Genomic DNA, 230686 nt, shown 5'->3' on the forward strand with positions numbered 1-230686 from the left:
ACCTCGCCAGGCGGCCTGTTCGCCGAGCTCGCGCTCAAGACGGGCCGCTACGAGAAGTTCGTCGACGACGTGCTGGCGGCAGGCTTCAGCGGGATCGAAGTCTCCGACAATCTGCTCAAACTCAGCGCCAGCGACAAGAGCGCGGCCATCAAGCGGGCCAAAGACCAGGGCTTGAAGGTGTTTGGCGAAGTCGGCCGCAAGGAGGGTTCGCTGGATGACCAGACCTTGATTCAGGACGTGCAGATCTGCCTGGACGCCGGCTCGGACTGGGTGTTTCTCGAAGCCTCCGAACTCTTTGCCGGCAACCAGGTCCGCGGGGCGCTGATAGCCGAACTGGCACGCCGTTTCCCGGCGGAGAAACTCATCTATGAACTGCCAGTCGTCGTCATCCCGGGCGTGACCCGCGATTACAAACACAAAATCTGCGCCTGGCTTGTCAAAGAGTTGGGTACCGAAGTCAACCTCGCCAACATCGAGTGGGACGAGATGTACCTGACCGAACTGGTCAGACGCGGATTCGCCGGCGACACCTCCCATCCGCAAGGCGCCTACCGCCTGGCCGGCTTCGACCCGGAAGACTGATCGCGCCCCCGCCCCGCCGCCTCGCGCCGGGCGGGGCAGCCGCCGCGCGCCTCAACGCTCCTGCACTGTGGGCCGATACAGGATCTCGTTGATGTCGACCTCCGGCGGCTGACTCATCGCGAACAGCACGCAGCGCGCAAAACTATCGGCGCCGATCGCGTTGTCCCGGTAGAACGCCGCGATGGCCTGATTGACCTCCGGCGCGCCCACCGAAGCCGGCAATTCGGTATCCACGGCGCCGGGCGACAGGACGGTCGTGCGGATGCGATAAGGCTTGACCTCCTTGCGCAAGGCCTCGGAAATCACCCTCACCGCATACTTGGTCGCCGAGTAAATGGCGCCGCCGGCGTTGACGGTATGGCCGGCCACCGAAGACACATTGATGAACTGCCCGCACTGCTGCGCCTTGAAATGCGGCAATGCCGCGGCGATTCCCCACAGTACGCCCTTGATGTTGACATCGATGCATTGGTCCCACTCGTCGAAGCGCAGCATCTCCAAGGGCGCCAGCGGCATCACCCCGGCGTTGTTGATCATCACGTCCACGCCGCCATGGCGTGCGACCGCATGATCGACCAATGCCTTGACCTGCTCGCGCTGCGTCACATCCACCTGAAGTGCCGCCTCTTCCGGCAAACCCAGCTCGGCCGTCAGCGCGTGCAGGCGATCCAGCCTGCGCGCGCCGAGCACGACCTTCGCGCCGGCCCGAACGAGATGACGCGCCGTTTCCGCGCCCAACCCGCTCGACGCGCCGGTGATCACCACCACCTTGTCCTTGATGTTCTCATGCATATCGGTATCTCACCTTGAAATGAAGCAGTGCGCGGCCTTACAGGCCGGTCGTCTTCAGGAGTTGCTCGGGATAGCGCTCGCCTTCGATCGGAATGGCGGCGGCGGCCGACGCGATGGCCGCCAGATCGGCCGCGTCCATCGCAATATTGGCTGCGCCCAGGTTCTCCTCCAGCCGCGACAAGCGCGTCGTCCCGGGGATAGGCACGATCCACGGCTTCTGCGCCAGCAGCCAGGCCAATGCTATCTGCGCCGGCGTGGCGCCCTTGTCCGCCCCGATACGGCGCAACAGCTCCACCAACGCCTGATTCTTTGCCATGGCCTCGGGCGTAAAGCGCGGCAGCTGACGCCGGAAATCTCCTGCGCCCAATGGCGTGTCCTTGCTCATCGCGCCGGTCAGAAACCCCTTGCCCAGGGGGCTGTAGGGCACCAGCCCGATACCCAATTCCTCGCACACCTCCAGGATGCCGTTGGTTTCGACCCCGCGGGTCCATAAGGAGTACTCGTTCTGCAGCGCCGTCACCGGTTGCACGGCATGCGCGCGGCGCACCGTGTTCGCCCCCGGTTCCGACAGCCCGAAATGCTTGACCTTGCCCGCGTCGATCAAGTCCTTGACCGCACCGGCGACATCCTCGATAGGCACCTCGGGATCCACGCGATGCTGATAGAACAGATCGATCTGCTCGATGCCCAGGCGCTTGAGCGACGCCTCGGCCACGGCCTTGATGTGCGCGGGCCGGCTATTCAGCCCGCTCTGCTTGCCGTCGACGATGTTGAACCCGAACTTGGTCGCGATCACCACCTGCTCACGCAGCGGCCGCAAGGCCTCGCCCACCATCGCTTCGTTGGTGTAGGGTCCATAGACCTCGGCCGTATCAAAGAACGTGACGCCGTGCTCCACCGCCTGGCGGATCAGCCTGACGCCGTCTTCCTTGCTCAGCTTGTGCGCATAGCTGAAATCCAGCCCCATGCAGCCATAGCCAAGGGCGGACACTTCCAGTTTGCGCTTGCCCAGTGTGCGTGTTTGCATAAGTGTTTGCTCCTTCGATTTTCCAGAGTGCAAGGCGCGTTCAGCGCCCTGCTGCGGCGTATTGCGCATCGGTGACGTGCTCCATCCAATCCACCGCCTTGCCGTCTTTCATTTCCACGATCGCGATATGGCTCATCGCGCAATCGCGCGATGCGCCGTGCCAATGTTTCTCGCCGGGCTCGATCCATACCGTGTCGCCAGGCCGGATAATCTCGACAGGCCCCTCCCAGCGGCCGACATAGCCCAACCCGGCCGTCACGAGCAGCGTCTGCCCCAGGGGATGGGTATGCCAGGCAGTGCGCGCGCCCGGCTCGAAAGTCACGGTGGCGCCGCTCAGGTTGCCGCTGCCGCAAAAGGGGCAATCGATGCGCACCGTACCGGTGAAGTATTCCGCCGGCCCTCTGGCCGACGGGGCAGAACCTGCCAGGCTGATTTTCATGTTGGCTCCCATTCATGACGCGCAAGCGCGGATCCCTATGCCCGATGCGGGCCCGGCCCGATCGCCTCTTCGCTGAACGTCATGGTAGGCAGAAGCGCCACGCGGATACAGACCCCGGGGCCGCATGCACTCTTGAGCTGGATTCATGAATCGCGTGGCCGGCCGCCCGGCCCGCGTCATGCGCGTGGCGCGTCAGCGACGCGCCGGGCCCGGCCGTTCAGGCGTATCCCGATGCCGCAATGCCTCGACCACCACCGCCAGCGCGCCAGAAGGATGGAGACGGCTGGGGTAATAGAGGTAATAGCCTGGATAGGGTTGGCACCATGCTTCCAGCACACGCACCAGCGTTCCCGCGGCGAGGTCTTCCTGCACCATGTCCTCGGGCACGAAGGCCAGCCCGTACCCGGCGCGCGCCGCTCTCACGATGGGTGTACTGCTGTTGAACACCCACTGCCCCTCGACGCGGACCTTGACCGCCTTGCCCTGCTTTGCGAAGTCCCAGGGCAGGATGCCGCCATGGGTGGGCAAGCGCAGATTCACGCCCTGGTGCGCGGCCAGATCATGCGGCGAAGCCGGCTTGCGATACCTGGCGAAGTAATCCGGCGAGCCCACCACGGCCATACGCAGATCGGGGCTGATGCGCACGGCGATCATGTCCTTGGCCACCTGGTCGCCCAGCCGCACACCGGCGTCGAAGCGCTCTGACACAATATCCGACAGCGCATAATCGACGCTGATCTCGACGCGGATGCCGGGATAGTCCCGCAGCACGGCCGCCAGCTTGGGCCACAGCACGCAATTGGCGGCGTGTTCCGCCGCGGTGATCCGGATCGTGCCGGCAGGCCTTGCCCCCAGGTCCCTGACAGCGTCGACCTCGGCGTCGATCTCATCAAAGCGGGGCGCGACCGCCGCGTAGAGTTGCTGGCCGGCCTCGGTCAGGGCCAGCCTGCGCGTCGTGCGCACCAGCAAACGTACGCCCAAACGCGCTTCCAGGCCTTTGACGGCGTGGCTCACCGCCGATGCCGTCACGTCCAGCCGAGCCGCCGCGCGCGTGAAACTGCCCTCGCGCACCACATGCAGCCAGGCGAGCACATCGCTGAACGGATCGGGGTGACGGGGCATCGTCTACGGCGCGCCATCCGGGACGCGCAGCGCGTCGATCAGCACGGCCATGGCCGGCGACGGCGCACCCCGGCTTGGGTAGTAAAGGTGGTAGCCGGGAAACACCGGCGACCAATCGGCCAGCACCCTGACCAGACGGCCCCGGGCCAGATAGGGGCGCACCATGTCCTCCAGCACATAACCCAGCCCGAAACCGGCCAAGGCCGCATCGACGATCTGCGAGGGTTCGCTGAAGACCAATTGCCCATCGACGTGCGCATTGACGCGCCGCTTGCCCTTGGCCAGCTCCCAGGCATAGCGGCCGCCCTGGCTCATCAAATGCAGATTGATGCAGGTGTGGCGGGTCAGGTCGCGAGGCGATCTGGGCGCGGGGTGCCGGGCCAGATAGTCGGGCGCGGCCACAATGGCCACGGGCAAGTCGGCGCCGATCCGCACCGCCACCGTGTCGCCCGTCACCATGTCGCCCGAGCGCACCCCCATGTCATAGCGTTCGGCGACGATATCCACCAGCCGGGCCTCGACGATCACCTCGACCTTGATGTCCGGATAACGGGGCAGCAAGCGGGCCAGCCTGGGCCAGAGCACCGTGCGCGCGGCATGTTCGGTGGCGGTGATCCGCACCGTGCCGGCCGGCTTGCCGCTGGCAGCGCCCGTGGCAAGCAAGGCGGCCTCGATCGCCTCGAATCGCGGCGCCACGTTCTGCAGCAGGCGCTCGCCGGCCTCGGTCGGCGCCACACTGCGTGTCGTACGCGTGAGCAACCTCAGGCCCAGCGCCGTCTCCAGCGCCCGGATGGTGTGGCTGAGCGCCGACTGCGACACGCCAAGCTGCGCCGCGGCACGCGTAAAACTCTTCGCGCGCGCCACCGCCATAAACGCCAACAGGTCGTGGTAACTCGCACCCGGCATGGATGAACCCGGCTCAATAATCTGAGCCGATCTTACCAGCCGCCCATCAGGCTTGCCACGCGCGCGCGGCGGCCGCGCAACGCCGGCGCTGCGCCGTTTACGTCAGACGCCGGGTATCGGCCAGATCGCGGGCGCCCGTGCTTTCGACCCGCCAGGCCTGGCGTGCCTGGCCCAGCGCCAGCGCGCGCAACTGCTCGACGATGTGATATTGCGTCGGCATGTCTTCCCAGCGGGTGGGCAGAAAGCGCAGATGCGCCCGCGCAGTCTGTACCCGCGTCACCGTCAGTTGCCCGCCCTTGGGGGTCAAGGTGCAGTAGCAGGCGTCCGGCTCGGCGGCCGGGCCGGTGCCGGCGATGTACTTGAAATTCAGAATCCCGTCACCGGGCGCGGCCGGGCCGGCGTCCAGGGCCGCATCGCTCAGCGTCTCGAAGTCATACTCCACGAAGCGATGCCCGAGCCAATCCAACGACGCGGTCCACGGCCCCTCATCCTGGCGGGCGGGATCGGCAATCGCGGCGTAGATCTTGTTGTAGCCCAGCTCCTCACGCCCGCTGATGATGGCATCCGGCATGTTCTCCCACAGCACCGTCAGGAAGTGCCCGCGCGCGGCGTCCTCCTTGCCGCGATAACGCACCGGCACTTTCACGCCGAACGTGTTGTAGCCCCGGCCGGCCAGCCAGGCCAGATTGCGCCATTGCTGCAACTCGATGCGAACCACGGGCTCGCCGTCCAGTTCGAAGCCGGGCGGCAGCCAGGCGGCGATGCGGGCGGCATCGGCATCGAAATCCATCGCCCACAGCGTGCGGTCGGGCTGATGCGACCAATCGAAGGGCTGGCCGTCCGGTCCTTGCCGCGGACCCGGGGTGGGTCCGAAATGGGCCGGCATGCGATAGAGCTGTTGCGCGTCGAAAACAAATGACATCAGGCGACGGGTTCGGTTATGCAGAAAGGGAAGAGGCGTAAGCTAGGGGTAGCTGGCGGCGCTAGCGGCGCCGGCACGGGGTCACTCGGGTTTGATGCCTTTCTCGAGCGCGAGCTTGCGGAAATCCGCGTACTCGTCACGGACCTTCTGTTCGAAGGCGGCCCCGCCCGTCGGCGCGGGCTCGATGCCGATATTCAGCATGGCCTGACGCGTGGCCGGCTCCTGCATGGTGTCGGCGATCGCGCGCTCCAGCTTGGCCCGGACGTCCGCCGGCAAGCCTGCCGGCGCGGCAATGCCCAGCCAACTGCTGATATCCATGGGATAGCCAGCCTCGGTCATGGTGGGCACATCGGGCAGCAGCGTCGAGCGCTTGGCCGTGGTCACCGCCAGCGCACGCACCTTATCCGACTTGACGTAGGGCGCGGCCACCACCACCGTGTCGAAGGTCATCGGTATCTGCCCGCCGATCAGGTCCGTCATCGCCGGTGAGCTGCCCTTGTAGGCCACCGACGTCATCTTGATGTCGGCCACCGAGTTGAGCGTCTCGCCCGCGAAATGCATGATGGATCCCGGCCCGAAAGAGCCATAGAACATCCGGCTGGGCTCCTGCTTGGCCTGCTGCACCAAGGCCTTGACGTCGTGATACGGCGTCTTGGGATGCGCCAGCAGAATCACCGGCATGGTGCCCGTCAAGCCCAGATAGTCGAAACTCTTGAGCGGGTCATAAGGCGTCTGCGTATTGACCGCCGGGTTCGCGGTGAAGGTAGACGGTCCCGTCAGCAGCAGCGTGTATCCGTCGGCCGGTGAGCGCGCCACCTCCATCGCCCCGATCTGCGTAGCCGCCCCAGCGCGGTTCTCCACGATGACCGACTGCCCGAGGCGTTCGGCCAGGCGTGGCGCCAGCAGACGGCCGAGCGTGTCCGTCGTGCCTCCCGGCGGAAACGGCACCACCAAGCGGATGGGATGATCCGGATAGGCATCCTTGGCCTGGGCGGCCAGCGGGCTGAGGGTCAGGGTGGCCAGTGCGGCCGCGACGACGAAAGAACGCCGGGTGGCGAAGTACTTGTGCAATGCAGTCTCCATGAACATACCGCCAGCTCTCAGCCGGCTGTCTTTGTGGGTTCCAGGCGCGATCCGTCGCGCCATCGATCCGTTGCCGCCGGGTCAATTACCCAGCGCGGCGATCTCCGCCTTGACCTTCAACAGCTCCACCAGCAATCGATCCCGGCGCGCTTCCAGCGCCTGCATCGACAGCCCCTGTTGCGCCGCGCACGCGCCGTCGTGCAACTGCCCGCGCTCTTGCTCGCCCAGGCTGATGCGCTTGCTGCGGTCCGTGCTCGAGGCATCGCGCGCGGCAAACTTGGCGAAAGCGCCTGCCATGCCCGCGTCGCCCCCGGCCATATGGAAGGTCATGAAGGGCCCGACGAAAGGCCAGCGCATCCCGGGGCCCCAGGTGATCGCGCGATCGACGTCCTCCACCGAGGCCACGCCGTCGAGCACGAGCCGCGCGGCCTCGTTGAAAATCACGTACTGCAGGCGGTTGGCGACATGCCCATAAATCTCGCGGCGCAGCCGGATGGGCTCGCGTCCAATCGCGCGATAAAAATCGGCGGCGAGGTCGAGCGCGGCGGGCGCCGTGGCCTTGCCGCCCACCAGCTCGACCAGCGGCACCAGATGCGGCGGATTGAAAGGATGCGCCGTCAGGCATCGCTGCGGCCGCGTGCATGCCGATTGCATCACCGACATGGCCAGGGCCGACGTACTAGACGCGATGATGGCGCCCGCCTCGGCCGCCGCATCGATCTGCGCCAGGAGCTCGATCTTCAAAGCCTCGACTTCCGGCGCGTTCTCCTGAATCCAGCCGCAGCCGGCCACCGCCTCGGTCACCGTTGCGTGAAAACTGATCCGGTCGGGCGCGCCGGCGGGCGTCACCAACCCCAGCTCGACCAGCACCGGCCACACCTTGGCGACATAGGCGCGGGTCCGGCCGGCCGCCTCGGGATCGGGGTCCGTGGCCCGCACGGCAAAGCCTCGCGCGGCGAAATACGCCGCCCAGCTCATGCCGATCTGCCCCAGGCCAACAATGGCGGCCGGGCGTTGTTGTAGTTCTGTAAGCGTAAACATCAGGTCTCCTGCAGCCGCATTCTTCATCGGATCGAAGATAATATGGTTCCTCAATCAATTCCTGATGGGAATATCCGGTATTTATGCGTATCGAGGATGCGGACGTCTTCCTGAAGCTGGCCGAGCACCAGAACGTGCGCCGCACGGCCGAGCGTGTCGGCCTGACCCAATCCGCCGTGACCAAAGTTTTGCAGCGGCTCGAATTGGAATTCGGCCTGCCCCTGATGGAGCGCAGCGCCTCCGGCGTCGTCCTAACCAAGGCTGGGCATCTGCTGCATGGCAAAGCCGCCGACCTCGTCGCTTCCTACGAAAGCCTGCGGCACGACATGGCGGCCGCGCAGTCTGCGCAAAAAGCCGTGGCGCGCGTGGGCATCATCCCCGCCTTGCTGGATGCCAAACTCCTGCCGGTGCTGGCCGTATGGCGCAAACAACATCCCGGCCAGTTCCTGCAGATCAGCGTCAAAGTCTCCGATGAACTCACCGAAATGGTCAGCCAGGGCGACCTGGACCTGGCCATCGGCTTTGCCCCGACGCCGCGCTCCGAACTGCAAGCCTTGGCCCTGGGTCCTCAGCGCTACCACGTGGTCGTGCGCGCCGGCCATCCCCTCACCCTGCCCGGCCGCTCGACCATGCAGGCCCTCGCCCAGGCCGAGTGGCTCCTGCCCGCGCCGTCTGTCGGTATGCGCCTGTGGGTCGAAAAAGCCTTTCTGGACCTGAACCTGCCCGCCCCCGTCACGGCCGTGCAGACCGACACCTCCACGGCCCAATTCGCCAGCCTCATCCGCGCCAGCAACCTCATCACCGCGCTGATGACACCCATGTTCCTGTCGCCGGCCGGCAAAGGCCTGGTCGAACTGCCCTTCGACGCCGAATCCAGCATGCAACCGCTCGTGCTGCTGACCCGCCGCGCCGCCTACCTCTCGCCAGCCACCCTCGCCTTGCGCGATGCGCTGCACCGCGCGTTCATGGGAAATCCGGCGCCGGCATAAGCCCGGAATGCGGACAAGGGCAAGACGGCGCGCACCGATACCCCAGCCGCTTCATCAAGGTGAGTCAAGCGAAGCGGGCTTAGCGCGCTCATGGACGGTGCGTTATGGACAACATTGCTGGTGGAGGCCAAGACCCCGCCTGCCCTGACCCGCTGCTCCCTGCCCGGCACAAAAAAGGCCGGAGGTATCTCCGGCCGATCTTCACTCCGGCATGGCGAGCCGGCGCGTACTATTGTTCGTCCGCCTTCGCAGCGGCGGCAAGCCCCTCGGTGTCTTTGGCAACACCGCGGACGAACTGATTGAATGCATCGACGGACGTCGAAGGTTGCGCTTCCATCCCCAGGGTTCCCAACTTCTCTTTGACCTCCGGATCCTTGAGAACAGCCGTGGAGACCTCATAGAGCTGCTCGACGATCTTCGGGTCCATCCCGGCCGGGCCATACAGACCATGCCACACGACAAAATCGTACCCCGGCAATCCCGCCTCGGCAGAGGAAGGAATTCCCGGGAACAGCGCCGAAGGCGCGGCAGAGGTCAATCCCAACGCCTTGATACGGCCGGCAGTCACTAAAGGCATGACGGTCGGAGGCGTCGCAAAGCTGATGTCCACATCGCCCGCGATGGTGGCCATTGCTGCCGGATTACCGCCCTTGTAGGGCACGTTAAGCAGCTTCACGTTGGCCGCGCGCATGAACTCCACCGCAGCGAGATGATTCGACGAGCCCACCCCTGCGCTTCCATGGGTAACGCGTCCGGGCTCCGCTTTGGCTTTGGCAATCAGATCCGCAAAACTCTTGATCGGACTGCTGTTCGCAGCGACAACCACCATGGGAAAAGTGACTAGCTTGTTGATGTGGCTGAAGCTCTTGATCCCATCGTAGGCCACTCCAGGGTAGAGCACTTTATCCATCCCATGAAGATTCATCATGCCGATGTACAAGGTGTAGCCATCCGGCTTGGCGCGCGCGACATAGCTGCTGGCGATGGTCGTCGCCGCGCCTGGCCGGTTCTCCACAATAATCGTTTGGTTCAGCTTCTGGCCCATTTTTTCGGCCAGTATGCGTCCCAATCCGTCGGCAGATCCGCCCGGTGCGAAGGGAACGACAAGGGTGATCGGATGATCGGGCCACGGTGCGGCGCTGGCCAGGCCAGAGACCATCGATATCGAGGTCATGACCAGGATCTTCGCAAGATGGCGGAATCCAAAGGAAGGCTTGAATGTGGACATATGCTTTCTCTTAATGACTATCAATACATGTTCTGCGCGATAAAGCGCTGGCCCAGCGTTTCAATGATCTGCACCAGCGCCAGGTGGGTGGCTGCCGGAATGCCGTCGACATTTGCATCGACGCAGTTGTCTACGGAGTTGATCAGGCCAACGTCCACGCCACGACGAAGCAAATGCTCTTCGCGGCCGGGCGTATGGAGCATAGCGGGATTACGCAAGCGCGCGGCCAAGGCAGCCGCGATAGCCGTACACCCCCAATTGCTGCATGCGGCCGTCACCAGGACGTCACACGCGGAGACCGCGCCGATCTTGGCGCCGTGCTTGACATTGCGAGCCACCACATCCGCGATGAGCCCCATGCCTATTTCGTTGCCACCGTCACCGATACAAAGCGTGGGGATGCCTTTGGTTAAAGCCAGATCGAAGATGTGGTCGATACGCGAGCGTCCTTGGCCGTAATCGATGGCGCGCATGCTGTAGTAAATACCGTCTTTTGCGCGGCCCACGCGCTCGGCGGAAATGAGCAAATCCGGCTTGATTCGAGCCAGCAACGCTTCGGCTTCCTGGTCCGCATTGTCCGTGCGCACCGTGAATGTCTCGAAAGAAACAGTCGCGAGGCTGCCGTCTGCACTGGCCTTCTTCGCTTCGTCATAGGCAAGCACGCAAAAGCCCGCAGCGGTAAAGATCGCCTTCAGGCCATCGACGAGAGTCTCCTCACAAACCACAACGTTGTGCGTTCCCAAGCCCAAGGTCAAGGCGCGAGCGAGAATTGCGGTGCCTGCCGGCCCATCATTCTCGCCGACACGCGGAGAGATCCACGCGCGAGAAACCGAGCCCGTCGTATAGAGCACGGTCGCCCCTCGGGGCAGCTTGGCCAGCAACTCCGCAGCGGCCCCGACCGGCGAGTGACCGGAAAGCTTCTCACGGGAAGCGTCGAGCAAGGCTTCGACACCTCGCCCTCCAATATCAATGTTGCTAAGCTGATCCAACCGCCGATCGAAGGCCGCGAGTGCTGAAGGCTGATTCATTGCATATCCTTGCCCAGAATAAGTTGCGAGACGAGGCCCGGGTCGCTGACCAGAGGCGCCAAGGTATCCAACGAAGTTGAAAGCGCGTTGACCACCGTCGCCAGTCCACCAAGGCGAGCGATGCCGTCCGGAGTCGGACGTAGCCGCAGGGAGGCCTTTGCACCGGGTTGGCCGTGCGTATTCGTTGTAAGCACGCCGTGATCGCGCAGAAGAATGGCTCCCAGGGCCGAGGTCACTTCCGCCGGCACCAGGCTGGTGTCACCGGGTTGCAGGCCGGCGCGCTCCAGAACCATAGCGAAGACGTCGTCTTCAACGATGATTGGTCCCAGGTCGCTACGCTGCACCCGCTCTGCGCCGAATTCTTGTTCGAACAACTCGGTCAACTGCTGTCCCAGCCCGGCCTCCTCGCGAAGCCAGGCAGATTCGAAAATCCCCAACGATTCGGTGACCGCCGCGACGATCGGAGCCCGCGCTTCGCTGCCGAATTCGGCGGCTTTTGCGGCGACCCGTTGAACGAGCGCATCGAGGCCTACCAATAGACCCGCGCGCGGCCCTATCATCCCCGCCTTGTCGCAGTTGGTGATAACGAGGTGTGCCCCCATCACCAGCGCATGCGTACCGTTATGCAGGATCGGTCGAATGCGTGCGCCGTAGGCGTCGTCGACCAGGCAGATCGTCCCGGCGTCGACAGCCATCTTTACCATCCCGGCGATCACGTCCTCGTCGAGCCGATCCAAATTACTGGACACGGTTGTGATCAACGTCAACGCCGGTTGCTGAACTCGAATGGCATCGCCGAATTCCTCTACCGTGTCGCACTCCACGAGATCCACACGCGCGGCATAGCACCCGCGTGGCACGGATGCGTGCGATTTGCTTCCCTCAGGAACAGCGCTTACGACGGGACGCCCCCCAGATAAAGCGCCGATAGCCGCAATGAGGCCCCCACTGGTCCGATTAAAGAGTGCCGCGGAATGCCGGGGACGAGCGCCGCCGAGGTGGTTCACGCCGGCATCCTGGAAGGCCTCGTCGATCAGGCCGGGTCCGGTCCATTCATCACACAGAACAGGCATCCGCTCTGCCTGCATAGGGAACGCCCGAAGATTCCCCGTGAACACCCCGATGGACTCGCTTCCCATTTCCGTCAAACGCTGCGTCGCGATGCGTTGTCCGTGCACCAGCCGCTGCCGCTCCTCCACGCTGGATTTGAGTATGTTTCCGCGCGCATATCCTACGGTACGGTCCAAGGGGTTGCCGTAACGGTCGGCCGGGACCTTCTCACTCGTGTTCTTCGCCATAATCGCCACTTCAAGGACAAGATTGGGCAGAATTTACGGGCGCTCGCCGAAATTTAGAACGACAGTTTGGCTAACAAGGGCCGTAAGATAAACTTACGCTCCTATAAAGGTGCCAAACGGCTGAGGGAACGGCTCATGCTCAATCTGAATCGCCTGCGTCTTTTGCATGAGCTGGCTGCGCTCGGGTCGATTACCGCCGTCGCAAAATCGATGGGGTTGACGCGGCCAGCCATTTCCCAGCAACTGGCTTTGCTTGAGGAGGAAATCAAAGAACCCCTCCTGGACCGATCATCGCAGGGCGTGACTCTCACGCCTGCCGGAGAACGGCTGGCCTTACGCGCAGCCGAGGTTTTCAACCTCGTCGAGCAAATCGAAAGTGATCTCCAGTCTGAAAGCGACTTTCTCACTGGAGAGGTCCGGGTTTCCGCCTTTGGATCGTTGGCTACCGGATTGGCCCCGCACGCATTTAGACAACTGCGTGCCAAGCATCCGCACATCTCCCTGATCTTCAACGAGACGGAATCAAACGCCGGACTCCGGGCTGTCGCCGCGCGGGAGATCGATCTCGCGGTTATTGACGAGTGGGCCGACATCATGCGCCCGGCGCGAGCGCTGCATTTCGCTCAACTCGGTGAAGATCGGTTCATGCTTGTCGTCGCGAGCGACCACCCCCTGGCCGGCCGCCGCAACGTGCGCCTGCAGGAGCTGAGCCAGGAAAAATGGGTCATCAATCAGGCGGCGCCGGCGTATCGCACGCACTTGATACGAGCGTGCCAGGCCGCGGGTTTCACGCCTATCGAGGTTTGCAACTGCAGCAATACCCCCGCGACCATCGAGTTTGTGCGGCAGATGGGGATGGTGACGGTGATCCCGAAAATGGGTCTCGGCTGGGCGGAGCGCCTGGGCGGGATAGCGATGGTCGGACTCCAGCCCCCCATCCATCGGAAGATTCGTGTCGCCATGCTCCCCAATGCATTAGCCAGACCCGCCGTGAACGCGACGTTCCAAGCGCTGAAGGAAGCCGCCGAACACTGGCAAAAATCCGAGTCCCATCCGCCTCGCGACGTTTCTCCGGCCCCCTGAACTCGCCTTTGCCTGGGCTCATACAGCGGCCGCTTACCATCGCGAAACAGGGGGGATAGCCTGGACTTCGCCCGCGGCAGACAGCCACGGACATTTGATTTATCCAGTCCGTAATAGCGAACATGCCGCGCAAACCGCCCATCGTCTTCCCTCAAGAACACCGTCTCCCGTCCGCACTGGGAGAACGGCTGCGTCTGGCCCGCAAGCGACGCACGGCCGCCCGTGCCCAAGCGATCAAGCCGGCGCCAGCCGCAGACGACGAGGGCTCGACATAAGCGCGCATGACGTCGCTCACTCGTCTTCTACAAGTGGCGCTAAGCCGCGGCATAAACCTATCGCTGACCGCAACGATGCAGTACGCCCGCCCACCCGATTGGTGGACTGAAAATGCACTCGTGTGGAATGACTGCCGGTGGTCTTCCCGTACGTCAGCGGACTGAGCCGACTCGGAAGCCCCTGGAGATGCAAAAGCTTGATCCCTGACCGCCCGATCCTGAAATCTCGGAACAGCGGCGGAGTGGAGCGGGTGAAGGGAATCGAACCCTCGTATGCAGCTTGGGAAGCTGCCGTTCTACCATTGAACTACACCCGCCTCGGGAGGCTGGCGCCGGCCGGGCGCGGGGCCCGGTTCAACGCAGGCGCGAATTATAGCTTGCTTTGGGCGGCTGAGGTGGCGCCTCGGGCACCGCCCCGCACACCCGCGGTCAGGCTGACGCCGCTCACTCGACCCAGGGCGTTTGCGCCCAGATCTGGCGCAGGCGGGCGTCGTCGCCTTGGAGGCGCTGTTGCCACTGCGGCCCATCCACATAGTCCATTTCCGTGAACTGCTGCTTCATCTGAGCCTGGAACTCCGGATTGGCGGCGACCTTGCCCAGCGCCTGGCGCAGCCTGCTGGCGACCTCGGCAGGCAGCCCTTTGGGCGCAACGATGCCGCGCTCCGAGGCAAAGACCAGATTCACCCCCAGTTCCTTGAAGGTGGGCACGTCCGGCGCCAGGGGGGAGCGCTTATCGCTCGCCTGAGCCAGCACCCGCATGCTCTTGCCGCTATAGGGCATGACTTCGCCCAGGTTCAGCCCGCCGATGACGGTATGGCCGCCCAGCACGGCGCTACGCAGCGGCCCGGCGCCGTTATAGGGCACATGGTTCAGTTTGACGCCCGTCAGGGCCTGAAACAGCACCAACGCCAGATGATCGTCCGTGCCCACGCCGGTCGATCCATAGCTCACGACATTGGGTTGGGCTCGCGCGGCGGAAACCAGCGCATCCAGGGTCTCATAGGGACTGTCGCTGGCCACGCTGAAGGCGCTGGGATCGCGCACCAGGTTGGCCAGGTAGGTGAAGTCTTCACCGGTAAAGCCCGCCTTGCGTTCGATCGGCAGCGACACCAGTCCGGGCATGTTGGTCATGGCCAGCGTATAGCCGTCGGGCTTGGCGCGCGCCACATAGGACAGCGCGATGGCACTCGAGGCGCCCGGTTTGTTCTGAACCACCACGGTGGTGCCGAGCTCCTTTTCCAGAAAAACGGCCAAGGAGCGGGCCGTCAGATCCGTGCCGCCGCCCGGCGCGAAGCCAACGACGAGTTCGATGGGCCGGTCAGGCCAGGCCCAGACGGGCGCGGCCGCGCAAAGGCCCGCCACCGAGAGCGCGACGCGCGCCAGAATATTGCATGAGAATGCCATTATTGATTGTCTCCATACCTCAGGTTGTCAGGCCGGTCGGCCATCAAGAAAGGACGCCAGCCCGCTCGCGTGCCGCTAGGCTGCCGGGCCGGCCGCGCCCGTAGACAGCACCTTGCCCGGATTCATCAGCCCCTGCGGATCCAGCGCATGTTTGATCCGGCGCATCAGATCCATCTCCACCGCGCTTTTGTAGCGTTCGAGGTCGTCGACACGCCGCTGGCCGATGCCCTGTTCAGCGCTGATGGACCCGCCTGCCTGGTGCACACGGTCATGCACGAATCGCTGGATTGCGGTCTGCGAGGCCTCCGGCGGGGGCAGCAGGTTGTAATGGAGATTGCCGTCGCCCAGGTGGCCGAACACCCGCATCGCCACGCCAGGAAACGCGGCAGCCAGGGCCTGATCGGTGGCGATCACGAAGTCGGGAATCCGCGACGCCGGCAGGGAGATGTCGTGTTTCACGCAAGCCGGGGCCTGAGCGAGCGCGAGCGTAATGCTTTCGCGCAGATGCCAGAATGCGGCGCTTTGCGCGCCGGAGACCGACACCGCCACATCCTCGGCCTCGCCGGCTTCCAGCGCCGCCGTCAGCACGGCCTCCAGCCGCGCTTGCGCATGCTGTTCGTCCTCGCTGTCGGAGAGCTCCAGCAGCGCGCACCAGGCGTCATCGGCCAGGGTGGCGAAGGGCAGACGCTGCTGCGGAAACGCGCGCATCACATCGCGCAAACAATGCGCCGACATGACCTCGAAAGCCGTCAGCGCCGCACCGAAGCCGGCGCGGGCGCGCTGCAACAGGAGCAACGCCTGCGGCAGGCCCGGCACCACGATCAGGGCGGTGCGTTGGGCCGCCGCCAAGGGAAAGAGTTTGAGTACCGCGGCAGTGATAATGCCCAGCGTGCCCTCGCTGCCGATATACAAATCCCGCAGGTCGTAGCCGGTGTTGTCTTTGCGCAGGCCGCGCAGACCGTCCCATACTTCGCCTTGCGGTGTGACGACCTCCAGACCCAACGCAAGCTCGCGCGCGTTGCCATAGCGCAGCACCTGCGTGCCGCCGGCATTGGTAGCCAGGTTACCGCCTAGGGTGCAACTGCCTTGCGCCCCCAGAGAGAGCGGAAACAAGCGGCCCGCGCGGCGGGCGGCCTCTTGAACAGTCTGCAGCACGCATCCAGCCTCGACCGTCATGGTGTCATTGTCCAGGTCCACTGCCCGGATGCGGTTCATGCGCGCCATAGACAACACCACGGCCGAGGCACTGGTATCCGGCGTGGCGGCGGCGACCTGGCCGGTATTGCCGCCCTGCGGCACGATGGGGACTCCGGCGGCCGCGCACAAGCGGACCACCTGGACCACTTCGCGGGTATCGGCGGGCCGCAGCACCGCCAGAGCCCGGCCGGTAAGGGTGCGGCGCCAGTCGGTGAGGTAAGGTTCGGCGTCCGGGCCCGTCAGCACATTCGGCGCGCCCAGACAGGCGATGAGGTTCGTCAACAAGGTCGCCTGGCTCATGCCTGCATCTCCCTGGCGGCGACGGGCGTGAGCAAGGCTCCGGTGCGCAGAAAGCTATCCACATTGTCAAAGACCAGGTCCGCCATCGCGGCGCGCGTCTCGTGCGTGGCACTGCCCACATGCGGCATCAGCGACACCTGGTCCAGGTCGGCGAATTCCGCGGCATCGGTAGGCTCGCGCTCGAGCACATCCAGCCCCGCGCCGCCCAGCTCACCACTGCGCAGCGCGGCCAGGACCGCCGTCTGGTCCACCACGCTGCCGCGCGCGATATTCACCAGAATGCCTCGCGGCCCCAACGCGCGAATCACGGCGGCGTCCACCAGATGGCGCGTGGCTGCGCCGCCCACGCACGCCACGGCCAGGAAGTCGGCCCAGTCGGCCAGTTCCACCAGGGAGTGCGCATATCCATAGGGCGAATCCGGCCTCGGGCTGCGGTTGTGATAGCGCACCTGCATATCGAATCCAGTCGCGCGCCGGGCGATCGCCTCGCCGATGCGTCCCAGCCCAAGAATGCCCAGGCGCTTGCCCGACACCCGGGTCGTCACGGGAAACTGCCCCAGCGCGCGCCACTGACCGGTCTTCACATAGCGATCGCCGGCCGCCGTGCGCCGCGCGGCTGACAGCAAGAGCGCCCAGGCCAGGTCCGCCACGCAGTCGTCCAGCACATCGGGCGTGACACTGACGCCGATGCCGCGCCGTGCCGCCTCGTGCAAGTCCAGCGTGTCGTGCCCGACGCCCCAACTGCACACGGCCTTCAGATCCGGCAACGCATCAAACATGCCGCCAGTAAAGCCGTGGCGCACCGAAGTCACCGCAAGGCGAATCCCTGGCAACGCCGTGCCGAACGCGGCCAGCCCCCGGGGCTCGTGCCAGGTCTGCAGGACACGGCAGCGCTGCGCGAGCCGCGCATCGAAAGCCGGGCCCAGCGACGCCACCTGCACCACGTCGAAAGCGGCAGTCACGCATGTTCTCCCGCGCGGGCCGGAATATAGTTGGCCGCGGCGGCAGCCTGCGCGAAGGACAGACCGTCGCGTATGCCCTGCTCCACTCGCTCATCGACCGCCAAGGCTTCCTGCGCCGCGGCCAGCACGTCCTGCAGGCGCGCGCGCGGTACGACGACCAGCCCCGTGTCGTCGCCGACCACGAGGTCGCCCTCGGCCACCTGCGCACCGCCTATCGTCACCGGCTCACCCATCGCCTGCAGCCGCAGCCGCGTCTTGCCGGTCAGCGGCGTGACGTGACGGCTGGCCAGCCACAGGCCCGTGGCCTGGATTTCGTCGACATCGCGGCAGGCGCCGTCGATGACCACCGCGGTCGCCTGGCGCTTGGACGCCGCCATCGACGCAATGCCGCCGAACGTGGAGATACACGTCCCCCCGGCGTCCACCATCAACACCCGCCCCGGGCCAGTCGCGGCCACGAGGCGGCCCACGGCGAAGTCGCTACGGTCGAAGTCCCCCAACCCGCCCCAGACGTGGCGCGCCGTGACGGCAAAGCCCGCCATGCGTCCTTGCCCCCCGCGACGCGTGATCCCCTGGACCACTCCCGCGATGCCCAGCGTGTCCATGGCGTCGGCCCAGGTACTGGTTCCGATAAGGGCGCAGCGCGCCAAGAGATCTTGCTCGGAATGACTCATTTTGCATTGACTCCGTCGGAATGGTTGTGTGGCCGGTCAGTCGATCTGCGCCCCCGAGAGCTTCACGCCCTCGGCCCAACGCTTCGCTTCTTCATTGATGAATGCCTGAAACGCCTGAGGCGAACTGTTGTTCACGTCGCCTCCCATCTCTTGCAGTTTCTTGGTCATCTCGGGCGTGGCCACGATCTTGGAGACATCCCGATAGATCTTCTGGCGCTGCTCGGCAGGCATGCTCGATGGCGCGAACAGGCCGAACCAGGTCGCGGCCTCGAAGTCCTTCATTCCGGCCTCGGCCATCGTCGGCACCTGCGCGATGGCGTCGACACGGCGCGGATGCGCCAGCGCAATCGCGTTGAGCTTGCCGGCCTGAATGTGCGGCAGGGCCGCCGACAGCGTGACGAATGCCATCTGCACCTGACCGCCGATCAAATCCGTCAGCATCGGCGCGTCACCGCGATACGGCACATGCACCAGTTTCAGTCCGGCCCGGGCCTTGAACAGCTCGCCAGTCAGATGCTGCGGCGTGCCGTTGCCGGTGGAGGCCATGCTCAAGCCATCGGGGGCCGCTTTGGCATAAGCGATCAGCTCGTCTAGATTCTTGACCGGCAAGGAGGGCGCGGTCACCAGCACCAGCGGGATGGTGGCGGTCAGCGTCAGCGGCGCAAAGTCCTTCAAGGGGTCATAGTTCAGTTTTTTGTAGAGACTGGCGCTGATGGTGTGGGCCGCCGTGGTCATATATAGCGTGTAACCATCACCGGGAGAACGGGCCACCGCCTCGGCGGCCACCGTCGTGCCGGCGCCGGGCCGGTTGTTGATAATGACCTGCTGCCCCCATACCGCCGGCAGCTTCTCCGCGATCAGCCGCGCGATGACATCCGTGGCGCCGCCGGGGGGATACGGCACGATCAACGTCACCGGCTTGTCCGGATAGCCTGCCGCCCCCGCCGCGCCTGCACCGAAAATCAGCCCGATCGCGGCCAACATGCCTGCCATGCACTTGCGCTTATTCATTGCTCTGTCTCCTGTGGATGTTTTTCTGCTCTGACTACTGAAGGACGTAATCGGCCCCGCTGCGCGCGCAGATCTCACGGATATGCGCGTCCAGCCGGGCCGGGATCGGTATGCCCTCGCGCAGCCGCTGCTCGCGCGTGGCCATCTCGGGTTCGCCGGCCACCATCACGGGTTCGTCGGGGTCGGCCGGCGGGGTGGCATGCATCGTGTCGATGACGGCGTCCAGATCGCTCTCGAACTCTCCCTCGTCTCGAAATGCATCCGGATCGATGGCCATGAAGAAATGGCCGATGTTGTCGGGGTCGCCCGGCTTCTGCGTGCGATTCCGAATCGGGGAGAACGATGCGCCGGTCAAGGTGCCGCCCAATATGTGCACCATCATCGCCAGGCCATAGCCCTTGTGGCTGCCCAGTTCCAATGAGCCGCCCAAGGGTGTCAACCCTCCCTCGGGCTGCCTGAACACGTAGTCCATGCCCGCCTGAGGATCGATGACCGGCTGGCCCGCCGGATCCACCACCCAGCCTGCGGGCATGGATGTGTCGTTGAGCTGATAGACCTTGACCTTGTTGGCGGCCACGGTGGTCGTCGACATATCCAGCACGAAGGCCGGGTTGCGGCCCGCGGGCGCCGCGAACGCCAAGGGATTGGTGCCCAGCACGGGGGCCGCTCCGCGAGGCGGCACCATCGTCATCCCTCGCGTGGCGGTGGTCACCAGGCCCACGAGCCCGCGCGCACTGGCCATGCGCGCATACAGGCCCGCCGCGCCGAAATGATGCGAGTTCCGCACGCCCACCACGCCCACGCCGTGCTCCAACGCCTTGTCGGCGGCCAGTGTCATGGCCATGGCCGACACCGGATGGCCCAGCCCGGCGCCCCCGTCCAACAGGGCCGTACAGCCGCGATCGCGCACGACGCGCGGCCGGGACTGCAAAGACAGCATGCCGGTGTTGCGCATGTCCTCGTACATCATCAGCATGGATACCCCGTGCGAATCCACGCCCAGCAAGTCCGTTTCGACCATGATGTCTGCGGCGGTCTGCGCCAGATCCGGCGCCATGCCCCAGGCATCGAGAATGACCAGTATCTGACGCTTTACTTTCCCGGCGTCCACAGTGATTGCGCTCATTGCCCCCCTCCCGCCCTGTTCGGCTGTCAAATTTCCGGCGTCGCGTTATTGCTTCTTCTGGCCCGCGGCGGCCAGAAGCTCGCCCCACAGCACCGTCTGCGACGCAACGTAGTCGTTGAACGCTTGGGGCGTACGCGGCGCGGCTTGCTGGCCCTGCTTGGCAAAGAAGGCCGTCGCCTCCTCGCTTTGCAAGGCCTGCACGAAAGCCTGATTCAAACGCGCGACCACGGGCGCGGGGGTCGCGGCCGGCGCGAACAACCCACCCCAGGCCACGAACTCGTAGTCGGGCAGACCGGATTGCGCCAGCGTGGGCGTGTCCGGCAAGGAGGCAACACGCTCGCGCGGCGTGACCGCCAGCGCGCGCAACTTGCCGGCATCGATGTAGGGGCGCGTCACGGAGATATCCGTGATCATGAAGTCCAACCGCCCGGCCAGCAGGTCCGTGATGGCTTGCGGCGTGCCTGCATAGGGGACGTCCACCGCCTGGATGTCCGCCATGCTTTTGAGCATCTGCGCGGCGGCCAGGCTGCCGGTGTTCCCGGTGCCGTAGTTGAGCTTGCCCGGATTCGCCTTGGCATAGGCAATGAGCTGCGCCACATCCTGCACCGGCAGGTCCGGCCGCACGACCAGCACCAAGGGGTTCATGGTGAATTGGGTGATCGCGGCGAAATCGTGCTCGGGGTCGTAGGCCAGCTTTTTGAACAGGTGTACGTTGGCCGATTGCGTGGAGTTGGTGCCCACCAACAGCGTGTAGCCGTCCGGCGCGGCGCGGCTGACTTCCGAGGCCGCAATACTGCCCTGGGCCCCGGCCTTGTTCTCGACGATCACGCTTTGGCCCAAGGCTCTGCCGACGCGCTCACCCAGGAAGCGGGCCATGGCGTCGGTGGTGCTGCCCGCGGGAAATGGCACGACCAGACGAATGGGCCGCGCCGGGTAGTCCTCCGCGGCGCCTGCCGGCGCCGCCAGACCCACGGCCAGGCTCGCCGCCAGAAACAGGGATGCAATTTTCATAATGTTGTCTCCTCGTGGGCGCATCGGGTCCGCGTTCGAGGTGGCGGACCTGCGATGCTTTTCACTGTCCTGCCCCGGCGCTCTGCGGCGCCGTGTGGCGAATCGCTCTGGCCTGTCTGCTGCGCTAAGCGCTCTCCTGCGCCTCACGCCATGCCAGCAACCGGGAAACGCCCTCGGCCATGCTGACCTTGGGTTGCCAGCCGATTTTCTGACCCGCAAGGTCGTGGGGAATATGGAAAGCGCCGCCAGAGGTCAGGCGCACGGTGCCCGGCGGGTCCGGCTTGATCTCGGGCTGCAGATCGCTTTTGCAGTAATCGAGAACCAGCCGCACCAACTCGCCTGTCGTGATGGGCGCCGGGCCCGACACATTCACGGCCACGTCGGTCGCGTTGCTTTGAAAGGCCGCCACGTTGGCGCGCGCCACGTCTGACACGTGGACAAAGTGTTTGGTATCCGTGCCATCGCCGGGCAGCACCGGGCGTTCCCCTTTGCGCACCCGGTCATAGGTTTCCATGATGTAGAGCGAATTGGCCGCGCGGTAATGCTGACGCTCGCCGTATACGGTGGAATACCGCAACACCACGTAATCCAGACCCGCCTTCTGGTAGTACTGACGGCAGAGCTGTTCACCCATGATCTTGGATGCGCCATACAGGATGGCGGCGGGCGGCGCCCCCACGGAATGGAAGGGTCCGTTTTCCACCAAAGCCCCCGCGATGCCCGTGCCGTAACCGTAGACCGCATTGGAGGAAGCAAAGACGATCTTCTTGACCTTGTTGGCGCGGCAGGCTTCCAGCATGTTTTGTGCGCCACGGATGTTCACATCCACCGCCTGCCAGGGCGTCTGCGCGAAGCCCAGCGTCATATAGGCGGCCAGGTGCAGCACCCCGTCCACGCCTTCGGTAGCGGCCAACAGGTCAGGCAGGCGCATCAGATCGCCACGCACCACTTTGACGCGCGGGTTGTCCTTGAGATGCGCAATCGCCTCGGGGGTGCCGAAAGCGAAATTGTCCAATAGCACCACCTCTCTGACGCCAGCCGCCAGCAGGGCGTCGGCGGTGTGGGAGCCCACCAGGCTGGCGGCGCCGGCGATCAGGATACGGGAGTCGGCCAGCGACAGCGCAATGCCTTTCTTTTCAGTCGTCATAGATGTTCAAAGTCCCAAGGGTTTGTCGTGCATGCCCCAATACAGGCTCTTGACCTGGCTATACAGGCGCAGGCCGTGCAGGCCTTTCTCGCGCCCGATGCCGCTGGCCTTGAAGCCGCCGAATGGCGTGGCGATGTGCGATTGCTTATAGGTGTTGATCCAGATCGAACCGGCTTCGATTTCGCGGGCCACGCGCCAGGCGCGCGCATAGTCGCCCGTCCACATGCCCGCAGCCAGACCGAAGGCGGTGTCGTTGGCTTGGCCGACGACATCCTCCTCATCCTCGAAGGGCAAGGCCACGAGCACGGGGCCGAATATTTCTTCCTGGCAGACGCGCGCGCCGTTGCCCAAGCCATCGATCACCGTGGGCAGATAAAACCAGCCGTTGGCCAGTTCTTGCTGGGCGGGCGGCGCTCCGCCGACCAGCACGCGGCCGCCTTCGGCGCGCCCGATATCGACGTAGCCGGCGACCTTGTCACGATGCGCCCGCGAAACGAGCGGTCCCATCTGGGTGGCGGGATCGTCGGGCAGACCGACCCGGATCTGCCGCGTGCGCTCCACCAGCGCATCCATGAAGCGCCCATAGATGGACTTCTGCACGAACAGCCTGGAACCGGCCACGCAACTCTGCCCGGCCGAACCGAAAATGCCCGATACGACCCCGGCCACCGCACGCTCCAGGTCGGCGTCCTCGAACACCATATGCGGCGACTTTCCGCCCAGTTCCAGGCCGACCGGAATCAGGCGCTGGCCAGCAATACCGCCGATCGCGCGCCCGGTTTCAGTGCCGCCCGTAAACGACACCATCCGCACCCCGGGATGCCGTACCAGCGCCGCGCCCACGTCCTCGCCATAACCGGGCAGCACCGTCAGCAGCCCTTCCGGAAGGCCCGCCTCCGTGCAGATGCGTGCCAGCTCCAGCGCCAGTTGCGGTGTTTCCTCGGAAGGCTTGATCAGCACCGCATTCCCCGCGGCCAGGGCGGGCGCGGCTTTCTGCGCCTCATTCATGATGGGCGAGTTCCACGGCGTAATGGCGGCAATGACGCCGAAGGGCTCGGCCAGCGCCATCGAAAAGTACTCTCCCCGGGGCGAGGTCATTTCGTTCTGCCAGGTCTCGCACACCGCGGCGTAATACCGGAAATGCCCGGCCGCGCTGTCGACCATGTTCAGGCACTCCTTCCACGGCTTACCGCTGTCGAGCATCTGCAGGCGGGCCAGGGGTTCGCGCTCGGCGGACAGGCGGCGCCCGATCTCGTACAGCGTGGCGGCGCGCTGATCCGGACGCAGCTTGCGCCAGGGCTTGTGCCGGTAGGCTTCCCAGGCAATGCCGACCGCCGTATCCACGTCCTCTGGCAGGGCGCGGGTGACGATGCCGGCGATGCTGCCATCGGCCGGGTTGATGGAGGTAATGACGGCGTCGCCGTCGTGGCTCAGGCGCCAGTTGGCGCCCAGCCGGAAGGGCTTGTTGCTTGGTGCGTCCATAACGTCTCGGAATCCGGAAGGGCTTCGACAGACGTCATCATCGGGCGGCCAATTATTAGATACAAATAGATATTTATCTAATATTCTTAGTCTATGGCTATCAATATCAAATACCGGCCGCTCAAGGCCTTCCTGCTGGCGGTGGATACCGGCTCCTTCACGCACGCAGCCAACCATCTCGGCGTGACGCAACCGTCTTTCACGGCATTGATTCAGGACCTGGAAGAAGTCCTGGGCCTGCGTCTCTTCGAGCGCACCACGCGCAGCATCAGCCTGACCTCGGCCGGCCAGGATTTCTACGCGCGCGTGCAACGCCCCATCGCCGACCTGGAAGAGGCCTATCGCAGCCTCGCAGACCTGGCCGCCGTGCGGCGCGGCAACGTGGCGCTCGGGGCCTTGCCCTCGACCGCGCTCAGCCTGCTGCCTGCCGCGACCGGCACCCTGCGCCTGGCGCATCCGGCGCTCAAGGTGCGCGTGGTCGAAGCGCACAACGACGAGCTGGTGACGCTGCTGCGCACCAACCAGATCGAATTCGCGGTGGCCGCGCAGGCCGAACCCATGCCCGATCTGACCTTCACCCCCCTGGGCGAAGACTGCTTCTGCGCGGTGTATCCGGCCGGCCATCCGCTCGATGACGAGTCCGGCACGCTGCATTGGCGCGACGTATTGCGGTACGACCTGATTCTGCTGTCACAAGGCTCCAACGCGCGCCAGCAATTCGACCGCGCCGTGCGCGACGAGGTCGACGCGCCAGCCACCGCCTTGCGCTATGACGTCACGCATATGGGCACCGCCGCTGGCATGGTGCGGCAGGGCTTAGGGGTGAGCGTGCTGCCGCGCCTGGCGCTGCCCGAGCTCAATCTGTCGGGGCTGCGCTGCACCCCGCTCGGCGATGCCTCCGCGCGCCGCTATATCGGGCTGCTCCACCGCCGCGACCGTTCCCTGTCGCCGGCGGCCCAGGCGTTGATTGCGCAGCTGGGTAAGGCGATGGCTGCCATACAGCCGCGCCTGCTGCCGCTGCCGGCGCTACCGCCCGCCGGATGAGGCTGCCTCGCGGCAGACGCCCCCCTCAATCCGCGCGTTCCGAAATCTCGATCAGGTTCAGGTCCGGGTCGCGCAGGTAGATGGAGCGCAGGGCGTGCACGGCGCCGGTGCGGCGCACCGGGCCTTCGATGATGGTGGCGCCCTTGGCCGAGAGCTGGGCGATGACGTCATCGAGCGGGATGGCGGCGATAAAGCACAGGTCCAACGCGCCCGGGACGGGCAGATGCGCCTTGGGCTCGAACTCACTACCCTTGATGTGCAGGTTGATTTTCTGGTTGCCGAACCGGAAGGCTTTGCGGCCCTGGCCAAAGCGCTCCAGGGTCATGCCCAGCAGCCCGACGTAGAAATCCACGCAGGCGGTTTCGTTGGCGGTGGTCAGGACGAGGTGGTCGAGATGATCGATCATGAGGCGCTACCGGTGGTGGGTCCGCCACGATGGTAGCGCCTGGCCGGCGTGCCGGCCACCGGCTACGCCGGCTTGACGAAATGCTCGCGCACGATGGCCAGGGTGCGCTCGGCCAGGGGCGAGCCGTGGCGGGCCGGCCAGATGAGCTGGCTGCGCGAACGCGCCTCATGATCGAAGTGGAGAAAGCGCGTGCCGGCCAGACGGCTGCGCGCCATGCAGGCCGGCACGATGGATACGCCCAGGCCTTGGGAGACCAGGGAACACACGCTCAACCAGTGCCTGACCTCATGGCGCACGGCCGGATGAAACCCCGCCGCCACGCACAACGACAGCACGGTCTCGTGATAGCTGGGCGACGCTTCGCGCGCGAAAAAAATGAAGTCGTCGTCGACCAGTTCGCGCAGCTCGAGCTTGCGCCGCGCCGCCAGCGGATGCCCCTGCGGCAGGCAGACCACGAAGGGCTCGGCCATGAGGTCCAGGCTGCAGACTTCGGGCGGCAGGGGGTTGGCATGAACGAAGCCCAGGTCGAGTTCGCCGCGCTGGATGGCCTCGATCTGGTCGTGCGAATTGCGCTCCTGCAAAACTTGTTCGACCCCGGGCAGTTGCAGCCGCAACTGGGCCAGCACGTCGGGCAGGCCCCGGTACAGCATGGAGCCCACGAAGCCGATGCGGCAACGCCCCTGCAAGCCCGCATCGACGCGCTGCACCAGCAGGCTGATCTCTTCCGACTGGCGCAGCAGCGCCTGGGCCTGGCCGTAGAGCACCTGCCCGGCCGGTGTCAGCGCCACATGCCGGCTATTGCGCTCGAGCAGACGCACGCCCATTTGCTCCTCGAGCTGGCGGATGGCGTACGACAGCGGCGGCTGCGAAATATGCAGGCGCCGCGCGGCCCGGCCGAAGTGGCGCTCTTCGGCCACGGCGATGAAGTAACGCAGCAGGCGCAGTTCCATAAGTCTCCGTCGATATTCTTTTTGTATTGATTGACATTAAAACAGTATTTGTATGGATCGATAAGCCGGCGCACCATCGAGCCAACCGACCTCTGGAATCGTCATGCCCGAACAGACCGCCGTCCCGGACTCCCGGGGCCAGAACCTTTTCGATGTGGATCCCTATGCCGCGCCCATGGCGGCGTGCTATCTGCCCGCGGATCTCTATGCCCATCTGCTGCCGCATCTGCGCCGGCTGGGCGAACTGGCGGGCGGCCGGATGGACGAGCTGGCCATGACGGCCGACCACCATGCGCCCACCCTGTCGGTGCGCCATCGCAGTGGCGCGGACGAGTCGCGCCTGGAAAAACACCCCGCCTACGTGGAGCTGGAACGCCTGGCCTACAGCGAATTCGGCTTGGCGGCGCTGTCGCACCGCGCCGGGGTGCTGGGCTGGTCCCAACCCATGCCGGCGGCGGCCAAATATGCCTTGAGCCACCTGTTCGTGCAGGCCGAGTTCGGCCTGTGCTGCCCGGTGAGCATGACGGATTCGCTGGCGCGCACGCTGCGCCGCTATGGTGACCCCGCCCTCGTCGAGCAGGTCGTGCCGCAGGTCACCAGCCTGGACTTCGACACCCTGCGCCAGGGCGCCATGTTCATGACCGAACAGGGCGCGGGCTCGGACGTCAGCGCCACCGCGACCGAGGCGCACCTGGACGAAGACGGCACCTGGCGCTTGAGCGGCGACAAATGGTTCTGCTCCAATCCCGACGCGGGCTTTGCCATGGTGCTGGCCCGCAGCGAAAGCGATCCCGGCCTCAAGGGCGTGTCGCTGTTTCTGCTGCCGCGCGACCTGCCCGACGGCACGCACAATCACTATCGCATTCTGCGCTTGAAAGACAAGCTGGGCACGCGCTCGATGGCCAGCGGCGAAATCCGCCTGGAAGGCGCGCGCGCCTGGCTGGTGGGCGAACGCGGCCGCGGCTTCAAGCAGATGGCCGACATGATCAACAACTCGCGTCTGTCCAACGGCATGCGTGCGGCCGGCCTCATGCGCCGGGCCGTGAGCGAGGCCATGTTCGTGGCGCGCGAGCGCCAGGCCTTCGGCCGCTCGCTGGTGGATATGCCCCTGATGCGCCGCCAGCTCGCCAAGATGATGCTCTGGACCGAACAGGCCCGCAGCGTGATGTACCAGACCGCCCAGGCGCTGGCGCAGGCCGAAGCCGGCCAGGCCAGCCCGGCCCTGGCGCGTATCATGACGCCGCTCATCAAGTTCCGCGCCTGCCGCGATGCGCGCAAAGTCACCGGCGACGCCATGGAAGTGCGCGGTGGCTGCGGCTATATCGAAGAATGGGTCGAGCCGCGTTTGATGCGCGACGCCCATCTGGGTTCGATCTGGGAAGGCACGAGCAATATCGTGGCGCTGGATGTGCTGCGCGCCATCCGCCGCGAAGACGCCTTGCCCGCGCTGCGCGCCCATGTGGACGCCCTGCTGCAAGCCGGCCGCCCCTGCGACGCGGCCTTGGCCGAGCGCCAGCGCCAGGCGCTGGATGCGGCGTTCGCCTTGGCCGATCATGCGGCGCAGGGGCAGCGTGATGAGCTGGCCCGCCAGGCGGCCTCGGCGCTGTACCACGCGCTGTCGCTGGCCGCGCTGCGCTGGGAGGCCCGGCTGCCGGCGCTGGCCGGCCGCGCCCTGCTGGCCGATCAGGTGCTGCGTCATCGCCTGCTGCCGCGCGACCCTTGCGCCCCGGAAGAAAACGAAGATGCGCTGAATCAGCGCGTATTGCAGGCCCAGGCCTGACCCCCGCGCGGCGGCTCGATCCGCCGCGTGTCCATAACGACAGGAGACACTCCATGCCACGCATGACCCTACGCCGCCTGGGCGCGGCGCTCGCCCTGGGAGCCTGCCTGATCGGCGGCGCGCAGGCGGCCTACCCCGACCACCCCGTCACGCTCGTCGTCCCCTTCCCGCCGGGCGGCCCGACCGACGCCATGGCGCGCCGGTTGGCCGAAGGCCTGAAAGACCAGCTCGGCCAGACTGTCGTGGTGGAGAACCGCGGCGGCGCCGGCGGCAACATCGGCGCCGAGTATGTCGCGCGCGCCAAACCCGATGGCTACACGCTGTTGTTCGGCACGTCGGGCCCGCTGGCCATCAATGTCAGCCTGTACAAAAACCAGGGCTATGACCCGCGCACCAGTTTCACGCCCATCGTGCGCATCGGCCATCTGCCCAACATCCTGGTCGTGCATCCTTCGGTGCCCGCGCACAACGAGCAAGAGCTCATCGCGTATGCGCGCAGCCACCCCGAGCAACTGAGCTATGCGTCGTCGGGCAATGGCGCCTCCTCGCATCTGGCCGGCGTCCTCTTTAACAACATGGCGCAGACGCGCATCCTGCACGTGCCCTACAAAGGCACGGGCCCGGCGCTCAACGATCTGGTGGGCGGCCAGGTGTCCATGTCCTTCACCGACATCCTGACGGCCCTGCCCTTTGTGCAATCGGGCAAGCTGCGCCCCATCGGGCTGGCCAGCGCCGAACGCTCCGCCTCGCTGCCCGATCTGCCCACGTTGGCCGAACAAGGCCTGCCGGGCTACGACGTGAGCGTGTTCTTCGGCATCGTCGCGCCCAAGGGCACGCCGCCCGAGATCGTCGACAAGCTCAACAAGGCCTTCATCAATACGCTGGACTCGGCCGCCGTCAACGAAACGCTCACCCGGCAAGGCATCGTGCCCGCCAAAGAGCGCAGCCCCCAGGCCCTGCAGACCTTCATCAATGAAGAAGTGGACAAATGGGGCAAGGTCATCCACGAAGCCAATATTTCCATCGACTGACATGAACGCATCCGCTCTGCCCCAAGGCGCCCTGGCCGGCTGCCGAGTCATTGATCTGTCGCGCGTGCTGGGCGGCCCTTACTGCACCCAGATGCTGGCCGACCATGGCGCCGATGTCCTCAAGATCGAGCCGCCCGACGGCGACGAGACGCGCGGCTGGGGCCCGCCGTTTGCCGACGGCGTGGCGGGAGGCTCGGCCTCCTACTTCGCCGGCGTCAACCGCAACAAGCGCGGCATCACACTGAACCTGGCGCGGCCCGAAGGGCGTGCCTTTCTGCTCGGGCTGCTGGCCGACGCCGATGTCGTGGTGGAGAACTTCAAGCCCGGCACCATGGAAAAATGGGGCTTGGGCTATGAGCGCCTGAAGGCCGACTTCCCGCGCCTGATCCATTGCCGCGTCAGCGGCTTTGGCGGCGACGGCCCCCTGGGCGGCCTGCCGGGTTACGACGCCTGCGCGCAAGCCATGTGCGGCCTGATGAGTGTCAATGGCGAGCGCGACGGCCCGCCCACGCGCGTGGGCCTGCCCGTGGTGGACATGGTCACGGGCCTGAACGCCGCCTCGGCCATTCTGCTGGCGCTCTACGAACGCGAGCGCAGCGGCCTGGGCCAGTTTCTGGACATCACGCTGTATGACTGCGCCATCTCGCTGCTGCACCCGCATGCGGCCAATTACTTCTATGGCGGCCAGGTCCCCCAGCGCAGCGGCAATGCCCATCCCAACATCGCGCCCTACGAAACCTTCGCCACCGCAGCCGGCGAGATTTTCCTGGCCGTGGGCAACAACCGCCAGTTCGCGGGCCTGTGCGAGACCCTGGGCGCGCCCGAACTCGCCAGCGACCCACGCTTTGCCGATAACGCCGCACGCCTGACCCATCGCCCGGCGCTGCGCGAGGCCTTGAGCGGCCTGCTGCGTGCGCACCAGGCCGCCGAGCTGGCAGAACGCCTGCTCAAGCACGGGGTGCCGGCCGCGGCCGTGCAGGATGTCGCCGAAGTCCTCGATCATCCCCATACGCACCACCGGGGCATGGTGCTCGAAGACGCAAGCTATCGCGGCATCGCCAGCCCCATCAAACTGTCGCGCACCCCGGCCAGCCTGCGTCGCGCGCCGCCGGCCAAGGGCGAGGCCAACGCCGAGCTCGGCGTGCCCCCCGAAGCAGCCTGAACCCCGGGATCCGCCCCCCGATTTTCCGGGGCGGCGGCTCCCACTACAATCCGGGTTATGAACGCGAATACCCCGACCAATCTCCCCCCCGCCGCGGCGGATGCCGAGCCCCTGACGCCGGCCACCCAGGCCGCGCTGGAACCGGCCCAGCACGCGCCGGCCAGTCCTGGCGCCACGCACATCCGCAGCTTTGTGCATCGCCGCGGCCACATCACGCAACGCCAGCGCGATGCCCTCGATCAGTTGATGGACAAATGGGCCCTGCCCTATGCGGCGCGCCCGCTGGATCCGGCCGCCGCCTTCGGGCGCGAGGCGCCGACCATCCTGGAAATCGGTTTCGGCATGGGCGAGACCACCGAGAAGATCGCGCTGGCCCGTCCCGGCGACAACTTTCTGGGCGTGGAAGTCTTCAACGCCGGCGTGGGCTCCATGCTGCACCGGATCGAGACTTCCCAGATCCCCAATGTGCGCATCATCCAGCACGATGCCGTCGAAGTGGTGCGCGACATGATCGCCCCCGATTCGCTGGCCGGGGTGCATGTCTATTTTCCGGACCCCTGGCCCAAAAAACGCCATCACAAGCGCCGCCTGCTGCAGCCGCCTTTCGTGCATCTGCTGGCCAGCCGTATCCGCCCCGGCGGTTACCTGCACTGCGCCACCGATTGGCAGGACTACGCCGTGCAGATGCTGGAGGTTCTCAGCGGCGAGGCGCTGCTCGAGAACACCGCGCCTGACTACGCCGAGCGGCCCGATTACCGCCCGCAAACCAAGTTCGAGACCCGCGGCCTGCGTCTGGGCCATGGCGTCTGGGACCTGATCTTCAAGCGCAAGGCCTGAGTCCCTCAAGGAGAGTCCCCATGCTCTATCCCGCGATCGAGCCCTACCGCCATGGCATGCTGGACACCGGCGACGGCCACCAGGTGTATTGGGAGCTTTGCGGCAACCCGCAGGGCAAGCCCGCTGTCTTTCTGCATGGCGGCCCTGGCAGCGGCTGCTCGCCGGTGCATCGCCAGTTGTTCGACCCGCAGCGCTACAACGTGCTGCTGTTCGATCAGCGCGGCTGCGGGCGCTCCACGCCGCACGCCAGCCTGCAGAACAACACCACCTGGGATCTGGTGGCCGACATGGAGCGGCTGCGCCAGGAAGTCATGGGCGCCGAGCGCTGGCTGGTGTTCGGCGGCTCCTGGGGCTCGACCCTGGCCCTGGCCTACGCCGAAACGCACCCGGCGCACGTCAGCGAACTGGTCGTGCGCGGCATCTTCACGCTGCGCCGCGCCGAGCTCTTGTGGTTCTACCAGGAAGGCGCGTCCTGGCTCTTCCCGGACCGCTGGGAAGGCTACCTCGCGCCCATTCCCGAAGCGGAGCGCGGCGACATGATCGCGGCCTACCGCCAGCGCCTCACCGGCGCAGACACGGCCGAGCAATTGCGCGCCGCCAAGGCCTGGAGCCAATGGGAAGATCACACCATCACCCTGCTGCCCAGCCCGCGCCACCAGCAAAGCCATGCCGCCGATCGCGCGGCGCTGGCCTTCGCCCGCATCGAAAACCATTATTTCGTCCACGCCGGCTTCATGGAAGAAGGCGAGCTGCTGCGCGATGCGCACAAGCTGCACGGCATTCCCGGCACCATCGTGCAAGGACGCTACGATGTCTGCACCCCCGCGCGCACGGCCTGGGATCTGCACCGCGCCTGGCCGCAGGCGGACTTCCATCTCGTGCCCGATGCGGGTCACGCCTTCGACGAGCCCGGCATCCTGGCCCGTCTGATCGAGGCCACCAACCGATATGCCAGCAGCAAGGATTGATTGATATGCAGATCACGCTCAACGGCCAGGCGCGCGAGTTGCCGGCCGGCACCACCGTTCTCGGCCTGCTCGACACCCTCGGTTATACGGGCAAGCGCGTCGCGGTCGAGCGCAATGGCGACATCGTGCCCAAAAGCCAACACGCCGGCACCCCGCTGGCCGACGGCGACCAGGTGGAAATCGTCGTGGCCGTCGGCGGCGGCTGAGCCCGGCAGGCTAGCAAGCTGTTACAACCTCGTCATTTCGCCGACATGCCTGCTTGACCATAATCGGTCCTAGCGCCGGGGTCAGCCGACCCCGGCCCTCGTTGTCATCAACAACCGGAAAAGGGACAAGACCATGGGCCTGCTCAGTTTCATCAAGGATGTCGGCGAAAAACTCTTTGGCGCCAGCGAAGCCAAGGCCGCCACGGCGGAAGAACTGAAGAAAGAACTCGACAAGCATGGTTTGTCGGCCTCCAACCTCGACATCAGCGTCAATGGCGATACCGTCACGGTCAGCGGCGAAGCCGCCTCGACCGAAGAGGCCGAAAAAATCGCGCTCGCCCTGGGCAATACCGTGGGCGTGGCCAAGGTGGACAACCAGCTCACGGCCAAGCAGGCCGCCCCCGAAGCCAAGATGTACACCGTGCAAAAGGGCGACACGCTGTGGAAGATCGCCGAAGCGCAATATGGCAAAGGCAAGGGCGGCCAGTACAACGTCATCTTCGAGGCCAACAAGCCCATGCTCAGCGACCCGGACAAGATCTATCCGGGGCAGGTGCTGCGCATCCCCCCGCTGTCGTAAACCGCATTCAGATCGGGCCGGCCGACCCCGCAGCGTTGGCTGGCCTGTGCCGGCGCGGGCTATCCCGTCAGTGCCGGCGGATTCGGCCAAACGCGATGTTTGGCCGTTTTTTATGCGCCGCGCGGGCCGCGCGCGGCGCCGGCGCGATCAACGGCCAAAGCCGCCGAAGCGCCCCATGCCCTTCAGGCCGCCCATGGCGCGCATCATCTTGGCCATGCCGCCTTTTTTCATCTGCTTCATCATGCCCTGCATCTGCTCGAACTGATTGAGCAGGCGGTTGACTTCCTGCACCGGCACGCCAGCGCCGGCGGCGATGCGGCGTTTGCGCGACGCCTTGATGAGCTCGGGCTTGGCGCGCTCGCCAGCCGTCATCGAGTTCAGGATGCCTTCGGTGCGGCGCAATTGCTTTTCGGCCTGGCCGCCCTGCAACTGGCCCGCGGCCTGTTGAAACTGCGACGGCAGCTTCTCCAGCAGGGAGTTCATGTCGCCCAGTTTCTTGACCTGGCCCAGTTGCTCGCGGAAATCGTTCAGGTCGAACTTATCGCCCGACTTGATCTTCTTGGCGAGCTTCTCGGCCTCGGCGATATCGATGTTCTTCTGCGCCTGCTCGACCAGCGACACGATGTCGCCCATGCCCAGCACGCGTTGCGCCATCCGCTCGGGATGGAAAGCCTGCAGGCCGTCGAGTTTTTCGGAGACCCCGACGAACTTCAAGGGCTTGCCGGTGATGTGCCGCACCGACAGCGCCGCGCCGCCGCGCGCATCGCCATCGAGCTTGGTCAGCACCACGCCGGTCAGGGGCAAGGCATCGGCAAAGGCGCGCGCGGTGTTGACCGCATCCTGGCCCTGCATGGCGTCGACGACGAACAGCGTTTCCACCGGCTTGACCAGCGCGTGCAGCGCGGCGATCTCGCGCATCATGGCTTCGTCGATGCCCAGGCGGCCGGCCGTATCGACGATCAGCACGTCATAGTGATGGCGGCGGGCATGCTCGACCGCGTTGCGGGCGATGTCTTCGGGCTTCTGGCTCGGATCCGACGGCAGGAAATCCACCCCCACCTGGGCGGCCACGCTCTTGAGCTGGTCGATGGCCGCGGGACGATAGACGTCGGCCGACACCACCAGGACCTTTTTCTTGCCGGTCTTGCGCCCGCCCTGGGTGTGTTCGCCCTCGGACAGCCAGCGAGCCAGCTTGCCGGTCGTGGTCGTCTTGCCCGCGCCCTGCAGGCCGGCCATGAGGATGACGGCCGGCGGCTGCACGGCCAGCGACAGCTCGCCGCTGCCCGGCCCCAGATCGCCGCCCATGAGGGAGGTCAGTTCTTTGTGCACCACCCCGACCAGGGCCTGACCCGGCGTCAGGCTGGAGGAGACCTCCTCGCCCAGGGCCCTCTCTTTGACGCGGGCGACGAAGTCGCGCACCACGGGCAGGGCCACGTCGGCTTCCAGCAGCGCCATGCGCACTTCGCGCAGCATCTCCTGGGTGTTGGCCTCGGTCAGGCGGGCTTCGCCGCGCAGCGTCTTGACGACGCGCGACAGGCGTTGAGTAAGGTTATCGAGCATGAGAGGCGTTTCCGCTTAAACTAATTGATTGAACGGGACCGCGCTGGCCGCAAAGGCCGGCAGCGGGCGATGTCAGCGGGTGACATTTGCCCTGCTCCCACCCAGACAACGGTTTTTATGTCATCAGGCATTGTATTTCACGCCGTGGCCGCACTGGTCTACGCCGTGCTTGGCGCCTCGATGTGGCGCCGCCTGCAGCAGGCCGGCAGCGTCGAGCAGACCGGCAAAATCGCCCGGATCTGCCTGCTCGGCGCCTTGGTCGTGCATGGATACGCCCTGCGCGAGGCCATGTTGGGGACAGATCATATCTTCATCGGTTGGGCCCTGGCCCTGTCGGCGGCCATGTGGCTGGGTCTGATCATGTTCTGGATAGAGAGCCTGTTCATCCGCATCGACGGCGTGCAATTGCTGCTATTGCCCGCCGCCACGCTGGCGACCCTGCTGGCCGCCCTCTTTCCGCAGGGAGTGGCCGTGCCGCATGCGGGCACCCCCTGGTTGCGCATACACCTTATCATCGCTTTGGCCGCCTATGGCCTGATCACCATCGCGGCGCTGCACGCCATGCTCATGGCGCTGCTGGATCGCCACCTGCACCGCCCGCTCGATGCGCCCGCCGCGCGCAGCATCATCGGCCGGGTGCTGGACGCCCAGCCGCCGCTGCTGGTGCAAGAGCAACTGCTGTTTCGCATCATCTTCATCGGTTTTCTGGTGCTCAGCGCGGCGGTGGCCACCGGTTCGGTAGCATCCATCCTGCTGACCGGCCGCATCCTGCCCTTTGACCACAAAACCATCTTTACCCTGCTGTCCTGGCTGACCTTCGGCGGCCTGCTGGTGGGCCGCCAGGCGCGCGGCTGGCGCGGCCGGGTGGCGCTGCGCTGGACGGTGGCGGGCTTTTGCTTTCTGATCCTCGCCTATACCGGCAGCCGGTTCGTGCTGGAAATGATTCTGCATCGGAGTTGACGCTGGTGGGCAAGATAATTTTCTGGTTCTTCGCCATCCTGGTCGTGCTGACCGTCTGGCGCATGCTCAACGCGCGCAACGGCCGCAGCCCGCGCGCCGGCGCCGCGCCGCGCCGCCCGGGCGGGCCGCCCGCGGCCAAGGCCGCCGAGCCCATGGTGCGCTGCACACACTGCGGCATCCATGTGCCTCGCTCCGAGGCCGTGCTGCAAAACGGCCAGACCTGGTGCAGCCTCGAACACGCCCGGCTGGGGCCGCCGCGATAGGCAAGCTGCGGTCGGGCCTGCATAATGCGGCTTGACCCTGAACTGCCTTGCGCCATGTCTTTGCAACTGGATCGCCACGGCTGGCTGCGTCCCGCCGCCGCCGTCACGCGACTGCCCTCGCCCAATGTCGACGCCCGCCCGCCCCACACGCAGGTCTGCCTGCTGGTGGTGCACAACATCACCCTGCCGCCCGGCGAATTCGGCGGGCCTTATGTCGCCGACCTCTTCCTGAACCGCCTCGACCTGGACACCCACCCCTGGTTCGCCCGGCTGGCCGGGCTGCGCGTGAGCGCGCATTTCTTCATCCGCCGCGACGGCAGCATCGTGCAGTTCGCCTCCGTGTATGACCGCGCCTGGCATGCCGGCGTCTCGCGCTTTGAAGGCCGCGAGCGTTGCAATGATTTCTCGGTGGGGGTCGAGCTCGAGGGCACCGACCATCGGCCCTACACCGATGCACAGTACGCCACCCTGAGCGAGCTGGCCCAGCGCCTGCGCGCGCGGCTGCCCTTGCGCGCGGCCTGGGGCCATGAAGACATCGCCCCTGGACGCAAAACCGATCCGGGTCCCGCTTTCGATTGGCCGCGCTTTGCGCGCGGCGCAGGCTTTCCGCGGCGCGCCCTGCCGCCGCGCTAACTCCAAGGACAGACCATGCTGAAGATCTGGGGACGGCTAAGCTCCGTCAACGTACAGAAAGTCGTCTGGGCCGTGCGCGAACTGGCGCTGCCCCACACCCTGACCGAAGCCGGCGGGGCCTTCGGCGGCCTGGATACCCCGGAGTACGGCCGCATGAACCCCAACCGGCGCGTGCCGGTCATCGACGACGGCGGCTTCGTGCTGTGGGAGTCCAACGCCATCGTGCGCTACCTGGCCGCGCGCTATGGCGCGGGCTCGCTATGGCCCGCCGACCCGTGCGTGCGCGCCGACGCCGACCGCTGGATGGATTGGCAAACTACCGAATGGCAGCCGGCTCAAGGCCCGGCCTTTCTGGGGCTGATCCGCACCCCCGAAGACAAGCGTGACGCCAGCGCCATCGCGCTGTCCGTCAAGCGGGCGACGGCTTGCGCACTGCTGCTGGATCAGGCGCTGCAAGGCCGCGACTTCATCGCCGGCCCGCAATTCACCATGGGTGACATCCCCCTGGGTTGCGCCACGCACCGCTGGTTCGGCTTGCCCATCGAGCGGCCCGACACGCCCCATCTGGCGGCCTGGTACCGCCGCCTGATGATGCGCCCGGCCGTCCAGGGCGTGCTGACGCTGCCCCTGAGCTAAGCACCTGGGGCGGCAGGCCGCCTGCCGCCCGCCTACATCCCCAGATAGGCTTGCCGCACCTCATCGGAGGCGGCCAGCGCCTCGGCCCCGCCTTCCAGGGCGATGCGCCCGCTTTGCATGACATAGGCGCGGGTGGCCACCTCCAGCGCCTGGTTCATGTTCTGCTCGACCAGCAGCACCGACAGACCATCATCGCGGTTCAGCGCGGCCAGCGCGTCGAAAACCTGCTCCACCAGCAAGGGCGACAGGCCCAGGCTGGGCTCGTCGATCAGCAACAGACGCGGCCCGCTCATGAGCGCGCGCCCGATGGCCAGCATCTGGCGCTCGCCGCCGGACATCGTGCCAGCCAGTTGTTCCTCGCGCTCCTTCAGGCGCGGAAACAGCCGATAGACCCGCTCCAGCCGCTCGGCGAACACGGCCGCGTCGCGCACGGTGTAGGCGCCCAGGCGCAGGTTCTGCGCCACCGACTGGCGCGCGAACACCCGCGCGCCTTCCGGAATGAGGGCAATCCCCTGAGCCACCAGATGCTGCGGCGGCGTGCCGGTGATCTCGCGCCCCTCGAACCGCACCCGGCCGCTCTTGGGCCGCACCGCGCCCACGATGGCCATCAAAGTGCTGGACTTGCCCGCGCCGTTGGCGCCCAGCAGCGCCGTGATCTCGCCGGCCCTCACTTGCAAGGACACATCCCGCACCGCCTGCACGCCGCCATAGGCCACGCTCAGGTTCTCCACTTCGAGCATCATCTCAGACACGATGCTTTCTCCCCAGATAGGCTTCGATCACGGCGGGATGGCGCACGATCTCCTGCGGCGGGCCTTCGGCAATCATCTGCCCGAAATTCAGCACCAGCACGCGCTGCGCCAGCCGCATCACCACCTCGAGCACATGCTCGACGATGATGAGCGTCACGCCCGCAGCATGTATGCCGCGCAGGATCTCCGCCAGCGCAATGGCTTCGGAAGGGTTGAGCCCGCCGGCCACCTCATCGAGCAGCAGCATGCGCGGCTCGGTGGCCAGCGCACGCGCCAGCTCGACCCGCTTCTGCCCGGCGACGTTCAGCCCCGCGGCCTTGACATCATGCCGGTCGGCCAGGCCCACGAGCTCCAGCACCCGCATGGCTTCGCGGCGCGCATCGGCCAGCCGCGGATGCCGCAGCAAAGCCCCCACCATGGCGTTTTCCAGCACCGTCATCTGGCCGAAACTGCGCGGGATCTGGTACGTGCGCACCAGCCCCAGCGCGGCGACCTGCTCGGGCTGCTTGCCGGCCAGCGACTCGCCATTGAAAACCACCGTGCCCGAGGTCGGCTCATGGTGGCCCACCAGCCCATTGAACAGCGTGCTCTTGCCCGCGCCATTGGGGCCGATGATGGCGACGATCTCGCCTTCCTCGACCGACAGCGAAATATCCTTGTTGGCGACCAGACCGCCAAAGCGCTTGGTCAGGTCCTTGACTTCAAGTAGTGCCACGACGCCTCCTCAGGGTCACCAGGCCACCCGGCAGAAAGAGCGTGACCAGCAAAATGGCCAGGCCGAAGATCAGCAGATCCAGCCCCAGGCCCGAACTGCCCCAGGCCACCCGCGTGCCTTCGGACAAGGGCAAGAGCAGCGCCGCGCCCAGCCAGGGCCCCACCAGCGTGCCCACGCCGCCCAGAATGGTGACCAGCACCACCTGCACCGACATGGTCAGGCTGAACATGGACTCCGGATCGATGAAGCCCACGTACATGGCAAAGAAGCCGCCCCACACGCCGGTCATGCCCGCCGACATCACGAAGGCCAGCATTTTGTAGCGGTCCGCCGGCACGCCCAGGCTGCGCGCGGCGGCCTCGTCGCCATTGATTGCGCGCCAGTAAAAACCCGTGCGCGAATGCACCAGCAGATAGGTGCACAGAAAGGTCAGGAAAGCCAGGCCCACCGCGATCCAGTAGTAAGGCACTTTGGTGCGAAACAGCAGCATCCAGGGCGCATCGGCAATCGGCGCTTCCAGGCCCACCGCGCCGCCGGCCCACTCCCAGTTCACCATCAGCAGCAATCCGATCTGCAGCAAGGCGATCGTGGCCATCGCGAAGTAATGGCCCGACAAGCGCAAGGTGGGGCCGCCCACCAGCCAGGCCAGCGCGGCGCTGATTACCCCGCCCAGCGGGATGCCCAACAAGGGCGTGAGCTTCAGGTGCTGCAAGAGCAACAGCGTGGTGTAGGCGCCCACGCCCACGAACACGCCATGCCCGAAAGAAATGCGCCCCAAAAAGCCGCCCACCAGATTCCAGCACGCGCCCAGCGCGCCGAACATAATGGCCAGCAGCAGCACCTGCAAGGTGAAGGCATCGCGCACCACCAGCGGCACCAGCGCCAGCAGCAGCGCCACCACCAGGGCGAGCGCCATGGGCCATTTGGGCAGGCCGGCCTCGCCGGGCGCCAGAGTGTGTTTGTCTGTTTGCGTCATCTGCATCTCACCACCGCCCGAACAGCCCGCGCGGGCGATACCACAGCACCAGGATGAAGAGGATGAACACGCTCACCGTCTTGAGCGCCGGCGCCACGAAATAGCCCGTCATCGCCTCGATCAGGCCGATCAGAATCCCGGCGATAAAGGCCCCCGGCAACGAGCCGAAGCCGCCCATGCACACCGCCACGAAGGCCAGCAGGCCGAACACCGTCCCCACCGACGGAAACACATAAAAGAACGTCGTCAACAGCGCGCCGGCCAGACCCACGGCCGCGCTGCCCAGCATCCACACCTGGGCGTTGACGCGGTCGGGAGAAATCCCCACCAAGGCAGCAACCTGACGATCCTCGGCCACCGCCTGCAAGGCATGGCCCCAGCGCGTGCGATACACCAGAAAAAACAGCGCCACCACCATGGCCAGCGCCACCAGCCCGGTGACGACCTGCGGGCGTCCCAGCGAGACCCCGCCCAGCGTCACGCTGCCCGAAATCAGCGTATCCGGCAGGCTGCGATAGTCCGGCGAGAAGGCGATGAAAGCCAGTTGGCGCAGCACCAGGCCCAGCCCGAAGGTGGCCAGAATCACCGCCATCGCCGGGCCCTTCTGCAAGCGCTTGATGATGAGGGCGTAGGTCAGAAAACCCACAAAAGCCAGCAGGATGGCCACCAGCGGCGCCGAGAATGTCGGATCCAGGTGGCCCAGCGTGAACATCCAATAGGCCGCATACATCCCCAGCATCAGAAACTCGCCATGGGCGAAATTGATGACGTCGGTAATGCCCCATATCAAGGCCAGGCCCACGGCAACGGCTGCATAGATCAGCCCGTTGAACAGGCCCGCCGAAAGCGCTTCAAACATATCGAACTCCCCGAGGCGGCCCCGCGCGGCCGCCTCCGTCACGCAAGAGGTTTATTTCCAGCTAAAGGGCAGCGTGGGCAGATTCTTGTCGGTGCGATACTTCTCGGGCCAGACCGTCTGATAGCTGCTGCCCTTGAGCTCGAGAATGAGGCCGGCGCCCTTGGTGTTCTGCCCCTTGTCGTCGAACTTCACGCCCGCCCAGGGCATGGCCACTTGCGACTCGCCCAGGTCGGTGGCGATCAATGCCTTGCGGATCGCTTCCGGATCGGTCGAACCCGCCCGGTTGATGGCATCGGCCAGCACCAGCACGCCCTGCATGGAGCGCGCGTTGTTACCGTTTAGCTCCTTGCCGGTCTTGGCCTTGTACATATCGTTGATCTTCTTCAGCCCCGCCTTGGCCGCGGCCACGTCGCTGCCCCAGACATCGCGCGACAGGACGCCCTGCACCTGCGGGCCGACTTCCTGCACAAAGCGAGAATCGATAAAGCCCGCGTCATTGGCCAGGAAAACGGGCGGCGCGTACTTGCTCTCGCGCATGGTGCGCACGAACAGCATCGCGTCGGAGGTGTAGCTGGCGAAGATCGCCACATCCGGCTTGGCGGCGGCCAGCTTCTGCACTTCGGCCGTCACCGAGGCCGAGCCCGCGCTATAGGCAATATTGGCCACCAATTGGCGGTTGTACTGCTTGGCGAACTTCTCCACCGCCTTGTACGTGTTCACGCCAAAGTCGGTGTTCTCGTACACCACGGCGATCTTGGCCGTGGGCACGGCCTTGATGCCATCGAGAAACTGCATCATGTTCTCGACGAAGGTGTCGTCATTGGGCGAGGTCCGGAAGAACCACTTGTAGCCGCGCTCGGTAAGATCCGGGCTGCTGGATTCGCCGTTGACATATGGGATGCCGCGCTGCTCGGCAATGCGGCTGGCCGTCTTGGTCACGGCCGACTGATAGGCGCCGGTCAAGGCCACGACTTTTTCCTGATCCAGCAGCCGCTGCGCATCGGCCATGCCCACCTCGGGCTTGCCTTGCGAGTCGCCGAAAATCACTTCCAGCTTGGCGCCGCCCAGCCCGGGCAGGCCGCTGCCGGCGGCCAGGGGGATCCCTTCGAGCTCCGGATGCGGATTGTTGATGATATCGACGGCCAGCTCGACGGCGGCCTTGATTTCCGCGCCGGTGGACGCCAGCGCCCCGCTCAGCGGGTAAATGGCGCCGATGCGCACCGTCTTGTCCTGCGCCTGCGCGCCAAAAGCCGCGCATGCCAGCGCCAGGGCCGCGGCTGCACCCGCGTAGCGTTTCATCTTCATCACTCGACTCCTGAAAAATACTTCTGTGTAGAAAGCAGATCGGGAGCGCCACGCCGGAAAGCGGCGTGGCACCTGGCCACGGGAATCCCGTGGCATGAAGCCTTGTCGCCTCTCGTCCTTTGAAGGATCGTTGGTTTAAGCAAAGCGGATGCAAGCGCCGGCCATCCGGCCGGCGCGGGTCAAAGAATGGCCACGCGGCTGTTGAGCCAATCGGTCACCAGCATATGGCCCGGCGCGTGCGTGATGCAGAACTCCGGCTTGACGGCCGCCACCACGGACTGTGGCGTCACCCCGCAAGCCCAGAACACCGGCACCTCGCCCGCGCGTATCTCGACGGCATCACCATAGTCGGGTCGATTGATGTCGGCAATCCCGATAAGCGAGGGGTCGCCAAAATGCACCGGCGCCCCATGCACCGACGGAAAACGCGAGGTCACCTGGATGGCGCGGATGGCATCGGCGGCCTTCATCGGCCGCATGGACACCACCAGCGGCCCGCCAAAGACACCGGCCTGATGCGTGGGCACATTGGTGCGGTACATGGGCACGTTGCAGCCCTGCTCGATGTGGCGCACCGGCAGGCCGTTGTCCAGCATCGCCTCTTCAAACGAGAACGAACACCCGATCGCGAACGTCACCAGATCATCGCGCCAGACATCGCGCACATCGGTGGGCTCGGCCACCAGCTCGCCGTCCTTCCAGACGCGATAGCGCGCCACGTCGGTGCGGATATCGATGTCTTCGCCCAGCAGCGGCAAGCTGGGATCGCCCGGCTCGGACATGGCCAGCAGCGGGCAGGGCTTGGGATTCATCTGGCAGAAGTGCAGAAAATCCGCGGCCAGCGCACGCGGCAGAATGGCCAGATTGGCCTGCACATGGCCGGGCGCGACATTGGCCGTCGGGCCGGTATGGATGCCATTGCGCGCATCCAGGCGCGCCTGATAGGCAAGCTTGGCGGACGATGCCATGACGATTTCCCTTGTGATGTTATTGGGCTTAGTGGGCGCATTGCACCTCAAGCCATCACAAGCGTCTAATCACATCTTGCGATACGGGCCGATCAGGTTTTCTTATCAGGGTGAAACCCTTAAGGGAAAACACTAGCGCGCAGCCGCCGCGCTGGCCCGCCGCTCGCTATCGGCGTGCGCGATCTCCTGCGCCATGCGGGCCACCACCTCGGGCACATGGCCGTCCGGCCCGCGCATCCAGCTCGCCGTGTAATGCAAAGGCGGCAGGTCCGGCGCCTTGACCTGCAGCATGCGCAGCTCGCCCTGGTTGAGCTCTTCGCGCAGAAAAATCGGCGCGATCACCGCCGTGCCGATGCCGTCCATGGCCATGCGCACGATCACACTCAGCGCCGAACTGCCGTACATGCGCGGCGCCTGCACGCCCGCCTCCTGCAGCGCCTGCCGCACCGCGCGGTGCGGCTCGGTCGTCGCGCTATACGTAATGAACGGCCATTGCGCCAGATGCTTGAGCGCCACCGGCTGGCGCCCGACTTTCAGTTTGGGGCTGGCCAACCACGACAAGGGGTAGTCGCACAGAAACAGATTCTCGGCTCGTTCATCGCGCAGCGGGCCCAGCAGAAAGGCCAGATCGATCTGGTGCGACGTCAGCTGCGTCTCCAGCGCGGTGGTCGTGTCGACCTGGATCTCCACCATGAGCGCCGGATACACATCATGCAGCCGCTCCATGAAGCGCGGCAGCCAGGTATGCACCAAGGTCTCGGACACCCCCAAGCGCAGCGTGCCGCTCATCACATTCTTGGCCACCGCGGCGGCCTGCATATCGTGGCGCATCTGCAGCATGCGTTCGGCGTGCGAGAGCAGCTCCTGGCCCTTGGCCGTGAGGCGGATGCCGCGTGTGTCGCGCTCGAACAAGCGCACCTTGAGGTCGGCCTCCAGGCTGGCGATGCGTTGCGAAATGGCCGGCTGCGTGGCGTTGAGTTTCTCGGCCGCCGCCCGAAAGCCGCCCAGCGTGGCCACCCAGAAAAACGTCTCGATATTGCGCAGATCTATCATCGCGGCGGCTATCCGATCCGGAAACCCGCATTCTAGAACGCCGCGCCCGCTCTGGCCGCATCGGCACCCCCAAAAACGCAACGGACCCCATAGGGTCCGTTGCGTGGCATGCGCCGGGCGGCTGACGCGGCCTACACCTTCAGCAAGAGGGCATTCAAGCGCTTGACGAAAGCCGCCGGGTCGGCGATCTGCGCGCCTTCGGCCAGCAACGCCTGATCCAGCAGCAATTGCGCCCAGGCCGGGAAATCGGCTTCGGGCACGTCGCGGATGCGGGCGATGAGGGCGTGCTCCGGATTGATCTCCAGCACCGGCTTGACCTCGGGGGCCTCCTGCCCGGCCGCCTTGAGCATGCGCAGCAGATGCGGGCTAAGATCATTCTGGCCCACCACCACGCATGCCGGCGAATCCACCAGGCGCAGCGTCACACGCACTTCCTTGACCTGCTCGCCCAACGCCGCCTGCAGGCGCTCGACCAGCGGCTTGAAGGACTCGGCCACCTCGGTTTGCTTTTTCTTTTCTTCCTCGTCGGCCAGATCGGCCAGATCCAGGCCGCCCTTGGCCACCGACACCAGCGACTTGCCGTCGAACTCGCGCAGGTGCGAGAGCATCCACTCGTCCACCCGATCCCACAACAGCAGCACCTCGATGCCCTTTTTGCGGAAAATCTCCAGATGCGGGCTGTTGCTGGCCGCCGAGAAACTGTCGGCCGTCACGTAATAAATCTTGTCCTGGCCGTCTTTCAGGCGGCCCAGATAATCGGCCAGCGACACCGTCTGCGCCGCATCGCCCGACTGCGTCGACGCAAAACGCAGCAGCTTGGCGATGCGTTCCTGGTTGGACGGATCTTCGCCCACGCCTTCCTTGAGCACCTGGCCGAACTCGTTCCAGAAGGCCGCGTAATCGTCCTTGCGGTTCTCGGCCAGATCTTCCAGCAACGACAGAATGCGCTTGGCCGAGCCCTCGCGGATGGCGCGCACATCGCGGCTTTCCTGCAGAATCTCGCGCGACACGTTCAGCGGCAGATCCGCCGAATCGATCACCCCGCGCACAAAGCGCAGATAGGCCGGCAGCAATTGCTCGGCGTCGTCCATGATGAACACGCGCTTGACGTAGAGCTTGACCCCGCGGCGCGCATCGCGGTCCCACAGATCGAACGGCGCCTGGCGCGGCACATAGAGCAACTGCGTGTACTCGCTGCGGCCCTCGACGCGGTTGTGCGTCCAGGCCAGCGGATCCTCGAAATCATGCGACACGGTCTTGTAGAACTCGCGATACTGCTCGTCGCTGATCTCGCCCTTGCTGCGCGTCCACAGCGCATTGGCCTGGTTGACCGTCTCCCACTCGTCGCGCACGACCTGCTCGCCCTTGTCGGCGTCCCATTCCTCTTTCTTCATCTGGATGGGCAGCGAAATATGGTCGGAATAGCGGCGCAGAATCTCGCGCAGCTTCCAGCCATTGAGAAACTCGTCTTCGTCGGCGCGCAAATGCAGCACCACATCCGTGCCGCGGCCGGCCTTCTCGGCCGGCGCAATCGAAAACTCGCCCTGGCCGTCCGACTCCCAGCGGATCGCCGCATCAGCGCCGGCGCGGCGGCTCAACACGCTGACCTTGTCGGCCACGATGAAAGACGAATAAAAGCCCACGCCAAACTGGCCGATAAGCTGCGCGTCCTTCTGCTTGTCGCCCGTCAGTTGCGAGAAAAACTCCCGCGTGCCCGAGCGCGCGATCGTGCCCAGATTGGCGATGGCCTCCTCGCGCGACAGGCCGATGCCGTTGTCGGAGATGGTGATCGTGCGGGCGTCCTTGTCGTAACTCACCCGGATGGCCAGCTCGCCGTCGCCGGCCAGCAGATCCGGCTGGTCGATGGCCTCAAAGCGCAGCTTGTCGCAGGCATCCGACGCGTTGGAGACCAACTCGCGCAGAAAGATCTCCTTGTTGCTATACAAGGAATGGATCATCAGGTGCAGCAACTGCTTGACCTCGGCCTGGAATCCCAGGGTTTCGGACGTGGCGTTTTGAGTCATGGTGGTGATCGTTGGCTAAATGGATAGTGAAAAGGCGGTCTCCCGCCAGGCCCTCTGGACATGGGGGTGGCTCGGACAATTTCAAGAGTCTAGCGCCTGCCCCGCAGGCCTCGCCCGCGGGCCTCCTACCCGGAAATCGGTAAAATCCCGCACTTTCGTCGCCCACCTACCGCTCTTTTGACCATGAGCTCCGCTCCCCTCTCCGCATCCCAGCCCGCCTCGGCCGCCGGCGACCTCGTCTACGGCCCCAACGACCGCCCCTCCACGCCCGTCACCTTTATCGCCGCCCTGCAGCATCTGCTGGCCATCCTGGTGCCCATCGTCACCCCCGGCCTGCTCATCTGCCAGGCCCTGGGCGTGCCAAGCCGCGACACCACCCTCATCGTCTCGATGTCGCTGGTCATCTCCGGCATCGCCACCTACGTCCAGTGCCGCCGCTTCGGCCCCTTTGGCGCCGGCCTGCTCATCGTGCAGGGCACGAGCTTTAACTTCGTCGGCCCCCTGATCGCCGGCGGCAGCCTCATGGTCAAGCAAGGCACGCCGGTCGAAGCCGTCATGGCCGCCATCTTCGGCGTCGTCATCGCCGGCTCCTTCGTCGAAATGGGCATCTCCCGCATCCTGCCCTTCGTCAAACGCCTCATCACCCCCCTGGTCACCGGCATCGTCGTGCTGCTCATCGGCCTGACCCTCATCAAAGTCGGCCTCATCAGCATGGGCGGCGGCTTTGCCGCCATGCAGAACGGCACCTTCGCCAACAGCGACAACCTCCTGCTCTCCGGCCTGGTGCTGGGCACCATCATCGTGCTCAACCGCGTGCCCGTCACCTGGGTGCGCAGCGCCGCCCTGGTCATCGCCCTGGCCATCGGCTACCTGGCCGCCGCCTACCTCGGCCGCCTGGACCTGAGCAGCGCCCGCGACGCCGCCCTCTTCCAGGTGCCCGTGCCCCTGCACTTCGGTCTGTCCTTCTCCTGGCCGCTCTTCGTGCCCATGCTCATCATCTACCTGGTCACCTCGCTGGAAGCCATCGGCGACATCACCGCCACCAGCCAGGTCTCGCGCCAGCCCGTGCAGGGCCCGCAATGGATGCAGCGCATCAAAGGCGGCGTACTGGTCAACGGCGCCAACTCCCTGCTGGCCGGCGTCTTCAACACCTTCCCCAGCTCCGTCTTCGCCCAGAACAACGGCGTCATCCAGCTCACCGGCATCGCCAGCCGCCGCGTCGGCATCTGGATTGCCGCCATGCTCATCATCCTGGGCCTGTTCCCCAGCGTGGCCGGCATCCTCCAGGCCGTGCCCGAACCCGTCCTGGGCGGCGCCGCCATGGTCATGTTCGGCGCCGTGGCCGCCTCCGGCATCAACATCCTGGCCGGCATCCGCCTGGACCGCCGCGCCCTGCTCATCATCGCCGTCTCCCTGGCGCTGGGCCTGGGCGTCTCGCAAGTGCCCGAGTTCCTCGCCCACATGCCCCACGCCCTCAAAAGCGTCCTCGAATCCGGCGTGGCCACCGGCGGCATCTGCGCCCTGCTGATGAACTGGTTCCTCCCCGAACCCCGCCAGGACTGACCCGCCCGCCAGCGGGCGCGCGGCCCACCCCGCCGCCCCGCTGGCAAACTCGCCAGGATCACGTATAATGGCGGACTTTCTTGCCAGCCTGACCTGATTCAACAGGGCAGCGCATCCCCCGCCCGGGTGGTGAAATTGGTAGACGCAGGGGACTCAAAATCCCCCGCCGCAAGGCGTGCCGGTTCGATTCCGGCCCCGGGCACCACTTAAAAATCCCTAGTATTTACAAGCATCTAGCGCGATTTTTAGTCTTTCCCTAGCACTAGGGGATTTTCCAAGTTTGTGAGCCAGGTACAGTTTCGGTACAGTGGCGAAGCACCGAGCGTACTTTTCGGAGCTTTAGCACATGGCTACCCTCGTCAAGACCCCCTCAGGCACCTGGAAAGCCGTCATTCGCAAGACAGGCTGGCCAACTTCGTCCAAAACATTTCGTACCAAACGCGACGCTGAAGATTGGGCACGGCGGACAGAAGACGAAATGGTGCGCGGCGTCTACATTCAGCGCGCTCCAGGCGAGCGCATGACGCTAGAGTCGGCCCTGACCCGCTACCTGCGCGAAGTCACCCCCACCAAACGCGAATCCACCCGCGCCTCAGAGCTCAAGAAAGCCCAGCCGCTACTCAAACACCTTGGCAAATACTCGCTCGCTGCCTTGAGCGCCGATATCGTCGCCCAATACCGCGACATGCGGCTGGCAGGCGATCCCGACGAAAACGGCAAGCCAGTGCCGCGCAGCAACAACACCGTGCGCCTGGAGCTGGCACTACTCAGCCACCTATTCACCATCGCCATCAAAGAATGGGGCTTGGGTCTGCCCTTCAATCCCGTCTCTCAGATTCGCCGCCCGGCTCCCGGCGCAGGTCGCAATCGCAGGCTGACACTCGCAGAAAATAAACGGCTGTTAGCCGCCGTCGATGCCTACTCCAACCCCATGTTCAGTTGGATCGTGCGCATCGCCCTGGAAACCGGCATGCGGCTCTCCGAGATCGGTGGCCTGCGCCTCGGTCAAGTAGACCTGCAAAAACGCGTCGTGCGCCTGGATATCACCAAGAACTCATCGCCACGCACCGTACCACTCACCAAAGCGGCGACGGCGGCATTTCAGGCGGCGATGGATAACCCCACTCGACCACCAGAAACCGATCTGGTGTTCTTTGGTGAACCGGGGCGTGATGGTGTACGACGGCCGTATCTATTCGACAAGGCCTGGACGGATGCGAAGAAAGAGGCGGGACTGACGGACTTCCGGTTTCATGATCTGAGACATGAAGCAGTTAGCCGGTTGGTGGAGGCAGGGTTATCCGATCAGGAAGTGGCGGCGATCAGCGGGCATAAGAGTATGCAGATGCTGAAGCGGTATACGCATTTAAGGGCTGAGGATTTGGTGGGGAAGCTGGATAAGTTGGATTGCTGAGCGTCGGCTATCGGCCAGAAGCGGCCGTTCGTGAGAGTCGGCTTTCGGTTACTAAAAATGGGAAATAAAGACGTGTCTGAGAATCGGCGCCCTTACCATTACGCAGAGCTTGACCTGCTTCATGCGGCGGAGCTCCTTCATCAAGTCAAGGCTGACTCTGCACGTCTCGACCTTGTGCACGAACTTCAGCGTCATCTCATTCGCTGCATCGTACGCACCGAATTGCGAGTGCTGCGCCTGCGGCGTAGGCGAAAAAGCCTTCCGCAGAAAGACGACCAACGCGCCACAAAGGAGCAGGCGCAAGCGCGCAAGGCCGGATTGAGGGCGCTACGCGAGAGGGAAGAACAATTGCTGCATCTCTTGTTTCTCTGGCGATGTTTTGGTGACGGCATCGCTTTCATCTACCAGTCGAAGTACAGCCTCAAACACACCTATTATGACGCGACCTATAACGTGAAGGCTCCGGCAGGTTTCATCACCGAGCATGGTCGGCTCAAACGAGGTTTTGCTCGTGAGTATCGCATCCTGTGTTCCGGCATCAAACACAACGTTCCAGTTGTCCTATGTGACCTTACGAATGTGATCCGCTACGGTGATGTGTGTGCTCTTGGCGCAGAGGATCCTTGCCTTATCGAAGTAAAGACTTCGCGCAATCGAAACGCTCGAACGGATAGGCAAGCCAAGCTGCTTCAGGAGTTGACAAACTTCTATGTTAACGACGGCGCCTCTAATTTTCGAGGAATTACAAACGTCCTTCGTGTCGCGACGATGGCTGAAGAGGTGGATCACCGGAGTGTTTTGAATGCGTGTATTGAGGCCGGAATGCGGACAGGTTGGAACACGGCAACACCAGAGCCAGGTCTGACCTACTTAGTGTGCTCAGTGATGGACGAAGCGAGGTTTAAACAGCACGGGACCACACCGTCGACCGTGGTTTACTTTCTCTCGGCCCAACCCGACTACCTGCCGAGCTATCCGTTCACGCTGTCGATGGAACCCGCGAATAGCGTCGCATTCATGCAGCAGGCTTTCGGACTGGTGGTGTTTATAGATATGAAGAACGTTAAGGCCTCTTTCGCTAGGTGTGGCGTCGAAGCGACCGTAATCATGGACGGTACCCATTCTGTCCAAATTACCAAGACTCCGCACAACCTCATCATGGGCGTTCAGCGTATTAGCGAACAAATGCTTGGCCGCGTGGCAACCGAGTTCCTTTCTATTGAATCGTTCGCGGATGAGATGTCCCAGATGCTCGATGTTGAGCTTGGACCTCCAATGACCCTCGACGAGGCGTTGGCCCTACCTGGTGTGGCCACAGAGGTGCCCCGTGAATGGAATGAGGTAGTGGACTTCTGGGAGCGGAAATGAGCAGCCTTCTCCCTTGCGCCCACTGCGGTGGGAAGGCGTTCTACAGTTAATGACCGTTTTGCGGCTCCCAGTTTGCGAGCGTGGAAGTCTCCATGGGGTCGAAAGCGGGCGTCCGGCCTAGTCTGCTATCTGCCAAGAGCAACTTCAGCTTTCCAATTCATTAAGGAACTTTGCACTTACTATTAGCCAACCTGCCAATGCACGACAAGAACAAACGGGAGTCTAATGCATGAACTTCTACGATTGGATGCTTTACAAAGGGCTATCAAAGTCCTCTGCACGCAGTTACGACGGGGCGCTCCGTGGCGTACTGTCAGAGTGGGCGATGAATAGCGACCTGATTTCAGGCCCTCTGATCGCGTTGAGTAGTTCTTCGGCCTTTGATGCCCTTTCCCCAAGAATCCAGGAGCTACCTATCTTCAAAGAGCGAAACATGCGTGGGCACCACATGTATAGCGCTACATTGTCGCAATTCGCTGCATACCTAGCGAGCAACGGCAGCGATGACATGCAAGCCGACCTTGAACAGATCATCGGCGATCCGAGCATGACCATGACTGAAAAGACAGCACTGATCAAGTCAAGGGTCGGTCAGGGAACGTTTCGGGACAAGGTGCTACGCCACTGGACCTGCTGTGCTGTGACGGGTTTCAGCGACACATCCCTCCTCATTGCATCTCACATCAAGCCGTGGAAGAAATCAACGAATAGTGAAAGACTGGACGAATGGAACGGATTGCTTTTTTCGCCAAATTTGGACAAAGCGTTTGACAAAGGATTTATCACATTTGAGACAAGTGGCTCAATTCGCATCTCACCATTTTTCAACGAGGCTGCGAAACTTGGCATCATGCCTTCGATGAAGATCGCCCTGAAACCTCAGCACGAGATGTACATGGCTCACCATCGCGTGGAGGAGTTCAAGGGCAATTAGTAACCTGCAATCAGGAGGCTGGGCATCTAAGTCAATCAAGCATAAATCCGCTACTCACTCCTTACGTGTTGACTGACCTCCGTAAGTCGAAATTAGTCTTTCACCAATGAGCATATGGGTAGTATAAAAATACTGGTGCCCGAGGCCAGAATCGAACTGGCACGCCTTGCGGCGGGGGATTTTCTTACCGCTTCGGCTTTCGTCGCCGTCGCTTGGCAAGCAACGTTCGCGGTCTGGAGCACGCCTTCACCTTAGCCTTTCGACCTTAGGTGCCCGCCGTCTGCTCTCTACACCTTCCTGGCGGTCAATCACCAGGCTTGGCTCGGTATTAGCTCGGACACGTAAATCCAGGGCCTTCGCCGAGTTTGACGGGCTTCACTTCATGGGTTTCCCCTTGAAGGCTCAAATTGGTCTGAGTCCCCTGCGTCTACCAATTTCACCACTCGGGCACACGACCGAAATGTAGCATCAAAAGCAGGCTGAAAATGCGCTGATTCGCGCCAAATTTCATTAAAATCAATGCCTTCCGTAATCAAGCGCAATCTAGCGTAAGGCTGAACGAAACACCTGCCACGGCGTCGCCTCGATCACGCAGAATATGGCTTTTGGACGCGGCCCCTAAAGTACAAAACACGGCCACAGATAAGGCCAAAATCGAAGCAAACCGGGCCTAAGAATACTCAGCCCACCGCTGACAGCCCACGAATTTCGCCAAGAACCCTCAGGGATTTGTACATTAAGGGCCATCCCGTCTTGTTGATTCATGCCCCACTCACGGCCTCAGCGATATCCATGTTTTTCATCTGTTGCGGCAGCAACCAACAGCCTCGCAGAGCAAGATTCCGTTGAGCCTCGGGCGAATAAGGGGGGGTGTTGTCGCGATAGGGTGCGCAGCAGCGTATGGCTACAACACATATCTTGCCATTTGCAGCAAGGCAACAAGATGCAAAGGAATGCGATTTAGGAAAACCGAATTTCTAAATTGCCTTGTTGTGCATTAAGTTGCCTTCAGTTGCCCTGAATTGCCTTTACGGAGGGCCGCAGCGCATGAAATTGCCTTGAGTTGCCCTGAGTTGCGTTCATTCGCATTGAATTGCCTTCATGCCCCGAGCGTCAGATAAGGTCGTCGTCCAGGCGGTTTGAACGATGCCCAGACACCGGCATTGCATCCTCCCTGCCCACGCAGGATGCAGCCGTTCGGTATGCATGCCCCGCCAATGCCCCTAAACGGGCCTCAGAGCCCTTCAAACGCTTTGGTTGACCCCTGACATACCGTGCGACGTAACGCGTGAACTGGCTGTAGCTCATGACGCCCAGAGCGTCTCTGTGCGCATCGTAGATGGTCATCAGGGTGTGACCCGCGTCGAACAGGCTGCGTATCGCCCCTAGACGAGCCAGAAAGGCCACGCGAGCGGCCCCGCGATGTTGCTTACCCATCTTCGCGCCGATCATCCGCGTGAGGCCATGGATCGTTTTGTTTGGTGCTGCCGATCTACCGCAACACGAATGCGCGCCTTGAAGGCACTCATGCTCTCTCCGGGTTGAGCGTTGAGCTTTAGCAACCGTCCTGTCGCGATGATGCCCTCATCGCTTTCCCACCACCCTGACGGCAAGGGTTCGCCTATTTCCTTTGAAAAAGGAAATACCTCCCCCACCCCCACCCCCTCCCCCGGTCTGGGTATTGATTTATAAGCACTTTTTGCAATTGTGGATAACTTCCGGCTTTTTATGCGGTCTAAAGATGTCCACAGGGCACCTCTCGCGCTGGGGGTACGGAAGTTCAACCAGCGGGGCCAAGACAGCACAAAAACCTCCCCGGTTTCGCTATCGAGCGCCACGAGCTTGCGGCGCTCAAACTCGCGCAAAGCCTCTTCCAGCACCGCAATCGGTAACGACAGGTCGGCCGCCGCACGAGGCCGTGGCAGGAAATAGCAACCGCAGGCGCTGGCATCCGGCGAAAAAAACAGATACGCCCCAATGAGCTTTTGATCCGGCAGCAAATTGCTGATCGCAGGCCACGCCAACAGGTTGCACGGCACAGCCCTTGTGTCCACCGCGCTCATACAGCCGCTCCAGGAGCCTCCAGGCCTGTCCGCATGGTCTTACCTGCCTGACGCGGCGTTAACGCGCCAGAAGCCGCCTGAGGGGCTTCTGCGTGGCACAAGTAGGTAGCAATATCCGTTGTTCGGAAATACACCCGCCGCCCGATCTTCACGCGGGCCTCGCAGATTCTCAGCGCATAGGGCTGCGAAGTGCGTAACGCGACCCGCAAACCGTCAGCACTGCGGTGCAGCAGCTCGGCCAACTGCTGCAAGCTAAGCAGCGGCCCGTACTTTTGATGCAGATTGCTTTCCAAGGCTTGCTGGCTGTGCGCATTGTTCATTCTGAATCCTTTCGGTGTCATTCGATAGGTATAGAAGTTACGCGTAAGCACTGCCCTTGAAAGACCTAAAATATGACAGTAAGGTTGACGAACATCGGTTGGCACCTACATCGAAAGACATGACACCAATAGAGGCCAAAAAAATCATCGTGTGCGATGGCTGCCCAAGCACCGTCGCGGCAGCCGTGCGTCGTTTCGAACAAGCCTGCACGCCCTCATACACCACAGCCTCACGCCGCTACTCAATCTGGAGCTTGCTGCGTGAGCAGATGGACGCCCCGGTCGCAGAGGCGCTGCAAGCAGCGAAGCTGCCCAACCTGCTGGGTCACTCATTCTCGCGCTGGCTAGAACTGGGCTGCGAACGCGGAGAAAGAGTGCGACTCGAAAGGCTCGGCAAAAACATACGAGCCTTGCAACGCGCCTTCAAATCTGAGTTTTATCCCGGCCTACATGCCTTACTGGATACGCTATGCGAAGTGGGATTTTTTGTCCTGTCGCGCACACCTCGAATATCCGTTGGCGTGTCCAAAGAGAAAGCCTCCCAAGCCGTCAACTATGGACGCCGCCAATCGTCTGAATATCCCTTTTGCGAGTTATGCTGGAAACAATCCATGCGTGCTGTTGCAGAAGAAAAAGCAAAGAAATTATCCGCAGGCACGCGTGTGCCGCTGGCCGAAATCATACGTTTTAGCAGCCGCTTTTGTGCCGACCATAACCCCTCCGACCCCGCTTCACGCTATCGCGTAGACCATCGCTATCGGCAACGATTTCAAGATGAAGTAAAACGACAGTGGGGACTAGTGAGAGGCAAGCAAGCGCCGTGGACTCACACCCCCGATGAATGGGCAGTCCGCATGCAAGCGTACGGATTGGCGCGAGTACCCGACGAAACACGAGCCGATGAAATGCGCCGCATGGCCGCGCAAGGCACACCAAGAAAAGCCATCGCCGAACACTTCGGCGTCAGCCGCCAAGCCGTTCACAAGGCGCTCAAGCGCGTTTAAATCGGTGAGAAAGGAGAAACCCACATGCCGCCCAAAGTACATCCTGGCGAGATTATCAAGAAGGACATCATGGAACCGTTGGGGCTGGATTTAGAGACGGCTGCGGGACTTTTTGGTGTACAGCCAGAGGTGTTGGCTAGGGTTATCGCGGGGCAATGTGCTGTCACTCAGGAGCTTGCTGTCGGGCTTGCGAAGCAAGGGCATGGCACTGAGCGGATGTGGTTTGCGTTGCAGAAGGCAACTAGTGCACGGACTTAGAACCCAGAAAATCGCGAGTCCAACCTACTTCAGATACACGACAAAACACTGATTCACTTGCAGCTGCGAAAAATCATAGCAATGCGCTCAAGCCAGATGAAAAATTTCCGATTTCAAGTTATTTTTCAGCATTTTTCCGAGAAAAAAAACAATGGCCTATGCTAGATTTCACTGCCCAGGTGCCGTCGGAACCTAATGAGGCAAAGGAAGCATAAGAGCAACGCAAAGGCAAATTTAGAACAAACCCGGAAAGCACCAAGCATACGCCTAGCACCTGCTTTACAAAGAAAATCCCCTTCGGTTTGAATGAATTCTTAGCCGCTAGAGCATTGAATTTTTGTATGCTAAAATCGCACTATCCTTACTGCTGGCATCAAGTGTTTTGACTACCCGGAAGTTAGATTTCTCAAGCTTCTTACGTCTCCAAGCGTTTCCGTATGCGCCAAAAACTATATGGATTGCTAGGCCAACAATCGCAACAACCCCTCCAATAACTGATATTGTTTCAGCATAGCTACCAGATGCATTTCTTTGCATTTGCTCAATAATAGACATAAGCATCTGAAGAAACAGTTCAATTGGCAGAAGAATCACTCCAATAAGCCACAGCTGTGCAAAAAATGCCCATATTGAGCCAAAGAAAAAAGCTGGCCATGACCAGCCATTCTTTACGACCCGATAGGCTCCATTGCTTCCTTCGTATACGTTAAAAGATCTCATTTAGGTTTCTCTATTGTTGTGCTGCTAACGCCGTATATTTTTGATCTGTCCCAGCTTAGGCATCGAGAGCCCGGCTTGCGCGCCCGATAACGTATTGGTGTTAGAGCAACCGTATCAGCAGGGAGCGCATACCGGATCTCGCGCCCTGCGCTCGAACAGTGGCACGAGGATAAACTTCGCACCGATAAGACAAGGGCATCTGTATCTTGATTTGACGAAAAACTCCTTATGGAGTTGTTAGACGACGTTTTCGTCGTCAATGCCTCATCATGCGATTCATGTCATCAAGCACGCGTTTCGTTACATCTGAGTCACGCTCGACGGTAATAATGGTTCCGCCGCTTGTGTCTCGGATGAATACGACGAAATAAACGGAGGCATCTATTACGATTTTTGCGGATGCACTCTCATGATCAGCAGCGGTAGCTCCCTTAGAGAGGGCATACGATTTTGCTGCCTCATAGTAGAGGTCTGGGAAAGTTGAGTAGCCCACGCCAGATGAAACCATTCTTTTTACCCTTGATTCGACTGCCGTATCTCTCCGTGTCTTGGAAGATGCGAAAAAATACACAATGCCAGCAACGGCGAGGATGAGCAGAAAAACCCCCATGTTTATCAGCGCCTCATGTATTGGCGAATAGCGGAGAACGCAACACGATCTTCGTTGCTGGACATGCGTGTGCCAGAAAGAGACTCAAAACCTTTGAACTTGAAAACCATGAAGGTTTTGATCTTTAGGCTGGTTATGTAGGATGAATCATCGGGGCAGGTAACCATGATTTTCATCATCCCGCCTTGGCAAACCACATCTATGGACTCATCAAACCAATGGCTTCGCCCACAGGCGCATTGGAAGTTGTCCCGGTAGATGGACATGTTCATGGTGTTTGACGCAGCATTACCGAAATCATTCATAAAGCCGTCGAAGCTCAACATCTTCATCTTTGCTGTTCCTCCTTCAGGTGTAGCGACCTTTCTCTTGATCGAAAGAATTGTAATGGTTTGTGAACAAATTGGGCGCATCACGTCATGTATTTGAACTGGCCTCCGAATGTGATCAGCTGCCAGTGATAGCCGTAGCCCACCCTAACGTCCTATTTTTCATGGACGACATAGCCCATTGTGAGTCATCAGTGCGCTTCATCGAGCGCGCCATTCAAGGTGCTCCTGACTCGCCGTCATGAGTTCGACGCCTTGTTGTTTTGGCACAGCAGTACGTATCTAGGCGCGGTAGGCACTCGGCCAAGCCGGTCGTCATACCACTTCACGTATCTCCACGGCACGATGCCGTATTCGACGTGTGCCGAGTCAACCCCGTGTGCAGACTGACTTTGCGCGCACCGGGGTACCACGCCCTTTTATCTCACCTTCCGCCGCTTCAAGCGCCACAGCACGCAAACTCGGTATGGAGGAGGCGCGGCCTGCGCAGTGGAGGCCGCGCAGAGGCAGACGCGAACGCACGCCCAATGACGCGCTGAAATGCGCCATGATGACTTGACGGTGGAAAGTGCCAATGCCATCGGCAACGCTCGCGGCCAGCGTGGCTTTTAAATGCTGCCGCCCTGCGCACTGGGTCGTCTCCCGTGTGAACGTAGCGCATAAACATCGCCACGGTCTTGTGCACAGTCCGCTACATCCCAACTAACACCAGGCACCAGCTGCCCCATGCCCCCCCGCAATACCAAACCCACACCTCGGTACAGTACAAGTACACACATCAGTTCCCGACGATTTCGCTAAAATACGATAAGCAACTGATTTAAAACTACTTTCCCCTACCCCAAGCTACGCTCGGTTTCGTACCACTTCCCTAGACCAGCACCTTAAATCGCCAACTCAAAATCACCCGCCGAAAGGCGGGAATGTTCGAGTTGGCCCCGGGCATCACTAGAATCCATAGTATTTAAGAGCAGCTAGCGCGATCTTTTATATTTTTCGTAGCACGTGGGATTTTTCCCAGTTTGCCAGCCGGATATCGCGGCAACGTGCCGCCCGTACGCTTGGGAGCCCTCTTATCTCGCTGAGCCCCTGGCAAATGCATTACGCTTTAGCCCGCCCTGACCCGTTAGTGCGCGAAGCCAGACCCACCAAACGCGAATCCACGCCCACTATAAATGCTGAATTACCGTCGTCAGATTTAACCGTTGTTCTATTCGGATTCGCTGCTTGTATTACGGAGTACGTAGTATGTACTTCGCCCACCCGGGGAAGATTTGTCCAGGATGTGATGCTGAAGAAGCTCCGTGATGTCTCGAAGAGCGGTGTCCTGCGAGCATTTGGCCAACGCAGCCCATTTGCGAGTCGTCAGCTTGCCTTCAAATCCGTCCAACAGTCGATTCAACACCTTGATCTGCCGCTCATTCATCGGAATGGTTGCCGCATGCCGCCAGAACTTCGCCTTGGCGAATACTAGATCGAGGAGGCCATGAGCCTGTTCGATGGCTTTTAGCAGGGTGGACAGAAACCACGTCAGCCACTGCGTCACATCCATGCCGCCCTTTTGCGTGTGTTCAAGGATGTCGTAATAGGCTTTGCGTTCCCGCTGGATCTGAGCGGATAAACTGTAAAACCGTTGTGGGCTGCCTTCGGCACGCGTCAGCAGTAGGTCGCCAATGGCACGTGCGATGCGGCCGTTGCCGTCGTCGAAAGGGTGCAACGTGACAAACCAGAGGTGGCCCAGACCCGCGCGAATGAGAGCAGGCTCTGTTGGTGCTGCGTTATTAAGCCATGCGAGGAAGCGGGCCATTTCGGCCGGTAACCGGCTGGCGGGCGGCGCCTCGAAATGCACCCTTTCTCTTCCAATAGAGCCGGAGATGACCTGCATGGGCCCGGTGCTGTCGTCTCGCCACTGGCCCACCTTGATGGCAGTGATACCAGAGTAGCCGGTAGGGAATAGCGCCGCATGCCAGCCGAATAAGCGCTCGGCAGTGAGAGGAGCCGCGGCTTTGCTGGTAGCGTCCAAAATCATGTCAACGATGCCGTCGACATGACGGTCTGCGGGGGCCAATGCACCGATATCGACGCCTAAGCGACGTGCGACAGCAGATCGGACCGAGACGACGTTGAGCGTGTCGCCTTCAATGGCGCTGGTTTGAACGACGTCTTCGGTCAGGGCCGCCAAGTTCGCTTCGCCGCGCATAGCCGTGCCGACGTCTGCTAGACGGCCCAGCAATAGGCCTTGCGCACGACTGACGGCCGCCAACGGCTCTGCCAAGGCGGCATGGTCGTAGCGCCAATCGGGCCAGTGCGGCGATTGCCATAAGTATTCACCGCGATTCATGCGGTGATTGTGGGCACTTTAGACCGCCATTACATCCCGACACATCGATAATCCCCTCATTCTTAGCAGCTGAGATCCAGGTGGACTATTTCGGGACAACGCATTCGCGTGACCCTTGTTCATGCCCCACCCTCTCGCAAGCGCTGGAATCGCTGCGCTCCCCGGGGCGATTCACTGAGCCGTGGCGCGCAGTCTAAAGGCCGTTTCAGGGGCGCTTATGGCGGCCGAGGCTCAGCAACGTAAAATCTCAGGTTTCCAGCGTCCCTATGCGTGCCTTATGAATCTTGATCGACTGCGTCGCGAGTTTCCTGACTTCGACATCACCACCCTGCCGCCGCTGCCCGAAGGTTATTTCGACGCGTCGAGTTTTATCGATGCCGCGCCTTCGTTCGAGAACGAGGAAGGCAGTTTGAAGGTGTTTGTCGACTACGCCAACTATGCCGACCGCGCCTCCGGCAGGAGCCAGCGTTTCTGCGTGTCGCGCTTCGACGAGGAAGAAGGCGACTTCGAAGATGTCGCGCTGTCGACGAACGATTGGGCCGAGGTGCTGCGCTTTTTGAGCGCCTGACTTCCCGGGCCAGGAGCGCCCGGTTGGCGCTCCTGCTGCCGGACGGTCTATGCCACGCCCGCGAGCGCTTTCTGGTCCTGCTTCACTCAGGATCTGAGACGGCCTTAGCTCACGCGTTTGGGGTGGGCATCAATGCTGTGGGCAGACCGCAGGGCGCAAGCATGCCCGGTCCAGGCGGCATGAGGCGCACAGCGGGGATCCGTTATGAGGCGCGCCAGATCGCACGCAACGATAGGCGGAAGGATCGGCCGCCGGGGTGGGCGATGCATGGCTCAAGACTTCGCCCGGCCTGAGAAGCCAGGCGGGACGATGGTTGGAGTCGTCTCCAACTGCCTGCCGTCACCGCCGATGCGGATCAGACCTCCTGCTCGTTTTTCAGACGCACCAAGGCTTGGCGTAGGGCGTCGGGCAAGGGCGTGGGCCGGCGTGTCTGCGCGTCGACGTACACATGCACAAAGTGGCCCTGTGCGCTGGCCTGTTGGTCTCCGGCGCGGAACACACCGAGTTCGTAGCGCACGCTGGATTTGCCCATACTGGCCACGCGCAGGCCTATTTCCAATGCATCCGGGAAGGCGACAGATGAAAAATAGCTGCACCCGGTATCGACCACCAAACCAATGACTGGGCTGCTGCCGATGCGCAGCACGCCCTGCTCCATGAGGTACTGATTCACGGCGGTGTCGAAGTAGGAGTAGTAGACGACGTTATTGACATGGCCATAGACGTCGTTGTCCATCCACCGCGTTGCGATCGGCTGAAAATGCACGTAGTCGATGCGAGCCGAAGGTTGTTGCCTACTCATGTGTATTAGTACCCGTTCGGTGAGAGGCCGGATAGGCCAAATCGTGGCTCGCCAACATCTGCTCGGGCAAGGTCGACACAAACTCGGCAAAGCCCTTACCGCTGATGGCGATGTGGTCGATCATCGCGGATTGCGCCGCCTGCTCGTCTCCCGACAGGATGGCTTGGGTAATCCGCTCGTGGTCTTGCGCCGATTGCAGCATGCGCCCGGGCAACTGAAAGGGATTGCGCCGATAGCTCTGCGTACGGCGCCGGATGAGCCGCAATTGCTCGGCCAGGTAGCGATTGCAGCAGCCCTGGTAGAGCGCTTCATGAAAGTCGGCATTGGCCTGGCCATAAGCGGAGATCTCGCCGCTTTGGGCATGAACGAGACACGCGTTCATGGCCTCGATCATGGTCTGGCGCCAGGGATCCTGGATCCGGCGCGCGGCCAGCTTGGCACAAGCGCCCTCCATCTCCGCCAGCAACTCGAACATCGCGCGCAGCTCGGCAATCGACATGCGCGCCACGAAGATGCCCTGTCGCGGCACGATCTGAACCTGCCCCTGCAGCGCCAGTTGCTGCAGGGCCTCGCGCACGGGCGTACGAGAGACCTCGAAACGTTCTGCCAGCGCGCGCTCGTCGAGCGTATCGCCAGGTAAGAGGACGCCGTTATCGATCTCCGCTTCGAGCTCCGTAACGATGTCTGCGGCCAGGCCGCGCTTCTTTTTGGGTAAGGTGATCATGATAGGAAGGCGAGCGGGGCGCCGTGCGAAGCCCCTGGCAAAGCAAGCATGAAACTTGGCGTGTGGGTGGCCAACAGCAAGGGCGTCCCACTGCGGGCAGCCAAGCCAGGTCTGCGCGTCACGGCCGCCCCGGACCTCCGGTGAGCAGCCATGCCGGCGAGGACTCGACACACGGCAAGCGGCGCGGTGTCGAGGTCGGAATGGGTGGCGACGATTGTACCGAAGTGACTCACAGCGACGGCTCCGCCCATCGCGTCGACCGCAGCAAAGCGCATGCCTTCTCACCCTTGCTCCTCGTCACGTGGCCTTGCCGCTTTTGGCCGCAGCCACGCCGACGGTCAGGGACCTGCGCCCGGGTCCCGGGGACTCAAGCCGCGTCAAGACCCGGCTGCGCAACCGCACTAAGCCCCCAGCGACCCGCCCCACTGCATGCCTCCCCTTGAATGCAATCCCGCCGCCATGCCAGGCGCGGCGTCCTGACGCGCCCGCTGCATCCGCGGACGTGCCCCCGTCCCTGGCGCGGCAAGCGCCCTGCCCGCCTCGTCATGCTGCGAGCGCCTGTCGTCCAGACGCCCGGATAGCCCGCAAAGGCTAGGCATGGACAGGCAGCAGCATGCCCCGCCTCGTGCGGCTGGTGTATTGGTAGTTCCACTAATAATTCACACCACCGATCGTGGTATACCACGAGGATATTTTCGAATACCATTAATGCTCATAACTCGGGTTCAGCCATGACGATCGATACCTCCACCCCTCCTTTGCTCTCCATTGACGGGCCCGTCGCCACCTTGCGGCTGAACCGCCCCGCCCAGGCCAACCGTATTGAGCCCGCCGACCTGCCCGTGCTACTGCAGCATTGCGAGCGCATCGCCCGGGACAGCGCCATCCGGGCGGTCATCCTGACGGGCACCGGCAAGCATTTCAGCGCCGGCTATGACTTGACCAGCATTCTGCAAAGTGTCGAAGAAGATCCCCACGCACGGCATGCCGTCAATCCTTTCGGCACCATGGTGGACACGCTGGAAGCGTTGCCCCAGCCGGTCATCTGCGCATTGAATGGCGGCGTTTACGGCGGCGCGACGGATCTGGCCCTGGCCTGCGATCTGCGCCTCGGCGTGCCCCACAGCAAGATGTTCATGCCCGCGGCGCGGCTGGGCCTGCATTACTACTTGAGCGGTATGCGGCGCTATGTATCGCGCCTGGGCTTTAACACCGCCAAGCGCCTGTTCCTGTTCGCGGAAGAGATGGACGCAGCACAAATGCTGAGCACGGGCTTCATCGAGCGCATCGTCCCCGCGGAACAACTCGAGCAGGCCGCGCGCGAGGCCGCGCATGCCGCCGCGGCGATGGCGCCGCTGGCCGTGCGCGGCATGAAGGCCGCGCTCAACGCGCTGGCTCAGGACAAGCTCGATCCCGAGCAGTTCGCCGCGACAGAGACCCAATGCCTGCGTTCGGCGGACATCCAGGAAGGCGTGACGGCCTGGCAGCAAAAACGCGCGCCGGTCTTTCATTCCCGTTAGGTTTTTTGCACGACTCTGGCATCCCGCCATTCACACCTATATCAATAACCTCATACGAGGAGACAAAACCATGCGTGTCAAACACGTATTCCCCCTGTTGACTGCGCTGGCCGCAACGGCCATGGCCTGCCTGCCGGCGGGCGCGTCGGCGGCCTATCCGGACCGCCCCATCAAGCTGCTCGTGGGCTACACCCCGGGCGGCGCGGCCGATGCGGCGGCGCGCTCGATCACCCCGCTCATGAGCGAGCTGCTCGGCCAATCCGTCGTGGTGGAGTACAAGCCCGGCGCGGGCGGCGCCATTGCGGCCGAAGCAACCATGCGGGCAGAACCTGACGGCTACACCTTGCACCTGATCGATTCGGGCGCGATGGTCGTGCTGCCCCATATCCGCAAGACCAATTTCGATCCGCTCAAATCATTCAAGCCGATAGGCACCGCAGCCGCCGGCGGCCTGGTTCTCGCCGTCCATCCCTCGCTGCCGGCCAAGACCTTGCCGGAATTCATTGCGCTGCTGCGCAAATCGCCGGACCAGTACAGCTATGCGACGTCCGGTGTGGGCGGCGGCGGCCATGTGGCGGCCGAACAGTTCAAGATCGAAACCGGTCTAGGCATGCAGCACGTGGCCTACCGTGGAGGCGGCCCGGCCATGGCGGATCTGATGGGCGGCCAGATCTCCGTCGGTATGTCCACGCTGGCCCCCGCCATCCCGCAGATAAAAGCCAACAAGATCCGCGCCCTGGGCGTGACGTCGCTGAACCGCGCCTCTGCTCTGCCCGATGTGCCCACCATCGCCGAACAAGGCTATCCCGGTTTCGAGGCGCTCAACTGGTATGCCCTTGTCGGCCCGGCGGGACTGCCAGATGACATCGTGGCCAAGCTCAATCAGGTTCTCGCGCAGACGCTGGCCTCGCAGAAGGTGCAAGACCTCCTGCGAGAGCAGGGCCTGGACGCCGTGCCAGATAGCCCGGCCCAATTGACCGAGCGTGTACGCGCAGATCTGGACAAATGGGGCAAGGTCATCAAGACCGCGGACATCAAGGCCGAGTAAAGCCACAAGCACAAGGAACAAGATGGAAACGAACGATACCCGTCCGCTAGCCGGGGTAAAGGTCCTCGAACTCGCCCAGATCATGGCCGGCCCCACCTGCGGCATGATGCTCGCCGACCTCGGTGCGGATGTCATCAAGGTCGAGAAGCTCCCGCATGGCGATGACTCGCGGCTCTACACCGGCGCAGGCGGCCAAGCCCTGCCGGCGCCGTTTGTCATGCTCAACCGCAACAAGCGCGGCATGGCGGTGAACCTGAAGCTGCCTGCCGGGCGCGATGTGCTGCAGCGCATGGTCCAAGGCAGCGATGTGTTTCTCGAGAACTACCGCAAGGGCACGATGGACAAGCTGGGCCTGGGTTGGGAAGCGCTCAGCGCCATCAATCCGGCGCTTGTCTATTGCAGCATCTCGGGCTATGGCCGCACGGGGCCCTACGCGGATAAGGGCGGCTTTGATCTGATCGCGCAGGCCTATGCCGGCCTGATGAGCGTAACGGGCGAGAAGGATGGCCCGCCGCTCAAACCCGGCAACTCCGTGGCCGACATCAATGCCGGCGTCATGGCCGTGGTCGGCGTACTCTCCGCGTTGCTGCACCGCGCCCGTAGCGGCCGCGGCCAATTCGTCGAGACCTCGCTCATCGAAGTCTCCCTGCAGCAGATGTACTGGTTTGCCTCGATGTTTTTCCAAACGGGCAAAGTCCCCGGCGCATCGGGATCGGCCCATCCGCTGACCGCGCCCTACCAGGCGTTTCGAACGCGCGACAGCTGGCTCGTCCTCGGCGGGGCCAATCAGGCCAATTGGGAGCGTATCGCCGATCTGCTGGGGCACCCGGAATGGAAAAGCGACCCGCGGTTTGTCACCAACGCCGACCGCAAGGCGAACGAAGCCGAGCTCGCTGCAGCCATCAGCCTCGAACTGGCCAACGATGACACGGCCAACTGGGTCGCGCGTTTCGATGGCGCCGGCATCCCCGCCGGGCCGGTACACAATATCGAGCAGGCCTTGAATCATCCGCAGACGCAGGCGCGCGACATGGTCATCAAAGTGGAGCACCCTATCGCCGGCACCGGCCATAGCCTCGCTCTGCCCGTCAAACTGTCGGCAACGCCCGCCCGCGTGACCCACCCGGCCCCCTTGCTGGGCGAGAACACGCGTGAGATTCTGCGTGAGTATGCGTTTCGAGACGACGAAATCGACGACCTGGTGCGCCAAGGCGCGGTCGCCGAGCACGCCAGCCCTTGCATGGCCTAGCTGCCCACTTAAACCGGGACTCTTGCATGAATGCCTTTCAATTTAATACCACGGGCTCCATCGTCTTTGGCGAAGGGGCTGCGAGCCGGCTGGGCGAGCTGGTCCACCCGCGCGGGCGACGCGTTTTGCTCGTCACGGACCCCGGTGTCATGCGCGCCGGCCTGGTGACGCCCATTCGGGATGCGCTGGATCAACAGGGTTTAACGCATCACCTGTTCGACGAGGTCGAGGCCGATCCGCCGGAAGCCCTCGTGCTCCGTGCCGCGCAAGCAGCCAGGCAAGCTCAAGTCGATGTGGTGCTGGGCATCGGCGGCGGCTCATCCTTGGATGTCGCCAAGCTGGTCGCGCTCCTGTTAGGCAGCGAACAATCCTTGACGGACATGTACGGGGTGAATCAAGCCCGCGGCCAGCGCCTGCCCTTGATTCTGGTTCCCACGACAGCCGGAACCGGCTCCGAAGTCACGCCCATTTCCATCGTGACGACCGGCGCGCATGAAAAGAAAGGCGTCGTATCGCCACTGCTGCTGCCCGATGTCGCGCTACTCGATCCCCGGCTGACGGCCGGCTTGCCCGCCCCCGTGACGGCAGCCACCGGCATCGACGCCATGGTGCACGCCATCGAGGCTTTCACCTCGGCGAACGCCAACAACAACCCCATCTCGCGCGGCCTGGCCCTGCAAGCTTTACAACTGCTGGGCGCGAATATCAAACAGGCGGTTAACGCGGGCCATGACATGGCGGCACGCTCGGGCATGCTGCTGGGATCCTTGCTCGCGGGCCAGGCTTTCGCCAACGCTCCGGTCGCCGCAGTCCATGCCTTGGCCTACCCCTTAGGGGGCCACTATGGCATCCCGCATGGCTTGTCGAACGCCCTGATGCTGCCCCATGTCCTTCGCTTCAATGCGCCGGTCAGCGCCCAGGCGTATGCCGAGATCGCGCCCTATGTATTCCCGGCGCTGCGTGGCGATGAGGGTCAGGCGGCATGCAGCCGGTTCATCGAGGCCATGGCGGCCCTCTGTGCTGACATCGGCCTGCCTACTCGCCTGCGCGACCTGAATATTGCGCAGGCAGACTGCAACGTTCTGGCCGAGGATGCGATGAAACAAACGCGTCTTCTGGTGAACAACCCCCGTCCCGTTCGCTACGAAGACGCGCTGGCCATCTACCAAGCCGCCTGGTAGCTTCCGTCGCCCGAGCATCCCTCTGCGCTCATCCGCCACCGTGTCTGAATGACTCGTGCATTCTTTTGAGTCATCCGCGCGGCCTGCCCCTTGAGCACACCGTAGGTGGGCGCTTTCTCGATCGTGGCTTCGTTGCCACGCCGTTAGCGCAGCGTCTGCGGCGCTTGCGCAGTCGGCACGTCCGCCCGGTAATCAGCGACTGGATAGGTGTGGATCCACGACAGACACCCGCGTTCGGCGCTTCATAGGCACGACTTCAGCGCAGGCATTGACGCCGCAGCATCTGAGCGGATTCTTCCAGACCGGATACGCGCCGGTGCGGCAACAAGCCGGGGGCTCAGGAAGCGTGGTCGTGGTGCTGGGGCATGCGGCGGCCTAGGGACAGGGTGTCCGGCGCCCGGTGAGGTGCGTTTACAACGCTGAGAATGCGCTGTGCGGCGCAGCGGCCTTCGGCGCAGGTGGCAGAGGCGGAGGGAGGCTGGCGATGGTATCGCGCGAAAACCCAGGAACGGCGTGAGCGCCGCCCCTGGGCGGGCAGCAGTTTTGGGGGTGCCGAAGCGCCCTCAATCATCAACCCGAGTGCGGGCGCTTGCCGGGGTTTTTCTTGTGGTGGGTGTGCGAGCCGCGCTCTTTGCTCACGCGCTGGCCGCCGCCTTGCGATTGGATGGTGAAGCCCTTGGGAGCGACAGGAGCGGGGGTGCGCTTGCGGTCGGCTTCGGTAACGATTTTGTTGCCCATGAAAAACTCTCTAGTTTGGTTGAACTGGCTATTGTTCCACATTCGCCCGGTTTATTCTCGGCCAGATGCCCGGCGCCAATCCGCCCCCCTGGCGCGGTGAGGCGGGCGGCCTGGCTTTGCCCGGGCCGCAGACGGGCAGCCCGCCCCGCTGCGGGGCAAACCATGCCGGCGCGGCAGCGGGTTGGCGGCCCTACACGCCCCCGCGCGAGGCGGGCGCCGCGCCCGGGTTCAGCGATTCGGCCAACCGCGTTTGTATCAATGCCAGCAGCGCCCGCACGCGCGCCGTCACGGAGTGGCGATGGCGGTAGGCCCCCAGCAGTTGCAAGGGCGCGGGGCGCAGATCCAGCGGCACTTCCTGCAATCGGCCTGCGGCCAGGTCTTCCTGGCAGGGGTAGGCCGCCACGATCGCGAAGCCGATGCCCTGACGCGCGCCGGCCACGGCCAGTTCGCCGCTGTTGACGCGGTAGCGGCTGCGCACCGGCACTTTGACGATGGCGTCGGCGGCGTCCAGAAACTGCCAGGGCTGGCCCTTGAGCGCGCTCAAGGTGGTAATGCAGGGCAGCGACCTCAGGTCACGCACGTGGCGCGGCATGCCGGTGCGGGCCAGCAGCTCGGGAGCCGCGACCACGATGCTGGGCAAGGTGGCGAGTTCGCGGGTGATGCAGGCACTGTCGTCCTGGCGCCCCCGGTGAAAGACGATGGACAGATCCACGTCCTCCCGCAATACCTCCAGCCCGGTCATGCGGGTATCGCATTCCAGTTCGATGCCTGGATGGACGCGGCAGAACTCGGCCAGGATGGGCGCGAGCAGTCGCGGCGCTTCGCCAGGCATGCAGATTCTGAGCGGGCCGCGCAGCTCACGCTGCACCGCGCCCAGCGCTTCCTGCGTCGACAACAGCGTATCGAGCAAGGGTTTGGCGCGTTCGTACAGCAGCCGGCCGGCTTCGGTCATGCGCAGGTGCCGGGTGCTGCGCTCCAACAAGCGCACCCCCAGCTTGCGTTCGAGCGCGGCGACATGCCGGCTGACGTTGGACGGGGGCATGACCAACAGACGCGCCGCGCCGGCAAAGCTATGCTCGTCCACCACCGCCGTATAGACACGGACCGCGTTCAGATCGAGGCCATCGCGCATGGATTATCCCGTTTGAGATATGAAAGGCTTCCATTTTTCCACCCTAGTTGTCATGAATGGCCCAATCTAAGATGCCCTGTGACACGGCGCGCCACGGTCAGCCCGACCTCGCCGCCCGTCTAAACAATCTCATGCCAAACCTATAAATGGCCGGATCCGCGATCGACGCGGGTCCAGCCTCGGCTCGGCCGGTGAGCCGTGATTTCAGGGGAAAAGGCCGCTGGGCGTATTTGCGAGCAATGTGCGGGGAGCGGGCCTGGGAGTCCTTCAGCCGCGCCCTTGTATTTCCTGGCCGAGACGGGTCAGCGATAGACCGCCAACACCCCAGCCCCTGCGCATGCAAGGGCGGCGCCGTAAACCGTGAAAACTTGCCCGAGACGCCATTGGGTCGGCTTGCACACGCTCCCTGGGAACGGCTTTGCCCGCAGAAGAGCATGCAGATTGCAGCGCGAGCAACATGGCATCCCGCCAACCGGCAGAATGATCCGTACTTCGCGCCAATGATCGGCTTTACGCGAGGCGCCGCCCCCACGACGGAGGAGGCTTGATGGAGAAGGGGCCCGCCCTCAGGCGAACCCGCCGTTCAGATGACGGCCGCCCTGCGCACCTCGTCATGCAACGGCCTTGTTTCCGGCCAGGCAGGACTTGCTATCCAGCAGATCCGTGCCGTACGAGTTGTCGATCGTGCAGCGCCACTGCCCGTCGGCATCGTGGCGAAAGACATAGGTGGCGCGGCGCACGGCCGTCTGGTTGCTGCCGTCTGCGCCGGGATAAGCGAGCCGGGTCTCCATGATGACCAGCGCCGTGCCGCCGGCCTCGATGACCTGCATCTCGCCCTGGGTGACGGTCAGGCGATGTTGAAAGTGCGCGGCGATCGCGGCAAACGCCTGACGGATGCGCGCCTTGCCCTGCACGGTCTGGCCGGGCTGCACGACCAGCACCGCATCATCCGCGTAAGAGCCCATCAGGGTGTCGTAATCGGCCGCGGTAATGGCGCGGTCGCAGGCTTCGATAACTTGCCGCAGGGGATGTGTGTTCATGTGACGCTCCGTCGAGAGTTGCGCCAGAAGAACGAAAAAACCCGCCTTCTGGCGGGTGGATCGCTGCACCGGTCCGCCAGTCAGTGAATACGGACAATAATGGGGCGGGTCGTCAGGGGCAGCGGCATGCCAACACGATACCGGCGCGCACGCCGCCCGGCAAGCCCGCCACGCGGGCCGGCAGTGCGCGGCACCGCCATCGCGTCGCTGTTAATAGTGGTAGCCCACGGTGAAGAGCGCGGCGCGGTCATTGCCCAAGGCCACCGCGGCGATCAGGCCGCCGGCGTAGTACTGCTTGTCGAACACATTCTTGATCGTCAGTGCGGCCCGCCACCGCCGCGCGCGATAGGCCACGCCCAGGTCGGCCACCACATAGCCTGGCAGAAAATAACCGTAGGCGTAGCGCTTGCTTTCGCCGCGCAGGCCGGCGTTGAGTTCCCAGCCCTGGGCTTCGCCGCTCAATGCGTACCGTGAGTACAGCGTAAAGCTATGCCGTGGCACGTTGTTGAGCCGCTGGCCTTCGGTCGATGGCATCTGGCCGCCATCATCCGTGATCACGGCAGCGGTATAAGCGTAACCGCCCATCAGGCTCAAGCCGTGGCTGAGATCCGCAACCAGCCCGATTTCTGCGCCGCGTGAGCGCTGCTCGCCCACGGCGATACTGAAACCGTCGTGCAAGGGGTCGCTCTGCAGCACATTGCGCCGCCGCAGCTCAAACGCGGCCAGGTTCAGCTGCATGGCGCCGCCGTCCAGTTCGAGCTTCGCGCCCAGCTCCCACTGCCGGCCGCGCTCCGGCACGAAACGATCGCCATTGATGTCGGTACCGGCGTTGGGGGTAAAGGAGGTGGCGTAGCTCGCATAAGGACGCACGCCCGGCGAGATTTCATACATCAGGGCGGCGGACCCAGTAGAAGCCTGCGCGCGCTCCGCTTCGCGCTTGCCCGCCAGTTGATCCTGATTGCGCGTCGCGGCGCGATCGTGGCGCAGGCCGGCCAACAGGCGCCAGCGCTCGGCCAGCGTGACCTGGTCTCTGACATAGATCCCGAGATCGCGGATCGTAGTGCGCGTATCCAGGCGCGGTTTGGCCGCGCAGACAAAGCCGCCGCCGTAGTTCGGCGCATACACATCCAGAGGGCGAACCGCGCAATTCGTCCGCACCGCGTCCTGACGCGATCTCAGATAGTCAACGCCGGCGGTGAGCTCGTGCTCGCCCCAAGGCCCGGCCAGAAAACGGCGCTGGACGTGCGTGTCCAGCGCGATCGTGCTGCCATCCCAATGCTGATCGCTGGCGGTGCGCCGCAGGTTTCGGGCATCCGCCAGGAATTTGCCGCTGGCGACAAACTGCCCGTCCAACCTGAACTGTTGATGGCGGAAGTTCTGATGGAGCGTCCAGCCGCTATCGAAGCGATGCGACAAGGCATAGCCAAGGCGGCTTTCCCTGCCGCGATAGGGCGCCTGATCGGGCTCGCCGGTAAAGCGGCGGCGCGGAACGGGGCCATGGGGATTGGCGGCGATCGATCCGGACAGCGGCAGGCCTTGCTGGCGGACGTAGGTGCGCTGCTGCACACTCGCCAAAAGAGTGACGTCCGTGCGCGGGCCGACATCCAGCGATAGCGACGGCGCCACCCAGCGGTTTCTGGACCAGACATAATCCGTCGCATCGCGTGTGTTTCTGGCCAGCGCATTGATGCGCAAGGCGGCCTTGCCGTCTGCGGACAGTGGCGTGCCGACATCCATCGTCCCTTGGTAGAGATGATGGCTGCCGGTCGTGATGCCCGCCTCAGCAAAGCGGTCTGCGCGCGGGCGTTTGCTCACCATATTGACCAAGCCGCCCGGAAGCACCTGGCCATACAGCAGCGAGGCCGGGCCTTTGATGACTTCGACCTGCTCGACACCAAACAACTCCTGGGCGATGCGGTTCGTCGTCGACACCCGCAGGCCATCCACGAACAGCGCGTCAGAAGCCTTCTGCCCGCGAATGATCACATCATCCCAGCCCCGACGGCCGAAGTTATTGGCCACGACACCAGGCACGTCATGCAAGGCGTCGGCCAGCGTCTGTGCCTGCTGACTATCCAGTACCGAACGCGGCACGACCGTCACGGTCTGCGGAGTTTCTGCCAACGAGGCGTTCGATTTATTCACCTGCGGAGGTCCGCCCGCCCGAAAATCCGTCTCTAGTTGGCCCGCGGCCTGGATCGAGATGGCGGGCAGATCAACCGGGCTGGCGGTGACGGCGGCGCTATCCGCCTGACTCATTGCGGGCATTGCAGCCAGCACGGCCAGGCAACCGCGACCCAGCCTGGCTATCGACACATGAAGCACTTGCATTGACGCTAACGGCATTGACGAAGAAAACGCGTAATCGTCAAAAAGCTAGCATGGGACCAAGCAAGAAAATTTCCGAGATCGAAGCCAGAAAATGCGAGGCGACCATCTGCCCGTCAGGCGCGCCTAGCGCGCGGACAAGAACACGTGCACGCCCTGACAACGCTGGAGATCCCGCAAGCGCCGCCCGGCGCTGAGCACCCCGAATCGGACAGACCTCCAGCAGGAGGGCCTGCCGCCCTAAGCCAGCGCCAAACCCGCCGACGCGATGGCATGCGCCCATCCTGCCGGCTGCCGGGCCACACGCCCAGCACACCCAGCCCGCTACCCAGGCTGCGCCCGGCGTGGCGGGCGCCTCCCTTAGAACGAGTACCGCATATTGAGCATCACGCTGCGCGATGCCCCGTAATAGCCGGTGTAGAAGTTCTCGTCCAGCGAGCTCAGGTACTTCTTGTCAAAGAGGTTGTAGACGTTGAGCGTGGCGGAGAGTTGCTTGCTGAAGTCGTAGCGGCCCATGAGGTTGACGACGGCGTAGCTGTCCTGCTTGGCGGTGACGGTTTTGCCGAGGTCCCAGGGCGTGACGGTGAGATAGACCTTGCTTTGCCAGTTGACGCCGCCGCCCAGGGTGACGCGATGCCAATCGCCGGGCAGGCGGTAGGTGGTCCACAACTTGGCCATATGGCGCGGCACCAGGGTGGTGATGCGCTCGCCCTGGGCATCCTTGGTCTGGCTATAGGTGTAGCTGACGGCGATGTTCCAGTTGCGCATCAGCTCGCCATTGAGCTCCATGTCCAGGCCTTCGGTCTTGGCGCCCTTGACGGCGCGGTAGGCCGCCTCGCGGTCGGTGCCGGCGACCACCTTGCCGTCGTCGGCCACGGCAAGGTTGTTCTGCCGGATCTGAAACAGCGCAACGGCGCTGTTGAGCTTGCCGCCCAGGAATTCGCTCTTTAAACCAAGCTCATAGTTGTCGCCGTCGCGCGGATCCAGAAAGTCCCCCGCGGCGTTGCGATAACTTTGGGGTTTATAGATGCTCGTATAACTGGCGTAGACCGAGTGTGCCTCATTGATGTCGTAAATGACGCCGGCATAGGGCGTGATGACATCGCTTTCGCGCATGGTTTTGATGCTGTTCCAGCGCGACAGCTTGGGGTCGGCGTAGAGGGTGGATAGCTTGTAGCGATAGCTGCTCAGGCGCGCGCCGAGGATGACGGCCAGATCGTCGCGGGGCTTCAGACGCAGGGCCGAGTAGCCGCCGTATTGCTTGACGTGCAGGTCATAGTCAAAGAGCTTTTCATCCGAGCTCATGTCCGGACCGGCGGCGTCATTGCCCCAGGTGTAGATATTGACGGGCGTGCCTTCGATGCCGTCATAGCGCAGCGGCTCGTGGAAGTTTTTGTATTCCGAGAAGTTAAAGCCCAGCACCAGCTCATGTTCGCGGCCCAGCAGTTGGAAAGGCCCTTTGACATGGGTGTCGAAGCTGGTCTGGCGTTGTTTGCCGGTGGACACCCCGCCGTAGAACAGCACGCCCTCTCCCGTGGTTTTATCGGGATAGCCCCAGGAGGCATCGGCGCTTTTGCCATGCCGCTTGGCGTCCATGTAATTGGCCGCGACGTTCAATGACCAGTCCTGGGGCAACTTCTGCTCCAGCGCCATGAAGGTATTGGTGGTTTCGATCTTGTTGGTGTTCCAGCGCGCCGCGGCATTGGTCGACACCGGCAGGTCGGTCTGCTCGCCGTCGCTGTAGAACAGCGGAAAGCCCGACCCCGAGGCGCCGCGCGGATCATTTCTTTGATAGTCCACACCCAGGCGCAATAGCGTGGTGTCGGTCACGTCGGCTTCCAGCACGCCGTAGACGATGTCTTTCTTGGTTTTGTAGTAGTCGATGTAGCTGTGGCCTTGCTCGTGCGCGCCGACCAGGCGGCCGCGCACGCGGCCGTCTTCGGTCAGCGGGCCGCTGACGTCGACTTCGGCGCGGTACTGATCCCAGGAGCCGTAACCCACATCGGCATGCCCCTGGAACTCGCGCGTGGGACGCTTGCGCACCATGTTGATCACGCCGGAAGGGTCACCCGCGCCGGTCAGCAGCCCGGAGGCGCCGCGCAGCACTTCGATGCGATCGTAGATGGCCATGTCGGCCAGGCCTTGCGGGATATTCTGGCTGACGATATCCGACAGCGTGGACAGGCCATCGAGCTGATAGTTGTCGATGGCGTAACCGCGCGAGTACACCGTATAGCGGTCGCTGCCGATGTTCTGCACCGAGATGCCCGGCGTCTGCTCCAGCACGTCGGCAATGCTGGTCAGGGACTGGTCTTCGATACGCTGGCGCGTGATGACGCTGACGGTCTGCGGGGTCTCGCGCAGCGACAGCCCGAGTTTGGTCGCGGTCGTGCTGGGCCCGTTGGTCGTGTATGAACCCGTGCCTTCGGTGGTCGCGCCCAGCGCGCCATGCACGGCGATGGGCGCCAGCTCCACACCCGCCCCCGGGCGCGACAACGAAATATTGTTGCCCGTGCGGCGAAACTCGATGCCGGTGCCGGCCAACAGACGGCGCAGGGCCTCTTCGGGCGGCAGGCTGCCCGTCACGGCCGGCGCGGTGTAGCCATCCACGATGTCCTGCGGAAAGAAAATCTGCAGGGACGCTTGCTCGCCCAGTTGCAGCAAGGCCTTGCTCAGCGGTTGGGCCGGGATGCTGAACGGGACGCTGGCGGCTTGCGCCTGCACCGGCGCAGGCAGGGTGCCGCACATCACGGCGATGGAAATGGCCAATGCCGATAGGCTGATGCGCATCGCGGCGGGTCGCGCGCCGCAGACGGCGGCTGGGTTCTTCGTTTTCACAATCCTACGGGTTCCATGAATGATGTTTCGCGCACGGCGCGCCAACCCTTTGGCCAAAGGTTCTGCCGGGGCGCCTCATCACTGAAACCACGCCCCGTCATATCCCTAGACGCGCCAGCGTCGAAACATCAGAATGGAAATGACTATCATTATCGTGACAGACTGTAACAGCCCTGCTCACGGCATCGCCCCGGGCTGCGCGCGCATGCCCGCGCCGCGCGGCGGCTAGCGGCCGACGATGCTGATCTCGCCGTCTGGCAGATGAAAGACCCGCACCGGCGCAATCTCGGGCAGCATGTCGATCAGCGACTGCGGATCATTGACGCTGAAGATGCCGGCGATGCGATGGTTGCCCAGCGCGGGCGCCTCCAGCCGGGCGGGCCGCTTCAGGTAGCGGTTGATCTCGGCCACGGCCTGCGCCAGCGGCGTGTTCTCGAACACGATCTTGCCGCGCTGCCAGGCAAGCATCGCCTGCAGGTCGACGGGTTCGACGGCGCTCAAAGCCTGACCCGGCGCGGTGTGCACGCCCTGCCCCTTGGCGAGCGCACGCGTGCGGCGGTTCCACCAGGGGCCGCTGGAGACCTCGACCGAACCGGATTCCACGCTCACGCGCATGGCGTCGTTGTCGTAGCGGACGTTGAAGCGGGTCCCCGTGACCATGACGCGGCTGGCGCCGGCATCGACCAGGAAGGGACGCCCGGCATCGCGCTGCACGGCAAAGAAGATTTCGCCCTCCAGCAGCTCGACCACGCGCTTGTCCCGGTACATGCGCACCACGGCGCGCGTGCCGGTATTGACGTCCAGGACCGAACCATCGGGCAAGGCCACCTGACGCCGCTCGCCCCGCCGGGTGGCGATCTGCAGCGTTTGCAGCGGGGTTTGCAGCCAGCCGCCGTTCAGGGCGACGGCCCCGGTAAGCGCGAACGTCAAACCACCCGCCAGCCCCCAGGCCAAACGCCGCCGGACGCGGTTCGGACGCGACACGGCTGCCGGGCGCTGGCTGAGAATGGCGCGCAATTCATGCTCCGGGATGGCGAGCGTACCCTCCCAGATCTGCTGCACATTGCGGTACTGCCGCGCATGCTCCGGGTGAGCCGCGCGCCACTGTTCGAACGCCCGCCGATCCGCCGGCGTCGCATCGCCGGATTGCAGATGCGCAAACCAGGCAGCGGCCAGATCGCGCGGATCGTCGGAGGTCGAAGTATCGTTGGGAGGTCTCATGGCGCGCAGAGCGAGAAACAACAGGCCCGCCACGGCGGCAACCGCAAACCGCAGCCCTTCACAGACATAGACGGATGAGCCGGGCCAAAGCCGGAACGTTTATGGCGCATATTCTTGTAACTTTCTGTTCAGGTGCTGCAGCGCCCGGGTCATATGCTTCTGAACCATGGCCTTGGAAATCCCCATGGCCCGGGCGATCTCGTCATGCGTCCAGCCTTCGAGGCGCTGCCTCACATAAACCTGCTGGCATACCAAGGGCAACTCGCCCAATGCGGCCTTCAATGCGCCGGCCAGCCGCTGCGAGGCCAGCTGCGCGTCGGGACCATCGCTAGCCGGATGCTCGTTCTCGGCCAGCTCATGCAAGGGCGTCATCGGCAGCACGGCCTGGTGGCGATGCCGATCGATCACCCCGTTGGCCACGCTGCGCTTGAGATAGGCGGCGGGATCAGTGACCGCGGCGCTGCCCGCCTCGAGCAGGCGCAGCACGGCATCCTGCATCGCATCCTCGCTGTCTTCATGCATGCCTTTGCGGCGCCACGCCGCGACCAGCTCGCGGTAGTGCGCGAGCCAGCCTCGTTTCGGCGCGGCGGGGGCAGACATACGAAGGGCAGGACACCAGAATTCGACAGGCCCGCATGTTAACAATAATTCTCATTCATGCCCTCGATCGTCTTGGCACGGCCGGGCCCGGCGATACTGGTAAACTCCCGCTAATAAGACTCATTTGCGCGAGATAGCGAAAGTATGGATGGTCGGCATAGCATCCTCATCGTGGATGACCACCAAAGCATCAGGGATCCGCTGACTACCTACATGCGCCGCTTCGACTTCGAGGTCGAGGCGGTCGGCGATGGCAAAGCCATGCGCCAGCGATTGCGCGAGCGCTCCTTCAGCCTGATCATCCTGGACATCATGCTGCCCGGCGAGAACGGGCTGTCGCTGTGCCGTTATCTGTCAGAGCATGTGGGCACACCGGTCATCCTGCTGACGGCGGTCACCGAACAGGCCGACCGCGTGGCCGGCCTGGAAGTCGGCGCCGATGATTATGTCGTCAAGCCGTTTGACCCGCGCGAGCTGGTCGCGCGCGTGCGCAGTGTCTTGCGGCGCAGCGAGCTCCGGCCCGCCGCCCCGGCCGACGCACCGGGCGCGCAGGATGGCAAGGTTCTGGGCTTTAGCGGCTGGGTATTCGATCTGCAGGCCCGCGAACTGCGCAACCCCGACAATCAGAACGTCCCGCTGAGCACCGCCGAGTTTCATCTGCTGCGCGCCTTGGTCGAGAACGCCAACCGCGTGCTGAGCCGCAGCCAGTTGCTCGATCTGACGCAGCGTTCCGGCTCGATTTCCTTTGACCGCAGCATCGACAGCCAGATCAGCCGCTTGCGCAAGCGCCTCGAGCAGGACTCGCGCCGGCCCAGCCTGCTCAAGACGGTTCGCGGTGATGGCTATGTGCTGTCCACCCGCGTCACGGATCTGCGCGCGTGAGAGCATTCCCCCGCAGTCTGTCCGGCCAGTTGCTGGCGCTCTGGCTGGTGGCCATGCTGGCCGCCCACCTGATTGCCGTTCTGATGATGTCCTGGTGGCGCATGGACAACAACACCATCCACCCGATGTCGGCGCGCACCATCGAAACGCGCATTCTGTCGGCCTATCGCATCGCCACACGCTCGCCCAACGACACCCGTTTGCTGGACGACGTGAGCCTGCCGGATTCCCGTTTCACGCTCGCCGGCGCGTCGCGCGACGATGGCAGCGGCATGAACGCGCAGGAGCAGGCGCTGGCCGACACCCTGCGCAAAACGCTGGCGCTCGCCCCCGGCTCGGCCGTGAACGTCCACCTGCATCATGCCGATGCCGGGATGGGCGGGCATGACAATCGCAGTTGGCTTGAAAAAATGCTCAAGTCGACCAAGATCTGGGCGTTGAGCGTGGAAGTCGCCCTGCCGGACGGCAAGTGGTTGCGCAGCGAGCACATGCCCACCATCATGCCTGCCCACTGGAGCCGGGTGCTGAGTTTTTCCTTATTGGTCGGCATGCTGCCCACGGCCCTGATCGCCCTGCTGTTCGGCCGGCGCATCATGCGGCCGCTGCGCAAGCTGACCGAGGCGTCCCGCCGCGTGAGCCGGGGCGAGCACGTCATCCTGCCGCCCTCCAACGGCCTGGACAGCGTGCGCGACATCACCCGCGCCTTCAACGACATGCAGGAGAACCTGCTGCGCTTTGTACAGGGGCGCACCCGCATGATCGCCGCCATCGGCCACGACCTGCGAACGCCGCTGACTTCGCTGCGTATCCGGGCCGAACTGGTGGACGACGACGCGCTGCGCGAAGCCATGGTGCGCACGCTGGACGACATGAAAGTCATCGTCGAGGGCACCCTGCAGTTCGCGCGCGACGACGCGCAACAAGAGGCCACGCAGGAGGTGCCGCTGCAGGCCCTGATCAGCGACGTCGTGGCCGAGCAGCGCCTGCATGGCCATCAGGTGGAGCCGCGCTTCCTGGCTGACAGCGCCGCATTGCATTATCGCTGCCGGCCGGTGCACCTGAAACGCGCCCTGAACAATCTCATCGACAACGGCGCCCGCCACGGCAGCGTCGCCCTCACCGTCAGCTGCGACCCCGCCCGCCAGAAACTGCGTATCGACGTCGCCGACAACGGCCCGGGCATCCCGCCGGACAAGCTGGAACAGGTCTTCGAGCCCTTCGTGCGTCTGGACCAGGCGCGCAGCCAGACCACGGGCGGCGCCGGCCTGGGCCTGGCCATTGCCCGGTCGTGCTGCCGGGCGCATGGCGGGGATGTCACCCTGCAAAACCGCCCGGAAGGCGGCTTGTCGGCGGTCATCGAACTGCCCATCTAGGCACTGCGCCGCGGTTTTGTGGCAAATCGTGGCAAAACCTGCGGGCTTGCCACATCGCCACCACACATCAGCAAACCCTCGCCACATGCAATAGCAATCATTCCCATCCGGAATTTTTTGTCTATTCGCTTACCGAGGATATTGCTACGTGAAAAACTCCCCAAAAGCATCGGCCGGCTTTGCCCTCAAGCCGCTGGTCGTGGCCCTGGCCTGCGTCTGCTCGCAAGCCAGCCTGGCGCAGGAACAGACGCCCGCCGCCCCCACCCTGGCACCCGTCACGGTCACCGGCTCGGACGTCGAGCCCAATGTGCTGCGCTCCACGCTGGGCATTCCGCGCATCGAAGGCCCCGTGCAGGACATCCCGCAGGTCGTCAATGTGGTGCCGCAGGAGATCCTGCAACAGCAGCAGGCCACCACGCTGGAACAAGCCCTGCGCAATGTGCCGGGCATCACGGTGGCCATCGGCGAAGCCAATGGCGGCGCCAACGGCGACCAGTTCCGCATTCGCGGCGCCGCGACCAAGAACGATGCCTACCTGGACGGCCTGCGCGACTTCGGGGTGTACGTGCGCGACACCTTCAACACCGAGCAGGTCGAGGTGCTCAAAGGCCCGTCCTCGGAAAACTTCGGCATGGGCACCAACGGCGGGGCGATCAATAGCCAGAGCAAGCTCGCGCATTTGCAGAACCAGGCCAGTGTGGAAGGCATGTTCGGCAACGGCCCGATGAACCGCCAGACGCTGGACATCAATCGCCAGGTGGGCGAGACCACCGGGCTGCGCATCAACGCCATGCGCCAGAACCAGGACATCGTCGATCGCGATGGGGTGCAATCCGACCGCTGGGGCGCGGCCTTGTCGCTGGGTATGGGCTTGGGCACCGACACCACCTGGTACCTGAACTATATGCACCAGTCCAACGACCGCACGCCGGACTTCGGGCAGCCCTTGATCGCGCGGACCGCCACGGAGGTGCGCCGCCCGGTGGCCACCTACGGCGTTGACCGCGCCAACTACTACGGCAAGGACACCGACCGCGACCGCACGCACGCCAACATCCTGACCTCGCTGTTCAAGCATCAATTCAACGAGGACACCTCGGTCAGCAACGAAACGCGCTACGGCTACTATGAGCGCCGCTTCAGCACCACCACGGCGACCTGCGACCAGGCGTGCGCCAACGCGTTTTTCTCGGGCGGCGACGGCAAAATCATCTACGGTTCGGGCGGCGGGCCGCGTTACTCGCAGCGCTCCGACGGCGTCCAGAACATCACCACGCTAGCGACCAAGTTCGACACCGGCCCGCTCAAGCACGATGTCCGCCTGGGCCTGGACGTCTCGCACCAGACGGACCATCGCCAGGCGTATGCCTACATGAAGCCCGATCTATCGGGCACGACCACCAAGATTCCCGGCACCCTGCAACACCCCGACAATAGCTCGAGCAACTACGTCATCGCCAAGGATCCGCGTGCCACCAACGACGTGCGGGACTCCAAACTGACCGACGTGGCCCTCTTTGCCACGGATCGCGTGCGCTTCAGCCCGCAGTGGTCCGTGCTCGGCTCCGTACGCTGGGACCACTACGAACAGTCGGCCAAGCTGTCCACGGGCAGCACGGGCACCGTGTCGGGCGATGTGCGCACCAACTCCAATTTCTTCAGCCCCAAAGCCAGCCTGATCTGGGAGCCCACCCCAAGCCAGACCTACTACCTCTCCTATGGCTGGGCCTCGACCGCGCCGTGGGCCGGCTCCATCACCGCCGACGCCAATCCCCTGGGCGTGAACAGCACCACCGCCGCCAGCGACGCGCTGCGCAACCTCTCGCCGGAAAAAACCAAGACACTGGAGCTGGGGGGCAAGATCAGCTTGCTCGATGACCGCCTGGGCGTGTCCGGCGCGATCTTCCATACCGAGAAGAACAACACCTACTACGACAACGGTACAGGGGGGCTGTCGGCCACCGGCAACAAAGAGCGCTACCAGGGCGTGGAACTGGGCCTGACCGGCCAGATCACCAAGTACTGGTCGGCCTATCTGGGCTACACCTACCTCGATAGCGAGATCAAGGACTCCGCCACCGCAGCCAATATCGGCAACCCGGTGCAGGGCGCGGCCCGCAACGCGGCCACCCTGTGGACCAGCTACGACCTCAGCGCCCTGACGTCGGCGTACTTCCCGGGCCGGTTTGTGATCGGTGGCGGCGCCACCTATCGCGACCGCATGTACATCCGCGACGACAAGATGGCCGAAGTGCCGTTCAGCCTGTCTTACGATGCCATGATCGCCTACGAGTACAAAAATGTGCGTCTTGCCCTCAACGGCTACAACCTCGCCAATCGCCTGAACTACGACAACTTCTTTGCCGGCGAAAACGCCAACACGGCGCGGGCCATCCCCTCGGCCGGGCGCAGCTTCGTCCTGAGCGCCCGGGTCATGTTCTGACCTTCCTGTGCTGACCCGGCTTCCGGCATCCGGCCGGAAGCCGGCCCGCCCCTCCTACCAAGCCGCTCATCATGATTGTCCAGATACCGCAACTGCTCGACCGCCAACAGATTGAATACTGCCGCCGCGTACTCGAAGCCTCGGCCTGGGTCGACGGCAAGGCCAGCGCCGGCGAACAGGCGCGTGACGTCAAACACAACCTGCAGATCGCCATGAACGCGCCCGAGTTCCAGGAACTGGGGGAGTTCGTGCTGCGCGCCCTGGGCAAGAATCCGCTGTTCAACTCACTGGCCATTCCGCTGCGGGTCCGCTCGCCGATGTTCAACCGCTATGACGTCGGCATGACCTACGGCGCCCATGTCGATGGCGCCATTCACAGCGTGCCCGGCGCCCCCCGCATGCGCGCCGACCTGTCCGCCACGCTCTTCCTGTCAGACCCCGACGAGTATGACGGCGGCGAACTGGTCATGCACCACGAGCACCGCACCGAAGCCTTCAAACTCAACGCGGGCGACCTGCTGGTCTACCCCACCCAGTGCATCCACAGCGTCAGCCCCGTCACGCGCGGCTCCCGCTGGGCCGGCTTCTTCTGGACCCAATCCATCGTCAAATCCCATGAACAGCGCAACATCCTGCACGAGCTGGACATGGCCATCATGCAGATCCGCTCGCTACTGCCGGATCAGCATCCGGCAGTACTCAAGCTGACCAACACGTATCACAACATCCTGCGGTCAGCGGCGGAGTTGTAGGGGCTCCTGGCTTTCCATTACAGATTGCCGAGCTCCTCAACTGAAGTGACCTGGGCGATGGTCCTGAGCAATGCAATGGACGACACATGCTCTTCCACCGTAGGCGCGGCACATGCATCTTCGAGAATGACCACCGTATAGTCGCGGTCATGCGCTTCACGCACGATACTCTGCACGGCCCAGGCCGTACTTACGCCGGCCACGACCAGGCGCTTGACATCCTGCGCGCGCAACGCCGGCTCCAAGGCGGTACCGTAAAAGGCGCTGACACGCGGCTTTTCAATCACCATGTCTGCCAAATCACTGCGCAGGTCCGGATGGAATTCCGTGCCGGGCCCACCCAGCGCCAGAGCCCCAAATTGTTTGGCCTTGCCGAACATGGGCGAATGCAGCGGCAATTCGTGATAACCCGGTTTGAAACCGACCTTCACGAGAATGCTGAGCCACTCGTGGGCTTTGGCGTGAGCCAGCGCCTGGTTGGCTTTCTCGATGACGCGACGATCGGCGGCCTGCTGGGCCGACCTCGCGATTTTTCCATCGGGGTGCATGATATCCACGATGTAGTCGAGGCCGATGAATGCCGTTTTCATAAGGGATCCTGAAAGAGTCAGTTCGAGAGAGGCAGGACGGCCTTGTACTGGCCATCGTGATAAAGAAGCGGAGAGGTCTCATTCGTCGCACCTGCGACGACACGGCCCACGAATATCGTGTGCGAACCTGCATCGAAGGCATCGACGGTCTCACACTCGAAGTATGAAACGACACCGTCCAGCACCGGCGCTCCCAACTGGCCGGCGTGGTAATCCACGGCGGCGAATTGGTCATCCAACTTTCCTGAGAAGTGGTTGCCGAGTTCGCGCTGGTCGTCCCGCAGCACGTTGACCACGAAGCGGCGACTTTCCGAGATGAGTGGATGCGATCGCGTCCCTTTATTGAGCACGATAAGCACTGTGGGCGGATCAGCGCTCACGCTGGAAAATGCGGTGGCCGTCATACCGTGCGGAATGCCGTGGTGGAAAGTCGTCACGACCGAGACACTGGAAGCCACGCCCCGCATCAGCTGTTTGAAAGCGAGTGCGTTCAGCACATCAGTCGCCGGCAGGCCTGCGTTCTGTAGAAGATGGCTCATGGTTTTCCTCCGTCCACATTGATCTCGGCGCCGGTCAAATACGAGGCCTGGTCACTGGCCAAGAAAAGTACGACTTCAGCGATTTCCTCCGGCTGGGCGATCCGTCCCAGCGCGCGGACCGAAGCGAAGGCCGCGAAGGTTTCCTGCCGCGCAGCCTCGTCCAGGTTGGCTACTGAACGGCGGGGCATGGGGGTATCCACGACGCCGGGACACACGACATTGAAGCGAATGGGGGCCAGTTCATAAGCCGCAGCCTTGGTCAATGCATTGACCGCAGCCTTCGAAGCAGAATAGGCGCCCAGATTTTTCAGCGGCCGCAGGGCGGCACCGGACGACACGTTAACGACAGATCCGGTTTCTGCGTCCAGTACAGACAATGCCTCGCGCATCATGAGAAAGGTGCCGCGTCCATTGACAGCGGCCAACAAGTCCCATTGTTCAAGACTCGTTTCCCGTAACGCCCGCCCTAAGATGATGCCGGCATTGTTTACCAGGATATGGACGCGCGTCCCAGCCTCAACCAGCGCACCGAAAAAAGCGCGAACCTCGCTTTCCGACGAGATATCCAACTGTCGGTACGCTACGGCTGGAGATAAAGCACACACCTTGCGCGCGTCATCGTCTTCGGGAGACTTCAGATCCAGGGCCATGACTTGCGCACCCTCACGGCAGAAAGCCCGGACGATCTCTAGCCCGATTCCTCCCGATGCTCCGGTGACGATGGCAGTCTTTCCGGCAAGTCTGCCCTGCCCGTTTTGCAGCATATTCATTTGCTACCCTTTTCGTATCAATGGCGCAGCCCCGCTTCCTTGAGCAGAGGCATGACCTTGCGGTCGAAATAGTCGAGTTCCTTCACGTAATCGAGGAAGTACAGAACGACGCCTTTCAAACCGTAGTCAGAGTAAGCCTGCAGCTGCTCGGTAATCTGCTCAGGGGTCCCGAGCAGGGCATTGGTGCCATACCCGGCGACGAACTTCTCCTGCGACTTGGCCAGTCTCTCGTTGAATGACTGACTTTCAATACCCAGCACCGCCATCATGTTCTTCGCTGCGACCCAATCCCCCTGATCCAGGATGGACTGATACACCGCGCGTGCCTCTTCTTCAGTGTCGCGAGCGATCACCAATGCCGAAGCGAACACGCCGACATCCCGGTCATACTTGGTTTTGGCGATTTCGGTGACGGCCAGATGCCGCGATATATTTTCCGGTTTATCGATGCTTGCGAATGCAAAATCCACATTCTTGGCTGCGAACTGCAGACCCGCACCGGAGGTACCCGCATTGATGAGCACCGGCCGATCCCGTATCGGTTTGGGATGTGCTTGCACACCCTTAAGGTTGAAGTGATTGCCGTTGTAGTCGAACGGCTCCTCCTCGCGCCAAAGGCGTTGCACGATATCCAGCCACTCGTCGCCGTAGGCGTAGCGCGCATCATGCTCGCTCATGCTGCCGCCAAACATCTCCATTTCGGGGCGGAACCACCCCATCACGAGATTGATGCCGAAACGGCCGTTTGATATATGGTCGATGGTTACAGCCTGCTTGGCCGCGACAACGGGATGCACGGTAGAAACGTGCGAGGTAGCGAAGACTGCAATATTGCTGGTTGCCTGGGCCAGACCTGCGGCCCAGGTATATGTCTCAAACGAAACGCCATTGAAATCGGTGGTGCCACCGAATCCTCTCCAACGGCCGAGCGGCAAGGCAATCTCGAAGCCCATGCGATCAGCCTTGGTGACGATGGCAAGCGTCTGCTCCCAGGTCATCTCAAATGAAGTGGGCGCGTTACTGATAAGCAGCCCATTGCTGCAATTCATCCCGAAAACGCCCAGTTTAAGTTTCTGATCGTTCATCAACGGATGCGGACGCCGGCCTGAACTCTCTTTGTCGGCCTTGGATACTGCATTGGTCATATGTTCCTCCATCTCATTATTTATCCGAGTGATCGGGCATTGAAAATTGGGGCACGCGTCAACGCGGGCGGGCCGACACGGCACGCGTGAGCAGCAAGAGCGAGATGATGCCTATGGCGATCACGCTGACAACGTATACCGCCACGGGCCAGGTCTGGTTATTGGAAGAGCGCAGCAAGCTCAAAGCGATCATGGGAGTGAAGGCCCCGCCGAGCAAGGTACCGAGATTTGCCCCAAGAGAGATACCCGAGAAACGGACCTCTGGCCCGAAGGACTCAGCGATAAGCGCCGCGCTTGGTCCATAGAAGGCTGAGTTCAGCACCAAGGCAAGTGTCAGAACCAGCGTAATGGTGACGAGGTCACGCGTTTGCAGCAGGCCGAATATCTGTGTCATGAGCACTACAAGGGCCAATGCGCCAAACAACATGACGGGTACACGCCCCAGGCGATCCGACAGGGCGCCGAAACCTATCAGCGCGAAGATCTGCACCGCCGACGCGATCGCCACCGATGTCATCATGTCGACAAACGGAATTTTCAGCGTGACCACACAGTAGTCAACTGCGAAAACAATAACGGTGTAGTAGACACACTGCGCCAACGCGAATACACCAGCGGAGTACACAATCTCACGTGGATAATTCAGTATGGCCTGCATCAACGGTTGACGCGGCCGCTCACCATTTTTCTCCGCAGCCTCGAAAACCGGTGTCTCGGTTGTCTGGCGCCGTACCCACATACCCAGGGCCAACACCACGACCGCAAACAGAAAAGGAATGCGCCAGCCCCAAGTCATGTAAGCCGGACCAGTCGCCGCGCTGGCCAGTTTGAGCATGCCGGTTGCCAGGAGAAGACCCAAAGGCACCGCGGCCATGGGCAGGGCACCCACCAATCCGCGCATTTTCCGCGGCGCATGCTCAACGGACATCAAGACGGCTCCGCCCAGTTCACCGCCATAAGCAATGCCTTGAAGAATACGCAGCAGTACGAGAATGATGGGAGCGGCCAATCCGATCTGGGCGTAAGTGGGCAACAGGCCGACGCCTACCGTCGAAATACCTATCAGCATGAGCGACAGCAGCATCAAGGGCTTACGGCCCAGACGATCGCCGAAATGCCCGAAGATCATGCCCCCCACGGGTCGCGCCACAAATCCCACAGCGAAAGTCGCGGCGGCGAGGATCGCACCCACGAAAGGATCCGAGGACGGAAAAAACAAGGGGCCCAGAATGACCGTCGCAACACTGGCATAAAGCAAAAACTCGTAGCTCTCCAGCACCATCCCGAAAAAACTCCCGGCAATGGAGCGTCGGGATGCAGCTGTCAGCTGTGGCGCGGCGGGTGGCGCATCCGCGGCGATCGCGCCGCTTACGGACTGCACATGTTGGGTCATCGAGGCTGTCTCCATGTCGATTCGGCGGTGGCGTGGAAAGTCCTGACCGCCATAGCCGAGCCGTATATTATTGGTGAAGTCAGTCTAACGTTATCTTGTTATGACGACATTAGCAGAAACCCTATAACCTGTTTCGAGCCTTGTTGCCTTGAAGTTGCTGAGTGCTTTCCCTTACGGCGGATATCACCGGACTTGCTGGGTTATGATGATGTCATAACGTAATAAACGCGCCTGATCCGCGCCCGAGCCCATGTCCGCTTCCACCGAGATGTTGCCGCGCACGCGCGGCACTTCCCTGCACCGCCAGATGTTCATGGTCGTGCGCGAGAGCATTCTCACCGGCCGCTATCCGGTCAATGCGCCGATTCCATCGGAAGAAGAGCTGTGCAATCACTTTGGCGTTTCTCGCATCACGGTCCGCCGCGCCCTGGCCGACCTCGAAGCAGAAGGCTACGTCCGCCGTCGGCAAGGGCTGGGCACTTTTGTCTCGCCGGACCTGCCTCGGGGCCGCACGGCCACCACGCTCAGTTTCGTCGAGGCACTGCATAAAAGTGCGGAAGAGACCCGCGTCGAGGTCATCAGTTGCGACACGCTAGTGGCCCCACTGCGCATTGCACAACAACTGCATCTTCCGCCTGACGCACTCGCGGTCCACGCCATTCGGCTGCGCCGCATCGAGGACACGCCGGTCATGGTCACGGACGCTTGGGTACCCGAACGTTTCAGTCAGGCCATCAACGCCGAGACGCTCAAGAAACAGGCGATGTATGAGATTCTTCTTGGACTGGGCATCGAATTCGGCCGCGTCATTCAGGATGTCACCGCGGTATCGGCTGATCCCTCCTGCGCCCGTTGGCTCAATGTCGACATCGGCGCTCCTTTGCTGCGAGTAACCCGGATCGTCTATGACTGCGCGCGCACGCCAGTCCAGCACCTGACCCTCACGATGAGTCCCGAGCACAGCCGGATTGTCGTCGACATGATGGCCGACTCAATCAACACTTTGCGCACGGGCCAGATCGTGCATGACGTGCCTGCAGCGCGGCCCAAGACCGCCACGGGACGCGCCTGACGCTCTGGCGCCCTGACGTGTAACCAGGCAGCATGAGCTTGCTGCCCGGTTGCCGCGTCAGCCAAAAGGCGGCCACACCCAGGGCCGAGCCTGGCGATCTGCCTGCTGCCAAGCGGCGATACGCTCGCCCCGACGCAATGTATCCGTGACGGCATCCAGGCCCTCCAACAAGGCCTCTCGCCGCATTGGCTCGATCTCGAACCGGAAGCATAATTCTCCCGCACTCACGGTCTGCGCCCGCAAATCGACGATCACTTCCTGAGTGCCCGCTTGGGCGGCAAGCTGGCCGATCGCATCGGCAGGCAAGCGCACCGGCAACATGCCATTCTGGAAACAGTTGTTATAGAAAATCTCGCCGAAGCTGGGCGCGATGACACAGCGCAGGCCACACCCCATGAGAGCCCAGACGGCCCCTTCTCGCGACGAGCCGCAGCCGAAATTGTCTCCCGTCAGCAGAATGCTCGCTTCGCGAAAGGGCGGCTGATTGAGCACGCATCCAGGCTCCTCGCTGCCATCATCGCGCAGGCGCAAGGCTTCAAGTGCATAGCGGCCCAACTCCTCCCGCGGCACATGCATCAACCGCTCGATCCGGATGATGGTATCGGTATCCACGTTGGACCGCAGCAAGGGCGCAGCACGACTGCGAATCACTGTGACTTTATGCATGACACAGCTCCCTGACGTCGGTAATGGCGCCTGCCAGCGCCGCAGCCACTGCTCCCTGCGGGCTGGCCAGGTGGGTCCGCGCGCCAGGCCCCTGACGACCGACAAAATTGCGGTTGGACGTCGAAACGCAACGGGCACCCGCAGGCACGATCTCTCCATTGGCCGCCACACACATACTGCAGCCGGGTTCGCGCCATTGGAAGCCTGCTTCGCGAAATACGGTATCCAATCCTTCCGCCTCGGCCTGGCGCTTTACGATCTCCGAACCCGGCACGACCCAGGCGTTCACGCCTTTGGCCACGTGCTGACCCCGTATCAGTGCTGCTGCCGACCGCAGATCCGACAAACGCGAATTGGTGCACGAACCGATGAACACCCAGTCGACAGGCGTACCCGCCAGCCGTTGTCCTGCCTTGAGGCCCATGTAATCGAGCGCCTCACGCCAGGCTTGTCCGCGCGCGCCGTCTGGCGCCCGCGCCGGGTCGGGGACACGGCCGTCGACCGGCATGACGTGCTCAGGGCTGGTGCCCCAAGTAAGCATGGGCGATACCGAGCTCACATCCACTCTCTCTTCGCGATCAAACCGAGCGTCCGCATCGCTGCTCAACTCGCGCCAAGCCGTGACCGCCGCCGCCCAGGCAGCCCCTTTTGGCGCATATGGGCGACCTTTGAGATACTCAAAGGTGACCTCATCGGGACAGACCATGCCTATCTTCGCGCCCATCTCGATGGACAGATTGCAGATGGTCATGCGCGCTTCGGCGCCCATGGCACGCACGGCCGAGCCCGCGTACTCCACTGCAAAACCCGTTCCAGCATTGGCGCCCAAACGGCCGATCAGATACAAAATCAAATCTTTGGCCGCGACACCCTCGGCCAACTCGCCGTCAAAATGAATCCGCATGGTGCGCGGCCGACGCTGCCACAGCGTCTGAGTCGCCAGCACGTGAACCAACTCCGACGACCCTATTCCAAAGGCCAGCGCCCCCAACCCCCCGTTGGTGCAGGTGTGGCTATCGCCGCAGACCAACGTGACACCCGGCAGGGTGAGCCCAAGCTCAGGTGCCATGACGTGCACAATGCCATGCCCCGCCTCACCCACATCAAAGAACCTTATGCCCTGCTCGCGCGCCCGCGCCTTCAGCCTTCCGTAGAGCACGGCGCCGGCCTCCCCGGACTCTCCTGTGCGGCCTGGCGCGCTGGAGACGACATGGTCTGGCGTGGCAAAAGACAGCTCTGGTACGGCCACCCCTAGCCGGCGCTCGGCCAATGCTGCGAGCCCGTTGTTACCTGACAGATCATGCAGGAGATTCCGATCGATATGCAGCAAGGCCCAACCATCTGGCGCCTCTTCGATAACATGACCGCTCCACACCTTCTCGAACAGCGTTCGACCTGTCATGCGCCATCCTCACCGCGGCCCCGTGCTTCCGGCACAGCGGGATCGCGAAAGCGCGTACGCAAGGCATCCCAACGATCGGCCCCCACACGCTGAAAACGCTCGCGCACACTTGGGAAACCCGCCGACGACAACGGCCGCATGGTTTCCCGCACGGTCGCCAGCGCACGATCGCAGGCCTCAAAAACCGTACTCAACAGCATGCTGGGCATGATGGCGATCCGATACCCCATTTCGTGCACATCGGTCAGACCGATGTCGGGTGTTTTCCCGCCCCTCACTAGATTGAGCAAGCAAGGGCCAGACACTTTCCGGGGCACTGCGGCCACCTCATCGGCATCTTGCAGCGCCTCCACGAAAGCCACGTCCGCCCCAGCGTCCAGCGCGGCGTTGGCGCGCCAGATGGCCTCTTCCATGCCCAGCACGGCACGCGCATCGGTGCGAGCAATCAATACGAAATCCGTGCCGGCGCGCGCAGCCGAAGCAGCGCGGATATTGGCGAGATAGTCCTCCCGCGACACGACCTCTTTGCCGTCAAGATGGCCGCAACGCTTGGGCATGACCTGGTCCTCGATGTGGATGGCCGAAACACCCCGCATGATGTACTCGCTCACCGCGCGCGTGACGTTCAACTCATTGCCGTACCCCGTGTCTGCATCGGCAATAAGAGGCACGCTCACCGAACGCGCGATGACGCCGGCGTTCTCCACCATTTCCGACATCGTCAATAAACCAAAATCCGGAAATCCGCGTGCCGCCGCCGTGCCGGCCCCGGTCATGTATACCGCAGGAAAACCCGCTTGCTCGGTCAGCATCGCCGTCAGGCCATCGTATACCCCCGGCGCAACAATCAGCTCGGGGCGCGCCAGCAAAGCGCGGACGGTGTTGGAAGCGTCCAAAAATGTCTCCTATCAATTGCCGGCCTGCCGCCGGGATGGCAGTGTGTACCTGCCTCTCTATTTTTATAATGTAATGGCAACATTACAACATGACAAGATAAACCTGAGTGCTAGCCGCATCATCACCCTGCAACATAGGCATGCTTAGCTTGCGCATCCCGGTCCGCCTTTACGAATCCTCATGCGTCTGTCCCTGCCTTCCCTGTCTGCTTCTGGTTTGCTCTACGCCGTGGCGGCGGCGGCATGCGCCGGCGCGGTCGGGGTTTGGGGGGTGATGTTGCTGGCGCCGCGGCCCGAGGCGCTGCCGCCCCCCTTGTCTGCCGCGCCACCGCGCGCGCCGGACAATCAGGCGGTGGCGCGCTGGTTCGGCAAGGATGAGGCCCTGCAAACCGACATCAAAGTGCTGGGGGTGATTGCCGCCGGGCCCTCGGGCGCGGTGGTGCTCAGCCTGGATGGCGGGCCGGCGACGGCGTATCGGGTGGGGCAGGAGCTGCCGGGCGCGCTGGTGCTGCAGGAGGTGGCGGCCGATACGGTGGTTCTGGCGCAACACGGGCGGACGTTGCGCTTGCGCGCGCCGGCGCAGGCAGCGGCGCCGGCCGGCATCGTGGCCGTCCGCTGAGGGCCTGCGCGCAACGTCGCGACGCTTTTTTGCGGCTATCTTGGCGGCCTTAATATTTCTGTACTATTTCATTTCGATAATCGAGTTTTCCGCAGAAACCGAGTTATCGCGTGCAGCACCGTTCTCCTCTTTATTACCAGCGTGGCCTGACGCTGATCGAAATGCTGGTGGTGATGGTCATCATCGGCGTGTTGGCCGCTCTCATCGTGCCGCGCGTGCTGGATCGCCCCGAGCAGGCCCGCCGCGTGGCCGCCCGCCAGGACATCGCCGGCGTGATGCAGGCGCTCAAACTCTATCGTCTGGACAACGGCCGCTACCCCACGGCGGCGCAGGGCCTGCGCGCGCTCGCCGAGAAGCCTGACGGCGTGCCGGGCTGGCGCGGCTATCTGGACAAGACGCCGGTCGACCCCTGGGGCCATCCCTATCAATACCTCAACCCCGGTGCCAAGGGCGAGGTCGATGTGTTTTCCTTCGGCGCGGACAACAAGCCGGGCGGCGAGGCGAATGATGCGGACGTCGGCTCCTGGGATCTCTGAGCACGGCTTTACGCTGCTGGAGATGCTGGTGGTGCTGGTCATCATCGGTATGTCGGCCGGCCTGGTGAGCTTGTCGGTGCGCCCGGCGAGCGACCCCTTGCGTGACGATGCGCAACGGCTGGCCAATGCGTTTACGGTCGCACAGGGCGAGGCGCGCAGCGATGGGCGTGTGATCCGCTGGCGGGCCGATACCGGCGGCTGGTCATTCGAGCGCGACGGGCGCAGCGCGACGCTGACCGCTCAGGATGACCGCCTCCCGCCGCCGGACACCTTCGCCGAAGACGCCGAGCTGCGCGCCATGCGTTTTGCCGCCGCCCCCGTCTCCCTGCGCCTGGATCCGGACCGTCCGCTGGTGTTCAACACCGAGTGGGTGGCCGGGCCGTTTGCGCTCACTCTGGAGGCAGCCGGCCGGCAAGTGGTGCTGCGGCGCGATGCGGCGGGCAACTATGACGTGCCGTGACGCCACGCCGCCGCAGGCGGGCTTTACCTTGATCGAGGTCCTCGTGGCGCTGGCCATCATCGCGGTCGCCCTCACCGCGGCGCTACGCGCCACCGGCTTGATGGCCGCCAATCACCGCGCCCTGCATGACAAGGCGCTGGCGCTCCTGGCGGCGCAGAACGCGATCGCTCAACTCCGTCTGCAGCCTGGCTTGCCGCGTGCCGGCGCGCAGTCGCAGGCCTGCCCGCAGGGCAGCCTGGCGCTGCGCTGCGACCTCACCATCACCAACACCATGAATCGCAGTTTCAGGCAGGTCAATGTGAAGGTCTACGGCCCGGACAGCGCCGGGGCGCTGATCCAGCTCGATGGCATGGTGTCGAGTTTGCGATGAGAAGCGGCCGCGGTGCCCGCTGCCAGCAGGGCTTTACGTTGATCGAGGTGCTGGTCGCCATCGCGCTGATGGCGCTGGTCAGTGTCATCGCCTGGCGCGGGCTGCAACATATCGCCCAGGCGCGTGCCGGCATCGCGGCGCAAGCCGCCGACACCGATCAGGTCATCCGCGCCCTGGGGCAGTTGGCGCGCGACGTGGAGCTGGCGTACGCCGGCCCTGCCTTCGAGACCGCCGCCAGCGACGCCGTGACCCTGACCCCGGGCATACGCCTGAGCGCCAGGCAGTTGAGCCGCCCGGTACTGGACCTGGTGCGCCCTGACCCGGAGGGCGCGGGCCTGTGGCACCGGGTGCAATGGCGGGTCGACGCGCGCGGCTTGTGGCGCGCCACCGGCGCGGCCGCCCCCCGTATGCCGCTGCCGCTGCCCGACCAGGCCGTGTTGATCCTGCCCGGCGCCACGGCCCTGACACTACGCGCCTGGCTGACCAATACGGGCTGGGTCGCCACCACCGCCACACCGGGCAGCACACCGCAGGGCTTGGAACTCACCGTGGAGCGCGGGCCGCAACAACGTTATGCCCGCGTGGTGGAGCTGCCATGACCTCCTCCCAACGCCAAGGCGGCACGGCCATCATCATGGCGCTGGTCGTGGTGACCGTGGTGGCCGCCCTGGCCACCAGCCTGTTCCAGCGGCAGACCGCCAGCACACGCCAGTTCGAGAACGCGCTGGCGCGGGCGCAAGCCCGCGAACTGCTCGCCGGCGGCACCGACTGGGCCCGCCTCATCCTGCGCGAGCATGGCCGTCAGGAGACGGTCACCGTCTTGCAGCAGGTGTGGGCCACGCCGGTGATGGATACGCGGATCGATCGCCCCGGCGACGAACGGGTGGCGGTCTTCAGCGGCCGCATCGAGGATGAGCAGGGCAAGTTCAACCTCTATGCGCTGGCGCAGCATGGCATTGCGCAACCCGACAGTATCGACACCCTCACGCGTTTGTTGCAGATGCAGCAATTGCCGGCGAGCCTGGCCGAGCCCCTGGTGCAGGCCGTCGCTGCAGCCCAGGCGCCGGCGTCGGCCAAGGACAGTACCGGCACGCCGCTCACAGCCGTCGCGCAAGCACCCTTGCCCCGAGGCGTGGCGGAGCTGGCTGACCGCTTGGGCCTGACGCCTCAGGTACGCGCCGAGCTCGAACGCACGCTCACTCTGCTGCCCGCATCGACCAGCATCAACGTCAACACCGCCCCCCCCGAGGTGATCGCCGCGATCGTCCCGACGCTGACGCTGTCGCAGGCCCGTGCCCTGACAGGCGAGCGGGATCGCGGCAACTGGTTCAACAACAGCGGCGACTTCAGCAATCGGCTGGCGGCGTTTGGCCTGACGGCCAGCGCGCCCGTGGTGACCACGACCAGCCAGTGGTTCATGGCGCACGGCGCGCTGGTCTATGAACGCGCCCGCGTCGGCATGCAGGCGTTGCTGCACAGCGTGCCGCCTGCCGTCCCGCAGACCACCTGGATAAGAGAGCTGCCATGAAGACTATGCTGCGTATCGCCCTGCCGCCGTTGGCGCTGCTGCACCCGCAAACCCTGCTGCCCTTTGCTTGGTACGACCGGCGCGGGCGGCCCGTGCGCCAGGGGCGGGAAACCGCGCAGGCGCTGGCCACCGCGTTTCGCAATGCGCCCGCCGAGGCCGTGCTGCATCCCGAGGATGCCATCGCCGCCGAGATCGCGGTGCCTGCATTGGGCCGCACGCGCCACGCGGCCGTCGTGCGCGGCGCGCTCGAGCCCTTGGTGCTGGGCGACCTGAACGACCTAGCCATCGGCTACTCGCCCGCCAACGCCGACGGCAAAGTGGCGGTGGCCTGGTCTACGCGCACCGCCATCGCGCAGGCCTGCGCCCTGCTCGCCAGCCAGGGCATGCCATTGCGCGCCATCGTCCCCACACAGGCATGGGGTGCGGGTCCGGCCCTGGAGACCGATGGCGACGCGCGCTGGCACCACCCCTCGCCGGGCTGGTCGCTGGAGCTGCCGCGTGTGGCGCAGGGCCGTCCATCGCCCTGGCGCGCGCCCTTGCGGCTGGGCGCGTTGGCCGTGGCGCTCTGGGTGCTGGGCCTGAACCTGTATGCCCGCCAACTGGCGGCCGAGGCGCAGGGGTTGCGCGAAACCATGACGGCACGCGTGCAACAGGCGTTTCATCTGCCGGTGGTGATCGACCCGCTGCGCCAAGCGCAACAGGGCTTGCAGGCCCTGCGCCAGGACCGCAAGGGCGGCGATGATCTGCTGGCGTTAGCGCGCGACGCGGCCACCCTGCTGCCCCAGGCCCAGGACAAACTCAAACAACTGAACTACACCGGCCAGGCGCTCACCTTGCAATGGCAGCCGCCCGCCGACGTCGCCGCCGATCCGGCGGCCATGGCGCAAAGCCTGCAACAAGCGGCGGCCCTGGGCCTGCAGATCGAGCAGCAGGACAACAAACCCATCTGGCGCATCACGCGCAAACAACCATGAAAGCGCTGACCCCGGCCTGGCAAAAGCTGCGCCAACGCATCAACCCCTCCCTGCGCGAGCTGCGCCAACGCCATGCCGCGCTCAGCACCCGCGACCGGCGTCTGCTCCAGGCCATGGCGGTGACGCTGGGCGCGACGGCGCTTTGGCTGCTGGGTGTGGAACCGGCGCTTAATCAAGTGATGCGGCTGCATGCGGAGCTGCCGCAGTTGCGCGTGCAGGCTGCAGCCATCGACGATCTGGCGGCGCAAGCTGCTTCATTGGCCAGGCAGGCCCCCGCCCGCGCCACCCTGCCGGCGCAAGCCGAGTTGCAGCACAGCCTGAGCCAGGCGGGCCTGAGCCCCGACCGTTGGATCCTGAGCCCCGACAAAGACGGCTACCAGTTGCGCGTCAGCGAAGTGCCCGCGCAGACCTTGCTGGACTGGCTGGCCCGCAGCAGCCAAGACTGGAGCCTGACCGCGCGCCAGGCCGAACTCGTGCGCGCCACCAACCCTTACGGCCGACCGTTGCCGGGCCTGGTCAACGGCAAGCTGCTCCTGAGCCTGCGGCAAGGAGGTTGACATGACACGCTGGCACACCGCCTGGGCGGGTCTGGGGCTGACGGCCTGCGCGGTCGTGGCCGCGCTCTGCGTCCTGCCGGCGCGCTGGCTGCTGATCGCTCAGCCACCCGATGCGCTGATCAGCCTGGCCGACGCGCAGGGCACGCTATGGGAAGGCCGCGCCTGGATTGCCTTGGGTGCGCCCGGGCAGCGGCGCTTGCTTGCCGAACCCGTGCACTGGCGCTGGTCCGGCCGGCAGATCGTGGCCAGCCACCCCTGGCTGCAAGGCCCGCTGACGCTGACGCCGGCCCTCGATGGCTGGCGCATCAGCGCGCAAAACTTGCGTGCTCCGGCCACGGTCCTGACCGCATTGGGCGCCCCGTGGAATACGCTCAACCCCGGCGGCATGCTGGACCTGCGTTGGCAGGACCTGAATACCGCCGCCCTGGCCAAAGGGCCGCTCGCGCAACTGCGCTGGCAGGATGCCAGCACGGCGCTGGCGCCCCTGCCCCGCATCGGCAACTATGTGATGCGGCTTCAGGGCGCAGGCGGACGCAGCGCCGCGCTGGCGCTGGCCACCGAAGGCGGCTTGCTGCAGATCGATGGCCAAGGCAGCGCCGATGCCCAAGGGCTGCAGTTCTCGGGCCGCGCCACCTTTGCGCCCGGCATCGACGCCAGCCAGCGCCGCGCGCTCGAGAGTCTATTGAGCGCGCTGGGGCGCCGTCAGGGCGACGTCGTGAGCTTTGGGAACAGGACTGCGGCGCCGGCGCACCAGACGCCGTGACGCCTCAGGGGTAGACGATGGAATATTGGACGTAGCTCACCAGCTTGCCGGCGGTGATGGATTCGTGCGTGCTTTTCACGTAGCGTGCCAGATAACGCAGCGTCGCGGCCTGATTGGTGACCTTTACGCTCTTCGCCGCTTGTGTGTCGGTATTCACCCCCATTTTGATAGTCTTTCCATCTGGGTTGGCAAGCTGGATCTGCACGGCTTTAAAGACTGTAGCTGGCGACGGGATGGAAGACTTCGCTTGGGTAACCGGTTGGGCCATTTGATAAGCGATCAGGTTTCCGGTGCCGTAATCTGTCGTGGAATATGGCTCAAAGTAAGCTTTCACCGATTGGTTGTCCAGTGTCGCCGAACATTGTGAGAGTTTGATTTCGAAAGCCGTTGCCCCAGCGGTGTCGTTCACCTTCTTGAGGGCAGTAGTGCCGATCCTGGGCAGATTGACGATCAGATCATAGGGAGGATCTTTACCTTCGATCTTGCAGGTCTGATCGGTGATCTCCCCATTGATCGTGATGGTGCCATCCACCGCCCGCGCCGGGGTGGGCATCATCCCGGCGATCGCCAGCGACGCGGCGACGAGCTTTACGCATTCAATTGCGGACTGCGGACTGCGGACTGCGGACTGCGGACTGCGGACTGCGGACTGCGGACTGCGGACTGCGGACTGCGGACTGCGGACGATTAACGATAGAGACATGGTGGGTGTTATCCGTCATGGTGATCTCCCGAAGCGAGAGCCGCAGTGTGCCGTTACAGACCCGTGGGAGGTGGCGCGCAATCACGTGGCCGCTTTCCGCATGCGCCTCCCCCTCCTCTGAACCGCCCCCTTGAGCCTGCAAACCATAACCAGACGCCTTCGGGGTCTGCCTAGGCCATGGTCATGAGCGAGGCATTACCTCCCGCTGCTGCCGTGTTGGTGCTCACCGCAAGCTCGGTGATCAACCGGTACAGCGGCACATGCACCTCGCCTGAAGGCAGGGCGATGACATTGACGATCTCGCCGGGTCTTGCGGCCATCTCCGACAAGTGCTGCAGAATGACGTCACCCTCACCATGGCATATCGCGGCATCGAAAGGCGTTTGCTCGATGGCGGATGACAAATGCAGCGAGGCCCGCAGCGTATCCGGCAGCGAGGCGTGAAACTCCCGCGCGGCCGCCGACCGCGCATCGAGAATCGCCGTAGCGCCCACCCGCAAGACCGCTGCCAATTGCGCATTGAAATCCGCCGGGTTGTCCGCATGGCAGTAAATCGCTCGTCGCGGGCGGGTCTCGTAGAGATTGCGCTCGCCCGTCGGCCCGGCCAGCTCCCAGACCTGCGTCTGCAGGAAGAAGTAAGGCGTGTCGTCATACCGATAGCCGCGCGGCCGCCCCCATGCCTGCAGGGCCTCATACGCGCACGCCCCGGTAGCGCCAGCCGCCGGCGGCTGCGCAGACGCCACACCGAACGGCGTGCGAAAGGCCGTCGGCGGCAAGGCGGCCAGAAGCCGGTAGAGATACAGCGGGCCGCCGGCCTTGGGCCCGGTACCAGACAATCCCTGGCCGCCAAAGGGCTGCACGCCGACCACCGCGCCGACCATGTTCCGATTGACGTAAAGATTGCCGGCATTGGATTGCTGCGCAATATGCGCGATAGTGTCCTCGATGCGGGAGTGAATGCCCATCGTCAGCCCATAGCCCGTCTCGCGGATCTCCGCCAACACGCCATCCAGCGCATCGCGACGGAAAGTCAGGAAATGCAGCACAGGCCCGAACACTTCCCGTTTGAGGTCCGACAGCGAGGGAATCTCGATCAGCGTCGGCAGCACATAGGTCCCCGCCCTGTCGCCGCCCACGGTATCCCGGGCCAGTTGCACGACGCGCCGGCCGTTTTGTTTCATGGCAGCAATGTGGGCGTCGATCGTGTCCTTGGCGCGGGCATCGATGACCGGCCCGACGTCATTGCACAGCTGCGTCGGCGGGCCGACGCAGAGCTCCTGCATGGCGCCCTCCAGCATCTCCTTCAAACGCCCGGCGACGTCATCCTGCACGCACAGCACGCGCAATGCCGAGCAGCGCTGGCCAGCGCTGTCAAAGGCCGACATGACGACGTCTTGCACGACTTGCTCGGCCAGGGCCGAGGAGTCGACGATCATCGCGTTCTGGCCGCCCGTCTCCGCAATCAGCGGCACGGGTTGGCCGCCGCGCGTCAGCCGTCGAGCCAGCACGCGCTGCAAGTGCCGCGCCACCTCGGTAGACCCCGTAAACATGACCGCCTGAACCCGATCGTCATCGACCAGATACGGACCGACCACTTTGCCGGGCCCGGGTATCAGTTGCAGGGCCTGGGGAGGAACTCCACCCTCCCAGAACAGGCGCACGGCCTCGATGGCCACCAGCGTGGTTTGCTCCGCGGGTTTTGCCAGCACCACATTGCCCGCTGCCAGTGCGGCCGCCACCTGGCCGGCAAAGATCGCCAGCGGGAAATTCCACGGGCTGATGCAGGTCACAACGCCCAAGGGAGGATGCGTCACATTGTTGAAGTCCGCTAGCACCTGCGCGGCGTAATAGCGCAGGAAATCCTCCGCCTCGCGGATCTCGGCGACGGCATTGGCATACGTCTTGCCTGCTTCGCGCACGAGCAATATCAAGAGGCGATCCGTATGCGCCTGCAGCAGATCGGCCGTTCGGGACAACGCGGCGGCGCGCTGGCCGGGTGGCACCTTGGCCCATTGGGGGGCATAGGCGTCGGCCGAGGCGATGGCGGTGTGGATGTCGGCCACGGCTATCGTCTTTAACGAGCCCAGCACATCCCGGTGGTCAGCCGGGTTGACGACAGGCTGCGCCTGGGCACCCTCGTCCGAAGCAGGGTGCGCCAGCAAGGGGCCGCCCACGAGGGTTGTGGCCTTTGCCTGTGCAAGCGCCGCATCCAGACGCGCAAGCACGGTTTCGCAAGCCAGGTCCATCCCCGGCGCATTGTCCCGTACGGGCTGGTAGAGCGCCGAAGGCGCCGGAATATCCGGATGCGGCAGGCCCAGGGCGCCCTCCTGCCGCGCCCAGGCTTGCGCGACGTCGATCGGGTTCTGGACCAGCGCCTCCGGCGCGATCGTCGGATCCGCCACCCGGTTGACGAAAGACGTATTGGCGCCGTTCTCGAGCAGCCGGCGTACGAGGTAGGCCAGCAGCGTCTCGTGTGTGCCGACCGGCGCGTAGATCCGGCAGGGACGGTTCAGTTTGCCTGGGCCGACGACTTGCTCATACAACGGCTCGCCCATTCCGTGCAGGCACTGAAACTCGTACTGCCCGGCGTGATAACGGTCCGGGCCGGCCATTTCGTAGAGGGTGGCCAGTGTCTGGGCATTGTGCGTGGCGAACTGGGGATAGATCTGTTCTGGCGCCTGCAGCAATCGCTTCGCGCACGCGATGTAGGCGATGTCGGTGTACGCCTTGCGGGTGTAGACCGGATAGTCCGCCAGGCCATCGGCCTGGGCGCGTTTGATCTCCGAATCCCAGTATGCGCCCTTGACCAATCTGACCATCAGACGGTGCCGGCTGCGCCGCGCCAGATCGATCAGAAAATCGATCGTGGCCGGGCAGCGCTTCTGGTATGCCTGAATGACAAACCCGATGCCCTCCCAGCCCTGCAGGGATTCCTCGAAACACAGCCGCTCGAGCAAATCCAGCGACAGCTCCAGGCGATCGGACTCTTCGGCGTCGATGTTCAAGCCCACGTCGTACCGGCGCGCGAGCTGGGCCAAACCGAGCAAAACGGGATAGAGCTCATCTTGCACGCGGTCGTACTGCGCCCGGGTATAGCGGGGGTGCAGCGCCGACAGCTTGATGGAGATCCCCGGCCCTTCGTACACCCCTTTACCGGCGGCCGCCTTGCCAATGGCATGAATCGCCTGTTCGTAATCCGCGAGGTAGCGTCGCGCGTCCTGCGCTGTCATGGCCGCCTCGCCCAGCATGTCGTAGGAGTAGCGAAACCCCTGTGATTCCAGCGGACGCGCATTCGTGAGCGCCTGCTCAATCGTCTCGCCGGTCACGAATTGCTCGCCCATCATCCGCATCGCGACGTCGATCCCTTTTCGCACCAGCGGCTCGCCCCCTTTGGCCAGCATACGCATCAGCCCGGCGCCCATACCCTGCGCGCTGCGCGCCTCGACCAGCTTGCCGGTCAGCATCAACCCCCAGGCGGCGGCATTGACGAACAGGGACTGGCCCCGGCCCAGATGGGCCGCCCAATCGCCGTCTTTGAGCTTGTCGCGGATGAGCGCATCCCGGGTGGCCGTATCCGGGATGCGCAAGAGCGCCTCGGCCAGGCACATCAAAGCAATGCCTTCCTGCGACGACAGCGAGAATTCCTGCAACAGGCCCTGCACCAGTCCGGCCTTGCCGCCGCGCCCTTGCCCCGCGCGCAGGGCCGTGACCACCTTGGTGGCCAGGGCCTGGCTGCGTGCCTGCAGCGCGGCCGGCAAGCGCGCTGCGGCGATCAAATCGGGCACCGCCTCGGTCTCGGGTAAGCGCCAGGCCGCCGTAATGCGCGCGCGCAACGCGGATCGGGGCGGTAAGGGCGTGATGGCGGCCGCAGCCGGGTTCGAAGCGGGGAACGCGTGAGCAATGCCTGACTGCATGGTTTGCACCTTGACTCTTAATTATTTGAAGCAATAACTTGATCTGCTGAAATCAGGCGTTATCATGCCGCCACAAAGTCAGAGTTTTTCTCTGTTTTTATTCCGCTTTGCTGGCGATTACTCAATGAACGATCAGGCGTATCAACTCGACCGGATAGATGTGCAGTTGCTGGATCTGCTGCAGCGCGATGGCCGCATCCCCAACACCCGACTGGCCGAGGCCGTGTCTCTGTCGCCGACGGCGGTCTTGGCGCGGGTACAACGGCTGGCGCGCGAGCAATACATCCTCGGCTACGAGGCCCGCCTGAATCCGCGCAAGCTGCGCGCAGGCTTGCTGGTGTTCGTCGAGGTCTTGCTGGACCGCACCACGCCCAATGTCTTCCATGAATTCAAAGCCGCGGTCCAAGTGCGTCCGGAAGTCATGGAGTGCCATATGGTCGCCGGCGGCTTCGACTATTTGCTCAAGACGCGCCACCACGACATGGCGGCCTACCGCGACTTCGCCGGCCGCGTGCTCTGGGAGTTACCCGGTATTCGCGAGACGCGCACCTTCGCGGTCATGGAAGAAGTGAAAGAGTCCATGGCCCTGGATATCCGCCCCAATCGCGTCTTCGAATGAGCCGCGCCTGGCCCACGCGGGCAGCCGCCTCCCGCCCTGCCCGAACTCCCGCCATGCCGAAAGAGGCGATATGGATGCCAATCCCAAAGTGAAGCCGGCACGCCGGCTCTCTCCTGCCATCGAGGAAGCCAGCTCGGGCGGCGAAGACCGCCAGTTTTCGATGAATCTGGCTCGGGGCCTGGAGGTTCTGCGGGCCTTTACGGCGGCCGCGCCCGTGCTGACCAATCGTGCCATTTCCGACAGAACCGGCCTGCCAAAAGCGACCGTCTCGCGCCTGACCTACACCCTGACGGCCTTTGGCTATCTGCGCCAGGACGAGGCAGGCGCCTATCGCCTGGGCGCAGCCGTGTTATCCCTGGCCCATCCGGTACTCGGAGGCATGCGGTTGAGGCAACTCGCCCGCCCCGTTTTGCAGGAACTGGCTTCCGCCACGGGCTGCACCGTCAACCTCGCTACCCAGGAGCGGGTCCAGGCGATTTACATCGACTCCTTGCGTTCCGATCTGGCCAACCCCTATCTGCCCGACGTCGGCAGCCTCAGCCCTTTACTGCACAGTGCCATCGGCCGCGCGCTGGTACTGGCGCACCAGGGCCGGCAACGCGAGCAGTTGCTCAATCGCATCAAGCTGTCCGACCCCGCCGCCTACCCCACCGGCCTGGAGTATCTGCAAGCCGACGAAGCCTTGTTTCGTGCCGAGGGGTATTGCAGGGCACGTGGCCCGTGGCTGTCGGACATCGATGCCATCGCCACGTATATCCCCTTGCCCCTGTCGGTCGATCCGGCCGCGATCAACTGCACCCTCTCCAAGCAGGCGAACAAGCAGATCGATCTCGCAAAGCTGGCCCCCATGCTGACCGCGGCCGCCAAACGGATTGCCGTGCTGCACGCCACCAGCACGTAGGCACCCTTACGCCGACCGGCAGCGGCCCCTAGGCGGCGCAGGCATCCAGGGCCCGGCGCAAGCGCGCCACGCCTTCGCCGATCCGCTCGGGCGTGCACATCGAGAAACACAGCCTTGCGGTACTGCCCTCTGGCTGGTCCGCGTAGAACGCCGTGCCGGGCACGAAGACCACGCCGGCCCGAATGGCGTGTTCCAGAACGGCTTGCGCGCTGATGCCATCGGAAAATTTCCCCCAGATGAACATCCCGCCGCCAGGCCGCTCGAAGGCAAAGCGCTCGCCCAGCAAGTCGTGCAACGCCGTTTGCATGGCTTGGGCTCGCTGTGCGTAGACGCGTCTGGCGCGCTCGATATGCGCATCGAGCCGTCCCGCCTCGAGGTAAACGGCGGCCGCTGCCTGCGTCCATGTGCTCGAGCACAGATCGACAGACTGCTTGGCGATGGCGCAGCGGCGCACCAGCGAAGGCGCGGCGACCATCCAGCCGATACGCATCCCCGGCGCCATGACCTTGGACAGGCTGGACAGATAAATGACCCGATCCTGGGTTTGCGGATCGCCTTGCGCGAGGTCATACATGCGGGATACGCCGGCGGGCTCGAAACTGAGGGCGCTGTACGGATCGTCTTCGATGATCAGCAGATCGAACTCCCGGGCCAGGGCGAGCAAGGACCGGCGGTTCGCTTCGCTGAACGTCTTGCCCGTCGGGTTGCCGTAGGTGGGAACGCAGTACAGCGCCTTGGGCCGTGCATGGCGCGGCCGGCTCAGCAGGATCTCGCGCAAATGCGCGAGGCAAATGCCATCGGCCGTACTGCGCACCCCGACCAGCTGCGCACCGCTCGCCTTGAACGTCTGGATCGCCGTGGGATAAGTGGGACGCTCGACGAGGATCTCGTCACCGGGGTTGACCAGAACGCGAGCGATGAGATCGAGCGCCTGCTGCGAGCCTGCCGTCAGCAGCAGGGAGGCGTCCTCGACCACCATCCCGCGACGCCGCATGTCGCCGAGAATGGCGTGGCGCAGCCGCGGCAAGCCTTCGGTGGCGGAGTATTGCGCCCAGGCGTCGGCCGGGGTTTGCATCGCCTCGGCCATCGCGTCCTGCAAACCCGGCACGTCGAAGACGTCGGCGGCGGGATTGCCGCCGGCAAAGCCAATGATCGCGGGGTCCCGCAGATAAGGGAACAGGGCACGGATGGGCGAGCCTTCGGGGTTTTTGAAGTAATGGGAAAATTTGTCGTCGATCATGGCCAAAGCTGTCATGGGGAGTCATTCAAGAAAAGCGCGTGTCACAGAGCAAACGGGCAAGCAACCACACACCGCTCGCCAGCAGCAGGCAGGCCAGGCTGGCGGACAGCGCCGCCATGCGCCGGGCAGGCGGCGCCGCCGCAGACCCGCGGCAGTGCCGGCCCGCCGCCGCGGCGGTGCACACGCAGGCCCCCGCGGCAATGCCCGCTGCCCAACTGCCCATGCCGGGGCCGGATAAGAGCGCCGTGCGCAGCCACAGCAGGCCCAGCGCCCAACAGGCCAGGCCCGTTCTCTGCCAGGCCAGGCGCGTGCGTTCAGGCTGCAATCCCGGGTCGCTCACCCGCGCAATATCCATAGCGTCACGGCCGCCGCCACCAGCGAAATCCCGGCCGCCAGCCCTGCCTGCGCCTTGCACACCGGCAGGGGCCGGCCATGACGCATGGCCACCTCATTGGCTCGCCAGCGAAAATAGGCGCCGGCCGCCAGCGCGAAGCCCAGCACGGACAGCATCAGCGCCAGCGTTCTGGGCCCGGTCGGGGCCGCGGCGTGCTCGGCGATCTGATCCAGCACCACGGCGGCGGCAACGAAGGCCAAGGTCGTGCGCACCCAGGCCAGGAAAGTCCTCTCATTGGCGAGAGAAAATCGATAATCCGGATCCGATCCTTGGCGATACCAAGGCTGGCATGTGTGTTCTTTCATTCTGGAGCGATCCCTAACCTCAGGCCTGAACGCCAGGCCACGCCCTCGCGTTCTCGGGCACGAGGGCGGACCATAAAGCATGGCGGCAGACGCCGCAGCGGGCGTTTCACCCTGCAAAACGCCTGCCGTGCAAAAACCGGCCTCAGGCCCCCCTGAACCGCACAGCGAAACAGCCGTTGCCCGCGGGCAGCCCCCGAAAGACAATCCTGCCGAACGAAATAAGGCGGGATCATCATGAACGGCTACGGATTCGCCGCATGAGCGACGAAATTCTGGATCAATTGCGGGCCATTGTCGGCGAGGCCAACGTCCTGACCGGGGCCGACAAAGCGCCGTATGAGGCAGACTGGCGCGGCCAGGTCTCGGGTGTGGCGCTGGCGCTGGTGCGCCCGGCCACGGCCGACGAAGTCAGCCGCGTGGTGCGCCTGTGCGATGCCTGGCACATCGGCCTGGTGGCCCAAGGCGGCAACACCGGGCTGGCAGCCGGCGCCATCCCCGATGCCACGGGAACTCAAATCCTCCTGAACCTCTGCCGGCTCAAGGCCGTGAGACACATCGACCGGCCCAACATGACCGTGACCGTCGAGGCCGGTTGCACGCTACAACACCTGCGCGAGGCGCTGGCTGATGCCGGATTGCTGTTTCCGTTGAGCTTGGGCTCAGAGGGCAGCTGCACGATTGGCGGCAACCTCGCGACCAATGCCGGCGGCGCCCAGGCCCTGCGCTTTGGCAACGCGCGCGACCTGTGCCTCGGCTTGGAATTCGTCACTGCGCAAGGCGAACTGATCTCCGAACTGGGCGGCCTGCGTAAAGACAACACAGGCTTTGACCTGCGCAATCTGATGATCGGCAGTGAAGGGTGTCTGGGCATCATCACCTCCGCCACGCTCAAGATACTGGATGCGCCCGACGCATCGCTATGCGCCTGGCTTGGCGTGCCGGACGTTGAGGCCGCCGTCGCCCTCCTGGCGCTATGCCAGGCTGAGCTGGGCAGCGCCTTGAGCAGCTTCGAGATCATGAATCGCACCAGCCTGACGCTGGTGGAGCAACAGTTCCCGGACACGACGGTGCCGTTTCTTCACGATCCGGCCGTGGGCTACTGGGTGCTGCTCCAGGCCGACGCGCGAGGCCCGGCGATCGCGCTGCAGGAGCAGATCGAGCGTCTCCTCGAACTGGCCCTCGAGCGCAGCGTGGTGGCCGATGCCGCGCTGGCCGATAGTTTGCAGCGTGCCAAAGGCTTCTGGCGGATACGGGAGCACATTGTGCTTGCTCAGGCCAAACTGCCCCACGTCGTCAATTTCGATATTGCGTTGCCGGTTTCCGCCATCGCGCCTTTCCTGGCTCGCGCCGCCAAGGCGCTGGAGCAGCGCTTCGGTGCGCTCAAGGTCGTGAACTTCGGCCATCTGGGCGATGGAAACCTGCATTTCAGTGTCCATACCGCCCCGCTGCAGCAACGCGCGGCGCAGACCGCCGCGGTCGAGCCGGAGCTCCGCGCGCTGATCTATGACCTGGTCATCCAGCTTCATGGTTCTTTCTCGGCCGAACACGGCATCGGTACCGCAAAAAAAGGCTATCTCAGCCACTACAAGGCCGGACCGCGTCTGCGAATGATGCAGGACATCAAACGCGCGCTGGATCCCAAAGGGATTCTCAACCCGGGCAAGGTTGTGGAACAGAACGCCGACTAACGCCCTCTTTAACGCCCCTTTTCATCCTTCAGGAATACACATGATCATCCGATCCTGGCGCGCCGTCGCCGCCTCGCAAGCCGTCATCGACGAGTATGTCGCCCATCTTCAAGCCACCACCTTCAAGGAAATGGCGGCGCTCGACGGCAACCTGGGCGCCTCGCTGTCCAAGAAGCAGATCGGCGACAAGTTCGAACTGCTGTATCTGAGTTACTGGCGCGACATGGACGCCGTCAAACTGTTCGCCAAGGGCGCTTCGCTGCACGACGCCATCGTGAAAGAGAGCACGCAAAAGCGCCTGGAGTCATATGATCCCCACGTCGAGTACTTCGAGATCTGCGGCAGCAGCGGTGACCTCCCCGGTCAACTGCACAACTAAAACAGCGTGCCGGCCTGGCCGATGATGCCAAGGCTTGAGCACCAGGAAACTGGAGGAAGACATGAACGCATTGATGCGATCAATCGCGGCGATTGCCGTGCTCGGACTGTCGAGCACGGCCTGGTCTGCGCAGACTGATTACCCCACCAAACCGATTACCTTGGTGGTGCCGTTCTCGGCCGGCGGGGTGGTGGATTCCATCGCCCGCATCGTCGGCGAGCGCTTGTCGACCAAGTACGGGCAACCGGTGATCATCGAGAACCGGGCAGGCGCCGGTGGCTCGATCGGCACGGCCTACGTGGCCAACAGCCCGGCGGATGGCTACACCCTGTTGACCGTCAGCACCTACTTCTCGGTATTGCCGAGTGTGATGGACGGCGTGAAGTGGTCTCCGACCAAGGATTTCACCGCCATCGCCAACGTCGGGATGATTCCGAATGTCATCGTGGTCAACCCCAACAACCCCGCCAACACCTTCCAAGAGCTACTCGCCAAGGCGAAAACCGGCTCGCCGCTGACCTACTCCTCCCCGGGCGTCGGCACCTCCAACCACCTGACAGGCGAACTGCTGTCGCAGCAGACTCACACCGACATGGTGCACGTGCCCTACAAGGGGCAGTCCGACGCACTCTCAGACCTGCTGGCCGGGCGGGTTGACATGATGGCGCTGACCTCGGCGCTGGCGGGCCAGTACGTCAAGGCGGGCAAGCTCAAGGCGCTCGCGGTCGCGACCAACGTCCGCAGCTCGGCGCTGCCGTCGGTCCCGACGGTAGAAGAAGCCTCAGACCTCAAGGACTTCGATGTGCGGTCCTGGTTCGGCTTCGTGGCACCGGCCAAAACCCCCGACGCCGTCGTCAACCGCCTGGCTGCGGATATCGCGCAGGTGCTCGACGAGAAAGAGACGACAGAGAAGCTCGCGGCGCTCGGCTTGCAACGGGACTATCAAGGCCCCAAGGACTACCAGGCCTCCATCGCCAAAGAACAGGAGCGCTGGAAAAAAGTGGTGCAAGAAGCCGGCATCAACGGCAAGAACTAGTTCTCGCTGGCCACCCTCCGCCCACGCTGTCACGGCAGCGATGCCACCAAGACGAGGCCGGGACCGGCCTTCGTCCCTCAGGGATAGACGATCGAGTACTGGACATAGCTGACCAGTTTTCCGGCCGTGACTGCATTGGTGGAGGTTCTGACATAACGGGCGAGGTAACGCAGCGTGGCCGATTGGTTGGTAATTTCTACATCCTGAGCCAGCTGTGTTGCAGCGTCCGCACCCACCTTGATCGTCTTGCCGTTCGGGTTTGCCAATTGGATCTGAACATTGCTAAATACCGACGCACTACTCAGACTTGGAATCGACGACTCCGCTTTGCTCTTAGGTGTGCTTTCCGTATAAGCAACGAGGTTACCTGTACCGTAGTCGGTAGTGGACCCCGGTTCGAAGTAGGCTCTTACCTTGCTGTTGTTCAAGGACGAAGGGCAATCGGTAAGCTTGATAAGGAAAGGCGTCGCACCCGCTATGTCATTGGCTTTTGGGATCGCCTTAACGCCTATCTTGGGCAAATTCACGATCAGGTTGTACGGCGGATCAGCGCTGTTGATCTTGCAGGTCTGATCGGTGATCTCGCCATTAATCGTGATGGTGCCATCCACTGCCCGCGCCGACGTGGGCATCATGCCGGCAATCGCCAGCGACGCGGCGACGAGCTTTACGCATTCAATTGCGGACTGCGGACTGCGGACTGCGGACTGCGGACTGCGGACTGCGGACTGCGGACTGCGGACTGCGGACTGCGGACTGCGGACGATTAATGATAGAGACATGGTGGGCGTTATCCGTCATGGTGATCTCCCGAAGCGAGAGCCGCAGTGTGCCGCAGCCCACGTGTGGGAGGGAGCGCGCGTTGCCGTGGCTCCTTTCTCCCTAGCGCGCCTTCACCTCGGCGCGCTGCAGGCCCCGCCGCCTGAAAAAACCAGACGGCTACGCCGCAGAGGGGCTCATGGGTAGACGATGGAGTACTGAACGTAAGTCACCAGTTTGCCGGCATTGATGGGATCCGAGCCAGTTTTGATGTAGCGCGCCAAATACCGTAGTGTCGCCTTCTGGTTTGCGATCGTGGTCTGCTGGGCGCTTTGCGATGCGGAGTCCACCCCAACCTTGATGGTCTTACCGTCGGGGTTGGCAAGCTGAATCTGTACCGATTTGAACACCGTGGCCGGTGTATTGATGGACGACGCGGGTGTCGTGACAGCATTCGTCGTGGTGTAGGCGATCAGATTTCCCGTGCCGTAGTCGGTCGTCGCATAGGGCTCGAAATAGGCTTTGACCTTGCCATTCAATGTTGTTGGGCAGTCCGTCAGCTTGATCTCGAAGGGCGTGGCGCCCGCGGTGACATTGACGGCTTTCAGAGCAGTTCGACCTATCTTAGGCAAATTGACGATCAGATTGTGCGGTGGATCCTTGCCCTCGATCCTGCAGGTCTGATCGGTGATCTCGCCATTGATGGTGATGGTGCCATCGACCGCCCGTGCGGGGGTGGGCATCATGCCGGCAATCGCCAGCGAGGCGGCGACGAGCTTTACGCACTCAATTGCGGATTACGGATTGCGGATTGCGGAGACATTGCTCTGTCGGTTCGTCATGTGTTTCTCCCAAATCGAGATCCGCAGTGTGCCGCGTGGCGGGTGTAGGATGCAGCGCGTGTTGACGTGGCGGGTTTCCGGCTCCCGCCACGTTACGAGGCGCACCAGCCCGAACGCGATTCTTGAAAACCAGACGGGCGGCTCAATCGTCGCGCGTGACTCTTAGGATTTCCTCGGCCGAGGTCTGCCCGGCATCCACCCAGCGCTGGCCGTCGTCGCGCATGCTGCGCAGGCCCGCCGCGGTGGCGGCGGCGCGCAGCGCGCGCTCGTCGCGCCCGTCGTGTATGAGGGCCCGCGCGGCGTCGTCCACGATGAAGAGTTCATGGATGCCGGAGCGTCCCGCGTAGCCGCTGTGGTTGCAGGCAGGGCAACCCACGGCGCGATAGTGCAGGCCGCCCGGCTCTACAGGCGACTTGCACTCCGGGCATAGCCGCCGCACCAGTCTTTGCGCCAGCACGCCCAAGAGCGAGGAGGCCAGCAGAAAAGGTTCCACCCCCATATCCACCAGGCGCGTCACGGCGGAGACGGCGTCATTGGTGTGCAGCGTGGCCAGCACCAGATGGCCGGTCAACGACGCCTGCACGGCGATTTGCGCCGTCTCCAGGTCACGGATTTCACCGATCATGATGACGTCGGGATCCTGGCGCAAGATGGCGCGCAGGGCGAGCGCGAAGCTCATGTCGATCTTGGCGTTGACCTGCGTCTGGCTCACGCCCGGCAGGTCGTACTCGATGGGATCCTCGACGGTGAGGATATTGCTCGTGGCCGCGTCCAGGCGGCTGAGCGCGGCATAGAGCGTGGTCGTCTTGCCGCTGCCCGTCGGCCCCGTCACCAGCACGATGCCGTGCGGCTGCCTAATGAGCGCATCCAGCTGGCCCAGCACCGCCGGGCTCATACCCAGGCGCTCCAGCTGCAGGCGCCCCGCCTCTTTGTCCAGCAGGCGCAGCACGGCGCGCTCGCCATGCCCGGTGGGCAACGTCGACACCCGCACATCGATCGGCCGCCCGCCCACGCGCAGCGCGATGCGCCCATCCTGCGGCAGGCGTTTCTCGGCGATATCCAGATGCGCCATGATCTTGATGCGGGAGATGAGCGCGGCGTGCAACGCCTTGCGTGGCGTCACGACATCACGCAAGGTGCCGTCGACGCGGAAGCGCACGGCGGAGCGGGTTTCGAATGCTTCGATATGGATGTCGCTGGCGTTATCGCGCGCAGCCTGGGCGAACAAGGCATTGATCATCCGGATGACCGGCGCGTCGTCCTGCGCTTCCAGCAGGTCGGCCACCTCCGGCATGTCCTGCAGCAAACGATCCAGGTCGACCTCATTCTCGGCCACGCCCATGACCGAGGCGGCGTCCTCGCCGTGCGTATAGCTGGCCGTCAGCAGGGTCTCCAACGCCTGATCGTCCACTTCGCTGAGCGCGACCTCGCCATAGCGGCGGCGCACTTCCTGCACGGCCCAGGCCGGCGTGCGCGGGCTGACGGTCAGCCGCGCCTGGCCGCCGCTGAGGCCCAGCACCGCGCGCTGGGCGCGGGCCCATGCATAAGGCAGGGGATGCGCGCTCATAGGCGGCTGACCACCTGGGCGGGGTAGCCCATTTCGCGCAGCAGGGTCGTGGCAGTCTGCACCGTACCGGCATCGTTGGCGACCTGGCTGCGCACCACATACCCTGCCCCGTCCGGACCGGGCTGCACATAGGCCGACAGCCCGCTGGCCAGGACCCGGCGCGCGATGGCGTCGGCGGCCTTCTGCTCCTTGACGGCGGCCAGCTGCAGCACCGTCCCCTCGCCTGGCGCGGCCGAGGCCAGCGTCGTGGGATCGATGGCCACGCTGATCGACACCGGGGCGGTCACCCGGATGGGCTGCTCCTCCAGGCTGGGATACACCGCGGGCGACTGACGCACGGCCGCCGACGGCGTCGCCACAGCCGGCGCACGGCGCGGGGCCTGGCCGTCGCTCCCGGGGCGCGCGTCATAAAGGTTGTTGGACACCCCGCCCCGCGCGCCCATCGGCGGGATCTGCGGGCCCTGCATGTCCGGCAGCAGCCAGTGCGCGTCGGGCTGCGCGCCCGCCTGCTGGCGCCGCATGTAGTCGTAGCGGTCCATGGTAAGCGAGGCGGCGCGTTGCGCATCGCGCACGACGTAGGGACGCAGAAACACCATCAGATTGGTTTTGCTGCGCTTGCGGGTGTCATAGCGAAACAGCGCGCCCAGCACCGGGATGGAAGACAGCCCGGGCACCCCGTTAGTGCCCTGCGTCACGCTATCTTGCAGCAATCCGCCCAGCACAATGATCTGGCCGTCTTCGACCAGCACACTGGTGTCGATCGCGCGCTTGTTGGTGACCACGCCGGCCGCGGTCGAGGAACTGGCCTCGTCGATGCTGCTGACCTCCTGGTAGATATCCAGCTTGACCGCGCCCCCCTCGGAGATCTGCGGCCGGATATTGAGCTTCAGGCCGACATCCTCACGCTCGATGGTCTGGAAAGGATTGCTGCTGCCGCTGCTGCCCGAGGTGACGTACTGCCCGGTCACAAAGGGCACGGTCTTGCCCACCAGAATCGTGGCCGACTGATTGTCCAGGGTAAGCAGATTGGGCGTGGACAGGATGTTGGCATCGCCACTGTTCTGCATGGCCCGCGCGATGACGCCCAGGTTGATCACCGAGTTGCCCAGCACATCCACCGTGCCCTTGACGACGCCCAAACTCAAGCCGTTGCCCAGCAGATCGAGCGAGGTTGCGCCGCTGGAAGTCCCCAGGCCGCTGCCGCCCAGATTGGTGCCGCCCACGAAACTCGTGCCGTTGCTGTTGATGTTGCCCGCGCCGGTCATCCACTGAATGCCGAACTCATCGGCCTTGTCCATCGAGACTTCGACGATGAGACTCTCGACCAGCACCTGCGCGCGCCGCTGATCGAGCTGGTCGATCACCGTGCGCAGATTGCGATACAGCGGCTCGGGCGCGGAGATGATGAGCGAGTTCGAGGTGGGGTCGGCCTGTACCGTGGCCCCGCCGGCGCTGAATGAGACAGGCTGAGTACTGGCCTCTTCGCGGGTGATGCGCTCGTTCGAGCCGCTCAGGCCGCCACTGGATGTGCCGGAGGAGACGGCCGTCGTCTGCGTGCGCGCGGCCTGCGTGCCGCCCGCCGCGCTGCTCACGCTGCGCGAGGCGCTGTTGGCCGCGCCTGCGGCGCTGCCAGCCTGGTTGCTGGCCTGACCGGTCAGCAGGCCGCCCAGCACTTCGGCGATACGGGTGGCCTGCGCGTTGCGCAGATAGACCACGTGCAGATTGCTCTCGACCGACTGCTGGGCGTCGAGCTTGAGGATGAGCTCGCGCGCCAGGCGGGTGCGCCCCGCGCTGCCGGAGCGCACCAGCACGCTGTTGCTGCGCGGGTCGGCCACCACCGTCACGCGTTGCGTGGGATCGTTGCTTTGCGTGTCGAGCAGCTGCGACGCCAAGGCGGCGATGTCGGCCGCGATGCCGCCTTTGAGCGGCACTACATCGGTGGAGATGGCGCTGGGCACGTCGATGCGCGCGATGACTTCGGCGATGCGGTCCAGGTTGTCCGCGTAATCGGTCACCACCAGCGTGTTGTTGCCCGGATAGGCATTGACCGGATTGTTCGGCGGCACCATGGGGCGCAGCACCGGCACGAGATTGGCCGCATTCTCATAGCGCAGCGGAAAGACCCGCGTCATCATCTGCCCGCCTGCCGCGCCACGCAGAAAATCCGCCACCGGCACGGGCCCGCTAGCGGGGCGTCCGGCCGTGCTCACGGCACTGCCTTGCAGTTTGGCGTCGGCTTCCGGCACCACACGCATGATGCCGCCGACCTCCACCATGGAGAAGCCCTGCAGGCGCAGCGACCCGCTCAGCATGGCCAGTGCCTGCGCGCGGGAAACAGGCCTGTCGGACACGAGCGTGATTTTGCCTTTGACACGCGGATCGATGAGGAAGTCCTGCTCGGTGAACAGGGAGATCGCGCGCACGACGGCCGGGATGTCCGTCTCCACGAAGTTCAGGCTGACGTTGCCGTCCGGAGTGCCGCGAGTGCTCCCGGCGCTTGGCTGCGCTTGCGCAGAAGGAGGAAGGGCGGCGGCCAGCGCCAGGGCGAGACCGACTGACAGAAAGGAACGCATGACGATTATGGGCTTGGAAGCCATCAACAAGAGCAGCGCACAGCGCCTGAGAGCGGCGAGTATGACGGTGCAATACTACGGTCATATTTCAGCGCCAATCTGACGGGCCCGCAGCCCTTGCATTACAGGCAGATGACATGCCCTCCTTTCGTTACGAGGCCAGCGACGCTCTGGGCAAGATCGTCCGTGGCACCCTGGAGGCCGATACCGAGCGCAGCGCGCGCAATCAGTTGCGCGGCCGAGGGCTCTTTCCGATTTCGACGGCGCGCGCCAGCCACGACAGCGTATTGCGCGCCAGGCTGAGCGATGCCGATCTGGCCTGGCTGACGCGCCAACTGGCCAGCCTGCTGGCGGCCCGCCTGCCGCTGGACGCGGCCTTGACGGTGACGCTGGAGCAGGCGGAAAAGCGCCACGTCGCCAGCGTGCTGACCGGCGTGCGCGACGATGTGCGCGCCGGGCACCGGCTCTCCGGCGCCCTGGCGGCGCGGCCACGGGATTTTCCGGAGATCTATCGCGCCCTCATCGGCGCCGGAGAAGAGTCGGGGGATCTGTCGCAAGTCATGGACAAGCTGGCCGACTACATCGAAGAGCGCAATGCCTTGCGCAGCAAGGTCCTCACGGCCTTCATCTATCCGGTCGTGGTGGCCGCCGTGTCCGTGTTGATCGTGATTTTTCTGCTGGGCTATGTCGTGCCGCAGGTGGTCACGGCGTTCAGCCAGGCCAAGCAGCAACTGCCGCTGCTGACCCGCATCATGCTGGCGCTTTCGGATTATGTGCGCGACTGGGGCGGGTTAAGCGCGCTGGCCATCGTCCTCGCGGCCGGGCTGTGGCGCTACAGCCTGCAGCTGCCGGCCGCGCGCGCCGCCTGGCATGGCCGCCTGATGCGCTTGCCCTTGATGGGCCGCTTCGTACTGGGCGTGAACGCGGCGCGCTTTGCGTCGACGCTGGCCATCCTGGCCGGCAGCGGTGTGCCGATTCTGGCCGCGCTGGACGCCGCACGGCGCACGATGACCAACGACGTCCTGCGCGCGGCCGTGCAGGACGCCGCCGAGCAGGTCGGTAAGGGCGTGCCCTTATCGGCCGCGCTGGCCAGCCGCAAAGTCTTGCCGCCCCTGCTCATCCATCTGGTGGCCAGCGGCGAGAAAACCGGCCGCCTGCCCGAACTCCTGGATCAGTGCGCGCGCAACCTCTCACGCGACCTGGAGCGCCGCGCCCTGGCCATGACGGCGCTGCTCGAGCCGGCGCTCATTCTGGTAATGGGCGGCTTCGTGCTGTTGATCGTGCTAGCCGTGATGATGCCCATCCTGGACATGAACCAGCTCATCCGTTGAGCGGCAAGCCGCCGGGATCAGGCGTTCTTGCTGCCGGTAAAGAGGCTGTCGACGAAGGTCTGGTCGATTTTTTCGCCGCTCAGGGTGCGCGCCAGCAACTCGCCCACCAATTGCTGCAGCGAGAAGACGATATCCGGCTGCACACGACTGAGCTTGGTCATATGCTCGGGCGTATTGGCCACCGCCACCGTCTTGGTGTCGGGCCCGGCGACGTCCTTGGCGGCCAGCACGATGAAGGCGTTCTCGGCGTCGTCGCCATGCAGCGCCAGCACGTAGCGCGCCTTGCTGACGCCGGCCTGCGTCAAGACGGCGGAGGTCGAGGCGTCGCCCTGGATGAGGTCGGCATCCTCGGGATAGGTGTGCTCGACATCCTCGGGCACGATGACCGTGACGGGATAACCGTGCGCGCGCAGCACGGGGTAGACCGCGCAGGCCAGCGCGGAGGCGCCGGCCAGGATGATGTGATCGTGACGCATGGCGTGAGCAATCCTGCCTTTGATGATTCGTTTGACGTTGCCGCCTATCACCGGCCCGGCGATCGCGCTGACGGAGGTGGCAAATACCGTAATGCCCAGAATGATCATGGACAAGGTGAAATAGCGCGCCACGACGGTGTGCGGCACGATGTCGCCATAACCGACCGTGGACATCGTCACCACCGAGAAATACACGGCGGCGTCCATGTCATTGATGGGCGGGGCGAACTCCGAACCCAGATACAGGCTGCCAAAGACCGCATAGGCCAGCAAGGAGCAGATGGCGATGACCGCGTACAGGCTGCCTGCCGCCACGCTGGCCCGGTCAAAGCGCGGCCAGGCCCCCAGCAACAGGGCGAAGACGGCGAAGGTGTAAATCTCCAGCACCGGGCTGGCCGTGCCCAGAAAGCCGAGCACGCCGATGACGGCGAGGTTGAGCAGAGAAAACGCCCAGGCGACCCGTGCACGCAGCAGCAAGCCTAGCGCCATAAAGACCAGGCACAGGCCGAGCAAGGTGCGCGGGGCATCGAACAGGCCGACGGCGTCGATGGCGCCTCGCCAGGTTTCGAAACTGGCAAAGAAATCGAAGTTGGGCCGCCCGGCATGCACGAAGACGGACTTCAAATGCAGATAACCGTCCAGCGCGACCGCGATCGCCAGCAACAGATGTACGGGCAGATAACGCGCAAACGTGGAACGCAGCGGGAGAAGCATCACAGATAACCGGTGGGCCAAGGCTGCCAAAGTGTAGCAGCGCGACCCGGAAAAAAACTGGCCTGGCGCATTCCGTATTGGACGCCAGGCCAATGCCTGCCTTTAGAACTTGTACTTCACCCGGCCGATCACCGCGCGCTTATTGCCCGGGTAGCAATCCGTCAGATCAGAGCACGTGGCGAGATAGTCCTTGTCGAACAGATTGGTGGCGTTAACCGAGAACGTCAGCTGCTTGTCGTAGGTATACGACAGGCCGGCATCGACCAGCGTGTGGGAGTCGATCTTCAGCGTATTGGTGTTGTTGCCATAGGTCGAACCCACATAACGCACACCCGCCCCCACGGACAGGCCGGCCAGCAGGCTGTCGCGGAAGGTGTAGTTCAGCCAGCCCGACGCGCTGTGCTCGGGCACCAGCGACGGCCGATTGCCCTTGGTGCCATCGTTGGAGCGGCTGATCTCTGCATCGACGAAGGTATACGAGCCGGTGAAGTCCCAGCCCGAGCCCAGGCTGAACTTGCCTTCGAGCTCCACCCCGCGCGACTTGACTTCGCCGGCGGCGATGGCAAACCCCGGATTGCTCAGGTCATTGGTGAGCACATTGGTCTTGCGGATGTCGAAGACGGCGACCGTGTAGAGCGCGCTGCTACCCACGGGCTGATACTTCACGCCCGCTTCCCACTGGCGCGCCTGCGACGGCGAGAAAGTGCTGCCGGTAGCCGTGGTGCCGGAGTTAGGCAGGAAGGACTGCGCATAGCTCACATAGGGCGCCACGCCGTTGGCGAACACATAGTTCAGGCCCACGCGGCCGGTGAAGTGCTCGCCGGTCTGTTTGCTGTCCACCTGGCTCAGACGGTTTTCGAGCTTTTGCTCGTACCAGTCGTAACGCCCGCCCACCGTCAGCATCCAGCGTTCGGCGATCTTGATTTGATCCTGCAGATAAAGACCCGTCTGGTAGGTGCGCTCCAGCCCGTCATAGATGGGCGTGGACGGCGTGGGCACGTCGATGCCATACACCGGGTTGTAGGGGTTGAGCGCCGGCGCCGAGCCGGTGTCGCGGCGGGCATCGGCATGCACCCGGTTGTAGTCCAGGCCCACCAGCACGGTATGCGCCAGCGGTCCGGTCTTGAAGTCGGCCTGCAGCTGGTTGTCCATGGCGAAGTTGGCCATGGTTTCATCGAAGCGGCGCGCCACGCGCTGGATGCCGGTGGCGCCCAGGCCGGAGAGCAGCAGGTTGTCCAGAATGGCGTTGACCTGGCCATAACGCATGCTCTGACGCACCTGGAAGGTCTCGTTGAAGCGGTGCTCGAACAAATAGCCGACGGACTTCTGATCCTGGTCGAAGCGATTGAAGTTGGGATCGCCGTTGCGCATGTTGGTCGGCTTGCCGTTGATGGTCACCGTGCCGATGGTGCCGCCGCTGCGATCGCGCAAGTATTCGGCCATCAGGGTAAAGCGCGTGTCGGCCGACGGCGCCCACGTGAAGGACGGCGCGATATAACGGCGGTCATCCTCGATGCGGTCGCCATTGGGGTAGGTGAACTGCGTATTGGCGTTTCGTGCCACGCCGATCACGCGGTACATCAGCGTGGCGTCCTCGTTGACGGGCCCGGTCAGGTCGACCGCCGCCTGCTTGCGCTGGTAGGTGCCGTACTCCAGCTCGGCCTCGTAGTGCGGCGTGGCCTGCGGCATCTTGCTCACGCGATTGATGATGCCGCCGGCGTCGCCCTGGCCGTACAGCACCGATGAGGGGCCGCGCAGCACTTCAATGCGCTCGAGCGCGAACGGCTCGGAGCGGAACAAGGTGTAGCCCGAGCCACCCTGGCGCAGACCATCTTTGTAGTCGCTGGAGGATTGCGCGTTGAAACCCCGGATCATCACCCAGTCGAAACCCTTGGGGTCGATGCCGTAGGTTTCCACGTTGACGCCCGGCACATAACGCAGGACTTCGGTGACGCTTTGCGCGTTCTGCGCCTCCATCTGGCGGCGCGTGATCACCGAGATCGATTGCGGCACATCGAGGATGGATGTCTCGGTCTTGCTGCCGGCGCGGCTGGTCTCGGCGACATACGTGGCATCACCGGCCGCGCCGCTGCCGCTCACGCTGACCGGCGCCAGGGTGGCGACGTCGCCGCTTTGGGGCGGCAGGCGGCGCAGGACATAACCCGACCCCTGGGTCACGGCAGCCAGCCCCGAACCCGACAGAATGGCGGCGAAGCCATCATTCAAACCGTAGCTGCCGCGCAGGCCGGCGCTCTGGCGCCCTGCCGTCAGGGCGCCGTCCACCGTGAGCATGACGCCGGCGTCCTGCGCGTAACGGTTAAGCACCTGATCGAGCGAGCCCGCCGGGATGTTGTAGCTGCGCTGCTGGGCGGTGGCGGGTTCGGCCGCCTGGGCGGCGGTCGGGGGCAGCAGTACGGTGCTGGCCAGAGCCAAGGCGAGCGCGGCGGGAAGAGCGGGGACTTGCATACGGGATATCCTCAGAAGGCATAACGTTGCGGGTTATGCAGGTATCCCGGACGAGCCACGCAAAGTGCTACGGTTGTGGATCACTATTTTGTAACTGCGCGGGCCCGACGCTAACCCAATAACGCGTCAGGCGTGAAATCCGCAAGGGCAGCGCGGTCTGCAAGGCAGCGAGAATGCGATCGGTGTCGGCCAGCGGATAAACGCCGGACACGATGAGGTCGGCCACCTGGGGCTCGCAGCGCAGAAAGCCCGGGCGATACCGCCCCACCTGCGCCAGGAAGTCGTCCAGGCGCATGCGTTCGGCCACCAGCAGCCCCTGCACCCAGGCGGCCGGCTGCGCGGCCTGGGGCCGCTCAGCCCCCCGGGCGTTGAACACCGTGCCTTCGCCGGCCTGCAACCGCAGGGCCTGCCCATCCTCGGGCAGGATTTCGACGGCGCCCTCAAACACATTGACCGAGACGTGCTGCGGCTGCTGCCAGACGCTGTAGCGCGTGCCCAGCGCCCGGACGTCGCCCTGGTTGGTGCGCACCAGAAACGGCCGGCCAGCCGCCGACGGCGCATGGCCGGTTTCGATATAGATCTCGCCACGGCGCAGGATCACGCGCCGCGCCCGGGCATCGAAATCGACGTCGATGGCGCTGTCGGAATTCAAGGTAATGCGGGTGCCGTCTTCCAGCGTGATATCGCGCCGCTGCCCGGTGGCGCTGCGGTAAGCCGCGGTATAGACCGGGATTTCGCGCCAGGCCAGCCCGGCCGCGCCCAGCCCCGCTCCGGCCGCCAAGCCCAAGCCCATCAGGCGCAAAGCCTTGCGCCGCGCCTGTTGCCGCCCGCTGGCGGCCAGCGCACGCACGGCGGGCGCGGGGGTCATGTCCAGCAGCCGGGAGTCCATATGCTGCAGACGCTGCCAGGCGCGCTCGTGATCGGGATGCGCGCCGCGCCACTGGCGCAAGGCGGCCTGTTCGTGTTCGCTAGCCTCGCCCGACCACATCAGCACCAGCCACTGCAGGCCCTGATCCAGCACGGTCTTGGGGATGACGGCACTGTTCACAGAAACTCCAGGCAGGCCTGGGCGGCGCGCAGCATGTGCTTGCGCACCAGCGCCACCGAGATCCCCAGACGCTGGGCGATGTCGGAGTAGATCAGCCCTTCGAAGCGCGACAGGATGAAGACTTCACGCGCCTTGGCCGGCAGCTTGTCCAGCGCGGCGTCGATGGCCACCAGCGTCTGCAGCGCCTGGGCGCGGGATTCGGCCGACGGCATATGGCATTCGGGCAATTGCGCCAACGCATCGAGATAGGCGCACTCCAGCGCGCGGCGGCGGTGCAGGTCGATGACCAGACCACGGGCGATCTGCATCAGGAAAGCCCGGTCCTGCCCTTCGGCCGGCAGGCGGCCGCTGACGATCAGACGCTCATAGGTGTCATGCGACAGATCGGCGGCATCGTGCGCGCAGCCCAAGCGGCGGCGCAGCCACGACACCAGCCAGCCATGATGATTCCGATACAGCGCATCCAAAGAGGGATGCGGCTGATTGATCGCCGACACGCGTTCACCGCCTTGCAGTCTGGAAAGCCAATAATGATAATGGTTATCAATTGAATGACCTAGTTGCACGCGGCAAGGTGTGGCGATTTTGCAGCACGCTAGCCCAGCGCCACCCCCGGCCGCGAGTCGGAGCGGCTGCCCGGCAGCGGGTGGCAGTCCTGCGGGTAATAGGTGTGCACCAGCGACAGCTTCACTTCCTGGCTGCGGTTCTGCTGCGCGGCGTGCAGGGTGCGGCAATGGAAAAAGACCACATCGCCGGCGGCCAGCTCCGGGCTGACCGCGCGCGCGATCCAGTCCTGGTTGGCAGGCAGATCGTCCCGGAAGAATTTCTGCCCGTCAAAGCGCTCGGCCTCGTAGGCGGCGGTATGCGAGCCCGGCAGAAAAAACAGCCCGCCGTTATGCGCGGCCTCGGGCCCGAGCGCCAGCCAGCATGACACCAGATCCTGTTCGGAAAACGACCAATAGCGGATGTCCTGATGCCAGCCGGTCAGGCTGCCATACATGGGATGCTTGGTCATGATGCAGTTGTGGTGCACGGTGGACAGCACCGCCGAGCGGCCGTCGTAATAGGCGCGCAGCACTTCGGCGATGGCAGGCTGGGTGGCCCAGCGCTGAAACTGCGGGCCGCGGCCGTAGGCGTCGAGCAGGCGGCGCACCGTCAGCCCGCCGGCGGCCTGGCGCGAGGCCGGCGCGCCGGGGTACTTCAGATCGGCTTCGTATTCGACGGGCGCGACCACGTTTGCCAGGTCATGCAGGACTGCGGCGCGCAGGGCCTGCACCTCGGAAGGCGAAGCAAAGTTGCGGGCCACCACAAAACCCTGTTGGCGCAGGGTTGCGACCAGGCCGGCAACCGAAGGGGTAGACATCTCTGTTCTCTACGGGCAAGGATTGCTTGGGGCGAAGCCGCTGCCTGAGCGGCCTCTCGGCAAGCATACTCCTGCCGGTATCAGTCCGCCTGACCGGGGCCGCGCTCGGCCGGCCAGTTGCGTTCGAGGTCGCGATCGCGCTCGGTGTTGCGCACCCATTCGCGCCAGATGGCCACCAACAGCGCCATCAGCACCGGCCCGACGAACAGGCCCACGATGCCCATGGTCTTGACCCCGCCCACCAGGCCGAAGAAGGTCGGCAGAAACGGCAATTTGACCGGCCCGCCCACCAGCCTGGGCCGCAGCGTCTTGTCCACGATGAACAGCTCCACCGTGCCCCAGATGAACAGCCCCAGGCCGGCCACCAGATGATTCGAGCCGATGAGGTAGAGCGACACCAGGGTGAAGGACAGCGGCGCGCCGCCCGGGATGAGCGCCATGAAGCCGGTGATCACGCCCAACAGCACGGGCGAGGGCACGCCGGCGATCCAGTAGGCCAGGCCCAGCACGACGCCTTCGCCCAGCGCGATCAGGCACATCCCGGTGACCGTGGAGCTGACGGTGGCGGGCACCACGCGCGAGAAACGCTGCCAGCGCGCCGGCAGCACACGCTCGCCCAGCACGTCCAGTTGCGACACCATGCGCGTGCCGTCCTTGTAGACGAAGAACAGCGTGATCAGCATGAACAGCAGGGTCAGCAGCCACTGGAACACATTGCCGGTGGCCGACAGCGCCATGCGATAGATATTGCCCAGATGCTCGCCGCTGACCATCTCGACCAGCGCCCCCAAGGCATGGGGTTCGCCCAGATAGGTTGTCCAGTAGACCGACAGCCGCTCGCCCGCGATGGGCAGCGAAGAAATCCAGGCCGGCACATCCACGCCGTGTTTGTTGGCCGCCAGCGCCCACCCGATGAAGTTGCTGGCTTCCTTGAAGGCGTAGGTCAGGGCCAGCGACAGCGGCACGACCAGCACCAGAATGACGGCACACAGGGCCAAGGTCGCCGCCAGGGCGTTGCGCCCCTTGCAGAACTCGACCACTTTTTCATAGAGCGGCCAGGTGGCCAGGCCGATGATGAGCGCGGCCAGCGCCGGGACCAGAAAGCCTGACAGAAAGTAGATTCCCGCCGCCACGACCAGCAGTAACAGCCAACGGGCGATGAGGTAGGCGGGAAAGACAGGCTGCTGCATGGGCGGGGCGGCTCTCTGGTATCGCGGTGAAGACCTTCGCAATATACCTAGTTTTTATGCGCCGCCCCCTGCCGGCCTGACCGCGGCCGGTTACATCACGAACTCGGGCACGTCCTGCGGCACCCGGCGGCGCGCGGCGTGCTCGCCGGCCGGCAGCAAGGTGGGCTGCTCGATCTTGCATTGATAGCCCTCGGCCGCGTTCTCGTCGCGGCCCGACAACAGTGGGCAACGCGCAAACAGATCCGCCGCCCAGTCGGAGAACACCCGCACCTTGGGCGAGAGCTGGCGGTTCTGCAGATAGAGCAGTGAAATGGGCACCGACGTGGGCTTCCATTGCGGCAGCACCTCGACCAGGGCGCCCGATTGCAGATGCGGCAAGGCCATGTAGCGCGCGGTCTGAATCAGGCCGAAACCCTGCAAGCCGCAGGCCAGATGCGCGCCCCAGTCATTGACCGACACGATGCCGGGCACGTCCACGAATTGCTCTTTGCCATCGACCACGAAGTCCCAGGCGCAGTTGCGGCCGGCCGAAGAAAAGTAATGCACCGCCTGATGGCCCTGGGCCAGATCCTCCAGGGTCTGCGGGGTGCCGCGCCGCTCAAGATAGGAAGGCGCCGCGCAGGTCAGCGTCTGGAAAGTACCGATGCGGCGCGCCACCAGACTGGAGTCTTCCAGCTCGCCGCCGCGGATGACGCAGTCCACGGCCTCCTGCACCAGATCCACGCGCCGGTCGCCCATGCCGATGACCAGCTCGACATCCGGGTAACGCGTGTGGAACTCGCACAACGCCGGGATGAGGATGAGCTGGCCAATGGAGGCCGGCACGTCGACACGCAAGCGCCCTTGCGGCCGCAGGGCCGCATCGTGAAAACACGCCTCGGTTTCCTCGACTTCGGCCAGGATGCGGGTGGCGTGCTTGTAATAGGCGGCGCCGTCGGGGGTAAGACTGATGCGGCGTGTCGTGCGATTGAGTAGCCGCACCCCCAGATGGCGCTCGAGGTTCTGGATGACGGTGGTGACCGTTGTGCGGGGCAGCATCAGGCTGTCGGCCGCGCGCGTGAAACTATTGGCCTCCACCACCCGGACGAAGACCTGCATGGCCTGAAAGCGGTCCATCTTCCTGTCCTATCAAGAAATTGTCCGCCTAGGATAACGCGGATTTCGGCTTGATTGTACGTCCATGCCGAACAGTATTGCCGAATAAGCATTGTTTATTCGGTCCGACAAAAGGCACAGAATCCGGCTCATCTGTATCGGCCCACCGGCTTGTCCGCGTCTCCCGCAACGCAACATTCCGGCTCGCGTCCCCCGCTCTGCGCGGCCGATTCGCCCCGCTATCTCTCCCAAGGAAACACCATGACGCCTTCGCGCCATCGCATTGCCGTCCTGTCGCTCGCCGCAGCCCTGATCGCCGCCGGCGCCGGCTACGCCTGGTTGCCCGCCACCTCCGGCCAGGCCCACGCCCAGGGCCAACCGGCGGCCGCCGCCGTGGATGTGGCGCCTGCGCTGGCGCGCACCATCGTCGATTGGCAGCGCTACTCCGGCCGGCTGGAGGCCATCGACCGGGTGGAAATCCGCCCCCTGGTCGCCGGCACGCTGACCGCCGTGCATTTCCGCGACGGCGCCCGGGTCAACAAGGGCGATCTGCTCTTTACCATCGACCCGCGCCCCTACGCGGCCGAAGTCGACCGGGCCAGCGCCCAGTTGGCCGCGGCGCAGGCCCGGGCAGCCTATACCGCCAGCGATCTGGCGCGCGGCCAGCGCCTGCTGGGCGAGAACGCCATCGCCAAGCGCGATTTCGAGGAAAAGCAGAATGCCGCCCGCGAGGCCGCCGCCAATCTGCAGGGCGCGCGCGCCGCGCTGGAGTCGGCACGCCTGAACCTGGGCTACACCCGCATCACCGCGCCGGTCGACGGCCGGGTGTCGCGAGCGGAGGTGACCGTGGGCAATGTCGTCAATGCCGGGGCGCAGTCGGTGCCGCTCACCACCCTGGTATCGGTATCGCGCATGTACGCCGCTTTCGATGTCGACGAGCAAACCTATCTGAAGTATGTCCATCCCGCGCTGGCCACGGGCGCGCCGGTGGCCGTGCAACTGGGGCTAGCCAATGAGGACGGCTATTCGCGCGAAGGCGAAGTGCAATACGTCGACAACCGCCTGGACACCACCTCGGGCACCATCCGCGTGCGCGCGGTGTTCGACAACCCCAATGGCAACCTGGTGCCGGGGCTGTACGCCCGGGTCCGCTTGGGCGGCGGCGCGCCGCGCACCGCGGTGCTGATCGACGAGAAGGCCATCGGCACCGACCAGAACAAACGCTACGTGCTGGTGCTGGACGATCAGAACCATGCCGTCTATCGCGAAGTCGCCCTGGGCGCCAACGTCGGGCCGCTGCGTGTGGTCGAGCAAGGTCTGGCCGAAGGCGAGCGCATCGTGGTCAATGGCCTGCAGCGGGTGCGCCCGGGCGCGGTGGTTGCCCCCCAGAACGTGTCCATGGACACCGCGCCGCAAGCCGTCAAGACGGCCTCGGCGGCGCTGCGCTAAGCATAACCAGGCCCGGAACCTCCCATGAACATCTCCAAATTCTTCATCGACCGGCCCATCTTCGCGGGCGTGCTGTCGGTGCTGATTCTGTTGGCCGGCCTGCTGGCCATGTTTCAGCTGCCGATCGCCGAATACCCCGAAGTCGTCCCGCCGTCGGTCGTCGTGCGCGCGCAATACCCAGGCGCCAACCCCAAAGTGATCGCCGAAACCGTGGCTTCGCCGCTGGAAGAGGCCATCAACGGCGTCGAGGACATGATCTATATGCAGTCGCAGGCCAACAGCGACGGCAACCTCACGCTGACGGTCAACTTCAAGCTCGGCATGGACCCGGACAAAGCGCAGCAACTCGTCCAGAACCGTGTCTCGCAAGCCCTGCCCCGCCTGCCGCAGGACGTGCAGCGCCTGGGCGTGACCACCGTCAAGAGCTCGCCCACGCTGACGCTAGTCGTGCACTTGCTCTCGCCCAACGATCGCTACGACATCACCTACCTGCGCAACTACGCCATCATCAACATTAAGGACCGCCTCGCGCGCATCAATGGCGTGGGCGAAGTGACGGTCTGGGGCTCGGGCAACTACGCCATGCGGGTGTGGCTGGATCCGCAGAAGGTCGCGCAACGGGGCATGACGGCCACCGAGGTCGTCAATGCCATCCGCGAGCAGAACGTGCAGGTCGCCGCCGGCGTGATCGGCGCCTCGCCCACCTTGGGCGACGTGCCCCTGCAGCTCAACGTGAACGCGCGCGGCCGCCTGCAAACCGAAGAAGAGTTCCGCGACATCATCCTCAAGACGTCGGCCGACGGCGGCGTAACGCTGCTGGGCGATGTGGCGCGGGTCGAACTCGATGCCCAGGAATACGGCCTGCGTTCGCTGCTGGACAACAAACCGGCGGTGGGCATGGGCATCATGCAGTCGCCCGGCTCCAATGCGCTGGATGTCGCCACCCAGGTGCGCCACGCCATGCAGGAGCTGGCGCAGGACTTCCCGCCCGGGGTGGAGTACCGCATCGAGTACGACCCGACGCAGTTCGTGCGCTCCAGCATCGAGGCCGTGATCCACACCCTGATCGAAGCCATCGCGCTGGTGGTGCTGGTGGTCATCCTGTTTCTGCAGACCTGGCGCGCCTCCATCATCCCGCTGCTGGCGGTGCCCGTGTCCATCATCGGCACCTTCGCGCTGCTGTTGATGTTCGGCTACTCCATCAATGCGCTATCGCTCTTTGGCATGGTGCTGGCCATCGGCATCGTGGTCGATGACGCCATCGTGGTCGTGGAAAACGTCGAGCGCAATATCGCCGCCGGCCTGTCGCCCCGGGACGCCACTTACCGCGCCATGCGCGAGGTCAGCGGCCCCATCATCGCCATCGCCCTGACGCTGTGCGCCGTCTTCGTGCCGCTGGCCTTCATGACGGGCCTGTCGGGCCAGTTCTACAAGCAGTTCGCGATGACCATCGCCATCTCGACGGTGATCTCGGCCTTTAACTCCCTGACCCTGTCGCCCGCGCTGTCGGCCCTGCTGCTGCGCGGCCACCACGACCGCCCCGACTGGCTGACCCGGCAGATGAATCGCTATCTGGGGGGATTCTTCGCGGCATTCAATCGGATGTTCGGCCGCGCCTCGGAGCGTTACGCCGTCAATGTCCAGGGCGTCATCCGCCACAAGAGCAAGGCGCTGGGCGTGTACGTCCTGCTGCTGGCGCTGACGGTGGGCGTGGCGTATCTGGTGCCTGGCGGCTTCGTGCCCGCCCAGGACAAGCAGTATCTGATCGGCTTTGCGCAACTGCCCAATGGCGCCTCGCTGGACCGCACCGATGCGGTGATTCGCCGCATGTCGGCGATCGCCCTGGCCGAACCCGGCGTGCAAAGCGCGATCGCCTTCCCGGGTCTGTCGATCAACGGGTTCACCAACAGTTCCAGCGCCGGCATCGTGTTCGTTACGCTCAAGCCCTTTGCCGAGCGCAAGACGGCGGCTCTGTCGGGCAACGCCATCGCCGACAGCCTGAACCAGAAGTTCGGCGCCATCAAGGATTCCTTCGTGGCGGTCTTTCCGCCGCCGCCGGTGCTGGGCCTGGGCACGCTGGGCGGATTCAAGCTGCAGATCGAAGACCGGGCGGCCATGGGCTATGCCGAGCTGGACCGCGCCGCGCAGGCCTTTCTTGCCCGCGCGGCCCAGACGCCCGAACTGGGCCCGGCATTTTCGAGCTACCAGATCAATGTGCCGCAGCTCGACGTGGACCTCGACCGCGTCAAGGCCAAACAGCTCGGCGTGCCGGTCACCGAGGTCTTCGACACCATGCAGATCTATCTGGGCTCCATGTATGTCAATGACTTCAATCGCTTCGGCCGCGTCTTCCAGGTGCGGGCCCAGGCCGATGCGCCCTTCCGCGCGCACCCGGACGACATCCTGCAGTTGAAGACCCGCAATGCCGCCGGCGACATGGTGCCGCTGTCTTCGCTGGTGACGCTCAAGCAGACTTACGGCCCGGAGATGGTGGTCCGCTACAACGGCTACACCGCCGCCGACATCAATGGCGGCCCGGCGCCCGGCTACTCCACCAACCAGGCCCAGGCCGCCGCCGAGCGGATCGCCGCCGAGGTGCTGCCGCGTGGCATGAAGATGGAGTGGACCGACCTGACCTATCAGCAGATTCTGGCGGGCAATGCCGGCATCTGGGTCTTCCCCATCTCGGTGCTGCTGGTATTTCTGGTGCTGGCGGCGCTGTATGAGAGCCTGGCGCTGCCGCTGGCCGTCATCCTCATCGTGCCCATGAGCATCCTGGCCGCGCTCACCGGAGTCTGGCTGACCGGCGGCGACAACAACATCTTCACCCAGATCGGCTTCATGGTGCTGGTGGGGCTGTCGGCCAAGAACGCGATTCTGATCGTCGAGTTCGCCCGCGAACTGGAAATGCAGGGCGCCAGCCCCCTGCAGGCCGCCATCGAGGCCAGCCGCCTACGCTTGCGGCCCATTCTGATGACGTCCATCGCTTTCATCATGGGTGTCGTGCCGCTGGTGCTGTCCACCGGCGCCGGCGCCGAGATGCGCCATGCCATGGGCGTGGCCGTGTTCTTCGGCATGCTGGGCGTGACGCTTTTCGGCCTCTTCCTGACGCCGGTTTTCTATGTGGTCCTGCGTAGCCTGAGCAAGCGCAAGCTGCATTCGGCCAACCCCCATGAAGCGCCGGTTCCCGCGCCTCATCTCGAACACTGAGCCCGGACATCGCCATGCAAAAACCTATCGTTCAACGCGCCGGCCTGCTCGCCGCCCTGCTGGTGCTGGCCGGCTGCGCGGTCGGCCCCGACTATCAACGACCCGCCAGCGCCATCCCGGCGCACTACAAAGAAGCCAGCACGGCCCCGGCCAGCCAGTGGCAGGCCGCCCAACCCGCGGAGGACGCCTTGCGCGGCCCCTGGTGGCAGGTCTTTGGCGACCCGGGCCTGGATGCGCTGCAGGAAGAAGCTCAGGCCGCCAACCAGGACCTGAAGGCCGCCGCCGCCCGCTTGCAGCAGGCGCGTGCGCTGCAGCGTGACGCCCGCGCGGACGCCTTTCCCAAGGTGGATGCGGGCCTGGGGCCGACGCGGCAACGCGCCTCGCCCGCCTCCCAAGGCCTGGCCGACGACGGGCCGGCGGCCAGCACCACACTCTGGCGTGCGCAAGCCAGCGTGGCCTACGAGGCCGACCTGTTTGGCCGCGTGGCGCGCAACGTGGATGCGGCCACGGCCGATGCCCAGCAAAGCGAAGCGCTCTATCGCTCCGTGCTGCTGGCCTTGCAGGCCGATGTGGCGTCGACCTACTTCCTGGTGCGTGAGCGCGACGCCGAGTCACAACTCTACCGCCAGACGGTCAGCCTGCGCGAGGCCACCTTGCAGTTGATACAACGGCGCTTTGATGCCGGCGACATCAGCGAGCTGGACCTCGCGCGCGCCAGAGCCGAGCTGGCACAGGCCCAGGCCGATGCGCTCGGTGTGGAGCGCCAGCGCGCCACCGCCGAGCATGCGCTGGCCGTGCTGCTGGGCAAGACGCCGGCGGAATTCACCCTGCCGCCGCAACCGCTGACCCCGGTCGCCGTCGCCGTGCCTGCCGGGCTGCCCTCGGCCTTGCTGGAGCGCCGCCCGGACATCGCCGCCGCCGAACGCGCCATGGCCGCGGCCAATGCACGCGTGGGCGTGGCCCAGACGGCGTTCTTCCCCCGGCTGGACCTGACCGGCGCGCTGGGCTATGAGTCCTCGGCCCTGAGCAATCTGTTTCAGTGGTCCTCGCGGACCTTCCTGCTCGGCCCCTTGGTGGGCGCAGCCCTATCGCTGCCCATCTTCGATGGCGGAAGCCGGCAGGCGGGCCTGGATCGCGCGCGCGCGGTGTACGAAGAAGACGTGGCGCGTTACCGCCAAAGCGTGCTGACGGCCTTCCGGGAGGTCGAAGACAACCTGGCCAATCTGCGCATCCTGGGCCAGCAAACCCGCGCCCAGGCCGAGGCCGTGGACGCCTCGGCGCGCGCCGCCCGCATTTCGCATGCCCAATACCGCGAAGGCTCGATCAGCTACCTGGATGTCATCGAGGCCGACCGTAGTGTGTTGGCGCAGCGCCGCGCGGCCGTCCAGCTAACCGGCGAGCAGGCACGTTCCACGGTGGATCTCATCCGGGCGCTGGGCGGCGGCTGGGGGCTGCCCTCGCCCGCGCTGGCCGCGCGCTAGACGCGACAGGCTTGGGCCGGCGCCGGCCTTGCGCCATAATCGGCCCATGCCTGACACCCGCGACGGCCCGAACCGCCTCTTCTTTGCCTTGTGGCCAGAGCCTGCGCTGGCCCGCACGTTGGCCGCCTGGGCTCGCGACGTGCAGCCCGCTTGCGGCGGGCGTCTCATGCGCCCGGACAGCCTGCACATCACCCTGGCGTTTCTGGGCGCGGCCACGTCCGCGCAGACCCGGGAGCTGCTCCACTACACCCACCAATGCCGCCTGACCCCCGGCAGCGTACGCATCAGCCGCTATGGCTGCTTCAAGCGGCCGCGCATCATCTGGGCGGGCCCCGAAGCCGGGCACACGGCCTTGGCCGAGATGCACGAGACCCTCTGGCGCGATCTCACTGCCTTGGGGTGGTCCCGACCCGAGCAAGGCTTCACGCCCCATGTCACCTTGCTGCGCCACGCCGAGCGCTTCGAACTGCCTGCCGCCCCCGGCGAACTCGACTGGCCCTATGCGCACCTGAGCCTCATCGCCTCCGATCCCGGCGGGCAGGCGCGCTACCGCGAACTGGCCCGCAGCCGGTAAGCGCGCCGGTCCGCCGGGCGTGGCAAAATCGGCCAAGCCCACTCTCATACCGACACCATGTTGATCCTGCTCGATCAAGACGGCGTGCTGGCCGACTTCGAACACGCCTTTATCGATGCCTGGCGGCAACGCCATCCCGACATCGAGCCTGTCGCCTTCGAGAACCGCCGCTCCTTTCACATCCTGGAAGACTACCCGCCGCATCTGCGCGCCCAGGCAGAAGCCATCTACACCGCGCCCGGCTTTATCCGCAATCTGCCGCCCGTGCCCGGCGCGCTCGAGGCGGTGCGCGAACTGATGGCCTTGGGCATGGAGGTGCGCATCTGCAGCTCGCCCCTGCGGCAATACGACAACTGCGTGCTCGAGAAGTATCAGTGGATCGAGCATCACCTCGGGCGCGCGGCCACCGAGCGCCTGATCCTCACCCGGGATAAAACCCTGGTCCAGGGCGATCTGCTCATCGATGACCGCCCGCGCATCGAGGGCGCCCAGCGCCCGCGCTGGCAACATGTCATCTACGACGCCCCCTATAACCGCCAGGAAACCGGCCGCCTGCGCCTGACCTGGCAGACCTGGCGCAACGTGCTGGCCGCCGCCCTTTACCGGGCCGACAACTGAGTCCCTCATGACAGCCGATTGAGGCTATGCTCTTTGCATCGCCTGCCCAGCGGGGCTGGCCAGCCAGAACAAGGTGACCCATGAATCTGCACCGCCTGCTCAAACAGCGCGAGGCCGACAACAAGCCGCTCAAAGTGGCCCTGATCGGCACCGGAAAGTTCAGCTCCATGTTCTTGAGCCAGGTGCAGCGCACACCGGGCATGCGCCTGGTCGCGGTTGCCGACGACAACGCCGCGCGTGCCCGGGCCGCGCTCACGCGCAGCGGCTGGCCCGCCAGCGCCCTGGGCCCGGCCAGCATCCATGACGCGGCCCGCCAGGGCAAGGTGTTCTGCTGCGACGATGCGCTGCACGTGATCGCCGACGCCGACGTCGAGATCGTCATCGACGCCAGCGCTCGGGCTGCCGATGGCGTGGCCCACACGTTGCTGTGCTGCGAGTACCGCAAGGACATCATCATGGTCAATGTGGGGGCCGATGCCCTGGCCGGCCCGCTGCTGGCGCGGCGCGCGCGCGAAGCCGGCATCATTTACTCGCTGGCCTACGGCGATCAGCCGGCGCTCATCTGCGAGATGGTCGACTGGGCGCGCGCCTGCGGCTTCGAGGTCGTGGCGGCCGGCAAAGGCACAAAATATCTGCCCGAGTTTCATACCTCCACGCCAGACACCGTCTGGCCGTATTACGGCTTTACCGATGAGATGGTGGCTGCGGGCGACTTCGACGCCCGACTCTTCAATAGTTTTCTGGACGGCACCAAAAGCGCGCTGGAGATGGCCAGCGTGGCCAATGCCACGGGCTTGACGCCCGCGCCGCAAGGCCTGCTCTATCCGCCTTGCGGCGTGGACGATCTGGCGCGGGTGCTACGCCCGCGCGAAGACGGCGGCATGCTGCATCACCGCGGCCAGGTCGAGGTCGTCTCCTCGCTGGAGCGCGACGGGCGTGCGGTGTTTCGCGACCTGCGCTGGGGCGTGTACGTGACCCTGGCCGCCGGCAGCGATTTCGTGCGCGATTCTTTCCGCGACTACGGGCTGGTGACCGATCCCTCGGGCAACTATGCCGCCATGTACAAGCCCTATCACCTCATCGGCATGGAACTGGGCATGAGCGTAGCCAGCATCGGCCTGCGCCGCGAGCCCACCGGCAGCCCCACCGCCTGGCATGCCGACGTCATCGCCACCGCCAAACGCGACATGGCCGCCGGCGAGATCCTCGACGGCGCGGGCGGCTATGGCGTCTACGGCCGGCTGGTGCCGGCCCGCACCTCCGTGGACGACGCCTACCTGCCCATCGGCTTGGCCGATGGGGCCGTGCTCAAGCACCCCGTCCGGCAGTCGCAACTCATCCGCATGAGCGACGTCACTTGCGACGAGGAATCGGTCGCCGCCCGCGTGCGCCGTGAGATGGAGCATGCCTTCGCCTAAGGGTAGACGATGCTGTATTGCACATAGCTCACGACCTTGCCGGATTTGATGGTGCCCGTGCCAGTCTTGACGTAGCTCGCCAGGTAACGCAGCGTCGCTTCCTTCTTGCCGGCATTGGCGGTCAGCGGCACCCCCACCCCGACGGGCGATTGCGTCCCCAAGGTGATCTTGCTCCCGTCGTAATTGGCCAATTGAATGCCGAGATTGTCGACTTTGGCGCCGGGCGAATCCGGGATTTTCGACGCGGCCGTCGTCACGGCCGTTGTCTCGGTATAGGCATATAGGCTGCCATTGGCGTAATCCGTGGTCAGTCCGGGCTCGAAATGCGCTTTGACGTTGCCGGTCAATGAATCCGGACAGTCGCTCAGCTTGATGGTGAAGGCCGTCGCCCCGGCCGTATCCCCCACGGACTTAAGCGCTGACGTCGATATCTTGGGCAAAACCACCCGGATGTTCTCCGGCGGTTCCTTGCCATTGATCTTGCAAGTCTGGTCGATGATCTCGCCATTGATGGTGATGGTGCCATCCACGGCCCGCGCCGGCGTGGGCATCATGCCGGCGATCGCCAGCGAGGCGGCGACGAGCTTTACGCACTCAATTGCGGATTGCGGATTGCGGATTGCGGATTGCGGATTGCGGATTGCGGATTGCGGATTGCGGATTGCATGGTTCCATAGACTCGACAAACTCCAGAAGCGATACCGGCAGTGTGCCGTGCCCGCGCTGTGGGAGGCGGCGGATAGCGGCGTGGCTGCCTTCCTCATGCGCCCCGGCCCCGAGCGCAAGGCCTGTTCAAGGCCCTCACGCAGAACCAGACCGCTCTGCAACGCATCAGGGATAGATGATGGAGTACTGCACATAGCTTTCCAGCTTGCCGGCCTGGATCGCCTTGTCACCGCTTTTGATATAGCGCGCCAGATAACGCAAGGTGGCGGATTTTTTTCCGTTGGCGCTGACCAGCGTGGCGCCCTTGGTCTTGCTGTCGTCTCCAATCTTGATGGCACTGCCATCCGCATTGGCGAGCTGGATCTGCACGTTCTCAAGTGGAGTCTTGCCGCTCAGACTGGGAATCGCAGTCAACGCCGTCGTCGCCGGCTGGCTGGACTGATAGGCGTAGAGATTGCCCGTGTCGTAGTCCAGTGTCGGGCCGGGTTCGAAGTGCGATTTCACGCTGCCGGCCAATGTATCGGGGCACTCCGTCAAACTGATCGTGAACAACGTGGCGCCCGCGGTATCGCCCTTGGCCTTGAGCGCGGATTGCGAGATTTTCGGCAGCTTCACCAGAATGTCGGCGGGCGGTTCCTTGCCATTGATCTTGCAGGTCTGATCGGTGATCTCGCCGTTGATGGTGATGGTGCCATCCACCGCCCGCGCAGGGGTGGGCATCATGCCGGCGATCGCCAGCGACGCGGCGACGAGCTTTACGCATTCAATTGCGGACTGCGGACTGCGGACTGACACACGAGCTCTCCATGCGTTTCTCCATGAAAATGCCCATTGTTTCCGACGTGCCCGGTGCGATGCATCGGAGTTGGCTGCCCGCCCATGCCGCGCAAGGTGAAAAGCCGGGTTGCAAGATCAGACGCCCGCCCAAAGCAATACAGCCCGCTGGCGCGGGCTGTATGGTCGGCATCAGGCTCGATCAGCGCTTGAGTTGCGACAGATCACGCACCGCACCGCGGTCGGCCGACGTGGCCAGGGCCGCGTAGGCCTGCAAGGCCAGCGACACCACGCGCTCGCGATCCACCGGCTTCCAGGCCTGCTCGCCGCGCGCTTGCATGGCGGCGCGGCGGCGGGCCAGCTCGGCCTCGTCGACGGCCAGATGCATGCGGCGTTGCGGGATGTCGATCTCGATGGTGTCGCCATCTTCGACCAGGCCGATCGTGCCGCCTTCGGCGGCTTCGGGTGAAGCGTGGCCGATCACCAAGCCCGAAGACCCGCCCGAGAAACGGCCATCGGTAAACAGCGCGCAAGTTTTGCCCAGGCCTTTGGACTTCAGATAAGAGGTCGGGTAGAGCATCTCCTGCATGCCGGGGCCGCCCTTGGGGCCTTCGTAGCGGATGATGACCACGTCACCGTCGACCACCTGATCGCCCAGAATGCCTTCCACGGCGTCTTCCTGGCTTTCGAACACGCGCGCACGTCCGGTGAAGACCCACTGCGACTCGTCCACCCCCGCCGTTTTGACGATGCAGCCCTTCTCGGCCAGGTTGCCGTAGAGCACGGCCAGACCACCGTCCTTGGAGTAGGCGTGTTCTTTGCTGCGGATGCAACCGGCCTGACGATCCATATCCAGCGTCAGAAAGGTCTTTTCCTGGCTGAACGCAATCGTGGTCGGCACGCCGCCGGGAGCCGCGCGGTAAAACTTCTGGGCCGCTTCACCGGCGCCGCCGGCCACGTCCCATTGCTCGATGGCCTTGCCCAGCGTGCCACTATGCACATTGCCGCAGCTCAGGTCCAGCAAATCGGCCCGGCCCAGCTCACCCAGGATGCCAAGGATGCCGCCGGCGCGATGCACGTCTTCGATGTGATATTTGTCGGTGGCCGGCGCGGCCTTGCACAGGCAGGGCACCTTGCGCGAGATGCGGTCGATGTCGGCCATGGTGAAATCCACCCCGGCTTCCTGGGCCGCCGCCAGCAAATGCAATACGGTGTTGGTCGAGCCGCCCATGGCGACATCCAGCGCCATGGCGTTCTCGAAAGCCGCCTTGGTGGCGATACTGCGCGGCAGCACCGAGCTGTCTTCCTGTTCGTAATAACGGCGGCACAGATCCACCACGAGGCGGCCGGCCTGCTCGAACAGCCCACGGCGCCAGGCGTGCGTGGCCACGATGGTGCCGTTGCCCGGCAGCGCCAGGCCGATGGCCTCGGTCAGACAGTTCATGGAATTGGCCGTGAACATACCGGAACAGGAGCCGCAGGTGGGGCAGGCGCTGCGCTCGACTTGTTCGGCTTCGGCATCGCTGACCGTGGGATCGGCCGCCTTGATCATGGCGTCGACCAGATCCAGCTTGATGACTTTGCCATCGGTGGGCGAAGTGACCTTGCCCGCTTCCATCGGACCGCCCGACACGAACACCACGGGGATGTTCAGACGCATGGCGGCCATCAACATCCCGGGGGTGATCTTGTCACAGTTGGAGATGCAGACCATGGCGTCGGCGCAATGCGCATTGACCATGTACTCGACCGAGTCGGCGATCAGCTCGCGCGAAGGCAACGAATACAGCATCCCGCCATGGCCCATGGCGATGCCGTCGTCCACGGCAATGGTGTTGAACTCTTTGGCCACGCCGCCGGCGGCCTCGATCTGGCCGGCCACCAGGGCGCCCAGATCCTTCAGGTGCACGTGGCCCGGCACGAACTGCGTAAAGGAATTGACCACCGCGATGATGGGCTTGCCGAAATCGCCGTCCTTCATGCCGGTGGCGCGCCAAAGTGCGCGCGCGCCGGCCATGTTGCGGCCATGGGTAGAGGTGCGTGAACGATAGTGCGGCATGATCCTTCTCGGGCGATGGTGTCAGCAAAGACGTAAATATTACGCTGTATCGGCCCGCGTCGCCCTGAAGCCCCTCGGCGCGAGCGGTCAATCAGGGTGCGTCCCCGGGCGGTTTCAGGGCCAGCAAGCCGTCGAGCACCTGACGCAGCCCCCGGCTGACCGGCTTGTCGCGCCGGGTGACCATGGCCAGTTTGCGGCCCAGCCGGGGCTGCAAGGGGCGGGTGAGCAGGCCGGGACGCGCGCCGGCGCCCGATACCGCCATGCGTGGCAACACGGCACAACCCAGGCCGGCGCCCACGATTTCCTTCATGGCCTCGGTGCTGCCCAGCTCCATGGTGGGCCTGGCCGACAGCCCGGCCGCGCCGAACCAGCCATCGACCAGCGCCCGGGTCTGCGCGCCCGGCTCGAACAGCACCAGTGGACGCTGCGTCAGCAGCCGGGGCGTCAGGCGGGCGGCCGGCGCCGGCCCGCTGGCCGGGAAAATCGCGACGAACTCGTCCTCGAGGATGGGCGTGGCCAGCAGCGTGCGCGCGCGTATCGGCATGGTCAGCAGGCCCACGTCCAGGCGGTTGTCCTCGATGTCGCGCAGCAGATCGGCGGTATTGCCGACGCTGACCACGACATCCAGGTCCGGAAAGCGCTGACGCAGACTGGCCAGCAGCGGCGGCAGCAAATAGGTGCAGGCCGTGGCCCCGGTGCCCAGCCTGACCCGGCCCGTCACCCCCGCCGCCAGGGACTGCATGGCCCGATCGGCGTCGTCCACGGCGGCCAGAATGCCGCGCAGATGGCCAGCCAGCTCCTGGCCCGCGGCCGTGGCGCTGGCGCGGCGGCCCATGCGCTCGATCAGGCGCAGGCCGAAGCGGCGCTCGAGCTGGCGCACCTGCTGGCTGACGGCCGGCTGCGACAGGCCGTGGCGCTCGGCGGCCAGCGAAAAGCTGCCCTGCTCCATGACATCGAGCAAGACACGCAGATGATCCAGATTCAGGCCGGCGGTTTTCATGTGGAACCAGAAGATTTTCTTATGCCAATGATAATTTGAAGAATCTTCACTTATCCGTGGCAGGCGCGCACACTAGCGCTTCCTTGCGGTATTTCCTTCGGCCCTCATGAACTCGAGCTTGCACCCCTTCCTCCAGATCCGCCCCAGCACGCCGGACGATCTGCCCCAGATCCAGTCCATCTACGCGCACCATGTCCTGCATGGCACCTCGTCCTTCGAACTGGAGCCCCCCTCGGTAGAAGAAATCGGCCAGCGCCGCGCCGCCGTGCTGGAACGCGGCCTGCCCTATCTGGTGGCCGAATGCGGCGGCGAGATCGTGGGTTATGCCTATGCCACGCTCTACCGGCCCCGGCCGGCCTATCGCCACACCTGCGAGGACTCCATCTACGTGCGTTCCGGCCGTCATGGCCTGGGGATCGGGCGCAAGCTGCTGGAGGCCCTGATCGAGCACTGCACCCGGGCCGGCTGGCGCCAGATGCTGGCGGTCATCGGCGACAACAACCCGGCTTCATTGGGGCTGCACGCGCGCTGCGGTTTTCATGTCGCCGGCACGCTGCGCGCCGTGGGCTACAAGCATGGCAAGTGGCGCGATACGGCGCTGATGCAACGCGCCCTGGGCGACGGCGATCTGCAGCCGCCCACGGCCTGAACCCGGCGCGCGTCAATCCTCGGCGCGCGCCACCCAGCGCAGCCAGCCCGACTTGCGCAGGCTGCAGGCCGGGCACTCGCCGCAGCCATAGCCCCAATCGTGGCGCTCGCCGCGCTCGCCCAGATAGCAGGTGTGGCTTTCTTCGACGATGATCTGCACCAGATCCGGCCCGCCCAGGTCGTCGGCCAGCGCCCAGGTGTCGGCCTTGTCCAGCCACATGAGCGGCGTCTCGATGGTGACCCGCGCGCCCAGGCCCAGGCCGAGCGCGACCTGCTGCGCCTTGATGGTGTCGTCACGGCAATCGGGGTAGCCCGAAAAATCGGTCTCGCACATCCCGCCCACGAGCACGTCCAGCTGGCGGCGATAGCCCAGCGCTGCGGCCAGCGTCAAAAACAGCAGGTTGCGGCCGGGCACGAAGGTATTGGGCAGCCCGTTGGCCTGCATTTCGATGGCGCGGTCGCTGGTCATGGCGGTGTCGCCGACCTGACCCAGCACCTTCAAATCCAGCAGATGATCCTCACCCAGCCGCGCCGCCCAATCCGGAAAACGCGCGCGAAACTCGCGCAGCACGTTCAAGCGGGCATCCAGCTCGATGCGATGGCGCTGCCCGTAGTCGAAGGCGACGGTCTCGACGTGGGCGTAGCGCTCCAGCGCCCAGGCCAGGCAGGTGCTGGAGTCCTGGCCGCCGGAAAAAAGAACCAGGGCGCGTCGTTGGTGGTTTTGCATAACGGGAAGACGAAATCAGTGCAAGGGTAGCCGCCAATGTAACGCAGGCCACGCCGTAAGCAAGCCTGCGTAAAATTTGAGCGTCCCGAATTTCTGCATTGCCCTATCGCCACACCATCCTTCCTATCCTCCCTATTACGGAACGCTTGATGAACGCTACACGCGCGCAGTCTGAATTGGCCGACCCCCTCCGCAACGACCTCCGCCTGCTCGGGCGCTCTCTGGGCACCGTGATCCAGGCCTGCGAAGGCAAACGGGTGTTTGACACCATCGAGACACTGCGCCGCAGCGCCGTGCGTTTCCGCCGCCAGGGGCGCGAGGAAGACGGGCAGCTCATGCAGCAGCTGGTCAAGCAACTGCGCGCGGACGACCCCAACCTGGTCGCGCGTGCCTTCAGCTATTTTTTGCATCTGTTCAATATCGCCGAAGACCGCGACCAGAACCGGCGCAAGCGGGCCCGGGCGCTGGCCGATCCGGCGCCGGCCCCGGGCAGTCTGCGCCAGGCCGTGCAATTGCTGCATACCCAGGGCGTCTCGGCGCACCGCATCCGCCGTTTCATCAGCGAAGCCTGCGTCATGCCGGTGCTCACCGCCCACCCCACCGAAGTGCAGCGTAAAAGCACGCTCGACGCCCATCGCGAGATCGCCACGCTGATCGCGCAGCGCGATCAGCCCCTCACCAGCGAAGAAACCGCCGACATCGACAGCGCCTTGCTGGGCCGGATCGACACGCTCTGGCAGACGCGCATGCTGCGCAACACGCGCCTGACGGTGGCCGACGAAATCGAAAACTCGCTGAGCTACTACCGCAGCACCTTTCTGTCGGCCATCCCGCGCCTGTATGCCGATCTGTCGCGGCTGCTGGGCCAGGAGGCCGCCAATCCCTTCGCCGCCCCGGCCGCGCCGCTGGAACCCTTTCTGCGCATGGGCAGCTGGATAGGCGGCGACCGCGACGGCAACCCCAACGTCGATGCCGGCACTCTCGAACTGGCCCTGCTGCGCCAGGCCACGGTGGTGTTCGAGCACTATCTCAATGAGGTTCATGCGCTGGGCGCGGAAATTTCGGTGGCCACGCTGTTGATCGATGCCAGCGAGGCGCTGCGCGCCCTGGCCGACGCCGGCGGCGACACCTCGCCGCACCGCCGCGACGAGCCCTACCGGCGCGCCCTCATCGGCATCTATGCGCGCCTGGCCGCCACCGCACGCGCGCTGACCGGGCGAGAGCTCGCGCTGCGCGCGGCGCTGCCTGCCGAACCCTATCCGCATCCCCAGGCCTTCGCGCAAGACCTCGCCACCATCGCCGAGTCCCTGGCCCGCCACCACGGCGCGCCCATCGCCAGGCTGCGCCTGGCCGGGCTTCAGCAGGCCGTCGAGGTTTTCGGTTTTCACCTGGCCACGCTGGACCTGCGCCAAAGCTCCGACGTCCACGAACGGGTCTTGACCGAGCTGTTTGCGCGCGCCGGGCAGGACGGCCAGGCCATCGCCTACGACCAGTTGGACGAAGCAGCCCGCGTGCAGCTGCTGCGCAATGAACTGGCCACCGCCCGGCCGCTGGCCTCCCCCTGGATCAGCTACAGCGAAGACACCACGCGCGAGCTCGCCGTGCTGCGCGCGGCGGCCGCGGCGCGCGCGCGTTATGGCCGCGCCGCCGTGCGCCAGGCCATCGTCTCGCATACCGAAACCCTGAGCGACTTGCTCGAAGTCCTCGTGCTGCAGAAAGAAACCGGCCTCATTGCCCCGGCCGGCGTGGCGGCGCAGCACGAAGATGGGTTGATGGTCGTGCCGTTGTTTGAAACCATCCCCGATCTGGAGCGCGGCCCGGGCATCATGGCGGCCTGGCTGGACCTGCCCGAAGTGCGCGAGCGCGTGCGCCTGGCTCAGGACGAAAGCCAGGAAGTCATGCTCGGCTACTCCGACAGCAACAAGGACGGCGGCTACCTCACCTCGAACTGGTCGCTCTACCGCGCCGAGCGCGAACTGGTCGACGTGTTCCGCGCCCGCCACGTCAAGCTGCGCCTGTTTCACGGACGGGGCGGGTCCGTCGGGCGCGGCGGCGGCTCGAGCTTCGACGCCATTTTGGCGCAGCCGCCGGGCACCGTGGCCGGCCAATTGCGCCTGACCGAGCAGGGCGAAGTCATCCAGACCAAGTACAAAGATGCCGAGATCGGCCGCTCGCATCTGGAGTTGCTGGTGTCGGCCGTGCTGGAAGCCTCCCTGGCGCAGCAGCCGGCCGCCGCGCGGCAGGCCGAAGACGCCCACATGGCCCACCACGGCCAGACCATGGACTTTTTGTCCGCCAGCGCGCAGACCGGCTATCGCAAGCTGGTCTACGACACCCCGGGCTTTGCCGACTACTTCTTCGCCGCCACGCCCATCAATGAAATCGCCGGGCTGAACATCGGCTCGCGGCCGGCCTCGCGCAAACAAGGCCAGAAGATCGACGACCTGCGCGCCATCCCCTGGGGATTCTCGTGGGCGCAATGCCGCTTGATGCTCACGGGCTGGTACGGCATGGGGTCCGCCTTGCAAGCCTATCTGGAAGAAGGCGCGGCCGGCGCGCCGCGCGCCAAGCGCGCACGCCTGGCGCAGCTGCGCGAAATGGCCCAGGACTGGCCGGCCTTCCGCACCTTGCTGTCCAACATGGAAATGGTGCTGGCCAAATCCGATCTGGCCATCGCCTCGCGCTACGCCATGCTCGTGCCGCAGCGCGGCGTGCGCGAACGCATCTTCGGGGCCATCTCATCCGAACATGCGCGCACCCTGGCCATGCTCAAACTCATCAACCAGCGCGATCTGCTGGCCGACAACCCCGCGCTGGCGGCATCGCTGCGCGAACGCTTTGCCTACATCGATCCGCTGAACTACCTGCAGATCGACCTGCTGCGCCGCCACCGCGCCAGCCAGCGCCGCTCCGACGCCAAACCCGACCCGCGCATCACCCCCGCCATCCACCTGACCATCAACGGCATCGCGGCGGGCCTGCGCAACTCGGGCTGACCGGCCCGCTGCGGACCTGCCGCAAGGCGAGTCCGCAGCGTGAGCGCCCGGCCATCAAATATCAATATTCGATATCGGTCGTTTGCGCGGAGGGGGTTCGTTCCTACCATAGGCGGCATATGGATGGCTGCGTCCCGAGACGTTGCCTGCCCCCTTTGCCCTTAGGCCCCGAACGACATGTCTCTCATCGCCACCGAACTCGACGTCCGCCCGCTTACGCTTCACACGGGCGCGGAAATCCACGGCCTCGATCTGCGCGAGGATCTGGATGACGCAACCGTGGCGCAGATCCGCGCCGCCCTGCTGAAGTGGAAAGTCATTTTCTTTCGCGGGCAGGATCTCGATCACGCCGATCAGATCCGGTTTGGCCGGCGCTTTGGCGACCTGACCGTCGGCCATCCCGTCTTCGGTTACGTCGAAGGCTACCCCGAGCTTTACTCGGTCGCCAAGGATCGCTTCAAGGCCCGCTTCGATGGCGAGCAATTGGTGCGGCCCTGGAGCGGCTGGCATACGGACATCACCGCCGCGATCAACCCGCCCGCCGCATCCATCCTGCGCGGCGTGGATATTCCGCCTTACGGTGGCGATACCCAGTGGACCAACCTCGTGGCCGCCTACGCGGGCTTGTCCGCGCCACTGCGCGGGTTTGTCGACGGCTTGCGTGCCCTGCACCGCTTCACGCCGCCCGAAGGCCGGCTCGCCAAACAAGACTTCATCAAACGCCTGGCCGACACGCCGCTGGTGTCCGAGCACCCGCTGGTGCGTGTGCATCCGGAGACGGGCGAGCGGGCGCTGTTCGTCAGCCCCTCGTTCATCAAGCAGATCGTGGGGCTGAGCCCGCGTGAAAGCGAGCATCTGCTCACCTTGCTGTTCGAGCAGATCCTGAAGCCGGAATACATCGTGCGCTTCAAGTGGGCGCCGGGCGACGTGGCCTTCTGGGACAACCGCGCCACCGCCCATCGCGCGCCGACCGATATCCAGCAAAGCGACTTCGGCCGCCAGCTCTACCGCATCACCCTGGTCGGCGACGTGCCCGTCGGCCCCGACGGCCGGGCCTCCATCGGCCTGCAGGGCGACCCCGTTCTGGCCCACCAGATCGCCGACTGAACTCCCCTTCTTCCGCACCTCAAGGTTAGCTCCATGTTCAAGCTTTCGACAGCCCTGCGCGGGCTGGCGCTGGCCGCCGCATTGTCCGGCGGTTATGCACAACCCTCCCTGGCGGCCAGCCAGTCTCCCGCCGTCGACCGCGACACCCTGGTCGTCGGCGTGGAAAAAGAGTTCTACAACCTCGATGGGCTGGTGGCCGTCAGCGGCGACTCGCTGCGCTACGGCTGGCAGCTCTACGACACCCTGTTCGGCTTTGACCAGAAAGGCAATCTGGTCCCTCGTCTTGCCACCGGCCTGAAGGTGTCGGATGACGCTCGCACCTTCACCTATACCTTGCGCCCGGGCGTGAAGTTTCACGATGGCACCACCCTGACCTCGCGTGACGTCAAGGCCTCGCTGGAACATGTGCTCAACCCGCAGAGCAAGAGCACGCGCCGGCCTTACTTCGCGCCGGTGGTCGAGGCGGTGGAAACCCCCGACGACCAGACCGTGGTCTTTAAGCTCAAAGCGCCGGACGGCGCCTTCGCCAACAAGATCGCCGGCTATCTTTACATCGTGCCCGCGGCCTATTTGGCCAGCCTGCCCACGCCGGACGCCTTTGCGCAAAAGCCGGTTTCGCTGGGACCGTACAAGTTCAAGTCGCTGGCGCCCGGCGGCAGCGAACTGGTGCTGGAACGCTTTGACGACTACTGGGGCGAGAAGCCGCAGATCAAAACGCTGATCTTTCGCGCGATCACCGAACCCGCCAGCCGCGTCAATGCCGTGCTGCGTGGCGAAGTGGACCTGTCGGTGGCGCTGCCCTTCTCCGATTTCGCGCGCCTGAAAAAAGAGCAGGGCCTGGATGTCATCGAGAGCCGCGTGGCCTCGCCCATTTATGTGCGCGTCTACACCAATCAGGCGGACTCCCCCTTTGCCAAGGTCAAGGTGCGCCAGGCCTTAAGCCATGCCCTGGACACCCCCGCCATCATCAAGAGCGTGCTGCACGGCGTGGGCGAACCGCTGGGGACCTTCATCTCCAACTACTACCCTTACGGCGCCGATCCGTCGATCAAACCCTATCCCTACGACCCGGCGCGCGCCCGCGCCCTGCTGGCCGAAGCCGGCTATCCCAAAGGCTTTTCGACCGAGCTCAACATCCAGGGCGATATCCCGCAGGGCGTGGCCGAAGCCATCGCGGCCTACTGGGGCCAGGTCGGGGTCAAGGTCAAACTCAACCGGCTCACCTATGCCACGTTTCAACGCCTGAACAACACGCATGCCTCCGGCCCCCTGGCGCTGAGCCAGTTCACCAACGCCCTGTACGACCCCATCCATCCGGTCGGCGGCGCCTTCGCCTCCAATGGCAGTTGGTCGGACTACAGCAATCCCAAGGTCGACGCCTTGCTGGCCGAGGTCGCGACGGTGAGCGACACGGCCAAACGCGGCGAGGTGTTCAAGCAGATCGGCCGCGAGCTGCACGACGACGCCGCGGCCTTCTATATCTCGGAGTTTTCGTACATCTTCGCCAAGAAGCAGGCCCTGCAATGGCAACCGCAACAAGGCTCGGGTTTCCTGAACTTTCGCACGGTGCAGTGGAAGTAAGTCATGCTGGCCTATAGCCTGCGCAAACTGCTTTCCGCATTGCTGACCGTCCTGCTGATGTCGGTGCTGATCTTCGTGCTGGTGCGGCAGGTGGGCGATCCGGCCTACCTGCTGATGCCGCCCGAGGCCACCGAGGCCGACCGGCAACTGTTTCGCGAGCAACTGGGGCTGGCTGATCCAGTCGTCGTGCAGTACCTGCGGTTTCTGGCGGGCATGGCCCGGGGCGACATGGGCAACTCCTTCCATTTCGGCGCGCCCGCGCTGGAAATGGTGATGAACCGACTGGCGTCCAGCCTGACGCTGGTCGGTATCGCCCTGGCCTTGGCCTTGGCCGTCGGCCTGGCCTTGGGAGTTGCCTCGGCGGTGTCGACCAGCCGCGCGCTGGCGCGTTTCGCGATGTTGTTCTCGGTGCTCGGGCAGGCCGCCCCGCCGTTTTTCGTGGCACTGCTTTTCATTCGACTCTTTTCGGTGCAGTGGGGCTGGCTGCCGACCGGCGGCCACGGCAGTTGGCGGCATCTGGTGCTGCCCGTGGCCGCCCTGGCCTGGTACTCGGCCGCCGGCATCGCCCGCCTGACGCGCGCGAACATGCTGGCGATTCTGGAGACCGACTACATCCGAATGGCCCGCATCAAAGGCCTGCCCGCGCGGGTGGTCGTGGGCGTGCATGCGCTGAAAAACGCCGCCCTGCCCATCGTCGCTTTCGCCGCCTCGCAATTCGGCGTTCTGGTCAGCGGCGCCGTGGCGATCGAAACCGTCTTCTCCTGGCCCGGATTCGGCAGCCTGATGGTCGAAGCCATCAACACCCTGGACTTCACTGTGGTGCAGGCGGCCGTCGTGGTGTCGGTCCTGCTGTTCATCGTGGTCAACCTGGCGGCCGACGTGATCTACGCCGCAATAGATCCCCGCATACGGTATCGAGCATGAAGACCCCCGCGCCAATTTCCTGGCCCGCCCCGGCCATCGCCTGGGTCCGCCGTCTCAGAACGCCACGGCGCATCCTCCTGCCCGCCGCAATCTTCGCCCTCATCGCCTGCGCGTCGTTGCTGGCGCCCTGGCTCAGCCAGGTCGATCCCAATGCGATCGATCTGGCCGCGACCTTTCAGCCGCCTAGCGCGCAGCATTGGTTCGGCACGGATCAGATGGGACGCGATGTGTTCGTCCGCACCCTGCATGGCGGCCGGATTTCTCTGTTCATTGCTTTCTGCGCGGTCGCGCTGGCGGGTGTGTCCGGCGCGCTGGCCGGCATTCTCTCGGCCTATCTGGGCGGCCGCTTCGATGGCGCGATGATGCGGCTGGTGGACGCGCAATATGCCTTGCCTCCGGTGTTTCTCGCCATGCTGATCGTCGGCGTCTTCGGCCCGAGCATCACCAACATCATCGTCGTGGTGACGCTGGCCAACTGGGGCCGTTTCGCGCGCATCATCCGCGCCGAGGCCCTGAGCCTGCGCGAACGCGATTTCGTCCTCGTCGCCCGCCTGGTCGGGGCCTCTCCCTGGCATGTGGCCTGGCGCCACCTTTTGCCCAACGTGCGCAATACCTTCATCGTGCTGCTGACGCTCGATGTCGGCCTCATCGTCTTCATGGAAGCCGCGCTGAGCTTTCTGGGCCTGGGTGTGCAGCCGCCCGACCCCTCCTGGGGCAGCATGATCGCCGACGGACGCAACCATCTGGAGAACGCCTGGTGGATCTCCGCCCTGCCGGGCCTGGTGCTCATGGCCACGGTGCTGTGCGCCAACCTCATCGGCGAGGCGTTTCAGGATGGCAAACCGCTGATGGCGAGGCGCGCATGACCGGCCAGATTCACTCCCTGCCGTCTGCGGCGGTCCTGTCGATACAGGATCTGGTCGTCGAAGCCGCTACCGACACCGGCCCCGTGCGCCTGGTCGATGGGCTGTCCCTCTCCGTGCATGCCGGCCGTACGCTGGGCCTGGTGGGCGAATCCGGCTCAGGCAAGAGCGTGACCTGTCTGTCCGTGCTTGGCCTGCCCCCGCCGGGCTTGCGGGTCGCCCAGGGCCGCATCCTGCTCAAAGGAGAGGATCTGCGCGCCGCCTCGCCCGCCAGGCTGAATACGCTGCGTGGCGCCGCCATGGGCATGGTGCTGCAAGACCCCATGACCTCGCTCAACCCGCTACTGACCATCGGCCGGCAGATCACCGAGATGTATCGTCATCACGGCACCGGCGCGGGCAGCGCGCGCGAGCATCGCCAGCGCGCCATCGCCTTGATGCACCGCGTGCGTATTCCCGCGCCGGAGAGCCGCCTGAACAGTTATCCGCATCAATTCAGCGGCGGCATGCGGCAGCGCATCGCCATTGCCATCAACCTGGCTTGCAATCCGGGTCTGCTGATCGCCGACGAACCGACCACGGCCCTGGACATCACGGTACGCCTGCAAATCCTGGACTTGCTGCGTGAACTGCAAGCCGAACAGGGCACGGCCATCGTGTTCGTCACCCATGATCTGCATCTGGTGCGCCGCTACTGCGATGACGTGGCCGTCATGTACGCCGGCCGGATCGTGGAGCAGGGGCCGGTGGCCCGCGTTTTCGCCACCCCCCGGCACCCCTACACCCAGGGCCTGTTGGGCGCGGTGCCCCGATTGCGCGACAACCCGCGCCGCCTGACCGTCATCCCCGGACAGCCGCCTTTGCCCGGCGCCATCGCACAAGGCTGCCGCTTCGCGCCGCGCTGCCCCAACGCGCAGGCCCTCTGCACCGAGACCTACCCCCCGGTGCAGGCCCACGCCCCCGGGCATCTGACTGCCTGCTGGCATGAGGCTGCCTTACCCGTCATTCGACTGCAAAGCGCCCTATGAGTCAGAACGCCCTGTCCGCCATCGACGTACGCGGGCTGAGCCGCGCCTTTCCGGTGCGCGCCGGGCTGTTCGCGCGCCCTCAACTGCTGCAGGCCGTCCACGACGCCAGCTTCCGTGTGACCAAGGGCGGCACATTCGGCCTGGTGGGCGAGTCCGGCTCCGGCAAATCCACGCTGGCGCGCATTCTGCTGGGTGCGGACCACGCAAGCCGCGGCGAGATCCGGTATGGCGACCGTTTGCTGGGCAGCCGGGCCAGGCCGCAGGACATCCGCTGGCGGCAGCGCAAAGTGCAGGCCGTACTGCAAGACCCGCTGGGCTCGCTCAACCCCCGGATGACCATCGGCGACATTATTCTCGAACCCCTGCGTGTGCAACGCGGTGACCTGGCCCATCCCGCGCTGCGAGAGCGCCTGGCGCGCTTACTGGACGAGGTCGGCCTGCCGCAAGCGTTCCGCGATCGTCTGCCGCGCGAGCTGTCCGGCGGGCAGCGCCAGCGGGTGGCCATTGCCCGCGCGCTGGCGCTGGAGCCGGAAATCCTCGTACTCGATGAACCGGTGTCCGCGCTGGATGTGTCCATCCAGGCTCAGGTGCTCAATCTCCTGAAAGACCTGCAGGACAGCCTGGCCTTGAGTTATCTGCTGATCTCGCACGATCTGGCGGTGGTGGGTTTCATGAGCACGCACATCGGGGTGCTCTACCTGGGCCGCTTCATGGAGCAAGGCACCCGCGATGACATCATCGAGCGGCCGGCGCATCCCTACACCCATGCGCTGATCGCCGCCTCGGAGCCAGACTCGGCGCAGGCGCAGGCCATCGGCGGCGAAATCCCCTCGCCGCTGGCTCCGCCTTCGGGCTGTGTGTTCCACACCCGCTGCCCGCACGCCACGGCCGTCTGCCGCAGCGAGGCACCCGCCACACAGCAGCTGTCCGCCACCCATAGCGTCACTTGCCATTTCCCCATCGTCGCTGCGCCGCGGCGCTGACTCATCCAGGCCGCTCTCCATGCCCAAAGAAATCCGCCTCAATGCTTTCCTGACTTTCGCGCCCACGCATCTGTCGCCCGGTTTATGGGCGCATCCGCAGGATCGCTCGCTGAACTACAACACCCTGTCCTTCTGGACGGACCTGGCGCGCACCGCCGAACGCGGCGGCTACGACGCGCTGTTCTTCGCCGACGGCATCAGCCAGTACGACGTCTATGGCGGCTCCAATGCTGCCGGCGTGCGGCTCGGCCTGCAGTTTCCCCGGCTCGACCCCCTGCTGCTGGTCCCGGCCATGGCCCAGGCTACCGAGCACCTCGGGTTCGCGGTCACCAGCAGTACTAGCTATGAGCCCCCGTATCTCTTCGCGCGCCGGATGTCCACGCTGGATCATCTGACGCAAGGCCGTGTCGGATGGAACATCGTCACCAGCTTCGGCGACAGCGGCGCGCGCGCACTCGGCCAGGCCGCGGCACGGCCTCACGATGAACGCTATGACGTCGCGGACGAATACCTCGACGTGGTTTACCGCCTGTGGGAACAGAGTTGGGAAGACGGCGCCGCGCGGCGCGACCGGCAGACGCGCGTATTCGCCGATCCGAGCCGGGTGCATGAAATCCAGCATCGGGGCCGTTACTTCGAAATGCAGGCCACGCACTACAGCGAGCCCTCGCCGCAGCGCACCCCGGTGCTGTATCAGGCGGGCACGTCCCGCCGCGGCAAGGACTTCGCGGCCCGCCACGCCGAAGCCGTGTTTCTGAGCACGCCGACCGCCGCCATCGCGCGCCGGGACGTCCACGACATCCGGCAGCGCGCCATCGCCCTGGGGCGGGCCCCCGAGGCCGTGCAGTTTTTCTCATTGGCCACCGTCGTGGTCGCGCCGACCTCGGCCCAGGCGCAGGACAAATGGCGAGAACTGCAGCAACACGTCAGCCTCGAAGGCGCGCTGGCGCTGTTCTCGCGCTGGATAGGCGTGGACCTGTCCAAGTATCACCCCGATGACCCGCTGCGCTACCTGCAGAGCGAAGGCATGCAATCGACGATGGAGGGATTCACGCTGGCGGATCCGGACCGGGTCTGGACTATCGGCGAACTCGCGGTGCACAACGCCATCGGCGGCAAAGGCCCGGTGTTCGTGGGGTCTGCCGCCGAAGTGGCCGATGCGCTGCAAGCCTGGATCGCCGAGTCGGACGTGGATGGCTTCAATCTCAGCCACGCGTTGCTGCCCGGCACGCATGAGGATTTCGTGACGCTGGTGGTGCCCGAGCTGCAGCGCCGGGGCGTCTACAAAACCGCGTACCGGCCCGGCACCTTGCGCGAAAAACTCTACGGCCAAGGGCCGTTGTTGGACACGCCTCACCCGGCCGCCGGACATCGCGCCCAAGCCGCCGGCACCGCTTCGCCTGCTCACGCGCACGCCGCCTCATGAATCCCGCCAAGAAAGAAATCCGCGTCAACGCCTTTGCCCTGCATAGCCCGGTGCATCACTCGCCCGGGCTGTGGCGACACCCCCGTGACCGCTCGTTGGACTACAACACCCTGCATTACTGGGTGGACCTTGCCCGCACGCTGGAGCGCGGGCTGATCGACGCCTTGTTCATGGCCGATAGCGTAGGAGTCAACGACGTCTACGGCGGCAGCGTCGCCACGGCGTTGCGGCATGGCGCGCAAGTCCCCAAGCAGGACCCGATCATGTCGCTCTCGGCCATGGCCTACGCCACCCGGCACCTGGGCTTGTGCGTGACCAGCAACGCCAATCACGAACCGCCCTATGTCTTCGCGCGGCGCATGTCCACGCTGGACCACCTGACCGCAGGCCGCATTGGCTGGAACATCGTCACCGGTTTCGCACAAAGCAGCGTCAAAGTGCTGGGCAAGCCGGGCATCGCGTCGCGCGATGAGCGTTACGACATCGCCGACGAATACATGGACGTGGTCTACCAGCTCTGGGAAGGCAGCTGGGAAGACGCCGCCGTCATCCGCGACACGGCGACCGGCATCTTTGCCGACCCGGATCGCGTCCACCGCATCGACCATCAGGGCAAGTACTTCCGGGTGCAAGGCATCCACATGACCGAGCCCTCGCCGCAACGCACGCCGGTGCTGTTTCAGGCCGGGTCCTCGGCGCGCGGGATGCGTTTTTCGGGGCGGCATGCCGAAGGCATCTATCTCAGCGGCCCCAGCAAGAAAGTCCTGACGCCAGTGGTGGCGCGCACACGCGCCGAAGCCGTCCTAGCCGGGCGGCGCGCGCAGGATATTCAGTTCTATGCCATGGCCACCGTCATCACAGGACGCACCTCGCGCGAAGCCCGCGACAAATACGAAGACTATCGGCGCTACGTCACGCCCGAGGCCGCTCTGGCGATGTTTTCCGGCTGGACGGGAATCGACTTCTCTGCCTACGACCCCGACGAGCCGATCCGCTATCTGCAACTCGATGCCGGCACCTCTTCCGCGCTGGAGGGATTCACCCGGCTCGATCCCGACCGCGTCTGGACCGTCAAGGAGCTGGCGCTGCACAACGCCATCGGCGGGCGCGGACCAGTCTTCATCGGCAACCCGCAGGAGGTCGCCGATGCGCTCGAGGACTGGGTGGATGAGACCGACATCGACGGCTTCAACCTGAGCTATGCCGTCACCCCGGAAGCCTATGAAGACTTCGCGGCGCACATCGTGCCGGAATTACAGGCGCGCGGCCGCTACAAAACCGCTTACGCCCCCGGGACGCTGCGCGAGAAGCTGGGGCACACCGGCGCCCGCCTGCGCCATCCCCATCCCGCAGCGGCGTTTCGCCGCTGAGTCACCGCCTCAACCCTCCCGACAGGGGAATTTGCATGAGCACCACCCACGCCCCCACCCCGACCCGATTGCACACGGCGCTCGACGCCCTGCCCGGCCTGGCCCGCGAGATCGGCCAGGACGCCGCGCAACGCGAACTGCGCCGCGAATTGCCCTACGCCGCCTTTGACGCCTTCCGGCGCTCAGGCCTGGCCGCCTTGCGCATCCAGACCTCAAGAGGCGGGCTGGGGGGCTCGCTGCAGGACGCCATCCATGTCGTCACGACGTTGGCGGCGGCCGAACCCAATGTGGCGCACGCGCTGCGCGTGCACTTCGACGTGGCCGAATCGCTGCGGCTGGCCAGCGCATCGCCCTTCATCGACCGTCAGATCGGCCGCCTGGTCGATGGCAAGCTGTACGGTGGCGCCTCCGGCGAACAGGGCACCGCGCGCGCCGGCCAGATAGAAACCGTGCTGCGCCGCGAGGGGGACCACTACCGCGTGACCGGCCGCAAGTACTACACCACGGGTTCGGCCTATGCGGACTACATCCGCACCAACCTTGTCGATGAACAAGGCAACGGCGTGACCGCCATCATCCCGGTCCGCGCCGAAGGCGTGCAACCCATCGATGACTGGGACGGCATGGGCCAGCGCATGACGGCCAGCGGCAGCGTGCAGTTCGACAACGTGCGCGTGGAGCCGGCCGAAGTGGTGGAAAAAGGCTATCCCTCGCTGATCGGGCGCCACGGCGGCGCCTACCGCCAACTGCATTTGGTGGCCGTGGCCGCAGGCATCGTCCGCAATGTCGTGAGCGATGCCCGCGACTACGTCGTTGGCCACGGGCGCCCGGTGCTGCACACTACCGCCGCCACGGCCCGCGACGACGTCTTCATCCAGCAGGTGGTGGGTGAGCTGTCGGCGCTGAGCCACACTATCGACGTACTGGTCCGCGACACCGCGCGCACGCTGGACATCTCGTCGGACGCCATCCTGAACCAGGACCCCGAGGCCGACGACAAGGTGCTGCAAAGCGCGCTGGCCACGGCACGAACGCAGATCATCGTCGGGCAGCTCGCGCTCAAGGCCGGCGAACGGCTGTTCGACGCCGGCGGCGCCTCGGCCACCTCGCGCAAATACAACTTCGACCGACACTGGCGCAGTCTGCGCACCATCTTCAGCCACAACCCGCTGCACCACAAAGCCCGGGTCGTGGGCGATTACGTCCTGAACGGGACCCGCACCCACCTGGTCGAGGGTCGGACGTTTTAAAGGGCACCGGATTCCGCGCGGCACGCAGGCGGACGAAGCGCCGCTCTTGCAAAATGTTTGCCGTGTCGACCGGGAATCAGACTGATAAATAAATGGGGCCGATCGGGACGATGGCTTGGTCTGATCAGAATGGCGATCGTTTTTTCGTCTTGTTCAGCCCGCCATGTCCACCCGCCGCGCCTCCGCGCCGGCGCAACGCGCCACGCGTCGCTCCGGCATCCTCCTGCTCGCCTTGCTGACCGCCTGCGGCGGAGGCGGCGGTGGAGGCGGAGGGGGTGCCGGCGGGGCCGGCGCGGGCAAGCCCAGCACAGACGCAAGCCCCCCGCCCCCAGCCCCGGCCGCTCCTCGCCCTTACGCGCCCGTCCCCGCCGACGTGCCCGAGGTCGCGCAAGACGCCTTGCCTGCCGTGCCCGTCCCGCGGGCCGACTATCGCAAAGCGGCGCCCAGCCAGTACGCCGCCACATCGGGCAGTTTCTTCAACAGCGACCACGACCAGGTGCTCAATACGATCAACCTCAAGCCGGCGCATGACGCCGGCTTGAGGGGCTCGCGCGTCAAAGTCGCCGTCGTCGATACCGGCGTCAGCCTCGATCACGCCCTGCTCAACGTCGACACCCGCCACGGCGGCGACTACAGCGCCAACGGCACCCGCAGCGCTGCCGACCGCAGCAAACAGGGCGAGCATGGCAGTTCGGTCGCCCTGGTGCTGGCCGGCCGGCCCAGCGCAAGCTATCGCGGCGGCGTGGCGCCCGACGCCGATCTCTATTCGGCCAATATCGCCACCGCGGCCAACAAGGTCTCCGACAGCGGCGCCTTCCACGCCTGGGACGATCTGCTCAAGCAGGGCGTCAAGATTTTCAACAATAGCTTCACCACCGACGGCACCGAAGGAGAGCGCCGCGTCCAGGAAGACCGCCGCGAGTACGAAGCCGCCGCCGACAAATCCACGACCCAAATCGGCAAGCTCAATGGACTGGTCCAGCGCGGCGCCCTGCTGGTCTTTGCCGCGGGCAATGGCAGCGCGACCTCCGGGCGCGGCTACCAGGAAGTCGGCAGCACCGGACGCGCGCCGCTTGTCGAACCCGCATTGCAAAAAGGCCTGATCGTCGTCACGGCGGTCGACAAGTGGGGCGACCTCGAACGCTGGTCCAACCGCTGCGGTCAGGCCAAACGCTGGTGCTTGGCCGCCAGCAGCAAAGCCTATCTGCCCGGCATCAAGACCCACGATGCCAATCTCCTGCGTGTCCAGGAGGGCACCTCGCTGGCGGCGCCTCAGGTCACGGGCGCCGCCGTGCTGGTGCAACAGCGCTTTCCCTGGATGGACAACGACAATCTGCGCACCACCCTGCTGACCACGGCGCAAGACAAAGGACGGCCCGGCGTGGACGATCAGTACGGCTGGGGCGTGCTGGACGTCGGCCGCGCCATCGAAGGCCCGGCCAAGTTCGCGTTCGGCGATTTCGTGGCCAGGGTGCATGGCCAGTCGGTGTTCGGCAACGATATCTCCGGCGCCGGCGGACTGACGCTGGACGGGACGGGCGTGCTCACGCTGGCCGGCCGCAACACCTATGGCGGCGCCACCCACATCCAGCAGGGCACGCTGGATGTCCTGGGCAGTATCACCTCGCCTGTCACGGTGCACCCTCAGGGCACGTTGGTGGGGCGCGGCAATGTGGGCGCGGTCGACAACCAGGGCACGGTGGCCATCAAGGATGCCGGCCTCACGGTCAACGGCGATTACAGTCAGCGCGCACAAGGCCGGCTGGTGGCCGACATCGGCAGCCTGCTCCATGTCACGGGCAACGCCAGTCTGGCCGGGCAACTCCATGTCCAGAGCATCCGCCCCGACTACGTCGTGGCCGATGGCAGCGTGCACACCGTGTTGCAAGCCGCCTCGGTGGAAGGCCGCTTTGACCGGCTCACGCGCAGCCCCGGCCTGTTGCTGCAGGCCCAGCTGGACTACCAGCCGCAGCGAGTGGGCCTGGCGGTGCGGCGCGCCAGCCCGGTGCAGGCCGTCGCGGCCCGATTGTCCACCGGCGCTGAGCGAGCGTCGGTCCAGGCCGCGGCCCATCAGCTGGACGCGGCCATGCAGGTGCTCGACGCGCTGCCCGCGGCGCAGCGGCAAACCTCGGCCACGGCAGCCAGCATCGCGCGTCTCCAGTATGTCCAGCACGGCCGAGCTTTGCGAGACAGCCTGTACTCGCTGTCCGGCGCCACCTATGCCAACGCCGCGGCACTCAGCACTCTGGCGCAGCACCACTGGCTCGACGCCCTGCAGTCCGGCGTGGCGCAGGCCCGGGCCGACGGATATGCCTTGGCCGACGTGCGTCATGGCAATGGGCGGTGGCGCCCGCCCGGGCTCGATGGCCGGCAGCGCGGCAATGGCCTGTTGCTCGGCGCGGCCCAAGCGCGCACGCCTGACGTCAAACTCGGCGCGGCGCTGGCCTATGACCGCGGCCAATGGCAAGAGTCCTCGGCCGCGGGGCGCAGCGATCGCGCCGACAGCGTTGCCGTTGCCGCCTTGCTGGGCGCTCAGCGCTCCTGGGATTCGGGCTGGTTCGTGCACACGGGGCTGAGCTACGCCCGTTATCGCCATCGCGTCGCACGCCAGCTTGTCGTGGGCGACACCTTCCAACCGGCCGAGGGCCTGGCGCGCGGGCAGATCTGGCAAGCCGAGCTCGGCGCCGGCAAGCCGTGGCAGGCCATGCCGGCCACCCGCCTCACGCCATCGGCCGGCATGACGCTCAGCCATTTGCGCCAGCGCGGCTTTACCGAGGCCAGCCCATCCGGGCTTGGCCTGCACGCCGCCAGCCTGCATCGCAGCGTGCCCACGCTCTGGACGCGGCTGGACGGCCATCACACGCTGGCAGACACGCTGACGCTGCAATGGCGCCTGGCCTTGCAGCACGACACCCGTGCCCGGCGCTATGCACCGCGCGCCGGCTTTGCCGGCCTGGGAAGCGTGCACGGCGAAAGCGGCCACTGGCCGCTGCCGCGCACCCGCCTGTCCTGGCGCCTGGGAGCTCACGCCCGCTTGGCCGATGGGCTGTCCATGAGCCTGCGCTACACCGGCCAGGCGGCAGCCCACTGGCGTGACCACCAGCTCGGGGTGGCGCTCGACTATCGCTACTGAGTCCAAATTCGTCCATAGCGTGGACAGTGGCGCCGGCCATTTGTCCACCAGTAGCAATTCTTAGTAATATCTGTGAAGAAATTCTATATACGCACAAATGTTCGTATATAGAACACAAAGATTTTTCTGGCTACGGCACGGAGAAGCACCCAGGACGAGACACCGGCCACGCCCGGAACCCGACCACAGGGAGGCGTCGCGCCAAGGCCGCTGGTAAGCGAGCTTCTTCATGGATTTCCCCATCCAGAATCTGGCCGTCATCGGCGCAGGCGCCATGGGTAGCGGTATCGCCGCCCTGTTCGCCTCCCAGGGACTGCCGGTCGTACTGATAGACCCCGTGGACGGAGCGCTCGCGCGCGCCACACAAATCATCGAGCGCCAATTGAGCGTCTACGCCCCCGAGGCCGTGGACAGCTGTATGGCCCGCATTCAGATGTCTGCCGACTTGCTGGCCGCGGCCGATTGCGACCTCGTGATCGAAGCCGTGCCCGAAAAGCTCGAGCTCAAGCGCCATCTGTTCGCCCAGCTCGATCAGATCTGCAAACCCGCCACCATCTTCGCGACCAATACGTCCGGACTGTCGATCAATGCGATCGCCCAGGCCGTGACCCGCCGCGACCGTTTCGTGGGCACGCACTTTTTCACCCCGGCGGACGTGATTCCGCTGGTGGAAGTCGTGCGCGGCGACGAAAGCGCCGATGCCGCGGTCGACCTGGTCATGGCCACCCTCAAAGCCGCCGGCAAACGGCCGGTGCGCGTCAACCGCGACATTCCCGGTTTTATCGCCAACCGCATTCAGCACGCCCTGGCGCGCGAAGCGATTTCACTGCTGGAAAAAGGGGTGGCGAGCGCCGAAGACATCGATGAAGTCGTCAAATGGAGCCTGGGCATCCGCCTGGCGCTATCCGGCCCGCTCGAGCAGCGGGACATGAATGGCATCGACGTCCATCATGCCATCGCCAGCTATCTGTACGCCGATCTGGAAAACCGCGAAACGCCGTCCGAGTTGCTGACCCAGAAGGTCAAGACCGGCGAGATCGGCGCCAAAGCCGGCCAAGGGTTTTATGCCTGGCCTGCCGAGCGCCGCGAACGCGTACTGCGCGACAAAAGCGCAGCACTGGCCGGTCTGGTCCAGTGGCTCAAAACACAAAAACTCGATTGATCCCCTGCCGCCCGCGCCTCCCGCGCGGGCGGTGTCAGCGCGTGCGCACACATAAACAAGCCATACGCCTTATTGGAGTCTGTAGGAGGCACCATGAATAAACTCGCTTCATTTTTTACGGAGCTGATGCGCAAGTATCTGCCGGACCCGTTTGTCTTCGCGATCGGCCTGACGCTGCTGACAGTCGTGCTGGCCTTTGCCGTCGAAGGCCAGGGGCTGCCCCAGATCACGCGTGAGTGGGGTGCCGGCTTCTGGAGCCTGTTGGCGTTCACGACGCAGATGGCCGTCATTCTGGCCATGGGCTATGTGCTGGCCACCGCCCCCCTGACCGACCGCCTGCTCGACCGTATCGTCAGCCATGTGCACAACCCGCGCACGGCCATCATCGTGGCCACGCTGGTGGGCGGCATCGGCAGCTACCTGAACTGGGGCTTTGGCCTGGTGATCGGCGGCGTGGTCGCCAAGAAACTGGCGCTCAAGGTCAAGGGCGTGCACTACCCCCTGATCATCGCCGCCGCCTATAGCGGCTTCACGCTGTACGGCCTGGGCTTTTCGGCGAGCATCCCGGTGCTGGTTGCCACGCCGGGCCACCCGATGGTCAAGTCCATGGGGGTGATTCCGCTGTCCGAGACCATTTTCTCGGCGCCCATGCTGATCACCAGCCTGATCGTCATCATCACCCTGCCGCTGCTCAATGCCTGGCTGCACCCCAAGGCCGGCGACAAGATCGTCGAGGTCGACCCCAACATCGACAAGGCCAACGACAGCAACGCCTCGGCGCACAGCATCGGCGGCGACAACACGCTGGCCAACCGCCTGAACAACAGCCGCCTGCTCAGCATGCTGATCGGCATCCTGGGCGTGGCCTACGTGGTGTTCTATTTCTACGACGGCAAGTCGCTGGACCTGAACCTGATCAACTTCATCATCCTGTTCCTGGGCATCATCCTGCTGGGTACGCCGGCCGCCTACGTGGCCAAGCTGAATGAAGGCATCAAGACCATCTCCGGCATCATTCTGCAGTACCCCTTCTACGCCGGCATCATGGCCATCATGGCCGGCTCGGGCCTGGTCACCACGATCTCCAAGATCTTCGTTGACGTCGCCACCCCGGGCAGCCTGCCTTTCTGGGGTCTGGTGAGCTCGTTCGTCATCAACTTCTTCGCCCCCTCGGCCGGCGGCCACTGGGTCATCCAGGGTCCCTTCATGATCGATGCGGCCAAGGAAATCGGCAGCGCGCTGAACCAGACCACGATGTCGGTCATGCTGGGCAACGCCTGGAACGATCTGATCCAGCCGTTCTGGATCCTGCCCGCGCTGGCGCTGTCCAAGCTCAAGCTGCGCGACGTGATGGGCTACACCGTCATCATGATGATCTGGGTCGGCGTGATCTACATCAGCGCCGTGCTCGCCTGGGGCTACATGACCCACTAATCGGAGATTCCGCATGAAACCCACCGCCTACTTGGTCACCGGCGCCAGCAACGGCATCGGCGCGGCCATCGCCCGCAGCCTGCTCGATGCCGGCCACACCGTGGTCAACATCGACTACCGTCTGCCGGATGCGCCGCCGGCCGGCCTGGTGTCCTTCCAGGCCGATCTCACCGATGCCGCGCAGACCGAGGCGGTGGCCCGCGAAGTCACCGAACGCTACGACATCGTCGGCCTGGTCAACAATGCCGGCGCCACCCGGCCCGGCTCGGCCGACACGGCCACGCTGGCCGATCTGGACTATGTCGTGTCGCTGCATCTGCGCACGGCCCTCATCCTCATCCAGGCCGCGCTGCCCGCCATGCGCGAAGCCGGCTTTGGCCGCATCGTGAACATGTCTTCGCGCGCCGCGCTCGGCAAGCCCGATCGCGTGGTCTACTCGGCCACCAAGGCCGGCCTGCTGGGCATGACGCGCACGCTGGCCATGGAGCTGGGCGGCGACGGCATCACCGTCAATGCCATCGGCCCGGGCCCCATCGCCACCGACTTGTTCATGAAGAGCAATCCGGCCGGCGCGCCCAAGACGCAGCGCATCATCGACAGCATCGTGGTCAAGCGCCTGGGCACGCCCGAAGACGTGGCGCGCGCCGCGATGTTCTTCCTGTCGCCCGACAACGGTTTCGTGACGGGCCAGGTCCTCTACGTTTGCGGCGGCACCACGCTCGGCGTGGCTCCCGTCTGAGAACGGGATGGTCGAGGCCCGCTTTTGCGTCTGGCAATCAGCGCCGCAGCAAGGCCTGATTGACCTGACCGGCTGCGTGCCGCAGGCCCGGCAAAAAGGCCTGCAGCATTTCGTCGCGCGAAAAGCGGCTGACATGGCCGCTGACATTCATCGCGGCGATCACGCGGCCGCTGCGATCCATGATGGGCACGGCCACCGATTGCAGGCCAGGCTCCAGCTCCTGGACCACACAGGCGTAACCCTGCTCCCGCACACGGATGAGCTCCTGCTTGATCTGCGCGGCGCTGCCAAGCGTGGCAGGGGTATAGGCCTGGATCTGGCTGGCGGCCAGCACGCGATCCAGCTCGGCCTCGGGCAAACCGGCCAGCAACACCCGGCCCATGGACGTGACCCAGGCGGGCAGCCGGCTGCCCACGGCCAGATTGATGCTCATCACCTTGTGCGTGGACAGCCGCAAAATATAGACAATGTCGGCGCCTTCGAGCACCGACACCGAACACGACTCGCGCGTGTTCTCGGCCACCTCTTCCATGTAGGGCAGCGCCAGATTCCACAGCGGCGTGGCCGAAAGATAGGCATAACCCAGCTCGAGAATGCGCGGCGTGAGCGAAAAGCGCCGCTCGTCCTGAGCGACATACCCCAGCTGCACCAGGGTCAACAGGATGCGGCGCGCGCCCGCGCGCGTCAGTCCCGCCACTGTGGCGACCTCCGACAGCGTCATCTGCGCGCGGTCCGGCCCAAAAGCCCGGATCACGGCCAGGCCTCGGGCGAAAGACTGCACATAGCTGTCGCTAGGGACTTGGGGATGACCTTCTTCCATCACGCTCGCTCTACCTACCGCAAAAATATGGGTGTTCACGCATGCCGGCCTTGCCGGGCCATGCCCCCCATGAAAGGATGTTCTACTGAAGAACGTTTGTTCTACAGCAGAACAAAATTATCACACGCCACCACTATCGCAGACTCCTATGATTTCTAAGCTCGTTCCAAGCGCGGCGGCCGCCCTGGCGGATGTGCCGGACGGCGCCACCATCATGATCGGCGGCTTCGGCACTGCCGGCCAACCCATGGAGCTGATCGACGCCCTGCTCGATCAAGGCGCCAAGGATCTGGTCATCATCAACAACAACGCCGGCAACGGCGAAACCGGCCTGGCCGCTCTGCTGGGCGCGGGCCGCGTGCGCAAGATCATCTGCTCCTTCCCCCGGCAGGTGGATTCGCAGATCTTCGACGGCCTGTACCGCAGCGGCAAGATCGAACTCGAACTGGTGCCCCAGGGCAACCTGGCCGAGCGCATCCGCGCCGCCGGCGCGGGCATCGGCGCTTTCTTCACGCCCACGGGCTACGGCACGCCGCTGGCCGAGGGCAAGGAAACCCGCGAAATCAATGGCCGCCAGTACGTGCTGGAGTATCCGCTGACCGCCGATTACGCCCTGATCAAGGCCGAACGCGCCGACCGCTGGGGCAATCTGGTCTACCGCAAGACAGCCCGCAACTTCGGCCCCATCATGGCCAGCGCGGCCCGCGTGGCCGTGGCCCAGGTGCGTGAAATCGTCGAGCTGGGCGATATCGATCCCGAGACCGTCGTCACCCCGGGCATCTTCGTCAAGCGCGTCGTGCAGATCGACGCCAGCACCAGCGTCAAGGAGTAACCATGAGCGAAAAACTGAGCCGCGACGCAATGGCCGCCCGCGTTGCGCAAGACATCCCTGAAGGCGCCTACGTGAACCTGGGCATCGGCCTGCCCACGCTGGTCGCCAACCATCTGCCGGCCGGCCGCGAAGTCATTCTGCACACCGAGAACGGCATGCTGGGCATGGGCCCGGCGCCGGCCAAGGGCCAGGAAGACTACGACCTCATCAATGCCGGCAAGCAACCGGTGACCGAACTGCCGGGCTGCTCGTATTTTCATCACGCCGACTCCTTCGGCATGATGCGCGGCGGCCATCTGGATATCTGCGTGCTGGGCGCCTTTCAGGTGTCGCAGCAAGGCGATCTGGCCAACTGGCATACCGGCGCGCCCGACGCCATCCCCGCCGTGGGCGGCGCGATGGACCTGGCCATCGGCGCCAAGCAGGTCTTCGTCATGATGGAGTTGCTCACCCGCGAAGGCCAGAGCAAGCTGGTGCAGGCCTGCAGCTACCCGCTGACCGGCGTGGGCTGCGTGTCGCGCGTCTACACCGATCTGGCGGTGTTCGACATCAGCAAGGACGGCGTCACCGTCACCGATCTGTTCGGCGGCGTCACCCCCGAGCGCCTGCTGGAACTCACCGGCCTGCCGCTGAAGTTCGCCAATTGATTTTGCGGGCCCCTCGCGGGCCCTTTACATCGACGCCGGGCGGCCCCCCGGCCAAGGAGAGAAAACATGTTGTACATGGTCGAAATGCAAGTGAACCTGCCCGTGGACATGCCCACCGACAAGGCCGACAAACTCAAGGCCGACGAGAAGGCCCTGGCCCAGAAGCTGCAGCACGAAGGCAAATGGCAGCACCTCTGGCGCGTGGCCGGCCGCTACGCCAACGTCAGCATCTTCGACGTCGCCAGCCACGACGAATTGCACCAGCTGCTGTCCTCGCTGCCGCTGTTCCCCTATATGGACGTGCGCGTCACCGCACTGGCGCGCCACCCCTCGGCCATCTGATCCCGGAGCCGCTCATGCCCTACATCATCGAAACCTTCGACAAGCCTGGCAGCCTGGCGCTGCGTCAGGCCACGCGCGCCGACCATCTGGCCTTTCTGGATGCCAACAAGCATCTGCTGCTGGCCTGCGGCGCCAAGCTGCACGATGACGGCACCGACATCGGCGGCGGGCTGTACGTCGTCAACGTCGAGACCCGCCAGGAGGCTGAGCGGCTGATTCAGGCCGACCCGTTCTACAAGGCCGAATTGTTCGAGCGCGTGTCGATCACGCGCTGGCGCAAGGCCTATGTGGACGGCAAGAGCTATCTTTGATGTTGTGAACCGGCGCTGCGCGCCAAGGAAATGCCATGCCCTACGCTGATCTCAGCCAGGCTCGCCTGTACTACGTCGTCGACGGTCCCGCCGACGCCCCCGCCCTGGTCCTGTCCAACTCGCTGGGCACCAATGCCGACATGTGGGCGCGCCAGGTGCCGGCCTTTGCCAAGCACTTTCGCGTCGTGCGCTACGACACCCGCGGCCATGGCCGCTCGTCCGTGCCCGACGGTGAGTACAGTTTCGACCAGCTGGCGGGCGACGTCGTCGAACTGCTGGATCACCTGGGCATCGCGCGCGCCCACTTCTGCGGCCTGTCCATGGGCGGCCCGACCGGGCTGACGCTGGCGCTGGATCACGCCGAGCGCATCGACCGCCTGGTGCTGTGCAACACCGCGGCCCGCATCGGCAGCGCGCAAGGCTGGACCGACCGCATCGCCGCCGTGCAAAAGCAAACCCTGGCGGCCATGGCGCCGGCCCTGGTCGAGCGCTGGCTGACCGAAGACTTCCGCCTGCGCGAGCCGGGCCTGACGCAGGTCCTGGTGGACATGCTGCGCCGCACGCCCGATGCCGGCTACAACGGCAATTGCGCCGCGCTGCGTGACGCCGACCTGCGCGCGCGCCTGGGCGAGATCCGGGCCCGCACCCTGGTCGTCGCCGGCACGCACGATCTGGCCGCCACGCCCGCCGATGGCCGCTATCTCAGCGAACACATCGCCGATGCGCGCTATGTCGAACTGAACACCTCGCACATTTCCAACTGGGAAGATCCCGAGACCTTCACCCGCGAGGTCCTGGCCTTCCTGACGGAGTAAGCCATGCAACGCTGGAAAAACCGCCCTCCGGGCTCGAACTGGGGCGATTACGGTCCTGACGATCAACTCGGCCGCCTGAATCTCATCACCGAGGAACAGGTGCTCAAGGCCGCGCGCGAGATTCAGGCGGGCAAGACTTTCTGCCTGTCGCTGCCGCTGGACTTGCCGGGCGGCAACGTCCTCAATCCGCGCCGGCATCCGCCGCAACTGAGCCCCACGCGCCTGAACGACACGCCCTACGTCAACTTCCCCCTGCGCGCTCTTAACCCCGATGCGGTCGACGTGCTCAGCGATGACCAGGTGCTGCTGTCCATGCAGTATTCCACGCAATGGGATTCGCTGGCCCACGTGGGCGCGCTGTTCGACGCGGACGGCGATGGCCAGGACGAGCTGGTCTACTACAACGGCTTTCGTGCCGGCGTCGATGTCGTCGGTCCGGTCGATGGCGACCATACTGGTTGCGGCTGCAATAGCGGCGGCCCGTCGGCCGCGCTGAAAATCGGTGTGGAAAACCTGGCCGAGAAAGGCATGCAGGGCCGCGGTGTGCTGGTGGACCTGGCGCGCGAATTCGGCACCGGCCGCACGCTCATCGGCGCGGCCGAGCTGCAACAGGCCATGAAGGCGCAGAACGTCACCATCGAAACCGGCGACATGCTGGTGCTGCGCACCGGCTACGCCGAAGCCGTGGTGCAAATGCAGGGCAAGCCCGACGCCAATGTGCTGCATCAATTCGGCGCCGCGCTCGACGGTACCGACCAAGCCTTGCTGTCATGGATCACCGACAGCGGCATCGCCGCCATCTGCGCCGACAACTACGCGGTCGAAGCCTATCCGGCGCGCGACCGCCAGGGCCGCCGTGCCATGCTGCCCTTGCACCATCATTGCCTGTTCAAGCTGGGCCTGCCGCTGGCCGAGCTCTGGTACTTGAAGGACCTGGCGCAATGGTTGCAGGCCAACGGCCGCAACCGCTTCATGCTGACCGCCCCGCCGCTGCGCCTGCCGCATGCGATCGGTTCGCCGGTCACGCCCATCGCCACGGTGTAAGCGGCACCGGCCCCGCGCGGCACGCCGCGCGGGCAGGCGCGCCCGGGCTCAACCGCCCTTGAGGCAAGTGCTCATGAACGTTTTGCGCTTGTCGCCGGCGAGCGACTGCGCCCCGGCCTTGGCGTTGCAATCCTTCATGCGCTGCTGTTGCGGCGTGAGCTGCTTGGCGGGCTCTTCGCCTTTGAGGCAACTGCTCATATAGGTTTTGCGCTCGTCGCCTTTCTTGCCCTCGGCGGACTTATTGCAATCGGACATGCGCTTTTGCTGCGGGGTCATTTCCTTGGCGGCGGCGGCCGGCGCGGCGGTCTGGGCGATCACCGGGCCACTGGCCAGAAGCGCCAGGCACAGCCCGGCAACGATGCTGGATTTGCGGAAAACCATGCTTTCCTCCCTGCCCCGGGCCGAGCAAGCTGCGCATCGCTGCCTGAAGCGGACATGCCGGGGCCGTCCCCGGTCCGAACCAGTGTCGATCAAACACCCGCCGCTGGCAAGCCCGCCGCCGCGCCCGCTCGCGGCGGCTTGCACCGCGGCGCCGTCGGGACATAATGGCCGGGTCAGATGACTTGGAGACGCGCCATGCCCCGTTTCACACACCTGTCCGCCGCCGCCCTGCTTGGCCTCGCTGCCCAGGCATGGAGCCAGACCTTGCCTTATGGCGTGACCCTGGGCAACCTGCAGGCATCGCGCGACACGCAGGCCGGCCAGACGGTCATTACCGGCACCTATGGCAACCAGGGGCAGACACGCATCGAGCAGGCATCGGTGACGTTTGCGCTATTTGACGCCAACGGCCACGAAATAGGCCGCATCTCCGCCCAATCCACCGCGCCCTTGCTGCCCGGCGAGGTCTGGCACTTCCACGCCAGCAGCCCGCTGGATTTTCAGCGCTTCAGCGCCGTGCAGGCCGGCGCGCAATAGGGCCGGCACCACCGCCGTTTCTCAGCGGCAGGCCGATGTGGGAAAATGCAGTACGCCCAGGGCCCGTTCACGCGGGTCCGGCGCCTGGCCAGGCCTGATGCCGGGTCGAGCGCCCAAGAGGCACTAACCGCAGGATGTGATCATGTTTCCCAAAAGACTTACCGACGGCTATCAGTCCTTTCTCAAGGGCCGCTTTCCCGCTGAACGCAGCCGCTACGAAGCCCTGGCCGAAAAAGGCCAGCAGCCGGAAATCCTGATCATCAGTTGCTGCGACTCGCGCGTGTCGCCCGAAGCGATTTTCGATGTCGGCCCGGGTGAGCTCTTCGTGGTGCGCAACGTGGCCAACCTGGTGCCGCCCTGCGACCCCGACTCCGAATCCTCCTATCACGGCACCAGCGCGGCGATCGAATTCGCCGTCAACGGCCTGGAGGTCAAGCACATCGTCGTGATGGGCCATGCCTCCTGTGGCGGCATCCGCTCCTACTACGATGACGCCGAGCCGCTGTCCAAAATGGACTTCATCGGCAAATGGATGTCGCAGATCGCGCCAGTGGCCGACTCGCTGGGCGCCGGCACCGGGGATCGCGCTCAGGATCTCAAGCGCCTGGAACTGGCCGTCATCGGCCATAGCCTGGACAACCTGATGACCTTCCCGTCCATTCGCCGCCGTGTGCAAAGCGGCGCGCTGCAATTGCACGGCTGCTACTTTGGGGTGGCCTCGGGCGTGCTCTTCGTTCGCGATGGGTCTTCGGGCTCCTTCAACCCTTGCCTCGAGGCGCAACCCGGCTAAGGTATAAAGGGCAATGACGATGCATGCCGACTTCCCTTGCTGGTGCCGCCTATCGTGACTGCCCTACCCTCCCAAGAAGGCCGCGAGCTTTCGTCTGGCCTGCCTCAGGCTGATGCCACCGCCACCCGGCTGGGCCAGGCGATTGCCCCACGCGTGGCGCAGCACCCCGGCCTAACCGGCATCCACTCCCTGCCCGACGCCTACGACGCCTTCGCCGCGCGCATGGTCCTGGCGCGCACCGCGCAACGTACCCTGGATGTGCAGTACTACATCTGGCATGGCGACATGACCGGCACGTTGCTGCTCGAAGCGCTGCATCAGGCTGCCGAACGCGGCGTGCGCGTGCGGCTGCTGCTCGATGACAACGGCACGTCGGGCCTGGATGACACCCTGGCGGCGCTGTCGCAACACGCCAATATCGCGGTGCGGCTGTTCAACCCCTTCGTGGTGCGACGCCCCAAGGCCATTGGCTACCTGACCGACTTCAAGCGCCTGAACCGGCGCATGCACAACAAATCCTTCACCGCCGACAACCAGGCCACTATCCTGGGCGGGCGCAACATCGGCGACGAATATTTCGGCGCCACCGATGGCGTGCTGTTCGCCGATCTGGACGTCATGGCCGTCGGCCCCGTGGTGCAGGACGTCACGGATGATTTCGATCGCTATTGGAACTGCGTCTCGGCCTATCCCGTCGAGCGCCTGTTGCCCGCCGCCCCCGCCGGAGCGCTGACACGCCTGGTCAGCGCTGCCGAAGCCGTCGAACGCGACCCCAAGGCCGAAGCCTATATGAAGGCGTTGGGCGAAACCGCCCTGGTCACCCAGCTGCTGCAAGGCCAGTTGCCGCTGGAGTGGTCGCCCGCGCAACTGGTCAGCGACGATCCCGCCAAAGTGCTGGGCAAAGCGCGCGACAAAGACCTGGTGGCCAACCAGATCAAAGCCATCATCGGCGAACCCCAATCGCACGTCGAACTGGTGTCGCCCTACTTCGTGCCCGCGGCCCAGGGCACGGCCGCCTTTGGCGCGCTCACCCAACGCGGCGTGCGCGTGCGGGTCCTCACCAATGCCCTGGAAGCCACCGACGTCAGCGTCGTGCACTCGGGCTACGCCAAACGCCGCAAAGCCCTGCTGGCCCATGGGGTGCAATTGTTCGAGATGCGCCGCGCCGGCCAGAGTGTGCGCCGCCACCACTCGCTGGGCCGCTTCGGCAGCTCGGGCTCGAGCCTGCATGCCAAGACCTTTGCCGTGGATGGACGCCGCGCCTTCGTCGGGTCTTTCAACTTCGACCCGCGCTCGGCCACGCTGAACACCGAACTGGGCCTGATCATCGACAGCCCGGCGCTGGCCGAGTCCATCACGCACACGTTCGACACCCGCATCAACGCCGATGCCTATCACGCCTTGCTGGACCAGGACGGCAAACTGTATTGGCAAGAGCCCACGCCGGATGGCCAATGCATCCGCCGCGATACCGAGCCCGGCTCCAGCCTGGGGCTGCGCATACTGGTCTGGTTTCTCGCGCTGCTGCCCATCGACTCCATGCTCTGAGCGCGGAGCCGCACGCGCCATATTCATATAACCACAATGACTTAGACGGGCGCATCGGCCTGCTGTTACGGTTATGTGCAAATCACCGCAATGGCGCCCGGCGATGTCGAGGCGCCTTTTGACGCCGGCGCGCCGGCCCATTCAGGGTTTCCATCATGTACGTGTACGACCCCGTCGACCAACAGCTCGTGCAAGAGCGCGTGGCCCAATTCGCCGGCCAGACGCGCCGCTTTCTCGACGGCCAGTTGAGCGAAGACGAATTCCGCGTCCTGCGCCTGCAGAACGGCCTTTATGTACAGCGCCATGCGCCCATGCTGCGCGTGGCCATCCCGTACGGCATGCTCGCCGCGCGGCAACTGCGCAAACTGGCCCATATCGCACGCCACTATGACCGCGGCTACGGCCACTTCTCCACGCGCCAGAACATTCAGTTCAACTGGCCGCGCCTGGAAGACGTGCCCGCCATCCTGGGCGAGCTGGCCGAAGTGCAGATGCACGCCATCCAGACCAGCGGCAACTGTATCCGCAACACCACCACGGATCATTTCGCGGGCATTGCGCCCGACGAATTGATCAACCCGCTGGTGTGGTGCGAGATCATCCGCCAGTGGTCCACGCTGCACCCGGAGTTCGCCTTCCTGCCGCGCAAATTCAAGATTGCCGTCAGCGGCGCCGTCGAGGACCGCGCCGCCGTCGGCGTGCACGACATCGGCCTGCAGGCGGTCGAGCGCGACGGCGAGATCGGCTTTCGGGTGTGGATCGGCGGCGGCATGGGCCGCACGCCCATGGTGGGCCATCTGATCAAGCCCTTCGTCGCCTGGCAGCACCTGCTCACCTATATGCAGGCGGCGCTGCGCATCTATAACCTGCACGGCCGGCGTGACAACAAGTACAAGGCCCGCATCAAGATTCTGGTCAAAGACCTCACGCCCGAGGTCTATGCCCAACAGGTCGAAGAAGAATGGCTGCGCATCAAGGACGGCCCCGACACCATCACGCAAGCCCAGCTCGACACCATCGCGGCACGCTTTGTCTGGCCGGCCTATGAGGCCGAAGCGGCCACCGAGGCCGATCCGGGCGCCGCGCTCGCGCAGCAGGATAAGCAGTACGCCCGCTGGCTGCGCAGCAATGTGCACGGCCACAAGGTCGCCGGTTATGCCGCGGTGTCGCTGTCGCTCAAACCCACGGGCGTGCCCCCCGGCGACATCACCGCCGACCAGATGGACGCCGTGGCCGACCTGTCCGAACGCTACGGGTTTGGCGAGCTGCGCGTCTCGCACGAGCAGAACCTCATCCTGGCCGACGTCAAGCGCTCGCAACTGCCCGCGCTGTGGGCGGAACTCAAAGCGCTGAATCTGGCCACGCCCAACATCGGGCTGCTGACCAACATCATCGCCTGTCCGGGCGGCGACTTCTGCGCCCTGGCCAATGCCGTGTCCATCCCGGTGGCCGAAGCCATCCAGCGCCAGTTCGACGACCTGGACTATCTGTTCGAGATCGGCGAACTGGACCTGAACATCTCCGGGTGCATCAACTCCTGCGGCCACCACCATGTCGGCCACATCGGCATTCTCGGCGTCGATAAGGCCGGCGAAGAGTGGTATCAGGTGACCATCGGCGGACGCCAGAACGGCGGGGCGCGGCCCTTGCCCGACATCGAGTCCACGCGCGGCGGCGGCGCGGCCGTGGGACGCATCATCGGCCCCTCGTTCGCGCGCGAACAGGTCTCCTACGTGGTGGACCGGCTCATCCGCACCTATCTGGGCCTGCGTGACAGCGAAATGGAGCGATTCATCGACGTGGTGGACCGCGTCGGCATCGACCCCTTCAAGAAAGACGTCTACGCCGACCCGCAACTGGCCAAGCCCGTGCAGCGCGAACCGGCGCAAGCCTGAGATTTCCCATGACAGACACCTCTTTGCCCCATCTCATCCGCCACGGCGAACTGCAAGCCAACGACTGGCGTGCTCACGAAGCCGAGGATGTCTTGCCGGCCGACGAGCCCGGCTGGATCGTCAGCCTGGCGCTCTGGCACGCGCACCGCCAAACGCTGGCCGGTCGCCAACATCCCGTGGGCGTGCTGCTTGCCCCGGATGCCGACCCCGAGCAACTGGGCCTGCCCGAGGCGGCGCCCGCCTTCATCGCGATCGACTTCCCGGCCTATACCGATGGGCGTGGTTATTCGCTGGCGCAGTTGCTGCGCCGCAATTACGGCTGGCAGGGCGAACTGCGCGCCGTTGGCGACGTGATGATCGATACCATCTACTACCAGGCGCGCGTGGGCTTTGACAGCTTTCTGGTCAAGCCCAGCCATGACCCGCAACAGGCGCTGCAGGCCTTCAAGACGTTCAGCGTGCGCTATCAGCAGACCTACCCCATCCCGGCCTGAGCACGCCGGCCAGGCTCAGGGGCGCGTGCCGTCCCAGGTCGGGCCTGGCACCTGGATATCGAAGAGATCGAGCACACGGGCCACCGTGTGATCGACCATCTCTTCGATGCTCGCGGGCCGGTGATAGAACGCCGGCAGCGGCGGAAAGATGATGCCGCCCATTTCCGTGACGGCCGTCATATTGCGTAGATGCGCCAGGTTGAAAGGCGTTTCGCGCACCATCATCACCAGACGGCGCCGCTCCTTGAGCGTGACGTCCGCGGCGCGCGTGATGAGATTATCTGACAGCCCATGCGCGACCGCGGCCAGCGTGCGCATGGAGCACGGCACGATGACCATGCCGGCCGTGGCGAACGCGCCGCTGGCCAGCGTGGCCCCGACATCGCGCACCCCGTGACTATGGTCGGCCAAGGCCTGCACCTCATGGCGCCCGATATCCAGCTCGTGCTGGATATTGAGCACGCCGGACGCCGACACCACCAGATGCGTCTCCACATCCTCGACGCCGCGCAGCACCTGCAGCATGCGCACGGCGTAGAGGGCGCCCGTGGCGCCGGTAATGCCAACGACCAGCCGGCGCATGCTCAGACCGTCGCGCCGGCGTTGTCCAGCAGCGTCTTGAGTTCGCCGCTTTCGTTCATCTCGTTCATGATGTCCGAACCGCCGATGAACTCGCCCCCCACGTACAGCTGCGGGATGGTGGGCCAATTGGAAAACGTCTTGATGCCCTGACGCACTTCGTCGTCTTCGAGCACATTGACGGTCACCAGCTTTTTGACGCCACAGCCCTTGAGGATCTGAATGGCGCGGCCGGAAAAACCGCACTGCGGAAACTGCGCGGTGCCCTTCATGAACAGCACCACGGGATGCTGGCTGACGGTATCGCGGATGAAATCTTGTACGTCGCTCATGGTTTAACTCGCAAAAGGAACAAGCGGAACATAAACCCTATTATAGAAAGCCGCCGGAAATCCGCTCGATCCCGGCAAGGTCCTGGCGGCTGGCGACATCGCGCAAACCCGCCTCTTGCAGTAAAGCACGCACGGCCGGGGCCTGATCCCAGCCATGCTCCATCCATATCGCCCCGCCTGGCAGCAGGCGCGCCGGCGCATGGCGGGCAATCTCGGCCAGCGCGGCCAGCCCGTCACCGCCATCGGTCAACGCCGAACGCGGCTCGAAACGCAGATCGCCCTGGCCCAGATGCGCATCTTCGGCGTGAATATACGGCGGGTTGGAGACGATAAGGTCGAACTGGCTGCCCGCGGCCACGGCCTCGAACCAACTACCCTGCGCAAAAGTCAGCGCGGCCCCCAGCCCCTGCGCGTTCGCGCGCGCCACCGCCAGCGCCTGAGCGCTCAAATCGGTGGCCGTCACCTGTGCCTGCGGGCAGGCCAGCGCAATCGAAATCGCAATGGCGCCGCTGCCGGTGCCCAGATCCAATACCCGCGCCTGCGAACGGCCCTGCAGAAACGCCAACGCCGCCTCGACCAGGGTTTCCGTATCCGGACGCGGGATCAACACCGCTGGCGTCACCCGAAAAACATGCCCCATGAACTCGCGCTCGCCGATCACATAGGCCATGGGCTCGCCGGCCAGCCTGCGCTGCGCCAGCGCCTCGTAGGCCGCGGCCAGCGCCGCATCGGCCGGCTCATCATCATGCGCCAGCAACCAGGCGCGCGAACGGCGCCAGACCTGTTCGACCAGCATGCGCGCCTCCAGGCGCGGCAGACGACTGTCCTGCAACAGGTCCTTGATCAGCATGGCGTTCAGATCGCGTCGCCCAGCGCCGCCAACTGCTCGGCCTGATGCTCGGCCAACAGGGCGCCGGTCAGCTCATCCAGATCGCCTTCCAGAATCTGCTGCAGCTTGTAGAGCGTCAGATTGATACGGTGATCGGTGACCCGGCCTTGCGGATAGTTGTACGTGCGGATGCGCTCGGAGCGATCGCCCGACCCCACCAGACTCTTGCGCTCGGCGGCCTCCTTGCTCTGGCGCTCGCGCAACTCCTTGTCTTTCAGGCGCGCAGCCAGCACCTGCATCGCCCGATCCTTGTTACGGTGCTGCGAACGGTCATCCTGGCACTCGACCACCAGACCCGTCGGCAAATGGGTAATCCGCACGGCCGAATCGGTCTTGTTGATGTGCTGCCCGCCCGCGCCGCTGGCGCGGAAGGTATCGATACGCAGATCGCCCGGATTGATAACGATCTCGCTCATTTCATCGGCCTCGGGCATGACCGCCACCGTGCAGGCCGAAGTATGAATCCGTCCTTGCGCCTCGGTCGCGGGCACGCGCTGCACGCGATGCGCGCCCGACTCGAACTTCAAGCGGCCGTATGCGCCATCGCCATCGATGCGGGCGATGACTTCCTTGAAGCCGCCCAGCTCGGAAGGGCTTTCAGACATGATCTCCACGCGCCAGCCCCGGCTCTCGGCATAGCGCGAGTACATCCGCAGCAGATCCCCCGAGAACAGCGCACTCTCATCGCCGCCCGTACCGGCGCGGATTTCCAGGAACAGACTGCGGCCATCATTGGGGTCGCGAGGCAGCAGCAGCAATTGCAACTCGCCTTCGAGCACCTCCAGGCGCTCGCGGGCGGTCTTGATCTCGTCCTCGGCCATGGCCTTCATCTCGGGATCGGAGAGCATCTCTTGCGCCGTGGCCAGATCGGCCTCGGTGCCCACGAAAGTCGTGAACGCCACCACCACCGGCTCCAGCTCGGCGCGCTCGCGCGAGAGCTTGCGGAAACGATCCATATCCCCGGCCGTGTCCGGATCGGCCAGCAACGCGTCTACTTCGATCAGGCGGTGCGCCAGCTGTTCCAGCCGGCCTCGCATGGAGGATTTCATGGGCGTATTTGAAAAAAGAAAAGGAGAAATCACGCGCGCGCAAGCGCTGCCGTGCCATCACGGCGCAAGCGGACGGGACAGCTAACGGCGCGAATCGCGGCCTGGAAACAGGCGCGGCACCCAGGCCAGCAACTGCTTGCGCTCGTCGCCGGCACTCCGGTTGAGCTCGGCCAGCGGGCCGTGCAGATACTTCTGCGTCAGGCCGTGCGCCAACTGCTCCAGAACCGCCTCGGGTGACTCGCCGCGCGCCAACATGCGGCGCGCGCGCTCCAGCTCGGCGGCCTGGACATCCTCGGCGGCCTGATGGAGATTGCGGATCACCGGCACCACCTCGCGCGACTGCAACCAGTGCATGAAACCCTGCACGCGGGTTTCGATGATGGCTTCGGCCTGCACCACGGCAGCCCGGCGCGCATCCGTACCAGACTGAACCAGCCGGCCCAGATCATCGACGGAATACAGATACACATCATCCAGGCGGCCGACCTCGGGCTCGATATCGCGCGGCACCGCCAGATCGATCATCACCATGGGGCGATGCCGGCGTTGACGCGTGGCGCGCTCAACCATCCCGAGACCCAATATGGGCAGGGAACTGGCCGTACAGGAAACGACGACATCGAACTCGGCCAATCGCTCGGTCAGATCGGCCAGCTTCATCGTGCCGGCCGAGAACCGGCCGGCCAGCGACTCGGCGCGCTCGACCGTGCGGTTGGCCACCACCATCGAGCGCGGACGCTGGGCGGCAAAATGCGTCGCGCACAGCTCTATCATCTCGCCGGCGCCGATAAACAGCGTGCGCGCCTGATCCAGATTGCCGAACACGCGTTCGGCCAGGCGCACCGCGGCGGCGGCCATGGATACCGAATGCGCGCCGATGGCGGTCTGCGAACGGACTTCCTTGGCTACCGAAAACGTGCGCTGGAACAACTGATGCAGCAAGGTGCCCAGCGACCCGGCCTGTTCGGCCGCGCGCACCGCATCCTTCATCTGCCCCAGAATCTGCGGCTCGCCCAGCACCATGGAATCCAGACCGCTGGCCACGCGGAAGGCATGACGCACGGCCTCATCCTGGCGCAGACGGTAAAGATGGGGATGCAGGCTGCCCGCCTCGAGGCTGTGATGATCCGCCAGCCAGACCGGCAACTTCTCGGCCACGGTGGCATCGGCTGCGCAGTAGATTTCCGTGCGATTACAGGTCGACAGAATCGCCGCCTCGCGCACCGCCCCGCCAAACGCCGAACGCAACCCTTCCAGCGCCGGCTTGACCAGATCGACGGGCATGGACACGCGCTCGCGCACCGAAACCGGCGCCGAGGTGTGGTTCAGACCGAAGGCTAGAACAGCGACTGACATCAGGAAAGAGAGCGAGGCTGTAGCGTGTAACAGCGATGCCCAAGATTATACTCCCGCCCGCAAGCGGCCTCGGCCCAGCCCGAACCCTGGCCGACTGCGCGGGCAGCGCACCCAAAGCAGCGCGCCTTCGCCCGATTTTCAGCGCCCAACGCCCCGGCGGATAAAAAAAAGCCCCCACATCAGAAAAAAAAGCCGGCCCGGCTGCACACCCAAGAAAAAAACGTGTATAGTTGCGGTCTTCGTTGGCCTGGTAGCTCAGTCGGTAGAGCAGAGGATTGAAAATCCTTGTGTCGGTGGTTCGATTCCGCCCCAGGCCACCAAGAGATTCAAACAAAAAGCCCCGCCTTTGGTGGGGCTTTTTGCTTTGTGCATCAAGGGCTTAAGCGAGAAATCGCACCCATCACGGCCCAAACCGCGCCCTTACATTCCACGTTTGGTTACCCCACAAGCTGTACCCCGGAATGATTTCGTGAAAAACGCCCCCTGGCGGTGCGGCGCTCGATGGGCGACGGCACCCACGAAGAAATCACCGCCCCCGGTTTTCGGGCGACAGCCCGCACCAGGATCCGCGAACACCTCGGCAGGGAACCGGAGGTGATGGAGCGCCACCTGGCACCCACATCGGACGAATAACTCGGCAGCAGCGACGACCGGGCGGGCTTCATCGCCCGGCTCAAGACGAGGGTGCAGCAATGGGCCCACATCCCGGATGATCTCGAAGCCCGAAAGCTGCCGCAGCTCGAGGACAAGGTGTTGCACGTCCATCCCCAGCGTCCGAGAATTGCGCAGCGGAACAACCAACACGACGCGGCCAAGGTACTCAAGGCCCTCGGCGGTGCCGGTGTTCTGGAAGTTATCGACAACGATGCCGACGGCACCTATCGCGCCGTCTATATCGTGCGCTTTCCGGAAGCGGTGTTCGCGCTGCACGTCTTCCAGAAAAAGAGCAAACACAGCATCGAAACACCCCAGGCGGATATGGCTATCATCCGCCAGCGACTGAAAGTCGCGGCGATCGTGGCCCAGGAGTTGAAGGATGGAAAAGCGCGTGGTTGAAGGAACTGAGGTCGAGGCCAGTACGGGTAATGTGTTCGCCGATCTTGGACTGGCCGGCGCGGACAAGCTCAAGATCAAGTCAGGCCTGACCATCGAGATCACCAAGGCCATACGCGAACGTGGATGGACCCAGATTGAAGCCGCGCAACGCATGGCCTGACGCAACCGAAGGTCTCCGCGCTACTGCGCGGCGAGTTCTCCGACTTCTCCGAACGCAAGCTGATGGACTGCCTGAATCGCTTGGGCTACGACATCGAAATCCGTGTCCACCGTACGCAAGGCCCCATCGGACATCTAACCCTTACCCACGCTTGAGCATTCGCCAACCTGGTCATGGCCACCTCCTTTGAGCGACGGATGTCCACCTCCCTGCTGATACAGTTGTCCCCATCAAGCGAGCAGTGAAGGATGGCCTCGACCAGCGAAGTCGCTCAGGAAATCCTGCATAGCGGGAACGTACGCCGCCCGATCATGTGCAACGGGCTGTCAGCGCTAAAGGCGGAGATCGACCAAGGGTTGCCCGACGTAACCGAGGCTCGCGTCAAGACGTTTTTCTGGCCAGCATCCTCAACGCCTGGCAGGTGCCTCTCCTACCCCTCGCATTCTCGTTGAGGACTTCTCCCGCATAAAACAGTCGATAAGGCCAACTGCGTAAGATATACGTCGTGGACAAGCTCCAGGCTGAGGTCGTAACGGAGCGCTTGCTAAGAGCGCTGAGACGATTCGATTCGCAGGCGGCGCTGCAAAGAAGAGGCTACCCAAGGGACTAGGCAAAGTTAAGGTTCGTGCGCCTTGCGCGGCATTGTTCGATAACGCCACTGACCACCACGCTCCCAATGCCCAGCTCTTGCAGCTGGGCATCTTCATTCTTACTTCAAGAACTCGCACTCACTCTGTCGCGCAACGTACGGTGATCGTACCCAGATGGCCGCAGCCCTCGACGCCGCAACTCGGGGATGACGAGGTCTGAGAACTCGTCCATGCAGCCCGGCAACGTATGGCTGATACAAATAAACCCATCACCCCCGCCTTCATGCAACAACTGCTGCAGTTTATCCGCAACCTCCGCCGCTGTTCCGACAATATGTGGACCCTGCCCTGCCGCGAAGTGCCGCGCGATCTCAGCGAGAGGTGTGTCTCGCGGAAAATCCTCGGTGATCACAGACAAATGACCTCGTATACCACTAGTCTCGGCGATATCGGGAAATGGCAAATCGGGATCAAACTGCGAGAGATCAATATTCAAGAAAGCCGACAGCATAGTCAGCCCCGCTTCCACGGTGACATTATCGCGAATCGCCTGCTGCTTACGCAGCGCCTCGGTGCGTGTCTCTGCCACGATCGGCACTATCCCCCACAAGATGCGCACATCCTCGGGACGGCGGTTCGCCTGCCGAGCAACGTCATGCACCCGGGTCTGGAACTCCCGCATGCCCTGGGTGGAGTGGCGCAAACCAAATACCAGATCTGCGTGACGCCCTGCGAATGCCGAGCCCGCCGATGACGATCCCGCCTGAGCGATCAAAGGGTGGCCCTGCGGAGAATGCGGAACCGTAAAGCGCCCATGGCTGGAAAAATATTCGCCCTGGAAATCAATCGGTGCAACTTTCTTCGGATCGGCAAAGATCCCCTGCACCCTATCAGCAACGATGGCATCCGGCGCCCAGCTGTCCCACAAGCTGCGGCACAGGGCCAGATACTCCTCCGCCCTTGCGTAGCGCTGGTCATGCTCATCAAGCGTCTGTCCGAACTGCTTGGCCTCCAGCTCGCCAGCGGTCGTCACGAGGTTCCACCCCACGCGACCCTCGGTTAAGTGATCCAGCGTGGCAAACATCCTGGCCGTCCAGAACGGCGGTAGAAATGCGGTGCTCAACGTCGCGACAAAGCCCACATGCTGCGTCACGCGCGCCATGATGGGAATCAGGGGCAATGGATCATGGCGCGGGCACTGCACGGCAAAGCGTAACGTGTCATCGCTACTGCCGCGATAGGTCTCGTAGATCGAATAGGAATCTGACAGGAAGATCATATCGATCCCGCCGCGCTCCGCTGCGCGAGCCACATGCTCCCAGTACTCGGGACGGTCGTAGCGCAGCCCCTGGAATGATCGGGGCAAACGCCATTGCCCCACCGTATGAGGAGAAGCCGAATGCGAAAGAAAGTAAGCCAGCAGCATGACAACCCTTCTACGTCAGCGTGTAGAGACGTTGGGCCGTTCAATGCCCAATATATGCCGCGCCACAATCCCCTTTTGCTTGTCCACCGAATCATGGAGCGTCAGGGTTCGGGCGTTGCGCCAATGACGATCGAACGCCCAATCACGCGTGGCGGATCTCGCTCCGCCCACCTGGAACAGGCGTGAACCCGCTTCCAGGGAACTCGCACTCGCATGGACCTTGGCTTGATAGACAGCCACCAGTACGTCGGCGATCTCCGTCTCCTGCCGCAGATACGCATCCATGCTCCGCGCAGCTTCCCGAATCAGCGCCCGGCTGGCAGACAACGCGATGCGTATGTCACCCACATGCGCCTGTATGGCGGGTTCATCGGCCGGCCGCTGATAGCCATGCGTCGGCTTGAGCGTGCCATGTACGAACTTCAATGTGTCGTCCAGGGCAGCTTCACCGATACCGGCAAGAATGGCCGCGAAACCTAATTGGTACAACGGAGCAAAGAGCGCGCCATGCGGTGCGCTGGCGGGATTGCCCACCACCCAATGGGCGGACACCTGGGAAGGCGCTACATGCAAGCGGCCACTGGCCGTGGCACGCTGACCCACGCCATTCCAGGTATCCTGGATCGTCACGGCGCTGTGATGGCGCGGCAACACCACCAACACGGACTCCGGAGGGCGGCCATCGTCTTCGGTCACGGTCGCGCATTGAAACAGCGCGTACTGGCATCCCACGGAGCCCGTGGCAAAAGCCTTTTCCGCGGTAATGTGCCATTGCCCATCCGGCAGCGGCGTCGCGACAGACTTGATATTGACACGCTTGTTGTCATGCGTAAAACGCTCGTCCGGTTCGGCACCCACAAAGCAGAACGATGCCCCCTGACGCTGCACCGCGCTGGCGATTTCATCCAACAGCGCCTCGCTCGCCAGTTGCTCCAACGTATAGAGCGCCCCGTTCTGCACGGTGAACAACTGCGCCGTATTGCTGCACGCCCTCGCCAATCCTGTCACCAACTCAAAGTAATCGGCAAACGGGGTTTCGCGGCCCAATCCCGCCCCACCTCGTTGCAAAGACAGCCCCACCTGCAACAGCCCGCTGCGATGCAGCGCCGCCATATTCTCGGACGGAAAATTGCCCTCGGCGTCCACTTGCACAGATCGCTCGGCCAGCCAGGGCGCCAGCGCGTCCAAGGATTGACGCAACGACAAGGCGGCGCCGGATTTCGAGGCAGACATACGTCTCCATTCTCAATATGAAATTAGTACGATTTCACGCGTAGCGATAGCGTGCGCCGGGATGCGATGCCGGCAAATGCGGCCCTCGACCCGGGAAGAGTTTTTCACGCAGAGTTCCTGGGCAATACTGCGTGGCATAGCGGCCGCGGCTCTGCAGCTCGGGGACGACCAGATCAACAAACGCAGTCAAGCTCTCCGGCACGACCAGACGCCGCAGGTTGAAGCCATCCACGCCCGTCTGGTCGACCCATTCAATCAGTTGATCCGCAACCTCGACCGGGCTGCCGACGATGAACGGCCCGCGCCCTCCAATTTGATCGAAGCGCGCCATATCGCGCGGCGTGATAGCACGGCCAGCGCGCTTGGTCAGGTTCTCGACCGTCGATTGCAACGCATTGCTTTTCACGAACTGCAAGGGCTCATCGGGATCGAGCTTGGAGAAATCGATGCCGGTCCAGCCCGAAACCAGGGCCAGCTGCCCGACGGGGCCCACATAGCGCGCGTACTCCTCTTGCAGGGCTCGAGCCTCGGCGGAGGTAGCAGCGACCAGGACAGTGGCACCCAAGTACAGCAGCACATCGTCGGCCCGCCGACCCGCGTCGACGGCATGCTGACGAATATCACGTGCCGCCTGCGCCACGATGGCGGGAGTCTGCCCCTCCAGAAACACACACTCAGCATGCGTGCCGGCAAAGGCCTTGCCACGCCCTGAAGCGCCCGCCTGATACAGCAAGGGCGTGCGTTGCGGTGAGGGCTCGGCCAGGTTGAAGCCGTTGACGCGATAGTACGGCCCCTCATGGACGATCTTTCTGACCTGAGCAGGATCGATATAGGCACCACGAGGACTCCGGTCTCGAATCACGGCGGAGCCGCTCCAGCTCCCCTCCCACAACTTGTAGGCTGCCTCCAGGAAATCCTCGCCCGCGGCGTAACGCTCATCATGCTCGCGAGCCTTGTCGAGCCCCATCCCCCGGGCAGCGCTATCCAGGTAACCGGTCACGACATTCCAGCCGGCTCGGCCTTGGGTCAAGTGGTCCAACGTAGAGAAGCGCCGAGCAAACTGGTAGGGATGCTCGTAAGTCAGGTTGGCGGTCACACCGAAGCCAATATGCGTCGTCGCATGGGCCATCGCCGGAACCGTCAATATCGGGTCGTGCGAGGGAGATTGCGAGCCTTCACGCAACGTCGTCGCCGCATCTCCTCCATAGACGTCATATATCCCGAACACATCAGCCAGAAACACGCCATCGAACAGTCCACGCTCGGCCGTCACGGCCAGGTCTACCCAGTAGTCCAGGCGATTGTGATCCACAGAGCGATCGCGAGGATGCCGCCAGAAACCCGCCCACGAGTGGGATGGGGCGTTCATATGAAACGCATTCAGACGTATGTGCTTGCTCATTTGCGGGACGTGATAGTGCGATTCCACAAATCCTGCGCGCGTTCGTGCGCAGCCCAGTACTTATTCCAATCTGGGTGATACAACGTCTTGGCTTGCTCGGAGGTATAAATGAGCTTGGCAGCCAGCGCCTTATCCGCGTCGATGATGGGGGTGAGCAAACGATTGGTCGGCCCATAATTGAAATCCACGGCATTACCCAGTTGGTACAAAGGGCCATAGATTTCATTCAGGAACTGAGCCGCCAGTTCCCTGTGCGGAGTCCCTTTCACAATATCTGCTGTCGACGCGTAGGCAATGGACCCTTCCTGTGGACGCACAGCCCGTGCTGGTTTGTATACGTCCTGTAGAGAATAGGCCCGGCCGTCGGCGATTACCGTCAGCCAGATGTCGCCCGACTTGATCAGTTGTTCGGCTTGCTGCGAGGTGGACCAATAACTACGTGCGCCGACACGCGCGACTTCTTCGACAGCCTTGCTCAAATCGCCTTCATCACCGCCGAGTAGCCGGGAGGTCTGAATCAGCAGCGCACGGCCGGCGCCATTGGCGAGATCCGGCAATGCGACGTGTCCCGCAAGCCGTTTGTCCCACAAGTCCCTCCACGAGACAGGTGCGGGAATCCCTGCTTCCCGATACTTGTCCGCGTTGTAGACAAAGATCGCAGAAACAAAATCGAAATCCGGACTATAGCCATCGGTTGTCTTGGCTTCATCAAAGGCCAGGCGAGCGTTGGGCACCTTATCGTAGTCAAACTTCTCCAGCACTCCCGCCTGGATCGCCTGGGCGCGCACATCGCCATCGAGCAGCACGACGTCGTAGGGCACGTTTCTTCCACGCGCGGCCACAAGCTTGGCGAGATGATCGATGGACGCCCCATCGATGAACTGCACCTTAACGCCAGTCTTGTTCGTAAAAATTTCGCCTGCGTACTTAATTTGCGTCTGGGTGGACTTTCCTCCCCATGACGATACGCGCAGCACAATATCGCCACCTGGCGCCGGCTGTGCGGTCGCGACAACCCCAGCCAACGTCAGGACCGCAGTGGAAAACACTTGCAACCATTTCAAGATAGCATCTCCGATACATACTTCGAGAGCGCGGCGCTTAGTCTCGCACCAGTACGCGCTCTAGTTGAAAGAATCGACTCAAAAGAAATAAAAGAATCGCCCATGCCGTCACGATCAGGGTACTGAGCGCGGTAATCGCGTTATCAAATTCGACTTCCATTGCCGTGAACAACTTGACAGGCAAGGTAGGCGTACCTGGATCGCCCATGAACCAGGCCACCACCACGTCGTCGAAAGACAAGACAAAGGCAAACAACATGCCAGCGAGGACCCCAGGAACGATCAACGGCACCGTCACCCGCCAGAACACCTGCCACGGCGACGCCCCCAGGTTCTGGGCGGCCTCGTCCAGTGCATTGTCATAGTGTGCGAAAGAGGAAACGACCGAGCGCACGAGTAAGGGCAACGTGAACACCGATTGCATCAACACGATGCCAGCACTGCTGCCATTCAAGCTATAACCCCAGCTATCGGCGATCCACATTGAAAATTTGAATCCCGCCACGGCGATCACAATGGTGGGAACTCCCAGTGGTGCAATACACAAGGTGTTGAGGAATGAACGCGCCGGCAGGCGGCCACGCACCAGTGCCAACGACAATGGCACACCCAGAACTGTCACCAGCGCGGTTGTCCAGGCGCCTAGAGAAAGGCTGTAGCGCAGCGCTTCAAAATAGGGCTCAGGAATAGACTGATACCAATGCAGAGTCCAGTCACTTGGCGGAAATGCCAAGGCGCCGCTGCGCGAGAACGACGCACTGACGATACCCACGAACGGCAGAATCAGAAATAGCGGCACTACCCAGATAGCAGCTTGCAAACAAGCCCGCAGAGTACGCCCGGAAATCGTTGCGGCCATCACACTCGGCTCCGGCCCAGTTTCAGGGCAAGCAACATCGCCAGCGACGCAGCCACCAGCGTCAAGACCGCTGCCGTAGCCCCGACGGGATAGTTCAACAGTCCGCGCATCTGCTGATCGATGTATAGCGCCATCAACATAACCCTCTTGCCGCCGAGTATGGCGGGGGTCACCAATGCGCTGATGGAAGCCATGAAAACCATCAGGACTCCTGCCATCAACCCGGGACGGCTCAACGGCAGAATCACTTTCAAGAACACCTGCCACGGTGCTGCGCCCAGATTGATGGCGGCCTCTTCCAAGGCAGGATCTATTTTTCTTATGACCGCCATCAGCATCAACACCATGAACGGCAACTCGACATGGACCATACCGATGAGTGCTCCGGTGTAGTTGTAGATCCAATCGACATGCCACGCTCGCAGTCCCAACGCCTGCAGTATCTGATTCAGCACACCTCGCTCGCTGAGCACGGGAATCCATCCGAGATTTCGGATCACTGCACTGATCAACAAAGGCAATACCGTGATGAAGAGCAAAGGGGTGCGCCAAGGCCCCTTCATGCGCGCAAGCTTGTAGCTAAAGGGAAAAGCCAGCACCGCGCAGATCAGGGCTGTCGATGCACCGAACACCCCGGTATCCCAAAGAATCCCCAGATAATAGGTATCCGTGAGAAACCGCTGATAGTTCACCAGGCTCCATTCAGGATCCAGCCTGCCCATGCTGCCGCCGGGATGCAGAGACAGCGCCAGCAAATAGCAAAGCGGCGCCAGAAAAAACAGCGCGAGGAAAGCCGATCCCGGCACAGCCAGCGCCCCGAGACGGGACAGTACCGCCTGACGCTCGCGGATGCGGACCGATGGGCCCCCCGCCACCTGCAATACAGCGTCCTGACTCATGCCGCTGCCTCATTAGGCAAAAGCAACGCGTCCTCATCACTCCAGCTCAGCGTTACCGTATCCCCAGGAACCGGTATCACTCGATTGTTGACCTTGGCTACGAGACGTACGTCAGCCTCGGCCCGCACATCCACCAGCCAGCCGTCCCCGGCGTAAGTGACTTGATCTACCTGGCCCCGAATCCGGTTTGGTAGATCTGCACTCAGTTGAATACGCTCCGGACGCAAGGCCAGCAGCAACGGTTTCTCGAAATCTGGGTAACGCCCCGCATTGGCTTCGGCTCGCCATTGAAACGGCCCACCGGGTTGGCCCACGATCCACCCGTCGCGCTCCGGATCCCGCTTCACACGCACGTCTAGCAGATTGATCTTGCCAATGAAACTGGCGACGTACCGATCCGCAGGCCTGTCATATAGTGTCTTGGGAGCACCTATCTGCACAATGCCGCCTTGCCGCATGACGACGACTCGATCCGACAGGCTCAGCGCCTCGTTCTGATCATGCGTCACAAAGATCGTGGTAATGCCCAGCTCTTTCTGAATACGCTTGATCTCCTGTTGCAATTCCTCACGCAGCTTCTGATCCAGCGCCCCTAACGGCTCGTCCAGCAGCAGCACGCGCGGACTGAATATCAACGCACGTGCCAGAGCGACCCGCTGTTTCTGACCTCCCGATAACTGGTCGGGATAGCGATTCCCGTAGCCGGGCAATCGAATGCGCTCCAACGCATCCTCTACGCGCCGTCGAATGTCATGCCTATCCACCTTGCGCAACCGCAGCCCAAATGCCAAGTTTTGCGCCACGGAAAGGTGAGGAAACAAGGCATATTGCTGAAAAACCATGCCGGTATTGCGCCGATAGGCGGGCACACTCGTCACGTCCTGCCCTGCAATACGCACCGATCCTGAGTCCGGTGTAATGAAGCCGGCAACCATGCGCAAACAAGTCGTTTTCCCGCAGCCGCTCGGACCCAACAAGGTCAAGAACTCTCCATCGTTCACAGACAGCGATACCTGATTGACCACCGGCGAACCACCGTAGTTCTTTACGACGCTCTGGAGCTCAACGCTTGCCATGATCCTGAAGGCTCAAAGTTGATAGCCGGGACCGCCGCCATCAAGCGCGAGGGTCGATCCGTTGACGAATGCCGCTGCATCAGACAGCAGGTAGGAGGCTGCATTGGCGACATCCAAAGGCTCTCCCGGGCCACCCAACGCCACCGAGGCATACTGGTTCGTAGACTTGCCGTCTCCGGGCTGCGAATCTTCCAGCGCCTGATAGCGTGGAGAGCGAATCGGGCCGGGCGCGATTGCATTGGTGCGTATGCCATGGCGGCCATAGCGGCGGCCCAAGCCTTGGACCAGTAGATCCAGGGCAGCATTCACACTTGATCCCGGGAAATGCTGCGGTGGCGGATCAATACCGCCACGCCCGCTGATCACAACGATTGCGCCCTTGCCCTGCTCTATCAATGCGGGCAAGGCCGCGCGAATGACGCGCACACTTCCTAACAACTTTGCCTCGAGCACGGCATACCAGGCGTCGTCGCTTAGCTCGAGGAAGTCACCGAACGCACTTACGTTGGTGCTCACCACCACACCGTCCAATCGTCCATAGGTCGAAACGATGTGGTCCGAGGCGGCCTGCACCGCGCTCGTACTCTTCACATCCAATGCGAGAGGCCTAACACCAGCAGTCTCAGTAAAGTCCTCCGTGCGAACGGAACGCGAACTCGCGATCACCGTTGCACCCTCGCTGGAAAGATGCCGTGCTATCGCACCGCCCAGCGCACCCGACGCTCCAGTGACCCAAAATACTTTTCCAGTATGCGCTGCCATCGCTCGATTTCCACGATTCCGGTTGCCTCGTCGCAAGGGACGAAAGTCGATCATCGTATCGAGCACATACCTCCGCACAAACCAAGTTCTGTTTGTTTAGATATTGCTCATATCCTTCTCACCTATTTCTAAATAGAACATCGGCTGTTATCACTGCGCCAACTTGTGATTAGTATTTCTGACCTTACTCACTTAAGTCGGTACGGACATGGCTAACACAGACGAAGCGGCCATCGCTAACCTCGAACAGCAAGCTCGTATCGATCTGGCGGCCGCGCATCGCATCGCGGTGATGCAGGATCTGCATGAAGGAATCGCCAATCACTTCACATTGGCGCTGCCAAACCAGCGCTTTCTTGCTGCTCCCTACGGCCTGCATTGGTCAGAGATCCGAGCAAGTGATTTCATCGTGTTGGACTATGACGCACGGCAATTGTCTGGCGACGGTGTAGTCGAGCAATCAGCGCTCTGCATTCACCTTCCTATTCATCAGGCCGATCCGGTACGCCATGCCGCCGTGCTGCACACGCATATGCCGTACACCACCGCGCTTACCCGGCTGCAGGACCAACGGTTGTTGCCAATAGGGCAAGCGGAACTCCTCTTGATTCAGCATATTGCCTATGACGACGACTACGATGGGCTCGCCTATGACCTGGACGAAGGCCGACGCCTCGCTGGAGTGCTCGGCGACAAAAGCATTCTTTTCCTCGCGAATCACGGCGTAGTTGTCACCGGCAGATCGGTCTCGCAGGCCTATGACAAGCTGTATCTGCTAGAGCGCGCGGCGAGATTCCAGATCCTGGCCTACTCCACGGGCCGACCTTTACGCGAACTCAGTACCGCGCAACAAGAGAAAGTTCATCGCCAATACAAAGAGGTCGCTCGCGACGGCGCAGCCTGGGGTGGCCGCCCGTATCACGCTCTGCACTTTGACGCGCTCAAACGCCTGGCCGACCGTCACAGCGGCGGCTACGAAGGCTGAAGTACTGACGGCCCTATACATCAACCCCCAATTCTCTGTGGACCATCCTGACATGACCGCCTCACGCTCTACCGCTCCTCGCTCAGCGCAACGCCGTCGACTTCTGTTGGCCGGCACGGCGTCCCTGGCCGTACCCTTCATCGCAACAAAGGCCAGAGCCGCCGAAGTTCTCAGAGTGGGCGACATGAACGCAATCGGGTGGAAAGCCTTTCTGGAAGCATCGGGAGAGGGAAAGGACATTCCGTACGAAATTCAGTGGAGCCGGTTTCCCGCCGGCCAGCCCGAACACGAAGCCTTCAATGCCGGCGCGCTCGATGTAGGCCAAACCGGCGATACGGTGTTCCTCTTCGCCTACGCGGCAGGTAGCCCGGCTCGTGCCGTAAGCGCCATCACCTTTGCCCCGAGATTCATAGAACTGCTGGTACAGCCTGACTCCGGAATCAGGACCGTCGCGGATCTCAAAGGCAGGAAACTCGCCGTGAATGCCGGAGGCGGGCCTCAACTGATGGCCTACGGTTTACTCGAACAAGCCGGTTTGACCGCCAAGGATGTCCAGTTCGTCTTTTTGAATCCGCTGGACGCCAAACCCGCCTTTGCATCACGTGCGGTCGATGCCTGGCTGACCTGGGCGCCCTACTCTTCTCTGGCGATCGAACAGAATGGAGCACGCCCCATTGCAGATCTGAGTCAGACCCAGGCGCTCTACTCCGGAAATAACTTCGTACTCGTGCACAAAGACGCCGTACAGCCCAAGCAAGCCTTGATCTCGGATTTTCTGGCTCGGGCGACGCGCGCGCAACACTGGGCACTGAACAATGTGGACGCTGCGGCGGCGGCGTTGTCCCGCGAAAGCAAGCTGGATCTGAAGATCGCGCGCTCGATACTGAGCGATTTCGTTCCCACGCCCGTGAACCTGACCCCCGCCGTGCGCCAATCGCTGCAAGCGTCCGCCGACGGGTTCCTCCGTTACGGGATGATCAAGCAACCCGTTGCCAATCTGGCCGGGGCATTCGATACGCGCTTCCCGATCGCCGGCTGAAAGATGCCTACTCGACCACGCAACGCGGTGCACACATAGCGTACTCACCCCATGATCACGAACAGTACTCCGCTGGAAAGCTACTCTCCAGCTTCCAAGCAGTTGTCGCCAGCCTACTTCAGCCGACTGATTGCACCTGGCGCTCTACTGCTGCTGTGGCAAATCGCAGTATGGCAAGGATGGCTGGATCAACGGCTCTTCTCCTCGCCTATCCAGGTCGCCCAAACGCTTTGGCAGCTGGCACGTTCAGGCGAGCTGGGGGAGCATCTGCTGACCTCGTTGTGGCGCGCAGGGGCGGGATTGGCGCTCGGTCTCGTGCTGGGCGTAGCGTTGGCGTTGGTCGCGGGCCTATCGCGTCAAGGGGAGAACGCCGTTGATGCTCTTCTGCAGATGGGACGCACGTTGCCGCATTTGGCCCTGGTTCCACTATTCATTCTGTGGTTTGGCATAGGTGAAGCGCCAAAGATCGGTTTGGTCACCCTGGGGTGCATCTTTCCCATCTACCTGAATCTGTTCTCCGGAATTCGCGGAGTGGATCGAAAAATACTCGAAGTCGCCCAGACGCTCGGCCTGTCTCGATCCGAACAGATTCTGCACATCATTCTGCCGGGCGCTCTGCCCTCGTTTCTGGTCGGCCTGCGCTACGCACTGAGCATTGCCTGGCTCTCTCTGGTCGTCGGTGAACAGATCAATGCCTCTAGCGGCATTGGCTATCTTGCAATGACCGCCCGAGACTATATGCGCACCGACATCATCATGAGCTGCTTGCTGGTTTATGCACTGCTGGGTCTGGCAACGGATGCCTTGGTGCGCCACGCGGAGCGGCGCCTGTTGGCCTGGCGGCCCAGCGTCTTGAAGAGCTGAGCATGTTCACACTATCCATTCCCAGAACCGTCGTCCGCGTTCAAGGGCTAACCCGCCGGTTTGGCGAGCATACCGTACTGAACAGGCTCGACCTGGACATCGCCGCTGGCTCCTTTGTCGCCCTGCTGGGAAGATCCGGATCCGGGAAATCTACGCTGCTGCGTACATTGGCTGGCCTCGATCCTGCTCCCTCGGGGACCCTGAGCCTGCCGCCGCGTTGCGGTGTCGTATTCCAGGAGCCCCGCCTGGTGCCGTGGAAAACCGTCGCACAGAATATCGCGCTCGGTCTGCACAGTGCCGACCGCGACACCTTGATCGCCGATGCACTGCAGGAAGTGGGAATCTCACATCGTACGCAGGCATGGCCGTTGACCCTGTCTGGCGGCGAAGCACAGCGTGCCGCCCTGGCACGCGCCCTCGTTCGTGATCCAGAGTTGCTACTCCTCGACGAGCCGTTTGCGGCACTGGACGCGCTGACGCGGCTGCAGATGCAACGACTGATCGCCCGCCTATGGAAACGCCATGCCGCGACGATTCTGCTCGTGACCCACGACGTGGATGAAGCCCTCCTTCTCGCCGATCGCGTGCTCGTTCTGGAGCATGGACGAGTCGGTGAGGATCTACCCATTGATCTGGCGCGGCCGCGCCGGACGACAGAACCCGATTTTTCTCAGCTGCGCGAGCACCTGCTGAAGCGACTCGGCGTAACGGAACAAGACGTCTGATTCCCGTAGTTCATTCTTGGAGCCCCACCATCGTGTCTGCCTCAACCCCTCCTCCTGTCGAACTGTCCGATCTGCTCGCCCTCTTACCGTGGGTAAGCGAGCAAGAAGCCACACCAGATCGCGACACTCGCGCGGTCACGCAAACCCTCAACATGCTCAAGCAATCGCGCGTCGGGGCTCTGCGCCTGCGGCGAAACGAAGGTGGAGGAGGCCTTTCTCTACCGCAGCTTTTTGATTTCGTCATAGCCCTGGCTCGTGCCGACTCCAGTGTCGCTCACTCGCTGCGCAACCATCTCAACGTCACCGAGACATTTCTCATCGACCGCTCGCGCATCCCCGTGTTTGAGGAGTACCTGGGTCGCGTCGCGAAAGGTGAGACCTTCGGTACCTCCGCGACGGAGCTTGGCAAGCAAAACGTCGGCGACCTGAAGTACGACACAGCGATCACCTCTACGCCAGACGGTTTGCGCCTGAGCGGCCGCAAGTTCTACAGCACGGGAAATCTCTACGCCGACTATCTGTACGTCTATGCCGTAAATGCCCAGGGAGATCCCACGAAAGTCGTAGTTCCGGCATCGCGCCAAGGCGTCGACATCGCCGATGACTGGGACGGATTTGGCCAAGAGTTCACCGGCAGCGGCAGCACGACCTACACCAATGTCGCCGTCGATGACCACGACGTCGTCGATGATGCCGAGGGCACCAAACTGCCTTACTTTGCGACCTTCCCCCAACTTTACCTCTCCGCTGTGGTCGCAGGGATTCTGCAGCGCATCGTCGATGACGCGGTCGTACTGCTCAAGGCAAGGGAACGCAATTTCTATCACGCCGTCGAAGCCGTTCCAGCCGATGATCCCCTGCCCCAGACGGTCATCGGCCGGCTGGCCAGCGCGGCGCACCTGGCTCGTGTCGGCGTCCTTGAGGCCGCCCAATGGCTGGGCCAGGCATTCGACAGCGCGGCCACGGGCAACCCCGACGCTCAGCTATTCGAACGCGCCGCGGAGAGCACCGCTCGCACCAAGGTGGTTATCGATGAATTAGCCCTGAAGGCCGCGGGCGAGCTGTTCGAGATCGCGGGCGCGTCCGCCATCCGGCGCGGCAACCGCTTGGACCGTCATTGGCGCAATCTGCGCACTGTCACGGCGCACAACCCCATCTCTTACAAGGCACTAGCTATCGGGCGCAAGCTCGTACATGGAACGCCGTTACCGTCGCTATCCTATTTCTGATAGCCCCGATTTCCTACCTCTGGACCTGTCATGACTCTGCCTTCCTCTTCAAAACCACCCGTCTCGTTCGGGACCCTCACCGCGCAAGCCTTGCAAGATATCCTGCACGACGGCAACGAGATCGCGGTCTTGGACGTGCGGCCGCAAGGAATCTATGCCCGAAGCCACCTGCTGCTGGCGGCTTCCGCACCTTATTGGCGGCTGGAGCTGGATATTGACCATCTTATCCCGCGTCGGCAAACGCGTATCGTGCTGGTCGATGCGGATGGCAGCGAGTCGACCCAAGCGGCAGCCAAGCTGAATCTACTGGGCTATGACAACATTCATATCCTGCAAGACGGCATCGAGGGCTGGAAAGCCGCGGGCTTCGAGCTTTACAGCGGAACCAACGTGCTGAGCAAAGCATTTGGCGAGTTGCTGGAGGAGGAGCTGGGTACGCCCCACATCGATGCGAGTGAACTAAAGCAACGCCTATCAAGAGGCGACAATCTGGTCGTCGTCGACAGCCGAACGAGTGAAGAATTCGAGGCATTCAGCATCCCCGGGGCGCATAGCCTGCCTGGCGCTGAGCTGGTCTATCGTATTGGCGAGGTTGCCCCCGATCCCGAAACACTCATCGTCGTCAATTGCGCTGGCCGCACCCGCAGTATCGTCGGAGCGCAGACACTCATCAACGCAGGCCTGCCCAATCGTGTCGTATCGCTGCGAAACGGCACAATGGCATGGCTGATCGAAGGGGAGACGCTGGCCAATGGCCGTGTACAGCCAGCGCCCACCCCGCGCGGCCCATCTCTGAACGTCGCAAGGCAACGCGCCAGCCTTATGGCGCAACGCGCCGGTGTAACGCAATTGAGCAGCGAGGAGTTGCAGGCGCTGACACTCCAGAACGTGACGGTGTACCGCTTCGATGTCCGCGACAAGCAGGAGTACCTGGCCGGTCATCTACCCGGCTGGCGGTGGGCTCCGGGCGGCCAACTGGTGCAAGCGACTGACGAGTACGCCGCCACACGTGGCGCTCATATCGTGCTGGCCGACTGGGATGGGGTACGCGCCCAAACGACCGCGGCGTGGCTGGCGCAGCTGGGTGGCTACCACGTACACCTCTACACCGTTGAAGCCGAAGCGCAGCACACTCTGGACGTTGGCCCTGAAACACGACGAGTGCTGCAGGCCTATCCGGAATCTCCTGAATGGATCACGCCCACCGAGCTGGCTGAATTACAGAAGTACGGCAACCCTGAAGTCATCGAGATCGAAAACAGCGTCGCCTACGCCCGCCGCCATATTGCAGGCGCACGCTTTATCGCACCTCATGCTCTGCCCGCGTATTTGGCCAGCCTGCCGCCTCACACCCCTGTCGTGCTGGCCTCGACAGACGGCACATGGGCCCGTTCCGTTGCACAAGCGCTGCTAGCACGGGGGGTGGCTGTCCGGCCATTGCAAGGTGGCACTCTCGCCTGGCATCAGGCCGGGCTTGCTTCTGGCCAAGGCCGCGAGCGCTTGCTGACCGGGCGCGATGATGCCTGGTACAACCCCTACGTGTTCGACACGATCGAAGAGCGGGATCGCAACTTCAATACTTATCTCGATTGGGAGCTGGGGCTGGTCGCACAGCTGGAGCGCGAGCCCAGGACGGGCATAGACCTGAAAGGATCGCTGCACGCCCCTGCCTGAAACTGCTACCGTCCCACCCTGCCGAGGCTCAGGCCTCGGCATACTGGCTCGCCGGTCGCGGCAGGCCGAAATGCTCTCGCAATGTCGTGCCCTCGTAATCCCGTCGGAAAAGTCCCCGACGTTGCAGAATAGGGATGACATGATCGACAACCGCCTCCAGGCCGCTGGGAAAGACATCGGCATTCAGATTGAATCCATCGGCGGCATGATGCAGAAACCACGTTTCTATCGTATCGGCGATTTGCTCTGGCGTCCCGATCACAATGCGGTGCGCGCCGGGGTTCCTATCCAACAGCTCCCTGACAGTCAGATTATCCGCACGCGCCAGTTGCAACGTTGCATCCACGAAACCCTGCGACTGATCTCCACGCGCTACCTTGGCGATCTTCTCGTAAGGTAAGAGCTGATCCAAAGGCAGGTCATCGGCATCCAGCCCCAACACCTGCGCAAATCCGGCCAGCGCAGCCTCCCAATCGATCAGCTCATCCATCTCCGCTTTGCGCGCACGGGCTTGCGCTTCGGTACCACCGATGACGGGGAACAGCCCCGGCAGGATATGTATGTGCTCGGGATCCCGGCCCGCTGCGCGAGCCCGGCCCTTGATGTCCGCATAGAAGCGCTGCCCGCCCTCCACGGTCGTTTGCGCCGTGAACACCGCGTCCGCCGTTGCCGCCGCCAGCTCACGCCCGCCTTCCGAAGAGCCGGCTTGTATCAGCACCGGCCTCCCCTGAGGGCTACGGGGCAGATTCAGCGGCCCTTGAACCTGAAAGAAAGTCCCGCGATGATGAATAGCATGCACACGCCCGGGATCTGCGTACCGTCCGGCGGCCGCATCCGCCAGTAATGCGCCGTCCTCCCAGCTATCCCAGAGTTTTGTCAGCACTTCGACGAACTCTCGGGCACGTGCGTATCGCTCCGCCTTGTCCGGAACATGCGATAGGCTGAAGTTCGCGGCGGCCGCCGCATCATAGGTCGTCACCACATTCATGGCGACACGCCCGCCACTCAGATGATCCACGCTGCTGAAGCGGCGCGCGAGATTGAAGGGATCGTTATATGTCGTGGACACCGTGGCGATCAAGCCAAGATGTGTCGTTTGGGCCGCCAACGCCGTGAGAAGCACGGTGGGCTCCAGCGCCTGCGATGGCCCGGCTGCGTGTCCTTTAAGCGCCACCGTATCGGACAGGAACAAAGCATCGAGTTTTCCGCGCTCCGCCAGCTTCGCGATCTGCTGGTAGAAACGCAGATCGACAATGGCATTAGGCTGATTCAGCAACCGCCAACCTGCGGGATGACGACCCAGTGCAGTCACATTCGTGTTCAAGTGAAGCTGGCGTTTCTCTGTCATGAGTCCTGAGTATCCGATACCAAGCAAGAAAACGAGTATCCGGGAACACGGCACGTGGGCCTACTATCCATTCGAAATTTGCCTAGCACTGCCAGTCGTAAGCGTGCGAATAGACATGGCATGCGAATCAAAGAACGTAAGTCAATTGAGCTATGTAGAAATCAACACTTAGTGGTTCGTTTGACGTGGTGCAGTTTCTATACTGATTCACTCGACAAAGCGATATCACCACGGGTGGAAGATGCTTGCCAGAAAATCGATTATCTCCGCCGACTCCCTCGGCACGGATGGATCAGCGATACTGATTTCACCAACGGCGGTGGAACCCGTAGACATCGCCGAGCCACTACCCGCCAGGCGTATCGCGCTACCAGAAATGGTGTGGAGGCTCTTGGTCCCGCTACTCCTGGTGATTGCCTGGCAAGCCGCGTCCTCGTTCGGCTTGGTCTCTGACTTCGTGTTGCCCTCTCCGGCCTCGGTGTTGCTGGCCTATCGTGAGCTATGGCAGTCCGGCGATCTTCAAGCCGCCGTACATATCTCACTCTGGCGCGCGGGACTGGGGTTGCTCATTGGCGCTGGCGCAGGCCTTCTGCTGGGCCTGGCTGCAGGCCTGTTCCGAAGTGCGGAACGCGGCTATGACGCCTTGCTGCATATGCTCAGGACGATTCCGTTCATCGCACTCGTGCCCATCTTTATTGTCTGGTTCGGCATCGGCGAAACATCAAAGATCGCGCTTATCGTCGGCGCGTCGATTACACCCATGTACTTGAGTGTCTATCACGCCATCCGCAACATCGATCCCAAGCTGCGCGAACTGGGCCAGGCATTTCATTTATCGAAGCTGCACTATATCCGCCTGATCGTATTGCCCCTTGCATTGCCGGGCATTCTTGTGGGGACGCGCTACGCCGCGGCCGCTGCACTGCTTGCGCTCGTCGCGGCAGAACAGATCAATGCCAGTGCCGGCATCGGCTTCATCCTCAATAACGCCAATCAATTTCAACGCACAGACATCATTCTCGCGGGCATTCTGATTTACGCCGTGCTTGGCATTCTCGTGGATGCCTTGCTGCGTCACACTGAGCATCGCTTCTTAAGCTGGAGATAGACTCATGGCTATCGGGAATCATGCCGTGCCCTATACGCTGGCACAGTTATCCAACGTCACCAAGCACTATGGCGGAAACACTGTATTAAATGGGGTGGACTTCGAAGTGCGCAAGGGCGAATTCGTGGCGCTGGTGGGCCCTTCCGGCACCGGAAAGACCACGCTGTTGCGGATTCTCGCCGGTCTGGAGTTCGCCAACGGCGGCCAGGCCCACGTGCAAAGCACCACCAGCGTGGTCTTTCAGGATCCAAGGCTCATCCAGGCTCAACGCGTATGGAGAAATGTGCTGCTGGACGAATCGAGCCGGCGCGGCGCGCGCGAGCTGGCCAAAGCGGCCCTGCGCGATGTGGGGCTGGAGGAGAAACTCGACAGTTGGCCGCGCAGCCTTTCCGGAGGGCAAGCACAGCGTGTCGCCGTCGCGAGAGCCTTGTATCGCCAACCTGAACTCCTGCTTTTAGACGAACCCTTCAGCGCGCTTGATGCCTTCACCCGCCGCGGGGCGCAAAACCTTGTCCTGCAGCTTTGGGCCAAATATACGCTCAGCGTCGTGATTGTCACGCACGACTTGGAGGAGGCCCTGGTCCTGGCCGATCGCATCATCATTCTGTCCAAAGGGCGTATCCAGTCTGAAACCCGCGTCGACCTTCCGCGCGACCGGGATACCACCTCAACGGCGTTCAACGCCCTGAAACGAGAACTCCTGCAACAGTTCTCGCAGGGCATGCACTGATCCCTCACCCTTCTCAATCGAGTCCCCCTCTGATGCGCCTCAACACCCTCCTTCCAGCGGCCTTCGTCGCCATTACTGCCTTGTTCGTATCTCCAGCAGCCTTCGCCCAAGCTGCACCAGCACTACAAGGCACGACACTGACCGTGGCTTATCAGGATCCCGCGTTTCCCGCGCTGGTCGAGAAATCCGGCGTCCTCAATGGGTCACCTTATAAGGTAGATTGGGTCTTACTGACCGGGCCTGCTGCGAATCTTTCCGCACTGTATGCGGGTCGCGTCGATCTGGGCCACATGGGAGACACGTCGCTGACGATCGAACAGGCGAATGCCCGCACGGAATGGACGACCGAAACGATTCCGCTGCGTATCATTGCCGGCTGGCGCAATGCATACTCGAAAGACTTCCCTCCCCTCATCACAGCGGTGCGCAGTGACACCAAGATAACTAGCCCTCAGCAGATCAAAGGGCACAAGTTCGGCTACAACTACGGCGGCTATAACCATGCCCAGTACTTGGCTACGCTGGTGCAAGCTGGCCTGAAAGAAAAAGACATCGAACCCATCAAATTCAATGATGGCGCCACCTCTGCCGCGGCGTTCAACTCCGGGCAAGTCGAGGTGTACGCAGGAAGCCTGGCGCCTGTACTCAATACTATCCGCAGCGGCGCTGGGCGCATACTCCTGACTGACCGCGATACGACGATTCCGGCGCTCGGGGTCTGGACAGCGACCGCTTCGGTTCTGAAGGATCCGGTCAAAACAGCCGCACTACAGGACTTCTTCGAAAGGCTCTCCGGTTACTGGCCTTGGCACGATGCGCATCGTGAAGATGTCCTGGCGGTATTGAAAGACAAACTGAAGATCTCCGACGAACGAGCGTCTTTTGAGTACAAACTCCGCAGCGGAAACTTCATCGCCTTCACTCCTGAGCTCATCGCGCAGGAACAGAAGATCGCAGATATTCTGTACGACGGGAACGCCATACGTAAGCAAGTCAATGTCGCCGTCGAATACGATCCAAGGTTCAACCAAGCACAGAAAGCGGTTTGGCCCGTCCCTGCCGAGCCCTGATCGGCGTAGCGGCGGCTTGGCCCTCATCCCCAGGAAAGCACCCTCGCAGACCGGCTCTCCGAGGGTTCTGGCTTTCAGACCATCGTTCATTCCGATAGAGAGTGGCTGCATTCACGCGCGCGAGAAGTCGCAACGTTGGGACCATGACCAGCCACAGTACGGGTGTAGTGGTCCCCATGCCAGGTATCAGGCCCCGTGGGCGTGCTCAAGATTTTGGGCTCAAGCTGAAACAACCACCCACGGTTCGCCCTGCTGTCGCATCGCTCGATTGCAGCAGTCCGCTGCGGCTTGTCTGGTTGAATGCATGCCAAACGGGTAGCACATCACCCGAAGTTCCTGCTTCAGCATGGCCCGCCCCCAACACAGACCGCATTGTTGTAGAGATCCCCTTCTCCCGGCGCCCACCATCAACCACGCCCGGATCGGCCGGTCGATGTCCGGAATTTGTAGACAGATTTCGGGCAAGCCGGCCCGCATGACCTGGAAATGGGTCCGACACGTTTGTGTACAATGAGATCAATTCTCATTTAATTCAGACTTTGCCTATTTCGTCGCCATGCCCGCGCAGGATCTCCCCATTACCCACGATTTGGCCGGGCTGTATGTCGAGCACAGCACGTGGCTGCAAGGCTGGCTGCGCAAGCGAGTGGGCGATACCTTCACTGCCGCGGATCTGGCGCAAGACACGTTTTTGAGCCTGATGGATGGCAAGACGGCTACGGGCGAGATCCGCCAGCCGAGACCCTTTCTGGCGACGATTGCGGGGCGCCTGCTGGCGCACCGGCATCGCCGCCAGTTGCTCGAAACCGCCTACCTGGACGCGCTGGCCTGCCTGCCCGAGGAGTTCGCGCCTTCGCCTGAGCGGCGTTTGCTGGCCGTCGAGAGCCTGCAGCAGATCGACCGCGTCCTCGATGGTCTGCCGCCCAAGGTGCGCGAGGCGTTTTTGCTGGCGCATCTGTTCGAGATGACCTATGCCGAGATCGCCGAGCGTCTCGGCGCGTCCAGCAGTTCGGTCAAGCAGTATCTGACCCGGGCCAATCGCGAGTGCCTGTTCGCGCTGGCGCTCTGAGGCGATGCCCATCAACAAGACCGCCCTGACGCTGCCCTGTGGCCGCGTCATCAGCCGGGCCACTGCCGATGCGGCGGCGGACTGGCTCACGCTGCTCATGTCCGGCGAGACGGGCGAGGCGGAGCATCAACGCTGGCTGCAATGGCGCCAGGCTCACCCGGATCATGAGGCAGCCTGGCAGCACATCGAGTCGATCGCCGGGCGGATGAAATCTCTGGAGCGCGAGCCGGCTTATGCCGCGTTGTCCTTCTATGGACCGGCCGAAAAGCCCGCATCGGCCTCGCGCCGGCGCGCCGCGCGGATGTTGCTATGGGGTGGCATGGCCTGTGGTCTCGGGGTGATGGCTTCGCGCACCAGCACGTGGAAGGCCGGGCTGGCCGATTACCGCAGCAGCACCGGCGAGCGCCGCGAGATCACGCTCGAAGACGGCACGCGGCTCACGCTTAACACCGCCAGTGCGGTCAATCTGAACTTCAATGCCCAGCAGCGCCAGATTCTGCTGATCGAGGGCGAAATCATGGTCGCCACACGGCACCAGCCGGGGCAGGCGGACCGCCGGCCCTTGATGGTGGAAACGGCGCAAGGCAGCATCCGCTCGCTGGGCACGCGCTTTACGGTCCGGCAGTACAACGAATTGACGGCCGTGGCAGTCCTGGAGAGCGCGGTGGAGATCACGCCCTGGGCGGGCGGCGGCAGCGCCCGCTTGCTGCAGGCCGGCGAGCAGGCGCAGTTCAGCCGCGAGGCGGTCGATCCTCCGCGCGCCCTGGACGAGCATGCCGCAGCCTGGACGCGGGGCTACCTGATCGCCGACGAACAGCGGCTGGCGGACTTTCTGGAGGAAGTCGGCCGCTACCGCAGGGGCGTGCTGCGCGTGGATCCGGCGGTCGCCGATCTGCGGCTATCCGGTGTTTTCCCCCTGGCCGACACAGACCGCATTCTGGATACGTTAAGCCGCGTACTGCCGGTTGCGGTGCAGCGGCGCACCCGCTTCTGGGCCACGATCGTGCCCGCCGAGTAAGCCAACCGCAGAAATTTTCGCGTTCGACTGCCCGGTTTTCGTTGTCGCGGCACCTACCTAATGAGGGACCGGATTTTACGGAGGTCCAATCAAGAGGAAGAACATGCCCAACCAGCACCGCGCCCGGCAGCAACCGGAGCAGCCCCAACCATCTCCCATCGCCCTTGCGCTGTTGGCGCTGGGCGTCGCCCTTGCCGCGCCCCCCGTCCACGCCCAGGAAGCCGCCCCGGCCGCCGAGGTCCAGCATCCGGACTTCAAGATCCCCGCGGGCCCGTTGGCGCCGGCCTTGCGTGAACTGGCGGGCACCGCCGGCATCATGCTGACCTTTACGGCCGAGCAAACCGACGGCAAGCAGACCGCCGGCGTGCAAGGCCGCCACGCGACCCGCAGCGCCCTGGCGCTGTTGCTGTCGGGCACCGGCCTGCAGGCGGTGCAGTTGGATACCGGCGCCTACGTGCTGCGCGCAGCCCCGCCGCTGGCGCAGAACACCGCGACGCTGCCCCTGGTGACCGTGACGGCTTCGGCCGCCGCTCCGGGCACGACCGAAGGCACGCAGTCGTACACCACCGACAGCACCAGCACCGCGACCCGCATGAATCTGTCCATGCGCGAGACGCCGCAGGCGACCACCGTGATGACGCGCCAGCGCATTCAGGATCAGGGGCTGGCGACGGTCAATGACGTGGTGCAGGCCGCGCCCGGTCTGTTCTATCGCCGTTTCGGGCCGGAGCGCGCTTCTTTCTTTGCGCGCGGCATGTACATCGACAACATCATGTACGACGGCCTGCCCGTGGCCCTGGACAGTTCCAACCTGTCTCAGGATCTGCTGGTCACCGACATGGCGATCTATGACCACGTGGAAATCGTGCGCGGCGCCACCGGTCTGGTGCAAGGCGCGGGCAACCCGTCGGCGGCCATCAATATGGTGCGCAAACGGCCCACCAAGGATGTCCAGGTCTCGGCCATGGCCAGCGGCGGCAGCTGGGATCGCTACCGCGGCGAACTCGACGCTTCGGGCCCGCTCTCCGAGGACGGCAGCCTGCGCGGCCGCGCGGTGATCGCCACCCAGGACTACGGCAGCTACAAGCGCGGCGAAAGCAGCAGCGGCCAGACGTTCTACGGCATTCTGGAGAAGGATCTGGGCGAGGCCACCACGGTCACGCTCAGCGCGCTGCACCAGGAGAGCCGGGTGCACGGCAACGGCTTTACCGGCCTGCCCGTGGGCCGCGACGGCAGCAACCTGGATCTGCCCCGCTCGACCTCGTACGCGAATGACTGGGAGCACTGGAACAAAACCACGGACTCTGCCTTCGCCGCGGTAGACCACCGTTTCGACAACGGCTGGCGCATGCATATGTCGGCCTATTACGCGCAGGCCGAGATCGATATGCTGGGGCATTACCTCAGCTACAACATGACGTCCGGCCGCTACTCGCAGCTGGCCGCGCGCAACCTGCAGAAAGAAAAGCAAAGCAGCGTGGACATGTATGCCAACGGTCCGTTCGACCTGTTTGGCCGCACCCATGAACTGGTGCTGGGTGGCAGCTACCGTCATATCGATTTCGATGGCAACAGCCGCCAGGGTCTGGTGCTCAACAGCAATCTGGACCTCTACGACTTCGATCCCAACGCGGTCGCCAATCCCAACATCCCTTTGCGCGACTGGATGGACAGCAGCGTCACGCAACGCAGCGCGTACGCCACCACGCGCCTGAACCTGGCCGACCGCTGGAAACTGATCCTGGGCGCACGCCTGGACTGGTTCGATTACCACGACACCGTCAACACTTACCCCAATTTCAATGCCAATACCCCGTCGGTCACGGCGCATAACCGCTACAGCATCGACAATGAACTGACCAAGTACGCCGGCCTGATCTATGACGTGGACGACAATCACTCCGTCTACGTCAGCTACACCGATATCTTCAAGCCGCAGAACTACATGGATGCCAGCAATAAACTGCTGGATCCGGTCATCGGGCAGAACTATGAGTTCGGGGTCAAGGGTGAGTACTTTGGCGGGGCCTTGAATACCTCGGCCGCGGTGTTCCGCATGGATCAGAAAAACCGCGCCTTCCGCGCCTCTGATCAAACCCAGTGCGCAGGCTACCCGACGGTCACCTGCTACTCGGCCGCCGGCAAAGTCCGCAGCCAGGGGGTGGAATTCGAGGTCCAAGGCGCTATCACGCCGAACTGGCAGGTCAGTGTCGGCTACACCGTGGCCATCGCCCGGTACCGCAAGGACGCCACCGAGTCCAACGTGGGCAAGCTGTTCGACACCGACACGCCGCGCCACCAGTTCAAGCTGTCGACCATGTACCGCATGACGGGTGCCTTGCAAGGCTGGCGCGTTGGCGGGTCGTTCTACCGGCAAGGGGCCATCTACAACACGGGGACCACCAGCGGCGTGCCCTTCCGTATCAGCCAAAGCTCCTACACCATTACCGATCTGGTGCTGGGCTGGCAGGCTACGCCCAAGCTGGATTTGCAGCTCAACATCAACAATCTGTTCGACAAGAAGTACTACAACGCGCTGTCGGGCAGCGTGAGTTTTCCGAGCAACGTCTATGGCGAACCGCGCAACGCCATGCTGACCGCGCGCTATCAGTTCTGATGGCCGCAGGCGCGCCGACGGTCGGGCACCGTCGGCGCGCCGGTGCCGGGCCGCCGCCGGCCTCAAGCAAAATAACAATCATTTCCATATAGAATACGGCCTGTCCCCAACATCCTTGCTCGTACGCGCAGATGGCTTTTTCGCTCACGGCTGGCCCACGGCGCTGGCTGGCAGCGCTCCTGATATTGGCGGCTCTGGCCTTCTGGGCGCAGCGGGATGAAGCTCTATCCGCCGCGGCGCCCGCGGCCCAGCAAGCTGTCCCCGTCGAGGTCGTCCTGGCGCGCGCCGCCCCGCTGCGCCTGCAGCTCCATGCCATCGGCACGGTCACGCCGTTGGCGCATATCGTGTTGCGGCCCCAGGTCAGCGGCCTGCTCATGCGTCTGCACTACCGCGAAGGCCAAGTGGTGCAGGCCGGCCAGTTGCTGGCCGAAATCGATTCCCGCCCTTACCAACATGCGCTCAACGCCGCACTGGGCAAAGCGGATCAAACCCGTGCGCGGCTGGACAATGCGCGCGCCGATCTGGCCCGCTATACAGCGCTATCGCGCCAGGATGCCGTCGCCAGAAGCCAGCTCGATGCCGCGCGCAGCGCCGTCGAGCACGATGCCGGCCAACTGGCGGCCGACCAGGCCGGGGTGGATGAGGCGCGGCGCCAACTGGCCTTGACCCGCATCACCGCGCCGGTCAGCGGCCGCATCGGCCTGCGCCGCATCGATGCGGGCAATCATGTTCGCGCCAACGACACGCAGGGCCTGGCCACCCTGGTGCAAACCGGCGCCACCTCCGTCCTGTTCGACATCTCCGAAGCCCGGCTGCCCCTGCTGCGCGAGGCCATGGCCAATGCGGACACCCTGGCCGTCGAAGCCTGGGATGCCGACGACCGCCGCCTCGTCGCCCGGGGCACGCTGCAGGCGCTGGATAACCGTACGGGCAACGGCAGCGTGCGGCTGCGCGCCTCGTTTGCCAACGAGCAGGAACAGCTTTTCCCGTATCAGTTCGTCAACATCCGCCTGACGCTGCAACAGCAGGATCACACCCTCACCATCCCGGCGGCGGCCGTGCAGTATGGCGCGCAAGGCCCCTACGCCTATGTCATCGACAACGAAGGCAAGGCGCGCCGCAAGCCGCTGGAGATCGGCCTGAACACCGGCGGGCGGGCAGCCATCCTCGCGGGTCTGGCCGATGGCGAGCGCGTCGTCATCGAAGGCGTCGATCGCTTAAACGAAGGCCGCGCGGCAAAGATACTGGCCATCCAGGAAGACCTATGAATCTGTCGCGCCCTTTCATCCTCCGACCGGTGGCCACGAGCTTTCTGATGATCGCCCTGCTGCTGTCCGGCCTGCTCGCCTGGCGCATCCTGCCGGTAGCGGCCTTGCCGCAGGTGGACTACCCCATCATCCAGGTGACGACGCACTACCCGGGCGCCGGGCCGAACGTCATGGCGCGCGTGGTGACCGCCACGCTGGAGCGGCGCTTTGGCCAGATCCCCGGCCTGAAGCAGATGTCATCCTCCAGCGGCAGCGGCGTGTCGGTCATCACCCTGCAGTTTGCCCTGACCCTGCCCCTGGGCGTGGCCGAACAGGAAGTCCAGGCCGCCATCAGCGCCAGCAGCGCGCTGCTGCCCCAGGACTTGCCCGCCCCGCCCGTCTACCGCAAGGTCAATCCGGCGGACGTCCCCATCCTGACGCTGGCGGTCACGTCCGACACGGTGAGCCTGCCGCAGGTCTACGATCTGGTGGATACGCGCATGACGCAGCGCCTGGCGCAGCTCTCGGGCGTGGGCATGGTCAGCCTGGCCGGCGGACAACGGCCCGCGGTGCGCGTGCAGCTCAACCCGCTGGCCCTGGCCGCGCGAGGCCTGCAATCGACCGATGTGCAAAATGCCATCGCCAAGGCCAATAGCAATCAGCCCAAGGGCAGCTTCGACGGCCCCTTGCGCAACGTGCTCATGGATGCCAACGACCAGCTGCAAAGCGCTGGCGAATACCGGGAGCTCATTGTGGCCTGGCGCAATGGCGCCCCCGTGCGCCTGGGCGACATCGCCAAAGTCGAGGATGGCGCGGAAGACCGCTACCTCGCCGCCTGGGTGGATCGCCAGCCCGCGGTGCTGATCAATATCCAGCGCCAGCCGGGCGCCAACGTGATCGAGGTGGCCGAGCAGGTCAAGGCGCTGTTGCCGCAATTGGCTGCCTCCCTGCCCGCCGCGGTCAAGATCGACGTGCTCACCGACCGCACGCAAAGCATCCGCGCTTCGATACGCGGCGTGCAGTGGGAGCTGGTGTTCGCCGTCGGCCTGGTGGTGCTGGTGACTTTCCTGTTCCTGCGCAACCTGCCCGCCACGCTCATCCCCAGCCTGGCCGTGCCGCTGTCGCTCATTGCGACCTTCGGCGTCATGTATCTGGCCGGGTTCTCGGCCAACAATCTCACGCTCATGGCGCTGACTATCGGTGCGGGTTTCGTCGTGGACGACGCCATTGTGATGCTGGAGAACATCGCGCGTTATCGCGAACAGGGCCTGAGCCGGCTGGACGCCGCACTCAAAGGCGCCAGCCAGATCGGCTTTACCCTGGTGTCGCTCACGCTATCGCTCATCGCCGTGCTCATCCCCCTGCTGTTCATGGAAGATGTCGTAGGGCGCTTGTTCCGGGAATTCGCGGTCACCCTGGCGGTCGCCATCCTGATCTCGCTCGTCGTCTCGCTCACGCTCACGCCGATGATGTGCGCCTATATGCTGCCGGCGCACACCGAGCGCCCGGGCGGGTTGATGAGCCGCCTGCAGGCCGCCTATGCACGCCTGCTCGATGTCACGCTGCGCCACCAGCGCGCCACGCTGGCTGTCATGCTGGCCACGCTGGCGCTGACCGGCCTGCTCTACGCCGCCATTCCGAAAGGATTTTTCCCCACGCAGGATAGTGGTTTGCTGCAGGGCGTGACCGAATCGGCGCCAACCACTTCCTACGGCGCCATGGCCAGCCGCCAACAGGCCATGGCCCAAGCCTTGCTGGACGATCCGGATGTGGCCAGCCTGTCGTCCTTCATTGGCGTGGACAGCGCCAACACCGCCCTCAATACCGGCCGGCTGCTGATCAATCTCAAACCCTGGGGCGAGCGGTCGACCTCCATTGCCGAGATCATCCCGCGCCTGAATGAGCGAGCCAGGTCGGTGCAGGGGATCCAGCTGTACCTGCAGCCCGTGCAGGAACTCAATATCGAAGACCGCGTCGGCCGGGGCCAATACCAGTTCACGCTCAACTCCCCCGACGCCGGGCTGTTGGCGCAAGCGACGAGCCAATTGCTGCAGGCCTTGAGCGCGGTGCCCGCGCTGAGCAGCGTCTCCGCCGATCTGCAACGCGGCGGCCGGCAAGCCTATCTGGAGGTCTCGCGCGACACCGCCGCCCGCCTGGGCCTGAGCATGGAGGACGTCGCGCAGGCGCTTTACAACGCCTTCGGGCAACGACAGATCGCCACGCTGTTCACGCAGTCGAATCAGTATCGCGTGGTCATGGAGGTCGACCGCGAGCTCGCCGCCACGCCCCAGGCGCTCGATCGCATCTATCTTCAGACGGCGGCCGGCCAACCCATACCTCTGGCCACGCTGGCCACCGTCACAGAACGCGAAGCGCCCCTGACGTTATCGCGCCTGGGCCAGTTCCCGTCGGTCAATTTTTCCTTCAACCTCGCGCCGGGCGCGTCGCTGGGCGAAGCGGTGCAAGCCATCCAGGACACGGGTGCCGAGATCGGCATACCCGCCGGCGTGGAGTTGCGCATGCAGGGCGCCGCGGCGGCCTTCCAGGCCTCGCTCTCGAATACGCTGTGGCTGATGCTGGCGGCCATCGTCACCATGTATCTGGTGCTGGGCATGCTGTATGAAAGCGCCATCCATCCCATCACCATTCTTTCGACCCTGCCCTCGGCCACCGTGGGCGCCCTGCTCGCCCTCATGATCGGCGGCCGGCCGCTGGACCTGATCGCGGTCATCGGCATCATTCTGCTGATCGGCCTGGTCAAGAAGAACGGCATCATGATGGTGGACTTTGCCCTGGAGGCCGAACGCCAACGCGGCATGACCCCGCTGGCAGCCATACGCGAAGCCGCTCTGCTACGGCTGCGGCCCATCCTCATGACGACGCTGGCGGCGCTATTCGGCGCCTTGCCGCTCATGCTGGCCAGCGGCTCCGGCGCGGAGCTGCGCCAGCCCCTGGGGTGGGTGATGGTGGGGGGCCTGCTGGTGAGTCAGATGCTGACGCTCTTCACCACGCCGGCCGTGTATCTGTTTTTCCATAAGCTGGGTCAGGCGCGGTCCATGAAAGCCCGGCCCGCGCCGCGGTCATGATCCGCGCCCTCATCCAACGCCCGGTCGCCAGCATTTTTCTGGGGCTGGCGCTGATACTGATCGGGCTGGTGGCCTGGCGGCTGCTGCCCGTGGCACCGCTGCCTCAAGTGGATTTTCCGACGATCGAAGTGCGCGCCGAACTGCCCGGCGCCAGCCCGGAAAGCATCGCCAGCACCGTGGCCGCGCCCCTCGAGCGCGCACTGGGCTCCATCCCGGGCGTGACGGCCATCAGTTCCTCCAGCAACCAGGGCGCCACCCGCGTTCTGCTGCAATTCGAACTCGATCGCGACATCAATGCCGCCGCGCGCGATGTGCAGGCGGCCATCAATGCCTCACGCAGCGACCTGCCCTCGGGCATGCCAGGCAGCCCGACCTACCGCAAGGTCAATCCTTCGCAAGCGCCCATCATGGCGCTCGCCCTCAGTTCTCCCACCCGTTCGGCGGGCGCGCTATACGACATCGGCGCCTCCGTGCTGGCGCAACGCCTGGCGCAGGTGCCCGGCGTGGGGGAGGTGACACTCGGCGGCAGCTCATTGCCCGCGGTGCGCGTGCAGATCAACCCCAATCTGGCGGCGCAATACGGCTTGGCCCTGGACGACGTGCGCAGCGCCATCGACCAGGCAGCCGTACTGGGCCCGCAAGGCATGGTCGAAGCGCCCGGCCAGCGCTGGGAGATCGCCACGCAGGACCAGCCGCGACTGGCGCGCGACTATGAAACCCTGGTGCTGCGGCACCGCGATGGCGCCATCACCCGGCTCGGGCAGGTCGCCAAGGTGAGCGACTCGGTGGAAGACCGCTACAGCAGCGGCTTTCACAACGGCAACCCGGCCGTCGTGCTGATGATCAGCCGCCAGCCGGGCGCCAACATCATCGACACGATCGCCACCATCGACGCGACCCTGCCGGCGCTGCGCGCGCTGATGCCAGCCGATGTCGATCTCACCGTCGTGCTGGACCGTTCTCCAGGCATCAAGGCCACCTTGAAAGAAGCGCATATCACCCTGGGCCTGGCCACGCTGCTGGTCGTCCTCGTGGTGTGGTTCTTCCTGGGCGACTGGCGTGCGGCGGCCATTCCCAGCCTGGCCATCCCCATCAGTTTGATCGCCACCTTCGCGGTGATGTATCTGGCCGGCTTCTCCCAGAACAACCTCTCGCTCATGGCGCTCATCGTGGCGGCGGGGCTCGTGGTCGACGACGCCATCGTCGTGCTGGAAAACATCCGCCGGCACATGGAGGCGGGGCTGTCCGCCCGGCGCGCCGCCTTGCGCGGCGCCCGCGAAGTGGGTTTTACCTTGGTCGCCATGACGCTGGCGCTGACCGTGGTCTTCGCTTCCATCCTTTTTATGGGTGGTCTGGTGGAACGCCTGTTCCGGGAGTTCTCCATCACCCTGATTGCGGCCACGCTCATTTCGCTTGGCGTGGCCATCCTTATCATCCCCAGCCTCTGCGCCGCCTGGCTCAAGCCCACGGCGCCGCGCGCCAGCGGCCGGCTGTTTGGCAACGTCCAGCGCGCCTACGGCGACAGCCTCTGGCGCACGCTGCGCCATCCACGCCTGACGCTCACCTCGCTGGCCGCCATCATCGGCCTGAACGTTGTGCTCTATACCCAATCGCCCAAAGGCTTTCTGCCCACGCAGGACACCGGCCAATTGCTTGGCTTCGTGCGCGGCGATGACGGCTTCTCCTTCCAGGTCATGCAGCCCAAGATCGATGCCTATCGCAAACTGGTGCTGCAGCACCCCGCGGTGCAGGACGTCATCGGCTATAACGGCGGCAGCCTGGGCATCAGCAACTCGCTGTTTCTCATCCGCCTCAAACCGGATCGCCAGGAAAGCGCCTCGCAAGTGGTCGATTGGCTGCGCGGCCATGCGCCGGAGGTCGCTGGCGGCATGTTCTACATCAACGTCGATCAGGATCTGCGCCTGCCCGGCGGTTTCGACACCTCGGGAGACCATGAACTGGCCATTCTGGCCAGCGACGTCGGCATGCTGCGGCAATGGTCGCGCAAGATCTCGCAGAAACTGCAGGACGCGCCAGAACTGCAGAACGTGGATGCCGTCGGCGATGCGGCCACGCAACAGGTCTACATCGACATCGACCGGCTGGCCGCGCAGCGCCTGGGCGTGGACATGCAGACCGTCGCCAGCGTGCTGTCCAACTCGTTCAGCCAGCGGCAGATCGCTACCCTTTACGATCCCCTCAATCAGTATCGCGTCGTGCTCGAACTCGATCCCCGTTACACCGAGGATCCCGATGTGCTGGAACGCGTTCAGGTCCTGACGGCCAGCGGCGAACGCGTGCCGCTGACCGCTTTCGCAAAGTATGAATACAGCATGGTCAACGACCGGGTCTTTCACGACGGGCAGTTCGTGGCCACGGGGTTGGGCTTTTCCCTGGCGCCAGGTGTGTCCCTGGAACAGGGCCTGGCGGCCATAGACCGCAACATGGCCGAGCTCATGCTGCCAGCGCAGATTCAAACCCGGCTCGGCGGCAGCGCGCGCAGTTTCCAGAAAGCGATGCAGGATCAGCCGCTCCTGATTCTGGCCGTGCTGGTCGCGATCTATCTCGTCCTGGGCATTCTGTATGAAAGCCTGCTGCATCCGCTGACCATCCTCTCGACCCTGCCGTCGGCCGGCATCGGAGCGCTGCTGGCGCTGCGTCTGGCCGGCATGGAGTTCTCGCTCATCGCATTGCTGGGGCTGTTCCTCTTGGTGGGGGTGGTCATGAAGAACGCCATCCTGATGATCGACTTCGCGCTCGTGCTGGAGCGGCGCGAAGGCATGAGCCCGCCGGCGGCCATCCACCGCGCCGCCATGCTGCGTCTGCGCCCCATCCTCATGACCAACCTGGCCGGCTTGCTGGGTGCGCTGCCGCTGATGCTGGGCCTGGGCGAAGGCTCGGAGTTGCGGCGGCCCCTGGGCGTGGCCATCGTGGGCGGCCTGTTCATCAGCCAGCTGCTCACGCTCTACACCACGCCGGTGGTCTACCTGGCCCTCGATGGCCTGCGGCAACGGTGGCGGCAGGCCCGCGCGCGGCGCGCGTCGTAAGGCGGCCATGCGCTCTACACTAAGCGCATGCGCATCCAACTGCTCTCCGATCTGCACCTCGAAACCAACCCGGATTTCGTGTTCTCGCCCGCCCCCGACGCCGACGTGCTGGTGCTGGCCGGCGACATCGGCTCGTATCAGGCCGGCTCCCGCCTGCCGGACGACGATTTCGGCCTGGGGCGCTTCGCGCATGCGCCGGGGCGCGCCCGCCACATTGTGTTCGTGCCAGGCAACCATGAGTTCGACGGCCTGGGCTATCACGCGGCCACCGCAAGGCTCAAGGCGCTGTGTGCGCAGCTGGGCATTCACTGGCTCGAGCGCGATACGCTGCATCTGGATGGCGTGCGTTTTGTCGGCACCACCCTCTGGACCGACTTCGAAGCCTTGGCCAGCAGCCAGTCAACCGAGACCGCGCGCCGCCAGCAGCTCGACAAAGCCTACCGGGCCGCCAACTTCTATCTGCGCAAGAACACCACGTTCAAAGACGACGGCCAGCCCATGCTGGCCGAAGACCTGCGCGAACTGGGACTGCAATGCCAGCATTGGCTGCGCGACGCCCTGGCGTGCCCGTTCGCCGGGCCGACCGTGGTTATCACGCATTTCGCGCCCAGCCTGCGCAGTGCCGATCCCCGCTATGGCCTCACCCCGGGTACGGCCGGGTTTTGCAATGCCCTGGACGACCTTTTCGTGCACGCCGATCTCTGGATACACGGCCATCTGCATTGCCCCAATGACTACGTCGTCCAAGACGCCGCCACCGGCCGCCGGTGCCACGTCATCGCCAACACACTGGGCTATCAGAAAAAAGGCGAGCAGGAGGGCTTTCGCCCGCACTGCGTCGTGGACGTGGCGGCGCGCTAATCGCCCCGTCCGCAGGCTTGCGGCTTGTCATGGACGCCAAACCGCTCCACCATCGTTGCGCTGGCCGCGTTCAGCCCGACCACCTCGACTTGCTTGCCCGCGCGCCTGAGCTTCATAACCACCTTGTCCAAGGCCTCCACCGCGGAGATGTCCCAGAAATGGGCGGCCGAGACGTCGAGCACGACGCCATCGACGGCCTCTTTGAAATCGACCTCCTGAGCAAAGCGGCCTGCGGACGCAAAGAAGACCTGCCCGCTGTAGTCATAGCGACGCTGGCGGCCATCCGGCGACAGGCTGCTGCGCACGCTCAACATCCGCCTGACCTTGCCGGCGAAGAATACGCCGCTTAGCAATACCCCGGTCAGCACGCCGCGCGCCAGATCATGCGTCCAGACCACGACCATCACCGTCGCCAACATGACCACGCTGGACTGCCAAGGATGGGTCCGCAGTTTGAACACAGCGTTCCAACTGAATGTGCCGATGGACACCATGATCATGACGGCCACCAGCGCCGGCATGGGGATGCGCGCCACCCACGGCCCTAAAACCACGATCAGAAACAGTAAAAGGGCTCCCGCCACGAACGTGGACAGGCGGCTGCGCCCGCCCGAACGCACGTTGATCACCGACTGACCGATCATGGCGCATCCGCCCATGCCGCCGAGCAATCCGGTCACGAAATTGGCGATGCCCTGCCCCTTGCATTCGCGCCGCTTATCGCTGGGCGTATCCGTCATATCGTCCACGATCTGCGCGGTCAGCATCGACTCCAACAGACCGACCGCCGCCATGGTGAGCGAATAAGGCCAGATGGTGCGCAGCGTATCCAGCGTCAGCGGCACCTGGGGCAAGGCAAAGCTGGGCAGCGCCGAAGGCAACGCCCCCATGTCGCCCACCGTGTTGACCTGCAGCCCAAAATAGATCGAGATCGCCGTGAGCACGAGGATCGCCACCAGCGGCGACGGCACCGCACGCGTCAGGTAGGGAAACAGATAGATGATCGCCAGACCTGCCGCCACCATGACATAGGTGGTTGGACCGACCCCGATCAATTGCGGCAGCTGCGCCATGAAAATCAGGATGGCCAGCGCGTTCACAAAGCCCGTGATGACCGAGCGCGACACATACTGCATCAGCAGATCCAGCCGCAAGAACCCCGCGATGACCTGAAATACTCCCATGAGCAGCGTGGCGGCAAACAGATACTCCAGCCCGTGGCTTTTGACCAAAGGCCCGACCAATACCGCCACGGCCGCCGTAGCCGCCGAGATCATGCCGGGGCGGCCACCGACGCATGAAATGATGACCGCGATCGAGAACGAGGCATAAAGCCCTACCCGCGGATCTACCCCCGCGATGATGGAAAAGCCGATGGCCTCGGGGATCAGGGCAAGGGCCACCACAATGCCCGCCAATACATCGGCGCGCGGACTGGACAGCCAGTCGCGGCGAAACGTGGAAAGAAAAGACATGAAAGCTGAGCTGACGTTGGCAAGCGAAACGCCGCGACCCTGCGCGTCATCTGCCGGGCTGCGGATGAGCCCGCATTCGCTTGAAGTTGTCCGAGGGATAGGCGCCCGGCCGAGCCACCCGGCCTGGCCGGGTCCACCAAAGATCGCTGTCAGAGCGACACGGCTTCCGTTGCAGAAGCCGTGGGCGGAATTCTACACGCGCAGGTCGATGGCCTGCAGCCCTGGCGGGCCCCAGGCCTCACGCTGACGGCGTCTTGCGCCACTGCGCCATGGAATCCAGCAGCATTTTCAAGCCGGTCTCGAAGCTGCGCTTGGCGTCCAGTTCGGTAAAGGGCCCGAGCATGTAATGCGCCGCAGCATAGTCCTGCGTGGAGGCGGCCTCCAAGCGCTTGCGGATGTATTTGGCATGCATGGCGGGCAACTGGCGGCTGACATCTGCATAGGCGGCCGTCATGATGTATTGCGCGAGCAGGTGGTAGCCCATCGCGGTGTCCTCAGGGCTGAACCCCCCGCTGCGAAAGATCTCGGCCACGCGGTTCAGATACACCAGCCCATAGTCCGTCTGGCCAGCCTCCACCTGCTGAAACAGGCGGAACCGATTGTGCGCCATCACATAGCGCAACACCCCGCCGTACTCGACCATGAAGTCGTAGCTCAAACGCGCATGGCGCTCGATATCCTGGCGCCACTGCCCGGTGAGCTCGACCAGCCCTTGCACCCGGCGCTTGAAGTACTCGTTCACCACCCCGGAAATCAATCCATCCCGGCTGCCGACGTAGTAGTGGATCAACGAGGACGCGACACCGAAGTCCCGTGCCAGGCCGACGATGGACAACTCCTCCAAGGGCTCGACCTTGGTGAGCTGCACCGCCCGCTCGATGATCTGGGCACGCGAAATCAGCGGCGTGTCGGCCAGGCTTTCCTGGGCGACCTTCGGCGGACGGCCGCGCCGGCGCGGCGCTTCGCTCGCGGTGGCGCGGCTTGCAGAGGCGGTGACAGGCGCGGTAGCAGCTTCTTTTTTTGCCAAGCGTGAACCCCTAATTGACTGTGCATCAATTTTACCCTAGCATTAATTTACAGGGTGTCAATTAAAGAGCGAGGCAGACTTGAGCGAGATCAAAAAAGCGGCGGTAACGGCGGGGCTACGAGGCGCGGGCTGGTCCGCGCAACGCATGGACAGGCCGTACCGCTTGCGGCCTTACCCCTTACGCACGGCCGATGGCCAGCGCACCTTGGGTTTGCTCTACAGCCAGACGGGCAAGGAGACATCCGTGGTCTGCCTGATGCATCCGCGCGAGTTCTCCGGCACGCCCTATCTGGTGCCCGATATCCTGGACGCCGGCGCAGCCTGCTGGGTGCAGGCACCCCGCGCCATCGGCAACGATTTGCGCCTGGAACACGAAGTGGCCCTGCTCGACGTGGCAGCCGCCCTGGTGCATCTGCGCAAACTCGGCTTTACCCATATCACGCTGCAAGGCACCTCGGGTGGAGCGGGGCTTTTCGGCTTCTACGCCCAGCAAGCCCTGCGCGCGCCCGAGCGCCGGCTCAGCCATACCCCCGGCGGACGGCCCGTCAAACTGGCCGAGGCCGACATGCCCGCGCCGGATGCGTTGATTTTCGTGTCCCCCCATCCCGGCCAGGGCAAGTTGCTCATGCAGAGTCTGGACCCTTCCGTCGAGAACGAGTCGGATCCTTTCTCAGTCCTTCCCGAGCTCGACCCCTTCAGTCCGGACAACGGCTTCAGCCTGTCAACAACGTCCGCCACCTATGACGCGGACTTCGTGCGCCGCTATCGGGCCGCCCAGCAGGCACGCGTCACTCGCCTCGACACGCTGGCCCATCAGTTGATCGCCACACGCGCCGCGGCGCGCAAAGACCTCAAGCAGCAAGGCGACGCCGCCACGGCGGACCTGCGGCGACGCGCCGCGTTCACGCCTATCCTGACCTTGTGGCGCACTGACGCGGACCTGCGCTGCTGGGATCTGAAGCTTGACCCTTCCGACCGGGCAATAGGTTCGCTATGGGGCGCGGACCCCTTCGTCTCGAACATGGGCAGCATTGCCTTTGCGCGGCTGATCACGCCCGAATCATGGCTATCGACATGGTCGGGCCTCAGCTCCCGCGCCAGTTTCACGCAGTTTGGCGGCGAACTGAGCCTTCCGACCTTGATGCTGGAATACACCGGCGACCAGGCGGCGTTCCCCAGCGATATGGATCAGATATTTGCCTCGCTGGGCAGTACCGACAAGACCCGCGTCAAAGTCCGCGGCAATCATCACGGCATGGCGTTAAACGAAGCAGAAGAATCTGGCCAGTTGATCGCCGGGCGCCACATTCAGGACTGGTTGCGAACCCATCTGCCCACGCACGCATAGCTTCCCAGTCCGCAGCAACGCCCTTGCCCGGGACGACCTCTCTGGCCCGGGTGGCGGAAAACCACAAGAAGATGAGCTGACCCCGTCGCGACGAACGTGGCGCTCGCCCGAATTCAGGAGACATACCCATGCTGTCAATCAGATCAACGCTGGCGGCTCTGGCTGCCGCGGCTTTGCTCGTCCCGGGCGCGCACGCCGCGGCGGGCTTCCCCGACAAACCGATTCGTTTGTTCGTGCCCTCCCCTGCCGGCAGTGCGCCGGATGTGATGGCCCGCGTCATCGGTGACGCCCTGGGCAGACGCATGAAGCAAACCATCATCGTCGAGAACAAACCGGGCGCCGGCGGCATCGTCATGATGAATGCCTTAAAAGCAGCGCCCGCCGACGGCTATACCCTGGGATTCGCCCAGGCTGCCGTGGCGGCGGTCACCCCACTGACGTACAAAAGCGCCAACTACTCGATGACGCGGGACGCCGACATCGTCGGCACCGTGGGCATCACCCCCATGGTGTTCACCGCCAGCAAGCAATTTGCTCCGAATACCTTGGCTCAAGCGCTGGACCAGGCGCGCGCCCACCCCGAAGGCGTCACGATCGGCAGCCCGACGCGCAGCTCCATCCCGGACCTGGCCTCCGGGCTGCTCGCGGCCAAAGCCGGGGTCAAGGTCAGGCAAATCCCCTTCTCCGGCTCGCCTCAGGGCGTGCAGGCTGTCGTCTCCGGGCAGATCGATATGTATGCCGATGCCGTGGCCCCGCTGACCGGCCTGATCAAAGGCGGCAAACTCAAAGCCTTGGCGGTCGCCGCGGACGCTGAACTGCCCGGCCTGGAAGGCATCCCGCTGGCCAAGGACACCGTCCCGGGGATGGTCATCTATGGCTGGTTCACCCTCCATGCGCCGAAAGGGACGCCGGACGGCATTCTCAAGCAGCTGAATGCCCAACTCAACCAGGTGCTCGCAGAGCCGGAAGTGATCGCGCAATTCCGCAACCTGGGCACCTATCCCAAAACATCCACCCTTGAAGAAGCGGCCGTTTTCCTGCGCGAACAGCAGGCGCTTTTGGGTGACGTCATCAAGCAGATGAACATTACGGCGGAATGAGCGAGGCAGCGATCGTGAAGGCAGAAGTTCAACACCACATTCCCGGCGTGGTCTACCCCTCGCCACACACCGTGCGCCGCTACGTCGAGGCCGGTGCATTGACCGACGAAACGCTGGTGGAAGGATTCCAACAATCCGTCGCCCGTTTCCCCGACCATATCGCGCTGCAATGCACGGAGCAGTCGTACAGCTATCGTCAGCTCGACGACATCACAGACCGCCTCGGCGGCGCGCTACTCAAAATGGGCGTGCGGCCCTTGGACAGAGCGGTGCTGCAACTGGGCAACAGCCCGGAGCTGGTCATCGTCTTCCTGGCCTGCCTGAAAGCCGGAATCATCCCGATCTGCACGCTTGCGGCGCACCGCGAACACGAGATCGGCTTTCTCGCCGAGCTCGGGGAAGCCCGGCTGCATATCGTCCAGGGAGACGACCCCAAGTTCGATGACGTCGAATTTGCGCGGCAGATGCAAGCCCGGATCCCCGGCATCGAGTGGATCATTCAAGCCCGCGGCGCCACGCGTGACGGCGCCGTCGGCCTGCATGCGCTGGCCAACGGCATCGAGCCGGCCGAAGCGCGTCAGTGGTTGCAACAGGTCTGCCGCGACCCCTTACAGGTGGCCGTCTTTCAGCTCTCTGGCGGCACCACCGGCGCGCCCAAGATCATCCCGCGTTTCCATAGCGAATACCTATACAACATGCGGTCCGTCGCCAAGGTCAATGGCTACACCAGCGAGGATGCGCTGTTCATGCCGCTGCCCATGGTCCACAACCTGAACATGGGTTGCTGCTTCGGGCCCTTCCTCATGACGGGCGGCACAGTCGTTCTCGCGCCGAGCATGAGCACGGCGGACGTGCTGCAGACCCTGCAAACGTATCAACCGACCTGGCTGTCGGTGGGTGCCTTGCTCGCCCGCATTCAGCCCGCGCTGGACTCGGGGCAGTTGCAACTGCGGCGCCTGCGCGGCGTCATCGCGCCCAATGGCGGTCCACGGCTGCGGCAGATCTTCAATGCGCCGGTGCGGCACATTTTCGGCATGACCGAAGGCGTCATCATGCTGACGCGGGAAGAAGACCCGCAGATCATCCAGGACTACACCGTCGGCCGGCCGGTCTCGGAGCACGACCGGGTAAAGCTGCTGGTGCCGGGCACCGATCAGGAGATCACCGAAGACGAGGTGGACGGCGAGTGCGCATTCTCCGGCCCGTACACCATCCATGGCTATTACAAGGCGGAGGACCGAAACCGTGAGCAGTTCACGGCGGACGGCTTCTACCGGTCAGGAGACTTGATGATGGCCCGCACCATCGATGGCGTGCGCTACTTCCAGTTTCGCGGCCGCACCAAGGATGTCGTGAGCCGTGGCGGGGAGAAGATCAATTGCGAAGAAGTGGAGATCCTCATCCGCCGCCATGCAGCCGTCACCAATGTGCAGATCTGTGCCATGCCCGATCCCGTGCTGGGAGAAAGGGCCTGCGCTTTCATTCAAGCCAAGCCGGGCCAGACCGCGCCCGACGTCGCCGCCCTCGGTGCCTTTCTGAAAGAAGAAGGGCTGGCCAAATTCAAGTGGCCAGAGCGGGTGGAGAGCGTCGACGAGTTCCCCATGACCAAAACGGGCAAGCTCAGCAAGGTCATCCTGCGCCAATTGATCGTCGACAAGCTGGCCGCGGAAGCGGCAGCCAAGAAGGGAGAAACAGAATGAGCAAGCAACAATCGTTACCGCTGCAAGGCGTCCATCACACCGCACGCCCGACGTGGAAACTGGCTGAGACCGTGCATTTCTATCGCGATCTGCTCGGCCTGCCTTTGGTCCATGCGATCTCCGCGCGCGGCTGGGGGCCGGACAATCACGCCGATTTTCTGCATTTTTTCTTTGACAGCGGCAATCACAGCACCATCGCGTTCTTCTACTACATCGGGGCCGATCAACCGGACTTCGCTCAGCCCAAGCCGGACTACCGCTACAAAGCCACCCACACCGCCTGGCGCGTGGACACACGCGAACAACTGCTCGCCTGCCGCGCCAAGGTCGAGGCGGCAGGAATCCAACTGAACTACCAGATCCGCCACGAAGTCATCGAGTCGATCTACTTCTTCGATCCCAACGGCTACTCCATCGAGATCACCTGGCAAGCGCGCCCGTTCACCCAACTGGACATCGACGACGCCGCACGCACCATCAACGCCGCAGTGGAACTGTCGCAGCAACCCGGCGCGCTCACCGGCATCGATGCGGTCTGGCAGCGCAAGGCGCAGTTGCTCGCGCAAGAACTGGAGAACGTGTGATGCCCACGATTTTCGTACTCGACGTCGAAGAGTTTTCCCCCTTGGTGCAGCATGCGCGCCAGCGCGAAGGGCTGCGCGTCCTGGGCCCGACCAAGGGCTATTGGCGCATCGAGGCGCAGGGCGAGCTGCGATTCTCGCGGCAGGACCTCGGCTTCAAGCCCGCGGTCTGGAACGGTGCGCTCACGGGCGGGCTGATCGGCGAAGTCGTTCAATTCGACAAGGACACGCTGCGCATCGTCGACCGGAGCTGCCCATGAAGATCGCAGTCATAGGCGGAGGCCCGGCCGGCCTGTACTTTGCCATGCTGGTGCGCAAGCGGCAGCCGGCCTGGTCCGTCACGGTCGTCGAACAGAACCCGCCGGATGCCACCTTTGGTTTTGGCGTCGTGATGGCAAGCTCGGGCCGCAATAGCCTGCACGCGGCCGACGCGGAGAGCCACGACGCGCTCATTGCGAAAATGGCCTTCACCGACCGGCAAGTCATCACCGTCAAGGAAACCCCGCTTGTCATCGAACGTCCCGACAAAGGCGGCGCCATCCGCCGCATCGATCTGCTGGAGGTATTGCAAGCCTCGGCCTTACAGGCAGGCGTCGAGATCCGCAGCGGCGTACGCCTGGCGTCGCTGGCCGATCTGGAGGACCTGGGCCTGGGCGATGCCGATCTGATCGTGGGTGCCGATGGGGTGAACTCCATGGTGCGCCATGAAGATGAGGCCGGCTTTGGCACGCATCGCTCGCACCTGACCAACCATTTCGCATGGTTTGGGGTCGGCAAAGCCTTCCCCAGCCCGGCGCTCGTCTTTCGGCAGTACGAGGGCGGCTCCTTTGTGGCCCACTACTACCCCTATGCCGCTGACCGCAGCACCTTCGTCGCCGAGTGCGACGACGCCACATGGCACCGCTTCGGGATGGAAGAACTCAGCCCCGACCACAGAGCGGCCCTGTTCGAAAAAGTCTTCGCCGCCGAACTGGACGGCTTCCCGCTCTTGTCGAACAACTCGGCGTGGCGGCAGTTTCCCGTCATCAGGAACGCACGCTGGCATAGCGGCAACAAGGTGCTGATCGGCGACGCGCAGACCAGCGCGCATTTCTCCATCGGCTCCGGAACCCGCATCGCCATGGAGGATGCCATCGCCCTGGCCCAAGCCGTAGGCGAGGCCGACGGCACGATCAGGCAGGCCTTGCACGCCTTCGAGCAAAAGCGCCGACCGGAGAAAGAAAAGCTGATCTCCGCCTCTGAACGCTCCTATCTCTGGTACGAAGAGGTCGGCAACTGGCTGCGTCAGTACACGCCGCATCAATTCGTCTACCACTTCATGACCCGCACCGGACGCGTGAATGACCAGCGCCTGGCTGCCGCCTATCCCGCCCTTTATGCCGCGCTGCAGACCTCGGGCGCCACCGCCCGCCATGGGGCGCAGCCATGACCCTCATCAGCTATGAAAGCGTGATCAGCGCCACGCCCTTTGTCGTTCGGCGGCGCGTTCGCTGGGGAGAGTGCGACCCCGCGGGCGTGGTCTACACCGGCAAATTCGTCGACTACATGCTCGCGGCCGTCAACCTCTTCTACGCGAACCTGGCGCCTGTCGAGTTCAGGCAACTGCTCGGCGAGCTTGGTATCGGCATGCCATGCCGGGGCCTGGATATGGACTTTCGCGGCGCGCTCTGGCCCGAAGACGAGTTTGAGATCAGGGTCGGCGTCCAGGAGATACGCCGCTCGACCTTTGACATGCGCGTGCACGGCTATCAGGAGGGCGGCCGCGACATCTTCCTCGGGCGATTCAGCGCGATCTGCATTCCGGGCGACGGCCAACGCAAAAGCGTCGCCATTCCCGCAGCGCTGCGTTCCTTGCTTGAAAGCCATACGTACGAGACATGAACATGACCAAGACTTATCGCATCGGCCAGATTGTGCCCAGCTCCAACACCACGATGGAGACCGAAATCCCGCAGATACTGCGCCGCCGCGAACAGGACCATCCCGAACGCTTCACGTTTCACTCCGCGCGCATGCGCATGCACAAAGTGACGCCCGAGGAACTGCAGGCCATGAACGCCCAAGGCGTGCGTTGCGCAGCGGAACTGGCCGACGCAAGAGTCGATGTCATGAGCACCGCATGTCTGGTCGCGATCATGGCGCAGGGGCCGGGCTACCATCGCCAGGTCGAACAAGACTTCGCCGCCGTGGTCGCCGCCAATGCCGCGCAATCCCGCGTGATGACATCGGCTGGCGCCCTCATACACGGGCTGCGCAAACTCGGCGCCAAGAAAATCTCCCTCATGGCCCCCTATATGAAGGGCCTGACCGCAAAGGTCATCGACTACATCGAGGCCGAAGGCATAGAGGTTGTGGATAGTTTGAGCTTCGAAATTCCCGATAACCTGGAAGTCGGCCGTCGCGACCCGCAACAGCTCTTGCAAGACGTCAAAAAGCTGAATACCGCCAACGCCGATGTGGTGGTGCTGTCCGCCTGCGTGCAAATGCCTTCACTGCCGGCCATCCAGCAAGCGCAGAACAGCCTCGGCCTGCCCGTCACCTCCACCGCCATCTGCACCGCGCGGAACATGCTCGATCTGCTGGCGCTGGATGCCCGCATCCCTGGCTATGGGCGGCTGCTGGAGATTCAATAGCTGCGACGTCCGCGTGAATCGCGGGCAAAGGCTGCCTCTGCCCCGAGTCCACCGCCCAGTCGTTCAGACGGCCGGCCCGATGGACGGGCCAGGCACGAAGGCCGGAGAAAGCGGCTGCTGACCCCCCAAGCAGGGCATAGCTGGTTTGTTGCTCGTCGTCAGCCGCATCACGTGCTCGTGACGGCGGAAGTGCCATCGCGTATTCGACACATGTCCTACCCGTCGGCGGCTGTTCTCGATGCTATGGCACCGCGGCCGGCGTGATGGTCGCGGTACCGTTTACCGCCACGCCACCGCCGACTCCTGAAGGTCTCTTCCCCATACGGTGCTTGCCTTCGCCGCGCTCACGTGCATGACGCGCCGCCTCCGGGTTCGCCAAGGCTGATCGCAAGACGATGCCGTCGACAACGACACCGTCGATGCCGCTCCACCACGTGTCAGATCCGCTCAACCACCAGGCCCCGTAGGCGCGCCGTCAGGCGCCGCCATCGTTGCGGCCTCCCGCTTGCGGGCCCACCCTACACGTAGCGACCTGGCCCAGGCATCTACGTACCCCCACCCTGGATCTACCCCTTCGCCTCAACGCATTAACGCGGCCTCGATCTGCCCTGGATCTGGCCGCGCACTGATGCCGCATCGCTGAAAGCGCCATTTCTCGACTCAGCATCTCCCAGCCTGGCGAGCCACAACAGACTTTCAATACATAATTAATTTGAATGTTTATACATAGATAAATATTGATTGAACGAATGTATCCACGCTCGTAGCCTATGCGCAAGTTCACACAGACGATGCGAGTCGCATAGGGAAAATGAAGGAATACGTAGACTACATAATCGTTGGCAGTGGCCCGGCGGGTTCTGTCATCGCCAAGAGACTGAGCGAACGTACTCATCGAACCATCTGTGTGCTTGAAGCCGGGTGCGAGGACAGGAATTTCTTCATTCGCGTGCCTGCGGGTTTCGTGAAAACACTCTATGCCGGCAAGATCACCTGGAACTATCAAGCCGAGCCCTCCCTCGCCACCCACAGCCGCAAAATCGCGATGCCGCAAGGACGCGTGGTTGGCGGTTCAAGCTCGGTCAACGGCCTAGTCTATTCGCGCGGTCAACGCGAGGACTTTGACGATTGGCGGGAAATGGGAAATCCCGGCTGGGGCTATTCGGACGTTCTGCCCTATTTCAAGCGCTCCGAGCACCGAATCGGCCCTTGCGATCCCGCGTATCGCGGCCTGTCTGGCGAGCTGCCTGTCACCAATCCGGACTGGACATCGCCTCTGTGCGAGGCCTTCATCAAAGGCTGTTCGGAATTCGGCATCCCCGAGAATCCCGACTACAACGGGGAACATCAGCTCGGCGCCGGTTACTTCCAGCGTTATATCTACCAAAGCAAGCGCGTGAGCTGTTCGGATGCCTTCCTCAGACCAGCCATGAAAACGGGGCGAGTCCAGCTAAAGACGGATGCCCAAGTGTGCGAAATCCTGTTCGAAGGCAAGCGAGCTGTTGGCGTTAAGTACCTGCAAGGGGGCGCCACACACACGCTCTACGCCAACCATGAGGTCATCCTGAGCGCGGGTGCGGTGAATTCTCCGAAAATTCTGCAGCTCTCGGGCATCGGCCCGGCAGAACTTCTGGCCCAGCACGCCATACCGGTGAGGCATGCGCTGCCGGGGGTCGGAGAGAACTTCCGCGACCACTACACCGTACGCTCCATTTCGCGGGCGAAATCCGTCACCACGCTGAATGAGCTGGCAAGGGGCTGGCGCCTGGGCAAGGAGATACTCAACTGGTTTCTGCGTAAACCCAGCATTCTCAGCCTGAGCCCGTCGATGGTTCACGTCTTCTGGAAAACCCGTTACAGCCCGCATCGGGGCGATATCCAGGTGCTCTTTACGCCAGCGAGCTACAAGCCCGGCAGCAATTATGTCCTGGATGACTTGCCCGGCATGAGCACCGGTGCCCGCCAGCAACGTCCTGAAAGCAGTGGCTACGTCCGCGTTCAGTCGAAAGACCCCCTTGTCGCGCCGCTCATCCAACCGAATTTTCTCGCGCACGAACTGGATCAACGCACCCTCGTCGAAGCCTTGAAACTGGCCCGGCAGCTCATGTTGTCCTCGGCCATGGCGCCGTTCCTGGCCAGTGAACTGCAACCCGGAACGGATGTGTCGCGCGATGACGAATGGCTGGACTATGCCAGGCAAAAGGGAACCACGGGCTATCACATGGTTGGCACCTGCAAGATGGGAGCGCGTGACGACCTGATGGCCGTAGTGGACGCGAATCTTTGTGTCCATGGCCTGCAGAACCTGCGTATCGCAGATGCGTCTGTCATGCCCCAAGTCCCCTCCGCCAACACTCTCGCAGCCAGTCTGATGATAGGCGAGAAGGCAGCCGACATGGTGCTTGCCGCGTAAGCACGCCACCACAAATTCATATCAAGGAGCTATATATGACTACGGTCGACCTCAATGTTCTTAAATCCGTTTCGCTGCAAAGCCTGATTGGCGGCCAACGCGTAGGCGGCGCAACCTCGTTTACCGTCTACGACCGTTACTCCGGCGAAGCGATTGCGCAGGTCGACCAAACTTCGCAAGCGCTCATCAAGCAGGCCGTCGTGGTTGCCCGCCAGAATCTCGACAAGATCCCCGACGGCTATGAGCGCTCGCGCATTCTGCGCAAAGCAGCGGACATTATCCAGTCTCGCAAGCAGGTGTTCATCGACATAATGGCTCTGGAGGCAGGTTTCACCGCCGCGGAGTCATTCAACGAAATCGCTCGCGGTCTGGACACGCTGGAAATCGCGGCAGAGGAAGCCAAACGAATCTGCGGCGAGATGATTCCGATGGACAGCAATCCTGGCCAAAAAGACCGCTTGGCGTTTACCTTGCGCACCCCTGTCGGCATCGTCTGCGCGATCACACCGTTTAACGCCCCCTTCAACGCGCTGCTGCACAAAGTCGCTCCCGCCATCGCAGCCGGCAATGCCGTGATCATCAAGCCATCGGGGTACACGCCCTTGACGGCCAGTCTGATCTGCGACGTCCTGATCGAAGCGGGTTGGCCAGCCGAAGTGCTATCCCTCATTCAGGGCGAAGGCGCCGAGGCGGGTGAATGGCTGCTGGAAGAACAGGACATCAATTTCTATACGTTTACTGGCAGCACACGCGTAGGCCGCATCATTCAACAGAAAGCCGGGGCGCGGCGCACGCAATTGGAACTAGGAAGCATCGCCTGCACGGTGCTGTGCGCCGACGCCGACCTCGACCTCGCGTTACCTCGCATCCTTCGCGCCACGTTCCGCAAGGCGGGCCAGGTATGCACGTCGATACAACGGCTCTACGTCGCCCGGTCTCGTATGGAGGAAGTGAGTGCTCGGCTCGAGAAAGCCACGAGTGCGCTGCGAAGCGGTGATCCCAAACAAGCTGAGGTCGATTTCGGCCCCATGATCGCCGAGCGGGAGGCGATGCGCGCCGAGTCCTGGATCAAGGAAGCCGTTGCGATGGGCGCCCAAGTCCTCACCGGGGGCAGCCGCAACAAATCCGTACTCGAACCGACCATTGTGACCAACGTCCGAAGTGGCATGAAGGTCATGGACGAGGAGATCTTCGCCCCTGTGGTCACGCTGCTGCCCTTTGACAATATCTCGGAGGTGATCGAAAGCATTAATGCCACGCCTTACGGGTTGGCCGCGGGCGTTTTCACCAATGATGTCAACACGGCATTTTTCATGGCGCGCCGGCTGCACGTCGGCGGCCTGCACGTCAATGAGACCTCCAGCTCGCGCAATGATGGCATGCCTTATGGCGGGGTCAAGGACAGCGGCTATGGCTTCGAGGGCCCCAAATACCTGATCCGAGACATGACGGAGGAAAAGGTCGTGACGATTTCCCTACGCGACCCGGTTTAAGCAGGCGCTAGAGGGGCGCTCGCCGCCCGCCGCACAGCATGGCGTCAATGCTGTACGGCAAAGCGCCTCTCGCAGACACACGATGAGAACAACTTATAAGCGGCAGGTCGGCCAAGCTGAACCTGAACGCAGACATCCCAGGAGGGGTCCGTGAAAAACAAACGTTATCTGGTCTATGCAGGCCTTTTTTTGGTGGTTGCATTCAACTATGTCGACCGCGTGGCACTATCCATCGGCGGCCCCGCCATCGCCAAGGAGTTCGGTCTGGGTCCCATCGAAATGGGATACCTCTTTTCGTCCTACGTTTGGACCTATCTCTTACTCCTGATCCCTTGCGGCCTGCTGACTGATAAGTACGGCGCGAAAATCGTCAATACCGTCGGCGTCACCATCTGGTCCGGAGCCACCATGCTTAGCGGCCTCGCCGTTGGCTTCTGGTCTCTGATCTGGTCTCGTTTGCTGATGGGTGCGGCGGAAGGCTCCACTTTCCCCGCGGGTGCCAAGGCCTTGCGAGACTGGAGTCCGAAGAAAGAGTTCGGCCTGGCGTCGACCATGCTCAACAGCGGCTGCTACGCCGGTCCGGCATTTGGCACCCTTCTGCTCGGCTGGGTCATCTCGGTATCCAGCTGGAGATGGGCCTTCTTTGTGGCTGCGGCTCTCGGGCTCGTCTGGCTGGTGGCTTGGATGATCTGGTATCGACGTCCGGAAGAAGCCTCCTGGCTCGAGCCGGAAGAGCTCGCTCTGATCGTCAAAGAAAGAGACAATGCGGCCGGTAAGCCGGCCTCGCGTGGCGGACTCGCCAAGCTTCTGCGCTCGAGGTCCATGCTCGCCATTGCCTTTGTTCACGGATGCGCCGCCTACACGCAGTATGTCTTCTTGACTTGGCTGCCGAGCCATCTTGCGGTTTCCAAAAATCTTTCCATTGTTAAGTCGGGCGTATTCACTGCTCTGCCCTACTTTATTGCAGCCGTGGCCTCTTGGGGCCTGGCACACTGGAGCGACCGTTGGCTCGAAAAGCGCGGCGGAGCCTCCACGGGAGCACGACGCAACATCATCGTCGTCTCGATGCTTAGCGCAGCCATCGTGCTTTTCACACCGCTTACCGACAACGTCGCGGTGATTCTCGTCCTGATAACGATCTCGCTGACCGGATTGGCCACGGGCATGTCCTTGAACATCGCCCTGACAGCCGACCTGTTGAAGAGCCCGGAGAATGCCGGGAAAGCGATCTCGGTTCAGCTCACTGGCGGCAATATCTTTGGCACACTAGGCCCCATCGCAACGGGATACATCATCTCTGCGACCGGTCGCTACGATATGGCTTTCATGGTGAGCGGGGCGCTGCTGACGGTGGGCGCAGTGGTCGCCATGGTCTTTACTCGATCGGATATAGGGTGAAGGCCATGGACGCCACGTCACGCCACATCCCGATCCGAGAATCCTGGCTAGCGACGACCATCGAGGCTGCGATCGACCCCGAGACGCCGATCGTCGATGCCCATCATCACCTGTGGCATAAGCAGGATGCGCCATCGTATCTCTTGCCACAGATGCAGGCGGATATCGCAAGCAGTGGCCACAATATTGTGGCGACCGTCGCGGTAGAGGCCCGCCATAACTATCGCGATGATCTAGGGCCCGCGCTGGCTCCATTGGGCGAAACCGAACAGGCCGTCGGCGTTGGGACGACCTGCCGCGATACCGATCCGGACGGGCCCGCAATCGCGGCAGCCATCGTCGGTTACGTAGATCTGAGTCTCGGTGCCGAGGCCGGGGCTCTGCTGGATCGCCACATCGAAGTCGCGCAAGGCCGCTTTCGAGGTGTGCGCAACACGTCGGCCTGGCATGCCGATCCGGCGGCGCGCGGCTCGGTCATTCTGCCCCCGCCAGGGCTGCTGTACGACAGAAAATTCCGCCAAGGCATCAAAGAGCTCACTCGCCGGAATCTTGTTTTCGAAGCCTGGATGTATCACACCCAATTGGGTGAGCTCGTAGACCTCGCACGCGACAACCCTGAAACCAGGATCGTTCTCAATCATCAGGGCGGACCAATCGGCTTCGGTCCGTATGCCGGATGCCGCGCGGAGGTTTTCAGAGACTGGACGCATTTCATGAGGCGTCTGGCGGAGTACCCCAACATCCGGGTCAAGCTCGGTGGAATGGGGATGCTGATGGCCGGTTTTCGCTTTCATGAAAATGCCCGCGCGCCGACGTCAGCGGAACTGGCAGCAGCCTGGTCGCCATATATGACGAGCTGCATTGAGCTATTCGGCGCACAGCGTTGCATGTTTGAAAGCAACTTCCCGGTCGATAAAGGCACCGCATCCTATGGCGTGGTTTGGAACGCCTTCAAACGCATCATCCATGCCTATTCGGCGGATGAGAAGCGGGATCTTCTTGGACGGAATGCCCGCGACCTCTACTCGCTGACCATCGATATTTGATCAAAGCCTCGCTCGAAGGCTGGATAAAAACGCCTCTATTCGAGGCATCCACATACTCTGGAGACAATCATGTACCCAAGGATAACCCTGGCGCGTGCGCACACGCGCTTGCTGCAAATTTGCGCGGCTGCATTGACACTAGCCGCGACGACTCCTGCCCTCGCGGCAGGTTACCCCGAACGCCCCATCACCCTGGTTGTCCCTTATACCGCCGGTGGCGCGACAGACGTCCTCGCGCGCACGGTCGCCGACAGTCTGTCCAAGGAACTCAAACAGACCATCGTCGTTGAAAATCATCCCGGAGCCGGCGGTACGATCGGTCAAACCCGCGTCGCGCGCGGCGGCACCGACGGCTACACCTTGTTGTTTGGCAATGTCGGCACCCTGGCCGCCAACGCATCCGTCTACAAAGACCTGCCCTATGACATCATCAGGGACTTCACCCCTTTGGGTTCGGTTGGCGACGCGCCACAAGTCCTCTCGGTCAGGGCTGATTTTCCTGCTTCTAACTTTGATGAATTCGCGGCTTACACCAAAGCACATGCCGCAAAAATGAATGCTGGCGACGCCGGCATCGGTTCGGGTGCGTTTCTGGGGAGCGTGCTGTTAAACGCAAAACTGGGCGTCGACGTTCCGAAAGTGCATTATCGCGGCGCGGCGCAAGCCACCTCGGATGTCATGGCAGGACAGATCGACTACACCATCGAAAGCAGCAGCACGGCGGTAGGATCTATCTCTGGCGGCAAGATCAAGGGGCTATTGGTGCTGGCTAAGGAGCGCGCCGGCGTACTGCCTGGAGTGCCCGCGGCAAGCGAGACCTCCTACCCTGATCTGAACTATGTCATCTGGAATATGATGCTGGTGAAAAAGGGCGTTCCGGCAGATGTCGTTGAAAAACTCAATGCTGCCATTAATGCGAGTCTCGAATCCCCGGCTCTTCTGGAGCGCTACAAACAAATGGGCCTAACCATCCCGGCTGCCGACCATCGGAGTCTGGAGGGTTCGAAAAAACTCCTGTCGGATGAGGTCGCCAACTGGCGCAAACTCCTTAGCGAAGCCGGCGTCAAACCCGAGTAACGCCGCGGGCATAGCGGGCGGCTGCCTTCCTGCAGCTTCAGTGGAAGGTGGACACCGCTCTGGCGATACGCACCAGTTTGCGGATGACGGTCTGGCTCTGGTCCATACCCCAAGCCGCATTGAACGAGATCCTGGGAAAGGCTGGGGCGTCCTTGAGGACGACCAGCTCCCCGCGCTCGAGTTCGGACTTAATCAACGGATAGGACATCAAACCGACTCCTGCGCCGCTGCATATCAATTGCTTCAAGGTCACGATATTGCTGCAGATATCGACCTTGATCCGCAGATTGTGCTCCTTAATCACCTTCATGAGCACGGGATACATGGGCGACTCCTTGGACAACGACCATAACGGCCGGCTGCCGAGCAAATCCAGCCAGCTTTCCTCTGAGCGACCGTTAATCTGACCAACGAGACTGGGTGCTCCGACGAGAACGACATCGATCTCTCCCAAAGGCTCGACGTGGAATTTATCCGACGTCAATGACGGAGTCGCCATGAACACGAGATCCAGATGCCCGGCCTCCAGCTTACTCACGCTGAGCGAAGTCTGCCCTACCTCCACATCGAAACTCAACTGAGGCATCGCGGTGCGCACGGCGCCGATGAAATCCGGAAACCAGGTCTGCCCGACAAGGCCGGCGATACCCAGACAGATGAGGCCAGAGGCGTGGCTGGCATCATCCAGCGAATAGATGACATCATCGATCGCAGCCAGAAGAGGTTTGATTTGCTGGACTAGCTCCCGACCCTGCGTCGTAAGGTCCATTTTCCGGCCACGCTTATGAAAGACCGGAAAACCCAGCCGCCCCTCAAGCTCCCGCATACGCACCGATACGGTCGGTTGCGTGGTGTACATGTGATCAGCTGCGGCCTGAAAGCTACCCAGTTGTGCGATGTGGCACAGCGTCTGAAGGTGCACGATATTTATTTTTGCCATTGTTTTGCCGAATTCGTGTCTGTCGCAGAAGCGTGCGGGAAAGCAGAGGCAGCCGACTTATGCCGCGAGTCCGCTTGCCTGGTTCTGCAACACTCGCATGATGTCGCGCCGTCCTCGGCGCCCGCAGGGCGAGCCGAAGGCACTACCCATCGCCCGGACGTTTAGGCCGCGCACAGGGTCCACACACCCGCGACAGACAGCTTCCCCACGCCCCTCGTTACACGCGGGGCCTCCTATTGCCAACGATTGTAGGGTGATTCTTAACCCGAGCCGCTATCTCCTCGCTGCCAGGCCCGCCCCACCATCGGCAGCTTCGCGCGCTCGAAGCTCAAGAAGAACCGACCGGCACAGTGTGGGTGGCAAACCTGAAATGATCCGCTTCATGGGCTGGACGACGGTGCAGCGCGGTCACCGGCATCGCCTTTTTCCATACGCATTCAAGGCCGTGAGACGAAAGCCCCCCCACACCGCCACGCCCAGACCCTATCCCCCATGCCAGCGTCGTGATGCCTGCCAGAGTTCGGAAGGATGCAGAGGGCGCCGCGCAGATCGACGCCTGCGGCCTGCGTCCTTACCCGCCGACGCCCATAGGAAATGCTGGCTGCGCTGCGGACCTGCAGGACCAGCACCGCAAGCGCGCTGCTGCCCATCTGAGCGATCGCTCTGTCGGCAAGCAAGGTCGTGCCGATGATGGCGAGCGACGTGCGAACCCAGGCCAGCACTTTCTGACTTTGATCCATGAGGAAGGGCGGCCGGCCTTGGGTCTAGGTCTAGGTCTAGGTCTAGGTCTAGGTCTAGGTCTAGGTCTGGGGCGGGGTGCGTAACGTCGCGGCACCAAGGCTCCAGGCCACAAACGCAAAAAAGCCGGCACCGCTTGCGCGATTCCGGCTTATGCCGCTGATGTCATTACCACCAGCTAAATTCGACCGTTGAAGATTGGTCGGGGCGAGAGGATTCGAACCTCCGACTCCTGCGTCCCGAACGCAGTACTCTACCAGACTGAGCTACGCCCCGATTTTCTTTCAACTATGAGCCCACAGACAATGTCTTCGGGCTCGTTTCGCAGTGCGTTTTGATCTAGCGATCTCTGTTTACCGCGAAAGCGCAGAATTCTAACAGAGAATTTTGATAAATGGAAACGGGGTAGATAGACAACGCATCGCGCGCCTTCTGCGCCTCGGCCTCGGCGGCCTGGCGCGCATGGGCGAGCGCGTCGGTTTCCTGGATCGCCAGGGCCACCGCGGCGAAGTCGGCGTCGCCGGTTTCGATCGCTTTGCGGATCAGTTCCTGCTGCGCGGGCGTGCCGACTTCCATGACGCGGATGAGCGGCAGCGTGGGCTTGCCTTCGCGCAGGTCGTCGCCGACGTTCTTGCCCAGGGCCACGGCGTCGCCGGTGTAGTCCAGGACGTCATCGATGAGCTGGAAGGCCGTGCCGACGTGGCGGCCATAGGCCGCCGCGGCGGCTTCCTGCTCGGGCGTGGCGCCCGCCAGTACGGCGCCCACCTGGGCCGCGGCTTCGAAGAGCTTGGCGGTCTTGTAGCGCACCACCTGCAGATAACGTTCTTCGGAGACATCCGGATCATGCACGTTCAGCAGCTGGAGCACTTCGCCTTCGGCGATGACGGTGGTGGCTTCGGAGAGGATCTGCATGATCCGCATCGAGCCGGCCTCGACCATCATCTCGAATGAGCGCGAGTAGAGATAATCGCCCACCAGCACGCTGGCTGCGTTGCCGAAGACGGCGTTGGCCGTCTGGCGGCCGCGCCGCAGGTCGGATTCGTCGACCACGTCATCGTGCAGCAGGGTGGCGGTGTGGATGAACTCCACCACCGCAGCCAGCAGCTGATGATGCGTCCCCTCGTAGCCGAGGGCGCGGGCCACCATGAGCACCATGGCCGGCCGCATCCGCTTGCCCCCCGCACCGATGATGTAGTCGCCGATGGTGCGGATCAACACGACATCGGAGTTCAGCCGCTCGCGGATAACCGCATCGACGGCTTTCATATCGTCAACAATGGGGGCAATGAGCGCGGGGAGATTCAAGACGTATCCGGATTGTGAAACGAGCCGCACGGGGCTCTTACCGCTAGGCCACCGCCTGCGGCAGTGGATTCCCGGGGGATTATACGGGCTGTCCAGGACGGACGCCCGATCGGCGCGCCCGGCGCGGGAATCGCGGGGCCGGACCCCGTTTTTGGGCTGAAAGTGTTTCAGCCATACCACCTAAGCCCTTAAGTCGAAAGCGATTTTTGACATTCATTGGGCGGCGGGCTAGAATCTTGAGCTTGGCTTTGGAAACATGCAAGGCCAATTAGGGATGGACTTACATCCTCCTCTTTCTTTTCAAGGAAAACCCCATGTACGCGGTCGTAAAAACCGGTGGCAAGCAGTATCGTGTTGCCGCTGGCGAAAAACTCAAGGTAGAACAGATACCTGCTGACATTGGGCAAGAAATCACCCTGGACCAAGTGTTGTCCGTGGGCGAAGGTGACCAGCTGAAAGTTGGTACGCCTCTCGTCGCCGGCGCTGTGGTCAAGGCTACGGTTCTTGCGCATGGCCGGCACGATAAGGTCAAGATCTTCAAGATGCGCCGTCGCAAGCACTATCAGAAGCGTCAGGGCCACCGTCAGAACTACACCGAAATCCGCATCGAAGCCATCACGGCTTAATGGATTTCTGGTTTTTTAGCAGGAGCTAAAACATGGCACAGAAAAAGGGCGGCGGCTCAACTCGCAACGGCCGCGACTCAGAATCGAAGCGCCTGGGCGTCAAGGTGTACGGCGGCCAGCAAATCCAGGCTGGCTCGATCATCGTGCGCCAGCGCGGCACCCGCTTTCACGCTGGCGTGAATGTCGGCATCGGCAAGGACCACACCCTGTTCGCCCTGGCGGACGGCAAGGTCAAGTTCGGCACCAAGGGTGCAATGAACAAAGCCACGGTCTGGGTGGAATCCGCCAACTAATTGGCGCTTCGACCAGAACGCAAGGCCCTGCCGCAACCGGCAGGGCCTTTTGTTTTCAGGCAGAATATTCACCATGCCGCGCCATCTTGCGCCGGCTTTTACTCTATACACACTATGAAATTCGTTGACGAAGCCACCATCGAAGTGATCGCCGGCAAAGGCGGCAATGGCGTGGCGAGCTTTCGCCGCGAAAAATTCATCCCCAGAGGCGGCCCGGACGGCGGCGATGGCGGTCGTGGCGGCAGCATCTTTGCCGTGGCCGACCGCAATATCAACACCCTGATCGATTTCCGCTACGCACGCCTGCATCGGGCCAGAAACGGCGAAAACGGCCGCGGCTCGGATCAGTATGGCGCGGCCGCGCCCGACATCACGCTGCGAGTGCCGGTGGGCACGGTGGTGCACGACGCCGAGACCGGCGATATTTTGTTCGACCTCAACCGCCACGGCGAGCAGGTCACGCTGGCTGCAGGCGGCCAGGGCGGCATGGGCAACATCCATTTCAAGTCCAGCGTCAACCGCGCGCCGCGTCAATGGACGCCCGGCAAGGAAGGCGAGCAACGCAAGCTGCGTCTGGAGCTCAAGGTGCTGGCCGATGTGGGCCTGCTGGGCCTGCCTAATGCAGGCAAGTCCACGCTGATCAGCCGCATTTCCAATGCGCGCCCCAAGATCGCCGACTATCCGTTCACAACGCTGCACCCCAATCTGGGCGTGGTGCGCACCTCGCCATCGCGCAGCTTCGTGGTCGCCGATATTCCCGGGCTGATCGAGGGCGCCTCCGAAGGCGCCGGCCTGGGCCATCTGTTTTTGCGCCATCTGGCGCGCACGCGCGTGCTGTTGCACCTGGTGGATGTCTCTAGCCCCGATCCGGATTTCGATCCGGTCGATGACGCGGTCCAGAACGCCCGCGCCATCGTCGAAGAGTTGCGCCGCTATGACGCGGAGCTGGCCGACAAGCCCCGCTGGCTGGTGCTCAACAAGCTGGACATGGTGCCGGATGCGGAATCCCTGCAGCAGCGCTTCTGCGAGGCGTTTGGCTGGACAGGCCCGGTCTTCGGCATTTCCGGCCTCAATGGCGAAGGCACCCAGGAATTGATCTGGGCCCTGCAAGACTATCTGGACGCCGAAAAGCAGAAAGACCAGATCGACCAGGACAAGGCAGACGGCAGTTTTGTGCACGAGGACCCGCGTTTCGATTCGACGCGCAGCACGCCGCCGGGCGGTGACGAATAAAATCCCGTCGTCATATTGCGTCATCGGCCGCCACGGCGGCCCGTCCTCGAAACCGCCCTGGTCATCACCATGACTGCCACCCCTATCTCGGTAATTGCATCGGCCAACCGCCTGGTTGCCAAAGTGGGCTCTTCGCTCGTCACCAATGAAGGCCGCGGCCTGGACCGTATCGCGGTCAGCCATTGGGCCGCGCAGATCGCGGCCCTGCACAAACAAGGCCGCCAGGTCGTGCTGGTCTCCAGCGGCGCGGTGGCCGAAGGCATGGCCCGCCTGGGCTGGCGCAAGCGCCCTTCGGTCATGCATGAGTTGCAGGCCGCCGCGGCGGTTGGGCAAATGGGGCTGTGCCAGGCCTACGAGGCCGCTTTTGCCGAACATGGCCTGCGCACGGCGCAGATCCTGCTCACGCACGAGGATCTGGCCGACCGCCATCGCTATCTGAACGCGCGCTCCACCCTCTTTGCGCTGCTGCGCCTGGGCGTGGTGCCCATCGTCAATGAAAACGACACCGTGGTCACCGACGAGATCCGGCTGGGCGACAACGACACCCTGGGCGCGCTGGTGACGAATCTCATCGAAGCCGACTCGCTCATCATCCTGACCGATCAGCGCGGCCTCTATGAAGCCGACCCGCGCAAGAACCCCGAGGCCCGCTTCATCTCGCACGCTCAGGCGGGCGATTCCGCGCTCGAGGCCATGGCCGGCGGGGCCGGCAGCGGCGTGGGCACCGGCGGCATGCTGACCAAGATCCTGGCGGCCAAGCGCGCTGCGCACAGCGGCGCTCACACGGTCATTGCCTCGGGGCGTGAACGCAACGTGCTGACCCGCCTGGCGCAAGGCGAATGCATCGGCACCGAGCTGCAGGCCAGCCTGCCCGTGTGGTCGGCGCGCAAGCAGTGGATGGCCGATCATCTGCGGCTACGCGGCCGCCTGGTGCTGGACGACGGCGCGGTGCGGGCCCTGCTCAATGAGGGCAAAAGCCTGCTGCCGATCGGCGTGACCGAAGTGCAAGGCGAGTTCGAGCGCGGCGATGTCGTGGCCTGCGTGGATGCGGCCGGCCGCGAGTGCGCGCGCGGGCTGGTCAACTACTCGTCGTCGGATACGCGCCGCATCATGCGGCACCCGTCGTCGCAGATCGCCACCCTGCTCGGAAGCATGACGGACCCCGAACTGGTGCATCGCGACAATCTGGTGATCACCGAGTAAAGCGCTACCCATGGCCGGGCGCTTACGGGCACTCGGACAGTTCCGCCAGAAAGATATAGCCCCAATGATGCACGGCGTGCAAGGGCAGATCGACCCCTGCGCGCCGGGCCTTACTGCGCAGCCGCGACACCAGCACGTCCATGTGGCGTGATTGCATCCCCTGGGCATTGGCGCCCCGCCTGACGCAACAGCCGGGCGACGAAAACAATCGCGCCAGAAACCGCGCCTCGATGGGCGTCAAGGGCAAGGTGACGCCCTCGGGGCCATACAGCGTGCGCCGCGTGTCGCTCAGGCTCCAGCCTCGGGACAGGCCCTGGCCGCGCGAGCGGCGCGCCGCGTCCACCACCGCCAGCAGTTCGGCGGCCAGCCAGGATCTGCCCGTGTCGGCCATGCTGAAGCAGACATCGGCGCCGGCTTTCAGGGCGGCGATGCGCAAGCCCGGCGCGACGTCGCCATACTGGACCACCACGCACACCCCCTGACCTCGCCCTTTCACCAGTCTGATAATGCGGGTAACGCTGGCCGTACCCGCGGCACCGCTGCGCACCAGGAGCACGTCCGGGGTAAACGCGTTCAACTTGTGCTCCCAGTCGTCGTCCAGGCCCAGTCTGTAGAGCTGCCAGCCGCCGCGCCGGAAGGTGGTCTCCAGGTGATCCTGATCGCTGGCGGAAAGCACCGCGCCCTGGCAGTTGATAAGCGCCAGCGACGGCACCCTTGGCGCACGGCCTTCGGCGCTGTTCAACTCCCAGAATGAGGGCAGCCCCTCATCCAGCTCTCGAAAAGATTGCATCATGGCGGGTGGATTCCAGTGACATTATCTGAACCACATAAGTGGTTTAATTAATCACCAAAGTAATTTAATCCCACGATTCAATCAGCCTGTGAAGACTTTTTCAGACCGATTGAGACAAGCACGTGCATTGCGGGGTTACACCCAGCAGGATCTCGCTCGCGCATGTGGTTTGTCGCAAAGCGCCATCGGCAGCTACGAAACCAGTCAACGGTTGAGCAGCCGGTCCGTACGGCGCCTGGCCATGGCGTTGAACGTCAGCCTGGACTGGCTCGAGATGGGTCGCGGCCCGATGGATCCTGGCACATCGCTGGCTGAACCTGCTCCCGAAACCGTCGACAACGTCGCGGCTTGGCCTTTCCGTACAGTAACTCCGGCGCATATTGCTTCGCTGTCCAAACGCGACCTGCGACTGCTGGAAAATACTGTCCGAAGCTTCATAGAAGCCTGTCAGGCAGAGCCGGGCCACCCGAGCCGCCCCGCAAAACCCAAGAAACCCCGCTGATCCGAGGACCTGCCGGCTCTCGCCCCTAGACTGCGTCCGCCTCACGCGCGCTTCCCGCCCCACAGATCACGTATGTGCTTAATTTGAGCACCAAGGTAAGCGCAGCTCACGCTTCAATCCCGCCGTGAACACCTTTTCAGACAGATTGAGAGAAGCTCGCGTATTACGGGGTTACACGCAGCAGGCGCTGGCGC

The 230686-nt window shown here is 63.9% G+C and carries 211 protein-coding genes, 4 tRNA genes, 1 pseudogene and 1 other annotated feature (2 of these 217 only partly in view); of the genes and pseudogenes, 117 read left to right on the forward strand and 99 right to left on the reverse strand.

The features are described from left to right. Positions 1-582: the 3' portion of a phosphosulfolactate synthase gene (locus CAL22_RS18625; RefSeq protein WP_094815716.1), read on the forward strand. Its footprint begins 234 nt before the window's first position; 582 of the gene's 816 nt are visible here — the last part of the coding sequence; the start codon falls outside the window, past its left edge; the stop codon is at positions 580-582. A gap of 51 nt (positions 583-633) precedes the next feature. Here CAL22_RS18625 and CAL22_RS18630 read toward each other — a convergent pair whose 3' ends face one another. The 8 genes from CAL22_RS18630 to CAL22_RS18665 all read right to left on the reverse strand — a co-directional run bounded on the left by CAL22_RS18630 (position 634) and on the right by CAL22_RS18665 (position 7914). Then, on the reverse strand, positions 634-1374 hold the full coding sequence (locus CAL22_RS18630; protein WP_094815717.1) for an SDR family oxidoreductase: 741 nt from the start codon (positions 1372-1374) through the stop codon (positions 634-636). Between the two features lie 37 nt (positions 1375-1411). Further along, entirely contained in the window at positions 1412-2401 is a 990-nt protein-coding gene (locus CAL22_RS18635; RefSeq protein ID WP_094815718.1) for an aldo/keto reductase, read from the reverse strand. A 40-nt stretch (positions 2402-2441) separates the two neighbouring features. Further along, positions 2442-2840, reverse strand: coding sequence for a (R)-mandelonitrile lyase (locus CAL22_RS18640; protein ID WP_094815719.1), 399 nt, complete (start codon positions 2838-2840; stop codon positions 2442-2444). 192 nt (positions 2841-3032) lie between these two features. Continuing rightward, complete coding sequence (locus CAL22_RS18645) at positions 3033-3962, reverse strand: LysR family transcriptional regulator (RefSeq protein WP_094815720.1); 930 nt, start codon at positions 3960-3962, stop codon at positions 3033-3035. Between the two features lie 3 nt (positions 3963-3965). Then, on the reverse strand, positions 3966-4868 hold the full coding sequence (locus tag CAL22_RS18650) for a LysR family transcriptional regulator (RefSeq protein WP_094815721.1): 903 nt from the start codon (positions 4866-4868) through the stop codon (positions 3966-3968). 97 nt (positions 4869-4965) lie between these two features. Continuing rightward, positions 4966-5790: an acetoacetate decarboxylase family protein gene (locus CAL22_RS18655; protein WP_094815722.1), complete on the reverse strand. Its 825-nt coding sequence runs from the start codon at positions 5788-5790 to the stop codon at positions 4966-4968. An 81-nt stretch (positions 5791-5871) separates the two neighbouring features. Then, on the reverse strand, positions 5872-6873 hold the full coding sequence (locus CAL22_RS18660) for a Bug family tripartite tricarboxylate transporter substrate binding protein (protein ID WP_094816795.1): 1002 nt from the start codon (positions 6871-6873) through the stop codon (positions 5872-5874). 81 nt (positions 6874-6954) lie between these two features. Continuing rightward, the gene (locus CAL22_RS18665) at positions 6955-7914 is read right to left on the reverse strand and encodes a 3-hydroxyacyl-CoA dehydrogenase NAD-binding domain-containing protein (RefSeq protein WP_244193942.1); all 960 of its coding nucleotides are present in this window, start codon (positions 7912-7914) and stop codon (positions 6955-6957) included. An 83-nt stretch (positions 7915-7997) separates the two neighbouring features. On the opposite strand from CAL22_RS18665, the gene CAL22_RS18670 reads away from it, so the two are divergent. Continuing rightward, entirely contained in the window at positions 7998-8903 is a 906-nt protein-coding gene (locus CAL22_RS18670) for a LysR family transcriptional regulator (RefSeq protein ID WP_094815724.1), read from the forward strand. A gap of 229 nt (positions 8904-9132) precedes the next feature. Here the strand turns inward: CAL22_RS18670 and CAL22_RS18675 are convergent, their stop codons facing one another. Genes CAL22_RS18675 through CAL22_RS18685 form a run of 3 tightly spaced genes read right to left on the reverse strand, consistent with a single transcriptional unit; the run spans position 9133 to position 12457 of the window. Next, positions 9133-10131, reverse strand: coding sequence for a Bug family tripartite tricarboxylate transporter substrate binding protein (locus CAL22_RS18675; RefSeq protein ID WP_094815725.1), 999 nt, complete (start codon positions 10129-10131; stop codon positions 9133-9135). 20 nt (positions 10132-10151) lie between these two features. Beyond that, positions 10152-11159, reverse strand: coding sequence for a glutamate cyclase domain-containing protein (locus CAL22_RS18680; RefSeq protein WP_094815726.1), 1008 nt, complete (start codon positions 11157-11159; stop codon positions 10152-10154). Next, positions 11156-12457 (reverse strand): selenocysteine synthase, encoded by a 1302-nt coding sequence (locus CAL22_RS18685; RefSeq protein ID WP_094815727.1) that lies wholly within the window; start codon positions 12455-12457, stop codon positions 11156-11158. Before CAL22_RS18685 ends, CAL22_RS18680 begins: the two co-directional genes overlap by 4 nt. A gap of 135 nt (positions 12458-12592) precedes the next feature. Here CAL22_RS18685 and CAL22_RS18690 point away from each other — a divergent pair, with 135 nt between their 5' ends. After that, positions 12593-13540, forward strand: coding sequence for a LysR family transcriptional regulator (locus CAL22_RS18690; protein WP_167383687.1), 948 nt, complete (start codon positions 12593-12595; stop codon positions 13538-13540). 518 nt (positions 13541-14058) lie between these two features. Here CAL22_RS18690 and CAL22_RS18700 read toward each other — a convergent pair. The 10 genes from CAL22_RS18700 to CAL22_RS18745 form a co-directional block, all read right to left on the reverse strand. Continuing rightward, positions 14059-14132 (reverse strand) — tRNA-Gly (locus tag CAL22_RS18700). Positions 14133-14259: 127 nt separating this feature from the next. Beyond that, the gene (locus CAL22_RS18705) at positions 14260-15219 is read right to left on the reverse strand and encodes a tripartite tricarboxylate transporter substrate binding protein (RefSeq protein ID WP_094815728.1); all 960 of its coding nucleotides are present in this window, start codon (positions 15217-15219) and stop codon (positions 14260-14262) included. 75 nt (positions 15220-15294) lie between these two features. Then, positions 15295-16716 (reverse strand): FAD-binding oxidoreductase, encoded by a 1422-nt coding sequence (locus CAL22_RS18710; protein WP_094815729.1) that lies wholly within the window; start codon positions 16714-16716, stop codon positions 15295-15297. Next, positions 16713-17678, reverse strand: a complete 966-nt coding sequence (locus CAL22_RS18715; protein WP_094815730.1) for a 2-hydroxyacid dehydrogenase — start codon at positions 17676-17678, stop codon at positions 16713-16715. Before CAL22_RS18715 ends, CAL22_RS18710 begins: the two co-directional genes overlap by 4 nt. Beyond that, positions 17675-18352 (reverse strand): RraA family protein, encoded by a 678-nt coding sequence (locus CAL22_RS18720; protein ID WP_094815731.1) that lies wholly within the window; start codon positions 18350-18352, stop codon positions 17675-17677. The genes CAL22_RS18715 and CAL22_RS18720 overlap by 4 nt, the downstream gene beginning before the upstream one ends. Positions 18353-18388: 36 nt before the next feature. After that, complete coding sequence (locus CAL22_RS18725) at positions 18389-19363, reverse strand: tripartite tricarboxylate transporter substrate binding protein (protein WP_094815732.1); 975 nt, start codon at positions 19361-19363, stop codon at positions 18389-18391. A 34-nt stretch (positions 19364-19397) separates the two neighbouring features. Next, on the reverse strand, positions 19398-20489 hold the full coding sequence (locus CAL22_RS18730) for an Ldh family oxidoreductase (protein WP_094815733.1): 1092 nt from the start codon (positions 20487-20489) through the stop codon (positions 19398-19400). A gap of 45 nt (positions 20490-20534) precedes the next feature. After that, the gene (locus tag CAL22_RS18735) at positions 20535-21500 is read right to left on the reverse strand and encodes a Bug family tripartite tricarboxylate transporter substrate binding protein (protein WP_167383688.1); all 966 of its coding nucleotides are present in this window, start codon (positions 21498-21500) and stop codon (positions 20535-20537) included. A gap of 124 nt (positions 21501-21624) precedes the next feature. Then, entirely contained in the window at positions 21625-22647 is a 1023-nt protein-coding gene (locus tag CAL22_RS18740) for an NAD-dependent epimerase/dehydratase family protein (protein ID WP_094815735.1), read from the reverse strand. Between the two features lie 6 nt (positions 22648-22653). Continuing rightward, a complete protein-coding gene (locus CAL22_RS18745) occupies positions 22654-24129 on the reverse strand; it encodes an aldehyde dehydrogenase (protein WP_094815736.1) in 1476 nt (491 codons plus the stop codon). Positions 24130-24222: 93 nt separating this feature from the next. Here CAL22_RS18745 and CAL22_RS18750 point away from each other — a divergent pair, with 93 nt between their 5' ends. Beyond that, positions 24223-25173 (forward strand): LysR family transcriptional regulator, encoded by a 951-nt coding sequence (locus CAL22_RS18750; protein WP_094815738.1) that lies wholly within the window; start codon positions 24223-24225, stop codon positions 25171-25173. A 25-nt stretch (positions 25174-25198) separates the two neighbouring features. Here the strand turns inward: CAL22_RS18750 and CAL22_RS18755 are convergent, their stop codons facing one another. Together CAL22_RS18755 and CAL22_RS18760 are read right to left on the reverse strand one after the other, a co-directional pair. Then, positions 25199-25579 (reverse strand): VOC family protein, encoded by a 381-nt coding sequence (locus CAL22_RS18755; protein WP_094815740.1) that lies wholly within the window; start codon positions 25577-25579, stop codon positions 25199-25201. A gap of 62 nt (positions 25580-25641) precedes the next feature. Continuing rightward, entirely contained in the window at positions 25642-26529 is an 888-nt protein-coding gene (locus CAL22_RS18760) for a LysR family transcriptional regulator (RefSeq protein WP_094815742.1), read from the reverse strand. Positions 26530-26632: 103 nt separating this feature from the next. Between CAL22_RS18760 and CAL22_RS18765 the strand changes: the two genes are divergently transcribed. The 7 genes from CAL22_RS18765 to lysM all read left to right on the forward strand — a co-directional run bounded on the left by CAL22_RS18765 (position 26633) and on the right by lysM (position 33093). Then, entirely contained in the window at positions 26633-28309 is a 1677-nt protein-coding gene (locus tag CAL22_RS18765) for an acyl-CoA dehydrogenase family protein (protein WP_094815744.1), read from the forward strand. A gap of 53 nt (positions 28310-28362) precedes the next feature. Further along, complete coding sequence (locus CAL22_RS18770) at positions 28363-29340, forward strand: Bug family tripartite tricarboxylate transporter substrate binding protein (protein ID WP_432264314.1); 978 nt, start codon at positions 28363-28365, stop codon at positions 29338-29340. Position 29341: 1 nt separating this feature from the next. After that, a complete protein-coding gene (locus CAL22_RS18775; protein ID WP_094815748.1) occupies positions 29342-30502 on the forward strand; it encodes a CaiB/BaiF CoA transferase family protein in 1161 nt (386 codons plus the stop codon). Between the two features lie 57 nt (positions 30503-30559). Then, positions 30560-31339: a tRNA (guanosine(46)-N7)-methyltransferase TrmB gene (gene trmB / locus CAL22_RS18780; protein WP_094815750.1), complete on the forward strand. Its 780-nt coding sequence runs from the start codon at positions 30560-30562 to the stop codon at positions 31337-31339. A 20-nt stretch (positions 31340-31359) separates the two neighbouring features. Next, the gene (gene pip, locus CAL22_RS18785) at positions 31360-32307 is read left to right on the forward strand and encodes a prolyl aminopeptidase (protein ID WP_094815752.1); all 948 of its coding nucleotides are present in this window, start codon (positions 31360-31362) and stop codon (positions 32305-32307) included. A gap of 5 nt (positions 32308-32312) precedes the next feature. Further along, positions 32313-32513: a sulfur carrier protein ThiS gene (thiS, locus tag CAL22_RS18790; RefSeq protein ID WP_094815754.1), complete on the forward strand. Its 201-nt coding sequence runs from the start codon at positions 32313-32315 to the stop codon at positions 32511-32513. 133 nt (positions 32514-32646) lie between these two features. Then, on the forward strand, positions 32647-33093 hold the full coding sequence (gene lysM / locus CAL22_RS18795; RefSeq protein ID WP_094815756.1) for a peptidoglycan-binding protein LysM: 447 nt from the start codon (positions 32647-32649) through the stop codon (positions 33091-33093). 147 nt (positions 33094-33240) lie between these two features. Here lysM and ffh read toward each other — a convergent pair whose 3' ends face one another. Continuing rightward, positions 33241-34653 carry a signal recognition particle protein gene (ffh, locus tag CAL22_RS18800; protein ID WP_094815758.1) on the reverse strand — a complete coding sequence of 471 codons (1413 nt, stop codon included), beginning with the start codon at positions 34651-34653 and terminating at the stop codon, positions 33241-33243. A gap of 117 nt (positions 34654-34770) precedes the next feature. Here ffh and CAL22_RS18805 point away from each other — a divergent pair, with 117 nt between their 5' ends. The 4 genes from CAL22_RS18805 to CAL22_RS18820 are packed head-to-tail and all read left to right on the forward strand — an operon-like array spanning position 34771 to position 37145. Next, a complete protein-coding gene (locus CAL22_RS18805) occupies positions 34771-35613 on the forward strand; it encodes a cytochrome C assembly family protein (RefSeq protein ID WP_094815760.1) in 843 nt (280 codons plus the stop codon). 5 nt (positions 35614-35618) lie between these two features. Further along, on the forward strand, positions 35619-35876 hold the full coding sequence (locus tag CAL22_RS21240) for a PP0621 family protein (RefSeq protein WP_208622029.1): 258 nt from the start codon (positions 35619-35621) through the stop codon (positions 35874-35876). Positions 35877-35930: 54 nt separating this feature from the next. After that, positions 35931-36509, forward strand: coding sequence for a 1,6-anhydro-N-acetylmuramyl-L-alanine amidase AmpD (gene ampD / locus CAL22_RS18815; RefSeq protein WP_208622030.1), 579 nt, complete (start codon positions 35931-35933; stop codon positions 36507-36509). 15 nt (positions 36510-36524) lie between these two features. Beyond that, on the forward strand, positions 36525-37145 hold the full coding sequence (locus CAL22_RS18820; RefSeq protein ID WP_094815764.1) for a glutathione S-transferase family protein: 621 nt from the start codon (positions 36525-36527) through the stop codon (positions 37143-37145). A gap of 32 nt (positions 37146-37177) precedes the next feature. Here the strand turns inward: CAL22_RS18820 and CAL22_RS18825 are convergent, their stop codons facing one another. From CAL22_RS18825 to htpG, 8 genes are all read right to left on the reverse strand, one after another. Next, the gene (locus CAL22_RS18825) at positions 37178-37885 is read right to left on the reverse strand and encodes an ABC transporter ATP-binding protein (protein WP_094816798.1); all 708 of its coding nucleotides are present in this window, start codon (positions 37883-37885) and stop codon (positions 37178-37180) included. A gap of 4 nt (positions 37886-37889) precedes the next feature. Then, positions 37890-38612 (reverse strand): ABC transporter ATP-binding protein, encoded by a 723-nt coding sequence (locus tag CAL22_RS18830; protein WP_094815766.1) that lies wholly within the window; start codon positions 38610-38612, stop codon positions 37890-37892. Next, entirely contained in the window at positions 38599-39588 is a 990-nt protein-coding gene (locus tag CAL22_RS18835; protein WP_094816799.1) for a branched-chain amino acid ABC transporter permease, read from the reverse strand. The genes CAL22_RS18830 and CAL22_RS18835 overlap by 14 nt, the downstream gene beginning before the upstream one ends. A gap of 7 nt (positions 39589-39595) precedes the next feature. Further along, positions 39596-40447, reverse strand: coding sequence for a branched-chain amino acid ABC transporter permease (locus CAL22_RS18840; protein ID WP_094816800.1), 852 nt, complete (start codon positions 40445-40447; stop codon positions 39596-39598). A gap of 51 nt (positions 40448-40498) precedes the next feature. After that, entirely contained in the window at positions 40499-41752 is a 1254-nt protein-coding gene (locus CAL22_RS18845; protein WP_094815768.1) for an ABC transporter substrate-binding protein, read from the reverse strand. A 179-nt stretch (positions 41753-41931) separates the two neighbouring features. Further along, positions 41932-42720: a putative hydro-lyase gene (locus CAL22_RS18850; protein WP_094815769.1), complete on the reverse strand. Its 789-nt coding sequence runs from the start codon at positions 42718-42720 to the stop codon at positions 41932-41934. Between the two features lie 132 nt (positions 42721-42852). After that, complete coding sequence (locus CAL22_RS18855) at positions 42853-43773, reverse strand: LysR family transcriptional regulator (protein ID WP_094815771.1); 921 nt, start codon at positions 43771-43773, stop codon at positions 42853-42855. A 131-nt stretch (positions 43774-43904) separates the two neighbouring features. Beyond that, positions 43905-45797 carry a molecular chaperone HtpG gene (gene htpG, locus CAL22_RS18860; RefSeq protein ID WP_094815773.1) on the reverse strand — a complete coding sequence of 631 codons (1893 nt, stop codon included), beginning with the start codon at positions 45795-45797 and terminating at the stop codon, positions 43905-43907. Positions 45798-45980: 183 nt separating this feature from the next. Here htpG and CAL22_RS18865 point away from each other — a divergent pair, with 183 nt between their 5' ends. The 5 genes from CAL22_RS18865 (at position 45981) to CAL22_RS18890 (ending at position 51076) form a co-directional block, all read left to right on the forward strand. After that, positions 45981-47360, forward strand: coding sequence for a uracil-xanthine permease family protein (locus tag CAL22_RS18865; RefSeq protein ID WP_094815775.1), 1380 nt, complete (start codon positions 45981-45983; stop codon positions 47358-47360). Between the two features lie 120 nt (positions 47361-47480). Next, a tRNA-Leu gene (locus CAL22_RS18870) sits at positions 47481-47565 on the forward strand. Between the two features lie 141 nt (positions 47566-47706). Beyond that, positions 47707-48774, forward strand: coding sequence for a site-specific integrase (locus CAL22_RS18875; RefSeq protein ID WP_094815777.1), 1068 nt, complete (start codon positions 47707-47709; stop codon positions 48772-48774). 57 nt (positions 48775-48831) lie between these two features. Next, positions 48832-50142 carry a hypothetical protein gene (locus tag CAL22_RS18885; RefSeq protein WP_143276999.1) on the forward strand — a complete coding sequence of 437 codons (1311 nt, stop codon included), beginning with the start codon at positions 48832-48834 and terminating at the stop codon, positions 50140-50142. Between the two features lie 229 nt (positions 50143-50371). Beyond that, complete coding sequence (locus CAL22_RS18890; RefSeq protein ID WP_094815783.1) at positions 50372-51076, forward strand: HNH endonuclease; 705 nt, start codon at positions 50372-50374, stop codon at positions 51074-51076. Between the two features lie 1113 nt (positions 51077-52189). Here CAL22_RS18890 and CAL22_RS21500 read toward each other — a convergent pair. From CAL22_RS21500 to CAL22_RS18905, 3 genes are read right to left on the reverse strand one after another with little or no spacing between them, the layout of a single operon-like run. Beyond that, positions 52190-52528, reverse strand: coding sequence for a TraK family protein (locus CAL22_RS21500; protein ID WP_094815785.1), 339 nt, complete (start codon positions 52526-52528; stop codon positions 52190-52192). Beyond that, on the reverse strand, positions 52525-53139 hold the full coding sequence (locus CAL22_RS18900) for a hypothetical protein (protein WP_094815787.1): 615 nt from the start codon (positions 53137-53139) through the stop codon (positions 52525-52527). The genes CAL22_RS21500 and CAL22_RS18900 overlap by 4 nt, the downstream gene beginning before the upstream one ends. Then, positions 53136-53459, reverse strand: coding sequence for a hypothetical protein (locus CAL22_RS18905; RefSeq protein ID WP_348271693.1), 324 nt, complete (start codon positions 53457-53459; stop codon positions 53136-53138). Before CAL22_RS18905 ends, CAL22_RS18900 begins: the two co-directional genes overlap by 4 nt. A gap of 56 nt (positions 53460-53515) precedes the next feature. On the opposite strand from CAL22_RS18905, the gene CAL22_RS18910 reads away from it, so the two are divergent. Continuing rightward, positions 53516-54463 carry a helix-turn-helix domain-containing protein gene (locus CAL22_RS18910; RefSeq protein WP_143277001.1) on the forward strand — a complete coding sequence of 316 codons (948 nt, stop codon included), beginning with the start codon at positions 53516-53518 and terminating at the stop codon, positions 54461-54463. Positions 54464-54487: 24 nt separating this feature from the next. Then, on the forward strand, positions 54488-54721 hold the full coding sequence (locus CAL22_RS18915) for a HigA family addiction module antitoxin (protein ID WP_094815791.1): 234 nt from the start codon (positions 54488-54490) through the stop codon (positions 54719-54721). 321 nt (positions 54722-55042) lie between these two features. Here the strand turns inward: CAL22_RS18915 and CAL22_RS18920 are convergent, their stop codons facing one another. From CAL22_RS18920 to CAL22_RS18935, 4 genes are all read right to left on the reverse strand, one after another. Further along, on the reverse strand, positions 55043-55441 hold the full coding sequence (locus CAL22_RS18920) for a DUF2628 domain-containing protein (RefSeq protein ID WP_094815793.1): 399 nt from the start codon (positions 55439-55441) through the stop codon (positions 55043-55045). A 256-nt stretch (positions 55442-55697) separates the two neighbouring features. Next, positions 55698-56051, reverse strand: coding sequence for a hypothetical protein (locus tag CAL22_RS21070; protein WP_143277002.1), 354 nt, complete (start codon positions 56049-56051; stop codon positions 55698-55700). Positions 56052-56056: 5 nt separating this feature from the next. Further along, positions 56057-56383, reverse strand: coding sequence for a hypothetical protein (locus CAL22_RS18925; protein WP_094815795.1), 327 nt, complete (start codon positions 56381-56383; stop codon positions 56057-56059). A 1207-nt stretch (positions 56384-57590) separates the two neighbouring features. Continuing rightward, positions 57591-58721, reverse strand: coding sequence for a Fic family protein (locus CAL22_RS18935; RefSeq protein WP_094815797.1), 1131 nt, complete (start codon positions 58719-58721; stop codon positions 57591-57593). 277 nt (positions 58722-58998) lie between these two features. On the opposite strand from CAL22_RS18935, the gene CAL22_RS18940 reads away from it, so the two are divergent. After that, positions 58999-59289, forward strand: a complete 291-nt coding sequence (locus tag CAL22_RS18940; RefSeq protein WP_094815799.1) for a hypothetical protein — start codon at positions 58999-59001, stop codon at positions 59287-59289. A gap of 355 nt (positions 59290-59644) precedes the next feature. Here the strand turns inward: CAL22_RS18940 and CAL22_RS18945 are convergent, their stop codons facing one another. Then, complete coding sequence (locus tag CAL22_RS18945) at positions 59645-60091, reverse strand: acyl-CoA thioesterase (RefSeq protein ID WP_094815801.1); 447 nt, start codon at positions 60089-60091, stop codon at positions 59645-59647. Further along, positions 60084-60815 (reverse strand): GntR family transcriptional regulator, encoded by a 732-nt coding sequence (locus CAL22_RS18950; RefSeq protein WP_094815803.1) that lies wholly within the window; start codon positions 60813-60815, stop codon positions 60084-60086. The genes CAL22_RS18945 and CAL22_RS18950 overlap by 8 nt, the downstream gene beginning before the upstream one ends. Positions 60816-61546: 731 nt before the next feature. On the opposite strand from CAL22_RS18950, the gene CAL22_RS18960 reads away from it, so the two are divergent. The 4 genes from CAL22_RS18960 (at position 61547) to CAL22_RS18975 (ending at position 65813) form a co-directional block, all read left to right on the forward strand. Then, positions 61547-62335, forward strand: coding sequence for an enoyl-CoA hydratase/isomerase family protein (locus CAL22_RS18960; RefSeq protein WP_094815806.1), 789 nt, complete (start codon positions 61547-61549; stop codon positions 62333-62335). Between the two features lie 70 nt (positions 62336-62405). Continuing rightward, positions 62406-63383 (forward strand): Bug family tripartite tricarboxylate transporter substrate binding protein, encoded by a 978-nt coding sequence (locus CAL22_RS18965; protein WP_094815808.1) that lies wholly within the window; start codon positions 62406-62408, stop codon positions 63381-63383. 22 nt (positions 63384-63405) lie between these two features. Further along, the gene (locus tag CAL22_RS18970) at positions 63406-64632 is read left to right on the forward strand and encodes a CaiB/BaiF CoA transferase family protein (protein ID WP_094815810.1); all 1227 of its coding nucleotides are present in this window, start codon (positions 63406-63408) and stop codon (positions 64630-64632) included. 26 nt (positions 64633-64658) lie between these two features. Continuing rightward, on the forward strand, positions 64659-65813 hold the full coding sequence (locus CAL22_RS18975) for an iron-containing alcohol dehydrogenase (protein ID WP_094815812.1): 1155 nt from the start codon (positions 64659-64661) through the stop codon (positions 65811-65813). A gap of 570 nt (positions 65814-66383) precedes the next feature. Here the strand turns inward: CAL22_RS18975 and CAL22_RS21180 are convergent. From CAL22_RS21180 to CAL22_RS19005, 7 genes are all read right to left on the reverse strand, one after another. After that, complete coding sequence (locus tag CAL22_RS21180; RefSeq protein WP_167383689.1) at positions 66384-66551, reverse strand: hypothetical protein; 168 nt, start codon at positions 66549-66551, stop codon at positions 66384-66386. A gap of 190 nt (positions 66552-66741) precedes the next feature. Further along, positions 66742-67683: a LysR family transcriptional regulator gene (locus CAL22_RS18980; protein WP_094815814.1), complete on the reverse strand. Its 942-nt coding sequence runs from the start codon at positions 67681-67683 to the stop codon at positions 66742-66744. 611 nt (positions 67684-68294) lie between these two features. Next, positions 68295-68723, reverse strand: a complete 429-nt coding sequence (locus tag CAL22_RS18985) for a YybH family protein (protein ID WP_094815816.1) — start codon at positions 68721-68723, stop codon at positions 68295-68297. A 210-nt stretch (positions 68724-68933) separates the two neighbouring features. After that, positions 68934-70982, reverse strand: coding sequence for a TonB-dependent siderophore receptor (locus CAL22_RS18990; protein ID WP_244193943.1), 2049 nt, complete (start codon positions 70980-70982; stop codon positions 68934-68936). A gap of 429 nt (positions 70983-71411) precedes the next feature. Then, positions 71412-73889: a TonB-dependent siderophore receptor gene (locus CAL22_RS18995; RefSeq protein ID WP_244193944.1), complete on the reverse strand. Its 2478-nt coding sequence runs from the start codon at positions 73887-73889 to the stop codon at positions 71412-71414. Positions 73890-74114: 225 nt separating this feature from the next. After that, positions 74115-75110: a FecR family protein gene (locus CAL22_RS19000; protein ID WP_143277003.1), complete on the reverse strand. Its 996-nt coding sequence runs from the start codon at positions 75108-75110 to the stop codon at positions 74115-74117. Positions 75111-75209: 99 nt separating this feature from the next. Further along, positions 75210-75710 carry a sigma-70 family RNA polymerase sigma factor gene (locus tag CAL22_RS19005; RefSeq protein WP_094815823.1) on the reverse strand — a complete coding sequence of 167 codons (501 nt, stop codon included), beginning with the start codon at positions 75708-75710 and terminating at the stop codon, positions 75210-75212. 144 nt (positions 75711-75854) lie between these two features. Here CAL22_RS19005 and CAL22_RS19010 point away from each other — a divergent pair, with 144 nt between their 5' ends. The 4 genes from CAL22_RS19010 (at position 75855) to CAL22_RS19025 (ending at position 81160) form a co-directional block, all read left to right on the forward strand. Continuing rightward, a complete protein-coding gene (locus tag CAL22_RS19010; protein WP_094815825.1) occupies positions 75855-76592 on the forward strand; it encodes a response regulator in 738 nt (245 codons plus the stop codon). Next, a complete protein-coding gene (locus CAL22_RS19015) occupies positions 76589-77965 on the forward strand; it encodes an ATP-binding protein (RefSeq protein WP_143277004.1) in 1377 nt (458 codons plus the stop codon). Before CAL22_RS19010 ends, CAL22_RS19015 begins: the two co-directional genes overlap by 4 nt. Positions 77966-78113: 148 nt before the next feature. Continuing rightward, entirely contained in the window at positions 78114-80408 is a 2295-nt protein-coding gene (locus CAL22_RS19020) for a TonB-dependent receptor (protein WP_143277005.1), read from the forward strand. 71 nt (positions 80409-80479) lie between these two features. Further along, positions 80480-81160, forward strand: a complete 681-nt coding sequence (locus CAL22_RS19025) for a Fe2+-dependent dioxygenase (protein WP_094815831.1) — start codon at positions 80480-80482, stop codon at positions 81158-81160. Positions 81161-81177: 17 nt separating this feature from the next. Here the strand turns inward: CAL22_RS19025 and CAL22_RS19030 are convergent, their stop codons facing one another. From CAL22_RS19030 to CAL22_RS19050, 5 genes are read right to left on the reverse strand one after another with little or no spacing between them, the layout of a single operon-like run. Further along, positions 81178-81750, reverse strand: a complete 573-nt coding sequence (locus CAL22_RS19030; RefSeq protein ID WP_094815833.1) for an isochorismatase family cysteine hydrolase — start codon at positions 81748-81750, stop codon at positions 81178-81180. A gap of 17 nt (positions 81751-81767) precedes the next feature. Then, entirely contained in the window at positions 81768-82289 is a 522-nt protein-coding gene (locus CAL22_RS19035) for a flavin reductase family protein (protein ID WP_094815835.1), read from the reverse strand. Further along, on the reverse strand, positions 82286-83059 hold the full coding sequence (locus CAL22_RS19040) for an SDR family NAD(P)-dependent oxidoreductase (protein WP_094815837.1): 774 nt from the start codon (positions 83057-83059) through the stop codon (positions 82286-82288). The genes CAL22_RS19035 and CAL22_RS19040 overlap by 4 nt, the downstream gene beginning before the upstream one ends. A 17-nt stretch (positions 83060-83076) precedes the next feature. Then, positions 83077-84204, reverse strand: coding sequence for an LLM class flavin-dependent oxidoreductase (locus CAL22_RS19045; RefSeq protein WP_094816801.1), 1128 nt, complete (start codon positions 84202-84204; stop codon positions 83077-83079). A 58-nt stretch (positions 84205-84262) separates the two neighbouring features. Continuing rightward, the gene (locus CAL22_RS19050; RefSeq protein ID WP_167383690.1) at positions 84263-85597 is read right to left on the reverse strand and encodes an MFS transporter; all 1335 of its coding nucleotides are present in this window, start codon (positions 85595-85597) and stop codon (positions 84263-84265) included. Positions 85598-85847: 250 nt separating this feature from the next. Here CAL22_RS19050 and CAL22_RS19055 point away from each other — a divergent pair, with 250 nt between their 5' ends. Beyond that, the gene (locus tag CAL22_RS19055; RefSeq protein WP_094815841.1) at positions 85848-86669 is read left to right on the forward strand and encodes a GntR family transcriptional regulator; all 822 of its coding nucleotides are present in this window, start codon (positions 85848-85850) and stop codon (positions 86667-86669) included. 57 nt (positions 86670-86726) lie between these two features. Here CAL22_RS19055 and leuD read toward each other — a convergent pair whose 3' ends face one another. The 3 genes from leuD to CAL22_RS19070 are packed head-to-tail and all read right to left on the reverse strand — an operon-like array spanning position 86727 to position 89633. Then, positions 86727-87335, reverse strand: a complete 609-nt coding sequence (gene leuD, locus CAL22_RS19060) for a 3-isopropylmalate dehydratase small subunit (protein WP_094815843.1) — start codon at positions 87333-87335, stop codon at positions 86727-86729. Beyond that, a complete protein-coding gene (gene leuC, locus CAL22_RS19065; protein ID WP_094815845.1) occupies positions 87328-88737 on the reverse strand; it encodes a 3-isopropylmalate dehydratase large subunit in 1410 nt (469 codons plus the stop codon). Before leuC ends, leuD begins: the two co-directional genes overlap by 8 nt. Beyond that, the gene (locus CAL22_RS19070; RefSeq protein WP_094815847.1) at positions 88734-89633 is read right to left on the reverse strand and encodes an isocitrate lyase/PEP mutase family protein; all 900 of its coding nucleotides are present in this window, start codon (positions 89631-89633) and stop codon (positions 88734-88736) included. Before CAL22_RS19070 ends, leuC begins: the two co-directional genes overlap by 4 nt. A gap of 181 nt (positions 89634-89814) precedes the next feature. Between CAL22_RS19070 and CAL22_RS19075 the strand changes: the two genes are divergently transcribed. From CAL22_RS19075 to CAL22_RS19115, 9 genes are all read left to right on the forward strand, one after another. Beyond that, on the forward strand, positions 89815-90252 hold the full coding sequence (locus CAL22_RS19075) for a type II secretion system protein N (protein WP_094815849.1): 438 nt from the start codon (positions 89815-89817) through the stop codon (positions 90250-90252). Between the two features lie 110 nt (positions 90253-90362). After that, positions 90363-90788 carry a type II secretion system major pseudopilin GspG gene (gene gspG, locus CAL22_RS19080; RefSeq protein WP_094815851.1) on the forward strand — a complete coding sequence of 142 codons (426 nt, stop codon included), beginning with the start codon at positions 90363-90365 and terminating at the stop codon, positions 90786-90788. Continuing rightward, entirely contained in the window at positions 90757-91248 is a 492-nt protein-coding gene (gene gspH, locus CAL22_RS19085) for a type II secretion system minor pseudopilin GspH (RefSeq protein ID WP_348271694.1), read from the forward strand. Before gspG ends, gspH begins: the two co-directional genes overlap by 32 nt. Further along, a complete protein-coding gene (gene gspI, locus CAL22_RS19090; RefSeq protein WP_208622031.1) occupies positions 91235-91618 on the forward strand; it encodes a type II secretion system minor pseudopilin GspI in 384 nt (127 codons plus the stop codon). Before gspH ends, gspI begins: the two co-directional genes overlap by 14 nt. Then, entirely contained in the window at positions 91615-92217 is a 603-nt protein-coding gene (locus CAL22_RS19095) for a prepilin-type N-terminal cleavage/methylation domain-containing protein (RefSeq protein ID WP_094815855.1), read from the forward strand. Before gspI ends, CAL22_RS19095 begins: the two co-directional genes overlap by 4 nt. Further along, positions 92214-93146: a type II secretion system minor pseudopilin GspK gene (gene gspK, locus CAL22_RS19100; RefSeq protein ID WP_094815857.1), complete on the forward strand. Its 933-nt coding sequence runs from the start codon at positions 92214-92216 to the stop codon at positions 93144-93146. Before CAL22_RS19095 ends, gspK begins: the two co-directional genes overlap by 4 nt. Then, on the forward strand, positions 93143-94120 hold the full coding sequence (locus CAL22_RS19105) for a GspL/Epsl periplasmic domain-containing protein (protein ID WP_094815859.1): 978 nt from the start codon (positions 93143-93145) through the stop codon (positions 94118-94120). The genes gspK and CAL22_RS19105 overlap by 4 nt, the downstream gene beginning before the upstream one ends. Beyond that, positions 94117-94677: a type II secretion system protein GspM gene (gspM, locus tag CAL22_RS19110; RefSeq protein WP_094815861.1), complete on the forward strand. Its 561-nt coding sequence runs from the start codon at positions 94117-94119 to the stop codon at positions 94675-94677. The genes CAL22_RS19105 and gspM overlap by 4 nt, the downstream gene beginning before the upstream one ends. A 1-nt stretch (position 94678) precedes the next feature. Then, positions 94679-95440, forward strand: a complete 762-nt coding sequence (locus CAL22_RS19115) for a general secretion pathway protein GspN (RefSeq protein ID WP_094815863.1) — start codon at positions 94679-94681, stop codon at positions 95438-95440. Between the two features lie 4 nt (positions 95441-95444). Here CAL22_RS19115 and CAL22_RS19120 read toward each other — a convergent pair whose 3' ends face one another. Together CAL22_RS19120 and putA are read right to left on the reverse strand one after the other, a co-directional pair. Next, complete coding sequence (locus CAL22_RS19120) at positions 95445-95996, reverse strand: fimbrial protein (protein ID WP_432264321.1); 552 nt, start codon at positions 95994-95996, stop codon at positions 95445-95447. A 317-nt stretch (positions 95997-96313) separates the two neighbouring features. Next, entirely contained in the window at positions 96314-100057 is a 3744-nt protein-coding gene (gene putA / locus CAL22_RS19125; protein ID WP_094815867.1) for a trifunctional transcriptional regulator/proline dehydrogenase/L-glutamate gamma-semialdehyde dehydrogenase, read from the reverse strand. Between the two features lie 124 nt (positions 100058-100181). Between putA and CAL22_RS19130 the strand changes: the two genes are divergently transcribed. Together CAL22_RS19130 and CAL22_RS19135 are read left to right on the forward strand one after the other, a co-directional pair. Then, positions 100182-100676 (forward strand): Lrp/AsnC ligand binding domain-containing protein, encoded by a 495-nt coding sequence (locus tag CAL22_RS19130; protein WP_094815870.1) that lies wholly within the window; start codon positions 100182-100184, stop codon positions 100674-100676. A 70-nt stretch (positions 100677-100746) separates the two neighbouring features. Then, positions 100747-101577: an IclR family transcriptional regulator gene (locus CAL22_RS19135; RefSeq protein WP_094815872.1), complete on the forward strand. Its 831-nt coding sequence runs from the start codon at positions 100747-100749 to the stop codon at positions 101575-101577. Between the two features lie 28 nt (positions 101578-101605). Here CAL22_RS19135 and CAL22_RS19140 read toward each other — a convergent pair whose 3' ends face one another. Genes CAL22_RS19140 through CAL22_RS19150 form a run of 3 tightly spaced genes read right to left on the reverse strand, consistent with a single transcriptional unit; the run spans position 101606 to position 103516 of the window. Further along, positions 101606-102832, reverse strand: a complete 1227-nt coding sequence (locus CAL22_RS19140; RefSeq protein WP_094815874.1) for a PLP-dependent aminotransferase family protein — start codon at positions 102830-102832, stop codon at positions 101606-101608. Between the two features lie 10 nt (positions 102833-102842). Next, complete coding sequence (locus tag CAL22_RS19145) at positions 102843-103157, reverse strand: DUF202 domain-containing protein (protein WP_244193945.1); 315 nt, start codon at positions 103155-103157, stop codon at positions 102843-102845. Next, positions 103154-103516 (reverse strand): YidH family protein, encoded by a 363-nt coding sequence (locus tag CAL22_RS19150; protein ID WP_094815878.1) that lies wholly within the window; start codon positions 103514-103516, stop codon positions 103154-103156. Before CAL22_RS19150 ends, CAL22_RS19145 begins: the two co-directional genes overlap by 4 nt. A 257-nt stretch (positions 103517-103773) precedes the next feature. Here CAL22_RS19150 and CAL22_RS19155 point away from each other — a divergent pair, with 257 nt between their 5' ends. The 3 genes from CAL22_RS19155 to CAL22_RS19165 all read left to right on the forward strand — a co-directional run bounded on the left by CAL22_RS19155 (position 103774) and on the right by CAL22_RS19165 (position 106619). Next, a complete protein-coding gene (locus CAL22_RS19155) occupies positions 103774-105204 on the forward strand; it encodes an FAD-binding oxidoreductase (RefSeq protein WP_094815880.1) in 1431 nt (476 codons plus the stop codon). 40 nt (positions 105205-105244) lie between these two features. Then, on the forward strand, positions 105245-105583 hold the full coding sequence (locus CAL22_RS19160; protein WP_094815882.1) for a hypothetical protein: 339 nt from the start codon (positions 105245-105247) through the stop codon (positions 105581-105583). Positions 105584-105656: 73 nt separating this feature from the next. After that, positions 105657-106619: a Bug family tripartite tricarboxylate transporter substrate binding protein gene (locus CAL22_RS19165; protein ID WP_094816804.1), complete on the forward strand. Its 963-nt coding sequence runs from the start codon at positions 105657-105659 to the stop codon at positions 106617-106619. A gap of 77 nt (positions 106620-106696) precedes the next feature. Here CAL22_RS19165 and CAL22_RS19170 read toward each other — a convergent pair whose 3' ends face one another. From CAL22_RS19170 to gspD, 4 genes are all read right to left on the reverse strand, one after another. Next, the gene (locus CAL22_RS19170; protein ID WP_432264322.1) at positions 106697-107254 is read right to left on the reverse strand and encodes a fimbrial protein; all 558 of its coding nucleotides are present in this window, start codon (positions 107252-107254) and stop codon (positions 106697-106699) included. 321 nt (positions 107255-107575) lie between these two features. Then, positions 107576-108124 carry a fimbrial protein gene (locus tag CAL22_RS19175; RefSeq protein WP_094815886.1) on the reverse strand — a complete coding sequence of 183 codons (549 nt, stop codon included), beginning with the start codon at positions 108122-108124 and terminating at the stop codon, positions 107576-107578. 238 nt (positions 108125-108362) lie between these two features. Beyond that, positions 108363-109787 carry a type II secretion system ATPase GspE gene (gene gspE, locus CAL22_RS19180; protein WP_094815888.1) on the reverse strand — a complete coding sequence of 475 codons (1425 nt, stop codon included), beginning with the start codon at positions 109785-109787 and terminating at the stop codon, positions 108363-108365. Next, complete coding sequence (gene gspD / locus CAL22_RS19185; RefSeq protein ID WP_094816806.1) at positions 109784-112360, reverse strand: type II secretion system secretin GspD; 2577 nt, start codon at positions 112358-112360, stop codon at positions 109784-109786. Before gspD ends, gspE begins: the two co-directional genes overlap by 4 nt. A 137-nt stretch (positions 112361-112497) precedes the next feature. Between gspD and gspF the strand changes: the two genes are divergently transcribed. After that, positions 112498-113691 (forward strand): type II secretion system inner membrane protein GspF, encoded by a 1194-nt coding sequence (gspF, locus tag CAL22_RS19190; protein WP_094815890.1) that lies wholly within the window; start codon positions 112498-112500, stop codon positions 113689-113691. Positions 113692-113708: 17 nt separating this feature from the next. Here gspF and kch read toward each other — a convergent pair whose 3' ends face one another. The 7 genes from kch to CAL22_RS19225 all read right to left on the reverse strand — a co-directional run bounded on the left by kch (position 113709) and on the right by CAL22_RS19225 (position 122064). Further along, complete coding sequence (gene kch, locus CAL22_RS19195; RefSeq protein WP_094815892.1) at positions 113709-114881, reverse strand: voltage-gated potassium channel protein; 1173 nt, start codon at positions 114879-114881, stop codon at positions 113709-113711. Positions 114882-114983: 102 nt separating this feature from the next. Then, positions 114984-117347 (reverse strand): TonB-dependent siderophore receptor, encoded by a 2364-nt coding sequence (locus CAL22_RS19200; protein ID WP_094815894.1) that lies wholly within the window; start codon positions 117345-117347, stop codon positions 114984-114986. Positions 117348-117414: 67 nt separating this feature from the next. Beyond that, positions 117415-118395, reverse strand: a complete 981-nt coding sequence (locus CAL22_RS19205) for a FecR domain-containing protein (protein ID WP_094815896.1) — start codon at positions 118393-118395, stop codon at positions 117415-117417. Further along, positions 118392-118892, reverse strand: coding sequence for a sigma-70 family RNA polymerase sigma factor (locus CAL22_RS19210; protein ID WP_244193946.1), 501 nt, complete (start codon positions 118890-118892; stop codon positions 118392-118394). The genes CAL22_RS19205 and CAL22_RS19210 overlap by 4 nt, the downstream gene beginning before the upstream one ends. A 98-nt stretch (positions 118893-118990) precedes the next feature. Continuing rightward, the gene (locus tag CAL22_RS19215; RefSeq protein WP_094815898.1) at positions 118991-119758 is read right to left on the reverse strand and encodes a phytanoyl-CoA dioxygenase family protein; all 768 of its coding nucleotides are present in this window, start codon (positions 119756-119758) and stop codon (positions 118991-118993) included. A gap of 80 nt (positions 119759-119838) precedes the next feature. Next, positions 119839-120948, reverse strand: coding sequence for an AI-2E family transporter (locus CAL22_RS19220; protein WP_094815900.1), 1110 nt, complete (start codon positions 120946-120948; stop codon positions 119839-119841). A 90-nt stretch (positions 120949-121038) separates the two neighbouring features. Beyond that, positions 121039-122064 (reverse strand): LysR family transcriptional regulator, encoded by a 1026-nt coding sequence (locus CAL22_RS19225; RefSeq protein ID WP_094815902.1) that lies wholly within the window; start codon positions 122062-122064, stop codon positions 121039-121041. 240 nt (positions 122065-122304) lie between these two features. On the opposite strand from CAL22_RS19225, the gene CAL22_RS19230 reads away from it, so the two are divergent. From CAL22_RS19230 to CAL22_RS19255, 6 genes are all read left to right on the forward strand, one after another. Then, entirely contained in the window at positions 122305-123492 is a 1188-nt protein-coding gene (locus tag CAL22_RS19230; protein ID WP_094815904.1) for an efflux RND transporter periplasmic adaptor subunit, read from the forward strand. 24 nt (positions 123493-123516) lie between these two features. Then, on the forward strand, positions 123517-126702 hold the full coding sequence (locus tag CAL22_RS19235; RefSeq protein ID WP_094815906.1) for an efflux RND transporter permease subunit: 3186 nt from the start codon (positions 123517-123519) through the stop codon (positions 126700-126702). 14 nt (positions 126703-126716) lie between these two features. Then, positions 126717-128183 (forward strand): efflux transporter outer membrane subunit, encoded by a 1467-nt coding sequence (locus tag CAL22_RS19240; RefSeq protein ID WP_094815908.1) that lies wholly within the window; start codon positions 126717-126719, stop codon positions 128181-128183. 46 nt (positions 128184-128229) lie between these two features. Next, positions 128230-128757, forward strand: a complete 528-nt coding sequence (thpR, locus tag CAL22_RS19245) for an RNA 2',3'-cyclic phosphodiesterase (RefSeq protein ID WP_094815910.1) — start codon at positions 128230-128232, stop codon at positions 128755-128757. A gap of 57 nt (positions 128758-128814) precedes the next feature. Further along, on the forward strand, positions 128815-129375 hold the full coding sequence (locus tag CAL22_RS19250) for a 5'-3'-deoxyribonucleotidase (protein WP_094815912.1): 561 nt from the start codon (positions 128815-128817) through the stop codon (positions 129373-129375). Positions 129376-129455: 80 nt separating this feature from the next. Continuing rightward, positions 129456-130793: an NAD(P)H-dependent oxidoreductase gene (locus CAL22_RS19255; RefSeq protein ID WP_094815914.1), complete on the forward strand. Its 1338-nt coding sequence runs from the start codon at positions 129456-129458 to the stop codon at positions 130791-130793. On the opposite strand, the gene CAL22_RS19260 is transcribed toward CAL22_RS19255, so the two are convergent. From CAL22_RS19260 to CAL22_RS19275, 4 genes are all read right to left on the reverse strand, one after another. Beyond that, the gene (locus CAL22_RS19260; RefSeq protein ID WP_244193973.1) at positions 130790-131347 is read right to left on the reverse strand and encodes a fimbrial protein; all 558 of its coding nucleotides are present in this window, start codon (positions 131345-131347) and stop codon (positions 130790-130792) included. The two genes, CAL22_RS19255 and CAL22_RS19260, sit on opposite strands and share 4 nt — an antisense overlap. A 277-nt stretch (positions 131348-131624) precedes the next feature. Then, complete coding sequence (locus CAL22_RS19265; RefSeq protein ID WP_244193947.1) at positions 131625-132254, reverse strand: fimbrial protein; 630 nt, start codon at positions 132252-132254, stop codon at positions 131625-131627. 181 nt (positions 132255-132435) lie between these two features. Continuing rightward, complete coding sequence (gene ilvD, locus CAL22_RS19270; protein WP_094815920.1) at positions 132436-134292, reverse strand: dihydroxy-acid dehydratase; 1857 nt, start codon at positions 134290-134292, stop codon at positions 132436-132438. Positions 134293-134383: 91 nt separating this feature from the next. Then, positions 134384-135292 carry a LysR family transcriptional regulator gene (locus tag CAL22_RS19275; protein ID WP_094815922.1) on the reverse strand — a complete coding sequence of 303 codons (909 nt, stop codon included), beginning with the start codon at positions 135290-135292 and terminating at the stop codon, positions 134384-134386. Positions 135293-135398: 106 nt separating this feature from the next. On the opposite strand from CAL22_RS19275, the gene CAL22_RS19280 reads away from it, so the two are divergent. Further along, positions 135399-135941 carry a GNAT family N-acetyltransferase gene (locus CAL22_RS19280; protein ID WP_094815924.1) on the forward strand — a complete coding sequence of 181 codons (543 nt, stop codon included), beginning with the start codon at positions 135399-135401 and terminating at the stop codon, positions 135939-135941. Between the two features lie 12 nt (positions 135942-135953). On the opposite strand, the gene queC is transcribed toward CAL22_RS19280, so the two are convergent. Next, a complete protein-coding gene (queC, locus tag CAL22_RS19285) occupies positions 135954-136667 on the reverse strand; it encodes a 7-cyano-7-deazaguanine synthase QueC (protein ID WP_094815926.1) in 714 nt (237 codons plus the stop codon). A gap of 149 nt (positions 136668-136816) precedes the next feature. On the opposite strand from queC, the gene ppc reads away from it, so the two are divergent. The 14 genes from ppc to CAL22_RS19355 all read left to right on the forward strand — a co-directional run bounded on the left by ppc (position 136817) and on the right by CAL22_RS19355 (position 156663). After that, positions 136817-139663 carry a phosphoenolpyruvate carboxylase gene (gene ppc / locus CAL22_RS19290; RefSeq protein WP_094815928.1) on the forward strand — a complete coding sequence of 949 codons (2847 nt, stop codon included), beginning with the start codon at positions 136817-136819 and terminating at the stop codon, positions 139661-139663. Between the two features lie 177 nt (positions 139664-139840). Continuing rightward, positions 139841-140770 (forward strand): TauD/TfdA dioxygenase family protein, encoded by a 930-nt coding sequence (locus CAL22_RS19295; protein WP_094815930.1) that lies wholly within the window; start codon positions 139841-139843, stop codon positions 140768-140770. 33 nt (positions 140771-140803) lie between these two features. After that, positions 140804-142351: an ABC transporter substrate-binding protein gene (locus tag CAL22_RS19300; RefSeq protein WP_094815932.1), complete on the forward strand. Its 1548-nt coding sequence runs from the start codon at positions 140804-140806 to the stop codon at positions 142349-142351. 3 nt (positions 142352-142354) lie between these two features. Next, complete coding sequence (locus tag CAL22_RS19305; RefSeq protein ID WP_094815934.1) at positions 142355-143275, forward strand: ABC transporter permease; 921 nt, start codon at positions 142355-142357, stop codon at positions 143273-143275. Continuing rightward, a complete protein-coding gene (locus CAL22_RS19310) occupies positions 143272-144141 on the forward strand; it encodes an ABC transporter permease (RefSeq protein ID WP_094815936.1) in 870 nt (289 codons plus the stop codon). Before CAL22_RS19305 ends, CAL22_RS19310 begins: the two co-directional genes overlap by 4 nt. Next, entirely contained in the window at positions 144138-145166 is a 1029-nt protein-coding gene (locus CAL22_RS19315) for an ABC transporter ATP-binding protein (protein WP_094815938.1), read from the forward strand. The genes CAL22_RS19310 and CAL22_RS19315 overlap by 4 nt, the downstream gene beginning before the upstream one ends. Then, positions 145163-146149: an ABC transporter ATP-binding protein gene (locus CAL22_RS19320; RefSeq protein ID WP_094815940.1), complete on the forward strand. Its 987-nt coding sequence runs from the start codon at positions 145163-145165 to the stop codon at positions 146147-146149. The genes CAL22_RS19315 and CAL22_RS19320 overlap by 4 nt, the downstream gene beginning before the upstream one ends. A 19-nt stretch (positions 146150-146168) precedes the next feature. Further along, positions 146169-147575 (forward strand): LLM class flavin-dependent oxidoreductase, encoded by a 1407-nt coding sequence (locus CAL22_RS19325; RefSeq protein WP_094815942.1) that lies wholly within the window; start codon positions 146169-146171, stop codon positions 147573-147575. Next, positions 147572-148945: an LLM class flavin-dependent oxidoreductase gene (locus tag CAL22_RS19330; protein ID WP_094815944.1), complete on the forward strand. Its 1374-nt coding sequence runs from the start codon at positions 147572-147574 to the stop codon at positions 148943-148945. Before CAL22_RS19325 ends, CAL22_RS19330 begins: the two co-directional genes overlap by 4 nt. 35 nt (positions 148946-148980) lie before the next feature. Further along, a complete protein-coding gene (locus CAL22_RS19335) occupies positions 148981-150195 on the forward strand; it encodes an acyl-CoA dehydrogenase family protein (protein WP_094815946.1) in 1215 nt (404 codons plus the stop codon). Between the two features lie 163 nt (positions 150196-150358). Continuing rightward, positions 150359-153328, forward strand: coding sequence for an autotransporter serine protease (locus CAL22_RS19340; RefSeq protein WP_094815948.1), 2970 nt, complete (start codon positions 150359-150361; stop codon positions 153326-153328). A 229-nt stretch (positions 153329-153557) separates the two neighbouring features. After that, on the forward strand, positions 153558-154490 hold the full coding sequence (locus CAL22_RS19345) for a 3-hydroxyacyl-CoA dehydrogenase family protein (RefSeq protein ID WP_094815950.1): 933 nt from the start codon (positions 153558-153560) through the stop codon (positions 154488-154490). 93 nt (positions 154491-154583) lie between these two features. Further along, entirely contained in the window at positions 154584-155924 is a 1341-nt protein-coding gene (locus tag CAL22_RS19350; RefSeq protein ID WP_094815952.1) for a short-chain fatty acid transporter, read from the forward strand. Positions 155925-155937: 13 nt separating this feature from the next. Next, positions 155938-156663, forward strand: a complete 726-nt coding sequence (locus tag CAL22_RS19355; RefSeq protein WP_094815954.1) for an SDR family NAD(P)-dependent oxidoreductase — start codon at positions 155938-155940, stop codon at positions 156661-156663. Between the two features lie 37 nt (positions 156664-156700). Here the strand turns inward: CAL22_RS19355 and CAL22_RS19360 are convergent, their stop codons facing one another. After that, complete coding sequence (locus CAL22_RS19360; protein WP_208622054.1) at positions 156701-157483, reverse strand: IclR family transcriptional regulator; 783 nt, start codon at positions 157481-157483, stop codon at positions 156701-156703. 148 nt (positions 157484-157631) lie between these two features. Between CAL22_RS19360 and CAL22_RS19365 the strand changes: the two genes are divergently transcribed. The 6 genes from CAL22_RS19365 to CAL22_RS19390 all read left to right on the forward strand — a co-directional run bounded on the left by CAL22_RS19365 (position 157632) and on the right by CAL22_RS19390 (position 161474). Then, positions 157632-158315, forward strand: a complete 684-nt coding sequence (locus CAL22_RS19365) for a 3-oxoacid CoA-transferase subunit A (RefSeq protein WP_094815958.1) — start codon at positions 157632-157634, stop codon at positions 158313-158315. 2 nt (positions 158316-158317) lie between these two features. Next, complete coding sequence (locus CAL22_RS19370; RefSeq protein WP_094815960.1) at positions 158318-158962, forward strand: 3-oxoacid CoA-transferase subunit B; 645 nt, start codon at positions 158318-158320, stop codon at positions 158960-158962. Between the two features lie 66 nt (positions 158963-159028). Then, complete coding sequence (gene catC, locus CAL22_RS19375; RefSeq protein ID WP_094815962.1) at positions 159029-159304, forward strand: muconolactone Delta-isomerase; 276 nt, start codon at positions 159029-159031, stop codon at positions 159302-159304. A 14-nt stretch (positions 159305-159318) separates the two neighbouring features. Continuing rightward, a complete protein-coding gene (locus tag CAL22_RS19380; RefSeq protein ID WP_094815964.1) occupies positions 159319-159615 on the forward strand; it encodes a YciI family protein in 297 nt (98 codons plus the stop codon). A 35-nt stretch (positions 159616-159650) separates the two neighbouring features. Next, the gene (pcaD, locus tag CAL22_RS19385; protein WP_094815966.1) at positions 159651-160430 is read left to right on the forward strand and encodes a 3-oxoadipate enol-lactonase; all 780 of its coding nucleotides are present in this window, start codon (positions 159651-159653) and stop codon (positions 160428-160430) included. Positions 160431-160433: 3 nt separating this feature from the next. Continuing rightward, a complete protein-coding gene (locus tag CAL22_RS19390) occupies positions 160434-161474 on the forward strand; it encodes a cyclase family protein (protein ID WP_094815968.1) in 1041 nt (346 codons plus the stop codon). 48 nt (positions 161475-161522) lie between these two features. Here CAL22_RS19390 and CAL22_RS19395 read toward each other — a convergent pair whose 3' ends face one another. Next, positions 161523-161855, reverse strand: coding sequence for a PsiF family protein (locus CAL22_RS19395; protein ID WP_094815970.1), 333 nt, complete (start codon positions 161853-161855; stop codon positions 161523-161525). Between the two features lie 195 nt (positions 161856-162050). Here CAL22_RS19395 and CAL22_RS19400 point away from each other — a divergent pair, with 195 nt between their 5' ends. From CAL22_RS19400 to CAL22_RS19420, 5 genes are all read left to right on the forward strand, one after another. After that, complete coding sequence (locus tag CAL22_RS19400) at positions 162051-162392, forward strand: FxLYD domain-containing protein (RefSeq protein ID WP_094815972.1); 342 nt, start codon at positions 162051-162053, stop codon at positions 162390-162392. 142 nt (positions 162393-162534) lie between these two features. Beyond that, the gene (locus CAL22_RS19405) at positions 162535-163182 is read left to right on the forward strand and encodes a carbonic anhydrase (protein WP_094815974.1); all 648 of its coding nucleotides are present in this window, start codon (positions 162535-162537) and stop codon (positions 163180-163182) included. 54 nt (positions 163183-163236) lie between these two features. Continuing rightward, positions 163237-164730, forward strand: a complete 1494-nt coding sequence (locus tag CAL22_RS19410; protein ID WP_244193948.1) for a phospholipase D family protein — start codon at positions 163237-163239, stop codon at positions 164728-164730. Positions 164731-164885: 155 nt separating this feature from the next. Then, complete coding sequence (locus tag CAL22_RS19415) at positions 164886-166625, forward strand: nitrite/sulfite reductase (RefSeq protein ID WP_094815978.1); 1740 nt, start codon at positions 164886-164888, stop codon at positions 166623-166625. Positions 166626-166633: 8 nt separating this feature from the next. Continuing rightward, a complete protein-coding gene (locus CAL22_RS19420; RefSeq protein ID WP_094815980.1) occupies positions 166634-167119 on the forward strand; it encodes a DUF934 domain-containing protein in 486 nt (161 codons plus the stop codon). A gap of 15 nt (positions 167120-167134) precedes the next feature. Here the strand turns inward: CAL22_RS19420 and CAL22_RS19425 are convergent, their stop codons facing one another. From CAL22_RS19425 to hemA, 5 genes are all read right to left on the reverse strand, one after another. Continuing rightward, positions 167135-167701: a UbiX family flavin prenyltransferase gene (locus CAL22_RS19425; RefSeq protein ID WP_094815982.1), complete on the reverse strand. Its 567-nt coding sequence runs from the start codon at positions 167699-167701 to the stop codon at positions 167135-167137. 2 nt (positions 167702-167703) lie between these two features. Beyond that, positions 167704-168030 (reverse strand): Grx4 family monothiol glutaredoxin, encoded by a 327-nt coding sequence (gene grxD / locus CAL22_RS19430; RefSeq protein ID WP_094815984.1) that lies wholly within the window; start codon positions 168028-168030, stop codon positions 167704-167706. 40 nt (positions 168031-168070) lie between these two features. Further along, complete coding sequence (prmC, locus tag CAL22_RS19435) at positions 168071-168880, reverse strand: peptide chain release factor N(5)-glutamine methyltransferase (protein ID WP_094815986.1); 810 nt, start codon at positions 168878-168880, stop codon at positions 168071-168073. 5 nt (positions 168881-168885) lie between these two features. Next, positions 168886-169968: a peptide chain release factor 1 gene (prfA, locus tag CAL22_RS19440; protein ID WP_094815988.1), complete on the reverse strand. Its 1083-nt coding sequence runs from the start codon at positions 169966-169968 to the stop codon at positions 168886-168888. A gap of 81 nt (positions 169969-170049) precedes the next feature. Then, entirely contained in the window at positions 170050-171324 is a 1275-nt protein-coding gene (gene hemA, locus CAL22_RS19445) for a glutamyl-tRNA reductase (RefSeq protein WP_094815990.1), read from the reverse strand. A 244-nt stretch (positions 171325-171568) separates the two neighbouring features. Here hemA and CAL22_RS19450 point away from each other — a divergent pair. The 3 genes and pseudogenes from CAL22_RS19450 to CAL22_RS19460 all read left to right on the forward strand — a co-directional run bounded on the left by CAL22_RS19450 (position 171569) and on the right by CAL22_RS19460 (position 172695). After that, positions 171569-171644 (forward strand) — tRNA-Phe (locus CAL22_RS19450). Positions 171645-172008: 364 nt separating this feature from the next. Continuing rightward, positions 172009-172380, forward strand: coding sequence for a type II toxin-antitoxin system RelE/ParE family toxin (locus CAL22_RS19455; protein WP_094815992.1), 372 nt, complete (start codon positions 172009-172011; stop codon positions 172378-172380). Continuing rightward, a pseudogene (locus tag CAL22_RS19460) lies at positions 172361-172695 on the forward strand (helix-turn-helix domain-containing protein). The gene CAL22_RS19455 and the pseudogene CAL22_RS19460 overlap by 20 nt, the downstream one beginning before the upstream one ends. Before the next feature lie 559 nt (positions 172696-173254). Here the strand turns inward: CAL22_RS19460 and CAL22_RS19465 are convergent. From CAL22_RS19465 to CAL22_RS19500, 8 genes are read right to left on the reverse strand one after another with little or no spacing between them, the layout of a single operon-like run. Further along, complete coding sequence (locus tag CAL22_RS19465) at positions 173255-174556, reverse strand: NtaA/DmoA family FMN-dependent monooxygenase (protein ID WP_094815994.1); 1302 nt, start codon at positions 174554-174556, stop codon at positions 173255-173257. A gap of 15 nt (positions 174557-174571) precedes the next feature. Next, positions 174572-175789, reverse strand: a complete 1218-nt coding sequence (locus tag CAL22_RS19470; RefSeq protein ID WP_094815996.1) for an acyl-CoA dehydrogenase family protein — start codon at positions 175787-175789, stop codon at positions 174572-174574. 34 nt (positions 175790-175823) lie between these two features. Further along, positions 175824-177191, reverse strand: a complete 1368-nt coding sequence (locus tag CAL22_RS19475) for an LLM class flavin-dependent oxidoreductase (RefSeq protein ID WP_094815998.1) — start codon at positions 177189-177191, stop codon at positions 175824-175826. Further along, a complete protein-coding gene (locus tag CAL22_RS19480; RefSeq protein WP_167383691.1) occupies positions 177188-178255 on the reverse strand; it encodes an extracellular solute-binding protein in 1068 nt (355 codons plus the stop codon). Before CAL22_RS19480 ends, CAL22_RS19475 begins: the two co-directional genes overlap by 4 nt. Positions 178256-178292: 37 nt before the next feature. Continuing rightward, positions 178293-179114, reverse strand: a complete 822-nt coding sequence (locus CAL22_RS19485) for an ABC transporter permease (protein ID WP_094816002.1) — start codon at positions 179112-179114, stop codon at positions 178293-178295. Continuing rightward, positions 179114-180013, reverse strand: a complete 900-nt coding sequence (locus tag CAL22_RS19490; RefSeq protein ID WP_094816004.1) for an ABC transporter permease — start codon at positions 180011-180013, stop codon at positions 179114-179116. Before CAL22_RS19490 ends, CAL22_RS19485 begins: the two co-directional genes overlap by 1 nt. Beyond that, positions 180010-181089, reverse strand: coding sequence for an ABC transporter ATP-binding protein (locus tag CAL22_RS19495; protein WP_094816006.1), 1080 nt, complete (start codon positions 181087-181089; stop codon positions 180010-180012). The genes CAL22_RS19490 and CAL22_RS19495 overlap by 4 nt, the downstream gene beginning before the upstream one ends. 12 nt (positions 181090-181101) lie before the next feature. Further along, entirely contained in the window at positions 181102-181851 is a 750-nt protein-coding gene (locus CAL22_RS19500; protein WP_094816008.1) for an SDR family NAD(P)-dependent oxidoreductase, read from the reverse strand. A 208-nt stretch (positions 181852-182059) separates the two neighbouring features. On the opposite strand from CAL22_RS19500, the gene CAL22_RS19505 reads away from it, so the two are divergent. The 6 genes from CAL22_RS19505 (at position 182060) to CAL22_RS19530 (ending at position 188367) form a co-directional block, all read left to right on the forward strand. Continuing rightward, on the forward strand, positions 182060-182836 hold the full coding sequence (locus CAL22_RS19505) for a class II aldolase/adducin family protein (protein ID WP_094816010.1): 777 nt from the start codon (positions 182060-182062) through the stop codon (positions 182834-182836). A 184-nt stretch (positions 182837-183020) separates the two neighbouring features. Then, entirely contained in the window at positions 183021-183875 is an 855-nt protein-coding gene (locus CAL22_RS19510; protein WP_167383692.1) for an aliphatic sulfonate ABC transporter substrate-binding protein, read from the forward strand. Between the two features lie 51 nt (positions 183876-183926). Further along, positions 183927-184739, forward strand: a complete 813-nt coding sequence (locus CAL22_RS19515) for an ABC transporter permease (RefSeq protein WP_094816014.1) — start codon at positions 183927-183929, stop codon at positions 184737-184739. A gap of 2 nt (positions 184740-184741) precedes the next feature. Then, positions 184742-185464, forward strand: coding sequence for an ABC transporter ATP-binding protein (locus tag CAL22_RS19520; protein WP_094816016.1), 723 nt, complete (start codon positions 184742-184744; stop codon positions 185462-185464). Between the two features lie 32 nt (positions 185465-185496). Then, entirely contained in the window at positions 185497-186693 is a 1197-nt protein-coding gene (locus tag CAL22_RS19525; RefSeq protein WP_143277006.1) for an acyl-CoA dehydrogenase family protein, read from the forward strand. A 30-nt stretch (positions 186694-186723) separates the two neighbouring features. Beyond that, on the forward strand, positions 186724-188367 hold the full coding sequence (locus tag CAL22_RS19530) for a rhodanese-like domain-containing protein (protein WP_094816019.1): 1644 nt from the start codon (positions 186724-186726) through the stop codon (positions 188365-188367). 28 nt (positions 188368-188395) lie between these two features. Here CAL22_RS19530 and CAL22_RS19535 read toward each other — a convergent pair whose 3' ends face one another. Continuing rightward, a complete protein-coding gene (locus tag CAL22_RS19535) occupies positions 188396-189715 on the reverse strand; it encodes an LLM class flavin-dependent oxidoreductase (RefSeq protein WP_094816021.1) in 1320 nt (439 codons plus the stop codon). A 241-nt stretch (positions 189716-189956) separates the two neighbouring features. Here CAL22_RS19535 and CAL22_RS19540 point away from each other — a divergent pair, with 241 nt between their 5' ends. From CAL22_RS19540 to CAL22_RS19585, 10 genes are all read left to right on the forward strand, one after another. Continuing rightward, positions 189957-190823, forward strand: a complete 867-nt coding sequence (locus CAL22_RS19540) for an ABC transporter permease (RefSeq protein ID WP_167383693.1) — start codon at positions 189957-189959, stop codon at positions 190821-190823. 4 nt (positions 190824-190827) lie between these two features. Beyond that, positions 190828-191553, forward strand: a complete 726-nt coding sequence (locus CAL22_RS19545) for an ABC transporter ATP-binding protein (RefSeq protein ID WP_094816025.1) — start codon at positions 190828-190830, stop codon at positions 191551-191553. A 32-nt stretch (positions 191554-191585) separates the two neighbouring features. Further along, positions 191586-192623, forward strand: coding sequence for an ABC transporter substrate-binding protein (locus CAL22_RS19550; protein ID WP_094816027.1), 1038 nt, complete (start codon positions 191586-191588; stop codon positions 192621-192623). A 556-nt stretch (positions 192624-193179) separates the two neighbouring features. After that, a complete protein-coding gene (locus CAL22_RS19555; RefSeq protein ID WP_167383694.1) occupies positions 193180-193692 on the forward strand; it encodes a sigma-70 family RNA polymerase sigma factor in 513 nt (170 codons plus the stop codon). Positions 193693-193696: 4 nt separating this feature from the next. Next, entirely contained in the window at positions 193697-194710 is a 1014-nt protein-coding gene (locus CAL22_RS19560; RefSeq protein ID WP_094816029.1) for a FecR domain-containing protein, read from the forward strand. A gap of 103 nt (positions 194711-194813) precedes the next feature. Continuing rightward, positions 194814-197327 carry a TonB-dependent siderophore receptor gene (locus CAL22_RS19565; protein WP_094816030.1) on the forward strand — a complete coding sequence of 838 codons (2514 nt, stop codon included), beginning with the start codon at positions 194814-194816 and terminating at the stop codon, positions 197325-197327. 131 nt (positions 197328-197458) lie between these two features. Beyond that, positions 197459-198595: an efflux RND transporter periplasmic adaptor subunit gene (locus CAL22_RS19570; protein WP_094816032.1), complete on the forward strand. Its 1137-nt coding sequence runs from the start codon at positions 197459-197461 to the stop codon at positions 198593-198595. Next, positions 198592-201660, forward strand: a complete 3069-nt coding sequence (locus CAL22_RS19575) for a multidrug efflux RND transporter permease subunit (protein WP_094816034.1) — start codon at positions 198592-198594, stop codon at positions 201658-201660. Before CAL22_RS19570 ends, CAL22_RS19575 begins: the two co-directional genes overlap by 4 nt. Beyond that, positions 201657-204707, forward strand: a complete 3051-nt coding sequence (locus CAL22_RS19580) for an efflux RND transporter permease subunit (RefSeq protein WP_094816036.1) — start codon at positions 201657-201659, stop codon at positions 204705-204707. The genes CAL22_RS19575 and CAL22_RS19580 overlap by 4 nt, the downstream gene beginning before the upstream one ends. Before the next feature lie 27 nt (positions 204708-204734). Continuing rightward, positions 204735-205568, forward strand: a complete 834-nt coding sequence (locus tag CAL22_RS19585) for a metallophosphoesterase (RefSeq protein WP_094816038.1) — start codon at positions 204735-204737, stop codon at positions 205566-205568. Here CAL22_RS19585 and CAL22_RS19590 read toward each other — a convergent pair. Both CAL22_RS19590 and CAL22_RS19595 read right to left on the reverse strand, forming a co-directional pair. After that, positions 205565-207043, reverse strand: a complete 1479-nt coding sequence (locus CAL22_RS19590; protein WP_094816040.1) for a SulP family inorganic anion transporter — start codon at positions 207041-207043, stop codon at positions 205565-205567. The genes CAL22_RS19585 and CAL22_RS19590 overlap by 4 nt on opposite strands. A gap of 84 nt (positions 207044-207127) precedes the next feature. Continuing rightward, positions 207128-207181, reverse strand: a sequence feature (sul1 is cis-regulatory element that is thought to sense ions involved in sulfur or methionine metabolism; They are found in Alphaproteobacteria). 100 nt (positions 207182-207281) lie between these two features. Next, positions 207282-208070, reverse strand: a complete 789-nt coding sequence (locus tag CAL22_RS19595; protein WP_094816042.1) for a TetR/AcrR family transcriptional regulator — start codon at positions 208068-208070, stop codon at positions 207282-207284. Between the two features lie 145 nt (positions 208071-208215). Between CAL22_RS19595 and CAL22_RS19600 the strand changes: the two genes are divergently transcribed. The 13 genes from CAL22_RS19600 (at position 208216) to CAL22_RS19655 (ending at position 222859) form a co-directional block, all read left to right on the forward strand. Then, a complete protein-coding gene (locus CAL22_RS19600) occupies positions 208216-209418 on the forward strand; it encodes an alpha/beta hydrolase (protein WP_094816044.1) in 1203 nt (400 codons plus the stop codon). A gap of 128 nt (positions 209419-209546) precedes the next feature. Beyond that, positions 209547-210518, forward strand: coding sequence for a Bug family tripartite tricarboxylate transporter substrate binding protein (locus CAL22_RS19605; RefSeq protein ID WP_094816046.1), 972 nt, complete (start codon positions 209547-209549; stop codon positions 210516-210518). 14 nt (positions 210519-210532) lie between these two features. Continuing rightward, the gene (locus CAL22_RS19610; protein WP_244193949.1) at positions 210533-212218 is read left to right on the forward strand and encodes an AMP-binding protein; all 1686 of its coding nucleotides are present in this window, start codon (positions 210533-210535) and stop codon (positions 212216-212218) included. Further along, the gene (locus CAL22_RS19615; RefSeq protein ID WP_348271695.1) at positions 212215-212802 is read left to right on the forward strand and encodes a VOC family protein; all 588 of its coding nucleotides are present in this window, start codon (positions 212215-212217) and stop codon (positions 212800-212802) included. The genes CAL22_RS19610 and CAL22_RS19615 overlap by 4 nt, the downstream gene beginning before the upstream one ends. Further along, positions 212799-213059, forward strand: coding sequence for a hypothetical protein (locus tag CAL22_RS21475; protein WP_348271696.1), 261 nt, complete (start codon positions 212799-212801; stop codon positions 213057-213059). Before CAL22_RS19615 ends, CAL22_RS21475 begins: the two co-directional genes overlap by 4 nt. After that, positions 213056-214228, forward strand: coding sequence for an FAD-dependent monooxygenase (locus CAL22_RS19620; RefSeq protein WP_094816050.1), 1173 nt, complete (start codon positions 213056-213058; stop codon positions 214226-214228). The genes CAL22_RS21475 and CAL22_RS19620 overlap by 4 nt, the downstream gene beginning before the upstream one ends. Beyond that, complete coding sequence (locus CAL22_RS19625) at positions 214225-214680, forward strand: acyl-CoA thioesterase (protein ID WP_094816052.1); 456 nt, start codon at positions 214225-214227, stop codon at positions 214678-214680. Before CAL22_RS19620 ends, CAL22_RS19625 begins: the two co-directional genes overlap by 4 nt. Next, complete coding sequence (locus tag CAL22_RS19630) at positions 214677-215432, forward strand: maleate cis-trans isomerase family protein (RefSeq protein ID WP_432264315.1); 756 nt, start codon at positions 214677-214679, stop codon at positions 215430-215432. The genes CAL22_RS19625 and CAL22_RS19630 overlap by 4 nt, the downstream gene beginning before the upstream one ends. An 811-nt stretch (positions 215433-216243) precedes the next feature. Further along, the gene (locus CAL22_RS19635) at positions 216244-217845 is read left to right on the forward strand and encodes a GMC family oxidoreductase (RefSeq protein WP_094816054.1); all 1602 of its coding nucleotides are present in this window, start codon (positions 216244-216246) and stop codon (positions 217843-217845) included. 35 nt (positions 217846-217880) lie between these two features. Further along, the gene (locus tag CAL22_RS19640; RefSeq protein ID WP_094816056.1) at positions 217881-219338 is read left to right on the forward strand and encodes an aldehyde dehydrogenase family protein; all 1458 of its coding nucleotides are present in this window, start codon (positions 217881-217883) and stop codon (positions 219336-219338) included. A 150-nt stretch (positions 219339-219488) separates the two neighbouring features. Continuing rightward, entirely contained in the window at positions 219489-220736 is a 1248-nt protein-coding gene (locus tag CAL22_RS19645; RefSeq protein ID WP_094816058.1) for an MFS transporter, read from the forward strand. Between the two features lie 5 nt (positions 220737-220741). After that, positions 220742-221782, forward strand: coding sequence for an amidohydrolase family protein (locus CAL22_RS19650; protein WP_143277007.1), 1041 nt, complete (start codon positions 220742-220744; stop codon positions 221780-221782). A 69-nt stretch (positions 221783-221851) separates the two neighbouring features. Then, a complete protein-coding gene (locus CAL22_RS19655; RefSeq protein WP_094816062.1) occupies positions 221852-222859 on the forward strand; it encodes a Bug family tripartite tricarboxylate transporter substrate binding protein in 1008 nt (335 codons plus the stop codon). Positions 222860-222896: 37 nt separating this feature from the next. Here CAL22_RS19655 and CAL22_RS19660 read toward each other — a convergent pair whose 3' ends face one another. The 3 genes from CAL22_RS19660 to ispB form a co-directional block, all read right to left on the reverse strand. Further along, a complete protein-coding gene (locus tag CAL22_RS19660; RefSeq protein ID WP_094816064.1) occupies positions 222897-223799 on the reverse strand; it encodes a LysR family transcriptional regulator in 903 nt (300 codons plus the stop codon). A 937-nt stretch (positions 223800-224736) separates the two neighbouring features. Beyond that, a tRNA-Pro gene (locus CAL22_RS19670) sits at positions 224737-224813 on the reverse strand. A 63-nt stretch (positions 224814-224876) separates the two neighbouring features. After that, complete coding sequence (gene ispB, locus CAL22_RS19675) at positions 224877-225842, reverse strand: octaprenyl diphosphate synthase (protein ID WP_094816067.1); 966 nt, start codon at positions 225840-225842, stop codon at positions 224877-224879. Positions 225843-226156: 314 nt separating this feature from the next. Here ispB and rplU point away from each other — a divergent pair, with 314 nt between their 5' ends. From rplU to proB, 4 genes are all read left to right on the forward strand, one after another. Continuing rightward, positions 226157-226468: a 50S ribosomal protein L21 gene (gene rplU, locus CAL22_RS19680; protein ID WP_005016713.1), complete on the forward strand. Its 312-nt coding sequence runs from the start codon at positions 226157-226159 to the stop codon at positions 226466-226468. Between the two features lie 32 nt (positions 226469-226500). Further along, positions 226501-226761 (forward strand): 50S ribosomal protein L27, encoded by a 261-nt coding sequence (rpmA, locus tag CAL22_RS19685; protein ID WP_005016714.1) that lies wholly within the window; start codon positions 226501-226503, stop codon positions 226759-226761. Between the two features lie 114 nt (positions 226762-226875). Continuing rightward, positions 226876-227994, forward strand: a complete 1119-nt coding sequence (gene obgE / locus CAL22_RS19690; protein WP_094816069.1) for a GTPase ObgE — start codon at positions 226876-226878, stop codon at positions 227992-227994. Positions 227995-228063: 69 nt separating this feature from the next. Continuing rightward, positions 228064-229197, forward strand: a complete 1134-nt coding sequence (proB, locus tag CAL22_RS19695; RefSeq protein ID WP_094816071.1) for a glutamate 5-kinase — start codon at positions 228064-228066, stop codon at positions 229195-229197. A gap of 22 nt (positions 229198-229219) precedes the next feature. On the opposite strand, the gene CAL22_RS19700 is transcribed toward proB, so the two are convergent. Beyond that, positions 229220-229990, reverse strand: coding sequence for a transcriptional regulator (locus CAL22_RS19700; RefSeq protein ID WP_094816073.1), 771 nt, complete (start codon positions 229988-229990; stop codon positions 229220-229222). A gap of 88 nt (positions 229991-230078) precedes the next feature. Here CAL22_RS19700 and CAL22_RS21455 point away from each other — a divergent pair, with 88 nt between their 5' ends. Together CAL22_RS21455 and CAL22_RS19710 are read left to right on the forward strand one after the other, a co-directional pair. Next, positions 230079-230492, forward strand: coding sequence for a helix-turn-helix domain-containing protein (locus tag CAL22_RS21455; protein WP_094816074.1), 414 nt, complete (start codon positions 230079-230081; stop codon positions 230490-230492). 145 nt (positions 230493-230637) lie between these two features. Beyond that, positions 230638-230686, forward strand: the start of a protein-coding gene (locus CAL22_RS19710; protein WP_432264316.1) for a helix-turn-helix domain-containing protein. Its footprint extends 305 nt past the window's final position; 49 of the gene's 354 nt are visible here — the first part of the coding sequence; it begins with the start codon at positions 230638-230640; the stop codon falls past the right edge of the window.

The organism is Bordetella genomosp. 12 (assembly GCF_002261355.1).
Lineage (GTDB): Bacteria > Pseudomonadota > Gammaproteobacteria > Burkholderiales > Burkholderiaceae_B > Bordetella.

What these genes read in the sequence shown, in the direction of transcription:
- CAL22_RS18630 (WP_094815717.1), bottom strand. Translation starts at nt 1,374, where the DNA reads ATGCATGAGAACATCAAGGACAAGGTGGTGGTGATCACCGGCGCGTCG.
- CAL22_RS18635 (WP_094815718.1), bottom strand. Translation starts at nt 2,401, where the DNA reads ATGCAAACACGCACACTGGGCAAGCGCAAACTGGAAGTGTCCGCCCTT.
- CAL22_RS18640 (WP_094815719.1), bottom strand. Translation starts at nt 2,840, where the DNA reads ATGAAAATCAGCCTGGCAGGTTCTGCCCCGTCGGCCAGAGGGCCGGCG.
- CAL22_RS18645 (WP_094815720.1), bottom strand. Translation starts at nt 3,962, where the DNA reads ATGCCCCGTCACCCCGATCCGTTCAGCGATGTGCTCGCCTGGCTGCAT.
- CAL22_RS18650 (WP_094815721.1), bottom strand. Translation starts at nt 4,868, where the DNA reads ATGCCGGGTGCGAGTTACCACGACCTGTTGGCGTTTATGGCGGTGGCG.
- CAL22_RS18655 (WP_094815722.1), bottom strand. Translation starts at nt 5,790, where the DNA reads ATGTCATTTGTTTTCGACGCGCAACAGCTCTATCGCATGCCGGCCCAT.
- CAL22_RS18660 (WP_094816795.1), bottom strand. Translation starts at nt 6,873, where the DNA reads ATGGAGACTGCATTGCACAAGTACTTCGCCACCCGGCGTTCTTTCGTC.
- CAL22_RS18665 (WP_244193942.1), bottom strand. Translation starts at nt 7,914, where the DNA reads ATGTTTACGCTTACAGAACTACAACAACGCCCGGCCGCCATTGTTGGC.
- CAL22_RS18670 (WP_094815724.1), top strand. Translation starts at nt 7,998, where the DNA reads ATGCGTATCGAGGATGCGGACGTCTTCCTGAAGCTGGCCGAGCACCAG.
- CAL22_RS18675 (WP_094815725.1), bottom strand. Translation starts at nt 10,131, where the DNA reads ATGTCCACATTCAAGCCTTCCTTTGGATTCCGCCATCTTGCGAAGATC.
- CAL22_RS18680 (WP_094815726.1), bottom strand. Translation starts at nt 11,159, where the DNA reads ATGAATCAGCCTTCAGCACTCGCGGCCTTCGATCGGCGGTTGGATCAG.
- CAL22_RS18685 (WP_094815727.1), bottom strand. Translation starts at nt 12,457, where the DNA reads ATGGCGAAGAACACGAGTGAGAAGGTCCCGGCCGACCGTTACGGCAAC.
- CAL22_RS18690 (WP_167383687.1), top strand. Translation starts at nt 12,593, where the DNA reads ATGCTCAATCTGAATCGCCTGCGTCTTTTGCATGAGCTGGCTGCGCTC.
- CAL22_RS18705 (WP_094815728.1), bottom strand. Translation starts at nt 15,219, where the DNA reads ATGGCATTCTCATGCAATATTCTGGCGCGCGTCGCGCTCTCGGTGGCG.
- CAL22_RS18710 (WP_094815729.1), bottom strand. Translation starts at nt 16,716, where the DNA reads ATGAGCCAGGCGACCTTGTTGACGAACCTCATCGCCTGTCTGGGCGCG.
- CAL22_RS18720 (WP_094815731.1), bottom strand. Translation starts at nt 18,352, where the DNA reads ATGAGTCATTCCGAGCAAGATCTCTTGGCGCGCTGCGCCCTTATCGGA.
- CAL22_RS18725 (WP_094815732.1), bottom strand. Translation starts at nt 19,363, where the DNA reads ATGAATAAGCGCAAGTGCATGGCAGGCATGTTGGCCGCGATCGGGCTG.
- CAL22_RS18730 (WP_094815733.1), bottom strand. Translation starts at nt 20,489, where the DNA reads ATGAGCGCAATCACTGTGGACGCCGGGAAAGTAAAGCGTCAGATACTG.
- CAL22_RS18735 (WP_167383688.1), bottom strand. Translation starts at nt 21,500, where the DNA reads ATGAAAATTGCATCCCTGTTTCTGGCGGCGAGCCTGGCCGTGGGTCTG.
- CAL22_RS18740 (WP_094815735.1), bottom strand. Translation starts at nt 22,647, where the DNA reads ATGACGACTGAAAAGAAAGGCATTGCGCTGTCGCTGGCCGACTCCCGT.
- CAL22_RS18745 (WP_094815736.1), bottom strand. Translation starts at nt 24,129, where the DNA reads ATGGACGCACCAAGCAACAAGCCCTTCCGGCTGGGCGCCAACTGGCGC.
- CAL22_RS18750 (WP_094815738.1), top strand. Translation starts at nt 24,223, where the DNA reads ATGGCTATCAATATCAAATACCGGCCGCTCAAGGCCTTCCTGCTGGCG.
- CAL22_RS18755 (WP_094815740.1), bottom strand. Translation starts at nt 25,579, where the DNA reads ATGATCGATCATCTCGACCACCTCGTCCTGACCACCGCCAACGAAACC.
- CAL22_RS18760 (WP_094815742.1), bottom strand. Translation starts at nt 26,529, where the DNA reads ATGGAACTGCGCCTGCTGCGTTACTTCATCGCCGTGGCCGAAGAGCGC.
- CAL22_RS18765 (WP_094815744.1), top strand. Translation starts at nt 26,633, where the DNA reads ATGCCCGAACAGACCGCCGTCCCGGACTCCCGGGGCCAGAACCTTTTC.
- CAL22_RS18770 (WP_432264314.1), top strand. Translation starts at nt 28,363, where the DNA reads ATGCCACGCATGACCCTACGCCGCCTGGGCGCGGCGCTCGCCCTGGGA.
- CAL22_RS18775 (WP_094815748.1), top strand. Translation starts at nt 29,342, where the DNA reads ATGAACGCATCCGCTCTGCCCCAAGGCGCCCTGGCCGGCTGCCGAGTC.
- trmB (WP_094815750.1), top strand. Translation starts at nt 30,560, where the DNA reads ATGAACGCGAATACCCCGACCAATCTCCCCCCCGCCGCGGCGGATGCC.
- pip (WP_094815752.1), top strand. Translation starts at nt 31,360, where the DNA reads ATGCTCTATCCCGCGATCGAGCCCTACCGCCATGGCATGCTGGACACC.
- thiS (WP_094815754.1), top strand. Translation starts at nt 32,313, where the DNA reads ATGCAGATCACGCTCAACGGCCAGGCGCGCGAGTTGCCGGCCGGCACC.
- lysM (WP_094815756.1), top strand. Translation starts at nt 32,647, where the DNA reads ATGGGCCTGCTCAGTTTCATCAAGGATGTCGGCGAAAAACTCTTTGGC.
- ffh (WP_094815758.1), bottom strand. Translation starts at nt 34,653, where the DNA reads ATGCTCGATAACCTTACTCAACGCCTGTCGCGCGTCGTCAAGACGCTG.
- CAL22_RS18805 (WP_094815760.1), top strand. Translation starts at nt 34,771, where the DNA reads ATGTCATCAGGCATTGTATTTCACGCCGTGGCCGCACTGGTCTACGCC.
- ampD (WP_208622030.1), top strand. Translation starts at nt 35,931, where the DNA reads ATGTCTTTGCAACTGGATCGCCACGGCTGGCTGCGTCCCGCCGCCGCC.
- CAL22_RS18820 (WP_094815764.1), top strand. Translation starts at nt 36,525, where the DNA reads ATGCTGAAGATCTGGGGACGGCTAAGCTCCGTCAACGTACAGAAAGTC.
- CAL22_RS18825 (WP_094816798.1), bottom strand. Translation starts at nt 37,885, where the DNA reads ATGCTCGAAGTGGAGAACCTGAGCGTGGCCTATGGCGGCGTGCAGGCG.
- CAL22_RS18835 (WP_094816799.1), bottom strand. Translation starts at nt 39,588, where the DNA reads ATGACGCAAACAGACAAACACACTCTGGCGCCCGGCGAGGCCGGCCTG.
- CAL22_RS18840 (WP_094816800.1), bottom strand. Translation starts at nt 40,447, where the DNA reads ATGTTTGAAGCGCTTTCGGCGGGCCTGTTCAACGGGCTGATCTATGCA.
- CAL22_RS18845 (WP_094815768.1), bottom strand. Translation starts at nt 41,752, where the DNA reads ATGAAGATGAAACGCTACGCGGGTGCAGCCGCGGCCCTGGCGCTGGCA.
- CAL22_RS18850 (WP_094815769.1), bottom strand. Translation starts at nt 42,720, where the DNA reads ATGGCATCGTCCGCCAAGCTTGCCTATCAGGCGCGCCTGGATGCGCGC.
- CAL22_RS18855 (WP_094815771.1), bottom strand. Translation starts at nt 43,773, where the DNA reads ATGATAGATCTGCGCAATATCGAGACGTTTTTCTGGGTGGCCACGCTG.
- htpG (WP_094815773.1), bottom strand. Translation starts at nt 45,797, where the DNA reads ATGACTCAAAACGCCACGTCCGAAACCCTGGGATTCCAGGCCGAGGTC.
- CAL22_RS18865 (WP_094815775.1), top strand. Translation starts at nt 45,981, where the DNA reads ATGAGCTCCGCTCCCCTCTCCGCATCCCAGCCCGCCTCGGCCGCCGGC.
- CAL22_RS18875 (WP_094815777.1), top strand. Translation starts at nt 47,707, where the DNA reads ATGGCTACCCTCGTCAAGACCCCCTCAGGCACCTGGAAAGCCGTCATT.
- CAL22_RS18885 (WP_143276999.1), top strand. Translation starts at nt 48,832, where the DNA reads ATGGGAAATAAAGACGTGTCTGAGAATCGGCGCCCTTACCATTACGCA.
- CAL22_RS18890 (WP_094815783.1), top strand. Translation starts at nt 50,372, where the DNA reads ATGAACTTCTACGATTGGATGCTTTACAAAGGGCTATCAAAGTCCTCT.
- CAL22_RS21500 (WP_094815785.1), bottom strand. Translation starts at nt 52,528, where the DNA reads ATGATCGGCGCGAAGATGGGTAAGCAACATCGCGGGGCCGCTCGCGTG.
- CAL22_RS18900 (WP_094815787.1), bottom strand. Translation starts at nt 53,139, where the DNA reads ATGAGCGCGGTGGACACAAGGGCTGTGCCGTGCAACCTGTTGGCGTGG.
- CAL22_RS18905 (WP_348271693.1), bottom strand. Translation starts at nt 53,459, where the DNA reads ATGAACAATGCGCACAGCCAGCAAGCCTTGGAAAGCAATCTGCATCAA.
- CAL22_RS18915 (WP_094815791.1), top strand. Translation starts at nt 54,488, where the DNA reads ATGCCGCCCAAAGTACATCCTGGCGAGATTATCAAGAAGGACATCATG.
- CAL22_RS18920 (WP_094815793.1), bottom strand. Translation starts at nt 55,441, where the DNA reads ATGAGATCTTTTAACGTATACGAAGGAAGCAATGGAGCCTATCGGGTC.
- CAL22_RS21070 (WP_143277002.1), bottom strand. Translation starts at nt 56,051, where the DNA reads ATGGGGGTTTTTCTGCTCATCCTCGCCGTTGCTGGCATTGTGTATTTT.
- CAL22_RS18925 (WP_094815795.1), bottom strand. Translation starts at nt 56,383, where the DNA reads ATGAAGATGTTGAGCTTCGACGGCTTTATGAATGATTTCGGTAATGCT.
- CAL22_RS18935 (WP_094815797.1), bottom strand. Translation starts at nt 58,721, where the DNA reads ATGAATCGCGGTGAATACTTATGGCAATCGCCGCACTGGCCCGATTGG.
- CAL22_RS18940 (WP_094815799.1), top strand. Translation starts at nt 58,999, where the DNA reads ATGAATCTTGATCGACTGCGTCGCGAGTTTCCTGACTTCGACATCACC.
- CAL22_RS18945 (WP_094815801.1), bottom strand. Translation starts at nt 60,091, where the DNA reads ATGAGTAGGCAACAACCTTCGGCTCGCATCGACTACGTGCATTTTCAG.
- CAL22_RS18950 (WP_094815803.1), bottom strand. Translation starts at nt 60,815, where the DNA reads ATGATCACCTTACCCAAAAAGAAGCGCGGCCTGGCCGCAGACATCGTT.
- CAL22_RS18960 (WP_094815806.1), top strand. Translation starts at nt 61,547, where the DNA reads ATGACGATCGATACCTCCACCCCTCCTTTGCTCTCCATTGACGGGCCC.
- CAL22_RS18965 (WP_094815808.1), top strand. Translation starts at nt 62,406, where the DNA reads ATGCGTGTCAAACACGTATTCCCCCTGTTGACTGCGCTGGCCGCAACG.
- CAL22_RS18970 (WP_094815810.1), top strand. Translation starts at nt 63,406, where the DNA reads ATGGAAACGAACGATACCCGTCCGCTAGCCGGGGTAAAGGTCCTCGAA.
- CAL22_RS18975 (WP_094815812.1), top strand. Translation starts at nt 64,659, where the DNA reads ATGAATGCCTTTCAATTTAATACCACGGGCTCCATCGTCTTTGGCGAA.
- CAL22_RS21180 (WP_167383689.1), bottom strand. Translation starts at nt 66,551, where the DNA reads ATGGGCAACAAAATCGTTACCGAAGCCGACCGCAAGCGCACCCCCGCT.
- CAL22_RS18980 (WP_094815814.1), bottom strand. Translation starts at nt 67,683, where the DNA reads ATGCGCGATGGCCTCGATCTGAACGCGGTCCGTGTCTATACGGCGGTG.
- CAL22_RS18985 (WP_094815816.1), bottom strand. Translation starts at nt 68,723, where the DNA reads ATGAACACACATCCCCTGCGGCAAGTTATCGAAGCCTGCGACCGCGCC.
- CAL22_RS18990 (WP_244193943.1), bottom strand. Translation starts at nt 70,982, where the DNA reads ATGAGTCAGGCGGATAGCGCCGCCGTCACCGCCAGCCCGGTTGATCTG.
- CAL22_RS19000 (WP_143277003.1), bottom strand. Translation starts at nt 75,110, where the DNA reads ATGAGACCTCCCAACGATACTTCGACCTCCGACGATCCGCGCGATCTG.
- CAL22_RS19005 (WP_094815823.1), bottom strand. Translation starts at nt 75,710, where the DNA reads ATGTCTGCCCCCGCCGCGCCGAAACGAGGCTGGCTCGCGCACTACCGC.
- CAL22_RS19010 (WP_094815825.1), top strand. Translation starts at nt 75,855, where the DNA reads ATGGATGGTCGGCATAGCATCCTCATCGTGGATGACCACCAAAGCATC.
- CAL22_RS19025 (WP_094815831.1), top strand. Translation starts at nt 80,480, where the DNA reads ATGATTGTCCAGATACCGCAACTGCTCGACCGCCAACAGATTGAATAC.
- CAL22_RS19030 (WP_094815833.1), bottom strand. Translation starts at nt 81,750, where the DNA reads ATGAAAACGGCATTCATCGGCCTCGACTACATCGTGGATATCATGCAC.
- CAL22_RS19035 (WP_094815835.1), bottom strand. Translation starts at nt 82,289, where the DNA reads ATGAGCCATCTTCTACAGAACGCAGGCCTGCCGGCGACTGATGTGCTG.
- CAL22_RS19040 (WP_094815837.1), bottom strand. Translation starts at nt 83,059, where the DNA reads ATGAATATGCTGCAAAACGGGCAGGGCAGACTTGCCGGAAAGACTGCC.
- CAL22_RS19045 (WP_094816801.1), bottom strand. Translation starts at nt 84,204, where the DNA reads ATGACCAATGCAGTATCCAAGGCCGACAAAGAGAGTTCAGGCCGGCGT.
- CAL22_RS19050 (WP_167383690.1), bottom strand. Translation starts at nt 85,597, where the DNA reads ATGACCCAACATGTGCAGTCCGTAAGCGGCGCGATCGCCGCGGATGCG.
- CAL22_RS19055 (WP_094815841.1), top strand. Translation starts at nt 85,848, where the DNA reads ATGTCCGCTTCCACCGAGATGTTGCCGCGCACGCGCGGCACTTCCCTG.
- leuD (WP_094815843.1), bottom strand. Translation starts at nt 87,335, where the DNA reads ATGCATAAAGTCACAGTGATTCGCAGTCGTGCTGCGCCCTTGCTGCGG.
- leuC (WP_094815845.1), bottom strand. Translation starts at nt 88,737, where the DNA reads ATGACAGGTCGAACGCTGTTCGAGAAGGTGTGGAGCGGTCATGTTATC.
- CAL22_RS19075 (WP_094815849.1), top strand. Translation starts at nt 89,815, where the DNA reads ATGCGTCTGTCCCTGCCTTCCCTGTCTGCTTCTGGTTTGCTCTACGCC.
- gspH (WP_348271694.1), top strand. Translation starts at nt 90,757, where the DNA reads ATGATGCGGACGTCGGCTCCTGGGATCTCTGAGCACGGCTTTACGCTG.
- gspI (WP_208622031.1), top strand. Translation starts at nt 91,235, where the DNA reads ATGACGTGCCGTGACGCCACGCCGCCGCAGGCGGGCTTTACCTTGATC.
- CAL22_RS19095 (WP_094815855.1), top strand. Translation starts at nt 91,615, where the DNA reads ATGAGAAGCGGCCGCGGTGCCCGCTGCCAGCAGGGCTTTACGTTGATC.
- gspK (WP_094815857.1), top strand. Translation starts at nt 92,214, where the DNA reads ATGACCTCCTCCCAACGCCAAGGCGGCACGGCCATCATCATGGCGCTG.
- CAL22_RS19105 (WP_094815859.1), top strand. Translation starts at nt 93,143, where the DNA reads ATGAAGACTATGCTGCGTATCGCCCTGCCGCCGTTGGCGCTGCTGCAC.
- gspM (WP_094815861.1), top strand. Translation starts at nt 94,117, where the DNA reads ATGAAAGCGCTGACCCCGGCCTGGCAAAAGCTGCGCCAACGCATCAAC.
- CAL22_RS19115 (WP_094815863.1), top strand. Translation starts at nt 94,679, where the DNA reads ATGACACGCTGGCACACCGCCTGGGCGGGTCTGGGGCTGACGGCCTGC.
- CAL22_RS19120 (WP_432264321.1), bottom strand. Translation starts at nt 95,996, where the DNA reads ATGATGCCCACCCCGGCGCGGGCGGTGGATGGCACCATCACGATCAAT.
- putA (WP_094815867.1), bottom strand. Translation starts at nt 100,057, where the DNA reads ATGCAGTCAGGCATTGCTCACGCGTTCCCCGCTTCGAACCCGGCTGCG.
- CAL22_RS19130 (WP_094815870.1), top strand. Translation starts at nt 100,182, where the DNA reads ATGAACGATCAGGCGTATCAACTCGACCGGATAGATGTGCAGTTGCTG.
- CAL22_RS19135 (WP_094815872.1), top strand. Translation starts at nt 100,747, where the DNA reads ATGGATGCCAATCCCAAAGTGAAGCCGGCACGCCGGCTCTCTCCTGCC.
- CAL22_RS19140 (WP_094815874.1), bottom strand. Translation starts at nt 102,832, where the DNA reads ATGACAGCTTTGGCCATGATCGACGACAAATTTTCCCATTACTTCAAA.
- CAL22_RS19150 (WP_094815878.1), bottom strand. Translation starts at nt 103,516, where the DNA reads ATGAAAGAACACACATGCCAGCCTTGGTATCGCCAAGGATCGGATCCG.
- CAL22_RS19155 (WP_094815880.1), top strand. Translation starts at nt 103,774, where the DNA reads ATGAGCGACGAAATTCTGGATCAATTGCGGGCCATTGTCGGCGAGGCC.
- CAL22_RS19160 (WP_094815882.1), top strand. Translation starts at nt 105,245, where the DNA reads ATGATCATCCGATCCTGGCGCGCCGTCGCCGCCTCGCAAGCCGTCATC.
- CAL22_RS19165 (WP_094816804.1), top strand. Translation starts at nt 105,657, where the DNA reads ATGCGATCAATCGCGGCGATTGCCGTGCTCGGACTGTCGAGCACGGCC.
- CAL22_RS19170 (WP_432264322.1), bottom strand. Translation starts at nt 107,254, where the DNA reads ATGATGCCCACGTCGGCGCGGGCAGTGGATGGCACCATCACGATTAAT.
- CAL22_RS19175 (WP_094815886.1), bottom strand. Translation starts at nt 108,124, where the DNA reads ATGATGCCCACCCCCGCACGGGCGGTCGATGGCACCATCACCATCAAT.
- gspE (WP_094815888.1), bottom strand. Translation starts at nt 109,787, where the DNA reads ATGAGCGCGCATCCCCTGCCTTATGCATGGGCCCGCGCCCAGCGCGCG.
- gspD (WP_094816806.1), bottom strand. Translation starts at nt 112,360, where the DNA reads ATGCGTTCCTTTCTGTCAGTCGGTCTCGCCCTGGCGCTGGCCGCCGCC.
- gspF (WP_094815890.1), top strand. Translation starts at nt 112,498, where the DNA reads ATGCCCTCCTTTCGTTACGAGGCCAGCGACGCTCTGGGCAAGATCGTC.
- kch (WP_094815892.1), bottom strand. Translation starts at nt 114,881, where the DNA reads ATGCTTCTCCCGCTGCGTTCCACGTTTGCGCGTTATCTGCCCGTACAT.
- CAL22_RS19200 (WP_094815894.1), bottom strand. Translation starts at nt 117,347, where the DNA reads ATGCAAGTCCCCGCTCTTCCCGCCGCGCTCGCCTTGGCTCTGGCCAGC.
- CAL22_RS19215 (WP_094815898.1), bottom strand. Translation starts at nt 119,758, where the DNA reads ATGTCTACCCCTTCGGTTGCCGGCCTGGTCGCAACCCTGCGCCAACAG.
- CAL22_RS19220 (WP_094815900.1), bottom strand. Translation starts at nt 120,948, where the DNA reads ATGCAGCAGCCTGTCTTTCCCGCCTACCTCATCGCCCGTTGGCTGTTA.
- CAL22_RS19225 (WP_094815902.1), bottom strand. Translation starts at nt 122,064, where the DNA reads ATGGACCGCTTTCAGGCCATGCAGGTCTTCGTCCGGGTGGTGGAGGCC.
- CAL22_RS19230 (WP_094815904.1), top strand. Translation starts at nt 122,305, where the DNA reads ATGACGCCTTCGCGCCATCGCATTGCCGTCCTGTCGCTCGCCGCAGCC.
- CAL22_RS19235 (WP_094815906.1), top strand. Translation starts at nt 123,517, where the DNA reads ATGAACATCTCCAAATTCTTCATCGACCGGCCCATCTTCGCGGGCGTG.
- CAL22_RS19240 (WP_094815908.1), top strand. Translation starts at nt 126,717, where the DNA reads ATGCAAAAACCTATCGTTCAACGCGCCGGCCTGCTCGCCGCCCTGCTG.
- thpR (WP_094815910.1), top strand. Translation starts at nt 128,230, where the DNA reads ATGCCTGACACCCGCGACGGCCCGAACCGCCTCTTCTTTGCCTTGTGG.
- CAL22_RS19250 (WP_094815912.1), top strand. Translation starts at nt 128,815, where the DNA reads ATGTTGATCCTGCTCGATCAAGACGGCGTGCTGGCCGACTTCGAACAC.
- CAL22_RS19255 (WP_094815914.1), top strand. Translation starts at nt 129,456, where the DNA reads ATGAATCTGCACCGCCTGCTCAAACAGCGCGAGGCCGACAACAAGCCG.
- CAL22_RS19260 (WP_244193973.1), bottom strand. Translation starts at nt 131,347, where the DNA reads ATGATGCCCACGCCGGCGCGGGCCGTGGATGGCACCATCACCATCAAT.
- ilvD (WP_094815920.1), bottom strand. Translation starts at nt 134,292, where the DNA reads ATGCCGCACTATCGTTCACGCACCTCTACCCATGGCCGCAACATGGCC.
- CAL22_RS19275 (WP_094815922.1), bottom strand. Translation starts at nt 135,292, where the DNA reads ATGAAAACCGCCGGCCTGAATCTGGATCATCTGCGTGTCTTGCTCGAT.
- CAL22_RS19280 (WP_094815924.1), top strand. Translation starts at nt 135,399, where the DNA reads ATGAACTCGAGCTTGCACCCCTTCCTCCAGATCCGCCCCAGCACGCCG.
- queC (WP_094815926.1), bottom strand. Translation starts at nt 136,667, where the DNA reads ATGCAAAACCACCAACGACGCGCCCTGGTTCTTTTTTCCGGCGGCCAG.
- ppc (WP_094815928.1), top strand. Translation starts at nt 136,817, where the DNA reads ATGAACGCTACACGCGCGCAGTCTGAATTGGCCGACCCCCTCCGCAAC.
- CAL22_RS19295 (WP_094815930.1), top strand. Translation starts at nt 139,841, where the DNA reads ATGTCTCTCATCGCCACCGAACTCGACGTCCGCCCGCTTACGCTTCAC.
- CAL22_RS19300 (WP_094815932.1), top strand. Translation starts at nt 140,804, where the DNA reads ATGTTCAAGCTTTCGACAGCCCTGCGCGGGCTGGCGCTGGCCGCCGCA.
- CAL22_RS19305 (WP_094815934.1), top strand. Translation starts at nt 142,355, where the DNA reads ATGCTGGCCTATAGCCTGCGCAAACTGCTTTCCGCATTGCTGACCGTC.
- CAL22_RS19310 (WP_094815936.1), top strand. Translation starts at nt 143,272, where the DNA reads ATGAAGACCCCCGCGCCAATTTCCTGGCCCGCCCCGGCCATCGCCTGG.
- CAL22_RS19315 (WP_094815938.1), top strand. Translation starts at nt 144,138, where the DNA reads ATGACCGGCCAGATTCACTCCCTGCCGTCTGCGGCGGTCCTGTCGATA.
- CAL22_RS19320 (WP_094815940.1), top strand. Translation starts at nt 145,163, where the DNA reads ATGAGTCAGAACGCCCTGTCCGCCATCGACGTACGCGGGCTGAGCCGC.
- CAL22_RS19325 (WP_094815942.1), top strand. Translation starts at nt 146,169, where the DNA reads ATGCCCAAAGAAATCCGCCTCAATGCTTTCCTGACTTTCGCGCCCACG.
- CAL22_RS19330 (WP_094815944.1), top strand. Translation starts at nt 147,572, where the DNA reads ATGAATCCCGCCAAGAAAGAAATCCGCGTCAACGCCTTTGCCCTGCAT.
- CAL22_RS19335 (WP_094815946.1), top strand. Translation starts at nt 148,981, where the DNA reads ATGAGCACCACCCACGCCCCCACCCCGACCCGATTGCACACGGCGCTC.
- CAL22_RS19340 (WP_094815948.1), top strand. Translation starts at nt 150,359, where the DNA reads ATGTCCACCCGCCGCGCCTCCGCGCCGGCGCAACGCGCCACGCGTCGC.
- CAL22_RS19345 (WP_094815950.1), top strand. Translation starts at nt 153,558, where the DNA reads ATGGATTTCCCCATCCAGAATCTGGCCGTCATCGGCGCAGGCGCCATG.
- CAL22_RS19350 (WP_094815952.1), top strand. Translation starts at nt 154,584, where the DNA reads ATGAATAAACTCGCTTCATTTTTTACGGAGCTGATGCGCAAGTATCTG.
- CAL22_RS19355 (WP_094815954.1), top strand. Translation starts at nt 155,938, where the DNA reads ATGAAACCCACCGCCTACTTGGTCACCGGCGCCAGCAACGGCATCGGC.
- CAL22_RS19360 (WP_208622054.1), bottom strand. Translation starts at nt 157,483, where the DNA reads ATGGAAGAAGGTCATCCCCAAGTCCCTAGCGACAGCTATGTGCAGTCT.
- CAL22_RS19365 (WP_094815958.1), top strand. Translation starts at nt 157,632, where the DNA reads ATGATTTCTAAGCTCGTTCCAAGCGCGGCGGCCGCCCTGGCGGATGTG.
- CAL22_RS19370 (WP_094815960.1), top strand. Translation starts at nt 158,318, where the DNA reads ATGAGCGAAAAACTGAGCCGCGACGCAATGGCCGCCCGCGTTGCGCAA.
- catC (WP_094815962.1), top strand. Translation starts at nt 159,029, where the DNA reads ATGTTGTACATGGTCGAAATGCAAGTGAACCTGCCCGTGGACATGCCC.
- CAL22_RS19380 (WP_094815964.1), top strand. Translation starts at nt 159,319, where the DNA reads ATGCCCTACATCATCGAAACCTTCGACAAGCCTGGCAGCCTGGCGCTG.
- pcaD (WP_094815966.1), top strand. Translation starts at nt 159,651, where the DNA reads ATGCCCTACGCTGATCTCAGCCAGGCTCGCCTGTACTACGTCGTCGAC.
- CAL22_RS19390 (WP_094815968.1), top strand. Translation starts at nt 160,434, where the DNA reads ATGCAACGCTGGAAAAACCGCCCTCCGGGCTCGAACTGGGGCGATTAC.
- CAL22_RS19395 (WP_094815970.1), bottom strand. Translation starts at nt 161,855, where the DNA reads ATGGTTTTCCGCAAATCCAGCATCGTTGCCGGGCTGTGCCTGGCGCTT.
- CAL22_RS19400 (WP_094815972.1), top strand. Translation starts at nt 162,051, where the DNA reads ATGCCCCGTTTCACACACCTGTCCGCCGCCGCCCTGCTTGGCCTCGCT.
- CAL22_RS19405 (WP_094815974.1), top strand. Translation starts at nt 162,535, where the DNA reads ATGTTTCCCAAAAGACTTACCGACGGCTATCAGTCCTTTCTCAAGGGC.
- CAL22_RS19415 (WP_094815978.1), top strand. Translation starts at nt 164,886, where the DNA reads ATGTACGTGTACGACCCCGTCGACCAACAGCTCGTGCAAGAGCGCGTG.
- CAL22_RS19420 (WP_094815980.1), top strand. Translation starts at nt 166,634, where the DNA reads ATGACAGACACCTCTTTGCCCCATCTCATCCGCCACGGCGAACTGCAA.
- CAL22_RS19425 (WP_094815982.1), bottom strand. Translation starts at nt 167,701, where the DNA reads ATGCGCCGGCTGGTCGTTGGCATTACCGGCGCCACGGGCGCCCTCTAC.
- grxD (WP_094815984.1), bottom strand. Translation starts at nt 168,030, where the DNA reads ATGAGCGACGTACAAGATTTCATCCGCGATACCGTCAGCCAGCATCCC.
- prmC (WP_094815986.1), bottom strand. Translation starts at nt 168,880, where the DNA reads ATGCTGATCAAGGACCTGTTGCAGGACAGTCGTCTGCCGCGCCTGGAG.
- prfA (WP_094815988.1), bottom strand. Translation starts at nt 169,968, where the DNA reads ATGAAATCCTCCATGCGAGGCCGGCTGGAACAGCTGGCGCACCGCCTG.
- hemA (WP_094815990.1), bottom strand. Translation starts at nt 171,324, where the DNA reads ATGTCAGTCGCTGTTCTAGCCTTCGGTCTGAACCACACCTCGGCGCCG.
- CAL22_RS19465 (WP_094815994.1), bottom strand. Translation starts at nt 174,556, where the DNA reads ATGCTGCTGGCTTACTTTCTTTCGCATTCGGCTTCTCCTCATACGGTG.
- CAL22_RS19470 (WP_094815996.1), bottom strand. Translation starts at nt 175,789, where the DNA reads ATGTCTGCCTCGAAATCCGGCGCCGCCTTGTCGTTGCGTCAATCCTTG.
- CAL22_RS19475 (WP_094815998.1), bottom strand. Translation starts at nt 177,191, where the DNA reads ATGAGCAAGCACATACGTCTGAATGCGTTTCATATGAACGCCCCATCC.
- CAL22_RS19485 (WP_094816002.1), bottom strand. Translation starts at nt 179,114, where the DNA reads ATGGCCGCAACGATTTCCGGGCGTACTCTGCGGGCTTGTTTGCAAGCT.
- CAL22_RS19490 (WP_094816004.1), bottom strand. Translation starts at nt 180,013, where the DNA reads ATGAGTCAGGACGCTGTATTGCAGGTGGCGGGGGGCCCATCGGTCCGC.
- CAL22_RS19495 (WP_094816006.1), bottom strand. Translation starts at nt 181,089, where the DNA reads ATGGCAAGCGTTGAGCTCCAGAGCGTCGTAAAGAACTACGGTGGTTCG.
- CAL22_RS19500 (WP_094816008.1), bottom strand. Translation starts at nt 181,851, where the DNA reads ATGGCAGCGCATACTGGAAAAGTATTTTGGGTCACTGGAGCGTCGGGT.
- CAL22_RS19505 (WP_094816010.1), top strand. Translation starts at nt 182,060, where the DNA reads ATGGCTAACACAGACGAAGCGGCCATCGCTAACCTCGAACAGCAAGCT.
- CAL22_RS19510 (WP_167383692.1), top strand. Translation starts at nt 183,021, where the DNA reads ATGAACGCAATCGGGTGGAAAGCCTTTCTGGAAGCATCGGGAGAGGGA.
- CAL22_RS19515 (WP_094816014.1), top strand. Translation starts at nt 183,927, where the DNA reads ATGATCACGAACAGTACTCCGCTGGAAAGCTACTCTCCAGCTTCCAAG.
- CAL22_RS19520 (WP_094816016.1), top strand. Translation starts at nt 184,742, where the DNA reads ATGTTCACACTATCCATTCCCAGAACCGTCGTCCGCGTTCAAGGGCTA.
- CAL22_RS19530 (WP_094816019.1), top strand. Translation starts at nt 186,724, where the DNA reads ATGACTCTGCCTTCCTCTTCAAAACCACCCGTCTCGTTCGGGACCCTC.
- CAL22_RS19535 (WP_094816021.1), bottom strand. Translation starts at nt 189,715, where the DNA reads ATGACAGAGAAACGCCAGCTTCACTTGAACACGAATGTGACTGCACTG.
- CAL22_RS19540 (WP_167383693.1), top strand. Translation starts at nt 189,957, where the DNA reads ATGCTTGCCAGAAAATCGATTATCTCCGCCGACTCCCTCGGCACGGAT.
- CAL22_RS19545 (WP_094816025.1), top strand. Translation starts at nt 190,828, where the DNA reads ATGGCTATCGGGAATCATGCCGTGCCCTATACGCTGGCACAGTTATCC.
- CAL22_RS19550 (WP_094816027.1), top strand. Translation starts at nt 191,586, where the DNA reads ATGCGCCTCAACACCCTCCTTCCAGCGGCCTTCGTCGCCATTACTGCC.
- CAL22_RS19555 (WP_167383694.1), top strand. Translation starts at nt 193,180, where the DNA reads ATGCCCGCGCAGGATCTCCCCATTACCCACGATTTGGCCGGGCTGTAT.
- CAL22_RS19560 (WP_094816029.1), top strand. Translation starts at nt 193,697, where the DNA reads ATGCCCATCAACAAGACCGCCCTGACGCTGCCCTGTGGCCGCGTCATC.
- CAL22_RS19565 (WP_094816030.1), top strand. Translation starts at nt 194,814, where the DNA reads ATGCCCAACCAGCACCGCGCCCGGCAGCAACCGGAGCAGCCCCAACCA.
- CAL22_RS19570 (WP_094816032.1), top strand. Translation starts at nt 197,459, where the DNA reads ATGGCTTTTTCGCTCACGGCTGGCCCACGGCGCTGGCTGGCAGCGCTC.
- CAL22_RS19575 (WP_094816034.1), top strand. Translation starts at nt 198,592, where the DNA reads ATGAATCTGTCGCGCCCTTTCATCCTCCGACCGGTGGCCACGAGCTTT.
- CAL22_RS19580 (WP_094816036.1), top strand. Translation starts at nt 201,657, where the DNA reads ATGATCCGCGCCCTCATCCAACGCCCGGTCGCCAGCATTTTTCTGGGG.
- CAL22_RS19585 (WP_094816038.1), top strand. Translation starts at nt 204,735, where the DNA reads ATGCGCATCCAACTGCTCTCCGATCTGCACCTCGAAACCAACCCGGAT.
- CAL22_RS19590 (WP_094816040.1), bottom strand. Translation starts at nt 207,043, where the DNA reads ATGTCTTTTCTTTCCACGTTTCGCCGCGACTGGCTGTCCAGTCCGCGC.
- CAL22_RS19600 (WP_094816044.1), top strand. Translation starts at nt 208,216, where the DNA reads ATGGACAGGCCGTACCGCTTGCGGCCTTACCCCTTACGCACGGCCGAT.
- CAL22_RS19605 (WP_094816046.1), top strand. Translation starts at nt 209,547, where the DNA reads ATGCTGTCAATCAGATCAACGCTGGCGGCTCTGGCTGCCGCGGCTTTG.
- CAL22_RS19615 (WP_348271695.1), top strand. Translation starts at nt 212,215, where the DNA reads ATGAGCAAGCAACAATCGTTACCGCTGCAAGGCGTCCATCACACCGCA.
- CAL22_RS19620 (WP_094816050.1), top strand. Translation starts at nt 213,056, where the DNA reads ATGAAGATCGCAGTCATAGGCGGAGGCCCGGCCGGCCTGTACTTTGCC.
- CAL22_RS19625 (WP_094816052.1), top strand. Translation starts at nt 214,225, where the DNA reads ATGACCCTCATCAGCTATGAAAGCGTGATCAGCGCCACGCCCTTTGTC.
- CAL22_RS19630 (WP_432264315.1), top strand. Translation starts at nt 214,677, where the DNA reads ATGAACATGACCAAGACTTATCGCATCGGCCAGATTGTGCCCAGCTCC.
- CAL22_RS19635 (WP_094816054.1), top strand. Translation starts at nt 216,244, where the DNA reads ATGAAGGAATACGTAGACTACATAATCGTTGGCAGTGGCCCGGCGGGT.
- CAL22_RS19640 (WP_094816056.1), top strand. Translation starts at nt 217,881, where the DNA reads ATGACTACGGTCGACCTCAATGTTCTTAAATCCGTTTCGCTGCAAAGC.
- CAL22_RS19650 (WP_143277007.1), top strand. Translation starts at nt 220,742, where the DNA reads ATGGACGCCACGTCACGCCACATCCCGATCCGAGAATCCTGGCTAGCG.
- CAL22_RS19655 (WP_094816062.1), top strand. Translation starts at nt 221,852, where the DNA reads ATGTACCCAAGGATAACCCTGGCGCGTGCGCACACGCGCTTGCTGCAA.
- CAL22_RS19660 (WP_094816064.1), bottom strand. Translation starts at nt 223,799, where the DNA reads ATGGCAAAAATAAATATCGTGCACCTTCAGACGCTGTGCCACATCGCA.
- rplU (WP_005016713.1), top strand. Translation starts at nt 226,157, where the DNA reads ATGTACGCGGTCGTAAAAACCGGTGGCAAGCAGTATCGTGTTGCCGCT.
- rpmA (WP_005016714.1), top strand. Translation starts at nt 226,501, where the DNA reads ATGGCACAGAAAAAGGGCGGCGGCTCAACTCGCAACGGCCGCGACTCA.
- obgE (WP_094816069.1), top strand. Translation starts at nt 226,876, where the DNA reads ATGAAATTCGTTGACGAAGCCACCATCGAAGTGATCGCCGGCAAAGGC.
- proB (WP_094816071.1), top strand. Translation starts at nt 228,064, where the DNA reads ATGACTGCCACCCCTATCTCGGTAATTGCATCGGCCAACCGCCTGGTT.
- CAL22_RS19700 (WP_094816073.1), bottom strand. Translation starts at nt 229,990, where the DNA reads ATGATGCAATCTTTTCGAGAGCTGGATGAGGGGCTGCCCTCATTCTGG.